Here is a 174,000-nt window from a genome sequence, read left to right as displayed (position 1 = left end):
GCAGCGCCGGCACCGCCGGCAGCCCTGCCTCGCGTGCGGCTGCCGCCGGCTCCACCGCGGGTCGCGGCGCGGCCGGTGGCGGCGGCGCGGCCGGTGGTCGTGGCGCGGCCGGTGGTCGTGGCGCCGCCACCGGCGCGGCCGGATCGTCTTCCGGCGCGCGGTCGGGCGGACGTGGCGTGAGCGGCGCCCGTGCCGTCGGCACGGCCGGCGCCGCGGGCGCAGCCGGCCGAGGCGGTCGCAAGGGCGACCGCGACCGTGCCACCGACCGTGACCGGCTGGTCCACGACCAGGACTGGCTCGGGGACGACGACGTCGCCCCCGGCGTCCTCGACTGAGGTCGGTCGACCTCGGTTCAGGCCACCACGGTGGTGAGGGGCATCGAGGAGTCGGCCGGCAGGTCGAGCATCGAGGGCGTACGTCCTCGCGCGACGAGCTCGGCCCCCAGTGCGGCGACCATGGCGCCGTTGTCGGTGCAGAGCCCGGGGCGCGGCACCCGGACGCGGATGCCCGCAGCCGTGGCGCGCTCCTCGGCCATGGCCCGCAGGCGGCTGTTGGCCGCGACCCCTCCACCGATGAGGATGTCCTCGATCCCGCGGCTCGTGGCGGCGTCGATCGCCTTGCGGGTGAGCACGTCGCACACGGCCTCCTGGAAGGACGCCGCCACGTCGGCAACGTCGATCGGCGTGCCGGCGCGCTGCTGGGCCTCGACCCAGCGCGCGACTGCGGTCTTGAGGCCGGAGAAGGAGAAGTCGAAGCGGTGACGCTCGAGGTCCTTGCGGCTGGTCAGGCCGCGCGGGAAGTCGATGGCCACGCTGTTGCCGCTGCGGGCCTGCTTGTCGATGTGGGGGCCGCCGGGGAAGGGCAGGCCCAGCAGGCGCGCGACCTTGTCGAAGGCCTCGCCGGCCGCGTCGTCGATGGTCGAGCCCATCGGCTCGACGCCGACGGTGACGTCGGTGACCTCGAGCAGGCTGGAGTGGCCGCCGGAGACGAGCATGGCCAGGCACGGCTCGGGCAGGGGCCCGTGCTCGAGCTGGTCGACCGCGACGTGCGCGGCCAGGTGGTTGACGCCGTAGATCGGCTTGCCCAGGCCGAGGGCGAGCGCCTTGGCGCTCGCCACGCCGACCAGCAGCGCCCCGGCCAGCCCGGGACCGCTGGTGACCGCGACCGCGTCGACGTCGCTCAACGAGATCCCCGCCGTCTCTGCGGCGCGCTCGATCGTGGGGACCATCGCCTCGAGGTGGGCCCGGCTCGCGACCTCCGGGACGACGCCGCCGAAGCGGGCGTGCTCCGCGACGCTGCTCGCGACGGTGTCGGCGAGCAGCGTGTGGCCCCGCACGATGCCGACGCCGGTCTCGTCGCAGGAGGTCTCGATCCCCAGGACCAGCGGCTCGTCAGTCATGCGCGGTCGCCGTCTGCGCGCGGGCGGCGCCGGGGAGCCAGCGGCACATCACCAACGCCTCGGACCCGTCGCGGTAGTAGTGGGGGCGCACGTCGATCACGCTGAACTGGCGCGCGACGTAGAAGCCGACAGCCTCGGCATTGGTGACGCTCACCTCGAGCAGCATCCGGGACGCGTCCTCGGTGTCCACCAGGAGCTCGTCGAGCAGCCGCGAGGCCACGCCGCTGCGCCGCGCCCCGGGGCGTACGCCGATGCGCAGCAGGTCCACGATGTCGCCCGCCGTCATCGTCACGGCGTAGCCGGAGAGGTCGTCGGTGACCACGAAGCGGCGACCGGGACCCTCGATCTCCTCGCGGATCAGGCTCTCGCTCCACGCGTCGGCACCGAAGAGCTCCTGCTCGAGGGCGACGAGGGCCGGGAGGTCGGCCAGGGCTGCGGGACGGATCACGAGACAGGCTTTCTGGGTGCGCCCGCGACCGCGTCGGGGCGGCGCAGGTAGAGGGGTTCGGGATCGAGCAATCCTACGAGCTCCGAGCTCACTCCCGCTGCCAGCCAGCCGGCACTCGGGCGGTCCGGGGCGATGGCGTGCGGGAAGTGCTCGGGGTAGAGCAGCGGTCCCGCGCCGGCGACCGGGGCATCGGTGGCGACGTCGGCGGGCCGGGTGACGACCGGGCCCTCCAGGCGGCGTCCGTCGACGTCGTAGGCGGCGAGGTAGACCTCCTTGCGACGGGCGTCGGTCGCGACGAGGAAGCTGCCGGTGGCGGTCCCTGTGCCGACGGCCTCGAGCGCGATCGCGTCGAGCGAGCACACGCCGTAGACCGGGATGTCGAGGACGAAGCCGAGCGTGCGTGCGGTCACCACCCCGACGCGCAGGCCCGTGAAGGGGCCGGGCCCGACGCCGACCGCGACGGCGGTGAGGTCCTGGCGCACGATGCCGGCCTCGGCCATGGTCCGCTCGATGAGCGGCGCGAGGTGCTCGCCGTGCTTCATCGGGACCTCCGACGAGTGCTCCACCAGAACCCGCTCGCCGTCGTGCAGGGCGACGGTCACCAACGGGGTCGCGGTGTCGAAGGCGAGGAGCACGGCGTCGAGGTTACTGGCCCGCGACCCAGCGCAGGCAAACGCGGCGCGGATCGAGCTCGTCGTCGGGGGTCTCGCCCACGGCCCGCTCGATGACGACCTCGAGCCGCGACTCGGCGAGGGACTCGGCGAGGCCGGCGCCCCACTCGACGACCGTGACGGCCTCGTCCAGCGAGGCGTCGAGGTCGAGGTCGTCGAGCTCGGCGAGGCCACCGAGCCGGTAGGCGTCGACGTGCACGAGGTCCGGACCTCCCACGAGCGAGGGGTGGACCCGCGAGATCACGAAGGTCGGGGACGTGACGCCGCCGCGGACCTGCAGGCCGGTGCCGAGGCCCTGGGTGAAGGTCGTCTTGCCCGCCCCCAGCTCGCCGGTGAGCACGACGAGGTCGCCCGCGGCGAGGCTGCGCCCGACCCGCTCCCCCAGCCCGCGCATCGTCTCGGCGTCGGGTGCGTCGACGTCGGTCGCCAGCTGCAGGGCGAGGGTGACGTAGGGGCTGGAGCGGCTCGTCTCGACGAAACCGTGGCGCTCCCAGAAGGCGACGGTCACCGGCAGCTCCTCGCGGGCCACCACCACCACGGCCGGGCGGCCGAGCGCGGCGTCGCGGGCCGCCTCGACGAGGGCCGTCGCGACCCCGCGACCCTGCGCGGTCGGCAGCACGCCGAAGCGCCGCAGCACGAGCCCGTCGGGGGCCACGTCGAGGATCGCGCAGCCCACCGGCTCGCCGTCGAGGGTCGCGAGCAGGCCGCCGCGGCGCGCCAGCATCCGGGCGATGGAGTCGACGTCCTCGGCGAGGGCGTCGGCCGGCGGGTCGAGGACGGGCCGCGCCCCGAACGCCTCCTGCACCACGGCCAGCACGTCGGCGGCGGCCTCGGGACCCACCCTGCGTACGTCGAGGCTCATCGCGCCGCACCGGCCTGGGCCAGCGAGATCAGGTCGTCGAGCTCGGCGATGACCTCCTTGTGGCGCTCGAGCACCACCATGTGCCCGGCGCCCTCGCACTCCAGCAGGCTGGAGCCGGGGATCCGGCTGTGCAGCTTGCGGCTGTGCCCGACCGAGGTGATCTTGTCCTCGGTGCCGCAGATGATCGCGGTGGGCACGCGGCTGAGTGCCTCGAGGTGGTCGAAGTTGTCGAGCGTCGCGAAGGCGGGGTAGAAGTCGGCGACCACCGCGAACGGCGTCGCGTTGAGCATCGAGTAGACGAACTCGACGTGGGAGGCGGGGACCTCGTCGGTCCCGAAGGCGTAGCGATCGGTGAAGACGTCGGCCACGGCGTGCCCCCACGAGCGGGCCAGGTCCACGACCCGGTGACCCCGGTCGAGGGTGCGCACGGCCCGGCCGACGAACCGGCCACCGAGGCCGAGCGGCAGCATCGGGAAGAGGATGCGACCGGGGTCGAGGCCTCCGGCCGTGGTGGAGAGCAGGGCGGCGCCGAGGACCTTGTCGCCGAAGAGGTCCGGGTGGTGCTCGGCCAGCGAGATCACGCTCATCCCACCCATCGAGTGGCCCACCACGACGCACCTGCCGGGCACGGTGTCCTCGATGACGCGCCGCAGGTCGTGGCCGAGCTGCTCGATCGTGCAGTGGTCCTCGTCGGACCGGCCCGAGCGGCCGTGGCTGCGCTGGTCGTAGAAGACCGTGCGGACCTGCCCGCGGTAGGCCGCGCGCTGGAAGTGCCAGCAGTCGAGGTTCAGGGAGTAGCCGTGGACGAAGACCAGGGTCAGGTCGTCGTCGGCCGGTGCGGGCGCGCCGAAGTCGGCCGGGTCGTCGATCTCGACGTGCAGGTCGACCGCGTCGTCGGTGACGACCACGCGGCGGGGGCTGCGCAGCTCCCCGAACTCGACCCGCTCGCCTGCGGCGCGGTTGCCGATGACCCGGTTCTGCCGGGCGATGCCGACCGCGCCCGCGGCAGCGGCGAGGCCGGCGGCGCCGACCACGGTGCCGAAGATGCGTCCCCTGATGCTCACCGGGCGTGTCCTCCTGGGGTCACGTCGCTGTCGACGTGGCGACGCGACAGCCGGCCGCCGATGCGTGTGACGATCTCGTAGTTGATGGTGTCGACCGCCTCGGCCCAGTCCTGGGCCGTCGGCTCGCCGAGGTCGCCGGGGCCGAAGAGGACCACCTCGGTGCCGGGGGGCGGCAGCTCGCCGCCGAGGTCGACGACGAGCTGGTCCATGCACACCCGGCCGCGGATCGGGCGGCGTACGCCGTCCACCCACGCCTCGGCGGTGTTGCCCGCCGCGCGCGGCACGCCCTCGCCGTAGCCCGCGGGCACCAGGCCCACGGTCGTGTCCTCGTCGGCGCGCCAGGTGTGGCCGTAGGACACGCCGTCGCCAGCAGCGATCTCCTTGCTCATCACCAGCCGGGCCCGCACGGTCATCGCCGGGCGCAGCCCGAGCGGCGGGCTGGCGCCGGGCGCCGGATCGAGGCCGTAGGCGGCGATGCCGCAGCGGACCAGGTCGAAGCGGGCCGAGGGGCGCAGGACCGCGGCGGCGGAGTTGGCCAGGTGCCGCACGCCGGGCTCGAGGCCCGCCGAGGCGGCGAGGGCCAGCGCGTCGCGGAAGGCCTCCTCCTGGGCGTCGTTGGCGGGGTGGTCGGGCTCGTCGCTGGCCGCGAGGTGCGACCAGATGCCGGTGACGGTGATCCGGCCCTCGCGCTCGAGGTCGCTCGCCACGGCGAACAGGTCGTGCCACAGCCTCCGGGGTGCGCCACCGCGCGAGAGGCCGGTGTCGACCTTGAGCTGCACACGTGCCCCGCCGACGGCGGCGATCTCCTCCAGCTCCTCCTCGGAGTAGGCGGTGACCTCGACGTCCGCGGCGACGGCGGCCGCGAAGTCGTCGCCCGGGGCGCTGAGCCAGCACAGCAGCGGCCCGCGATCACCCGCCGCACGAAGGGCCAGCGCCTCGTCGATCGTCGCGACGCCGAGCCAGTCGGCCCCCGCCGCGCGCGCCGCCGCGGCGACCTCGACCATGCCGTGGCCGTAGCCGTCGGCCTTGACCACGACCATCAGCTGCACCGGCGCGGCACCGGCGACGACGTCCTTGAGGACCCGGACGTTGTGGCGGACCGCGGCGAGGTCGACCACGATCTCGGCGCGCGGGGGCACGGGATCGCTCATGGCTCGATCATCCCAAACCAGCCAGGACGTCGCGCACGAGTCGAGGGATCTGGACGGCGACCCGGCCCGCGGTCAGCGGACCGCCTGCCGAGGCCTCGGTCGCCGCCGCCCCGTGCACCCACGAGCCGACCGATGCGGCGTCGTACGCCTCGAGTCCCGCCGCCAGCAGGGCCCCGACCACCCCCGCAAGGACGTCGCCGGCGCCGGCGCTGGCCAGCCACGGCACTCCCGTGGTGGTGACGCGGACGCGACCGGCCGGGTCGGCGACGAGCGTGTGGTGGCCCTTCAGCAGCACGACGCAGCCCCACCGGCGGGCGGCGTCGCGCGCGAAGCCGAGCGGCGCGGCCTCGACCTCGGCGCGCTCGACGCCGAGCATCGCGGCGAGCTCGCCGGCGTGGGGGGTCAGCACGCAGCCGGGCAGTGGTCGGTCGACGTGGCGCAGCGCGTCGGCGTCCACGACCAGGGGTACGCCGTCGGCGCGCGCCTCGGCGAGCATCGTGCCCGCGTCGTCTCCCCCGCCCGGACCGACGACCCACGCCTGCACCCGGCCGGCGCCGACGACCTCCGGGTGCGCGCTGCGCACCGTGTGGGCGATGTCCTCGGGACCGACGTAGCGGACCATGCCGACGAGGCCGGTGTTCGCGCCGGACACCGCGAGCAGCGCGGCTCCGGGGTAGGTGCCCGAGCCGGCGCGTACGCCGACGACGCCACGGGTGTACTTGTGCGCGACGTCCGAGGGGTGCGGCAGCAGCGCACGCACGTCGGCGGGCTGGAGCGCCTCGACGGCGGGCACGCCGAGCTCGCCGTCCGCGAGGTCGAGGTCCACCAGGTGCAGCGCACCGCAGGCGGTGGCCGCCGGGTCGACCAGGTGTGCCACCTTGTGGGTGCCGAAGGTGACGGTGACGTCGGCCCGCACGTGCGGGCCCTCGACCCGTCCGGTGTCGACGTCGACGCCCGACGGGACGTCGACGGCGACCACCGGCACGCCTGCGAAGCGGTCGAGGGCTGCGACCGCGGCGGGTGCGAGGCCCGGACGTCCGCCGATCCCGACGATGCCGTCGACGACGAGGTCCGGGGAGGGGTGGAGGTCGGCGGGCGCAGCGGTCGCACGCCCACCTGCAGCGCGCAGCGCGCGGAGACCGGCCTCGTGGGCACGGTCGGCCAGCAGGAGTGCCTCGACCTGCACCCCGCGACCCGCCAGGCGGGCGCCGGCCCACAGGGCGTCGCCGCCGTTGTCGCCGGGGCCGACGAGCAGCAGCACGCGCCGGCCGTAGCCGCCGCCGAGCAGGTCCAGGACCGCGGCGGCGAGACCCGCGGCCGCGCGCTGCATCAGCGCACCGTCGGCCAGGCGCGCCATCGCGGCGGCCTCGGCACGGCGTACGTCCTCCACGGTGTGGGCGCGCAGCACGGCCCTAGCCCTCCAGCACCACGACGGCCGAGGCGATGCCGGCGTCGTGCGAGAGCGAGACGTGGACGTGGGCGACGCCGAGGCGCTCAGCGCGCGCCGCGACGGTGCCCCGGATCTCGAAGCGCGGCCGCCCGGTGTCCTCCGAGACGATCTCCGCGTCGTGCCAGGCCATCCCGACCGGCGCTCCGAGGGCCTTGGCCATCGCCTCCTTCGCCGCGAACCGTGCCGCCAGGGACGCGGACGGGCGCGTGGCCTCAGCTGCGGTGAACAGCCGGTCGCGCAGCGCGGGGGTGCGCTCGAGGGACTGCACGAAGCGGTCGATGTCGACCACGTCGATGCCCACACCGATGACGGGCACGTCTATTCCACCGTGACGGACTTGGCGAGGTTGCGCGGCTGGTCGACGTCGTGGCCGAGCTGGGTGGCCAGCTCGCACGCGAACAGCTGCAGCGGCACCACCGCGACCAGCGGCTGAAGCAGCACCGGCACCTGGGGCAGCGTGATCAGCACGTCGGCGTAGGGGACGATCGTGGTGTCGCCCTCCTCGGCCAGGCAGAGGGTGCGGGCGCCGCGGGCGCGCACCTCCTGGATGCCGCTGATCATCTTGTCGTGGAGCTGGTCGCGTCCGCGGGGCGGCACGACGCACAGGATCGGCAGGCCCTCCTCGACCAGCGCGATCGGGCCGTGCTTGAGCTCGCCGGCCGCGAAGCCCTCGGCGTGGAGGTAGGCGATCTCCTTGAGCTTCAGCGCGCCCTCGAGCGCCACCGGGTAGCCGGCGTGGCGGCCCAGGAAGAGCACCGAGCGGCTGCCGACGTGGTCGCGCGCCAGGCCGTAGACCTGCTCGGCCTTGTCGAGGACCGTCTGGATGTGGTCGGGCATCTGGTCGAGCTGGTCCATGACCTGGGAGATCTCGTCGCCGTAGCGGGTCCCCTTGACCTGCGCGAGGTAGAGCGCGAGGAGGTAGCAGGCGACGAGCTGGGTCAGGAAGCCCTTCGTCGAGGCCACGCCGATCTCGGGGCCGGCGTGGGTGTAGATGACGCCGTCGGACTCGCGCGGGATGGTCGAGCCGTTGGTGTTGCAGATCGAGAGCACCTTCGAGCGCTGCTCGCGGGCGTGGCGGATCGCCTGGAGCGTGTCGGCGGTCTCGCCGGACTGGCTGATCGCGACGACGAGGGTGTCGCTGGTGAGGATCGGGTCGCGGTAGCGGAACTCGCTCGCGAGCTCGACCTCCACCGGGATCCGGCACCAGTGCTCGATGGCGTACTTGGCCACCATCCCGGCGTAGAAGGACGTGCCGGCGGCGATGATGATGATCTTGTCGACGTCTCGCAGGTCCTGGTCGGACAGGCGCATCTCGTCGAGCTGCAGCAGCCCGTCGGTGCCGCGGCGGCCGAGGAGCGAGTCGGCCACGGCGCGCGGCTGCTCGAAGATCTCCTTGCGCATGAACCAGTCGTGGCCGTCCTTCTCGGCGGCCGACAGGTCCCAGTCGACGTGGTAGCGGCGGCCCTCGGCGGGGGTGCCGTCGAACCCTGAGACGCTGACGCCGTCGCGGGTGATCGTGACGACCTGGTCCTGGTCGAGCTCCATCGCCTCGCGGGTGTGCTCGATGAAGGCGGCGACGTCGGAGCCGAGGAAGTTCTCGCCCTCGCCGATGCCGACCACCAGGGGCGAGTTGCGGCGCGCAGCGACGACGCGGTCGGGGTCGTGGGCGTCGATGGCGACGAGGGTGAAGGCACCGTGGAGGCCGCGGCACACGTTCTGCATCGCGACGGTCAGGTCGACGCCGGTCTCGAGCTGCTCCTCGAGCAGGTGCGCGGCGATCTCGGTGTCGGTGTCGGAGGCCATCTCGACGCCCTCGGACTCGAGGCGACCTCGGAGCTCGGCGAAGTTCTCGATGATGCCGTTGTGGACCAGCGCGACCCGGCGCGCGCGACCGAGGTGCGGGTGGGCGTTGCGGTCGGTCGGCGGTCCGTGGGTGGCCCAGCGGGTGTGGCCGATGCCGGTGGTGACCTGCGGGAGCGGCGACTCGGCGATGGCCTTCTCGAGGTTGGCCAGCTTGCCGGCGCGCTTGTCGGACACGATCGATCCCGCCTCGACCAGCGCGATCCCTGCGGAGTCGTAGCCTCGGTACTCCAGCCGCCGGAGGCCCTCGATCACCACGCCCTCGGCGGGCTTGTCACCTACGTATCCGACGATTCCGCACATGGCCGGGGAGTCTATCGGCAGGGCGCTGCACGGCTGCGCGCCGCCGCGGTGCCACAATCGCACCCATGTCCGAGGTCTTGGAGCCGCACCACGGCGGCTCCGGCCACGGTGGCAACCACACCGGCGAGGTCTCCCCCTACGTCGAGCTCGAGCGAGCGGCGTGGGCCCAGCTGGCCGGCACGACCGAGACCAGCCTGACCCCCGACGAGGTCACCCGGCTGCGCGGCCTGGGCGACCAGCTCGACCTGCGCGAGATCGAGCAGGTCTACCTGCCGCTCTCACGCCTGCTCAGCCTCTACGTCGCGGCCAACTCCCGGCTCCACCGCGAGCAGGAGGAGTTCCTGCACCGCGTCACCCCCCCGCGTACGCCGTTCGTGATCGGCCTCGCCGGCTCGGTGGCCGTCGGCAAGTCCACCACCGCACGTGTGCTGCAGCAGATGCTGGCGCACTGGCCCGAGCACCCCAACGTCGCGCTCGTCACCACCGACGGCTTCCTGCTCCCCAACGCCGAGCTCGAGCGCCGCGGCCTGCTGCACCGCAAGGGCTTCCCGGAGTCCTACGACCGCCGCGCGCTGCTCAAGTTCGTCATCGACATCAAGTCCGGGCGCGACGAGGTCGAGGCCCCGATCTACTCCCACCTCGTCTACGACGTGCTGCCCGACGAGCGCGTGGTGGTCAAGCGCCCCGACATCGTCATCGTCGAGGGCCTCAACGTGCTCCAGCCCGCGCGGGTGCGCGAGGACGGCCGCACCGGCCTGGCGGTGAGCGACTTCTTCGACTTCTCCGTCTACGTCGACGCCGGGCTCGCCGACATCAAGCGGTGGTACGTCGACCGCTTCCTGCGCCTGCGCGAGACCGCCTTCCGCGACCCGGCGTCCTACTTCCGCAAGTATGCCGCGCTCTCGCACGACGAGGCCGTCGACCAGGCCACCCGCATCTGGGACTCGATCAACGAGCCCAACCTCGTGCAGAACGTCGCCCCCACCCGCTCGCGCGCCAACCTCGTGTTGCGCAAGGACGCCGACCACTCGGTGCGCTACGTCCGCCTGCGCAAGCTCTGAGGCGTACGCCGCTCCCCCGCGGGTCAGGTCGCGCCCGGCCTTCCTCGGCCCTGGTCGCCCTGAGCCTCACAGCCTCTTCTGCAGCTCCAGCAACCTCTCGATCGTGCGGTAGCCGAGTGCGTCGTTGACGGCGTTCATGTGGGTGTTGACCTCGGCGTTGGTGGTGTCGACGGTGACCAGGGTGGGGTACGACGCCAGCGCCAGGTCGTGGCTGGCGAGCTTGAGCGCGAGCCCCAGCCGGCGGCCGCGGTGGGCTCGGTCCACGAGGGTGATGCCGACCTGCGCGTGCTGGTGGTCGCTGTCGTCGACGCGGACGTCGGAGACTCCGGCGACCTCCCCGTCAGGCGCGATCGCGAGCGCGGTCAGCACGTGGCGACCGATGTCGACCTGCCGCTGCTCGGCGTCCCGGAGCCGATCGAGCGGCCACTCAGAGTCCGCGATGTCGAGGTCGCCCAGCGGGATCTCGGCCAGCAGGGTGCCGAGCAGCCGGCCGAACGACTCCGCGTGCTCGTCGGGACAGACCGTGTCGAAGGTGACGAACCGGTAGCCGGCCGGGTCGACCGCCACCGTCGCACGGAGCGCGCGGTAGTCGTCGAGGGCCAGCTCCTTGAGCGACTCGCGGCTCGCGACGTCGTAGCCGTGCGCCGCTGCGAACGCCTCCGCCGGCACGGTTCCGTCCGGCGGCAGGTAGGCCTCGCCGGTCATCGTCGTACGTCCGTGGCCAGCGGCGACGACCTCGGCCTCGGCGAGCAGCGCCGAGCCGATCCCCTGTCGTCGGCGCGCAGCGTCGACGTAGACCGCCGCTCCGGCCAGGTGCCGGTTCTCGCGCGTCGGCAGGATCGCCATCCCCGCGCCGACCATCTCGCGGCCGTCGATGGCGCCGAGCAGGGTCACCGCGCGCTCGGGGTTGGCGGCCGGGAGCGCGACCCGGCTCTGCTCCCACAGGGGCCACGGCTTGCCGGGACGCCCGGCGGTGGCGTCGTGCCCGACCTGCCACCAGGCGCGGAGCGCAGCCTCGTTGCGCGGGTTGATCTGCTCGATGTCGACGGCCACGCCGCGACGGTAGCCGCGCGCCGTGCGCGGGTCATCCCTGGTGTCGCTCAGAGCGCGAGCTGGGCCTTCACCACGTCGGCGAGGCGGCTCGCGACACCCTGCGCCTCGTCGTGGGTGGGCGCCTCGACCATCACGCGCACGATCGGCTCGGTGCCCGAGGGGCGCAGGAGGATCCGGCCCCGGTCACCCAGCACCGCCTCCTCCTCGGCCACTGCCGCGGCGAGGACGGCGTCCTCGTCGGCACGGGACTTGTCGACGCCGCCGACGTTGAGCAGCACCTGCGGCAACCGGGTCATCACCGACGCGAGGTCGGCGAGCGAACGACCGGTCGTGGCCATCCGCTCCATCACGTGGAGCGTGGTGAGGATGCCGTCACCGGTGGTGGCGTGTTCGCTGAGGATGACGTGCCCGGACTGCTCCCCACCGAGGGAGTAGCCGGAGACCTTCATCGCCTCGAGGACGTAGCGGTCACCGACCTTCGTCTGGCGTACGCCGACGTCGTTGGCGCGCAGCGCCTGCACGAAGCCGAGGTTGCTCATCACGGTGGCGACGACGGTGTCCTTGGCCAGGCGGCCCTGGTCGCGCAGCGAGAGGGCGAGGATGGCGAGGATCTGGTCGCCGTCGACGATGTTGCCCTCGGCGTCGACGGCCAGGCACCGATCAGCGTCACCGTCGAGCGCGAAGCCGGCGTGGGCGCCGTGCTCGAGCACCGCGGCCTGGAGCGAGCCCATGTGGGTCGAGCCGCAGTCGTCGTTGATGTTCAGGCCGTCGGGGTCTGCGTGGATGGCGATGACCGTCGCGCCGGCGTCCTCCAGCGCCCGAGGGCCGGCCGCGTGCGCGGCGCCCTCGGCGCAGTCGAGGACGACCTTCAGCCCGACGAGCGGGTGGGTGATCGTGCCCTCGAGGTGGGCGGCGTACTCCTGGACCGCGGTGTCGTAGACCGTGACCCGGCCGACGTGGCCGCCGGTGGGGCGCTCCCACGGCTCACCCATGCGGCGCTCGATCGCGATCTCGATCGCGTCGTCGAGCTTGTGGCCGCCGCGGGCGAGGAACTTGATGCCGTTGTCGGGCATCGGGTTGTGCGAGGCCGAGAGCATCACGCCGAGGTCGGCGCCGAGCCGCTCGGTCATGTAGGCCACGCCAGGGGTGGGCAGCACGCCGAGCAGGAGCACGTCGACGCCCGCCGAGGCGAGGCCGGCGACGACCGCGGCCTCGAGGAACTGCCCGGAGATGCGCGTGTCCCGGCCCACCACGGCGAGGGGGCGGTGCCCCTCGAACTCGCCGCGGTCGGCCAGGACGTGTGCGGCACAGACGGAGAGGTCCAGGGCCAGCTCCGCCGTGAGATCGGCGTTCGCCAGGCCCCGGACCCCGTCCGTGCCGAAGAGTCGCGTCAAGGAACGAGACCCTGGGAGATCAGCGCTTGCTGAACTGCGAGGCCTTGCGGGCCTTCTTGAGGCCGGCCTTCTTGCGCTCCACGACGCGGGCGTCACGGGTCAGCAGACCGGCCTTCTTGAGCGCCGGGCGGTTGGCCTCGATGTCGATCGCGTTGAGCGAGCGCGCCACGCCGAGGCGCAGGGCGCCGGCCTGACCGGCGTTGCCGCCGCCGTGGATGCGGGCGATCACGTCGAAGCGACCCTCGAGCTGCAGCTCCACGAACGGCTCGTTCGCGATCTGCTGGTGCAGCTTGTTGGGGAAGTAGTTGTCGAGCGAGCGGCCGTTGATGGTCCACTCGCCGGTGCCCGGGACGATGCGGACGCGGGCGACAGCCTCCTTGCGACGGCCGGTGGCCGCGCCGGGGGCGATCGTGGCCGGGCGGGCCGGGGTGTCGGCCGACGCGTCGCTCTCGGACGTGTAGGCAACGCCCTCGGAGTCGGTCTCGAAGGTCTCCTCGACCTCGGTGGTGTTCTCAGTCATCTGTGCGTCCTCAGTCGTCACTGGGAGATCTGCGTGATCTCGAAGGGAGTGGCCTGCTGGGCCAGGTGCGGGTGGTCGGGGCCGGGGTAGACCTTGAGCTTCTTCAGCATCTGGCGACCGAGCTTGTTCTTGGGGAGCATGCCCCACACGGCGTTCTCGATGGCCTTGCGGGCGTCCTTCTCGAGGAGCTCACCGAAGGGGGTGGCCGAGAGGCCGCCCGGGTAGCCGGAGTGGCGGTAGGCCATCTTGGTGGTCTTCTTGGTCCCCGACAGCGACACCTTGGAGGCGTTGACGATGATGACGAAGTCGCCCATGTCCATGTGAGGAGCGAAGGTCGGCTTGTGCTTGCCGCGGAGGAGGTTGGCGGTCTGGACGGCGAGGCGGCCCAGGACCACGTCGGTGGCGTCGATGACGAGCCACTCACGCTGGATGTCAGCGGGCTTGGGGCTGTACGTGCGCACGGCTATGTCCCGTTCTGGTTCGTTGGACCCGCTCCCCGGACGGGGAACGGATGTGGAGCCACGACTTCTGACGAACACGGCCCGGTTCGCTCCCCACACCAGTGGGGATGACGTCGGATCTGCACCCACCCCCGGAGGGGGCGGACGCGGCAGGAGTCGCGACCAGCAAGAGTACGGCGCTGCGCGCGAGAGGGTCAAAACGCCGGGCGCGGGCCGTCCGGGCATGATGGCGCGGTGCGCAACGGCGGCGTCTCCTTCTGGTGGCAGCAGGTGGGCCTGCCCGAGCCCACCGACCGGCTGCGCGGTGACGCCGCCTGTGACGTGGTCGTCGTCGGCGGTGGCCTGAGCGGACTGTGGACCGCCCACTACCTCCACGAGGCCGACCCGACCCTCGACGTCCGCGTCGTCGAGGCCGAGTTCGCCGGCTTCGGGGCCTCGGGTCGCAACGGCGGCTGGCTCTCCAGCGAGCTGCCCGGCAGCGCCAGGGCGTACGCCGACGTGGCGGGCGAGGACGGCGTGACGCGGCTGCGAGCGGCGGTGCGATCGACCGTGGACGAGGTCATCGGTGTCGCCGCGCGCGAGGGGATCGACGCCGACATCGTGCGCAGCGGCGTGCTGACCGTCGCGCGCTCGACGGCGCAGAGCCAGCGGCTCGGCGGCGAGCTCACCGCCGCGCAGGTGGCCGAGCGGGTCCGCGTCGCCGGCGCCGTCGCGGGTCGCTTCGACCCCGACTGCGCACGCGTGCAGCCCGCGAAGCTGGTGGCCGGGCTCGCGCGCGCCGTCCGCGAGCGCGGCGTACGCATCCACGAGGCGACCCGCGCGCTCGCGGTCGAGCCGGGCGCGGTCCGCACCGAGCACGGCACGCTCCGCGCACCCGTGGTGCTGCGCTGCCTGGAGGGCTTCACCGCCGGGCTCGCCGGTCACCGGCGCGAGTGGTTGCCGATGAACTCCGCGATCGTCGTGACCGAGGCGCTGACGCCTTCCCAGTGGCAGGAGATCGGCTGGTCGGGCCAGGAGCTGCTCGGCGACGAGGCCCACGCCTACTGCTACGCCCAGCGCACCGCCGACGGCCGCATCGCGATGGGCGGGCGCGGAGTCCCCTACCGCTTCGGCTCGCGCACCGACGTCGAGGGCCGCACCCAGGACTGGACGGTCGAGTCGTTGCGCTCGACGCTGACCTCGCTCTTCCCCTCGCTCGCCGGCGTCGGGCTCGACCACGCCTGGTGCGGCGTGCTCGGCGTGCCCCGCGACTGGAGCGCGAGCGTGGCCTACGACCCCGCGACGGGTCTCGGTCACGCCGGCGGCTACGTCGGCTCGGGGCTCACCGCCACCAACCTCGCCGGCCGCACGCTGCGCGACCTGGTGCTCGGCCACGACACCGACCTCACCCGGTTGCCGTGGACCGGGCACCGCGTGCGGAGGTGGGAGCCGGAACCCTTGCGGTGGGCCGGCGTGCACGCGCTCTACCGCCTCTACCGCGCCGCCGACCGGCGCGAGGACGCAGGCCTGGCGCGCACCAGCGCGATCGCCCGGGTGGCGGACCGGGTGGCCGGGCGCTGACCTGCTCGTGGACACCGGTTCGACCTCGCGCGAGGGTCGCGGCTAGGTCGGAGCGACAACCCAAGACGTACAAAGACGTATGAACAGGAGCCGACGTGACCGACGTAGCGGCCAAGGATTCCCTGACTGTCACCGACAACCGGACCGGTCAGCAGTACGACATCGCGATCACCGACAACACGATCGCGGCCAAGGACCTGGGACAGATCCGTCTCACCGACGAGGAGCCCGGTCTGGCGACCTATGACCCCGGCTTCGTGAACACCGCCTCGTGCCGCTCGGCCGTCACGTTCATCGACGGCGACAAGGGCATCCTGGAATACCGCGGCTACCCGATCGAGCAGCTGGCGGAGAAGTCCAACTTCCTCGAGGTGGCCTACCTCCTCATCCACGGCGCGCTGCCCTCCAAGGAGGAGTACGACGCCTGGGTGCACGAGATCACCTACCACACGTTCGTGCACGAGAACGTCAAGAACTTCATGCACGGCTTCCGCTACGACGCCCACCCGATGGGCATGCTGATGGCCTCGGTCGGCGCGCTGTCGACGTTCTACCCCGACGCCCGCAACATCAGCGACGCGGACAACCGCCACATGCAGATCGTCCGCATGATCGCGAAGATGCCGACCCTCGGCGCGTGGTCGTTCCGCCACGCCCAGGGCAAGCCCTACATCTACCCCGACAACGACCTCGGCTACACCGCGAACTTCCTCTCGATGCTCTTCAAGATGAGCGAGCAGAAGTTCGAGGCCGACCCGCGCCTGGTCAAGGCCCTCGACGTGCTCTTCATCCTGCACGCCGACCACGAGCAGAACTGCTCGACCAACGCGGTGCGCTCCGTCGGCTCCTCGCAGGTCGACCCCTACTCCGCCGTCTCGGCCGGCGTCGGGGCCCTCTTCGGTCCACTGCACGGCGGTGCCAACGAGGCCGTGCTGCGGATGCTCAAGCGCATCGGCTCGAAGGAGAACATCCCCGCCTTCATCGACGGCGTGAAGGACGGCAACGAGCGCCTGATGGGCTTCGGCCACCGGGTCTACAAGAACTACGACCCGCGCGCGAAGATCATCAAGAAGTCCGCCGAGGACGTCTTCGAGGTCACCGGCACCAACCCGCTCCTCGACATCGCGCTGGAGCTCGAGAAGATCGCGCTCGAGGACGAGTACTTCGTCAAGCGCAAGCTCTACCCCAACGTGGACTTCTACTCCGGCCTCATCTACGAGGCCTTCCAGTTCCCGCCGGAGATGTTCACCGTGCTGTTCGCCATCGGCCGTACGCCGGGCTGGCTGGCGCAGTGGGCCGAGCTGGTGCAGGACAAGGACCAGAAGATCGCGCGTCCCAAGCAGATCTACACCGGCGACCGTCAGCTCACCTTCACCGCGGCGTCCGAGCGCTGGGGCTGAGCGTCTGGCGCGCGCCCGGGATGCCCCAGCTGGGGCTCCTCTCGGTCGCGGGCTTCGCCGGGTACGCCGCGCTCCTCGCGGTCGGCCCGTCGTGGGCGATCCACGGCGGGGCGACCGAGGCGGGCGCCGGCCTCGTCAACGGCGTCCTCCTCGGCGCCACCGTCCTGGCCCAGCTGGCGGTGCCGCGCGCCCTGGCCACGTGGGGCACCCGGCGGGTGCTCGTCGCGGGACTCCTGCTGCTCGGCCTGCCCGCGCCGGCCTACCTGCTCTCCGACGCCCTCCCGTGGGTGCTCGCCCTCTCGGCGTTGCGCGGGATCGGCTTCGGGGTCCTCACCGTCACCGGCTCCGCCGCTGCCGCCCGTCTCGTCGACCCCTCGCGGCGTGGTGCCGCGATCGGCGCCTACGGCCTCGCGGTCGCCCTCCCGTCCCTCGTGCTGCTCCCCGCCTCGGTCCCCCTGGCCGATGCGCTCGGCTTCGCGTGGGTCTTCTGGATCGCTGCGCTGCCTGTCGTCGGGATCCCCGCGGCGTGGGGCCTCGGCACCGTTCTCCGTGGCCTCGGGCACGACCGACCTGCCACGGCCGCGCCGACCAGCCGCCCGGACCGTCGGCTGCTCCTCGCTGTCCTGGCTCCCACGCTCGTCCTCTTCGCCGTCACCATGGCCGGCGGCAGCCTGCTCACCTTCGCTCCCCTGCTCGCGGGTCCGACGAGCGCGATGGCCCTGCTGCTGGGGATGGGCCTGACCGCCGCGCTGGCGCGCTGGCTCGTCGGGGCGCTGGCCGACCGGCACGGCGTACGGCCGTTCATCGCGCCGCTGCTGCTCCTGGCGGCGGCGTCCATGGCGGCGTGCGCCTGGGCGGTGGCACAGGGCAGTCCCGTCACGCTCGTCATGGCGGCGACCGTCCTGGGCGTCTCCTACGGCGCGCTCCAGAACCTCACCCTCGTGGCGGCGTTCGCGGCCGCGGGCCCGAGCCGCATCCCCGCCGCCAGCGCGTGCTGGAACATCGGCTTCGACGCGGGTACGGCGTCGGGCGCGGTGGTCGCGGGCGCGCTGGCTGCGTCCTTCTCCTTCCCCGTGGCCCTCTCGGTCATGGCCGCCACCTCGCTCGCCGCCGTGCTGGCGGTCGTCCTCCCGGGCCGGAGGTTCAGCGCTCGAACACCGCAGTCGTCCGAGCCGGGACGGTGACAGCGTCCGCGGCGACCGTGCTGCCCCTCACCACCGCGTCGCCGCCGTCGGCCTGCACGTCGTGCAGCGTCCAGCCCGCACCGGTCCCGGTGACGGTGGCGGCCTGCGGGGAGGCGTTGATGACGACCAGCACGCCGTCGCGATCCGGGTCGGCGTCGGTGCCGGCGGTGTCGTCGACGAGCATCGCGACCACCCCCGGCTCGGCGTCGAGGAAGGACACCTTCGCCTGCACCGCCTCCAGGCTGCCGAGGCGGAAGAGCCGTGACGACATCCTGATCCGCAGCAGGTCCTGGGCGCGGGCGTGGGCCTCGTCCATCGCCGCGCTCCCCGGGTCGAGCGCGAGGTCGGCGAGCAGCGGGCGCATGAAGTCCCACTTGTCCTCGTTGTCGGCGCGCAGCGGCAGCCCGGAGCCGAAGGCGTTGTCGCGCCGCTGCCAGTCGACCCGGTTGAACCAGTCGCCGGAGTCGTAGGAGTTGCGGTCCAGGCTCTTGGAGCGCAGCAGGTCGGTGCCGGCGTGCCAGAAGACCACGCCCTGCGAGAGGGCGACCGTCGAGAGGGAGACGGTGTTCATCCGCACCCGGTCGGCCATTGCCGTGGCGGTGGGCAGCTTGAAGGCCAGCGAGTCGTAGAGGGTCTCGTTGTCGTGGGCGTCGACGTAGGTGACGGTCTCCGAAGGGTCGGCGGCGTAGCCGGCGGGTTGGCCGTTGTAGTCGACCTCGGAGCCCACCACCTCCTCGCCGGTCGAGGACCGGAAGCGGAAGTCGGCCAGGTTGCCGGCGAGCCCGAGCTTCACGAGGTCCTGCTGGTGCAGCAGCTCCTCGCGCTGCTCCTCGGCGGTGCCGTTGACCTCGGCGCCGTTGGGGTCGGTGAACAGGCCGGAGCCGAAGCCCTGCACGCGCGGGTCCTCGTCGAAGGGCCCTCCCCCACGCACGGCGTCGCGCAGCCGGTCGCTGAAGGACCCGATGCCGGTGCCGGCGAGGTTGCGCTGGCTGGCCTGGGTGAAGCGGGCGTCGTCGGCGACCTCGCCGAAGTTCCAGCCCTCGCCGTAGAGGTAGATCGCCGTGCCGTCGACGCCGTCGCGCTTCACCGTGAGCCTGTCGAGCGCGTCGCGCAGGCGGGTCATGTTGTCGAGCGAGTGGTGGCCCATCAGGTCGAAGCGGAAGCCGTTGACCTTGTAGTCGCGTGCCCACGTGAGCACCGAGTCGATCATCAGCTTCTCCATCATGCGGTGCTCGGTCGCGGTGTTGGAGCAGCAGGTGGAGGTCTCGACCGCGCCCTTGGCGTCGAGGCGGTGGTAGTAGCCCGGCACGATCCGGTCGAGCACCGACTTCGGGTCCTGGCCGCTGGCAGCGGTGTGGTTGTAGACCACGTCCATCACGACCTGGAGCCCGGCGCCGTTGAGGCCCTGGACCATCCGGCGGAACTCGACGGTGCGGCGGGTGCCCTCCGGATCGGTGGCGTACGACCCCTCGGGCGCGGTGTAGTGCAGCGGGTCGTAGCCCCAGTTGAAGCCGTCGCCGGGACGCACCGCCTCGACGCACTCCTGCTGCTGCTCGGAGTCACGGGGCAGCGACGGCAGGTCGCAGTCGGGGACCCGCTGGGCCGATCGTCGCTCCTCGACGGTGGCGATGTCGAAGACCGGCAGCAGGTGCACGGTGTTGAGCCCGGCATCGGCGAGTCGGCGCAGGTGCTGCATGCCGGCGGAGTCGTCACGGGTGAAGGCCAGGTAGGTGCCACGCTCGGCGGCCGGGACCGTCTCGTCTCCGATGGAGAAGTCGCGCACGTGCAGCTCGTAGACGTTGCGGTCCTCGGGCTGCGCGATGGCCGGCGCCGTGGTCCGCGACCAGCCGGCCGGGGCCAGGGCCGGGTCGGCCAGGTCGACGAGGAGGGACTGCTCGGAGTTGGTGGTCAGCGCCACCGAGTAGGGGTCGGTCACGCGGTTGGTGACGACCTCGCCGGCGGCGGGTGACCACACCTTCACGTCGAAGACGTAGGTGGCGCCGCGCCACGACGCCGGACCGCTGACGGTCCAGGTGCCGTCACGCTGCCGCTTCATCGCGACGCGTCTGCCGGCGACCACCGCGGCGACGTCCTGCGCGGTCGGGGCCCACAGCGACAAGGTCGGCCGGTTGCCGCGCCAGGTGGGGCCGAGGTCGGCCTTGGCGGCGTCGGCGTACACGTCGTCGAGGACGCCCGGCACCTGCACGCCGGTGGCGTCACGCAGCGCCCCGGAGGAGTCGTACGCCGCCACGGCGAGCTGCCCGGTGAGGATCTCCGGGACCCGGCGCACAGCCGCCCGGTCGAGGCGGAACGCCTCGTGGCCGGCGAGGTGCGGGAAGTCGGCGAGCACGTCGGCGGGCAGCCCGGCGGGGTCATGGGTGAGCGGCACGCTCGACCCACCGGTGACGGCCTCGGCATCGACCGCGAGGTCGCCGTCCTGCGACCAGTGGAGCCGGTGGCGACCGCTCGTGTCGGCGACGTCCCAGGCGACGAGGTCGCGGCGCAGCCACTGCGCCCGCGCCTGGCCGAGGTCGGGAGCCACCCCCGCACTGCGGGTCGAGACCTGCAGGCGGTGCGTGCTCACGTCGTAAGTGAAGACCACCTCGACGCCTCCCGACGGGACCTCGAACGGGATGTCGGCCCCGTCGCGCACGCCGTCCGCGCCGTAGTTCTCCGTCCACGACAGTCCGTGCGCCACCTTGGTGGCGTAGCTGCCGGCCGGCAGCGTGGCGGTCGCGGTGAAGGTGCCGTCGCCGTCGGGGTCCTGGAGCCAGCCGCGCATGCAGTCCGGCGCCCAGTCGCCCGGGCAGCCCAGCTCGGACTGCATCGAGCCGGCGAGGGTGATGATGGGGCCCTGGGCGTCGCTGGTGACCCAGTGCGAGCGGTGGTCGTAGTAGAAGGTCACGTCGCGCGGGGCGTCGAGGGCGAGCGGGATGTCGGCCCCGCCGCGGACACCGCCGGCGCCGTAGTTCTCGTCCCACGTGCCGTTGATCGCCGCCTTGTAGGCAAAGTCGTCGGCCGGCAGCGCGACCGTGCGCTTCCAGACCTGGTCGTCGGCGTCCAGCGCCATCTGCGCCTCGGCGCAGTCGGGCTGCCAGTCGCCCGGGCAGCCCATCTCGGAGTTGTGGCTGCCGGGCACCGACACGGCCGCGGGCTGGGTGACCGGTCCGCCGTCGCCGCCACCGCCGGGGGTCGCCTCCGCCTCGGGCTCGCCGACGCTGGCCCACGACGAGGCGACCGAGAGGTTGCCGCTGCTGTCGCGCAGGACCGCGCGGTACTCCAGCAGCGTGCCCTCCGGCATCGCGGTGACGTCGTGGAAGACGCGGTAGGGGGCGTTGTCGTCGGTGCCGAGCCGCGTCCAGTCCGCCGCGCCGACGGGCCGCCAGGCCAGCGTCACCTGGTTGAAGCCGCCGTCGGGGACCCCGACGGTGATCGGCGCACGGCCTCCGACGATGCCGCCGGCCGAGGGCTTCTCGAGGTGGATCGCCGGGGCGTCCTTGCGCCGGGGCAGCGTGCTCGACGCGCGCCACACCGTCGCCGCGAGCGGCGGGACCGTGATCGTCGTACGCCCCTCGGCGTCGGTGCGCAGGGACGCCTTCGTCGCGGGCCAGACCTGCTTGAAGCCCGAGCGGGCCATCTCGGTGCCGACGGTCACGGTCTTCGCGGTGGTGGAGTTGTTGAGGGCCACCACGAACTCGCGGCGCTCCTCGACGTCGATGCGGCTGAAGGCGTAGACGCCCGCGCCGCTGGACGCGTAGCGGTGCAGCTGGGCGCCGTCGGCCAGCGCCGGGTAGGTGCGGCGCAGCCGGGCCAGGTCGCGGATCGTGGTGTAGAGCGGGTGGGACGTGTCGTAGTTGGCCTCCGCCGTGGTGGCGTCGGTGCCGATGAGGTCGTTGTCGTTGTAGGAGGCGACCTCACTCGCGAACATGTCCTCGCGCGCGTCCTTGTCACCGCCGTCGCCGACGAAGCCCTGCTCGTCGCCGTAGTAGACGACCGGCTGGCCGCGGGTGAGGTACATCAGGGAGTGCGCGAGGCGGTCGCGCTCGAGCACGGCGTCACCGCCCTGGAGGAAGGTGCCGATGCGCCCCATGTCGTGGTTGCCGAGGAAGGTCGGCGAGGCGTACGCGTTGGAGTCGGCGTCGGTGTAGAAGTCGTCGGCGGCGTAGAAGTCGCGCAGCCGCGTGGTCGCACCGCCCTTGGCGAAGCCGAGTCCCACGTCCTGGAAGCCGAAGTCGAGCGTGGCGTCGAGGCGACCGGTGGTGCTGAACTGCGACAGGTAGGCCGGGTTGGCGTCGTAGACCTCACCGAAGGCGAAGAAGTCGTCGTTGCCGACCGACGCGGCGTGCTCGCGGATGGCCGGGGCGAACTCCTGCCAGAACTCCATGTTGACGTGCTTGGCGGTGTCGATGCGGAAGCCGTCGATGCCCAGGTCGACCCAGGCGCGGTAGATGTCGGTCATCCCGTCCACGACGTCGGGCTGCTCGGTGAAGAGGTCGTCGAGGCCCACGAAGTCGCCGTAGGTCGAGGACTCGCCGGCGAAGGTCGAGTCGCCGCGGTTGTGGTAGTTCGTCGGGTCGTTGAGCCAGGCCGGCACCTTCACCGTCCGGTCGGCCTCGGAGCGGAAGGTCGGCGTGTAGGGGAAGGACGTCGCTGCGTCGAGCTCGGGGAAGTCCTCGGTGCCCGCGAAGTCGCGGTCGTCGAAGACGTTCCCCGCGGCGTCGCGGTAGGGCTCGGCGTCCTTGCCGACGTAGCCGTACTGCTTCTCCTCGTAGTCGATGACGTCGGCGGTGTGGTTGGTGATGATGTCGAAGAAGACCTTGATGCCGCGCCCGTGCGCCTCGTCGATGAACGCCTCGAGCTCGGCGTTGGTGCCGAAGTGGGGGTCGATGCGGGTGAAGTCGGTGACCCAGTAGCCGTGGTAGCCGGCACTCGCGTCGGCGCCGGTGCCCTGCACGGGCCGGTTCTCGAAGCTGGGGGTGAGCCAGATGGCGGTGGTGCCGAGACCCTCGACGTAGTCGAGCCGGTCGGAGAGGCCCTGGATGTCACCGCCGTGGAAGAAGCCCTTGTCGGTCGCGTCCAGGCCGGTGGCCATCCGGTCGCCCGAGAGCCCGCCTGCATCGTTGGTGGGGTCGCCGTTGGCGAACCGGTCGGCCATCACGAAGTAGAAGTTCTCGCGCGTCAGCGGACCGCGCAGCGACGTGCCGGCGAGCTCGCGATCGGCCTTCGTCGGCGCAGCGGCCGGTCGCTCGGCGGGCTCGACCGCGACCCGGTGGCTGGCGTCGTCGTAGCTGAACCGCAGCCGGGCGGGGTGCTCCAGCACGAGCGGCAGGTCGGCGCCGCCGGCCTCTCCCCCGGCGCCGTAGTTCTCCTCCCACGTGCCGTTGATCGCGACCTTCCAGGCATAGGCCCCCGCCGGCACCTCGGCCTCCAGCACCCAGCTCCCGTCACCGGACCGTGTCAGCCCGGACTCGACGCAGGCGGGCGACCAGTCGGCGGCGCAGCCGAGCTCGTCCTGGAGGCTGCCCACGAGCGTCACCGTGGTCGGCGCTGTGTCGCGGTGCTCGGCGCTGGCGGACGGCGGCAGCACCACCAGCGAGGTGACAGCCGTGGCGAGGCCCGCGAGGGCGATGCCGGCACGTGCGGAGGGGCGGGGCAGGGGGCTGCGCACTGGTGACTCCCGAGAGGTGAAGGTCGAACGACGTGGCGGACGTCACAGTAGGCCGCTGCTGGCAGCCCTTGCAATGCCTGCAAGATCTTTCACAACGCCTGCGCGGGGAATGGGGCAGATCTTGCAGAACTGCTCGGGCAAACCTCGGCCTGCAGGGCTCGCGCCCTCATTAGACTCACCGGCACGGCACCACAGGGGAGGCGTTGGTGGGCGACGTCGGCACGCACACGCTCGGATCGGTGCTGCGTGCCATGCGGGAGGCCGCCGGGCTCTCACAGGAGGAGCTGGCCGAGCGGGCCACCCTCAGCCCGCACGCCATCAGCGCCCTCGAGCGCGGGACCCGCACCCGTCCCTACCCCCACACCCTGCGTGCCCTCGCTGCGGCGCTGGAGCTCGACGACGACCAGCGCACGACCCTGCTGGGCGCGGTGCCCCCGCGGGTCCCGCGCCCGGCGCCGGGTGCCGCTCCGGCGCGCTCCTCGCGCGCCCTGCCCACGCCCGCCACGCCGCTCATCGGGCGCGACGACGACGTCGCCCGCGTCGGCGACCTGCTCAGGTCCGGCCGGCTGGTCACCCTGAGCGGGCCCGGCGGGGTGGGCAAGACCCGCCTCGCCCTGGCCGCGGCGACCGCGGTGCAGGACCGCTACGCCGACGGCGTACGACTCGTGGAGCTGGCGCCACTGCTGGAGGTCGACCAGGTGCTCCCGGCCGTCGCGGCGGCGGTGGGCGCCGTCCGTGACCCCGGCCGGTCCGTGGCCGACGACCTCGTCGACCGGCTGCGCGGACAGGACCTCCTGCTCGTGCTCGACAACGTCGAGCACCTCCTGGACGCCGCGCCGCACGTCGCCGCCCTGGTCGAGGCCGTGCCGGACCTGACGGTCCTGACGACCAGCCGCGCCCCGCTGCGGGTGCGCGGCGAGACCGAGTACGCCGTCGACCCCCTGGAGGTGCGCGACCGTCCCGACGGGTCGCCCTCCCCCGCGGCCACGCTGCTCCTGGACCGCGCCCAGCGGGTCAGCCCCGGATGGGGCTCCGAGCCCCACGAGGCAGCGGCCGTCACCGCCACCTGCGCGCGGCTCGCCGGGCTCCCCCTCGCACTCGAGCTCGCCGCCGCACGGGCCCGGCTCCTCGACCCGGGCTCGCTGCTCGCGCGCCTCGACAGCGCCCTCGAGGCGGGGCCTCGCGACCTGCCTCCCCGCCAGCGCACCATGCGCGCGACCCTCGACTGGAGCCACTCGTTGCTCGACACGTCCAGCCGTCGCCTGTTGCGCCTGATGGGGATCTTCGTGGACGGGACCACGCTCGCGGACCTCGAGTGCGTGGCGGCGGCGTGCGGCATCGACGGGAGCGACGTGGTGCGCGACGTGGAGGTGCTCGTCGAGCACTCCCTGGTGGTGGCCGAGCCCAGCGGCCGGTTGCGCCTGCTGGAGCCGGTGGCGCAGTACGCCCGCCACCTCCTCCGCGAAGCAGGCGAGTGGGAGCAGGCCGTCGCCGCCCACGCCGCGCGCTACCTGCGCGTCGCCGAGGTCAACCACGCGAGCTACCGCGACGGCGGCCAGGTCGCGGCGCTCACCCGCATCGACCTCGAGCACGCCAACCTCACCGCTGCGGCGGAGCGATCCCTGACCCTCGGCGACACCGAGACCCCGGCCCGGATCGCGTGGGAGCTGTGGCTCTACTGGTGGCTGCGTGGGCAGCACGACCACGGTCGTCGCTTCGCGGAGGCCGCCCTGCAGCGCAGTGCGGACCTGCCCGAGGAGGTGCGCGCCCGCGCCGAGACCGCCGCTGCGACCATGGCCTTCGCGATGGACGACGTGGCCTCGGCCGGTGAGTGGTGGACGCGCGCCCACATGCACGCCGGCGACAACCCGGCCATCCTGGCCAACGCCGTGGCGGGCGAGGGCCTCGTGGCGCTCGTCCTCGGCGACCTCGCGGGCGCCCGCGAGCGGTTCGAGGAGGCGATGCGCCACGCCGCGGTGGGCGGACCCGAGGTCCAGTGGACCTGGGGGCTGGCGCACGTCTGGCTCGGCACGGTGGCCCTGCTCGAGGGTGATGCCGACGCGGCGGTGCGGCTCATCGAGGCCGGCCTGGAGTCGGCGCGCGGCCGCGAGGACCGGCTGTCGTCCTACATCGCCCTCTACAACCTCTTCCAGGTCGAGCTCGGGCGCGGCGACCACGAGGCGGCGCGACGCCACCTCGAGGAGAGCACCCGGCTCTCCCTCGAGACCGGTGACCAGGCCAACCTCGCCTACCTCCTCGACGCCGGCGCCGTGCTGGCCGCCGCCACCGGGCAGCACGCGCGGGTGCCGCTGCTGCTCGGCGCGGCGCAGGCGATCCGAGAGACGCAGGGTGCCCGCGGCTACGGCTACTACCGCCCGGACACCGACGCCATCCGCGCGGCCGCCGACGACGCGCGGCTCCACCTCGGCGCGGACCGCTACGACGATGCGCTCGACACCGGGCGCGGGCTCCCGCCCGAGAGCGCGGCGGCGATGCTCGGCGCCCCCGGCTGACCTGCTGTCCGACCCGCACACCAGTCGTACACCTGCTGCTGTCCGTGGTCGGCACGCCCGTCCGGTCCGAGGGTGGTGCCACGGCACGACACGCGTGCCCCGGACACCACAGCAGGAGCCGCCATGAGCAGCACGCTCGACCAGACCACCACGACCACCGAGGCGTCCTCGGCGCCGCGGTCCGACCCGGCCGGTCGCGGCTGGGTCCTCGCCGGGCTCGGGGCCGGCGTCCTCGGCATCGCCGGCGCGATCGCCAGCGGGACGCTGGGCGCCGTCTACGACCCGGACCTCGCCGGCGACGCCACCGCCATCACCGAGCGCCTGTCCGAGCAGGTGCCGCAGATCATCGCCTTCCACACCGCGACGATGCTGTCGTGCGTCCTGTTGCTCGTCTTCGCCGCGGGCCTGCACCGCCAGCTGCGTGCCCGGACCGCCGCCGAGAGCCTCGTGCCCGGCATCGCTGTCGCCGGCCTCGGGCTCGTGGCCGTGGCGCAGCTGCTGGGCGCCGGCCTGACCACGGAGTTCGCCTTCGGTCTCGCCGGGGACCCCGGGCTCCTGGTGCCGGAGACCGCGGTCTTCTTCAACCACTGGATCGGCACCATCCCGTGGCTGTGGGGCGGCGCGGGGCTGACCGGCCTGGCGCTGGCGAGCGCGGCGCTGCGCCAGGGGGCGTACGCCCGGTGGCTGGGCTGGGTGAGCCTCGTGCTCGGCGGCATCACCGCCCTGTTCCTGGTCAGCCCGCTGCAGTACATGGCGGGGATGACCGGTCCGCTGTGGCTGGTCGTCGTGGCGGCCGGGCTGCTCCGCTCGACGAGGGCGGCGTGAGGTGACGACGACCGCCCCGGACCTGAAGGTCGTCGCCGGCACCGACCTCGACTTCGCGACGTACGTCGCCGCGCGGCGCCCTGCGCTGCTGCGCTTCGCGTGGTCGGTCACCGGGGACCCGCACACGGCCGAGGACGTCCTCCAGACCTCCCTCGTGCGCGTCCTGGCCCGGTGGGAGACCCTCCGCGACAAGGGCGCCGCCGACGCCTACCTCCGGCGCACCATCGTGCGCCAGCACGTCAGCTGGCACCGCCAGCCGTGGCGCCACGGCGAGGTGAGCACGGCGCACGTGCCGGACCGGGCGGGCGCGGTCGGCCCGGCGGAGGCGGCCGGGGCGGACGAGCTGTGGGCACTGGTGCGCGGGCTGCCCGAGCAGCAGCGCGCCACGGTCGTGCTGCGCTACTACGAGCAGCTGAGCATCGCCGAGACCGCGGCCGTGCTCGGGTGCTCCACCGGCACCGTCAAGTCCAACGCCCACCGCGCGCTCGCTGCGCTGCGCCGGCGTGCCGACTGCGCCATGCTGGCCGGATGACCCGGGAGGAACCCGTGACCGACCAGACGCCCGCGCCCTGGCTGCCGGCGGACTTCGTCCACCCGACCCGCGTCGAGGTCGCCTTCGGCCACCACCTGCGGCCGATCCACCCCGACGACACCGATCTCGACATGGTCGCGGTGACGGGGTCGCGGGAGCGGCTGTGGCGGATCTACGGCGCGGCCTGGGGCTGGCCCCCGGCCGGCATGACGCACGAGCAGGACCGCGCCGACCTGGCCCGCCACGCCGCCGAGATGGAGACGCACGAGTCCTTCAACTACGCCCTGTTCGACACCGACGAGACGGCGTTGCTGGGCTGCGTCTACATCGATCCTCCCGAGGAGCCCGGCCACGACGCCGAGGTCTCGTGGTGGGTCGTCGACGAGTGCGTTGGCACCGCGCTCGAGCAGGCCCTCGACGAGCTCGTGCCGCAGTGGATCGCACAGGAGTGGCCGCTGGAGCGCCCGAGGTACGCCCTGCGCGACGGGCGTTGACAGATCTGGGTGCCTTCCCAGCCCGTTCTCAGGGCATCCACAGGGTGCCGGCGCAGGCTGGGAGCATGAGCGACGCATCCACACCACAGCACGCCCCTCAGCAGCCCCCCCACCCGTCCCCGTGGGGCACTCCCGCTCCTCCGCCCGCACCGCAGCGCGAGCCGCAGCGCGAGCCCGGGCGACGGCGTACGGGCCTGGCGGCCGTCGTCGTGACCTCGCTGATCGTGGGCGGCGGTGCCGGCCTGGGCGGTGCGGCCCTCTGGGACGTGACCCGCGACGACTCCGCGACCTCCGCGCTGGCCGGTTCCCTCTCCACCTCCCCCGTGTCGCAGACCGAGGCGCCGGCCCCGGAGGGGTCGGTGGAGGCCGTCGCGCGGGAGGTGCTGCCGAGCGTGGTGAAGATCGACGTGTCCGGCGCCCAGGGCACCGGGTCCGGCTCGGGCATCGTCCTCACCGCCGACGGCACCATCCTGACCAACAACCACGTCGTCGAGGTGGCCGAGGGCGGTGGTGACATCCGGGTCTCCTTCGACGACGGCACGAGCGCCGATGCCGAGATCCTCGGCACCGACCCGCTCACCGACACTGCGGTGATCCAGGCCGCCGACGTCTCCGACCTCACGCCTGCCACGATCGGCAAGTCGGCCAACCTCGGCGTCGGCGAGGGCGTCGTCGCGATCGGCTCGCCCTTCGGCCTCGACGCGACCGTCACGAGCGGCATCGTCAGCGCGCTCGACCGCCCGGTCAACGTCGGCTCCGACGACGCGGGCAACTCCACGACGTACCCCGCGATCCAGACCGACGCGGCGATCAACCCCGGCAACTCCGGCGGCCCGCTCGTCGACATGACCGGGGCGGTCGTGGGCATCAACTCCTCGATCCGCACCGCGGCGTCGCAGTCGCCGTACGGCCAGTCGGGCCAGTCGGGCTCGATCGGCCTCGGCTTCGCCATCCCGATCGACGAGGTCATGCCGATCGTCGACCAGATGGCGAAGGGCGAGACGCCGACCCACGCGCGCCTCGGCATCCGCATCTCCGACGATGCGGCGGGCGCGAGGATCGAGGACGTCACCGCCGGGTCCACTGCCGAGGACGCCGGCATCGAGCCCGGCGACGTGATCACCTCGATCGACGACCGTCGCATCACCGGCGCCGACTCGCTCGTCGCCACCATCCGTTCCTACCGCCCCGGCGACGAGGTCACCGTGACGTGGCTCCGCGACGGGCAGGAGCAGCAGGCGAGCGTGACCCTCGACAGCGACGCCACGGAGGGCTGAGCGCCGGCCCCCCGCCCCCACCGGTGGGGGCGGGAGTGCGTGCGTGGACCCGTTACCGGTGGACCGACATGATGGGGGCACCGACCGACCGGAGGAGTCGCATGCAGCTCGAGCTCAGCCCCGCCGACGCGGAGTTCCGCGCACGGATGAGGGAGTTCTTCACCACGAAGGTGCCCCAGGAGATCCGCGACACCGTCCTGGAGGGTCGCCACCTCACCCGCGACCAGATCGTGGAGAGCCAGCGCGTGCTCAACGCCGAGGGACTGGCGGTCCCGCACTGGCCGGAGGAGTGGGGCGGCCAGGACTGGACCGACCTCCAGCGCCACCTCTGGCACGAGGAGATGCAGCGCGCCGGGGTGCCGATCCCGCTGGCCTTCAACGCCTCGATGATCGGGCCGGTCATCGCCCAGTTCGGCACCGAGGAGCAGAAGTCGCGGTTCCTCCCCGACACCGCCAACCTCGACATCTGGTGGTCGCAGGGCTTCTCCGAGCCCGACGCCGGCTCCGACCTGGCCAGCCTGCGCACGACCGCGGTGCGCGACGGTGACGACTGGGTCGTCAACGGTCAGAAGACCTGGACCACGCTCGGCCAGCACGGCGACTGGATCTTCACGCTCGTGCGCACCGACCCCGAGGTCAAGAAGCAGGCCGGCATCTCGATGCTCCTCATCGACATGACCACCCCCGGCGTCGAGGTCCGTCCGATCGAGCTCATCGACGGCGGCCACGAGGTCAACGAGGTGTGGTTCACCGACGTCCGCGTGCCCGGCGACCTGCTGGTCGGCGAGCCCGGCCAGGGCTGGACGATCGCCAAGTTCCTGCTCGGCAACGAACGTGTCGGCGTCGCGCCGGTCGGCGCCACCAAACGGGCGCTCGCCGGCCTCAAGACCGTCGCGGCCGCCCAGATGGAGGACCCGATGGTCCGCGCCCGCGTCGCCGAGCTGGAGAACCAGCTCTTGGCCCTCGAGCTCACCGCTCTGCGCGTCGTGGCGCACTCGGCCGGCGGCGAGCCGCACCCGGCGTCCTCGGTCCTCAAGCTCCGCGGCACCGAGCTCCAGCAGGCGGTCAGCGAGCTCGCGCTCGACCTCGCCGGACCGGCCTCGCTGGCGTCGCGCGCCGAGGAGGACTCCCCGCAGGAGGGCTGGGCCCGACGTTCCGCGCCGACCTACCTCAACTACCGCAAGGCGTCGATCTACGGAGGGTCCAACGAGATCCAGCGCCAGATCATCAGCCGCACGATCCTGGGACTGTGACATGGACTTCACCTACGACGACGAGCAGCAGGCCCTGCGTGAGGCCGTGCGCGGCCTCCTCGCGACGGCGTACGCCGACCACGACGCACGGCGCCGCACGGTGGCCGACGAGCCGGGCTTCGACCGTGCCCTGTGGGGCCGGCTGGCCGAGATGGGCGTCCTCGGGCTGCCCTTCGCCGAGGAGCACGGCGGCGTCGGCGCCGGTCCGGTCGAGATCGGCATCGTGTGCCAGGAGCTGGGCCGGGTGCTCGCGCCCGAGCCCTACCTCGCCAGCGTGGTGCACGCCGGCGGCCTGGTCGCCGCCCTCGGCTCGCCCGAGCAGAAGGCCGACCTGCTGGGCCGGCTGAGCGCCGGCGAGGTCGTGCTGGCTGCGGCCGTCACCTCGCCCGGCGGGCGCTGGGCCTCGCGCGCGGACGGCGTACGCGCCTCGGTCTCCGGCGACGCGTGGACGCTCGACGGCGTCGCCGACCCCGTGGTCGCCGGTGGGTCCGCCGACGTGCTCGTCGTGGCGGCCGAGCTGCCCGACGAGGGCGGCACGGGGGTCTTCGTGGTCGACGCCGCGGACGTCGAGCGCACCGGCTACGCCGCCGCCGACCTGACGCGTGCCGCCTCGGTGCGCTTCGCGGGCAGCGTCGCGACGCCGCTGGGCGCACCCGGTCGCGACCTCGCGCCGAGCATCGCCACCATCAGCGACCTGACCCGGATCATGGGCGCCAACCAGTCGCTCGGCGTGATGCAGAGCCAGGTGCGCGCGACGACCGACTACCTCAAGAGCCGCAAGCAGTTCGGCGTCACGCTCAACACCTTCCAGGCGCTGACCTTCCGCGCCGCGGACATGTACGTCTCGCTCGAGCTCGCCCACAGCATGGTGGACTGGGCGACGATGACGATCGCCGGCGGCGACCGCGAGGTCGTGGCCGAGGCCGCCGACCGGGTCGGGCTCGAGGTGAGCCGTGCCGGGCGCCACATCGGCCAGGAGGCGATCCAGCTCCACGGCGGGATCGGCATGACGGCCGAGTACGCCGTCGGCGTTGGCACCGCCCACCTCGAGGTGCTCGACCAGTGGCTGGGCAACGCGCCGCACCACCTGTCGCGGCTCGCTGGCCGGGTCACCGACCACGAGCTCGTGGAAGCACTGGCGTGAGGGCGAGGAGCTGACGTGGACCTCTCCCTGAGCGAGGAGCAGCAGGCCTTCCGCGAGCTCGCGCGCGACTTCCTCGAGCGCGAGGCCGTCCCGCACCGCATGCAGTGGGACCACGACGAGTCGGTCGACCTCGCGATCGTGCCGAAGATGGCCGACCTCGGCTTCTTCGGCCTCACGATCCCCGAGGAGTACGGCGGCGTCGGCGGTGACTACGTCACCTACTCGCTCGCGATGGAGGAGCTCGGCCGCGCCGACTCCGCGCTGCGCGGCATCGTGTCGGTGAGCAGCGGGCTGGTCGGCAAGTCGATCCTCTTCCACGGCTCCGAGGAGCAGAAGCAGGAGTGGCTGCCCCAGCTCGCGGCCGCGACGAAGCTCGGCTGCTTCGGGCTGACCGAGCCCGGCACCGGCTCGGACGCCGGCAGCCTGACCTCACGTGCGACCCGCGACGGCGCGGACTGGGTGATCACCGGGCAGAAGCTCTTCATCACCAACGGCACCTGGGCCGACGTGGCGCTGGTCTTCGCCCGCACCAGCGACGACGGCCCGCGCGGCGTGACGGCGTTCCTGGTGCCGACCGACTCCCCCGGCTTCGAGGCACGCGAGATCAAGCACAAGCTCGGGCTGCGTGGGCAGGCGACCGCTGAGCTGTTCCTGCACGACGTACGCGTCCCGGACTCTGCGCGCCTCGGCGAGGTCGGCCAGGGCTTCAAGATCGCGATGGGCACCCTCGACAAGGGCCGGCTCGCGGTCGCGTCGGGCTGCGTCGGCATCGTGCAGGGCTGCCTCGAGGCGTCGGTGGCGTACGCCACCCAGCGAACGCAGTTCGGCAGGCCGATCGCGTCCTTCCAGCTCGTGCAGGACCTGATCGCCGACATCTCGCTCGACGCCGACGCCGCCCGGCTGCTCGCGTGGCGCTGCGCCGACCTGATCGACCGCGGCGAGCCCTACGGCGTGGCCGCCTCGAAGGCCAAGCTCTTCGCCTCCGAGGCGGCGGTGCGTGCGGCCGACAACGCGATCCAGGTGCACGGGGGCGCGGGCTACGTCGACGACTTCCCGGTCGCGAAGTACCTCCGCGACGCCCGCGTGATGACGCTCTACGAAGGCACCTCGCAGATCCAGAAGCTGCTGATCGGACGGGCCGAGACGGGGATCAACGCGTTCACCTGAGCGGCGCGCGCCAGCCGCTAGAGTCCGGACATGCGCGTGGTCGGGGGGCTGTCCTGGGTGGTCGGCCTCGGCGCAGTCGCCCTGACCCTCGTGCTCACCTCACCGGGCGATGCTGCTCCCGCGGAGCCGGGCGGCCCCGCGGTGCCGCGGGAGCTCGCGGCGTACTCCCACCTGACCAGCAGCGTCGCTTCCTCCCCGCCGGGTGCCGCCGTGGCGCTGTTCCAGCACGGCTGGGGCGTGGAGCTCCTCGACTTCCCGCAGGCTGTCGTGCTGGGCGCCGGCGGGGACGCCTACCGTCGCGTCGACGCAGCCGAGGACCGCGCGAGCGCTGCCTCGCAGGGTGACCCGGCGCCGATGCTGCTCTCGCCCGACGGCACCAAGGTGGCCGTCGGCGACCACGAGACGGCCGACCCCGACGTGGTGGTCGTCGACCTGCTCACCGGAGAGGCGACCAGCCACCCGCTGCCGACCGGGCAGAGCGTCCTGCCCGTCGCCTGGTCGCGCGACGGCACCACACTGGCGCACCTGCTGTCCCCCGAGCCGACTGACCCCTACACCGGCGAGCGCGTCGCCGGCGAGGTCGGCGTGCTCGCCCTCGGTGACGACTCCACCGACCTGCTGCCCGGCGACGACGTCACCGCGGTCGCCTTCTCCCCCGACGGGACGGAGCTGGCCGTCGAGCGGGCAGGCACCCCCCTCACCGCATCCGCCCGGATCTCGGTCGTCCACCTCGCCAGCGGCGCCACCCGGGACCTGGGGACCGTCGGCGTCCTCGCCGGCCCGGCTGCTTGGTCCCCTGACGGACGCCTGGTCGCCACGACCACCCTGGAGCCCTCCGGCGCCCCGGCGGGTCTCGCCTTCGTCGACCCGTCCCCGTCCGGTTCGTCCAGCACCGAGGACCTGCCGGACCCGATGGAGCTGCCGCTCGCGGAGGCCGGGCGCGTGCTCGGCTGGACCGACGCGGGCGAGGTGGTGGCACTGCTCGGGGTCGCCGGCGACGACGCGTGCTGCGCGGAGGCGTACGAGCTCTCCCGCGTCCCGCTCGACGGTGCGGCGCCGCAGCCGCTGATGCGGATCAGCGACCTCCAGGGCTACGGCGTGGGTCGTTTCCAGATGGCCTCGGCCACCGTCGGCGACCTCCGGGTCGTCACGCCCGGCGAGGTCGACCGCGGACCATGGCCGCCCTGGCTGCGCGGAGGACTGGCCCTGCTGGCCGGGCTGTTCGCCTGGCTCTCCTCGCGCGGGGTCCTGCGCCGGACGTCGTCCGCCGCGCGTGTCACGGCCCCGCAGCGATGATGCGGCGCGCCTCCTGCACGTCGAGGTCGTAGGGGCCGATCCGGGTCAGCACCCAGGACGCGCCCCGGTCGCGCCAGGGCGCCGGGTCCTGCTCGGGCTGCAGGTCGACCACCACGTCGAAGCCCGGCGCGGGATCGTGCCCGGCGAGCGCGGTCGTCACCTCGTCGAGGTCGTCGGGCCCGTCGAGGCCGATGACGAAGAAGCCGTCGTGGCGTGCCGCCCGGCGCAGTGGTGCCCGGTTGCCGAAGCGCCCCGCCAGCCAGACCGGCACCGCCGGTGCGGGCCGGAAGCGCACGCCGCGCGCCGCGTGGTGCTCGCCCGAGACGTCGACGGTCGCGCCGCCGAGCAGCCCGGTGAGCACCGCGAGCCCCTCGTCCAACATCGCGCCGCGCACCTTCGGGTCCGCCTCGTCACCGAAGGCGCTGAACTCCCCCACCCAGTCGTCGCCGAGCCCGAGGCCGAGGACGAACCGGCCATCGGAGAGCACCGCCAGACTGGCGGCCTGACGGGCCAGCACCGGCGGCCGGCGTCGCGGCAACGGGGTGACCATGGGCCCGAAGACCATCCGCTCGGTCCGCATCGCGACGACCGCGCAGCAGGTCCAGGGGTCGGCGATCTCGGTGACGCGGTCGCCGTAGAGCAGGTGGTCCCACACGAAGAAGCCGTCCCAGCCGGCCGCCTCTGCCTCGGCGGCCAGCTCCCCGACCAGGCGCGGGTCGGCGAGGGCGTCGAAGGGGGCGACGAAGAGGCCGCGGCGCGTGGTCATGACGTCGATCGTCCCCCATCGCGCGAGCGCCGCATCCGGCGCTCCCGCGGCTCGTCGGCGGGCCAGTCCTCGGGGACCCCGAGGTCGGTGAAGCCGGCCCGCTCGTAGGCCGTGATCGCCGGCGCGTTGTCGTCGCGCACCATGAGCTCGGTGTCGAGGCCCTGCGCCTGGGCCCACGCGACGACCTCGTCGACGAGCCGCCCGGCGAGCCCGGTGCCGCGGCGGCCGGGCGCCACCCACATCGAGATGAGCTCGACGTGGTCGCCCGCCGGGACGCCGGAGACGACCCCGACGGGGCGTCCTCCCTCCCTGGCGACGATCGTGAGCGGTACGTCGGTGAGCCGCGCGCGCCACCGCTCCTCACCCGCGTCCACCCAGTCGGCGTGCCGGGAGCCGAACGCACCCGGCGCATCCGCCAGGGAGGCCAGGCGTACGTCACGGAACTCGCGCCAGTCGTCGGGTCCGAGACGGGCCAGGTCGGGTGCGCGCATGGCCGCGAGCCTAGATGTCGATGTCGCAGGTCGAGGTCGACGTGCCCGTCGAGCTCAGCGAGCTCGAGGCGGCCGGGCCGAAAAGGGTCGAGGTCGATGATCTCGAGACTCATCGCGACCGCGCCACCCGTCTCTCGTCCCAGACCGGGCCGTCGGACTCGTAGACCTCACCGTCGGCGCCGTAGACCAGGAACCGGTCGAAGCCGCGTGCGAACCACCGGTCGTGGGTGACGGCGAGGACGGTCCCCTCGAAGGCCTCGAGCCCGGCCTCCAGCGCCTCGGCGGACTGCACGTCGAGGTTGTCGGTCGGCTCGTCGAGCAGCAGCAGGGTGGCACCGGAGAGCTCGAGCAGCAGGATCTGGAAGCGCGCCTGCTGGCCGCCGCTGAGCGACTCGAACCGCTGCTCGCCGGCGTGCGCGAGCTCGTAGCGGTCGAGCACGCGGCTGGCTGCCTCACGGCCCATCCCGTCGCGGTGCTCGTCGCCGCGGTGCAGGATCTCCAGCAGGGTGCGCCCGACCAGCTCGGGGTGCTCGTGGGTCTGGACGAACCACCCCGGTCGCACCCGAGCGCCGAGCTTGGCGCTGCCCGTGTGGGGCACTGGCACCGGTGGCGCGCCGACGGGCTGGTGCTCGACGTCGGGGTCGCTGCCGCCGGCCGCGAGGAGCCGCAGGAAGTGCGACTTGCCGGAGCCGTTGGAGCCGAGCACGGCCACCCGCTCGCCGTACCAGACCTCGAGGTCGAACGGCCTCATCAGCCCGGAGAGCTCGAGGTCGGTGCACACGACGGCGCGCTTGCCGGTGCGGCCGCCCCTGAGGCGCATCGTCACCTGCTGCTCGCGCGGCTGCTCGACCGGCGGACCGGCCTCCTCGAACTTCTTCAGCCGCGTCTGGGCGGCGCGGTACTGGCTCGACATGCCGTCGTTGTACTCCGACTTGATCTTCAGCCGCAGCACGAGCGCCTTGATCTTCGCGTGCTCCTCGTCCCAGCGACGGCGCATCTCCTCGAAACGCTCGAAGCGGTCCTTGCGGGCCTCGTGATAGCTCGCGAAGCCGCCCGGGTGGGTCCACACGAGGTTGCCGGCGCTGCCGAGCTCGACGGTCACGATGCGGGTCGCGGTGTTGTCGAGCAGCTCGCGGTCGTGGCTGATGAAGAGGATCGTCTTGGCCGACTCGCGGATCCGGCCCTCGAGCCAGATCTTGCCCGGGACGTCGAGGTAGTTGTCCGGCTCGTCGAGCAGCAGCACCTGGTCGGGCCCGCGCAGGAGGTACTCCAGCACGAGCCGCTTCTGCTCACCACCCGACAGCGTGCTGAGCAGGCGGTGGCGGGCGCGGTCGAAGGGCAGGCCCATGGAGGCAGTGGTGCACACGTCCCAGGTGACCTCGACGTCGTAGCCACCGGCATCGGCGTACTCCGAGAGCGCGGTGGCGTACGCCATCTGGGTGCGCTCGTCGTCGGTGTCCATCAGCGCGAGCTCGGCGGCGTCGACCGCCTCGGCCGCGGTGCGCACCCGCGACGGGGCCACCGACAGCAGCAGGTCGTGGACGGTCTCGTCACCACCTCCGTGGCCGACGAACTGCCGCATGACGCCCAGCCCGCCCGAGCGGGTCACGACGCCCGCGTGGGGGGTGAGGTCGCCGGTGACGATGCGGAGCAGGGTGGTCTTGCCCGCCCCGTTGGCGCCGACGAGGGCGACCTTCTGGCCATCGCCGACGCGGAAGCTGACGTCGTCGAGCAGCACCCGCCCGTCCGGCAGCTCGTAACGCACTCCAGCGACATCGACGTGACCCACGAGGAGTGATTCTCCCCTGTCCCCGGTGCCGGCGTCTCGTGGTTATCGCCCCCTCGGCCTCTCCGCCATGGTCTAGACCACGGATAGGGTGCCGCGCATGGCCTCCACCATCTCGGAAGAGCAGACCACCGTCCCCCGCTGGCGCATCATCGGCCCCGGCCTGGTCGTGGCCGCGACCGGCGTCGGCGCCGCCGACCTCGTCGCCACCCTCATCGCCGGCCAGAAGTTCGGCTACACCCTCCTGTGGTGCGTGGTGGTCGGGTGCGTCATGAAGATCGTGCTCGTCGAGGGCGCCGGCCGTTACTGCCTTGCGACCGGACGCACGATCTTCGAGGGCTGGCGCTCGCTGGGTGCGTGGACGACGTGGTACTTCGCGCCCTACATCGTCATCTGGGGCTTCGTCTACGGCGCCGCGGCGATGGCCGGCACCGGCCTCGCGCTGGCCGGCCTCACCGGCGTGCTGTCGACGACGTGGTGGGGCATCCTGTCCGGCGTCCTCGGGCTGGTGCTGGTGTGGACGGGTCGTTACAACGTCTTCGAGAAGGTCCTCGCCGCGCTGGTCGGGCTGATGTTCGTCACGATGGTGGGTGCGGCCCTGCTGACCACGCCCAACCTGCCCGAGCTGCTCACCGGGCTGGCACCCCGCATCCCCGACGGCGGCCTGGTCAACACCCTCGCCCTGGCCGGTGGCGTCGGCGGCACGATCACGCTCGCGGCGTACGGCTACTGGCTGCGCGAGAAGGGGTGGAACACCCCGGCCTACATGCGCGTGATGCGCATCGACAACACCGTCGCCTACGTCGTCACCGGCATCTTCGTCCTCGCCACCCTGGTCGTCGGCGCCGAGCTGCTCTACTCCTCGAGCGTCGCGATCGAGACCGGCGACGCCGGCCTGCTCGACCTCGGCGTGGTGCTCCAGGACCGCTACGGCCAGTGGGCAGGCTCGCTCTTCCTGCTCGGTTTCTGGGCGGCCGCGATGTCGTCGCTGGTCGGCGTCTGGAACGGCGTCAGCCTGATGTTCGCCGACTTCGTCACCAACGTGACCGGCGGTCCGGCGGAGGACGCCCGCGCCGGCGGGAAGTGGTACCGCGCCTACGTCCTGTGGCTGACCTTCCCGCCGATGGTGATGATGTTCCTCGGCAAGCCGGTCTGGCTGATCCTGGCCTACGGCGTGCTCGGCGCGTTCTTCATGCCGTTCCTGGCCATCACGCTGCTCTGGCTGCTCAACACGGAGCGTACGCCGGCGCAGTGGCGCAACAAGCTCCACTCCAACGTGCTGATGGCGATCATCGCGCTCGCCTTCGTCGCGCTCTGCGTCAACGAGGTCCGCAAGGCGGTCGGCCCCTACCTCAGCGCCTGACCCTCACGCCCCGGTCGGGTGACGCACCCACACGTTGGGCTCGACGTAGACGGCCGTGCCGTGCTCGGCGTCGCACATCACCGGCGCCAGCGCCCCGGGCACGACGACGGGGCCGGTGGTGTCGAAGGGCAGTCCGGTCCACGCGCGCCACTCCTCCACCGTGCCGGGGATGACCATCGAGCGGGCGCACACCCGGTCGATGGATCCGCCGGCCCGCACGTGGACCCGCAGCCACGGGTCGACCGGAAGTCCGTCGGCGCGGGTGCGCAGCGCGTACGCCGTCATCGGCTCGCCGACGTCGGCCTTGCCGTTGGGACGCACCGGGGCGAGGAGCTCGCCGAAGCCGAGCCTGGCGGCGTTGTCGCGCAGGGCCGCGACGATGCGGCCCGAGAGGCCCGATCCCTGGAGCTCGGGGACGACGGCGATCTCGACCGCCGAGCAGGCGTTCGGCTCCTCGCGGCGCAGCCTGGTGAGGAGACCGCTGCGGATCGCGAAGTCCCAGCCGGCGTCCGGCAGCTCACCCTCGGGGAGGACGAACGGCACCGAGTGCGCCTTGGCGACCATCCGGCCCGACGCGTCGAGGCAGACCAGGACGAAGTCGGCGAACTCCTCCAGCGAGGCGTAGTAGCTGTTGCCGATCGGGTCGTGCAACATGAACTCCGGCCACGACGTCTCCATGTCCCAGAAGACGTCCATCAGCTCGGGGCGCTCGGCGAGGGTGACGAACTGCAGCTCCATGGCGCGCATTCTCCGTGCCGGCCGGCCGCACTGCCACCGACTTGTCAGGGACTTCCGTAGGTTGTCAGGCCTTGCAAGGGCCGACAACCTGAGGGATCACCGGCCAGCCGGGGATCCCCCAGAGGCACGGACTGCGCTGCCCGCTCAGAGCCGCTCCGCCACCCGCCGAGCGGCCACCTGCAGGACGTCCCACGCGGTCGCGAAGGGCGGAGCGTAGGCCAGGTCCATCCACGCCAGGTCGTCGACCGAGCCACCGGCCCACAGCACCGCCGCCGCGGCGTCGATGCGCTTGCCGGCGCCGGGGCCCCCGACGACCTGCACGCCGAGGAGGCGCCTGGTCCCCCGGTCGGCCATCACCCAGATCGCGATCGGCTCGGCCTCGGGCATGTAGCCACTGGCCGTGGTGCCCTCGGTGACCAGCACGACGGGTTCGTGCCCGGCCGCCTCGGCGTCGGCGCGCGAGAGCCCCGTGCGGGCGACCTCGAGGTGCACCTCGTCGAAGGCGAAGCGGGTGATCGAGGTGTCGACCATCCCGTCGAAGGACAGCGAGCCTCCGGCGAGGGTGTCGCCCAGCGCGCGGCCGTGCTTGGTGGCGTACGTCCCGAGCGGGCGGAACACCCACGCGCCGTCGATGCGCCGCCGCACCTCACAGCAGTCGCCGGCGGCCCAGACGTGGTCGGCCACGCGGCCGTGGGGGTCCGGGCGCAGCGCACCGTTGTCCGCGGTCTCCAACCCGGAGCCGGCCAGGAAGTCGGTCGCGGGGCGTACGCCGATCGCGAGCACGACGAGGTCGGCCTCACGGCTCCCGCCCTCCCAGCGCACGCCCGTCACCCGGCCGTCCTCGATGTCGAGGCCGGTCACCTCGACGCCCAGCACGACCTCCGCGCCCGCCTCGCACAGCGCGACGTCGACGCGCTCGGCCATCTCGTCCTCGAGCATCGACATGCCCCGCCCGCGGGTCAGCACGGTGACGCCGAAGCCGCGGCGCATGGCGGCCTCGGCCACCTCGACCCCGACGTAGCCGGCACCGACGACCACCACGTGGGCGCCGTCGCCAGCGTCGGCGAAGCGCTCGAGCCAGGCGGCGCCGTCGTCGATCGTCTTCACGGTGCCCACCCCGTCGTACGCCGTCCCGTCGGGGCGGAGCGCCCAGTCGGGCACGACGGCCGGGGCGCCGGTGGCGACGACGAGCTCGTCCCAGGCCACCTCCTCGCCGTCGGCCAGCGTCACGGTGCGGGCACCGAGGTCCGCGCCGACCACCTCGGCACCCAGGCGCAGGTCGATGCCGGACTCGCGGTGCGCCTCGGCGGTACGGGCGACGAGCTCGTCGCCCGAGTCGACGTCGCCGGCCATCCAGTAGGGGATGCCGCACGCGCTGTAGGAGGTGTGGGCCCCCTTGTCGAGGACGGTGATCGCGAGCTCGCGGCCGGTGCGCGTCGCTGTGCGCAGCGCCTGGTGGGCGGCCGACATCCCGGCCGCGTCGGCCCCGACCACGACGACGCGCGTGGCCCCGCTCCGGTCGCTCACTCCTCGGTCTGCTTCGCCCAGAGGTTGATGCCGGACTCGACGGCGTGGCGGTCGATCTCGGCGAGCTCGTCCGCGGTGAGCGGCGGGCCCGACAGCGCGTCGAGGTTGGTGTCGAGCTGCTCGACGCTGGAGGCACCGATGACGGCACTGGTGACCCGGTCGTCGCGCAGCACCCACTGGAGGGCGAGCTGGGCGAGCTTCTGCCCGCGGCGCTCGGCGATGCCGTGGAGCGCGCGGACCCGGGCGAGCACGTCGTCGTCGAGGCCGGTCACGGTGGAGTCCTCGCGCGCGGCGCGGGAGTCCGGCGGCACCCCGTCGAGGTAGCGGTCGGTCAGCAGGCCCTGGGCCAGCGCGGTGAAGGCGATGCAGCCCATCCCCTGCTCCTCGAGCTCGTCTAGGAGACCGTCCTCGACCCAACGATTGAGCATCGAGTACGACGGCTGGTGGATGAGCAGCGGCGTGCCGAGCTCGCGGGCGATGGTGGCCGCCTCGCGGGTCTTCTCCGGCGAGTAGGACGAGATCCCGACGTGGAGCGCCCGCCCCGAGCGCACCGCGGTGTCGAGCGCCGCCATCGTCTCCTCGACCGGGGTGTCGGGGTCGAAGCGGTGGCTGTAGAAGATGTCGACGTAGTCGAGGCCGAGCCGACCCAGCGACTGGTCGAGGGAGGCCAGCACGTGCTTGCGCGCGCCGCCGCCCTGGCCGTAGGGACCGGGCCACATGTCCCAGCCGGCCTTGGTGGAGATGACCAGCTCGTCGCGGTGGGACTTGAAGTCGTCGTCGAGGTAGCGCCCGACGTTCTCCTCGGCCCGGCCGTAGGGAGGGCCGTAGTTGTTGGCCAGGTCGAAGTGCGTCACGCCCCGGTCGAAGGCGCGGCGCAGGATCGCGCGCTGCGTCTCCTCCGGGCGGTCGGTGCCGAAGTTCTGCCACAGCCCGAGCGAGAGGGCCGGGAGCCGCAGGCCGCTCCGGCCGGTCGAACGGTAGTGCATGCCCGTCCCGTCGTACCTGTCCTCCGCCGCCACGTATGCCATGGCCCCATCCTGCCCGGTCCACGGTGGGCCGGCGCTCCCACCGCCGGCGTACCGTCGACGTCGTGGCAGCCAGGTCCGCACTCCTCCTCGCCGCGGCGGTCGTCGTGGCGGCAGCGGGGTGCGCCGCGCCGGAGCCGCGGTCGTCCGCGCCCGCCGACGGTCGTACGCCGTCCGCGCCCACCCCGACGCCCACCCCGACGCCCACCCCGACGCCGGCGCCGGCGCCGAGCGCCACCCCGACTCCGTCCGCCTCGCCCACCCCCGAGGCGCAGCGGCCCGAGCCGCGGCGCTCCTTCGTCACCATCCCCGCCATCGGCCTGCGCGACTTCCCGGTCGTGCGCTACCCCGGCTCCCCCGACGACGCTCCCGGCACGGCGCTCCAGAACGCCGGCGACATGGCATCCCCGCGGGGTCCGCGCGGAGGTGCCGGGCCGGGCGAGGTCGGCAACTTCATCGTCACCGGCCACCGCCTGACCGGCACCGCTCCGTTGCGCGACTCACCGTCGCTGCGGCGCGGGGACCGGATCACCGTCCGCAGCGGCGACACCGTCTTCGTCTACGAGGTGCGCCGTACCCGGTGGACGTCGTTCCGCGAGCCGGCGTCGCTGCGCGCCCAGCGGGCGGAGGTCCCGGGGCGACCGGGACAGAGCGCCACACGCGCGATGATCACGCTGTCCACCTGCGCCACGCTCGAGGACCACGCGGCCGGCAACTACTGGTCCGACCAGTTCGACAACCCCGAGCACCGCATCGACAAGATCGGTGTGCTCGTGGCGACGCGTCCCGCCTAGCCCCGGCCCCGCCGGGTCTCGAGCACGCGGAAGCCCTTGTGGCTCGCCAGCCGCTCGGTCGGCCAGCCCTGCTCGGTGAGCCAGCGCTGCATCGAGTCGCCACCGAGGTTCTTGCCGATCACCATCACCATCCGCCCGTTCGGCGCGAGCCGGGGCAGCCAGGTGAGCAGCAGCTCGCGCAGCGCCTCCTTGCCGATGCGGATCGGCGGGTTGGACCAGATCTCGTCGAAGACCTGGTCGCTGGGGACCTGGTCGGGCAGGCACGCCACGAAGCGCGAGGCCACGCCGGCCGCGCGGGCGTTGTCGTTGGCGAGCAGCAGCGCGCGTTCGTTGACGTCGACGCCGATCACCGAGGCCAGCGGGACCGCGCGCGCGATCGCCAGCCCGATGACGCCGTAGCCGCACCCGAGGTCGAGGAACTGGCCCTGCACCGGCGGCTCGAGCTCCCTGAAGAGGACCGCCGTCGCGTGGTCGAGGTGGCCGCGGCTGAAGACCCCCGAGCCCGTGTCGATCGTCAGCTCGTGGCCCCACAGGTCAGTGGTGAAGGATTCCCGCTCGAAGGGGACCGCGGGATCGGCGGTGAAGTAGTGCTCAGGCATCGATGGCCTCTCGTCGGGCTCGGGCGCGCTCGGCCTGGGCGGCCATCTCGTGGTCGTCGGGGTAGCCGACCTCCTCCAGGGTGAGGCCGTGCGCGTGCACGACCCGCACGCCCTGGTCGCGGCGCCGTCCCGCCATCACCTCGACCGGCCAGGTCGTGGGCCGGCTGCCCTCCCCGACCGCGACGAGGCAGCCGACGAGCGAGCGCACCATGTTGTGGCAGAACGCGTCGGCCCGCACGGTGCCGACCGCGAGGCCGGCCTCGTCGCGGCGCCAGGTGAGGTCGAGCAGCGTCCGGACCGTGGTCGCGCCCTCCCGCCGCTTGCAGAAGGACGCGAAGTCCTGGAGTCCGACCAGCGGGGCGGAGGCGGCGTTCATCGCGTCGAGGTCCAGGCGGTGCCCCCACGTCAGGACGTGGTGCCGGACGAGCGGGTCACCCAGCTCCCGCGTGTCCGCGATGCGATAGGCGTAGCGGCGCCAGGTCGCGGAGAACCTCGCGTCGAAGCCGTCGGGCGCCTCGCGGACCCGGCGGAGGCGGACGTCGGCGGGGAGGATGCCGTCCACACGTCGGGCCAGCGCGTCCAGCGGGGCGTCGCGCGCGCGACCGGCGGACGCCTCGACCACCTCGCGGTCGACATCGAGGTGCACCACCTGGCCGCGGGCGTGCACACCGGCGTCGGTCCGTCCGGCGACCGTGACCCGCACCCGCTCCAGGCGCAGCGCGGTCGCGAGCGCCGCCTCCAGCTCGCCCTGGACCGTACGCCGACCCGGCTGGGCCGCCCATCCGGAGAAGTCGGTGCCGTCGTAGGCACAGTCGATCCGCAGGCGCACGCCCCGATCCTAGGTGCAGCCCCCGATCCGGTCCCAGCCGCACGTGGCCAGCAGCGGGGACGGCGCCTACGCTGGTCACCTGATGCTGTCCTGCACCCCACGCCACCTCGCCGCCCTGCTGCTCGTGCTCCCGCTCTCCATGGCGGGAGCGCTGCCGGCGTCCGCGTCGGCGTACGCCTCCACGGTCTCGACCGCGGAGGACAGCGACGGCGACGGCGTGCCCGACAGCGGCGACGGCTGCCCCACCGTGCCCGCCGGCAACCCCACGGGCTGCCCGACGGTGTCCCGCAAGGCGTCACTCACCTGGCTGGACGGCAAGCAGCGGCTCCAGGTCAGGATCTCGTCCGCGGAGACCGCCTGTGTCGCCCGCGCACGCATCGTCGTGTGGCGGGTGCGTCCGGATCGCGACTTCAAGGTCGCCGGCGCCAACGCGTCCTTCTCCGGCCGGGCCCGGTTCAAGGTGCCCCGACGGGCGCGCTACTACGTGTCGGTCTCGCCGTCCTACAGCCCCGGTGTCGCCGAGTGCGGCCGTGCCACGTCCCGCACGGTCAGAGTTCCTCGCTGAACCTTCCTCAACCACCTGGTTGACAAGAGCGGGACGTCGTCCTAGCTTGTTGTCAACCAACCAGTTGATGACAAGGACGAACCGTGGTCGACCAGCTCTCCCGCGTCTTCGCCGCCCTGGCCGATCCGACCCGCCGCGACATGGTGGCCCGCCTCACCGAGGCCGACCACACCGTCGGCGACCTGGCCGCGCCGTACGACGTCAGCCTCCAGGCCGTCTCCAAGCACCTCAAGGTGCTCGAGGACGCCGGCCTGGTGACGCGCACCAGGCAGGCCCAGCGTCGACCGGTCCACCTGGAAGCCGAGGTGCTCGACCTCATGACGAAGTGGATCGAGCGCCACCGCCGCCGGGCCGAGGAGCGCTTCGCAGCGCTCGACGGGGTGCTCGCCCAGATGCAGGACGACGAGCAGCCCCACCCCACCCAGCAGGAAGGAACCGCATCATGAGCACCGCGCAGGACCCGCAGACCCGCTACCCCGAGGCCGCCATCGTCGCCGACGAGCGCGTGCCGGCCATCCACATCTGGCGCGACTTCGCTGCCACTCCCGCCCAACTGTTCCGCGCGCACACCGACTCCGCGATCTTCTCCGAGTGGGTCGGGCCCCAGGACCTCGGCGCCGACATCACCCACTGGGACGCACGCGACGGCGGCAGCTGGAGCTACACCGCACGGGGCAGCGACGGGCGCGAGGACTTCGCGACCTCGTTCCGCGGCTGCTTCCACACCGTGCGTGAGGACCGCATCGTCCAGACCTTCACGTGGGAGGGGATGCCCGACGGCGTGGCGCTCGAGACCCTGACCTTCGAGGACCTCGGCGACGGGCGCACCAGGCTCCACGCGGTCAGCCTGTGCGACTCGTTCGAGGACCGCGACGCGTGGCTGCGCAGCGGCATGGAGGTCGGCGTCGACGACGGCTACGCCGCGGTCGACCGGATGCTCGCCGACGGCGCTCTCTGATGGCGCTGCCCGATCCCCCGGCGGCCCGGCACGCCGCGGTCGCGGCAGGCTTCTCCCGCATCGCTGGACGCACGACCGACTGGTCCGCGCCCACGCCGGTCGAGGACTGGGCCGCCCGCGACGTCGTCGACCACCTCATCACCTGGTTCGGCGGGTTCCTCGCAGCCGGCGGGGTCCACCTCCCTGACGGACCGGCGGTCGCCGACGACCCGGTGGCGGCATGGGAGCACCACGCCACGGGCGTCCAGGAGCTCGTCGAGCAGCGCGGCGACGAGGAGTTCACCCATCCCTTCGCCGGGACGAGACCGCTGGCCGAGGCGGTGGACCGGTTCTACACCTCCGACGTCTTCATGCACTCCTGGGACCTCGCCCGGGCCGGGAACCAGCAGCCCGACCTCGACGAGGACCACGCGGCCGGGCTGCTCGCCGGCATGCAGCCGATCGAGGACGTGCTGCGCAGCTCCGGCCACTACGGTCCGGCGGTCCGCGTGGCCGACGACGCGCCCGCGGTCGACCGGCTGATGGGCTTCATCGGCCGCGACCCGCACTGGTCTCCCCCGGCCCGAGGCGCCGGCTCGCGTCCTGCCTCGTAGGGTCGGCTGCGTGAGCTACGTGGTCTACGGCGCCGGCGCAGTCGGCGGGGTCATCGGCGGGCACCTCCACCGGGCGGGCCTGCAGGTCACGCTCGTCGCGCGCGGCGATCACCTCGCCGCCATCCGCCGCGACGGCCTGCTGCTCGACACCGGCGACGGGCGACACCGCATCGACGCCCCCGCCACCGACACTGCCGCGGGCGTCGACTGGGGCTCCGACACCGTCGTCGTGCTGGCGGTGAAGTCCCACCAGGCGCACGGCGCGCTCGCCGACCTGCGCCGCCACGCACCCGACGACGTGGCGGTCGTCTGTGCCACCAACGGCATCGCGACCGAGACCGCCGCGCTGCGCCTCTTCGCCCGGACGTACGCCGTGTGCGTGATGCTTCCCGCCACCCACCTGGAGCCGGGCGTCGTGGTCGCGGGCTGCCATCCCACCCCGGCCATCCTCGACATCGGCCGCATCCCCGCCGGCACCGACACGACCACGTCCGCGGTGGCTGCCGACCTCCGCGCGGCCGGCATCGTCTCGCAGGAGCGACCCGACATCCTCGCGTGGAAGCGGCGCAAGCTCCTGATGAACCTCGGCAACGGCGTCGACGCCTGCTTCGGCCGTGGCGCTGCCGCCGACCGGCTCACCGACCTCGCCGTCGCGGAGGGCGAGCGGGTGCTCGCCGCAGCCGGGCTCGAGGTCGTGACCGCGGCTGCGGACACCGAGCGCCGGGGTTCGATCCTTCAGCGCCGCACCGACCTCGAGCGCCGCGGCGGCTCGACCTGGCAGAGCCTGAGGCGCGGCACCGGGGACTCCGAGATCGACTACCTCGCCGGCGAGGTCGTGCTGCTCGGGCGCCTCCACGACGTCCGGACCCCGGTCAACGAGGCCGTCGTCGCCGCGACCCGCTCCCTGGCGTACGCCGGCGCCGAGCCACGCAGCCTCGACGCCGACGAGGTGCTGCGCGCCCTCTGACCTCGCCGAGCGGTGCGTGCGACACCTTCCGAGCGGGCGCCGAAAACGTGGCTGGCACACCGCTCCCCCGGGCGTCGTTGTACGCCCCGCGCTCCGCCGACGCACGAAGGCCCGCCACCCCGGTGGGGTGACGGGCCTCGCGATGGTGCGTGGATCAGGCCTTGGACTCGTCCTCGGCAGCCTCGGCAGCAGCCTCGTGCTCGGCGGCAGCGGCCTCGTGCTCCTCGGCAGCAGCCTCGTGAGCCTCGGCGGCGGCCTCGTGCTCCTCGGCGGCGGTGCCGTCGGTGGTCTCCTCGACCTCGGACTCCTCGGCAGCCGGCGCCGGAGCGGCAGCGGCCTCGGTCTTCTTGGTCGAGGGCGCCTTGGGGCTGTACGCCTCGGTCACCAGCTCGATGATCGCCATGGGGGCGTTGTCGCCCTTGCGAGGGCCGATCTTGGTGATGCGGGTGTAGCCACCGGGACGCTCCGCGAAGGTCGGCGCGATCTCGGTGAACAGGGTGTGGACGACCGACTTGTCGCGAATGGTCTTGAGGACCTCACGACGGTTGTGCAGGTCGCCACGCTTGGCCTTGGTGATCAGCTTCTCCGCGACCGGGCGCAGCAGGCGCGCACGGGTCTCGGTGGTGGTGATCCGGCCGTGCTCGAACAGGGCCGTGGCCAGGTTCGACAGCATCAGGCGCTGGTGGGCCGGGCTCCCGCCGAGGCGGGGGCCCTTCTTGGGCTTGGGCATGGAGTGCCTTCTTTCTCTCGGGCCGTGTCAGGTACCCGGGTAGACGGCCGACGTGCGCCGGCCGGTTTTCGGTGGAGTCCGACCCGAAGGCCGGAGGAGATCAGAGCTGCTCGTCCTCGATGAACGCGTCGTCGTCGTCGTCGCCGTAGGCGGCGAGGGCGGCGTGCGGGTCGAAGCCGGGCGCGCTGTCCTTGAGCGAGAGGCCCATCTCGACGAGCTTGGCCTTCACCTCGTCGATGGACTTGGCGCCGAAGTTGCGGATGTCGAGCAGGTCCTGCTCCGAGCGCGAGATGAGCTCGCCCACGGTGTGGATGCCCTCGCGCTTGAGGCAGTTGTAGCTGCGGACCGTGAGCTGCAGGTCCTCGACCGGCAGGGCCAGGTCGGCGGCGAGCTGCTCGTCGACGGGCGACGGGCCGATGTCGATGCCCTCGGCCTCGACGTTGAGCTCACGGGCCAGGCCGAAGAGCTCGACGAGCGTCTTGCCGGCCGAGGCGATCGCGTCGCGGGGACGGATCGACGGCTTGGTCTCGACGTCGATGACGAGCTTGTCGAAGTCGGTGCGCTGCTCGACTCGGGTGGCCTCGACCTTGTAGGTGACCTTCAGCACGGGGCTGTAGATCGAGTCGACCGGCATGCGGCCGATCTCGTTGTCGGCGCCCTTGTTCTGCACGGCGGAGACGTAGCCGCGGCCACGCTCGACGACGAGCTCCATCTCCAGCTTGCCCTTGTCGGACAGGGTGGCGATCTTGAGCTCGGGGTTGTGCACCTCGACACCGGCGGGCGGGGTGATGTCGGCGGCGGTGACGTCACCGGCGCCGGACTTGCGCAGGTACATCACGACCGGCTCGTCGTGCTCGGAGGAGACGACGATGCCCTTGAGGTTGAGGATGATCTCGGTCATGTCCTCGGTGACGCCCTCGATGGTCGAGAACTCGTGGAGGACGGAGTCGACCTTGATGCTGGTGACCGAGGCACCCGGGATCGAGCTGAGGAGCGTACGACGCAGCGAGTTGCCGAGCGTGTAGCCGAAGCCGGGCTCGAGGGGCTCGATGACGAACCGCGAGCGGAACTCGTCGACGGTCTCTTCCGTGAGGGTCGGGCGCTGAGCGATAAGCACGGAGTTCTTCCTTTCCGGATCCACCCGCTATATGACGGATCCGAACATGGTGAGGAGGGCGGAGAAGAGGAGTGTGGAGAGGGGCGTCGGTGGCCGTCCGAGAGCTCGGACGACCACCGACGGTGACTCACTTCTTGGAGTAGTACTCGACGATGAGCTGCTCCTGGACCGGCACGTCGATCTGCGCGCGGACCGGGACCTGGTGCACGAGGATGCGCATCCGCGAGGGGATGACCTCCATCCACGCGGGCGTCACGCGCTCGCCGTGGGTCTCACGGGCCACGATCAGCGGCGTGAGCTCGAGGGACTTCTCGCGCACGTCGATGATGTCGTGGTCGCTGACCTGGTACGACGGGATGTCGACCTTCTTGCCGTTGACCAGGAAGTGGCCGTGCACGACGAGCTGGCGGGCCTGGCGGCGCGTCCGGGCGAAGCCGGCGCGGTAGACCACGTTGTCGAGGCGGCACTCGAGGAGCTGCAGCAGGTTGTCGCCGGTCTTGCCCTGGCGACGGCTGGCTTCCTTGTAGTAGCGGACGAACTGCTTCTCCATCACGCCGTAGGTGAAGCGAGCCTTCTGCTTCTCACGGAGCTGCAGCAGGTACTCGGACTCCTTGATGCGGCCGCGGCCGTGCTGGCCGGGGGCGTAGGGGCGCTTCTCGAAGGCAGCGTCGCCGCCGACGAGGTCGACACCGAGACGGCGCGACTTGCGGGTCATGGGGCCGGTGTAACGGGCCATGTCAGTCTCTCTTTCTCAGTCTCGGGTCGGTCAGACGCGGCGGCGCTTGGGCGGCCGGCATCCGTTGTGGGGGGTGGGCGTGACGTCCTGGATGGTGCCGACCTCGAGGCCGATGGCACCCAGCGAACGGATCGCGGTCTCGCGGCCCGACCCCGGACCCTTGACGAAGACGTCGATCTTCTTCATGCCGTGGTCCATGGCGCGGCGGCCGGCGGCCTCCGCAGCCATCTGCGCGGCGAAGGGGGTGGACTTGCGCGAGCCCTTGAAGCCGACGGTGCCGGCAGAGGCCCACGAGATCACGGCGCCGGTGGGGTCCGTGATGGTGACGATGGTGTTGTTGAACGTGCTCTTGATGTGGGCTTCGCCCTGGGCGACGTTCTTCTTCTCCTTGCGGCGGACCTTGGTCGCGCGGCTCTTGGGAGGCATTCACTAACTCCTGATGAGGTCTGGTCGAAAAGCTTCTGGAAGGAAAGCGGGGATCACTGCGCCGGGGCGCAGGTCACTTCGCCTTCTTCTTGCCGGCGACGGTGCGCTTGGGGCCCTTGCGGGTGCGCGCGTTGGTCTTGGTGCGCTGACCGCGGACGGGGAGGCCCATGCGGTGGCGGCGACCCTGGTAGCTGCCGATCTCGATCTTGCGGCGGATGTCCGCCTGGACCTCGCGTCGGAGGTCACCCTCGATCTTGAAGTTGGCTTCGATCTCGTCGCGAAGCTTGACCAGCTCCTCGTCACCGAGCGTGTGGACCCGGGCGTTCGGGTCGACGCCGGTGGCGGCCAGGAGCTGCTGGGCGCGGGTACGGCCGATGCCGTAGATGTAGGTGAGTGCGATCTCGATGCGCTTGTCGCGCGGGAGGTCAACACCAACGAGGCGTGCCATGTGGCGGTTTCCTTGTCTGTTCTCGCAATGGTTTCTGGTCGTGTCGCGTCCCATCCCGCCTCGGGTGGGCTCCGGCCAGTGCTCCGGAGGTGACTTCGGTCAGGTGGTGCCCGACCTAGCGATCACGTTGTGTGTAGTTGTGCTGCTCTGGTCCTGCTGGGGTTCAGGCCCGCTTGCCGCAAGCGGCTGCGCGGCTCGCTCGGTCACTGTGCCCGGGCTTCGCCCGGTCTCAGCGACCTCGCATCACCCTTGGCGCTGCTTGTGGCGCGGGTTCTCGCAGATGACCATGACCCGGCCGTGACGGCGGATGACCTTGCACTTGTCACAGATGGGCTTGACGCTGGGGTTGACCTTCATGTCAACGAATCCTTGCTACTCGGCTGGACTGTCACTTGTAGCGGTAGACGATCCGACCCCGGGTGAGGTCGTACGGCGAGAGCTCCACCACCACGCGGTCCTCGGGGAGGATCCGGATGTAGTGCTGGCGCATCTTGCCGCTGATGTGGGCGAGCACCTTGTGCCCGTTGGCCAGCTCCACGCGGAACATGGCATTGGGAAGGGCCTCCACGACGGTGCCCTCGATCTCGATCACGCCTTCTTTCTTCGGCATGTCCTCCACAATCTGTTGCAGTGCTGTTTGATGATGCTCGGTGTCTACCGGTGGCCCGGGAACCGCCCGGCCCCGCGAGCGGGTGTCCGGTGGACCTCGTGGGCGGATCCGGGAACCTCATCCCGGGCACGCGACCGAGCCGTCTGGGACGAGTCGGTCGGGGTCCGGGCAGCCGCGAGGCGCCACGAAACACAGCCCACGTTGGGCCGACGAGCCAGTTTAGTCAGGCGCCCTGCGAGAACGCCAATCTGCGAGGCGTCGCACCCGTCCCGCCGATGTGGCGACACGCCCGGGCGCGGGGGTGACCCTCGCTGACGGGGCGGGGTCCGCGTCCGACGAGGGCGGCGACGACGTACGCCGCAGCGAGCGCAGGCTGATCGCCGCGCGCACGCGCTGCCAGCGGCCGACCTCCTGTGACATCGCGCGGCGCTCGGCGTCGATCGACTCCCAGTACGTCGCGGCGGCCGAGGCCTCCGGGACGCTGGGGCCGAACACGAAGCCGTCGGCACGCCGCGCGAGGACCGCGGCCCGGTCGGAGACGATGCCGACGGACTGCTCGCGACGGGTGACCGTGGGGCCGAGCGGGACGACCTGGCCGAGGTCGCGGGCGTGGTCGACCAGCTCGCGCCAGGCACCCACGAACCGCGCGGACGGCGAGCCGGCGCTGCGGCGCCGGTGACGACGCCACGCCTTGAGGCCGACGACCGCTCCCAGCAGCAGGACGAGCAGCAGCAGCGGAGCGCCGACGTAGGTGACGATGATCCCCACCCACCCGGGCAGGTCGGCGATGAGGCCCTCGTCCTCCTCCTCCTCGGGCTTCTTGCGGGTGGCCTTGCGCTCCTTGAGGTCTGCGTCGCTCTGCTCGCCGGCGTCGCTCGGCGGCGGGATGGGGTTGGGCGGCGGGATGACCGTGCCGGACATCGGGGTGTTGGTCTCCGGCACCTGGTCGGCCGGCGGCGTCCTCGACATGAAGGCATCGGTGGGCAGTGTCTTCCACGACCCGTCGGCAGCACGCAGCTCGACCCACGCCGCCACCTCCCGGCCCGTGATGCGCCCGCCCTCGGGCACCTCGGCCCCGAGCACGACCCGCGCCGGGACGCCGATGTCGTTGGCGATCAGCGCCATCGTGGCGGCGTACTGCTCGTCGTTGCCGACGATCTGCGGAGCGTTGACGAACTCGTCGGACAGCCTGGACACGCTGTGCCCGGCGACGTGGACGCGCTCGGTGCGACCCACCCCGTCGGAGTACTTGCCCTCGGTGCGCAGGTGCTCGGCGGCCGCCAGCACGCGGTCCATCGGGTCGGCGCCGGCGCCCTCGGTCCACTTCTCGGTGGGCCCCTGGATGAAGGCGGCACCCGGCGGCAGCGGCCACGACTGCTCGGCCGAGCCGACCGTCTCGTCGGTCAGCTCGTCGTCGGGCTGCACGGCGGTGAAGGAGTAGCGGTCGCCGGGCGCGAGCCCGCTGGGGACCACCGCGGTGGAGGTGGCGAGGTTGTAGCGGAAGATGTCGGCCTTGGCCCGCGCGTCGGCGGTCTCGAACCGCATCGACTGCAGCGCCCCGACGGTGGGCAGCCAGACCCCGGTCCAGCCCTCGCCGAGGGTGACGCTGACCTCGACCTCGTCGCCCTCGACGGGGTTGTCGATGGTGGAGGAGACGCGCTGGAAGGCGTCATCGGCCGGGCCCGGAAGGGCGTTGTCGCTCGCGCCCCACACCATCGCGTCGTAGCGGTCCATGGTCGCGAAGCGCACCCGCGTCCCGGGCTCGACGCCCTCGACGTCGAGGAGGACCTTGTCGTGGACGTTGGCGGGGTCGTTGCGGCCCCGGAGGTCGATGTACTTGCGGAACCCGGCCAGCGGGGAAGGGTAGCGGCCGATGTCGAAGGGCGGCTCGACCCAGTTGCGGGCCACCGCCCGCTCGTCGCCGACCCACCCGCTCGCCGGGAGGGCGAGGCCGGCCGCGAGGACGACCATCGCGACGGCACCGGCGCTGCGGACCCACGACGTGCTGCCGCCCTGGACCGACACGCTCGCCCGACGGGCGCGCACCGCGAGCCACGCCAGCGCGAGCGCCGCGAAGACCGAGCCCTGGAGCAGCAGCGACTGCGGGTGGCGTACGCCGAGCACGATGGCGCCGGACAGCACGGCGGTCATCGCGAGCACGGGCAGCGCCGCCGACAGCCACACGCGCCGGACCGGCAGGTGGGCGAGCGCGAGCCCGACCAGCCCCGCGAGCAGGCCCGACATCCACGGCAGCACCAGCAGCGGACCGTCCCCGTCCACCGGCGGCAGCGTGGTGAGCAGGTCCTTCCAGCCGAAGACCGCCTGGTCGGCGACACGGGCCAGGGTCGTGGCGCCCGGAAGCACGGAGGTGTCGCCCAGCGACCGCAGGCACAGCGGGCCGCCGAGCAGGAAGAACAGGCCCAGGCAGATCACCACCGCCGAGACGACCGGCCAGCCCGCGGCGCGCGTCAGGTGGGTCACCACGACGGCGACGACGACGCCGAGCACGCCGACGACGAGGTACGCCGACCCGGTGAAGGAGGTGCCGAAGGCGGTGAGCGCGACGACAGCGAGGGCGGTCGTGAACGCGATGTCGGTCCACGCGTGCCGGTCGGGCACGAGCGCGTGGGGACGCACCCGCGTGGTGGTCCCGGTGGCGCCGGTGCGTCGCGGGCTGTCGGTCATCGCACGCTCCATCGCAGCAGGCCGCCGAGGTCCTCCGCGGCGGCGAGGTGGAGGACGGGGAGGCCACCGGTCTCGGTGACCCGGCTGGTGCCGTCGGGCTCGACGACGATGCCGAAGCGGCGCACCTCCGGCGGGAACGCTGCCGCCGCGCGCAGCAGGTCGGTGAACTCCGTGGCGCTGCCGCCGACGAAGAACGCCAGGCTGGTGTCGGGGGCCAGCATGCTGGCCCGGCGACCGGACTCCACGACGCCGCGGGGGCCGAAGTCGGCACGGCACACCGCGTCGAGGGCCAGGTGGCCGTCGGAGCCGGACGAGGCGTGCGACCCGCAGACGAAGGAGACGTCGAACTCGTCGAGGACTGCGCGCACGGCGATGGACGCCGCGACCGTCATGGCCGTCTCGAAGTCCTCGGGGTCGCCCCACGCCGGAAGCCGGTCGTCGACCACGATGGTGGCGTGGCTGCGTCGGGTGTCGAGGTACTGGCGCACCAGCAGGGCCGACTCCCCCGTCGACGCCATCACCTTCGCCGACGAGCGCCAGTGGATGTGGCGCAGGTCGTCACCGGGGACGTACTCGCGCAGCGCGTGGAAGGCGAGGTCGCTCTGGCTGACCGCGTCGGTCGAGACGCCCTCGAGGTCGCGCAGCAGGCCCGCGCCCAGCGACTCCACGGGCACCAGGTGCGGGCGCACGAGCACCTCGCGCACCGGGGTCCACACCACGTCGCGCGAGAAGATGCCGACCGGGTCGCCGCGTCGGGTCATCGCCGGCCCGACCGGGATCACGCCGCGCCGCTCGGTGCGGATGGTGAAGGACTCCTCGTGGGTGGCCCCGGGGGCGAGCGAGGAGATGCCGTAGCGGTGGATCGCGGAGCCGACCGGCACCTCGAGCGTCGTCGGGACCAGGCGCGAGGACGCCCGGTTGGTCACCGCGACGCCGGCGGCCACGGACTCCCCCGCCGCCACCCGCTCGGGCTGCAGGCGCAGGTCGACCACGACCGACGTCGTGCCGAGCAGGAACGGCAGGGCGAGCACCAGCAGGGCCAGGCACGCCACGGACAGCACCGCGAGCTCGCGCCACTGCGCGACCTCGGCGACGACGCCCGTGCCGAGCCCGATCACGAGGAGCAGCCAGCCGACCGGCCGGACGACCTCGAGTGCCTGGGTGATGCGCTCCATCGACTCCTCAGGCCCCCACGCGGTCCGTCGGCGGCGCGACGGCGTCGAGCAGGCGCGAGATCACGGTCTGGACGTCGACCCCGCTGAACTGTGCCTCGGCGTCGAGCAGCACCCGGTGCGAGAGCACCGGCTCGGCGAGGTCCTTGACGTCGTCGGGCACGACGTGGTCGCGGCCGTCGGCGGCCGCCCAGGTCTTGGCGACGCGGACCAGCGCGAGGCAGCCGCGGGCCGACAGGCCGAGCTTGACGTGGGGCTGGCGACGGGACTCCTCGGCCAGCTCGGCGACGTAGCCGATGACGGCCGGGTCGACGTAGACCTGGTCGGCCAGGCCGCTCATCTGGGCGATGGTCGCGGCCGTGATCACCGGCGTGACCAGGGAGGCGCGATCGCGCACCGCGGCGTTGTTGAGCAGCTCGACGGTGGCCTGACGGTCGGGGTAGCCGATGGAGCTCTTCATCAGGAAGCGGTCCAGCTGGGCCTCGGGCAGACGGTAGGTGCCTGCCTGCTCGATCGGGTTCTGGGTGGCGATCACGAGGAACGGCCTGCCCACCGGGTGCGCGACGCCGTCGACGGTGACGCGCCCCTCCTCCATCACCTCGAGCAGCGCCGACTGGGTCTTGGGCGAGGCGCGGTTGATCTCGTCGGCCAGCACGATCGTGTGGAAGATCGGCCCGGGGTGGAACTCGAAGGTGCCCTTGTGCTGGTCGTAGACCGTGACGCCGGTGACGTCGGAGGGCAGCAGGTCGGGCGTGAACTGGATGCGCGCGTGGCTGCCCTGCACGGTGTTGGCGAGCGCGCGGGCCAGCATCGTCTTGCCCGTCCCGGGGAAGTCCTCCAGCAGGATGTGGCCTTCGGAGAGCAGGCAGGTCAGCGCCAGGCGTACGACGTGGCGCTTGCCGAGCACCGCCTTCTCCATGTTGTCGGTGAGCTGGTCGAAGGTGGACTTGAACCACTCGGCCTGTTCGGGGGAGATCGTCATGACGGGTCCTCTGCTGCAGGGCGGGATCGTGGGGTGCGCGGGGTTGCGCGTCGCCGGGTCAAGCGCCTCACCAGTCCTTCCAGCCGGTGCCACCGGCTTGGTAGTCGCCCTGCCCGGGCGAGAAGTCGGGAGTGGTGCAGTTGAGGGCGACCGCACCGGCCGCGATGGCGCCGTAGTGGTAGGCGTTGCCACCTCGCGCGTCCACCGGGTCGACGGAGAAGAGGATGTCGGACTTGAAGCGCCTCTGGATGGTGCACGTGTAGCGCGACTGGAAGCCCCGGACGCTGAACTGGATGAAGGCGCAGTTGTCGTGCTCGCAGGTGTCCCCGGTCCATCCGCGCGAGCCGCAGTCGGGGACGTCAGCGGGCCTGTCGGACCTCGTCGAGCACCGGTCGCCGCTCCTGAAGATGACGAGCTCGGGCTCCGGGGGCTCACCCGTGCTGGCCTCGGCCGTCCGGGAGACCGGCCCGCGCCCGTTGGCCGCGTCGGCCAGCGAGACGGTGAGGCGCTCCTTCGCGCGCCAGCCCAGCTTGAGGTTCTGTGTCTGGACCGTCCACGAACCGGCGGGCACCTGGAACGTCTGGCTGCGCTCGGACGAGCTGACGGTGAGGGTCGCGGGGCGGCCGTTCGAGGTGCCCGCGATCACCCACGACAGGTTCTGGGAATCGATGACCGGCTGGATCGAGGAGATGTGGTCGCTCACCAGTGGCCCGTAGGTCTGCACGTTCTGGACCCCGCTCAGGGTGCAGCCCGTGGGGGCGTCCTCGTTGCACACCCGCAGCTGGACCGGGTAGGGCTGCTCGTTGTCCCGCGTCTGCACTCGCGTGGTGACGGCGCCGGTCTGTTGCGCGAACGTCTTGACGACCAGCCCGGCGACCAGGATCTCGACCCTGCTGGTGCTGCCGCGCGCGTCAGGCACCGTGTAGGAGACCTGGGCGTCCTGGTTGGCACCCGTGGGCACCACCTGGTAGGCACCCCACGCGGCGGGTCGGCCGACGGCCTCGATGGCCGTGCCCTCGCTGGGGGTCGAGCGGTTGGCGATGTTGGCGGCCACGACCCGGTAGGTGTAGGTGAGACCGTCGTAGGGAACCCCGCTGTGCACGCACGTCAAGGAGGTGACGCGCTGGCAGCCGGGCACCGGCGCGGAGCCGGTGCCGGTGTTGTAGCTCACCGAGTAGACGGTGGGCCCCGGCCCCTCGGGCAGCACCGACTGCCACGAGACACGGACGTCGGTCTGGTTCGGGCCCGACTCGAGGTCGGCGACGGCCGGCGCCGCCGGGGCCGGCGGCGTGCCGAGCGGCTGGAGCTCAGGTGACTGCCGCACCCCGGAGTAGTCGACCTCGTTCTGGGCCTTGATGAAGAAGACGTACTTGGTGTTGTTGTCGAGCCCGGTGGCGACGAAGCGCGGGGAGTCACCGGGCACCGTCACGCCGTTGGGACTGCCGGCATAGGTGATCGTGTAGTCGACGATCGGGGACGTCGTCGTGGACGGCTTGTCCCACGCGATCGTGATGGTTCCGTCGCCGCGGTCGGTCATCCGGATGTTCTGCACGCGCCCGGGGGCCGTGTCGGCCTGGGCGGTCTGCGACAGGTCGCTGAACTCGCTCGCGCCGACGCGGTTGACCGCCTGCACGCGGAAGTTGTAGTTGCGGCCGTTCTTCAGGTTCCGGAAGACGCACTCGTTGGTGTCGCAGCGCTGCCTGGCGCCGGTCCTCTCCTCGCGCACCACGTAGTGGAGGACGGGTGCACCGCCGTCGTCGTCCGGCGGGGCCCAGCCCATCTCGACCGCCCCGGAGCGCTGGGCGTCGGGGTAGGTGCGCGGGACACCGGGGGCCTCGGGCACGCCCACGACCTGGAACTCGATGCGGCCCTCGGCTCGACGCGAGCTCGGCGGGTCGTCGATGGACACGTCACTGACCACCAACCTGAAGCTCGCCCGCACGCCGCGGGTGTCCTTGGCCGCCGTGAGGGTGAGCCGGCTACCGCTGACCGAGGCGCGTACGCCGGGGCTGCCGGTGTTGTCGACCGTGACGATCCTCGGCTCCGGGTCGGCCACCCCGGCCTCGAGGTAGGAGCCGACGTCGAAGGTGCGGCTCTGGCCGGCCTCCATCGTCTCGACCCGGATGGGCAGCAGGCGCGGCGCCGGGGCCTGGGCCAGGCGGAAGCGCACCTCCTGGGTGTTGCTCCCCTGCGCCTGCACCGTGAGGACGGCCTCGCCGCCCTGGGTGGCCGTGTCGGCCACCGTGATCGCGACGACCGATCCGTCCGGGTCGGAGACGTCGACGCCGTCGACGCCCTGGGACCACTCGGCGCTGTAGGACAGGCCCGCGACGTCGCGGGGGTCGGGAGTCGACACCGAGCAGAAGGTCGCGATGTCGAGGTCGTAGCGCTGGCCCGCCGTGATCGGCACCACCGTCGAGGGACACTCGAGCGTCGGCGTGTCGTCGCCGACCTGGACCGGGATCGACAACAGCACCGTCGCCCCGTCCTCGGTGGTCGAGGCGTCCTCGTTGCCGCTGGCGTCGCGAGCCGACGTCACCTCGACGAGCAGCGCGCCCGGGCCGCGGAAGCCGGCGGCCGCGGACAGCGAGAAGCGGTTGTCGCCGTCGGGGCCCGCCTGGAGCTCCTGCGGCGACGCCGACCAGGAGCGGCGCCCCGAAGCCAGACGTACGTCGGCACCGTCGGGCGCCGCGACGTAGTCGGAGATCCTGCCGGTCACCGTCTCACCGGCGTCGAGCTCGATCCGGGCGTCGGGCAGGACGTAGGGCAGGCCGTTGCCGGTCGGCGGGATGTAGACCGATGCGACGGCGGTGGCACCGTCGGCGTCGCGCACCTCGAAGGGCAGCACCTTCGGCGCCTCCCCGCGGTTCGCGCGAACCTCCACCCCGTCGACGACCCTGGCGGACGGGTCCCCGCCCACGCCGGTCACCTCGAGCGACTCGGCGGCGCCGTCGGGGTCGTAGGCGCCCTCGAGCACGTCGACCACGACGCTGCCGCTGTCGTCGGCGCGGCCGAACGCGTCGTAGACGATCGGCGGGTTGTTGAAGCCGTCGGCCGTCTCGAGGGTCATCGTGGAGCGCGATTCGCTGAGACCGTTGGTCACCCGGTAGACCAGGGTCGTCGGCGGGTCGTCGAGCGTGTCCGGCGCCGGCACGGTGACGAGGTTGGTCTCGGGGTCGAGTCGAGCACCGTCGGGCTTCTCGAGCAGCTCGATCTCCACGGAGTCGCCCGGGGCGATGAAGTCGTTGGCCAGCGGGTCGAAGGTCGCCGTGCGGCCCGGCTCGACGGTGAGCCGGTCCTCGACGGCCAACGGCGGCTGGGGCTGGCCCGGCGCCACCACGGCCACGCGCACGGTGCCGGTGGCGAAGGCGCCCTGGGAGTCGACGACGGCGTAGCTGAACTCGTCGGTGCCGACGGTGCGCGGGTAGGCCTGGTACTCGAGGAAGTTGCCGCCGTAGGACACGATCCGTCCCAGCCGCGGCGCGGAGGTGATGCCGGTGACGGTGACCGGGTCGCCGTTGCGGTCCACGCCGATCCCGGGCACACGGATCTTGACCTCGTCGCCGGAGACGACCCGCCCCTCCAGGGTCGGCGGCTCGGGCGGGTCGTTGGGGTCGTCGTTCGGGATGACGGTGACCTGCAGGCGGCCGTTGGCGCGCTGGCCGTCGAGGTTCTGCGCGACGTAGGTGACGGTGTAGGTGTCGCGCTCCTCGACCTGCGCAGGAGCGACGTAGCGCACGATGCGGCCCGACACGAACGCCTTGCCGACGTCGCCGGTCACGTCGATCGGCGGGACCACCTCGAGCTGACCCGGGGCGGGGCTGTCCACCAGGTCGCCCAGCAGCGTCAGCCGGTCGCCCGAGGGCGACACGTCGTTGTCGAGCACGGGCGCCGAGACCGAGGCGCCTGCGCGCACGACCACCCGGTCGGCGACGGTGATGGGCGTGTTGTCGGCCGGCTTGGGCCGTTGGGTGACCACGACCTCGCCGCGCACGCCGGAGCTGGTGCCGTTGCTGATCGTGTAGGAGAGGGTCTGCGTCGCGGGAGCCACGTCCGGGCGCAGGGCCGAGATCCGCAGCCACCTTCCCTCGATGATCGCGACGTCCAGGTCTCCGGCGCTGTCGGCGGCGGCACGCTGGACCACGAGGAGGCCACCGGCCGGGTCGAGGTCGTTGGCCAGCACGTCCACGATCCCTGGGGCCTGGCCGTAGATGCTGAGCGTGTCGGGCATCGCGATGGGCTCCGCAGCCCGCTTGGGCGTGGGTTTCACGTCCACCCGGACCGTGCCCTGGTCGAGCGGGGCGTTGCCGTAGCCGGCGTCGTAGTTGAGGAAGAAGGTGCCGGCGCGCTCCCCGGTGAAGGTCAGCTGGCCGGCCTCGAGGTCGGAGACGATCCGGGCACCGGGCTGCTGGGGCACCTTGCCCGCCAGCGCCAGCTCTGCGTTGGGGGCGTTGGGGTCCGAGCCGGGGAGGTCGTTGAGCAGGGGGCGGATCTTGATCGGCTGGCCGACCTCACCCCGGACCACGTCGGGCTCGGCGCTCGGCGCGAAGGCCTTCTGGTCCTTGGGCGCCTGGACCTGGAAGCCGATGGACGTGCGGACCGGCTCGGAGCGACCGTCGGTGACCGCGAGCTCCACGCGCACCAGCTGCTGGCCCGCGGAGACCGTCCGCGGCGCCGTGAAGCGGATCCGTCCGTCCGCCGTGGTCCGCGCGGACGCACCGGTCGCCTCGCCGTTGACCGCCTTCGCCGAGTCGAGCAGCAGGGTGTCGCCGTCGCTGTCGTCGCGCCAGTCGGCGAGCACGGGCACAGCGAGGGCGCCGCCGTGCGGCACCTTGTAGGTCGGCTTCTGGTAGCCCTCGCGGAGCTCCGGCGGCTCGTTCTGCAGCTCGCCACGCACCCTGACCTCGACGCTGGCGTTGGCCGTGACGCCGTTGCGGCCGTCGTCGATGAAGTAGTCGAAGGTCGCAGGTCGCGCGTCCTCCGGCATCTGCAGCACCAGTGTCTGGCCGTCGGGGCTGATCTCCACGCGGGCGCCACCGGTGGGCTGGTCGACGTCGACGATGCTCAGGATCCGGCCCTCGGGGGCGGAGTCGTTGTCGAGCGGGTGCAGGACGGTGGTGCGCCCTGCGCGTACGCCGTAGGAGTCGGGCTCGGCCCGCGGCGGACGCCGGTCGGCGTCGGCCTGGTTCTCGTTCTCGTTCTCGTCGTCCTGGCTCTTCTTCTTCGAGGTGAAGGCTTCCCAGTTGTCGATCTTCCGCGGACGGTCCTGCTGGACGTCCCACACCGTGCCGCTGTTGGCGTCGTTGAGCACGATCTCGCCCCGGTTGACCCGGAAGGCGAGGCTGGTGGCGTCGCCGCCCAGGGCGTCCTGGTTGACCTCCTGCGACCCGCACTGCACCGCGACCGCGCCGACACCGCCGGACCAGGCGCCGAAGACGCAGGCGCCGAGGCGGACGGGCTCCACGGGCGTGCCCGACCGGTCGGAGATCGAGGTGACCTCGCCGGAGCCGAGGTCGACGCCCAGCAGTCCGTCGGGGGCACCGACGAGCACGGCGTCGGAGGAGGGTCCGGCCTGCTGCAGCACGCTGTCGACCGGCACGGTGGTGGTGGCGCCGCCGACGACGCTGAGCACGCCGGCGTCGGCGTCGAGGGTGACGATCCGGTCGCCGACGGTCGTCACGTGGGAGACCTGGCCGGCGCCGCCGGGCAGGTCACGGGTGTCGGGCTCGGCGAACCCGGCGTCGCGGGGGGACACCGTCGTGACGGTGCCCTCCTCCGAGGAGGTGACGACGATCGTGCCGTCCTGGGCGACGGCCAGCGCGGCGCCCTCGCCTGCTTCGGCGATCGGGTCGGCCTGGCGGTCGACGGCGCTCATCACCGGCTTGCCGAGCTGGTCGTCGTAGCGCACGGCCCAGAGCTGCCCGGTCTCGGCGTCGACGCTGGCCAGGGTCGAGCCGGCCATCTGCACGTCGCCCGAGGTCGGGACCGCAGCAGTGCCCCCGTCCTGGGACTCCAGCTTGCTCGTGTCGATGGCCTGGCCGCGGCTGGCGTTGAGGTTGAGGCTCACGACGGCGGCGCCGTCCTGGACGACGTCGAGGCGTGTCCTGCCCTCGGGGCTCGGCACGACTCCGTCGAGCTGGTTGATCGGCTTGTTCAGCCGACCCGACCAACCCTTCTTGCCGTTGACGACCCAGATGCCGCCGTCGTTGAGCTCGGCCTCGTGCTTCTTGTACCCACTCGCCGTGACGGCGTAGACGACGACCGCGCCGGTCGCGACGGCGAGCGCGACCGCCGAGGCGATGCCCACCCGGTGCCGGCGCACGAAAGCCCCACGTGCCACGCCATTCCCCCTTGGCCACACCCGGTGACGTGCGCCCGCCGCAGTCAACCACAGGAGGGTAGGTAAGCAGTCGAGATTCCGACAAGTCCGGAGCTCCTGCGGTGGGCACGGGCGATGGGTGATGATGGAGGCGTGGGCGTGCACGAGGGGAGCCGACGTTGATCGTGGAGGCGAGCTACACCGGGGGAACCGGTGTGCTGCTCGGCAGTGGCGCCCACTGGGTGCTGATGACCGATCCCGGCGACGAGCAGGTCGTGGAGGAGGTCTGGGAGGCGCTGTCCATGACCGCGCCGTCCGGGGCCGGCGTGGTCGAGCGCGTGCTGGCGATCGTCGAGAAGGCGTTCGCCGGTGACCCTCCGGGACTCGCGGTCGTCGACTTCACCTCCGGTGCCTCGACGACGCTGTCGCGCGGGGCCGGGAACGTACGCCTGTCCGGCCCGGCGCGTGTCCTGAGCCTCGACGCCGGGGCCGGCGCCGATCGCCCGGCGAGCACCCGGCGCCTCGTCGGCGGTGTGGTCGCCGCCGACCGTGTCGAGCTGCGGCCGCTGTCGGTGCGCACCGCACCGCCGGTGCAGCGCGCCGAGGAGGTGGTGGCACCCGCCCCCGCGGGCGTTCCCCTCATCGACGGCATCCCGGCCGCGATCCTCGCCGCGAAGGGCCCTGACGGGCCGCCGCCGCGCACCCGGACCCTGCGACCGGTGCAGGACACCGGATCGCTCACCGACACCTCGGAGCCCGACCCCCTGCTGGTGCAACGGATCGAGGAGGGGGCGCACACCACGATCCGGCCGGCCTCCGCGCCCCACACCGTCCCCGAACCCGACGACCACGACGGGGCCACCACCCTCCGTCCGGCCCACCTCTCCCACCCGACGGCGCCCACGGTGCTGGCGGTGAGCTGCCCGCTCGGCCACCTCACGCCCCCGGCCTCGCCGCAGTGCCGCGTCTGCCACCAGCGGGTCGCACCGCAGGAACCGCGACGCGTGGACCGGCCGCCGCTCGGGGGGCTGCGCCTGCCGACCGGGGAGGTGGTGCCGCTCGACCGTGGCGTCATCCTGGGCCGCAAGCCCGCCCCGGCCCAGGACAGCACCGACTGGCCGCACCTGGTGCACCTGCCCGCCGACCACTCGTTCGTCTCGCGCCGGCACCTGCAGATCGAGCTCGACGGCTGGGACGTGGTGGCCCGCGACCTCGACAGCCGGGGCGGCACCACCATCGCCCCGCCCGGGCGTGAGCCGCAGCGCATGACGGCAGGCGACGCCTACGTGCTCGAGGCCGGTACGGTCCTCGACATGGCGCACGTCTACGCGGTCCGCTACGAGACGGGGGCGACCGCCCGGTGAGTGCTCCGGTCATCCCCGGGTTCGCCTTCGTCGAGCACCTGGGCAGCGGCGGCTTCGCCGACGTGTTCCTCTACGAGCAGCAGTGGCCGCGCCAGCGGGTCGCGGTGAAGGTCGTGCGCCCCGACGTGCCCCTCACCGACCGCGAGAAGTACCTCTTCACCGCCGAGGCCAACGCGATGGCGCGCCTGGCCGACCACCCCTACATCGTCTCGGTGATCACGGCAGGAGTGACGGCGGAGGGCGGGCGACCGTTCCTGGTCATGCGCTACTGCCCGCCGCCGGACCTCGGGATCCGGGTGCGCTCCAACCCGATGGCCCCGGTCGACGCCGTCGCCACCGGCATCAAGCTGGCGAGCGCCATCGAGACCGCCCACCGCTCGGGCATCCTGCACCGCGACATCAAGCCGAGCAACGTGCTCGTGACGACCTATCACGAGCCGGCCCTCACCGACTTCGGCATCGCGGGGCACATGGCGGACGTCGAGGGCGACGACGACGTGCGGATCTCCTACCCCTGGTCGCCCCCCGAGCTCCTCGACGGCCGCTCCAACGGCTCGGTGGCCTCCGACGTCTACTCGCTCGGCGCCACGATCTGGCACCTGCTGGTGGGGCGCTCCCCCTTCTCCATCCCCTCCGGCGACAACTCCACCCGGGCGCTGAGCGCACGCATCCTGCACGCCGCTCCCCCGGCCACCCAGCGACCCGACGTGCCGCCCGCCCTCGACCGTCTCCTCCAGCAGTGCCTGGCGAAGCGACCCGAGCACCGGCCCTCCAGCGCGTTGGAGCTCGCCCGCGCGCTGCAGCGCATCGAGTCGGCCGCGGGCTGGGCGCGCACCGCGGTCGCGGTGGAGGGCGACCGGCCCGACTCCTCGGTCGCCGCGCCCGAGGTCGCGGAGGCTGCCGAGGACGCCACCGCGATGAAGCCGGTGACCGTCATCTCCGCCAGCGGTCCGCGCCGCATCGCCGCGCAGGTGCCCGCGCCGGTCGCCGAGGAGGACGAGGAGGACCACAGCCGGGTCTCGGGGCTGGTGTGGACCGGTGTCGGTGCCGCCGTGCTCGCACTCGTCGTGGGCTACCTCGTGCTCGGCGGCGGGGGCGATCGCGAGGAGGACCCGGGGGTCGTGCTCCCGACCGGCTCCCTCACGCCCAGCCCCGTCGTGCCGGACGTGCTGACCGAGGCACCGAGCCTGACCGGGGCACGTACGCCGCGCGGCGTGCTCTTCGAGTGGCGTCCACCGGTCCCGGTCGAGCCCGGCGACTCCTTCAGCTACCACCGCGACGACACCGACGCCTACGGCAGCACCACCCGGCAGCGCCTGCTGGTGCGCACCGACGAGCCGATCTGCCTCGACGTGCGGATGACGCGAGGGTCGGACAACTCCCCCACCGCGAAGGAGTGCGTCACCTGAGGCAGCGTCAGGACGTCAGTCGTCCTGGAAGTCGCGGCGCGGACCCGACCTGGCGTCCTGCTCCTCCGCGGTCATCCGGCTGGAGGCCCACAGGGACAGCACCGCGGTGATCGCCAGCGTGGCGACGATGACCACGAGGGAGAGCCAGATCGGGATCTCGAGCCAGTCGTAGTCGAGGTGCTGGCCGCCGTTGATGAAGGGCAGCTCGTTCTCGTGCAGGGCGTGGAAGAACAGCTTCACGCCGATGAAGGCCAGCAGGAAGGCCAGGCCGTACGACAGGTAGATCAGGCGCTGGAGCAGGCCCCCGATGAGGAAGTAGAGCTGGCGCAGGCCCATCAGCGCGAAGATGTTGGCCGTGAGCACCAGGTAGGGCTCCTTCGTGATGCCGAAGATCGCCGGGATCGAGTCCAGGGCGAACAGCAGGTCGGTGGTCCCGAGCGTGAGGATCACGATGAACATCGGGGTGATCATGCGCTTGCCGTTGTCGACGGTGAACAGGCTCTTGCCGTGCCACTCCGAGGTCGCCGGGAACCGGCGCTCGATGAAGGCGACGAGCTTGTTCTCCTCGAACTCGTCCTCGTCCTCGTCCTCGGCGCCCTCCTTGGCCAGCTTGACCGCCGTGTAGACCAGGAAGATGCCGAAGAGGTAGAAGATCCAGCTGAAGTTGCTGATCGCCGCGGCGCCCACGGCGATGAAGATCGCGCGCATGGCCAGCGCCATCACGATGCCGATCATCAGGGCGTACTGCTGGAGCTCCCGCGGCACGGCGAACTTGGCCATGATGATGATGAAGATGAAGAGGTTGTCGATGGAGAGGGAGTACTCCACGAGCCAGCCGGAGTAGAACTCCAGGGCCGACGTTCCACCCGAGGTGTACCAGACGCCGAGGCCGAAGAGGACGGCCATGCCGACGTAGATGGAGAGGTAGGTCGCGCACTCCTTCATGCTCGGCTCGTGCGGGCGGCGCCCGACGACGGCGAGGTCGAAGGTGAAGATCGCGAGGGTCACCACGGCCGTGGCGATCCAGACCCAGGTGGGGACGTCCACTCTGTTGCTCCTTGAGGTGGGGTGGGGTGCGGGTCCGCGCTGCACGCGGACGCCGGAGGTCTCTTCCGCTCGCGTCAGCGCGAACCAGTGGCACCGGGCCCCGCTCGCGCAAGGGCCGTGCTGACGACACCACCACTACGGGGAATACTCCCCTCCAACCCGCTCAGTCTTCCACGCGCCCGCGACGGCGCGTGAAATGCCGTCAGCGTCCGCCGAAGGGGACACCCAGCGCGGCGAGCCGCTGCTCGCCGCCGTCGACGGCGGTCAGCACCCACGTGCCGACCGGCGTGACGGTGAAGGTGTGCTCGAAGTGGGCGGCGTACGAGCCGTCGACCGTCGCGACGGTCCACTCGTCCTCGAGCAGGTCGGTGTGCTTGCTGCCGAGCGTCACCATCGGCTCCACGGCCAGCGCCAGGCCCTCCACGATCGAGGGGCCGCGGCCGCGTCGACCGACGTTCGGCACGTTGGGCGCCATGTGCATCTCGGTGCCGATCCCGTGGCCGGTGTAGTCCTCGAGGATGCCGTAGCGCCCCTCGGAACGGACGTGCGACTCGATCGCGTGGCTGATGTCGCACACGCGCCCGCCGAGCCTGGCCGCGGCCATGCCGCGCCACAACGACTCCTCGGTGACCCGCAGGAGCTCGCGCACGTCGTCGGCGATCTCGCCGACCGGGACCGTGATGGCGGCGTCGCCGTGCCACCCCTCGACGATCGCGCCGCAGTCGATGGAGATGACGTCACCGTCGGCGAGCACGCGGCCCCCGGGGATGCCGTGCACGACCTCGTGGTTGACCGAGGCGCAGATCGTCGCCGGGAACGGCGGGTGGCTGTAGCCCTTGAACGACGGGATGCCACCGTGGTCGCGGATGTTGGTCTCCGCGAGCGTGTCGAGCTCGAGCGTCGTCACCCCGGGACGGACCGCAGCGCGCAGGAGCTCGAGGGTCTCCCCCACGAGCCGGCCCGCGACCCGCATCAGGTCGATCTGCTCGGGCGTCTTGATCTCGATCCCACGGTCGCGGAAGCCCATGGCGGGCTCAGCTCTGCGGGATCGCGTCGAGGGCGGCGAAGATGCGGGCCGTCACGTCGTCGACCTCACCCATCCCGTCGATCTCGATGAGGATGCCCCGGTCGCGGTAGACCCCGATGAGCGGCTCGGTCTGCTCGGAGTAGACCTCCTGGCGGCGCCGGATCACGTCCTCGGTGTCGTCGGTGCGACCGTCGGTCTGCGCCCGCTGGAGCAGGCGCTGCACGAGCTCCTCGGGGTCGACCGTCAGCACCACGACCGCGTCGAGCTGGTGGCCGGTGAAGCCGATCATCCCGTCGAGCTCGGTGACCTGCGCGAGGGTCCGCGGATAGCCGTCGAGCAGGAAGCCCGGGCGGGCGTCCTCCTCGTCGATCCGGTTGCGGACCATGTGGTTGGTGACCTCGTCGGGGACGTACTCACCGGCGTCCATGTAGCGCTTGGCCTCCACGCCCAGAGGCGTGCCCTGCGAGACGTTGGCCCGGAAGATGTCTCCTGTGGAGATGGCCGGTACGCCGAAGTGATCGGCCACGAAGCGGGCCTGCGTGCCCTTGCCCGCACCCGGCGGGCCCATGAGGATGAGTCTCATCTACTTCAGGAATCCTTCGTAGTTTCGCTGCTGGAGCTGGCTCTCGATCTGCTTCACCGTGTCGAGCGCGACGCCGACCATGATGAGGATCGAGGTGCCTCCGAACGGGAAGTTCTGGCTGGCCTCGATCGCCGCGAAGGCGATCAGGGGCACGAGCGAGATCAGGCCGAGGTAGATCGCTCCAGGGAACGTGATGCGGGACAGGACGTAGGACAGGTAGTCCTCGGTCGGCTTGCCCGCCCGGATCCCGGGGATGAAGCCGCCGTACTTCTTCATGTTGTCCGCCACCTCGACAGGGTTGAAGGTGATCGAGACGTAGAAGTACGTGAAGAAGATGATCAGCGCGAAGTAGGTGATCATGTAGAGCGGGTGGTCGCCGCCCACGAGGTAGGTGCCGATGAAGTCCAGCACGGGGTTGCTGGTCTCGGGGTTGAACTGCACGGCCATCGCCGGCAGGTAGAGCAGTGACGAGGCGAAGATGACCGGGATGATGCCGGCCTGGTTCACCTTGAGCGGGATGTAGGTCGAGTTGCCGCCGAACATCTTGCGCCCCACCATGCGGCGGGCGTACTGCACCGGGATGCGGCGCTGCGCCTGCTCGATGAAGATGACGGCCGCGACGAGGATCAGGCCGATGACCATCACGACGCTGAAGACGAGCCAGCCCTTGGAGGTCTGCACGCCCCACAGGGCGGCCGGGAAGGTGGCGACGACCTGCGTGAAGATCAGGATCGACATGCCGTTGCCGATGCCGCGGTCGGTGATGAGCTCACCGAGCCACATGATGACGGCGGTGCCGGCGGTCATGGTGACCACCATGACCAGGAACGTGCTGGTGGAGTCGTCGTGCAGCAGGTCGCGGGTGCAGCCCTGGAGCAGGGCGCCGTTGCGCGCGAGTGCGACGATGCCGGTCGCCTGGAGCACGGCGAGGCCGAGGGTCAGGTAGCGGGTGTACTGGGTGATCTTGGCCTGACCGGCCTGCCCTTCCTTCTTCAGCGCCTCGAGCCGTGGGATCACCACGACGAGCAGCTGCAGGATGATCGAGGCCGTGATGTACGGCATGATCCCCAGCGCGAAGATGGTGAGCTGGAGCAGCGCACCGCCGGAGAAGAGGTTGATGAGGCTGTAGAGCCCGCCCTCCTCCAGCTGGCTGATGCAGGCCTGGACGTTGGCCACGTTGACACCCGGGGTGGGCACCTGCGAGCCGAGCCGGAAGATCGTGATGATCAGCAGCACGAACAGCAGCTTGCGCCGCAGGTCCGGCGTCCGGAAAGCGTTGGCGAACGCGCCTAGCACTGGTTCCTCTTTCGTAAGGGTGCCCAACCAGGATCGGCGGGCGGACGAGAGTCCCGCACCGTTGCACGGTGCGGAGCCCGGGGAAGCCTAACAGTCGGGGTCGGACCCGCTTCCCCCCGAGACACAAGGAGAACGACGAAGGCCCGGCCGACAGTTCCCACTGTGCGGCCGGGCCTTCATCAGATGAGCGATCGGTGGCCTCAGGCCACGGTCGCGGTGCCGCCTGCAGCCTCGATCTTCTCCCTGGCGGAGGACGAGAACGCGTTGGCGCTGACCTGGACGGCCACCGAGATGTCGCCCTGGCCCAGCACCTTGACGGGCTGGCCCTTGCGGACCGCCCCCTTGGCGACGAGGTCGGCGACGGTCACGGTGCCGCCGTCGGGGAAGAGCTCCCCGAGACGGTCGAGGTTGACGACCTGGAACTCCACGCGGAAGGGGTTCTTGAAGCCCTTCAGCTTGGGCAGGCGCATGTGGATCGGCATCTGGCCACCCTCGAAGGCGACCGGAACCTGGTAGCGCGCCTTGGTGCCCTTGGTGCCACGGCCGGCGGTCTTGCCCTTCGAGGCCTCACCGCGACCCACACGGGTCTTCGCGGTCTTGGCACCCGGAGCGGGACGCAAGTGGTGCAGCTTGAGCGTCATGTCACTCCACCTCCTCGAACGTCACCAGGTGACGGACGGTGTTGATCATGCCTCGGATCTCGGGGCGGTCTTCCTTGACGACGACGTCGCCGATCCGCTTGAGACCGAGCGAACGGAGCGTCTCGCGCTGGTTGGCCTTCAGGCCGACCAGGCCGCGCTTCTGCTGGACCTTGAGCTGTGCCATTACTGCTGCACCCCCGCCGTCGCCTCGAGCTGGCCCTCGGCGCGCGCACGGAGCAGCGCAGCCGGGGTGACGTCCTCGACCCGCATGCCACGGCGAGCAGCCACGGCCTCGGGCTCCTCGAGCATCCGCAGGGCCTCGACCGTCGCGTGGACGATGTTGATCTGGTTGGACGAGCCGAGCGACTTGCTCAGCACGTCGTGGATGCCGGCGCACTCGAGCACCGCGCGCACCGGACCACCGGCGATGACACCGGTACCGGGAGCGGCGGGACGCAGCAGGACGACGCCTGCGGCCTTCTCGCCCTGCACCGGGTGCGGGATGGTGCCCTGGATGCGGGGGACCTTGAAGAAGTGCTTCTTGGCCTCCTCGACACCCTTGGCGATCGCGGCGGGGACTTCCTTGGCCTTGCCGTAGCCGACGCCGACCAGGCCTTCACCGTCACCGACGATCACGAGGGCGGTGAAGCTGAAGCGACGACCACCCTTCACGACCTTGGCGACACGGTTGATCGCCACGACTCGCTCGATGTAGACAGACTTCTCGGCCTGGCCACGACCGTTGTCGCGTCCGCGACGGTCGCCCGAGCCACCGCTGCGCTGTCCGCGCTGGGCTCCGCTCATGAGATGTGCTCCATATCTAAGTTCTCTCTCTGGTCGCGTGAGGCGATCAGAAGGACAATCCGCCCTCCCGGGCGGCATCGGCGAGGGCCGCGATGCGACCGTGGTACTTGTTCCCGGCACGGTCGAAGACGACGTCCTCGATCCCAGCCGCCTTGGCGCGGGAGGCGACGAGCTCGCCGACCTTCTTCGCCTTGGCGGTCTTGTCGCCGTCGGTGCCGCGGACGTCGGCCTCCATGGTGGAGGCGTAGGCCAGCGTGGCGCCCTGGAGGTCGTCGACGACCTGCACCGAGAGGTGCTTGGCCGACTTGGTGACCACCAGGCGCGGACGCTCGGCGGTGCCGTTGATGCGCTTGCGACCACGCGCCTGGCGGCGCAGCCGGGCACGGACGCGGTTCGCGGTGTGCTTGTTGTTGCTCAGCGAGATCGCCATGTCACTTACCGGCCTTTCCGACCTTGCGACGGATGTGCTCGCCGGCGTAGCGCACGCCCTTGCCCTTGTAGGGCTCGGGCTTGCGGAGCTTGCGGATCTTGGCCGCAGTCTCTCCGACAAGCTGCTTGTCGATGCCGACGACACCGAGCTTGGTCGGGCCCTCGACGGTGAAGGTGATGCCCTCGGGGGCGTCGAAGATGATCGGGTGCGAGTAGCCGAGCTGGAACTCCAGCTGGGTCGGCCCCTTCGGCAGCACGCGGTAACCCACGCCCACGATCTCGAGCTTCTTCTCGTAGCCCTCGGTGACACCCACCACCATGTTGTTGATGAGCGTGCGGGTCAGGCCGTGGAGCGAGCGGCTGTTGCGCTCGTCGTCGGGACGCTGCACCTCGAGGATGCCGTCCTCGCCCTTGGCGACCGTGATCGGCGCCGCGATGGTGTGGGACAGGGTGCCCTTGGGGCCCTTGACCGTCACCAGCGACTCGTCGATCGCGACGTCGACACCGGACGGGACCGCGATGGGGAGCTTGCCAATGCGCGACATGCTTCTCTCTCTTCCTGGTCTCAGTTGGTCCGGGTCACCAGACGTAGGCGAGGACTTCGCCGCCCACGCCCTTCTGGTTCGCCTGGCGGTCGGTCAGCAGTCCCTGCGACGTCGAGATGATCGCGACGCCGAGGCCACCGAGGACCTTGGGCAGGTTGGTGCTCTTGGCGTAGACACGCAGGCCGGGCTTGCTGATGCGGCGTACGCCGGCGATCGAGCGCTCCCGGTTGCGGCCGTACTTCAGCGTCACCGTCAGCGTCTTGCCGACGGCGGGCTCGCCCTCGGCGGACACGTTGTCGACCACGTCGTAGGAGGTGATGTAACCCTCCTGCTTGAGGATCTCCGCGAGGCCGGCCTTCATCTTGCTGTAAGGCATCGACACCACGTCGTGGTACGCCTGGTTGGCGTTGCGCAGACGAGTGAGCATGTCTGCGATCGGGTCAGTCATCGTCATGATGGGTTCTTTCTCGTCGTGGTTTCGAGCGGCGCGCGGCCGGCCCGACCTTCAACGTGTTGAGGTGGTTACCAGGAGACCGTGGTCACCAGGAGGACTTGGTGACTCCGGGCAGCTCGCCGCGGTGTGCCATCTCCCGCAGGCAGATGCGGCACAGGCCGAACTTGCGGTAGACGGACTTAGGACGGCCGCAGCGCTGGCAGCGGGTGTAGCCGCGGACAGCGAACTTCGGCTTGCGAGCGGCCTTGACCTTGAGGGAAGTCTTCGCCATGTCAGTTCTCCTTGAACGGGAAGCCGAGCTGCTTGAGCAGCGCACGACCCTCGTCGTCGTTGGTGGCGGTGGTCACGATGGTGATGTCCATGCCACGCGACCGGTCGATCTTGTCCTGGTTGATCTCGTGGAACATGACCTGCTCGGTGAGACCGAACGTGTAGTTGCCGCGACCGTCGAACTGCTTCGGCGAGAGACCGCGGAAGTCACGGATGCGGGGCAGCGCCAGCGACAGCAGGCGGTCGAGGAACTCCCACATGCGGTCGCCGCGCAGCGTGACGTGCGCACCGATCGGCATGCCCTCGCGCAGCTTGAACTGCGCGATGGACTTGCGGGCCTTCGTCACGGCCGGCTTCTGGCCGGTGATCGCGGTGAGGTCGCGGATCGCGCCCTCGATCAGCTTGGAGTCGCGAGCAGCCTCGCCGACACCCATGTTGACCACGATCTTGGTCAGGCCGGGGACCTGCATGATGTTGGCGATGTCGAACTCGGTGCGCAGGGCGGGGACGATCTCCTCGCGGTAGCGCGCCTTGAGCCGAGGAATCTCGGTGGTCTGGGTGGTCTCGGCCATCTCAGATCTCCTTGCCGGTCTTGCGGGACACGCGGACCGAGCGGCTGGCGGTGTAGGTCGAGCCGTCGGGACGGCGCTTGGTGACCTCGTCGCGGCGGAAGCCGACGCGGGTGACGCCGTCACCCTCGACCAGCATCACGTTGGACACGTGGATGGGCGCCTCGCGGGTGATGATGCCCCCGGTCGTGCCGGTCTGCTGGACGGACTTGGTGTGGCGCTTGACGAGGTTGACGCCCTCGACGATCAGCCGGTCCTCCTCGCGGAGCACCGAGATGACCTTGCCCTGGGCACCCTTGTCCTTGCCGGCGATGACCTTGACGGTGTCGCCCTTCTTGATGTTCATGCTCTTACCCATCTCTCACAACACCTCCGGGGCGAGCGAGATGATCTTCATGAAGCGCTTCTCGCGCAGCTCACGACCGACGGGGCCGAAGATGCGCGTGCCGCGCGGCTCACCGTCGTTCTTGAGGATGACGGCGGCGTTCTCGTCGAATCGGATGTAGGAACCGTCGGCGCGGCGACGCTCCTTGACGGTGCGTACGACCACGGCCTTGACGACGTCGCCCTTCTTGACGTTGCCACCGGGGATCGCGTCCTTGACGGTGGCGACGATGACGTCACCGATGCCGGCGTAGCGACGCCCAGAGCCACCGAGAACACGGATGCAGAGGATCTCCTTCGCACCGGTGTTGTCGGCGACCTTGAGTCGCGACTCCTGCTGGATCATTGGTTTCTCCTGGTTGTCGAGCTGGTTCTCATGCCCTCGCGGGGCACGAGCCTGGCCGAACTGGTGGGGTTCTGTGCTGGGAGTGGGTCCGGGTGGGGCGAGCGGGGCTCACCTCACCGAGGGCTCACTTGGCCTTCTCGAGGACCTCGATCAGGCGCCAGCGCTTGGTGGCGGACAGCGGACGGGTCTCCATGATCAGGACCCGGTCACCGATGCCGCACTGGTTGGTCTCGTCGTGCGCCTTCAGGCGCGACGTCTTGCGCATCACCTTGCCGTAGAGCGCGTGCTTCACACGGTCCTCGACGGCCACGACGATGGTCTTGTCCATCTTGTCGCTCACGACGAGGCCCTCACGGACCTTGCGCTGGTTGCGCTCGTCAGCCGACTGGGTCGCAGTGTTCTCGCTCATGCCTTCGCCTCTTCGTTGGTGCCCGGCGTGGTGCGGATGCCGAGCTCGCGCTCGCGGACCACGGTGTAGATGCGGGCGATGTCCTTCTTGACCACGCGGAGCCGGCCGTGGCTGTCCAGCTGGCCGGTGGCCGCCTGGAACCGGAGGTTGAACAGCTCCTCCTTGGCCTCGCGCAGCTTCGCCTCCAGGTCGGTGGCGTTGAGCTCGTCGAGCTCGTGGGCGTTCAGCTTGGTAGCCATCAGAATTCACCGGCCTCACGGGAGATGAACCGGCACTTCATCGGGAGCTTGTGCATCGCGCGGCGCATGGCCTCGCGGGCAGTCGTCTCGTCGACGCCGGAGAGTTCGAACATGACGCGGCCGGGCTTGACGTTCGCCACCCACCACTCGGGGGAACCCTTGCCGGAACCCATGCGGGTCTCGGCAGGCTTCTTGGTCAGCGGGCGGTCCGGGTAGATGTTGATCCAGACCTTGCCGCCACGCTTGATGTGACGGGTCATGGCGATACGGGCCGACTCGATCTGTCGGTTGGTCACGTAGTGACCCTCGACCGCCTGGATGCCGAAGTCACCGAAGGCCAGCGTGGTGCCGCCCTTGGCAACGCCACGGCGCTTGGGGTGGTGCTGCTTGCGGTGCTTGACGCGACGGGGCATCAACATGAGGTCAGGCCTCCTGTCCGGTGCTCGGGGCAGCCTCGGCCGCGGGGGCCGCCGGGGTCTCGGCGGTGCCCTCGCTGCGAGGAGCGCGGTCTCCACGCGAGCCACGGCTCGGGCGGTCGCCGCCACGGGTGTTGGGACGGCCGCCGCTACGGCCGGGGGCACCGGCGCGGGCGGCCTGCTGGGCCTGGCGCTCGGCACGGGTGCCGGCGACCTCGCCCTTGTAGATCCAGACCTTCACGCCGATGCGGCCGAAGGTGGTCTTGGCCTCGTAGAAGCCGTAGTCGATGTCGGCGCGGAGGGTGTGCAGGGGCACGCGGCCCTCGCGGTAGAACTCCGTACGCGACATCTCGGCACCGTTGAGACGACCCGAGCACTGGATCCGGATGCCCTTGGCACCGGAGCGCATCGAGGTCTGCATCGCCTTGCGCATGGCACGACGGAACTGCACACGGCCCGCGAGCTGCTCGGCGACGCCCTGGGCGACCAGCTGAGCGTCGATCTCGGGCTGCTTGACCTCGAGGATGTTCAGCTGGACCTGCTTGCCCGTGAGCTTCTCGAGCTCGCCGCGGATGCGGTCGGCCTCGGCGCCGCGGCGACCGATGACGATGCCCGGACGCGCGGTGTGGATGTCCACCCGGACACGGTCGCGGGTGCGCTCGATCTCGACCTTGGAGATGCCGGCCCGCTCCATGCCCTTGGAGAGCAGCTTGCGGATGGCGACGTCCTCACCGACGTAGGACTTGTAGAGCTTGTCGGCGTACCAACGGCTCTTGTGGTCGGTGGAGATGCCCAGGCGGAACCCGTTCGGGTTGATCTTCTGGCCCATCAGGCACCCTTTCCGTTCTTGGTGGCGCGGCCCTTGTTGCCCGGCTTGGCGGTGGTGAGCGCGTCGGCCGGCTGCACCACGAGGGTGATGTGGCTGGTGCGCTTGTTGATGCGGGTGGCACGGCCCTGGGCACGCGGACGCCAACGCTTCATCGTCGGGCCCTCGTCGACCATCGCGACCGAGAGCACGAGGTCGGCCCGGTTGAGCCCCTCGGTGGTCTCGGCGTTGGCGACGGCGCTCTCCAGCACCTTGTAGACGGTCTCGGAGGCGGCCTGCGGCGCGAACTGCAGCAGGGTGAGGGCCTCGTCGACCTGGAGGCCGCGGACCATGTCCACGACACGGCGGGCCTTCATCGGGGTGATCCGCACGTAGCGTGCGCTGGCGAAGGCGCCCGACTGGTCGCCGAGCAGCGACTCGCGGCGCGCGCTGGTGCGGCTGCGCTCGGTGGTGCTCATCGGCGACGCCCCTTCCGGTCTTCCTTCACGTGCCCGCGGTAGGTGCGGGTCGGTGCGAACTCCCCGAGCTTGTGGCCGACCATGGAGTCGGTCACGAAGACAGGGACGTGCTTGCGACCGTCGTGCACGGCGATGGTGTGACCGATCATGTCGGGCACGATCATCGACCGGCGCGACCAGGTCTTGATGACGTTGTGGCTGCCCTTCGCGTTCTCGGCGTCCACCTTCTTCTGAAGGTGGTCGTCGATGAAGGGGCCCTTCTTCAGGCTGCGAGGCATGTCGGTTACTTCCTACCCTTGCCGGACTTGCGACGACGGATGATCTGGGAGTCGCTGGCCTTGCGCTTGCGCGTACGGCCCTCGGGCTTGCCCCAGGGGGAGACGGGGTGGCGACCACCGGACGTCTTGCCCTCACCACCACCGTGCGGGTGGTCGACCGGGTTCATGACGACACCGCGGACGGTCGGGCGAACGCCCTTCCACCGCATGCGGCCGGCCTTGCCCCAGTTGATGTTGGACTGCTCGGCGTTGCCGACCTCACCGATCGTGGCGCGGCAGCGCACGTCGACGAAGCGCATCTCGCCCGAGGGCAGGCGCAGCGTCGCGCGGCTTCCCTCACGGGCGACCAGCTGGGCGGAGTTTCCGGCCGAGCGGGCGATCTTCGCGCCGCCGCCCGGTCGCAGCTCCACGCAGTGGATGGTCGTACCGACCGGGATGTTGCGCAGCGGGAGGTTGTTGCCGGGCTTGATGTCGGCATTGGGGCCCGACTCGACCGGCGTGCCCTGCACGAGGCCCTTGGGGGCCACGATGTAGCGCTTCTCGCCGTCGGCGTAGTGCAGCAGCGCGATGCGGGCGGTGCGGTTGGGGTCGTACTCGATGTGAGCGACCTTGGCCGGCACGCCGTCCTTGTCGTAGCGACGGAAGTCGATGATGCGGTAGGCGCGCTTGTGACCGCCACCCTTGTGACGGGTGGTGATGCGGCCCTGGTTGTTGCGGCCGCCGTTCTTGGGCAGCGGACGCGTCAGCGACTTCTCGGGCGTGGTCCGGGTGATCTCGACGAAGTCGGCCACCGACGAGCCACGACGGCCCGGGGTGGTCGGCTTGTACTTGCGGATAGCCATATCAGTTCCTAGTCAGGAGCCCGGTCAGGAGACCGGACCTCCGAAGATGTCGATGCGGTGACCCTCGGCGAGGCTGACGATCGCGCGCTTGGTGTTCGGGCGCTTGCCCATGCCGTAGCGGGTGCGACGGGTCTTGCCCTGACGGTTGATCGTGTTGACCGAGGTGACCTTGACCCCGAAGACCTTCTCGACCGCGATCTTGATCTCGGTCTTGTTGGCGTCCGGGTGGACGATGAAGGTGTACTTGTTGGCGTCGAGCAGGCCGTAGCTCTTCTCCGACACGACCGGCGCGATCAGGACGTCGCGGTGGTCCTTGTGCAGGGTGCTCACTTGTCGCTCTCCTTCTCGCCGCGGGTCAGACCAGCAGCCTCGGCGTCCTCGGCGGACTTGAACCAGAAGTCGCCCGCAGCGGCGTCGTACCCGGCGTCGCCCTCGAGGAGGTAGGTGCCGGACTCCAGGCCCTGGACCTCGTAGCCCTTGGGGTTCTTGCCGCTCTTCAGCGGGGCCTTCGCGCCGGCCGGCAGGGCCGGCTCGTCGCTGGCCTGCTCGGTCGCGGCGGGCTTCTCGGCCTTGGCGGCGGCAGGCTTCTCGGCCGTGGCAGCCGAGGCGCCACCCACGAACACGTCGTAGGCACCCTGGGTGAACACGATGTCGTCGGCGTTCAGCACGTCATAGGTGTTGAGCTGGTCGACGGCGACGATGTGGACCTCGGGCGCGTTGCGCAGCGAGAGCCAGGTGATCGCGTCGGTCCGCTCGAGCACCACGAGGTAGCCCACGCGGTCGGTCAACGAGCTCAGCGCGGTGATCGCCGCCCTGGTGGAGGGCTTGTCGCCCGAGACCAGGGAGTCGACCACGTGGATGCGACCGTTGCGGGCCCGGTCCGAGAGGGCACCGCGCAGGGCGGCGGCCTTCATCTTCTTGGGGGTGCGCTGGTCGTAGCTGCGCGGCTGCGGGCCGTGGACGACGCCACCGCCGGCGAACTGCGGAGCGCGGGTCGAGCCCTGACGGGCGCGGCCCGTGCCCTTCTGCTTGTAGGGCTTGCGGCCACCACCGCGCACGTCGGCGCGGGTCTTGGTGGCGTGCGTGCCCTGGCGCGCGGCAGCCTGCTGGGCGACCACGACCTGGTGGATCAGGGGGATGTTGACCTCGACGTCGAAGATCTCGGCGGGGAGGTCGACCTTGACGGTCTTGACAGCCATGCTCAGGCCTCCTGCGTCTTCTTGGCAGCCGAGCGGAGCATGACGAGCCCGCCGCGGGGGCCGGGAACGGCACCCTTGAGCAGGATCAGGCCCTTGTCGGCGTCGACGGCGTGCACCGTCAGGTTCTGGGTGGTCACCGTGTCGTTGCCCATGCGGCCCGCCATGCGGGTGCCCTTGAACACGCGACCCGGGGTGGCGCAGGCGCCGATCGAGCCCGGCTTGCGGTGGTTGCGGTGGGCACCGTGCGAGGCGGAGACACCGTGGAAGCCGTGACGCTTCATGACACCGGCGAAACCCTTGCCCTTGCTGGTGCCGGTGACGTCGATCTCCTCGCCGGCGGCGAAGGTGTCGACGCCGATCTCCTGGCCCACGGTGTAGCTCGCGGCGTCAGAGGTGCGGATCTCCGCGACGTGACGGCGCGGGGTGACACCGGCCTTGGAGAAGTGACCGGCCTCGGGCGAGTTGACCTTGCGGGCCTCGATCTCGCCGAACGCGACCTGGATGGCGTTGTAGCCGTCCACCTCGGGCCGACGGACCTGGGTCACGACGTTGGTCGCGGCCGCGATCACGGTCACGGGGACGACCTTGTTGTTCTCGTCCCACAGCTGGGTCATGCCGAGCTTGGTGCCCAGCAGTCCCTTCGCGTTGCGCTCAAAAGTGTTCGTCATGTCAGCCTCAGAGCTTGATCTCGATGTCGACACCGGCAGGCAGGTCGAGACGCATCAGCGAGTCGACGGTCTTCGGCGTCGGGTCGATGATGTCGATGAGGCGCTTGTGGGTGCGCATCTCGAAGTGCTCGCGGGAGTCCTTGTACTTGTGGGGCGATCGGATGACGCAGTACACGTTCTTCTCGGTCGGCAGCGGCACAGGGCCGGCGACCTTCGCACCCGTGCGGGTGACGGTGTCCACGATCTTCCGCGCCGAGGTGTCGATCACCTCGTGGTCATAGGCCTTGAGCCTGATGCGGATCTTCTGTCCCGCCATAGGTCCGTGTCCTCTTCGATCTCGTACGCCTGGTCTGGTTTCGGCTCCCGGCCCCTGGTGGGCGAGCGCCGCCTGTCTCTCCTCCACCCCCGACCCCCGCGGTCGGGCGTGTCGCGGTGATTTCTCCGCACACGACCCCTCGGGGAAGCGGTACTGCTCTGGGTGGCACCCGACGGCTGTCGGATCTGGTCGGGTCTCCGATCAAGAACGTTCTCGATCCGGTGCGGAGCACGCAGGACGGCTGTTTCGATCAAGGAGACGCGATTCAGAAGTCAAGGTGTGCCGCACCCCGGCGACCCGCCGGAGCAACCGGAACATCTTGACAGACTCGGCGTGCCCACGCCAAATCGCAGTGGAGGCACGCCCAGCACGTCGTCCCGGGGGCCCTGGAGGACCCGTCCGGGGAGTGCACCGGTAGGCACACCCTACGCCCACACCGCGGCTGCGCCCCGATCGCGGGGCTCCCCCTACGCCGAGCGGCGGTAGAGGAAGTCGCGGATGTCGCGACCGACGTCGATCCCCTTGCGCTCGAAGCGGGTGACCGGACGCTCGGACCACCGCTCGACCGGCCCGCCCCGGAGGGTCGGCTCCGCGTCGAGGACCTCGTGCATCTGCTCCGCGTAGTCGGCCCAGTCGGTCGCCAGGCGCCATGCGCCGCCGGGCACCAGCCGGGACGAGGCGAGCGCCGCGTTGGCGGGGTTCACCAGGCGGCGCTTGTGGTGCTTGGTCTTGCGCCACGGGTCGGGGAAGAACGTCCAGAGCTCGGCGAGGCTGTCCGGCGCCAGGAGGTGCTCGAGCGACCAGACGGCGTCGACGGAGCAGAACCGCACGTTGTCGGCACCCGCCTCGGCGACCCGCCACAGCGAGTCGGCCACGCCGGGCAGCCACACCTCCAGCGCGAGGACGTTGTGCTCGGGCCGCGCGGCGGCGAGCACCGCCGTCGCCTCGCCGATGCCGGACCCGATCTCCACGATCAGCGGGGCCTCGCGCCCGAAGCGCTCGGCGAGGTCGAAGTCGGGCCGGTCGACGGCCTCCTCCGGGATCACCCAGTCGGCCTGGTGCGCCGCCCACGCCTCGGCCTGGCGGGGGGTGAAGCGGCTGCCGCGCCGTGAGTAGGTGAGGACCTCGCGCATGCGGCGGCCGTCCGCGGTGAGCTTGTGGTGCGGTCGGGCAGGGCGTACGACGTCGTTCACGCCGGACATCCTCGCCGCTCCCCCGGGTCCGGCGCACATCGGCCGGCCGGTGGCTCAGAGGTGCGCGAGGGCCCCGGTGAGGACCGACCGCAGCCGCTGCTCGATGTCGTCGAACTCGGGCTGGCCGATGATGAGCGGCGGCGCGAGCTGGATGACCGGATCTCCGCGGTCGTCGGCGCGGCAGTAGAGGCCGGCCTCCCACAGCGCGCCGGACAGGTAGCCGCGCAGCAGCCGCTCCGACTCGGCGTCGTCGAACGTCTCCTTGGTCTCGCGGTCCTTCACCAGCTCGATGCCGTAGAAGTAGCCGTGGCCGCGGACGTCGCCGACGATCGGGATGTCGAGCAGCTTCTCCAGGGTCGAGCGGAAGGCCGGCGCGTTCTGCTGGACGTGGTCGGTGAGGCCCTCGCGCTCGAAGATGTCGAGGTTGGCCATCGCGACCGCGGACGACACCGGGTGGCCCCCGAACGTGTAGCCGTGGGCGTACGCCGTGGTGCCCGACCTGAACGGCTCGAAGAGCCGGTCGCTGGCGATCATCGCGCCGATCGGTGAGTAGCCCGAGGTCATGCCCTTGGCGCAGGTGATGATGTCGGGCTGGTAGCCGAACTCGGCGGCGCCGAACATCTCCCCCACGCGGCCGAAGGCGCAGATGACCTCGTCGGAGACCAGCAGCACGTCGTACTCGTCGCAGATCTCGCGGACCCGCTCGAAGTAGCCGGGCGGCGGCGGGAAGCATCCGCCGGCGTTCTGCACCGGCTCGAGGAAGACGGCCGCGACGGTGTCGGGGCCCTCGAACTCGATCGCCTCCGCGATCCGGTCCGCGGCCCAGCGACCGAAGGCCTTCTCGTCGTCGCCGAGGTAGTCCGGGCGACGGTAGAAGTTGGTGTTGGGCACCTTGTGCGCGCCCGGGACCAGCGGCTCGAACATCTCCTTGAGCGGCGGGATGCCGGTGATGGAGAGCGCGCCCTGGGGGGTGCCGTGGTAGGCCACGGCTCGCGAGATGACCTTGTGCTTGTTCGGCTTGCCGGTGAGCTTGAAGTACTGCTTGGCCAGCTTCCAGGCCGACTCGACCGCCTCGCCGCCGCCGGTGGTGAAGAACACGCGGTTCAGGTCGCCGGGCGCCATCGCCGCGATCCGGTCGGCGAGCTCGACCGCGCGCGGGTGGGCGAAGGACCACAGCGGGAAGAACGCGAGCTCCTTGGCTTGCTTGGCGGCAGCCTCCGCCAGCTCGTCGCGGCCGTGACCGACCTGGACCACGAAGAGACCGGCCAGGCCGTCGATGTACTCGCGGCCGTGGCTGTCCCAGATCTTGTGCCCCTCGCCCTTGACGATGAGCGGCATCTCGCCGCCCTTCTCGTAGGTCGAGTGCCGGGTGAAGTGCAACCAGAGGTGGTCGCGGCCGGCGGTCTGGTAGTCGAAGGACTCGCCCTCGGAGGTTGGGAGGCTCATCGTGTTCCCCAGTTGTAGTGCTGCTTGTTGAGCTTGAGGTAGACGAAGGTCTCCGAGGAGACCACGCCGTCGAGCTCACGGACCTGTCGGATGACGTCGAGCAGGTGCGGGTCGTCCTCGCACACCACCTCGACGAGGAGGTCGAAGCTCCCCGCGGTGGTGACGACGTAGTCGACCTCGGCCACCTCGGCGAGGCGGTCGCCCACCTTCATCGGGTCGCCCTCGGTGCGCACCCCGATCATCGCCTGGCGGGTGAACCCGACCTGCGTGGGATCGGTGACCGCGACGACCTGCATGACGTCGGAGTCGAGGAGCTTCTGCACGCGGGCGCGGGCTGCGGCCTCCGAGAGGCCGACCGCCTTGGCGATCGCGGCGTACGAGATGCGCCCGTCCTCCTGGAGGAGCTCGATGATGCGCTTGGCAGTCGCATCGAGGCGCACACTTCCCTCACTCATGGCGCCCATGGTGCTGTGCCGGAGGTCCGATCCGCAAGCCGCCGAGCGCGGAATCCGCATTTCCCGGGCGTTAAATCCACGATTCCGACAGTTTTGTTGCCGTCACCTATGGCGATCTGGTCGCCCGTCGTCCTACTCTCCCTTCACCGCACCCGACCGGGAGGACCCACGTGACCAGCCCACGCACGCTGCGCAACTTCATCGGCGGCACCTACGTCGACGCCAGTGCCGGCGCCCTGAGCGACGTCGTCAACCCGGCCACCGGCCAGGTCGTGGCCCGCGCGCCCATCAGCGGCGCCGAGGAGGTCGACGCGGCGTACGACGCCGCCGACCGGGCCTTCGGCGAGTGGGGTCGCACGACCCCCGGCGAGCGCCAGCAGGCGCTGCTGAAGATCGCCGACACCGTCGAGGCGCACGCGGACGAGCTCATCGCCCTGGAGTCGGAGAACACCGGCAAGATCAAGGCACTCACCGCGAGCGAGGAGATCCCGCCGATGGTGGACCAGCTCCGGTTCTTCGCCGGGGCCGCGCGCGTCCTGGAGGGCAAGGCGGCGGGCGAGTACATGGCCGGCCACACGTCGTGGATCCGCCGCGAGCCCATCGGCGTCGTGGGCCAGGTGACGCCGTGGAACTACCCCCTCCTCATGGCGGCGTGGAAGATCGGGCCGGCGCTCGCCGCCGGCAACACCGTCGTCCTCAAGCCCAGCGACACCACCCCCGAGAGCACCCTGCGCCTGGCCGAGCTCGCCTCGGAGTTCCTCCCCGCGGGCACGCTCAACGTGGTGACCGGTGACCGCGAGACCGGACGCCGGCTCGTCGAGCACCGCACGCCCGCCCTGGTCGCCATCACCGGCTCGGTGCGCGCCGGCGCGGAGGTGGCGGCCAGCGCCGCGCCGAACGTGAAGCGCGTGCACCTCGAGCTCGGCGGCAAGGCCCCCGTGGTCGTGTTCGACGACGCCGACCTCGAGGCCGCGGTGGAGGGCATCGCGATCGCGGGCTACTTCAACGCCGGCCAGGACTGCACGGCCGCGACCCGGGTGCTGGTGGCCGAGGGCATCCACGACGAGTTCGTCGCGGCCCTGGCCGACTACGCCCGCAGCTCGGCGCCGGTCGGCCTGCCCGACGACGCGGACGCGCTCTTCGGCCCGGTCAACAACGTCCGCCAGCTCGCGCACGTCAGCGGCTTCATCGACAACCTGCCCTCCCACGCCACCGTGTCGGCCGGCGGCAACCGGCGTACGGACCTCGGCGCCGGCTTCTACCTCGAGCCCACGGTGCTCTCGGGCCTGCGCCAGGACGACGACGCGATCCAGAACGAGATCTTCGGTCCGGTCATCACCGTGCAGCGCTTCACCGACGAGGCAGAGGCGACCCGGTGGGCCAACGGCGTGGACTACGGCCTCGCCTCCTCGGTGTGGACCCGCGACTTCGGCCGCGCGATGCGGATGTCGCGGGCGCTCGACTTCGGCTGCGTGTGGATCAACACCCACATCCCGCTGGTGGCCGAGATGCCGCACGGCGGCTACAAGAAGTCCGGCTACGGCAAGGACCTGTCGATGTACGGCTTCGAGGACTACACCCGGATCAAGCACGTGATGGCGAACATCAGCAGCTGACACGGACCGACGAGAGGCAATCCGATGACGCAGTTCCCAGGTCGCGCACGCCGACCCATGTCCCCCGGCGCTGCCGCCGTGCTCGCGGGCATGGGACCGCGACTCAGTCGCCGGGCCCTGCTCGGCACCGGTGCCGCAGCCGCCACCACCCTCGCTCTCGCTGGGTGCGCACCGCCCGAACCCCCCACCGGCGGCGCTCCCGAGCTCAAGCTCCCCGAGGACCTGTCGGACAGCGAGAAGGTCCTCAAGTGGGCCAACTGGACGGCGTACCTCGACGTCAACGAGAAGTCGGGGAAGTACCCCACGCTCGAGGGCTTCATGAAGCAGACGGGCATCGAGGTCACCTACAGCGAGGACATCGAGGACAACGACTCCTACTTCGCCAAGGTCGGCCCACAGCTCCGGGCGGGTCAGAGCATCGACCGCGACATCATCACGATGACCGACTGGATGTCGGCCCGGATCATCCGCGAGCAGCTCTGCCAGCCGCTCGAGCTGGCCCAGATGCCCAACGTGGTCTCCAACCTGCTCCAGCCGCTCAAGGACGTCCCCTTCGACCCCGGCCGGAACTACTCCGTCACCTGGCAGAGCGGGTTCGCGGGCATCGGCTACAACAAGGACAAGGTGGGTCGCGAGCTGAAGACGCTCGACGACCTCTGGGCGGAGGACCTCAAGGGACGCGTGGTGGTGCTCTCCGAGTACCGCGACACCGCGGCCCTCGTCATGCAGTCGCAGGGCGTCGACATCACCAGCGGCTGGGGCAAGGCAGAGTTCGAGAACGCCATCGAGCTCATCGAGCAGAAGATCGAGGACGGCTACATCCGCAAGGTGAAGGGCAACTCCTACCTCGAGGACCTGACCAGCGGCAACGCACTCGCAGGCATCACCTGGAGCGGGGACATCTTCATCCTCGCCTACGACACCGGCGACCCCAGCTGGACCTTCGCGATCCCGGAGTCCGGCGGCACCCTGTGGTCGGACAACATGATGGTGCCGATCACCTCCACCCACCGCAGCAACGCCCAGCAGCTGATGGACTACTACTACGACCCGGCGGTGGCGGCCGAGGTCGCGGCGTACGTCAACTACGTGTGCCCGGTGGAAGGCGCGCAGGCGGAGATGGAGAAGATCGACCCGGAGCTCGCGAAGAGCCCGTGGATCTTCCCGACGGCCGAGTTCATCGCCGACAAGAACATCCAGTCGTTCCGCGCACTGGAGCCCGACGAGGACATCGAGTACGCCGACCTGTGGTCCAGCCGTGTGATGGGCAACTGACGTGCCAGGTGTCAGGCAGGCCCGGGGAGACCTGCGGCTGGAGAAGGTGACCAAGACGTTCGGCGACTTCGTCGCGGTCGACGACCTGTCGCTGGACGTGCCGAGGGGGTCGTTCTTCGCCCTGCTCGGTCCCTCGGGCTGCGGCAAGACGACCACTCTGCGGATGGTCGCCGGGCTGGAGCAGCCCACCGACGGGCGGGTGCTGATCGGCGACACCGACCTCACCGGGTCACGGCCCTACGAGCGCCCCGTCAACACCGTGTTCCAGTCCTACGCACTGTTTCCGCACATGACGGTGCGCGACAACGTCGCCTTCGGGCCCAAGCGCCGCAAGGAGAAGGACGCCGCCCAGCGGGCCGACGACGCGCTCGAGCTGGTGCAGATGACGCAGTTCGCCCAGCGCAAGCCGGTCCAGCTGTCCGGTGGCCAGCAGCAGCGGGTCGCCCTGGCTCGAGCGCTGGTCAACCACCCCGAGGTGCTGCTGTTGGACGAGCCGCTCGGCGCGCTCGACCTCAAGCTGCGCCGCGAGATGCAGGTGGAGCTCAAGCGCATCCAGACCGAGGTCGGGCTCACCTTCATCCACGTCACCCACGACCAGGAGGAGGCCATGACGATGGCCGACACGGTCGCGGTGATGAACAAGGGGCGGATCGAGCAGCTGGGACCTCCTGCCGAGCTCTACGACCTCCCGCTCACCCGCTTCGTGGCCACCTTCCTCGGCCAGGCCAACACCGGTGTCGGCACGATCGAGGGCGTCGACGGCGAACACCTCGTGGCCGACGTGCTCGGCACCAAGGTGCGGATCCTCAAGAGCCGCTCGCAGGTGAACGAGGGCCAGGTGCTGTTCGGCGTACGACCCGAGAAGGTGACGGTCTCGCGCAAGCAGCCCGACGGCGTCGGCAACGACGTCAAGGGCGTGGTGCGCGACGTGTCGTTCCTCGGTGTCGCCACGAGCTACCTCGTCGACATGCCGAGCGGGACCACCTGGAGCTGCTACGAGCAGAACCTCGACGTCGAGCCGCTCGACCTCCGCCCCGGGGACGGGGTCTGGCTGACCTGGAATCCCGGCCACGCCTTCGGCGTCCCGGTCGAGGAGTCGTGAGCAGGCCGTGAGCGCTCTCGCCCACGTCGCCGGCGACCCGGCGGTCGACCCGGCGGCTCCGGCTCCCGAGACAAGGAAGCGGAGCTGGACGGCCTACCTGCTGCTCCTCCCGGGCGTGCTGTGGCTCGGCGTCTTCTTCCTGCTCCCGCTCGTGCAGCTGGCCGCGGTGAGCCTGCAGAGCCGCTACCCCGGGTTCCCCGGCTACTACTACAGCGACGTCAACTTCTCGAACTACGCGGCTGCGCTCACCGACTACGCACCCCACTTCGCCCGGTCGTTCGTCTATGCCGGGCTCGCGACGCTCTTCGCCTTCCTGATCTCCTACCCGCTGGCGTACGCCATGGCGTTCAAGGCCGGCCGCTGGCGCAACCTGATGCTGATCTGCGTGATCGCGCCCTTCTTCACCTCCTTCATCCTGCGCACGTTCGCGTGGTCGCAGATCCTGGCCGACGAGGGCTGGGTGGTGGGCGTCCTCAGCTTCCTCCACCTGCTGCCGGGCGGGAGCATCATCAACACCCCGGTCGCGGTGGTCGCGGGCCTGACCTACAACTTCCTGCCGTTCATGGTGCTGCCCATCTATGCCTCGCTCGAGCGCGCCGACCCGCGCGTGATCGAGGCGGGCGGTGACCTGTACGCCAACGGGATCACCACCTTCCGCACGGTGACGCTGCCGATGTCGATGCCGGGCGTGCTCGCGGGGACGCTTCTGACCTTCATCCCCGCCGCCGGCGACTTCGTCAACATGGAGCTGCTCGGCCCCCAGCGCGGGAAGATGGTCGGCAACGTCATCAACGACCAGTTCCTCGCCGTCCCGGGGGGCTACCCCGTGGCCGCGGCGCTGTCGTTCACGCTCATGACGGCCATCCTGGTCATGGTCTTCCTCTACGTGCGCCGCTTCGGCACCGAGGAGCTGGTGTGACATGACCACCACCACGTCGGCTGCACGCCGGACCCGGGCCTGGCTGGCGCAGCACGTCGTCATGCTCGCGGCGATCACCGCCCTGCTCTACCTCTTCCTGCCCGTCGCCTACACCTTCGCCTTCTCCTTCAACGACCACGGCCGCAGCAACATCGTGTGGCAGAGCTTCACCTGGGAGCACTGGCAGGACCCGTGCGGGGTCGCCGGCGTGTGCGAGTCGCTGGTCACCTCGCTCCAGGTGGGGGCGATCTCGACCCTCGTCGCGACCGTCCTCGGCACGATGATGGCGCTGGCGATGGTGCGCTACCGCTACCGCGGCAAGGCTGCGAGCAACGTGCTGATCTTCGTGCCGATGGCGACCCCCGAGATCGTGATGGGTGCCGCGCTGCTGACGATCTTCGTGCAGGGTTTCTCCAACATCGGCGTCAACCTCGGGTTCGGCACGATCGTCTTCGCCCACATCATGTTCTGCCTGAGCTTCGTGGTGGTCACGGTGAAGGCGCGCATCCAGTCCCTCGACCCGCGGATCGAGGAGGCGGCGCAGGACCTCTACGCCAGCCCGATGCAGACCTTCTGGAAGGTCACCTTCCCGCTGATCCTGCCCGGCATCGCGGGCGCCGCGATGCTCGCCTTCTCGCTGTCCTTCGACGACTTCATCATCACCAACTTCGTCTCCGGCAACGAGAGCACGTTCCCCAAGTTCGTCTACGTCGCGTCGCGCCGCGGCATCCCCGCCGAGGCCAACGTCATCGGCTTCTCGATGTTCGTGCTCGCCGTCCTGCTGGTGGTGGGCGCCCAGCTGGTGGGCTCTGCACGGGCGTCCCGGATCAAGAAGTAGGAGCAGGCCTGTGCCAGAACCGATGAGGGTGCTGATGGTCGGGGCCGGCGGTGTCGGTGACGCCGCCGCCCGGATCGCGGTCGAGCGTGACTTCTTCGAGGCGTGGGTGGTCGCCGACCACGACCTCGCTCGCGCCGAGCGGACGGTCGCCGCGGCCGGCGAGCGGCGTACGGGCGAGGAGCGCTTCAGTGCCGCTCAGGTCGACGCCTCGGACGTCGACGCCGTGGCCGCGCTCGCCCGCGAGGTGCGGGCCACCCACGTCTTCAACGCCGTCGACCCGCGCTTCGTGATGCCCATCTTCACCGGCGCCCTCGCCGCGGGTGCCGACTACCTCGACATGGCGATGAGCCTGTCCGCGCCGCACCCCGACGCGCCGTACGAGAAGGTCGGGGTCAAGCTCGGCGACGAGCAGTTCGCGCAGGCCGGCGCGTGGGAGTCGGCCGGCCGGCTGGCGCTGCTCGGGATCGGCGTGGAGCCGGGGCTCTCCGACGTCTTCGCGCGCTACGCCGCCGACGAGCTCTTCGACCACATCGACGAGCTCGGCACGCGTGACGGCGCGAACCTGGTGATCCGCGACGACGACGGCAACGAGGTGTTCGCGCCCGGCTTCTCGATGTGGACGATCATCGAGGAGTGCCTCAATCCCCCAGTGGTGTGGGAGCGGGAGAGGGGCGGTGGCGATCTGGAGCAGGGGTTCTTCACGCTGCCCCCCTTCTCCGAGCCGGAGGTCTTCGACTTCCCCGAGGGCATCGGACCGGTCGAGTGCGTGCACGTCGAGCACGAGGAGGTGCTCCTCATGCCGCGGTGGGTGGAGGCGGACCGGGTGAGCTTCAAGTACGGCCTCGGCGAGGAGATGATCACGATCCTGCGCACGCTCCACACGCTGGGACTCGACTCGACCGAACCGGTGACGGTGAAGGGCGTGGAGGTCTCGCCGCGCGACGTCGTGGCGGCCTGCCTGCCCGACCCGGCCACCATCGGCCCGCGGATGGAGGGCAAGACCTGCGCGGGGCTCCTCGTCACCGGCACCGGCAAGGACGGCGCACCGCGCTCGACCTACCTCTACCACGTGGTCGACAACGCCGACTCGATGCGCGACTACGGCGCGCAGTGCGTGGTCTGGCAGACAGCCATCAACCCGGTCGTGGCGCTCGAGCTGCTGTCCGACGGCAGGTGGAGGGGCACCGGCGTGCTGGGCCCCGAGGCACTGCCGCCGAAGCCGTTCCTCGACCTGCTGTCGGCGCCGAAGCCCGACGGCTACGGGTCGCAGTGGGGCATGGAGGAGAAGTCATGACGCTGGCACAGGAGCGGATCCTCGCCACCGAGATCCCCGGGCCGCGCTCGCAGGCCCTGCACGCCCGCAAGGTCGCCGCCGTGTCCGCCGGGGTCGGCACGACGCTGCCCGTCTACGTCGAGCGCGCCGGCGGCGGGATCCTGCGCGACGTCGACGGCAACCAGCTCATCGACTTCGGGTCCGGCATCGCCGTGACCACCGTCGGCAACGCCGCTCCCCGCGTGGTGGAGGCGGTCCAGCGCCAGGTCGCGGACTTCACCCACACCTGCTTCATGGTGACGCCCTACGAGGAGTACGTCGCGGTCTGCGAGAAGCTCGCCGAGCTCACCCCCGGGAGCCACGAGAAGCGCTCGGCGCTCTTCAACTCCGGCGCCGAGGCGGTCGAGAACGCGGTGAAGGTCGCCCGCCACCACACCGGGCGCGACGCCATCGTGGTCTTCGACCACGCCTACCACGGGCGCACCAACCTCACGATGGCGCTGACCGCGAAGACCATGCCCTACAAGCACGGCTTCGGCCCGTTCGCCGGGGAGATCTACCGCGCCCCGATGGCCTACCCCTACCGGTGGCCGGGCGGACCCGAGGCGTGCGCCGTGGAGGCCTTCGACGCCTTCGTCTCGACGGTGCACACCCAGGTCGGCGAGGACAGCTGCGCAGCGGTGCTCATCGAGCCGATCCAGGGTGAGGGCGGCTTCATCGTCCCGCCGCCGGGCTGGCTCCCCCGCGTCGCCGAGTGGTGCCGCGAGCAGGGCATCCTGCTCATCGCCGATGAGATCCAGACGGGCTTCGCCCGCACCGGCGACTGGTTCGCCTGTGACAACGAGGGCGTCGTGCCGGACCTGGTGACCACCGCCAAGGGCATGGCGGGTGGCCTGCCGCTCGCCGCGGTGACCGGCCGCGCGGAGGTGATGGACTCGGTGCACGTCGGTGGCCTCGGCGGCACCTACGGTGGCAACCCGGTCGCGTGCGCGGCCGCGCTCGCCGCCATCGAGACGATGCAGGCCGACGACCTGCCCGCACGCGCCCGCGCGATCGAGGCGGCCTTCCTGCCGCGCCTGCAGGCGCTCGCCGAGCGCCACCCCGACCGCGTCGGGGACATCCGTGGCCGCGGCGCGATGCTGGCCGTCGAGCTCGTGTCCGACGGGCCCGGACGTTCGCCCGACGCGGCACTGGCCGGCGCGATCCACCGGGCCTGCTCGGCCCAGGGCCTCGTCACGCTGACCTGCGGCACCTACGGCAACGTCTTCCGCTTCCTCCCGCCGCTGGCGATCGGCGACGACCTGATCGCCGAGGGCCTCGACATCTTCGAGGCCGCCTTCGACGCAGCCGCGGATGGCAGGGTGGGGTGATGGCCAGCAACGAGACCGTCCTCCAGACCGTGCCCCGCCAGCTCCTCGTCGGCGGGGAGTGGGTCGACGCCAGCGGCGCCGCGACCTTCGAGGTGCACAACCCCGCCGACGGCGGCGTGCTCACCTCCGTGGCGGACGCGACGCCCGCGGACGGGGAACGCGCCCTCGCCGCAGCAGCGGCCGCCCAGCGCGAGTGGCGTGCCACCGAGCCCCGGGTGCGCGGGGAGATCCTGCGCAGCGCCTTCGAGCTGCTCACCGAGCGGGCCGACCACTTCGCCCGGCTGATGACCCTGGAGATGGGCAAGACGCTCGCCGAGGCGAAGGGCGAGGTGGCCTACGGCGCCGAGTTCTTCCGGTGGTTCTCCGAGGAGGCGGTGCGCATCCACGGTCGTTACTCCCCCGCCCCCGCCGGCAACACCCGCCTGATCACGATGAAGGGCCCCGTGGGCCCGACACTGATGATCACGCCGTGGAACTTCCCGCTCGCGATGGGCACCCGCAAGATCGGGCCGGCCATCGCCGCCGGGTGCACGATGGTGGTCAAGCCGGCCGCGGAGACCCCCCTCACGATGCTCGCCCTGGCAGGGTTGCTGGAGGAGGTCGGCCTGCCGGCAGGCGTGCTCAACGTCGTCACCACCACCGACTCCGGCGGCGTGTGCGAGCCGCTGATCCGCGACCCGCGGCTGCGCAAGCTCACCTTCACCGGCTCGACGGCGGTCGGCAAGGTGCTCGTCGCCCAGGCGTCCGACCAGCTGCTCCGGGTGTCGATGGAGCTCGGCGGCAACGCCCCGTTCCTCGTCTTCGCCGATGCCGACCTCGACGCCGCCGTCGACGGCGCGATGCTGGCCAAGATGCGCAACATCGGCGAGGCCTGCACCTCGGCCAACCGCTTCCTGGTGCACGAGTCGGTGGCCGAGGAGTTCTCCTCGCGGCTCGCCGAGCGGATGGGCGCCCTGACGGTCGGTGACGGCACCGAGGACGGTGTCGACGTCGGGCCCCTCATCACCGACAAGGCCCGCGCCGGGGTGCACGAGCTCGTCGACGACGCGGTGTCCGGCGGTGCCCGCGCCCTGGTCGGTGGCGAGGTCCCCGAGGGGCCAGGCCACTTCTACCCGCCCACGGTGCTGGTCGACGTACCCGCCTCGGCGCGGGTGTTCCGCGAGGAGATCTTCGGTCCCGTCGCCCCGGTCTCGACCTTCCGCGACGAGGAGGAGGCGCTCTCGCGGGCCAACGACACCGAGTACGGCCTCGTCGCCTACGTCTTCACCCGCGACCACGCCCGCGTGCTGCGCGTCAGCGAGGCGCTGGAGTTCGGGATGGTCGGCATCAACACCGGCATCGTCTCCAACCCGGCCGCCCCCTTCGGCGGGGTGAAGCACTCCGGCTTCGGCCGCGAGGGCGGCTTCGAGGGGATCGAGGAGTACCTCGAGACCAAGTACGTCGGCAGCGCGCTGTGAGGGACGCATGACGATCGACCGCACCCGCCTGGCCGCGCTCCACGCCGAGGAGGAGCAACGGTTCGTCGACCTGCACCCGACCTCGGCGCTGCTGGCGCGCACGGCCGGTGAGCACCTGCTGGCCGGTGTCCCGATGCCGTGGATGACGCGCTGGCCGGGCTCGTTCCCGCTGTTCGTCGAGTCGGCGGCCGGCGGTCGCTTCACCGACGTCGACGGCATCGAGCACGTCGACCTGTGCCTGGGCGACACCGGCTCGATGACCGGCCACTGCCTGCCCGCGGTCGCAGAGGCGGTGCGCGAGCGCACCGAGCGTGGGATCACCACGATGCTGCCCTCGACCGACGCCGCCTGGGTGGCTGCCGAGCTCAGCCGCCGGTTCGGGCTGCCGCGCTGGCAGATGGCGATGACCGCCACCGACGCCAACCGCTTCGTGCTGCGCTTCGCCCGCCACCTGACCGGGCGACCGCGCATCGCGGTCATGGACTGGTGCTACCACGGCACCGTCGACGAGACGCTCGGCGTGCTCGAGCACGGCCGCGCCGGTGACCGCGTCGTGGCCCGCCCGGGCGCCCTGGGGCCGCAGGTCGACGTCGCGCAGACCACGGCGGTGGTGCCCTTCAACGACCTCGACGCGCTCGACGTCCGCCTCGCCGAGGGTGACGTCGCCTGCCTGCTGATGGAGCCGGCACTGACCAACATCGGCATCGTGCTCCCCGACGAGGGCTACCTCGCCGGGGTCCGCGAGGTCACCCGCCGCCATGGCGTGCTGCTCGTCAACGACGAGACCCACACGATCTGCGCGGGACCGGGCGGGGCCACCGCGGCGTGGGACCTCGAACCTGACTTCGTGGTCATCGGCAAGCCCATCGGCGGAGGGATCCCCGTCGCGGCGTACGGCATGACCGCCGAGGTCGCCGAGCGCCTCGAAGGTCCGATGCTCGGGCACGACATCGACGTCGCCGGGGTGGGCGGCACGCTGTCGGGCTCCGCGCTCGCGATGGCCGCCGTGCGTGCCACCTTGTCGACCGCGCTGCGCCAGGAGGACTTCGACGTCGCGATCCCGCTCGCCGTGAGCTTCACCGACGGCATCCGCGGGGTGATCGACGAGCACGGCCTGCCGTGGCACGTGCAGCGCCTCGGCTGCCGCGCGGAGTACTGGTTCTGCCCGCCGCCGCGCGCGGGCGCGGAGGCGGCCGCCGCAGTCGACGAGGAGCTCGACGCCTTCTTCCACCTCTGGACCGTCAACCGCGGGGTCCTGCTCGCCCCCTTCCACAACATGTCGCTCTTCTCGCCGTTCCACGACCAGTCCGACGTCGACGCCCACACGTCGGCGTTCCGGGGTGCCGTGGAGGCGCTGCTCGGCTAGGCCGAGGGAGGGCCGCCGACGAGGCCGGCCGCCCGGGCCGCGTCGGCGTACGCCGCAGCCAGGGTCTCCACGGTCTCGTGGGCGTTGAGCCCGGACGGGTTGGGCACGACGAAGACGCGCGATCCGTCCCAGCGCCCGGGCTGCTCCCCCGCTCGGGCGCTGCGCTGGTCGAACGCCGCCCGGTAGGCCGTGATGCCGGCGACCGCGACCACGTCGGGGCGCCGCTCGGCGACCAGGGCACGCAACCGCCTCCCGCCCTCGCGCAGCTCCACAGCCGTGAGCTCGTCGGCTCGGGCAGTGGCGCGAGCCACCACGTTGGTGATGCCGATCCCCCGCCGCCGGAACGCGTCGCGGTCCCCGTCCGTCATCCCGGCGGACGGGTCGACGGGGTGCTCCAGGATCCCGGCGGCCAGGAGGGCGGGGTAGAACCGGTTGCCCGGGCGGGCGAAGTGCGTCTGGGTGGCGGCGGTCCACAGCCCGGGGTTGATCCCCACGAAGAGGAGCCGCAGCGGCTCACCCTCGTCGGGGAGCAGGTCGGGCACCACGGCGTCCCGGAACGACTCGAGCTCGGCCCTCGTGAATCCCATGGGGCCATCGTGCCGTGGCGGCGGTGACGCTGGTCCGGTGACGAGGCGCCCCGCCGGGCGTACCGTGGGACGATGACGGGTCCGCTCGCGACGATCGCAGTCCTGCTGCTCGCCGCCGTCGTCCTGCGGGTGGCCCTCGCCGTCCTCGTCGGCGAGCTCGACGAGTGGCGCACCTACCGCGCCCTGGCACGCCTGGCACGACGGCTCCGGCGTACGCCTGTCGCTGATGAGCCTGCGGCGCGACGGCCGATCGAGGAGGTGGGCGCGGACCTGCGGCGGCTGAACGCCTCCTTCCACCGCGGCGACATGCGCTTCGCGAAGTACGAGGGGTGTCGTCAGGCCTACGACGGCGTCCTGGCCGAGGCTGCGGACATGGCAGGGCTGGCGCACCTCATGGAGGTGCTCCCGCCCGGGCCCGAGCTCGACCGCGAGCGGCAGCGGGTCGAGATGCTGCTCCAGCACCACGGCCTGCTCCCGCCGCCGTACGCCGCCTGAGCGAGCCCGGTCGGGACGCACGAGACCCCGCCTCCCTCGCGGGAGACGGGGTCTCGAGGTGGAGCCGGTGCGCCCTCAGGCGCTCAGATCACTTGGTGATCTTGACGACCCGGCCGGCGCCGACGGTGCGGCCACCCTCACGGATCGCGAACCGCAGGCCCTCGTCCATCGCGATGGGCTGGATGAGCTCGACCGACATCTCGGTGTTGTCACCCGGCATGACCATCTCGGTGCCCTCGGGGAGGGTCACGACGCCGGTCACGTCCGTCGTGCGGAAGTAGAACTGCGGGCGGTAGTTGTTGAAGAACGGCGTGTGACGGCCACCCTCGTCCTTCGACAGGATGTAGACCGAGGCCTCGAAGTTCGTGTGAGGCGTCGTGGTGCCCGGCTTGATGACGACCATGCCGCGCTCGATGTCCTCGCGCTTGGTGCCACGGAGGAGCAGACCGACGTTCTCGCCCGCCTGGCCCTCGTCGAGCAGCTTGCGGAACATCTCGACACCGGTGACGGTCGACTTCTGGGCGGTCTCGCGGATGCCGATGATCTCGACCTCCTCGTTGACCTTGACGATGCCGCGCTCGATGCGACCGGTGATGACCGTGCCGCGACCGGTGATCGTGAAGACGTCCTCGACGGGCATGAGGAACGGCTTGTCGGTCTCGCGCTCGGGGGTCGGGATCGACTCGTCGACCGCGTTCATGAGCTCGACGATCGAGTCGCCCCACTTCTCGTCGCCCTGCAGGGCCGGGAAGGCAGCAACGCGGACCACGGGGATGTCGTCGCCCGGGAACTCGTACTCGGAGAGGAGCTCGCGCACCTCCATCTCGACGAGCTCGATGAGCTCCTCGTCGTCGACCATGTCGCACTTGTTGAGCGCCACGACCAGGGCCGGCACGCCGACCTGGCGGGCGAGCAGCACGTGCTCACGCGTCTGCGGCATCGGGCCGTCGGTGGCGGCGACCACGAGGATCGCGCCGTCCATCTGAGCGGCACCGGTGATCATGTTCTTGATGTAGTCCGCGTGACCCGGGCAGTCGACGTGCGCGTAGTGGCGCGCCTCGGTCTGGTACTCGACGTGCGCGATCGAGATCGTGATGCCGCGCTGACGCTCCTCGGGAGCCTTGTCGATCTGGTCGAAGGCCGAGGCCTCGTTCAGGTTCGGGTACTTGTCGTGCAACACCTTGGTGATCGCCGCGGTCAGCGTCGTCTTGCCGTGGTCGATGTGACCGATCGTGCCGATGTTGACGTGCGGCTTGGTCCGCTCGAACTTCGCCTTAGCCACTGGGGCTCCTCCTGGTTGGTTTGGTACTTGAACTCATGGGTGTGGGACGGGTGGTGCTGGACCGAGGGTCCGGGTCGAGCTACTCGCCGCGAACCTTCTTGACGATCTCTTCGGCGATGTTCGAGGGGACCTCGGCGTACGAGTCGAACTCCATCGAGTACGACGCCTGACCGGAGGTCTTGGACCTCAGGTCGCCAACGTACCCGAACATCTCCGACAACGGCACAAGGGCGTTCACGACCATGTCGCCGTGACGCTCCTCCTGCGCCTGGATCTGGCCGCGGCGCGAGTTGATGTCGCCGATGACCGTGCCGAGGAAGCTCTCGGGGGTGGTCACCTCGACGGCGAACATCGGCTCGAGCAGCACCGGCTTGGCCCTGCGGGCGGCCTCCTTGAAGGCCTGGTTGCCGGCGATCTTGAACGCCAGCTCGGACGAGTCGACGTCGTGGTAGGCGCCGTCCTCGAGCGAGAACTTCACGTCGACCATGGGGTAGCCGGCGAGGACGCCGAACTCCATGGCCTCCTGGCCGCCCTGGTCGACCGAGGGGATGTACTCCTTGGGCACGCGGCCACCGGAGACGTTGTTGACGAACTCGTAGCCCGCGCCCTGGCCGGTCTCGGGGTCGATGTTCGGACCGAGGTTGATGACGACCTTGGCGAACTGACCCGACCCACCGGTCTGCTTCTTGTGGGTGTAGGAGTGCTTCTCGACCGTGTTGCGGACGGTCTCGCGGTAGGCCACCTGCGGCTTGCCGACGGTCGCCTCGACGCGGAACTCGCGCTTCATGCGGTCGACGAGGATCTCCAGGTGGAGCTCGCCCATGCCGGCGATGATCGTCTGGCCGGTCTCTTCGTCGGCCTTGACCGTGAACGTCGGGTCCTCGTCGGACAGGCGCTGGATCGCGGTGCCGAGCTTCTCCTGGTCGCCCTTGGTCTTGGGCTCGATCGCGACCTCGATCACCGGGGCCGGGAACGTCATGGACTCGAGGACGACCTGGTTCTGCGGGTCGCACAGCGTGTGACCGGTCTTGGTGTCCTTGAGGCCCATCACGGCCACGATCTGGCCGGCGCCGACCGACGCGATCTCCTCACGCTTGTTGGCGTGCATCTGGTAGACCTTGCCGATCCGCTCCTTGCGGCCGTTGACCGAGTTGACCACGGTCGAGCCGGCCTCCAGCTTGCCGGAGTAGACGCGGACGTAGATCAGCTTGCCCAGGTGCGGGTCGGAGGCGATCTTGTAGGCGAGGCCGGAGAACGGCTCGTCGTCGGACGGCTGACGGACGATGACCTCGTCCTCGTCCTTGACCGAGTGGCCCTGGATCCCGTCGATGTCGAGCGGCGACGGCAGGAACTTGACGACCGCGTCGAGCAGGGGCTGGACACCCTTGTTCTTGAACGCGGTGCCGCAGAGGACCGGGTTCAGCTTGTCGGCGAGCGTGGCGCGACGGATCGCGTCCTCGAGCTCGGGGACGGTGAAGTTCTCGTCGCCCTCCTCGAGGTACTTCTCCATGATCTCGTCGTCGGCCTCGGCGAGCGTCTCGATGAACTTCTCGCGGTACTCGGCCGCCTGCTCGGCGAGCTCGGCCGGGATCTCCTCGACCTCGTAGTCCTCGCCCATGGTGGTCTCGCCGCGCCAGGTGAGGGCACGCATGCCGACGAGGTCGACGACACCGAGGAAGTCGGACTCGGCACCGATGGGGAGCTGGAGCACGAGCGGGGTGGAGTTGAGGCGCTCGACCATCATGTCGACGCAGCGGAAGAAGTCCGCGCCGGTGCGGTCGAGCTTGTTGACGAAGCACATGCGGGGGACCGAGTACTTGTTGGCCTGGCGCCACACGGTCATGGTCTGCGGCTCGACACCGGCAACGCCGTCGAACACCGCCACGGCACCGTCGAGGACGCGCAGCGAGCGCTCGACCTCGGCGGTGAAGTCCACGTGGCCGGGCGTGTCGATGATGTTGATCTGGTGGTCCTTCCACCAGCAGGTGGTCGCGGCGGACGTGATGGTGATGCCGCGCTCCTGCTCCTGCTCCATCCAGTCCATCGTGGCGCCACCCTCGTGGACCTCACCGATCTTGTAGGTGATGCCGGTGTAGAAGAGGATGCGCTCGGTGGTGGTGGTCTTGCCGGCGTCGATGTGCGCCATGATGCCGATGTTGCGGACCTTGTTGAGGTCGGTGGTGATGTCGACAGCCACTGTTGTGTCTCAGTCCCTCGAAGTAGTGGGGTTGTGGGAGTGGGAGGCCGCGGACCGCGCGATGCGGGGCCCGCAGCCTCCCGACCTCACCAGCGGTAGTGGGCGAAGGCCTTGTTGGACTCGGCCATCTTGTGGGTGTCCTCGCGCTTCTTCACAGCGGCACCGAGGCCGTTGCTGGCGTCGAGGATCTCGTTCATCAGGCGCTCGGCCATCGTCTTCTCGCGACGGTCGGCGGCGTAGCCCACGAGCCAGCGCAGGGCCAGCGTGGTGGAGCGGTTGGCCTTGACCTCGACGGGGACCTGGTAGGTCGCACCGCCGACGCGGCGGGACTTGACCTCGATGGCCGGCTTGACGTTGTCGAGCGCACGCTTGAGCGTGACGACCGGGTCGGTGCCGGTCTTCTCGCGGCAGCCCTCGAGGGCGGTGTAGACGATGCGCTGGGCAACAGCCTTCTTGCCGTCCTGCAGGACCTTGCTGACGAGCTGGGTGACCAGCTGCGAGCCGTAGACCGGGTCAGAGACGAGGGGGCGCTTCGGAGCGGGACCCTTGCGAGGCATTACTTCTCCTTCTTCGCGCCGTAGCGGCTGCGGGCCTGCTTGCGGTTCTTGACACCCTGGGTGTCGAGCGTGCCGCGGATGATCTTGTAGCGGACACCGGGGAGGTCCTTCACACGGCCGCCGCGCACGAGCACGATCGAGTGCTCCTGCAGGTTGTGACCGACACCCGGGATGTAGGCGGTGACCTCGACGCCACTGCTCAGGCGCACGCGGGCGACCTTGCGGAGGGCGGAGTTCGGCTTCTTCGGGGTGGTCGTGTAGACGCGGGTGCAGACGCCACGGCGCTGCGGGGATCCCTTCAGGGCAGGCGTCTTGGACTTCGACACCTTGTCCTGGCGGCCCTTGCGGACCAGCTGGTTAATGGTGGGCACCGGGTGGTTCCCTCTCTCTGTCTTCTCGTCACGGCCCGGCGAGGTGCCGGACTCGGATGTCATGCGTTGCTGCGACGTGCCTTGTGCGGTGGAGCTGCTGCGCCGAGCCGGGCGCGGCACCTCGAGGGGCCGCGGCTCTGGGAGCATGCGCAGAGGTCTGGACGTGCCAGACACGAGGATTGAGGCTACTCGGGCGTGACTGCCACGGTCAAAACGCCGCAGGAGCCGGTTCCGCGAGCCGTGCGCCCGCCTCGGCGCCGCGCTCGCGTCGCGCCTTCTCGAGCCTGAGGTACACGATGGCAGACACCCCCACACCGAGGATCGTCATCAGCCCGCCGCCGAGCAGCGTCCAGCGGGCGCCGTACTCGTGTCCGATCCACCCGATGATCGGGGCACCGACCGGGGTGCCACCCATGAAGATCATCAGGTAGAGCGCCATCACCCGGCCGCGGACGCCCGCGTCGGTGTTGAGCTGCATGTAGGTGTTGGCGCTCGTGATGAACGTCAGCGCGGTGAGCCCCGTGACGGGCGCGAGGAGCGCGAAGGTGAGGTAGGACGGCATCAGCCCGGCCAGCATCACCGTGGCCCCGAAGGCGATCGCGGACCCGACGACGAGACGGTGGCGCACCTCGGCGCGGCGCGCTGCCAGCAGGGAGCCGGTGAGCGAGCCGACCGCGAGGAAGGTGCCGAGCAGCCCGAACTCCTGCGGCCCCTTGCCGAAGACCTCGGTGGCCATGAGCGCCGACGTGATCTGGAAGTTCAACCCGAAGGTGCCGGCGAAGAAGACCATGCTCAGGACGAGCACCAGGTCGGGACGGGCACGGACGTAGGCCACGCCCTCCCGGATGGCGCCGGGACCCCGATCGGCGGGCGCCGCGGCGTCGATCCGGGCCAGGTCGAGGTGGCGCAGCGACCAGATCGGGGCGGCGTACGACACCGCGTTGAGCAGGATGACCCACCCGGTCGCCACCGCTCCCCCGCCGAAGGCGGCGATCAGCACGCCGGCCAGGCCGGGGCCGACGAGGCGCGCGGCGTTGAAGCTGGCGGAGTTGAGGCCGACCGCGTTGGTGAGGTCGACGGGGTCCACCAGCTCGGAGACGAAGGACTGGCGCGCCGGGGCGTCGAAGGCCGACGCGCAGCCGAGCAGGAAGGCCAGGACGTAGACGTGCCAGACCTCGGCGGTGCCGGTGACGGCGAGCAGGCCGAGCACGGCGGCGGGCAGCGCCATGCCGAGGTTGGTGAGCTGGAGCAGCCGCTGCTTGGGCATCCGGTCGGCGATGAGGCCGGCCACCGGCGTCAGGAGCAGGAACGGCAGGAACTGCAGGCCGGTGGTGATGCCGAGCGCCGTCGCGCCGGAGCCCACGGCGAGCTGGAGGACCAGCCAGTCCTGGGCCACGCGCTGCATCCAGGTGCCGGTGTTGGACACGACACCACCGCTGGCGTAGCGGCGGTAGTTGGGGTTGGCGAGGGAGCGGAACGTGGGACTCGTGATGACTCCTCGGTCGTCAGTCGGTCAGGGCAAGTCGGGCGAGGATCGGCGCAGCGTCGCGCAGGGTGGCCCGCTCGGCGGGGGTGAGCCCCGCGAGCTGCTGGGCCAGCCAGGCGTCGCGGCGCTGGCGGTCGGCCAGCACGGCCGCGCGGCCGGCGTCGGTGACGGCGACCACGACCTGGCGCCCGTCGGTCTCGTGTGCACGGCGTACGACGTAGCCGTCGGACTCCAGGCAGTTGACCGTGCGGGTCATCGACGGCGGCTGCACGCGCTCCGCGCGGGCCAGCTCGCCCACGGTCTGGTCGCCGAACCGCACCAGGAGCCCCAGCACGACCATCTGCCCGATGCTCAGGTCGTTGTCGGGGTGGCGCTCCGTGGCGAGGCGACGACGCAGGCGCATGACACCCGCCCGGAGCTCGGAGGCGAGCCCGGCATGGGTGCGGAGGTCGGCGGTCGGCATGTCGTTAGCGTAACTCATTACCTCTGCTAACTATTCCTGCGTGCTGCATCGCTCCCGGCGTACGTGAGGGATCCCCGGTCGACCGGGGATCCCACAAGGTGTCAGGCGTTGCAGAGGCCGACAACCTGTGGGATCCCCGGCTGACCGGGGATCCCACATGGTGTCGACCGCCCGCTCAGGTCAGCCAGGAGGTGATCGGCTCGATGGCGAAGTAGACGACGAAGAGCGCTGCGACGACCCACATGAGCGGGTGGACCTCGCGGGCCTTGCCGACGACGAGCTTGATGAGGACGTAGGCCAGGAAGCCGGCGCCGATGCCGACCGAGATGGAGTAGGTGAAGGGCATCAGCACGATCGTCAGGAAGGCCGGGATGGCGATCTCGAGGTCGTCCCAGGCGATGCCCTTGACCTGTTGCATCATGAGGAAGCCGACCAGCACGAGTGCCGGCACGGCGGCCTCGGACGGGATCGCCTCGACGATCGGGGCGAAGAAGGTGGCCAGCAGGAACAGCAGCCCGGTCACCACCGACGCGAGCCCGGTCCGCGCGCCCTCCCCCACCCCGGACGCGGACTCGATGTAGGAGGTGTTGGACGAGACGCCGGCCGCGCCGCCGGCCATCGCGGCGACCGAGTCCACGACGAGGATCCGCTGGGCGTTCGGCGGGATGCCCTCCTCGTCGTTGAGGCCGGCCTCCGCGCCGATCGCGGTCATCGTGCCCATGGTGTCGAAGAAGTCGGCCAGCAGGAGGGTGAAGGCGAGCAGGACTGCGGCGAGGACGCCGACCGACGAGAACGCACCGAACAGGTCGAACTGCCCGAGGGTGCCGAAGTCGGGGACGTCGACGACTCCGTTGAGCTCGGGGACGTTGAGCGACCAGTTGCCCGGGCCCTCCTGCGCGACCGAGCCGAGGTCGAGGACGGCCTGCAGCACGAAGGCGAGCACCGCCGTGGCGACGATCGAGATCAGGATCGCACCGCGCACCTGGCGTACCCACAGGGCGATGATGAGCACGACGCCGACCGCGAAGACCAGCACCGGCCAGCCGCTGAGCGTGCCGCCGTTGCCGAGCTGGACCGGCACCGTGGTCAGCGCGGCGTCGGGGATGCGGGTCACGAAGCCCGCGTCGACGAAGCCGATCAGGGCGATGAACAGACCGATTCCCACCGAGATCGCGATCTTCAGCTGCTGGGGCACCGCGTGGAAGACGGCCTTGCGGAAGCCCGTCAGCACGAGCACGAGGATGATGATGCCCTCGAGGACGATGAGGCCCATCGCGTCCTCCCACGTGGACCGGGTCGCGATGGCGTTCGCGACGAACGCGTTGAGGCCCAGACCGGTGGCGAGCGCGAGCGGGAAGTTGGCGACCGTGCCCATCAGGATGGTCAGCACCCCGGCGACCAGCGCCGTGCCCGCCGCGATCACCGGCAGGTTCGACCCGTCACCCGCGCCGCCACCGAGGTAGGCGCCGGTCGAGTCGGGCACGAAGCCGAGGATGAGCGGGTTCAGCACGATGATGTAGGCCATCGTCAAGAAGGTGACGACGCCGCCGCGGACCTCGCGCCCCACCGTCGATCCCCGTCGGCTGATGTCGAAGAACCCGTCGAGGCCGGAGGCCTTCGTGGACTGCGGTGAGGTCGTGGTCTCGTCGTTCACGGGACGGCAGTCTGGCAGACCCGTGTCACGTCCGTGTTTCGTGCGCTCACACGCGTGTGTAGCGTGACGGCGTGGACCTGGGTGACGAGCAGCCGACGCAGCACGACATCGGCAGCCGCACCTACGTCGTGGCGCAGGTCGCGCCCCTCGACGTCGACGGCGTGCGCACCACCGAGGTCGGCACCGCGCTGTGGCTGCTGGGCTTCCTGGCCCTGCTCCCGTTCTGGGGCACGCTCGAGGACAACGGCCGCACGTGGTGGCTGTGGACCTGCCTGGCCGGCTTCGGCCTCGGACTCTGCGGGCTGGAGTACTGCCGCCGGCGCCGCAAGGAGCGCGCGGCGCGGCAGGGCGTGGCATGACCCACCGGCCGACCCGCTGGGAGCTCGCGGGCGAGGGCAACCGGGGCTACGGCGCGAAGTTCGCCCAGCTGGTGGCCGAGGGGTCCGACGTGGACGGCGAGGCCCGGCTGGCCGACGTGCTCGTCCCGCGCGGCGCGCGCGTCCTCGACGTCGGCTCGGGCATGGGCCGGGTGTCCGCCGCCCTGCAGGCACGGGGTCATCGGGTGGTCGCGGTCGAGCCCGACGCCACCCTGGTCGAGCAGTCGCGCCGCACCTACCCCGACCTCGAGGTGATCCACGCCGACATCCTGGAGGCCGACCTGACCGGGCTGCGCGCGAGCGTGGACCTGGCCGTGCTCGTCGGCAACGTCATGGTCTTCGTCGCCGCAGGCACCGAGCGGGAGGTCCTGCGGCGGGTGCGCGCGACGCTGGCTCCGGGCGGCCGGGTGCTGGTGGGCTTCCACCCCGTCGACGGGCCGACCACCGCTCGCGACTACAGCCCCGACGAGTTCGCAGGCGACGCCACGGCTGCCGGCCTGCGCGTCGACCACCTCTTCGGCTCCTACGAGCTGCACCCGGCCTCGCCGGACTACGCGGTGTGGGTGCTGTCGCGCGACGACGCGCCGGGCGCGCCGACGTCGTTCGGCCACGCGCTCTGAGGGAGATGTCGACGCGGTCGTGACCGGGCGGCTCAGATCAGCTCGTACTCGTCGTCGGTGAGGGTGTCGAAGACGTGCTCGGGCATCGGCAGCGGCTGCTGCTTGCGGGCGAGCTTGACCTCGGAGTGGGCGCCGCAGCCGTGGTCGAGGCTGACGACCCGGCCGTCGTCGTTGGCGTTGCCGTTGGCGCAGACGCCGAAGGTCTCCGAGAGCGAGCCGCTGATCCGCACCAGGAACCCGCAGGACCAGCAGCTGTCCGGAGCGCTCTTGGCCAGCGGTGACTCGGGCCCGCCGGGGCCGGCGTACCAGCGCTCGGCGGCCATGTCGATGCCCTCACGGCTCAGCGTGCGGACCCGGCCCAGACCGAGGTCCTCGGCCACACGACGCACCTGCGCGCGGGCATCGGCGTCCATCGGCGGGTCGAGCGGGTCGTCGCCGACGAGGTACGTCGGGACCAGGCGGGCGTCCTCGTCCTCCACGGGCAGCAGGTCGCCGGGCGACAGGTCGCCGGGCTGGAGCCGCTCCTTGTAGGGGACCCAGGCCGGCGCCACGATCGCGTCGTCGCCGGGGAGCAGCACGACCTCGTTGACGGTCAGGTCCTTGCCGCGCTTGGCGCGGGTCAGCGTGACCGACCAGTACCACCCGGGGTAGCCGGGGCGGACGCACGCGAACTGGTGGGTGACGATGCGCTCGCCCTCGGCCTGCGCGCCGAGGTGGTCACCCACCTCGCCGGGTTCGGCGACCTCGAGGACCACCTCTCGGGCCAGGTCGACGGCCTTGGCGAGGGTGGCGTCGGGCTTGCCGGCACGGGTGGGGAGAGCGATCACCTGCGCATTGTGGCAAACGCACGGCGGTCCTGTCCCCTCGGGACGCGCACCGGGGCGTCTGCGTCCGCGGTGTCGGGTCCGTAGGCCAAGATGGTGCTCGTGACCTCAGAGCGCCCCGACCCGTCCCCGGGGCCCCGGTCGCAGCCGTCGTCCCGGCCCCGCTCCGGGACCGCCCGCCGCTCGCTGTCGGGCGCCGCGCGCGGCGTCAAGGCCGCCGGCCGGGGCGCGCGGGTGGCGGGCCGCGGCGCCGGCACCGCCGGCCACTACGCGGTGTCGCAGGCGCGCCGCGCGGCGCGGGCCGAGGGTGCCGGTGACTCCGGGCTGTCGCGGCTGATCGAGCTGCACGCCTTCAACGCAGCAGGAGACGCCGCGGTGGCGATCTCGCTGGCCGGCACGCTGTTCTTCCAGGTCCCCACCGGGGAGGCGCGCGGGCAGGTCGCGCTGTTCCTCGGCCTGACCATGCTCCCGTTCGCGATCGTCGCACCGCTGATCGGACCGTTCCTCGACCGCTTCAGCCACGGCCGTCGGTGGGCGGTCGGCGCCACCATGGCGGTCCGGTGCTTCCTGTGCTGGGTCCTGGCGACCGCCGTCGTGACGGAGTCGGGGTGGTTGTTCCCCGCCGCGCTCGGGTGCCTGGTGGCCTCCAAGGCGTACGGCGTCACGCGGGCCGCCGCGGTCCCGCGACTGCTGCCGCCGGACCTCACCCTCGTCAAGGCCAACGCACGGGTCTCGCTGGCCGGCGTGGTGGGTGCCGGCATCTCGGCGCCGCTGGCGATCCTGGCCTCGACCTTCGGCCCGGAGTGGTCGCTGCGCTACGGCTTCGTGGTGTTCGTGCTCGCGACGATCTGGGCGATCCGGCTCCCCGACAAGGTCGACGCCAGCCAGGGCGAGGGCGAGCTGGTGCTCACCGGCGAGAGCGACACCGCGGCCACCCGCCCGAAGGGGCGTCGCCCGCGCACCCGGATCCCGGCCGCGGTCGCCTACGCGCTCCGCTCCAACTGCGGGCCACGCTGGCTCTCGGGGTTCCTCACGATGTTCATGGCGTTCCTCCTGCGCGACAACCCGATCGGGGAGTGGAGACCCGAGGTCCTGCTGGGCCTGGTCATCGGGGCGGCGGGGCTCGGCAACACCCTCGGCATCACGATCGGGTCCGTCCTCAAGCGTCTCAACCCGGCGGTCACGGTGGTGCTGGCCCTCCTCGCCGACGTCGCGGTCGCCGCGCTCGCCGCCCTGTTCTACGGGCTGGTGACCCTCGTGCTGCTGGGTCTCACGGCCGGGCTGGCGCAGTCGCTGGCCAAGCTGTCGCTCGACTCCACGGTCCAGCGAGACGTCCCCGGACGCATCCAGGCAAGCGCGTTCGCGCGCTCCGACACCACGCTCCAGCTGGCGTGGGTGATCGGCGGCTTCGTCGGGATCGCCATGCCTCTCATCCCGCAGCTCGGCCTCGGCATCGCCGCAGCCGTCCTCGGCGCGTGGGCGGCCTTCGTGCTGGTCACTCGTCCCGCGTCGACCGTCCCGGCTCGCGCCTGAGGGCGTACGACGTCAGGTCGGGGCTCAGATCTCCAGCTCGTCGGCGAGCGCGCGCAGCACCTTCGCGGTGCCGCGGGCCGAGGCACGCTCGGGGTGCCGACCGCGGCGGTAGCCCTCCTCGACGCCCTCGAGCATCTTGATGAGGTCCTCGACGATGGTGACCATCGCCTCCGGCTGCTTGCGCTGGGCGTTGCGCTGGTTGCGCGTCACCGAGGCGGGCGCGTCGACCACGCGCACCTGCAGGGCCTGGTCGCCCCGGCGGCCCTGCGCGATGCCGAACTCCACCTTGGTGCCGGCCTTCAGCGTGGCGATCCCCTCGGGAAGGGCGTCGGAGTGGACGTAGACGTCCGGGCCGTCGTCCTGGGACAGGAAGCCGAAGCCCTTGTCCGCGTCGAACCACTTCACCTTGCCACTGGGCACGGATCCACTCCACTCACCTCAACCGGCGACACCGTGGGTTCACGGGCGCGGGCAAAGAATAGGCGGACTCGGCGACCGGCCACCATCGGGTGGCGCGAAGACGTAGTCTGTTCGGCTCACGCCCCGGTGGGGACCGGCGGCGGGGGTGGACGACGGCGTGGGACCATCGTCGTCCGGACAGCGGGAGCGGCTCGAAGGGAGCACACGACATGCGGGCACCCACAACAGGACGGATCCTCGGATGCGGCCTCGTCGCGCTCGCGCTCGCGCTCCCCACCACTCCCCCCGCAGCGGCTGACGACGCCCCCACCTCCGGCGCGACCTCCCGCCCCCTCACCCTCGTCACCCTCGCGGGCGCCGGCACCGCGGCCGGCCGCGCGGACGCCGACGACCTGCTCGCCCGCCAGGACGCGGTGCTCGCGGCCGTCGGCGCCGGCGAGCCCGTCTACCGGTGGACCACCGCGCTCAACGGCTTCGCCGCCGACCTGAGCCCCGCGCAGGTCGGTGTCCTCGACGACCAGCCCGGCATCGCCACGGTCGAGGCCGACACGATCCGGCCGCTTGCCGGGCGGACGTCGATGGCGGCGGTCCGCGGCGCCGCCGACAGCCCGCGCCTGCGGGGCGGGGCCGGGGTCGTGGTGGGTGTCGTCGACTCGGGCATCGCTCCCGGCTCCCCCGCCTTCGCCGACGTCCCGGGACTCGGCGCCGACCCGCGCGGCTTCACCGGCACCTGCAGCGAGGGCGAGGGCTGGTCGGCCTCGGACTGCACCCGCAAGGTCGTCGGGGCGCGGTGGTACGTCGACGGCTTCGGCGCCGACCGCATCCGCTCCTCGGAGTCACTGTCCGCCCTCGACGTGCTGGGCCACGGCACGCAGGTCTCCTCCGTCGCCGCAGGCAACGCCGCGGTGAGCGTGCGTGTCGACGACCGCGACGCGGGCTCCTTCGGCGGTGTCGCGCCCCAGGCGCGCATCGCCGCCTACAAGGCGTGCTGGGGAGCCCCCGACCCGGCCGACGACGGGTGCTCGACCGCCGACGTGGTCGCCGCGGTCGACGCGGCCGTGGCCGACGGTGTCGACGTGCTGAGCCTCGCGCTCGCCGGTGGAGAGCGCATCGACACCCTCCAGCTCGCCCTCCTCGGTGCAGCGGAGGCCGACATTGTCGTCATCGGAGCGGCAGGCAACGCCGCCGGTTCGGCGTACGCCGCCCACGCCGGCCCGTGGGTGACGACGGTGGGCTCCGCCGTGGGCCGGATGTCGCGCGGTCGCCTCGCCCTGCCGGGTGGTCGGTCGTGGACCGGCGGGGGCCGGCCCACCCCGGTCGCGGGGCGCGCCGTGCGCGCCCAGGACGCACCTGCCCCGGGGGTCTCGCGCCGTGACGCCGGTCAGTGCCGCCCGGGCGCGCTCGACTCGCGCCTGGTGGCCGACCGGATCGTCGTGTGTCGCCGAGGCGGCATCGGTCGCATCGACAAGTCCGGCGCCGTCGCCCAGGCCGGCGGACGCGCCATGGTGCTCGTCAACCAGCGCCCAGGCGCCGTGACCGCCGACTTCCACTCCGTCCCGACCGTCCACCTCGCCGCCACCGCGGGCCGGCAGTTCGCCCGCTGGGTGGAGCGCAACCCCGACACCCGGGTCCGGATGTCGCGCGTGAGCGGCGACCCCGGCACCCGGCGTACGGCTCCGTGGAGCGCGTCGGGCGACCCCCGCGGCGCCTCCCTCAAGCCCGACGCCGTCGCCGACGGCGATGCCGTGCTCGGCGCGCTGCCCGAGGCCACAGGTCGCACGTGGGGCGTCTTCAGCGGCAGCTCGGCCGCGACCGCGGAGGCCGCGGGGCTGGCCGCCCTCCTGCGGGCCGAGCGGCCCGGCTGGTCAGCAGCTCGGGTGCGCTCGCTCCTTCTCACCTCGGCCCGGCCGGTCCGCGGCTCCAGTGTTCTCGAGCAGGGCGCCGGCGCCCTCGCCGGTCGCGTCCCGACCGCCCACCTGGCCCTCGACGTCGAGGCCTCGGCCTGGCGTCGCGCGCTGCGCACCAACACGCTGGCCGAGCTCAACACCAGCTCGGTGCTCCTCACCGCAGGACGCACCTCGGCGGTGCGCACGGTGACCAACGTCGGCAACCGCGCGGAGTACTTCTCCGTCACCGCTCGCGGGTTCACCTCCCACCAGGTCTCGGTCCGCCCCCTGGCCGTGCGCCTCGCACCGGGCAGGTCGGCCGACTTCACCGTCACCGTGACCGGTCCCGACACCTCAGGTCGCCTCGACGACGGCCAGCTGGTGTGGCTCGGCGCTCGCGGCGGCGTGACCCGGATACCGGTCGCCCTCACCCGCTGACGGCCCGGCCGGGCACCCGGTGACGCGGTCGGGCTCTCAGCGCTCGCGCGAGATGACCATCTCGCGGTCGCCGTAGACGACCTTGTCACCGTCGAGGAGGGCGGCCGGCTTGCCCGGGGCGAGCTGGCGCGAGACGCCCTGGCGCACGAGCACCGTGCCGTTGGTCGAGCCGCGGTCCATGACCACGATGGTGCCGTCGGGAGCGGGACCGAACTGGGCGTGGGTCTTCGACACCGACATGTCCGCGGACGTGAGCGGGACGAGGTGCGCGACCTGCTCGCCGTTGCGGGCCTCGGGACGCCGCCCGACGAGCGCGAGCCCGGCAACGACGAAGCTCTCGCCGTTGTCGAAGTGCACCCGCCACCGGGCGGGTGCGTGCGCGGCGGGACCCCGCGGCTGCTGCGGCGGGAGCTGCTGCTGCCGGGGCGGGGCCGGTGGCCGGTGGGCCTGCGGCTGCGCGGGGGGTGAGATCGGGGTCGGCGACTGCGCCGGCGCGGGGGCCCCCGTCGGCGCGGCGACCACCTCGGGCGGCAGCGGCTGGCGACGTATCGAGTGCTCCGAGCGCTCGGGGGTCCGGACCGTCTCGACCGGCGGGGCGGGGATCAGACGCATCGCGGTGAGGTTCACGATGTGGCGCGGTTCCTCCTCGTCCGCCACGTCGGCGACCTCCGCCACCGGGCGTACGTCGACCACGACGGTGTGGGTCAGGTGGTCGTGCCAGCCGCGACGCTGGCGTCCGCGGTCCTCGACGGCCGTCCAGGCCAGGGTGGTGATGCCGATGCCGAAGGTAGGGAGCCCGGAGACCCCGAGCACCAGCGAGCGGAGGAGGGCGGGGCCCACGCCGATCGGGGTGCCGGTGCCGTGGTGCACGACGCGCAGGCCCGACACCGCCTTGCCGGGAGAGGTGCCGCTGACGCCCGTCACGATCGCCAGGACCAGCCAGAGCACGACCATGGTCGCGGCGACGGTCCCGACGACGACCCAGGGATCGTCGTCGACGACGAGTGCCGTCACGACGCCGACGACCGCGAGCAGGCTCCAGGCCAGCAGCCGGTCGACGGCGAAGGCGGTGAAGCGTCGCTCGAGCTGGGCGACGGGGTAGGTAAGGGAGTGGGGGTGCTGGGTCACGTCTGTGTCGCTCAGGCGTTGGTGACCTGGATGGTGACGCCGTCGCCGAGGTCGAGGACGGCGCCGGGGATCAGGCTCACCGCGATGCCGGGGGTGAGCTCCTCCGGCTCGAGGCCGGGCTGCGCCAGCACCGTGCCGTTGGTCGAGCCGAGGTCGGTGGCGATCGCGGAGCCGTGGTCGGCACCGGCGCCGGGCCTGATCTCGAGGTGGGTCGAGGAGATCTCCTGCTGCGGGCTCGCGACGGTCACGACGTGGGGCTGGTCGTGGGAGGCGAAGCGCCGGGCCTCGGGCGCCCGGCCGACGAGGACGGTGCGGTCGACCGCGACCACGTCGCCGGTGGAGAAGATCAGCGACGCGACCGGGTGCGAGACCACCTCGGGGGCGACCTCCTGGCCGGGGACCGGAGGACGGTCGAAGTCGGGCACGGGGCCGCCGACCTGCGTCTGGCCGTCGCGGTCGTACCACTCGTCCTGGACCACCGGGGTCTCGCCGGTCGGGGTCGGGTCGTCGTCGGGCTCGCCGAAGTGCAGCGGAGCAGCTGCGGCCGGCTCGGGCTCGACGACCGGCTCGGGCTCGGCGACCGGCGGCTCGGGCTCCGGCTCGTGGGCGACAGGCTCCGGCTCGACGGCCACCGTCGCGGGCGCTGCTGCCGGGGCAGGCGTGCCGGTCGGAGCGGGCGCGCCGAACTCGACGACCGACACGCGCGCCAGGCCGGGGGTGAGGACGCGGTCGGCCTCGCCGTCGCCGGTCAGCGTCACGCGCAGGCTGGTGACACCGGTGACCAGCCGCTCGGCCCAGGCCGTGCCCGGCGTCGCGCTCACCAGGTCGTCGCCCGAGGGGGAGGACACGGTGGCGGTGGGGGCACCGCGCACGATGAGCCGCGTCGCGTCGTCGCCGTGGGCGACGAGCGCGAAGTGGTCGAGGGAGGAGAGCCCGCCGGCGAGCAGCGCGTCGAGGACGGTGTCGACGTCGGCGCCGGAGTCGGTCAGGTCCCACAGGTGCGCGACACGGTCACGTTGGCTGCCCGGCAGCAGGACGGTCACGCGATCGCCCGCGACGGCGTACCAGTCCCCCGCCGCGAACCTCGGCTCTGCGCTCACAATCGTCCCCCCAGCTTGGATTCGAGACTCTGCAGCTGGCGCTGTGAGTCGTACGTGGCGTCCTTGACCAATCCCACCACATCGACGACGACGGCCGTGGCGTTGTCGCGACCACCGGCCGCGACCGCGGCGCGCACCAGCCGGTCGGCCGCGTCGCGGGGGTCGGCGATCGTCTCGAGGATGTCCTCGATCTCCTCGTCCTCGATCATCCCGGTCACGCCGTCGCTGCAGAGCAGGAGGCGCTCGACCGAACCGAGGGGCAGGAGGAAGAAGTCGGGCTCGATGCCCTCGGGGCTGCCGAGCGCGCGGGTGATGACGTGCCGCTCCGGGTGGACGGCCGCCTCCTGCGCGGTGATCCGTCCGGCGTCGATGAGCTCCTGCACGACCGAGTGGTCGACGCTGATCTGCTCGAGACGCCCCTCGGTGATGCGGTAGATGCGGGAGTCGCCGAGGTTGGCCAGCAACCACTTCGCTGCGCCGTTGTCGTCGACCAGGGCAGCGACGACCGCGGTCGTGCCGGCGTGCCAGCCCGGCTGGAGCGTGCGGTGGGCGTCGCCGAAGTCGACGATGCGGGCCTGGGCGCGAGCGAACGCGCCTGCGACGTGCTCGGCCCCGCGGGCCGGGTCGTAGACCTCGGAGAGGCGCTGGAACTCCTCGACGACCATCTGGCTGGCGACGTCCCCGCCGGAGTGCCCGCCCATCCCGTCGGCGACGACGAAGATCGGCGGAGCCACCAGGTAGGAGTCCTCGTTGACCTTGCGCACCAGTCCGACGTCGGTGGCCGCCCCGTGGTGGAGATCGACGTTCTTCATGCCCGGCCCTCTTCGCCCCGTGTCGAGATGTGGGGCGACGACGCCGACCCGGCGAGTAGCGTAGGAGGAATGTCCAGCTCAGGGCGGACGACACCCGCACGCACCCTTGCCGACCAGCTACGTGGCTGGTCCGACCAGCGACTCGTGGCGCTGCTCGCTGCCCGACCCGATCTCGCCACACCCGCCCCTCAGGATTCCTCGCAGCTGGCCTCGCGGGCTGCCACACGCTCGTCGATCCACCGCGCCCTCGACGGCCTGGACCGGCTCGAGCTCTCCGTGCTTGATGCCCTCCTGGTGGCGGGGCAAACCACTTCCGAGCGGCTGATCTCGATCGTGCACGCGGACCCCACCCGGAGTGCCGCAGCGCTGCAGCGCCTGCTCGACGTGGCGCTGGTCTGGGAGACCCCCAGCGGCATCCGCGCCCTCAGCGGCGTGGCCGATGCGATGCGGGGCCTGCCGGTGTCGGTCAGCGGCCTGCGACCGGTGAGCCCCGAGCCGGTCCCGGTCGCCGACATCGAGGCCCGGCTCGCCGAGCTCAGCCCCGCCGCGACCGCCCTGCTGCACCACGTCGACGCGCACGGCGGCGAGGGCACGACCGGCGCCGCGCGGCGCACTGTGGCGCCCCGCGACGCCCGCTCGCCATCCGAGGAGCTCATCAGCAGGCGCCTGCTCGTGCCCCGCGAGGGGGCCACCGTCGTGCTTCCCGGCGAGGTGGGGCTGGCCCTGCGGGGCGGTCGCACCACGACCGAGCCGGTGGACGTCGTGCCCGACCTTGCCACGTCGCAGCGCGACCCCGCGCTCGTGGCCCGCAGCGCCGCGGGCGCCGCCTTCGACGTCGTACGCCGGGTGGAGCTGCTGCTCGACCACTGGGGAGTCGAGCCGCCGAGCGTGCTGCGCAGCGGCGGCCTGGCGGTGCGCGACCTCAAGGCGGTCGCACGCGAGCTGCACGTCGACGAGGCCGGCGCAGCACTGGTGGTGGAGGTGGCGCTGTCGGCCGGACTGATCGCCGAGGCCGCCGTGGCCGACGGCACCCCGTCGTGGCTGCCGACCGACGAGTTCGACGTGTGGTCGGGCCTGCCGATCGCCGGGCGCTGGGCGCGGCTGGTCGGCGGCTGGCTGGCGAGCAGCCGCGTCCCGTCGCTCGTGGGGTCGCGCGACGCGGCCGGCAAGTCGTGGAACGCCCTGGCGCCCGAGCTGTCCAGCGGCCTGGCGGAGGAAGCGAGGCGACTGGCGCTGCGGGTGCTGGCCGAGGTGCCGGAGGGCGAGGTGCTCGCCGCCGGGACGGGCGTCGCGTCGCTCGTCCAGCGGGTCGGCTGGCTGCGGCCGCGCCGCCCGACCGTCTTCGGAGACCTCGTCGCCGCCGCACTCACGGAGGCCGCGGTGCTTGGCGTCAGCGGTGCCGGAGGCCTGCCCCCGAGCGGTCGGCACGTGGCCGCGGGCGACCTCGGCGAGGCCGCCACCGCCCTCGAGCCCCACCTCCCCCGTCCGGTCGACCACGTGCTGCTGCAGGCCGACCTGACCGCGGTCGCCCCCGGCCCGCTCGAGACCGAGGTCGCGCGCCGGCTCCACCTGCTCGCCGACGTCGAGTCGCGCGGCGGCGCCACGGTCTACCGCTTCTCCTCGGGCTCCCTGCGCCGCGGCTTCGACGCCGGCTGGTCCGCGCTCGAGGTCCGCGACTTCCTGACGTCCGTGTCGCAGACTCCGGTCCCGCAGCCGCTGGCGTTCCTCGTCGACGACGTGGCCCGCACCTTCGGCAGCGTGCGCGTGGGCCACGCGGAGGCGTTCCTGCGGGCGGACGACGAGGCCGCGCTGGCAGCACTCGTGCACGACGCGCGCGCGCGCTCGCTGGGCCTGCGCCTGCTCGCGCCCACCGTCGCGATCGCGACCTCGCCGATAGACGTGCTGCTCCCCCGGCTCCGCGAGCTCGGTGCGGCTCCCGTGGTGGAGGCCGCGGACGGCACCGTCCGGGTCAGCCGGCCCGACCTCCAGCGCGCCCGCTCACGGCGGGGGCGTCGTCCTGCCGGGGCGGTCGAGGCCCGCCAGGCCGCGCAGGTGCAGGCGGTGGCGACCGCCATCCGCGCCGGCGACCGGGCCGAGTCCTCGCGCCCCTCGAGCGTCGAGGCCACGACCCCGTCCGGGGCGCTCGCGGCGCTGCGCGAGGCCATCGAGACGGGCACCACCGTGGTCATCGGCTACGTCGACAACCACGGCGCCACGGGCGAGCGGGTCGTCGACCCGCGGCGCCTCGACGGCGGCCGGCTCTCGGCCTTCGACCACCGCGCCGACGACGTGCGCGAGTTCGCGGTGCACCGCATCACCGGCGTACGCCGCGCATAGACACCCCGCGCCTGCGATGGTCGCCGAGTAACCTCGGGACGTGGACTTCATCCGCTACGCCGAGCGCGCCGCCTCGCTCGTCAACGCCGACCTGGCGGACGAGACGGCCCTGCACGAGCACCTCGCGGACCGTTCGTGGCTGCACCGGTCCGTGGCTCCCGGCGACGTGGCGTCGCTGCAGGCCTTCCAGTCCGACCTGCGCCCCGTCTTCGAGGCCTCGGACGTCGACGACGTACCGCTCGTGGTGAGCCAGCTCAACGACCTCCTCGCCGCGCACCCGGTGACCCCGATGATCTCCGACCACGACCCCGACAACCTCCACATGCACGTCGCCAACCGGGCGGCATCGGTCGCCGAGCTGCTCGTCGGCGAGGCGCTGATGGGCCTGGCCAACCTCGTGTGCGACCTCGGCGCGACGCGCCTGGGGACCTGCTCGGAGGCCCGCTGCGACCACGTCTACGTCGACACCTCGCCCAACCAGTCGCGCCGCTACTGCTCCGACCGCTGCTCCTCGCGCGCCAACGTCGCGGCCTTCCGGGCCCGGCAGAAGGCGGCGTCGGCGAGCTGACGCCCGCGTCGTCCGTAGACTCGCCGGGTGAACGACGGTCCCCTCATCGTCCAGTCGGACAAGACGCTCCTGCTCGAGGTCGACCACCCCTCGGCGCCCGAGGCGCGCAAGGCGATCGCGCCCTTCGCCGAGCTCGAGCGCTCCCCCGAGCACATCCACACCTACCGCCTGACCCCGCTGGGCCTGTGGAACGCCCGCGCCGCCGGGCACGACGCCGAGCAGGTCGTCGACGCGCTGCTGACCTGGTCGAGGTACGCCGTCCCGCACGCGCTGCTCGTCGACGTCGCCGAGACCATGGGTCGCTACGGCCGGCTACGGCTGGAGAAGCACCCGGTGCACGGCCTGGTGCTGTCGTCGGTGGACCGGCCGGTCCTCGAGGAGGTGCTGCGGGCCAAGAAGGTCGCCGGGATGGTCGGCGCCAGGCTCGACCCCGACACCGTCGCCGTCCACCCCAGCGAGCGGGGCAACCTCAAGCAGGCGCTGCTCAAGCTCGGCTGGCCGGCCGAGGACTTCGCCGGCTACGTCGACGGCGAGGCGCACGCGATCGACCTCGCCGAGGACGGCTGGACGCTGCGCCCCTACCAGCGCGAGGCGGCCGAGTCCTTCTGGGACGGCGGGTCGGGCGTGGTCGTGCTCCCCTGCGGCGCGGGCAAGACGATCGTCGGCGCCGCCTCGATGGCGCAGGCGCAGGCCACCACGCTGATCCTGGTCACCAACACCGTCAGCGCGCGGCAGTGGAAGGACGAGCTGGTCGCGCGCACCTCCCTCACCGCCGACGAGATCGGCGAGTACTCCGGAGCGGTGAAGGAGGTCCGTCCGGTCACCATCGCGACCTACCAGGTGCTGACCACGAAGCGGAAGGGCGTCTACCCGCACCTCGAGCTGCTCGACGCCCGCGACTGGGGCCTCATCGTCTACGACGAGGTGCACCTGCTGCCCGCGCCGATCTTCCGGATGACCGCGAACCTGCAGGCCCGGCGGCGCCTCGGGCTCACCGCGACCCTGGTCCGCGAGGACGGTCGTGAGGGCGAGGTCTTCTCCCTCATCGGGCCCAAGCGCTACGACGCGCCGTGGAAGGACATCGAGGCGCAGGGCTACATCGCGCCGGCCGACTGCGTCGAGGTGCGGGTGACGCTGCCCGACGGCGAGCGCCTGGCGTACGCCACGAGCGACCCGGACACCCGCTACCGCCTCGCGTCGTGCACCCACGCCAAGATCGACGTCGTACGCGACCTGGTGCGCCAGCACGCCGGGCAGCCGACCCTGGTGATCGGGCAGTACATCGACCAGCTCGACGAGATCGCGGCCATGCTCGACGCGCCGGTCATCAAGGGCGAGACGCCGGTCAAGGAGCGGCAGCGGCTCTTCAACGCCTTCCGCGCAGGCGAGATCGGCCTGCTCGTGGTGAGCAAGGTGGCGAACTTCTCCATCGACCTGCCGTCGGCCGAGGTGGCCATCCAGGTGAGCGGGTCGTTCGGCTCGCGGCAGGAGGAGGCCCAGCGGCTCGGGCGGCTGCTGCGACCCAAGACCGAGGGCCGCAGCGCGCACTTCTACACGATCGTCTCGCGCGACACCGTCGACGCCGACTTCGCCCAGAACCGCCAGCGCTTCCTCGCCGAGCAGGGCTACGCCTACCGGATCATCGACGCCGGCGACCTCACCGCCGGGACCGGCTGACGAGCCGCGGCCCGTTGCGCCCCTTGGCTAGCCTCGGGTCATGACCCTCCGCGAGCGCCTCGGCGCCGAGCTGTTCCGCAAGGTGGCCGGGCCGAACGGCGAGCAGGCACGCGAGCGCGTCCACGGCACGCCCGGCGCACGGTGGTTCGCGCCCGACTCCCCGATCGCGCGCGTCCACGGCGACGCGTCGATGTTCGTCGGCGGCATCCGCGCGGTCATGCTCCAGTCGCTCCACCCCGCCGCCATGCAGGGGGTGGCCGACCACTCCGGCTACCGCGGCGACATGTGGGGCCGGCTCGCGCAGGTCTCGACCTACATCGCGATGACGACGTTCGGCACCGAGCGCGACGCGCTCCAGGTGATCCGCGCCGTGCAGCGCGCCCACGAGTCGGTCACCGGCACGATGCCCGACGGCACGGCGTACGCCGCCAACGACCCGCACCTGCTCGGCTGGGTGCACGTCGCCGAGATCGACAGCTTCCTCGCCGCGCACGACCGCTACGGCCAGCAGCGGCTCGTCGGAGGCGAGCGCGACACCTACGTCGCCCAGACCGCCGTCGCGGCCGAGCACCTCGGCGTGATCGGGGCGCCGCGGACCGAGGCCGAGCTGCGCACGGCGCTCGAGGCCTACGCCCACGAGCTGCGGGCGACTCCCGAGGCCCGCGAGGCCATCTCCTTCCTCCTGCTCCACCCCGACCTGCCGCTCGCGGCCCGCCCGGGCTACCTCACCCTCGCGGCCGCGGCCATCGGCCTGCTGCCGACAGAGGCCAGGCGTGAGCTGCGGCTGCCGCCGGTGCCGCCGCTGACCAACCGCGTGCTGGGTCAGCTCGGCACCCGCACCATCCGCTGGGCGATGTCGTCGGGGCACGAGCGAGCGAGGGCGCTCCAGCAGGAGACAGCGCAGGCATGAGCCTCGCCGGACGATGGCCGCTGCCCGACCACCACGACCTGCGCGACGAGCTGCTCGCCGCCTGGGACCGCCCGGGCTACCACGACCGGCTGCACCTGGCCGAGGTGCTCGACCGGCTCGAGCTGCTCGCCGACGCCGGCGCGGGCTTCGACCCCACGACGGTGGCGCTCGCCGCGTGGTTCCACGACGCCGTCCACGACGGCGGTCCCGACGACGAGGAGCGGTCGGCGCAGTGGGCCGAACGCGTCCTCCCGCCGGCGTACGCCGACGAGGTGGCGCGGCTGGTGCGGATGACCGCCCACCACCGGCCGGCCGACGACGACCCTCCCGCCTGCGCGCTGAGCGACGCCGACCTGGCGATCCTGGCCGCCCCGCGGGAGCGCTACGACACCTACGCCGCCGGGGTGCGCGCCGACTTCGCCCACGTCGCGGAGCCGGACTTCCGCGCCGGGCGGGCGGCGGTGCTGCGCGACCTCGCGGCGAAGCCGCACCTCTTCCACACCGCGCAGGCCCGCGCGCTGTGGGAAGCCTCCGCGCGGGCCAACCTCGGGCGGGAGATCAGCGACCTGGCGTGAGCCGGCCGCCACGCCGCCTCAGTGGTCGGCGAGCTGGAGGTAGACGGTGAAGCGGTCGTGGCGGTAGCAGGTGCGCGAGACCTCCACGATGCGGCCCTCGGACACGGCACGGCGGGCGTGGCGCAGGACCGGGTCACCCTCGGCGATCTCGAGCACCGCGGCCTCGTCGGCGCTGGCGCGGTCGGCGCTGATGGAGTCCTCGACCTCGGTCGGGCGCAGCCCGCGGGCGCCGAGCGCCTCGTAGAGGCTGGTGGGCGTGCCGTGCTGGAGGAAGCCGGGCAGCAGCACCTCGTTGAGGTAGGCGTCCTCGACGCACACGATGGCCCCGTCGGCGCGGCGCAGGCGGCGCCAGTGCAGCACGGGGTCGCCGGGCGAGATGTCGAGCGCGCGCGCCACACCGGGGCCGGCCTGCTCGACGCGGGCGAGCAGGGTCTGCGACTCCGGGAGCATGCCGCGGCGGCGGATCTCCTCGGTGAAGGACGTCAGGCGCCCGGCGGTCTTCGGCGGCTGCGCGACGAAGGTGCCGCGGCCGGGGATGCGCTCGAGCAGACCCTCGGCGACGAGCGCATCGAGCGCCTGCCGCACCGTCATCCTGGCCACACCGAAGCGTGCCACCAGCTCGCGCTCGGAGGGGGCCGCCGACCCCGGGGGCTGCTCCTCGATCAGGCTGCGGACGTGCTCGCGGACCTGGACGTGCTTCAACGCCCGCTGTCGCGGGACGACGACGTCGACCGGATCCATGCCTGCCAAGATAGGACTGGGCTGGACCGGTGTCTGCCCTTTGACGCAGTCTGTGGTAAAGACTTGGACAACCTGTGGATCGAACACCTGTTCGACCGATGCGCTAGGCTGCCGCCGTGGACTTCCAGACGTCCCTCTTCGCCGACCATGCCCCCGCCGCCACCGGGCTCGCGCCCGAGCGCCTCGCGCTCTCGCACGGCGCGTGGGTCGATGTGCAGCGCGACTGGCTCGACGACCCCGACGACGTCTTCGCCGCGCTCGTCGCACGAGTCCCGTGGCGCTCCGAGCGCCGCGAGATGTACGACGCCGTCGTCGACGTGCCCCGCCTGGTGCACACCTACCTGCCCGGCGAGCGCCTCCCCCACGCTGCGCTCGAGCGTGCGCGCGAGGACCTGAGCGCGCACTACCTCCCCGAGCTGGGCGAGCCGTTCGTCAGCGCCGGGTGCTGCTACTACCGCGACGGCCGCGACTCCGTGGCCTGGCACGGCGACACGATCGGGCGTGGCAGCAGCGCCGACACGATGGTCGCCATCGTCAGCGCCGGCGACCCCCGCCGCCTGCTGCTGCGTCCGCGCGGCGGCGGGGAGTCGGTCGCGCTGACCATGGGGCACGGGGACCTCGTGGTGATGGGCGGCTCGTGCCAGCGCACCTGGCAGCACTCGGTGCCCAAGGTGGCTCGCTCCGGGCCGCGCATCTCCGTGCAGTTCCGCCCGCTCGGCGTCTTCTGAGCCGTGCGGCACCTCAGCCCCGGAGCAACCGCCGCAGGAGCAGGAGGCCCACCACCGCAGCGAGCGCCGGCTTCCAGTAGGTCCTGGCCAGGATCGGCAGCACCGCGCTCCCGAGGTCGAGCGCCTCGGTGGGCGCGGGCGGCGGAGGCGGCGGGGACCTGAGCGGCGTCGGCGGCGGGGGTGGTGCGGCTGCGTGGGCACCCGGCTGGGCGGGTGCGGGCGGCACCGCGACCGGTGCCGGCTCGGGTGCCGCGGGCTCAGGCTCCGGGGCCGCCAGTCGCTGCTCGAGGCAGGCGACGAACTGGCCGAGGAGCTTGTCGGAGACGTCCTGCATCACACCGCGTCCGAACTGCGCGGGCTTGCCGGTGATCGCGAGGTCGGTCTCCACCGACACGTCGGTGGCGCCGCCGGTCGCCTCGGTCATCGTGACGGTGACCTTCGCGCCGGCGGTGCCGTTGCCGCGCTTGTCCTTGCCCTTGGCGTCGACGACGAAGCGGTGCGCCGCCTCGTCCTTCTCCACGAAGGTGCCCGAGCCGTTGTACTGCAGGGCGATCGGCCCGAGCTTGACCTTCACCGAGCCGGCGAACGAGCTCTCGTCGGCCTCGGTGACCTGCGCGCCCGGGAAGCACTCGGCCACCGAGGCGATGTCGTTGAAGTGCGCCCAGGTCTCCTCGACGCCGATGGGGACGGTGAAGCGGTGGTTCAGCTCCACCCTCAGACCCCCGCGGCCTTGAGGACGGCCCGACCGGTGAGCACGCGCGCCAGGTGCTGGCGGTAGTCGGCGGCGCCGTTGAGGTCCGACGGCGGGTTGGTGCCCTCCGCCGCCAGCTCGGCGGCAGCGCGTACGCCGTCCTCGGTGGCCGTGGCGCCGGTGAGCGCCTGCTCGGTGGCGGTGGCCCGCAGCGGCGTGGAGCCCATGTTGGTCAGGCCCACGCGTGCCTCGTCGATGGAACCCTTCACGGTCGCGGCGATCGCGACGATGGGCCACTGGTGCGCGACCCGCACGAACTTCTCGTAGTGCGCGCCCCACCCGGTGTGCTTCGGGATGCGCACCTCGGTGAGGATCTCGTCCTCGCCGATGGCGGTCTCGAAGAGGTCGACGAAGAAGTCCGAGGCCTCGACTGTCCGGGTCCCACCGGCGCCGGCGATCACGAACTGCGCGCCGAGCGCGAGCGCCGGGGCTCCGAGGTCGCCCGCCGGGTCGGCGTGCGCCAGGGCGCCGCCGAACGTGCCGCGGTGCCGGATCTGCGAGTCGGCGACCTCCGCGGCGGCCTTCGAGAGCAGCAGCGCGTGCTCCTTGACCAGTGCGTGGTCGCGTACGTCGTGGTGGGTCGTCATCGCACCGATCACGATGGCGTCCCCGTCGTCGCGGATCCCGCGGAGGGAGGCGATGCCGCCGAGGTCGATGACGACCTCGGGGGCGTTGAGCCGCATCCTCAGCACCGGGAGCAGGCTCTGCCCGCCGGCCAGGATCTTCGCGTCGTCGCCGTGCTGGCCGAGCGCCGAGAGCGCCTCCTCGACCGACGCGGGTGCGAGGTAGTCGAACTGCACCGGGATCACTGGCCTGCTCCTTCGTCCTGGTTGAGCGCACCTTCGCTGAAGTGGGGCATCGCCGTCTCCGGTGTCGGTGCGTCGCTGTCGCCTGCGTGGATCGCGCGCCACACCCGCTCCGGGGTGCACGGCATCTGGATGTCGCTGACGCCGAGGTGGCGTACGGCGTCGACGACCGCGTTGACCACGGCCGGGGTCGAGGCGATGGTGCCGGCCTCGCCGACGCCCTTGGTGCCGAGCGTGTTGGTGGTGCAGATGCTCGGGTCGTCGGTGTGGACGACGTCGAAGGAGATCGTGTCGGCCGACGTCGGCAGCAGGTAGTCGACGAAGGACCCGCTCACGAGAGTGCCGGCCTCGTCGTGCACCGCCTCCTCCCACAACGCCTGCGCGATGCCCTGCACCAGGCCGCCGTGGACCTGCCCGGCGACGATGAGCGGGTTGATGATCGTCCCGATGTCGTCGCAGCAGGTGTACTTGCGCATCTTGACCGCGCCGGTCTCGGTGTCGACCTCCATCGCGCACAGGTGCGTGCCGTGGGGGTAGTTGAAGTTCACCGGGTCGTAGGTCGCCTCGGCGTCGATGCTCGGCTCCATGTCCTCGGGGTAGTTGTGCGCCGCGAAGGCCGCCGTGGCGAGCTCCTGGATAGCCACCCCCTGGTCGGTGCCGGCGACGGTGAAGCGCCCGCCCTTGTACTCGAGGTCGTCCTCGCTGGCCTCGAGCAGGTGCGCCGCGAGGTGCTTGGCCTTGTCGATGACCTTGTCGACGGCCTTGACCAGCGCCTCGCCGCCGACGACCAGCGAGCGCGAGCCGTAGGTGTCGAGGCCCTTGTGCGCGATCTGGGTGTCGCCGTGCAGCACCTCGACGTCCTCGAAGGGCACACCGAGCCGGTCGGCGACGATCTGGCTGAACGCCGTCTCGTGGCCCTGGCCGTGAGCACTGGCACCGGTGACGATCTCGACCTTGCCGGTGGCCAGCATCCGCACGCTCGCGTGCTCCCAGCCGCCGGCGCCGTAGTCGAGGCTGCCGAGCACCCGGCTCGGGGCCAGGCCGCACATCTCGGTGAAGGTGGAGACGCCGATGCCGAGCTGCACCCGGTCACCGCGCTCGCGACGCTCCTTCTGCTCCGCACGCAGCGCGTCGTAGCCGAACGACTCCTTGGCCTTGGCGGTGGCGGCCTCGTAGTTGCCGGTGTCGTACTCCAGCCCGGCGACGGTCGTGAAGGGGAACTCCTCGTGCTTGATCCAGTTGCGCTCGCGGATCTCCAGCGGGTCGACCCCGACCTCCGCGGCCAGCTCGTCCATGATCCGCTCGATGGCGTACGTCGCCTCGGGGCGACCGGCGCCGCGGTAGGCGTCGGTGAAGGTGGTGTTGGTCAGCACCGTCTGGCACTCGAAGCGGTAGGACGGGAACTTGTAGATCGCGTTGAACATGAAGGCGCCGAGCACCGGCACGCCGCCGCCGACCACGGCGATGTAGGCCCCGAGGTCGGCGTCGAGGTGCACCTTGAAGCCGGTGACGTTGCCCTCCTTGTCGGCTGCGAGGGTCAGCGTCTGGACCTGGTCGCGACCGTGGTGGGCAGCCATCAGGCTCTCGCTGCGGGTCTCGGTGTACTTCACCGGCTTGGACAGCCGGCGGGCCACGGCCCAGGCGATCCACTCCTCCGGCGTGGTCTGGAGCTTGCCGCCGAAGCCGCCGCCGACGTCGGGGGCGATGACGCGGATCTTCGACTCCGGCACACCGGTGGTGGCCGCGAGCGCGAAACGCAGGATGTGCGGGATCTGGGTGGCCGACCACATGGTGATCTGCTCGCCCGTCGGGTCGACGACGACGCTGCGCGGCTCCATGAAGGCGGGGATGAGCCGCTGCTGGCGGTACTCCCGCTCGATGAGGATGCCGTCGGTGCGCGCGGTCTCGATGGCGGCCTCGACGTCCGAGCCGGTGCCGGCCTCGGCGGAGTCGAAGACCCACAGCGCCGACTTGTTGGTGCCGAGGTCGGGGTGGGCGAGCACCTCGTCCCGCAACGCGTTCTTGATGCCGATCACCGCCGGCTGCTCGTCGTACTCGACGTCGACGAGCTCCGCGGCGTCGCGTGCCTCGGCAGCGCTGCGGGCGACCACGACGGCGACGATCTCGCCCGCGAAGGCCGCACGGTCGGCGGGCATCGGCGAGTGGCCCGGGGTCTTCTGGTCGGGCGTGATGGGCCAGGCGTTGATGCACACGCCGAGCTCGTCGCCGAAGTCCTTGCCCGAGAGCACCGCGACGACGTTGGGCGAGGCCTTCGCTGCCTCGACGTCGACCGAGGTGATCGTGGCGTGGGCGAAGGGACTGCGCACCATCGCGAGGTGCAGCATCCCCGGCAGCGTGATGTTGTCGGTCCAGCGCGTACGCCCGGTGATGAGGCGCTGGTCCTCCTTGCGGCGGCGGTCCTTGCCGATCTCGGCGGCGGGACGGTCCTGGGTGGCGGTCATGCCTTGGCTCCTTCGGCTGCGTGGAGCACGCTCTTGACGATGTTGTGGTAGCCGGTGCAGCGGCAGAGGTTGCCCTCCATGCCGAGCCGCACCTCCTCCTCGGTCGGGTTCGGGTTCTCCCCCAGCAGGTCGACGGCCTGCATGATCATGCCGGGGGTGCAGAAGCCGCACTGGAGGCCGTGGCACTCACGGAACGACTCCTGGACGGGGTGGAGCTCACCCTCGGCAGTGTCGGCGAGGCCCTCGATCGTGGTGACGGTGCGGCCGTTGGCCTGCACTGCCAGCACGTTGCACGACTTCACGCTCGTGCCGTCGAGGTGCACGGTGCACGCCCCGCAGTTGGAGGTGTCGCAGCCGATCACGGTGCCGGTCTTGCCGAGCTTCTCGCGGAGGTACTGCACCAGCAGCATGCGCGGCTCGACGTCGTCGGAGACCGCAGCCCCGTCGACGGTGAGTTCGATCTTCGTCATCAGGCCACTCCCAATTGAGGTCCAGTGTGAGGCAGGTCACGTCGGGGCCGAACCTAGGTCGCCGTGGTTGGTGGAAGGTAGGTCGGTCTGGTCAGCCGCTTCAGCGTGCCGACGCGAGCTTGCCCTTCAGCAACGGGGCAATGGGGTGGTGCACCGGCAGCGCCGCCAGGCAGGCCTCGACGACAGCCGTGTCGTAGGGCGCGAGCTCGCTGTAGCGCAGCACGGCGTCGGGGTCCGGGTGCGCCAGCAGAGCCTCGCGGACGCTCACCGCGAGGTAGTCGCCCATCTGCACCAGTGCGGGCGAGTCGGTGCCGGGCAGCAGGTCGCCACCGTAGGCCCGCACGGCAGCGCGTACGTCGCCGCGGCGCAGCAACCGCTGCACCTCCTCGATGTCCGTGGCCACCGGCATCGTGAGCCGGTAGGGGCGCGAGGACAGCTGGCCCGACAGAGCGGCGCGCAGGTGGGAGACCTCGGCCTTGAGGGTCGAGGTGGTCACCGCGGAGTCGCCGTAGAGCAGCGCGTGGAGGTGCTCCACCGAGAGCCCCTCGGGGTGCAGGGCGAGCAGCGCGAGGATCTCGGTCTGGCGCCGGTTCAGCAGCAGCCGCTGGCCGTCGAGCCACACCTCCGCGGTGCCGAGGAGCGTCAGCGTGAGGCCCGGCTCACTGGGGCCGGCAGCCCCCACGTGGGTCGTACGCCGGTCGGCCGGCAGCGCACCCTCGATCAACCGGGCCATCACCCGCGCCGTCGCGAGGCCGATCGGGTGGGTGCGGTCCCAGGTGGTCGACAGGTCGATCACCCCGAGCGAGCGACCCGTCGCGGGGTCGAAGACGGGTGCGGCCCAGCACACCCAGTTGTGCACGACCTCGGCGTAGTGCTCGGCGCTGAACACCATGGCGGGCGCGGCGGTGCGGCCCGCGATGGCCAGCGCGTTGGTGCCGACGCTGGCCTCGTCCCAGCGACCGCCCGGCACGAAGTTGACCGTCTCGGCCTTGCGGCGCATCACGCGACCGCCGTACGTCCACAGGATGCGGGTCTGCTCGTCGGTGACCGCGATGACCAGGTCACCGTCCTCGGCGGTGCGCCGCAGCTCGTCCTGGACCCGCTGGACCGCGGTCTGCAGCGGCGAGGTGCTCCAGAACTCCGCCGTGTCGCCCTCGTCGGCGAGCGGCGCCTCGGTCACGGTCGGCGACACGACTCCGGAGAGCTGCCAGCTCCGCAGGATCTCGGGCCGGACGGCGGCCTCGGCCTGCTCCTCGCCGGCTGACACGAACTGCGTCCAGGCGCGCACCGCCCTCACGCGGCGGGCGTGCAGGTCATCGCTGGTCATGGCCACTCCTGATGAGTCGCCGCCAACATAGCCCCGGGTGTGATGAGCGCAACAGGGGCCGGGCCGTCCGTTCCCTCGGACTCGGCTCACTCTCGCCGGTCGAACAGCCCGCGAGGAACGAGCAGGCGTACCGAGACCCACTGTCGGTGGCCTTCCCTATCATCGAACGCATGATCGAGACGCTGGCGGGGCCCGGAGCAGGTGAGGTCGAGGACCTCACCGCCTCGGACCTGCTCGCGCTCGCCCGTGGCTCGAAGACTGCCGAGGACCGCGCGGCCGCGGAGCTCCTTCAGGTTGCTGCCCGGTGGGCCGACCTCCATCCGCCCGAGTCCATCCACACAGCCGCGTCGTTCACGGTCGCGGGGTGTGAGCACGAGGAGCCCATCGCCGGCCCCGGCACTCCGCTAGTGGCGGAGTTCTGCGTCGCCGAGCTCGGCACCGTCCTGGGCATCACCTCGGGGTCGGCGAAGAAGTTGATCGGGCACGCGCTCGAGCTGCGCCACCGCCTTCCGAGGTTGTGGGCGCAGGTCCACGCCGGACGCGTGCCCGCCTGGCGCGCCCGCGCGGTTGCGGAGGTCACGATCCACTCCACCCCGGCCCTCACCCGTGAGGCAGCCGCGTTCGTCGACGCCCAGGTCGCCGCCGTCGCAGGGAAGATCGGGCCCGCTCAGCTCGACCGGCTGGTCGCCGAGACGATCAAGCGCCACGGCCTCGCCGGTCAGGATCCGGCCGCGGACCCCGAGGACGGGTACCTCCATGTCGACCCACGCCACGTCACGATCCACGACGAGGACGTGCACTTCGCCGGGACCGTCCGGCTCGAGGCCGAGGTCGACCTCGCCGACGGCCTCGACCTGCACCAGGCCCTCGCCCACCGAGCCGCCACCCTCAAGGCCCTCGGGTCGCAGGAGTCCCTGGATGCGCGGCGGGCCAAGGCGCTCGGTGACCTGGCTCGTACGCAGACCGCGCTCGACCTCTTCCAGCACGGACACACCAGCGGGCCGGACGGGCAGGCTCTGCCGGTCGCGCGGGAAGTCGTGCTCCACGCCCACGTCGACGCCACCCTGTCCGGCGACACCACGGTGTTCGGGTCGACCGGGCGCCTCGAGGAGGGCCAACGCCTCCTCCTGCTCGACCAGCTGAAGTCCTGGTGCGGCGACTCCCGCACGAAGGTCACCGTCAAGCCGGTCGTCGACCTCAACCAGCCGAAGGCCGCGCCGGGCTACGCGATCCCGGACCGGATCCGTGAGCTCGTGGTTCTCCGCGATCGCGTGTGCGTGTTCCCGTGGTGCGGTCGCCCGGCGCGGGGTTGCGACGTCGACCACGTCACCGAGTACGACCACGACGCCGACGCGGAAGGTCGGCCCCAGCCCGGGCCGACGCACACCGACAATCTTGCTGCGTTGTGCCGGTTCCACCACCGCCTCAAGACCCACACCGCTTGGCGCTACGCCATAATCGAGCCCGGGATCTTCGAGTGGACCAGCCCGCACGGCCACCGTTACCGCCGCGACCGCGACGGCACCACCGCACTCGACCCACCCGGACCAGGCCAGGGACCGCCCCGGATCCCGTCGCCGCGAAGATGACCCCGCCCCACACCCCGCCACCTGCCAGGTTGCGGGGCCGCAGGCGTGCTCGGGGCTCGATGCGACAGGCCTCGGGCTCGATGCGACAAGCCGCGAGATCCCTCGACCCCGCGCGTCCGCCATGCCGAGATCCCGCACGTCAAAGAGAGGCCAACCACTCCTCGACCGTGGACGCGCGCTGCACCGCCGGGTGATAGTAGAAGACGCTGTCGTGACGAACGTGGCCGACGACCACGACGTGCGCCAGATCGCCTTCACGCGCGCGAGCGAGAGCAGCACCGAGCTCGACGAACATCCCTCGGCCCTCGTGATCCGACGCGACCACCAGGACTGCGTCTGCGTCCATCACTCCGTCGAGGTCAGTCGTAGCGATATCGGCGGACATCGCGAGGTCTGACCCATAGCCGTCTGCGAAAGCGACGTCGGGACCGCGGGTCCAGTCCAGGCTGAGCTGATGCCCAGCGGCGACGACCGCGTCCTGCACCGCCCGGACCGCGGCGGCGTCGGCAAGCGGACCGGCTACGTAGACCTTCATCGCGGGAGCGTTCCACGCCTGGCGGCCTCGGCCCCGCTCAGCGCTTGCGCTTGAAGGTGGCCACGATGCCGGGGTGGTCGGTGACCAGGTGGCGGTAGGAGCGGTAGGAGCGGATGCGGAAGGCGGAGTCACGCTCGCCCATCACGTAGTCGATGCCCGACCCGCCCTTGCGACCGCTGTAGTTGGTCTCCAGGCGCAGCGGCCGGGTGATCCGGCCCTTCACGAGGTGGTCGGTGGTGTCGCGGTTCTCGGTGACGTTGCAGTCGCAGAGCCCGACGAACTGGTGAGGCCTGGGTGCGTCCTGGGCGATGTGGCGGACCCGCGCCGACATCCGCCACATGGCCTGGACCCCACCGCGGTTGCGGTAGTTGGGCCCGCCCGTGCGGCGGTTGTGCAGGTGGTTGGGCAGGTGGAAGCTCATCGCCCGGATGACGTGGCCGCTCGCGCGGTGCCGGAGCACCGCCACCACGCCGTACTGGTCGTGGGCGATCCGACCCGTCTGGCGTCGCCACGTCTTGCCGGTGAGCAGGGCCGACCAGGTCTTCTCGAGCTTCCAGACGTCCTTGTCGAACGCGATCGGGTTGTCGTCCGTGCCCGTCGGGCCGTCCGGCATCAGCAGCGTCCACGACTTCGGCAGCGACGCACGCAGCGCCGGCCGGCTGAAGAGACGCTCCTGGAACCCGATGACCGAGGCGCCACCGCTGAGGACCCGGCCGATGTCGTGCCGCATCCCGGGCACCCTCATCCCCTTGCGGAGGTTCAGCGTGGCCACGGTGAAGCGGCCCGAGGGTCCTGCGGCCGCCTGCGACCGCTCCTGCTCACGGGCCTGCGCCGCCGAGGCGCCCGGCGTGACACCGGTGACGAGCAGCAGTGCGGCGAGGACGAGTGCGGTGGATCGGACGAGGACACGGGGCAGTGCGGCGGGAAAAAACATCCCGAGGACCATAGGTGGGGACACCTGCAGCGACCAATTCGCCGCCCGGACGGAGCCGGGCGCCCGTCAGTCGTCGTGGTGGATGCGGCCCTCGGTCGCGGCGAGCCGCTCCCCCGACCCACCCCACTGGCGGGCCACGATCTCCGCCGCGATCGACACGGCGGTCTCCTCGGGCGTACGCGCGCCGAGGTCCAGGCCGATCGGCGAGGAGAGCAGCGCGAGCTCGGCGTCGCCGAGACCTGCTTCCACCAGCCGCGCCATCCGTTCCTCGTGCGTACGGCGTGAGCCCATGGCCCCGATGTAGCCAGGGCGGACGTCGTCGTCGAGGCGCAGCGCGACCTCGAGCAGCGGCACGTCGAACTTGGGGTCGTGGGTGAGGACCGCCAGGACGGTGCGCCGGTCGATGCGCCCGGCGTCGAGCTCGGCGCGGAGGTAGCGGTGTGGCCAGTCGACGACCACCTCGTCGGCTCCCGGGAAGCGCGAGCTGGTCGCGAACACGGGACGCGCGTCGCAGACCGTGACGTGGTAGCCGAGGAACGACCCCACCTTGGCGACGGCGGCGGCGAAGTCGATGGCCCCGAAGACCAGCATCCGCGGCTTGGGCGCGAAGCCCCACACGAAGACCCGCATCCCCTCCCCGCGGCGCTCGCCGTCGGGGCCGTAGGTGAGCGTCGCGTTGGTGCCGGCGGCGAGCAGTCCGAGGGCGTCGTCGTGGACGGCCGCGTCGGCCCGTGGCGAGCCGAGGCTGCCGTCGGCGGGGACGTCGGGGCGTACGACCATGCGCCGACCGACCCACGCACGGTCGGGGTGCTCGATGACGGTCGCGAGCGCCACTGGTCGCCCGGCCTCGATGTCGGCGGCCACGTCGCCGAGCTGCGGGAAGGTCTCGCGCGAGACCTGCTCGACGAAGACGTCGAGGATCCCGCCGCAGGTCAGCCCGACCGCGAACGCGTCGTCGTCGGAGACGCCGTACCTCTCCAGCACCGGCTCTCCCGAGGCGACCACGGTCTGGGCGAGCTCGTAGACCGCGCCCTCGACGCAGCCGCCGGACACCGAGCCGACAGCCGACTCGTCGGGTCCGACCAGCATCGAGGCGCCGGCGGGGCGGGGCGCGGACCGGAAGGTCGCGACCACGGTGCCGACGCCGATCGTCTCGCCGGCCTCCCACCACTGCATCAGCTCGGGCAGCACGTCACGCACGTGCGATCACCTCCGTGAGGTCGGCGAAGGTCGCCAGGGAGTGCCCGGCGAGGAAGTCGTCGCAGTGCGGCAGCGCCGCCACGACGCCGCCCTGGAGCGGCTCGTAGCCCGCCTTGCCGCGGTGCGGGTTGACCCACACGACGCGGTGGGCGATGCGCTGCAGCCGGGCCATCTGCTCGCCCAGCAGGACCGCGTCGCCGCGCTCCCACCCGTCGCTGAAGACGACCACGACCGCTCCGCGGGCCATCCCGCGCTGACCCCAGCGGTCGAGGAAGACCTGGAGCGTCTCACCCAGGCGCGTGCCGCCCGACCAGTCCGGCACCACCTCTCCAGCGGCGGCGAGGGCGCGGTCGGGGTCGGGCGAGCGCAGGGCGCGGGTGACGTGGGTGAGCCGGGTGCCGACGGTGAAGGTCTCGACCGTGCCGCCCCCCGCTCGCGCCGACTGGGTCAGGCGGTGGGACAGGCGCAGCAGGGCGTCGGCGTACGCCGTCATCGAGCCGCTCACGTCGAGCAGCAGCACCACCCTGCGCGGCCGGGTGCCGCGGCGGCGCCACGCGATCTCGCCGGGCTCCCCCATCTGGCGCAGCGAGTGCCGCAGGGTGCGGGAGGCGTCGACCTGCCCGCGGTGCCACCTCCGGTGCCGGGCCGTACGCCGACTGGGCGGGCGCAGCGAGAGCCGGACGAACATACCGGCCAGGCGCCGCTTCTCGGCAGCGTCGAGCGAGGCCACGTCGCGGTGGCGGAGCACCTCCGCCGCGGACGCCGCGGCTCGCACCACGTCGGCGTCCTCGTCGTCACCACCGGCACCGGTCTCGGTGTCGGGCAGCATGTAGGCCGTCGCCGGCTGCGACGCCTCCCGCGGCCGGGGGGTCGGCAGGCCGTCGCGCGTGTCGAACCAGGCGGCGAAGACCTGGTCGTGGCGGGCGAGGTCGTCGGGCGAGCTGCACAGGGTCGCGCGCCCGGCCCAGTAGGTCGCCTGCCGGTCGTCGGCACCCACCTCGGCGACGGCGGCGAGGTAGCCCATCGCGCGGTCCTGCGTGACCGCGACGCCGGAGGCGCGCAGGGCGCGCGCGAACCCCAGCAGCACCTCGTCCGCGGCATGCGGCTCGGCGGTCGCCGACGGGCGGCTCATCTCGCCAGCATCCGGTCCAGTGCGGCCTTCACGCGGTCGGCGTCCTCGCGGTACTTCAGCAGTGCGCCCAGGGTCGCCGCGGCGGAGGCCAGGTCGAGCTCGGCGGCCCCGAGATAGGTCAGCGCCCGCGCCCAGTCGAGGGTCTCCGCGACGCCGGGCGGCTTGAGCAGGTCGTCGCGGGCGCGCAGCTGCTGGACCAGTCCGACGACCTGGCGGGCGAGGGCCTCGCTGACCTCGGGGGCGCGCGACCGGACGATCTGCACCTCGCGGTCCAGACCCGGGTGGTCGATCCAGTGGTAGAGACAGCGCCGCTTCAGCGCGTCGTGCAGCTCGCGGGTGCGGTTCGAGGTGAGCACCACCAGCGGCGGCTCGGGGGCGGTGACGGTGCCGAACTCGGGGATGGTGACCTGCCACGTCGAGAGCACCTCGAGCAGGAAGGCCTCGAACTCGTCGTCGGCGCGGTCGACCTCGTCGACCAGCAGCACCGCCGGCGCCTGGCGAAGGGCGGCGAGCACCGGTCGTGCGAGCAGGAAGCGCTCGTCGTACAGGCTCTTCTCGGCCTCGTCGGAGTCGACGTCGCCAGCGGCCTCCAGTGCGCGCAGGTGCAGGATCTGGCGCGGGAAGTCCCAGTCGTAGAGCGCCTGGCTGGCGTCGATCCCCTCGTAGCACTGCAGCCGGACCAGGGGCAGGTCGAGGCTCTGCGCCAGGGCCTCGGCGAGGGCGGTCTTGCCGGTGCCCGGCTCGCCCTCCAGCAGCAGCGGGCGCTGCATCCGCGAGGCCAGGAAGACGACCGTGGCCAGCTCCTGGTCGGCGAGGTACCCGGTGGCGCCGAGCCGGGCGGCCACGTCTGCAGCGGAGTCCATGCCTTGGTCCATGGCGTCAGGCTACGACCCGGCACGTTGGCCGGACGTTGGGCCGCCGGACGGGGCCTCAGCGCGTGTCGACGTCGGCGCCGGTGGCTAGGTCGCCGCACTCGACCAGCGCGACCTCGTGGGACGCGAGGTAGTCGCGCGCTCCACGGTCACCGGTCGCGGTCGCGACGACGCCGGCCCAGTGGTCGCGACCGATCAGCACCGGGTGCCCCGGCACCCCGTCGTACGCCGCCCGCGCGAGGACGTGGGGCCCGGCGGCCGCGGCGACGAGGCGGGCCACGACGGCCGCGTCGACGTCGGTCAGGTCGACCAGCGACACGAGCGCGACGTCGTGGTCGGTGGGGTCGAGGGCGAGGAGACCGGCGCGCAACGAGGCGCCCATCCCCTCGGCCCAGTCGTCGGCACGGATCCGTGAGACCGACATCGGCAGCAGCGCGGCGGCCCGCTCCGCCTCGGCGCCGAGCACGACCACGACCTCGGCGCAGGGCCGCAGCGCCTGGACCGACCGGAGCAGCCACGACGTGCCGTCGGGCTCGCGGGCCAGCGCCTTCGGACCACCGAAGCGACGTCCTGCGCCGGCAGCGAGGAGGAGCCCGACGGTCATGGCGTCACCGTACGGTGCGCCCGGCCGCTGAGGCGCGGGTGGCGACCGTCAGGAGCACCGCCGCGTCGGTGTCGGCATGCAGGTCGTGGCGGTGGTGCGGGATCACCAGGTGGTCACCGGCGCTGCCCTCCCAGACGTCCTCACCGGCGGTGAGCCGCACCGCGCCCATGAGGACCTGCAGGGTCGCCTCCCCCGGCGCCTCGTGCTCGCCGAGTGACCGGCCGGCCGCGAGGGCGATCAGGGTCTGACGGAGGTCGTGCTCGCGCCCGCCGAACACGGTGACCGAGGACCGGCCGCTGCTCGCCTCCCGGGCTTCGGCGAGTTGGTTGTCGGCCAGGTGGGTCAGGGACGTCTTCTGCATGGTCGCTCCTCCGTGGGTGGCGCAGGTGGACATGGGTGGTGCGGTCCGTCAGCCAACCCGGTCCCAGCCGCGGCGGGTGGCGGCGTTGCCCAGCGGCCGGTCGTCGCGGGAGCGATAGACGATGTAGGGCCTGGTGACGTAGCCCAGCGGCGCGCTGAACACGTGCACGAGCCGGGTGAAGGGCCACAGCGCGAACAGGCCGAAGGCCACCAGGGCGTGCAGCTGGAACCCGATCGGGGCCGCCGCCATCAGCTCGGCGTCCGGCTGGAACGCAAGGAAGGAGCGGTACCAGACCGAGACGCCCTCGCGGTAGTTGTACTCCCCTCCGAGGCTGAAGATCGACCCGGCGATCGTGTTCCACATCCCCAGCACGATGGCGGCGGCGAGAAAGGCGTACATCACCTTGTCCATCACGGTGGTCGCGGAGAACACCGGCCCGACGGTGCGGCGGCGGTAGATCAGGATCACCATGCCCACGAGCGCCATGAAGCCGGCGACGAGCCCGCCGCCGACGGCGGCGTAGTGGTAGAGGTGGTCGTCGATCCCTACTGCCTCGGTCCACGACCGGGGGATGAGCAGCCCGATGACGTGGCCACCGACCACGCCGAGCATCCCGAAGTGGAACAGCGGCGAGCCCAACCGCAGGAGCCGGTCCTCGTAGAGCTGGGAGGACCGCGTGGTCCAGCCGAACTTGTCGTAGCGGTAGCGCCAGACGTGGCCGACCGCGAACACCGCGAGGCACAGGTAGGGGAGGATCACCCACAGGAACACGGTCATCGGGGGGCTCCTACGGGGATCGTCGCGGTGGAGATCAGAGCCGGGCCGGTGGACAGGGCCGGGTCCGCGCCGTAGCCGGACAGTCCGACCTCCTCGGCCGGGGGGCCCTGCTCGACGAGACGGCGCACGGCCTCGGCCTCGTCGCCGGCCAGCTCGCGCAGGGTTCCCGAGACGGCCGCCAGGGCACCCGCCCACGGCGAGCCCACCGAGCCGTCGTCGTTGCGCCAGCCGGCGAGTGCGATGCGCAGCATCTCCACCCCCGCCCGGTGGTCCTCCAGCAATTGGCGCGCGATTGCCACGTCGACGGTGGCGCCGAACTGGAGCACGGCGCACAGGTGGTCGGGCAGCTCGCCATGCTCCTCGGACCACTCGACGCCCCCGCGACGGTAGGCCTCCTTGAAGGCCACGAGCGCCGCGCCCCGCCTGCGCGTGTCGCCGTAGGCGAAGTAGGTGAGGTAGAGCGCGCACTTGCGGGTGTGGTCGAAGGTGGCGACGTAGTCCTGCTGCAGCTCGGCGAGGGTCCGCCCCCGCACGTGATCGATGAGCGGGACGAGGTGAGGGTCGTCGGCGACCAGTGCCTCGAGCTCGTCGAGGGAGGAGACCAGCTCCTCGGTCGGGTAGTCGAGCAGGACCGAGCAGACGGCCCAGGTCCTCGCCGCGTCCTCGCGGCGACCATGGGTGCTCCTGCGCCGGAACATCATCGATCGCCTCCGTCCTCACGTGAGGGGAACAACCCCTCGGGTGTCCCCTTGCCGTCCCAGTTGAGGAGGTTCACCCGCGACGACTTGTCGCCCGGCGAGGCGACCGTGTCAGCAGTCTGCCGGTCCTGGAGCATCCGGAAGTTCTCCACCGCGACCGGCGTCGGGTAGCCCGCACCCTCGCCCAGCAGCGCCTGGTCGTAGTACGAGCCGGCAGCGTCGAAGTCGACCGAGCAATCGGTGGCCAGCTCCTCGAGCGCGTGGGCCTGCTCCGCGTGGGCCGGAGGGATGACGTAGCGGTCGGCGTACTTGGCGATCGCCAGCAGGCGGAACATCTCGTACATCTCCTCCTCGGTCATGCCGACGGCGGCGGGGATGGACGCGTCGGGCTCACGCCCCAGGTTGATGTCGCGCATGTAGGACCGCATCGCAGCGAGCTTCTTGAGCACCCCGGTCACGGGCTCGACGTCGCCCGCCGTGAAGAGGTTGGCGAGGTACTCGACGGGGATCCGCAGGGTGTCGATCGCGGCGAACAGGTTGCTCCGGTCCTCCGCGTCCACACCGGTCTCCCTGACCACGTCCACCACGGGCGACAACGGCGGGATGTACCAGACCATCGGCATCGTGCGGTACTCCGGGTGCAGGGGCAGGGCGACCTTGTAGTCGGTGATCAGACGCAGCACCGGCGACTTCTTCGCCGCCTCGATCCAGTCCGCCTCGATGCCCGCGGCGAGGGCCGATCGCTCGACCTCGGGGTCCCGGGGGTCGAGGAAGACCGCGCGCTGCGCCTCGTAGAGGGCGTGCTCGTCCTCGACCGCGGCAGCCTCGAGAACTGCGTCGGCGTCGTAGAGCATGAGCCCGATGTAGCGCAGCCGACCCACACAGGTCTCCGAGCACACGGTCGGGATCCCGACCTCGATGCGCGGGTAGCAGAACGTGCACTTCTCGGCCTTGCCGGTCTTGTGGTTGAAGTAGACCTTCTTGTACGGGCAGCCCGAGACGCACATCCGCCAGCCGCGGCAACGGTCCTGGTCGACCAGGACGATGCCGTCCTCCTCGCGCTTGTAGATCGCGCCGCTGGGGCACGACGCGGCGCAGGAGGGATTCAGGCAGTGCTCACAGATGCGCGGCAGGTAGAACATGAAGGTCTCCTCGAACTCGAGCTTGACCTTGTCCTCGATGCCCTTGAGCATCACGTCGCGTGCCGCGTGCTCCTGCGAGCCGCCGAGGTCGTCGTCCCAGTTGGCCGACCACTCGACGGACATGTTCTTGCCGGAGATCAGGCTCTTGGGCCGGGCCACCGGGAACGTGTCGGTCTGCGGCGAGCTGAGGAGCGTCTCGTAGTCATAGGTCCAGGGCTCGTAGTAGTCCTCGATCGAGGGCAGCTTGGGGTTGGAGAAGATGGTGAACAGCTTCTTCCACCGACCACCCGCGCGGAGGTCGAGGCGGCCGTTGAGCTTGCGGACCCACCCGCCCTGCCACTCGTCCTGGTCCTCGTACGTCCGGGGGTAGCCCAGTCCGGGCCGGGTCTCGACGTTGTTGAACCAGACGTACTCCATGCCGGTCCGGTTGGTCCAGGCCTGCTTGCAGGTCACCGAGCAGGTGTGGCACCCGATGCACTTGTCGAGGTTCATCACCATCGCCATCTGGGCCATCACGCGCATCTCAGTACTCCACCTTCGCGGTCCGCTTGCGGATCATCGTGACCTCGTCACGGTTGTTGCCGATCGGGCCGATGTAGTTGAAGAAGTAGGACAGCTGGGCATAGCCGCCGACGATGTGGTTGGGCTTCATCAGGATGCGCGTCAGGCTGTTGTGGATGCCTCCCCGCTTGCCGTCACGCTCGGTGAGGGGGACGTCGATGAGCCGGTCCTGGGCGTGATGCATGTAGACGGTGCCCTCGGGCATCCGGTGGCTCACGATGGCGCGCGCCGCGACGACGCCGTTACGGTTGACCATCTCGATCCAGTCGTTGTCCTTGATCCCGACCTTGGCGGCGTCCCGGTCGGACATCCAGACCGACTGCCCGCCACGCGAGAGCGAGAGCATGAACAGGTTGTCCTGATATTCGGAGTGTATGGACCACTTGTTGTGCGGGGTCAGGTAGCGCACCGAGACGCCCAGCTCATTCTGCTCGCCGATGGGGGTCTCGCCGAACAGCGCCGTCATGTTGAGCGGCGGCCGGTAGACCGGGAGCATCTCGCCCATCCCCAGGAACCAGTCGTGGTCGACGTAGAACTGCTGACGACCGGTCAGCGTGTGGAAGGGCTTCTTCCGCTCGATGTTGATCGTGAAGGGGCTGTAGCGCCGCCCGCCCGACTCCGAGCCGGACCACTCCGGCGAGGTGATGACCGGCACCGGCGCGACCTGGGTGTCGGCGAAGGTGATCTGCTTGCCCTCGTGCTCGGCAGCGAGGTCGGCGAGCTCGGTGCCGGTCCGCTTCTCCAGGAACCGGAAGCCCTGGGTCGCCAGGTGCCCGTTGGAGACCCCTGCGAGGTGGAGGATCGCGTCTGCCATCTGGATGTCGGTCTCGACCTTGGGCTGCCCGTCGCCGGCGCCACCCCGAGCGACGCCGTTGCGCGTGCGAAGGATGTCGATCTCCCGCTTGACGTCGTAGGCGACGCCCTTGGTGAGCATCCCGACGTTCTCCATGAGCGGTCCGATCGAGGTCATCTTGTCGAAGATCGCGGTGTAGTCGCGCTCGGCGACCGCGATCACCGGCATCGTCTTGCCCGGGACCGGGTCGACCTCGCCCGTCTTCCAGTCCTGCACCACCCCGTGCTCGCTCGCCATCGCCTCAGGGGTGTCGTGCCACAGCGGCTTGGCGACGACGTCCTTGCGCGTCCCGAGGTGGATCACCGCGAGCTCGGAGAACTTCTTGGCGATGACCTTCCAGGTGTCCCAGTCGGACTTGGTCTGCCACGGTGGCGCGATCGCGGGGTTGAACGAGTGCACGAACGGGTGCATGTCGGTGGTCGACAGGTCGTGCTTCTCGTACCAGGTGGCCGCCGGCAGCACGACGTCGCTGAAGATCGTCGAGGAGGTCATCCGGAAGTCGATGGTCAACAGCAGGTCGAGGCGGCCCTCAGCGGCCTTCTCGGGCCACTCGACGTCACGCGGTCGCTGGTCGGGCGGGGCCTCGACGGCGGTCGCCGCCGAATCGGTGCCGAGCAGGTGGCGCAGGAAGTACTCGTTGCCCTTGGCCGAGGACCCCAGCAGGTTCGAGCGCCACAGCGACAGGATCCGCGGATGGTTGTCCTCGTGCTCGGGGTCCTCCACCGCGAAGCGGAGGGTGCCGGCCTTCAGCTGTTGCGCGACGTAGGCCGGGGCGTCCATCCCGGCGGCGTCCGCGTCGTCGGCGAGCTGGAGGCTGCTCCGGTCGAACGTCGGGTACGACGGCGACCAGCCCAGTCGCACCGACTGGGCCAGCAGGTCCATCACCGACCGTCCCGCGAAGATCCCCGTCGCGGCATCGAGGTCGTCGGCGCTGAACGTGTCGTAGCGGTACTGGGAGGTGTTCACGTACCAGTAAGCCGTCTGGTTCATGTGGCGCGGCGGTCGGTGCCAGTCCAGGGCGAAGGCCATGTGCTGGAAGCCCATGATCGGGCGGATCTTCTCCTGCCCCACGTAGTGCGCCCAGCCGCCGCCGTTGCGGCCCTGGGTGCCGGTGATCGTGGTGAGCAGCAGGATCGCGCGGTAGATCTGGTCGGAGTGGAACCAGTGGTTGACCCCCGCCCCCAGCAGGATCATCCCCCGCCCCTTGCTGTCGATGGCGTTCTGCGCCCACTCCCGCGCGAGCCGCGTGACCTGGCTCGCGGGGACCCCGGTGTGCTGCTCCTGCCACGCGGGGGTGGCCGGCACGGCCGGGTCGTCGTAGCCGTGCGGGTCGTCGCCATCGGCGCGGGGCCACTGTCCCGGCAGACCCTCGCGTTCCACGCCGTACTGCGCGAGCAGGAGGTCGAGCACGGTGGTGACGACGCGTTCGCCCACGCGGGCCACCGGGACCCCGCGGCGCTCGTGGACGACCTTGCCGTCGGCGGCGTCGAAGCGCGGGAGCTCGACCTCGACGGCCTCTCGGGTGCCGCCCTGGTGGTCGCGGTACATGGTCAGCGCGGGGTCGATGTCGCCCAGCTCGAGGTTCCACTTCCCGACGCCCTCCTCGCCGAAGCGGTCCCCGATCGAGCCGTGCGGGATCCGCACCTCTCCGGTGCCGGCGTCGATGAGCGCGGGCTTCCACATGGCGTTCTCGCTCGTCCCGCCCAGGTCGCCCTCGACGAGGAACTTGCCGGGACGGTACGACCCGTCCGGGGAGGGCTCGAGACACACCAGGTGCGGCAGGTCGGTGAACTGCTTGGTGTAGTCGGCGAAGAAGGGCGTGGTGCTGTCGACGAAGAACTCCTTGAGGATGACGTGCCCCATCCCCATCGCGAGCGCCCCGTCGGTGCCCGGCGCCGGGCTGACCCACTCGTCGGCGAACTTCACGCTCTCGGCGTAGTCGGGCGCGACGGCGATGACCTTCTGGCCGCGGTAGCGCGCCTCGGTCATCCAGTGTGCGTCCGGCGTCCGCGTCGTCGGGACGTTGGAGCCCCACATCATCAGGTAGCCCGCGTCCCACCAGTCGCCCGACTCCGGAACGTCGGTCTGGTCACCGAACATCTGGGGCGAGGCATTCGGCAGGTCGGCGTACCAGTCGTAGAACGACAGCATCGGGGCGCCGATGAGCTCGAGGAAGCGCGAGCCCGAGGAGTAGGAGACCGGTGACATGGCGGGGATCGGCGAGAACCCGGCGATCCGGTCGGGCCCCCATCGCTTGACCGTGTAGACGTGCGCTGCGGCGATGATCTCGGCGACCTCCTCCCACGACGCGCGGACCAGGCCGCCCTTGCCCCGGGCCTTCTTGTACGCCCGCGCCTTCTCCTCGTCCTGCACGATCGAGCCCCACGCCACGACCGGGTCGCCGTGCTGCTGCCTGGCCGCGCGATACATGTCGAGCAGCACGCCGCGGACGTAGGGGTAGCGCACGCGAGTGGGGCTGTAGGTGTACCAGCTGAACGCGGCGCCGCGTGGGCAGCCGCGGGGCTCGTACTCAGGACGGTCGGCCCCTGCACTCGGGTAGTCGGTCTGCTGCGCCTCCCACGTGATGATGCCGTCCTTGACGTAGACCTTCCACGAGCAGGACCCGGTGCAGTTCACCCCGTGCGTCGAGCGGACCACCTTGTCGTGGCTCCACCGGTCCCGGTAGAACACATCACCCTCGCGCCCGCCCCTCTTGTGCAGGGTGCGCTGGTCGTCGCTGACCTCGGCCTTGGTGAAGAATCGGCGCCCACCGATCAGGGCCCTCTGCAGCTGATTCTCGAGGTCGGTCACGTGGACGCCTTTCGGTCCGATGGTCTGCTCCGCACGCAGGGCGGGACAGCCCCCGCCACTCGACCCTAGGCGTGGCGAGCGGTCTCCAGCCACCCCTGTCGACCTTGTCGGGAACTAGGTCCTGCGGTCCCGGGACCTAGGTCCCGACAGTTCCCGAGACGGTTCCGGACCGCCCTAGATTCCGCCATGGTGGACAGCGTCCGCCTCGACCCGAAGGGACCCAGATGAGCGAGACGACCACTGGTCGGAGCCGGGTGCTGTGGCTGTCCACGGTGGCGTTCACCCTGATGTTCGCCGTGTGGCTGATGTTCGGCATCCTCGGCAAACCGATCCAGACGGAGTTCGGGCTGACCGAGGTGCAGCTGTCATGGGTGGTCGCGGTGGCGGCGCTGAACGGGTCGCTGTGGCGGCTGCCGACAGGCATGCTCACGGACCGGATCGGCGGCCGCAAGGTGCTGACTGCCCTGCTGCTCGCGACCGCCGTGCCGGCCTTCCTGGTCTCCCGCGTCGAGTCCTACGCGACGCTCCTCGTGCTCGCCTTCCTCGTCGGCTTCGCCGGCAACGCCTTCTCCGCCGGCATCGCGTGGAACTCGGCGTGGCAGCCGCGCGAGCACCAGGGATTCGCCCTCGGCCTCTTCGGCGCAGGCAACGTCGGCGCTTCTGTCACCAAGTTCATCGGACCGCCGCTGATCGCCGGCACCGCCGGGGCGACCTACTTCGGGTTCGTCGACGGCGGGTGGCGGCTCGTGCCTGTCGTGTACGCCGTCCTGCTGGTCGTGATGGCCGCGCTGGTGTGGTTCGGCACGCCGAGCGAGGACCGTGCCCCCGGCACGGGCCAGCCGCTGCGCGAGCAGGTGCGTCCACTGAGCCAGGTGCGGGTGTGGCGCTTCAGCCTCTACTACGTGGCCGTCTTCGGCGCGTACGTCGCTCTCGCCGCGTGGCTGCCGACCTACTACATGGACAACTTCGACGTGAGCCTGCAGACCGCTGCGCTGCTCACCGCGACCTACATCTTCCCGGCCTCGCTGCTACGGCCCTTCGGCGGCACGCTCTCCGACCGGTTCGGGGCTCGCCGGGTCATCTACTGGACCTTCGCGGCCATGCTCGTCACGACCGGGCTGCTGATGATGCCGAACGGGCACATCGTCATCAGCCACCCGGACGGCTCACAGACCCAGCACCTCGCGTACACCTTGGGGCTGGTGCCCTTCGTCGTGCTGGTCTTCCTGCTGGGCTGCGCGATGGGAATCGGCAAGGCCGCCGTCTTCAAGCACATCCCGGAGTACTTCCCTCGCAATGTCGGCGCCGTCGGCGGGCTGGTCGGGATGCTGGGCGGGCTGGGGGGCTTCGCTCTCCCGCCGTTGTTCGCCTACACCAAGTCCTGGTCCGGCTTCCCGTCCAGCACCTTCTTCGTCCTGTTCGTGCTCACGGCGGTGTGCGCCGTGTGGATGCACTGGACGGTCGTCCACATGCTGCACCAGGAGTCCCCCGAGCTGGCCCGCCACCTGGAGAGCCCGCACTCGGAGAACCCAGTCGTCCGAGCGCCCGAGGAGGCACTGGTGTGAGCACCACCCGAGAGACCCGGTCCGGTGGCGAGTGGCTGGAGTCCTGGGATCCCGAGAACGAGGAGACCTGGGACAAGCCGCTCGCGTGGCGGACGCTCTGGGTGACCACCTTCGCACTGTTCCTCGCGTTCGTCGCCTGGTTCCTGCCGAGCGCCCTGATCCCCAAGCTCAACCCGCTGGGCTACAGCTTCAGCGCCAACCAGCTCTACTGGATGGCGGCGATGCCCGGGCTGTCGGCCGGCCTCTTCCGCCTGGTCTGGATGGTCCTGCCTCCCCTGATGGGGACGCGCAAGATGGTGACCCTCACTTCGCTGCTGCTGATCTTCTCCACGCTGGGCTGGGGGGTGCGCGTCCAGGAGCCGACGGCGCCCTACTGGGAGCTGATGGTGCTGGCCTTCCTAGCCGGCATCGGGGGTGGCGCGTTCTCCGGGTTCATGCCCAGCACCTCCTACTTCTTCCCGAAGTCCAAGCAGGGCACCGCCCTCGGCCTGCAAGCCGGGCTCGGCAACTTCGGCGTCTCGGCAGTACAGCTGCTCACGCCGTACTTCATCGGCTTCTCCGCACTCGCCTTCTTCGGCACCACCCAGTCCATCTCGATGCCGGGCGCTGCGGCTCAGGACGTGTGGTACCAGAACGCCGCGTTCATCTGGATCCCCTTGATGGTCCTCTCATCGGTGCTCGCCTGGACGATGCTCAAGTCGGTTCCGATCAAGGCCAACGTGCGCCAGCAGTTCGACATCTTCGGCAACAAGGACACGTGGCTGATGACGCTGCTCTACATCATGACGTTCGGCACGTTCTCCGGCCTGGCCGCGCAGTTCGGCCTCCTCATGGCGAACCTCTACGGCATCGGCAACGCCGACATCGTCTCCGGCACCGGCGCCGAGGCACAGGTGCTCATCGACGGCTACGCCGTCCCCGACGTGGTCAAGTACGTCTTCCTCGGGCCGCTGGTCGGAGCCGGCGCGCGGGTTCTCTTCGCGCCGTTGACGGACCGGACGGGAGGCGCGGTGTGGACGCTCGTCTCGGGCGTGGGACTCATCGTCTCGATCGCGTTCACCCTTCCCGCCCTGACCCCGGACACCAGCTCAGCGGCTGCGCTCGAGCGCGGCTTCGACCAGTTCCTGTGGGGGATGCTCGCCATCTTCCTGTTCGCCGGCATCGGCAACGCCTCGACCTTCAAGCAGATGCCGATGATCTTCGAGAAGCGACAGGCCGGTGGTGTCATCGGGTGGACCGCGGCGATCGCGGCCTTCGGCCCCTTCTTCTTCGGGATCGGAGTCACCACGCTCGGCCCGACGACGTTCTACGCCATCGGCGTCGCGTGGGCGGTGATGTGCGTGGCCATCACCTGGCGCCGCTACGCCCGCAAGGGAGCTCCGAAGCCGAGCTGACGCGGAGGGAGGTTCAGCCGCCGAAGGCCTCGGCATAGAGCGCCTGCATCTCCGGGTCAGCCTCGCCGGAGTAGCCGCACAGCGTCACCTGGTCGCCCTCGGCACTCACGAGGTAGGACCGGCCCTCCTGGAACTCGACCGCCAGGAGCAGGTCCTGGAGCTGCTCGCTCGGAGAGGTGACGGTCACGGTGTCCGCGACGTCGCCACCGGCGTACCACTGGTCGACGCTCAGCGTCGCCGTGCCGCCGTCGAGCGCGGTGACCGTGCCGGCGAAGGCGGTGTCGAAGGTGGCCAGCGTGTCGGGGACCGGCACCGCGCACTTCGCGGCCGCGGCACCGTCGGCCGTCAGGGCGAGGGTCTCCTCGCCCGCCGGGTCCGGGCTGTCGCTCGCGGCGGAGTCCGTGGACGTCGCTGCGTCCTCGTCCGACCCGCAGCCGGTGAAGGCGAGCGCGAGTGCGAGCGCGAGGCCGGGGAACAGGCGGTCAGTGCGGAGTCGGCTCTCGTAGCGGCTCATGGCTGGCATCCCTTCGTGTGGCGTGCGGGACGGCTTCGTCCCACGTCTACTCCGACGCGACGGGTGCCCGTCGGGTTCCCTGGCTCACTCGCCGTCGTCCTCCTCCTCGACCCGCCGCTTGAGGCGTCCGATCCCGGGGATCTTGCCCAGGATCTCGTTGAGCTCACGCGAGACGTCGAGGAGCTCGTGGAGGTCGGGAGCCACCGACCCCAGGCTCGCCATGACCGGAAGGATGTCGCGCTCGACCTGCAGCGTCACCGCCGGCAAGTGGTCGATGAGTGTCACGAGCGCCGCGACCTCTTCCGGGTGCGTGGTGTCGGCGAGCGTCCGCAGGGTGGGCTCGAGCGTCGTCAGCGACGGCTCGAGGAGGTCGATCAGGACCGCCGCGCGACCCACCTGGACCCCGACGTCACCGAGCACCGCGTCCGCGCGTCCGATCTGCGTCGCAGCCGCGTCCACGACCCCGCCCACGCGCGCCACCTCGGCGGTCGCCGCGTCCACGACGGCTCCCACGCGCACCACCTCGGCGGTCGCCGCGTCTACGACGGCTCCCACGCGCACCACCTCGGCGGTCGCCGCGTCCGCGACGGCGTCCACACGGTCCACGATGCCGGCCGCCCGCGCCACGAGCGCCTCGGCCTGGTCGAGCAGCGACAGCACCCGCGGCACGGCGCCCAGGAGCGCCTCGACCTGCTCGCCTCCTCGTTCGAGGGCGGAGAGCACGTCACGGGGGCCGGGAACAGGGAGGCGCATGCGCCATTGATACCAGCGGGGGCGCGACGCCCGGGACGCAGCAAGGCCCCCGCCGCAGCGGGGGCCTTGCTGTGATGCTGTGGAGCGGTGGCGATCCGATCAGAAGTCCATGCCGCCCATGCCGCCCATGCCGCCGTCGCCGCCACCCATGGCCGGCGCCTTCTCCGGCTTGTCGGCCACGACGGCCTCGGTGGTGAGGAACAGTGCGGCGATCGACGCAGCGTTCTGCAGCGCCGAGCGGGTGACCTTCGCCGGGTCGATGATGCCCTCGGCGATCATGTCGACGTACTCGCCGGTCGCGGCGTTGAGGCCGTGACCGGCCTCCAGGTTCGCGACCTTCTCCGCCACGACGCCGCCCTCGAGGCCGGCGTTGATGGCGATCTGCTTGAGCGGGGCAGAGGTCGCGACGCGGACGATGTTCGCGCCGGTGGCCTCGTCGCCGGTCAGGTCGAGCTTGTCGAACGCGGTGGCAGCAGCCTGGACGAGCGCCACGCCGCCTCCGGCGACGATGCCCTCCTCGACCGCGGCCTTGGCGTTGCGGACGGCGTCCTCGATGCGGTGCTTGCGCTCCTTGAGCTCGACCTCGGTGGCCGCGCCGACCTTGATGACGGCCACGCCGCCGGCCAGCTTGGCGAGGCGCTCCTGCAGCTTCTCGCGGTCGTAGTCGGAGTCCGACTTCTCGATCTCGGCACGGATCTGGTTGACCCGTCCCTCGATCTGGCCCTGGTCGCCCGAGCCCTCGACGATGGTGGTCTCGTCCTTGGTGATGACGACCTTGCGGGCCTGACCGAGCAGCTCGAGACCGGCCGACTCGAGCTTGAGGCCGACCTCCTCGGAGATGACCTGGCCGCCGGTGAGGATCGCGATGTCCTGCAGCATGGCCTTGCGGCGGTCACCGAAGCCCGGGGCCTTGACGGCCACGGAGCGGAAGGTGCCCTTGATCTTGTTGACCACCAGGGTCGACAGCGCCTCGCCGTCGACGTCCTCGGCGATGATCAGCAGCGGCTTGCCGGACTGCATGACCTTCTCCAGCAGGGGCAGCAGGTCCTTGACCGTCGACACCTTGGAGTTGGCGATGAGGATGTAGGGGTCCTCCAGCACGGCCTCCATGCGCTCGAGGTCGGTGGCGAAGTAGGCCGAGATGTAGCCCTTGTCGAACCGCATGCCCTCGGTCAGCTCGAGGTCCAGCCCGAAGGTGTTGGACTCCTCGACGGTGATGACGCCTTCCTTGCCGACCTTGTCCATCGCCTCGGCGATGATCTCGCCGACGGTGGTGTCAGCGGCGGAGATCGACGCGGTGGAGGCGATCTGCTCCTTGGTCTCGACGTCCTTCGCCATCACGAGCAGCTGCTCGGACACGGCGGCGACGGCGGCCTCGATGCCGCGCTTGAGACCCATGGGGTTCGCGCCGGCCGCGACGTTGCGCAGGCCCTCGCGCACCATGGCCTGGGCCAGGACGGTGGCCGTCGTCGTGCCGTCACCGGCGACGTCGTCGGTCTTCTTGGCGACCTCCTTGACCAGCTCGGCGCCGATCTTCTCGTAGGGGTCCTCCAGCTCGATCTCCTTGGCGATCGAGACACCGTCGTTGGTGATCGTGGGGGCGCCCCACTTCTTCTCCAGGACGACGTTGCGGCCCTTGGGGCCGAGGGTGACCTTCACCGCGTCGGCGAGGGTGTTCATCCCTCGCTCGAGGCCGCGGCGGGCCTCCTCGTTGAAAGCAATCAGCTTGGCCATATCGCGTGCGATTCCTATCGACGTGAGTCTGTGTGTCGACGCCAGGCGGGCTGCCCGCGACGGACGGTCCGCTCCGCCGGCGATCCATTCCCGCCGGCTTCTGCGGACCTCAGCGTCACCTGGGTCGTTGTCACTCTCGTGACGAGAGTGCCAGCATCATGTTTAGCACTCGACCCTCGAGAGTGCAAACGCCGAAGCGCGGGCGGAGCAGCCCCGTGGACCACCCCGCCCGCGTCCTCCCCGACAGTCCTTCAGGGCATCTCGATGAGTCGGATGCTCTCCGTGACGGCGACGATCGCCGTGGCGAAGATCGGACCGAGTTCCGAGCCCGAGACGGCGCAGAAGTAGTAGTCGCCGTCCTTGTTCTCCGCGACCCGCTCGGCGTTCGTCGAGCAGTCGCTCTCCGCCTTGCTCGGAGCCCCGCTCGCACCGGGGGACGCCGCCTTCGCCAGGTAGTCGCGCACCCACGGCGACCGGGGGGTCCGCGCAGCGCCGCCGGACGTGACCGGCTTCTCGCAGGAGGCGGTGTTGGCGTCGCCGAAGCCGATCACCAGCACGGTGATGTTGTTGTCCTTGGCGTACTGCGAGACCTGGTTGAAGTTGTCGCAGCCCCTCTGGCCGTTGCCGTTGCCGAAGAAGTTGCGGTCCGCCCCGAGGTCGGAGCTGTCGTCGAGCGACGTCGACCCGGTCTTCACCAGTTCGTCGGGCTGGCCGTCGGTCTCGAAGATGATGACCTTCTTCGGCGTGCCGGGCCGCTTCGGCAGTGACGTGAGGTTGTTGGGCTGCTTGCCGAGCAGGTAGCGCGCGGCTCCCTTCATCGCTGAAGCGAGGTGGGTGCCGTACGAACCCGTGGACAGACCCGACACGGCGCCGCTCGGCATGCACTGCACGCCCTTGACCAGCTTGCTGCTGCTGTTGATGCCGGAGTCGCGGTTGGCCTTGTAGTCGTTGGTGAACGGCACCGCGATCCAGTCTCCACCGGTGACCCCGTCCGAGGCGGACGTCGCCGCGGTGGCGCACGATCCCGACGTCTTGCTCTTGTGCAGGGCGCCGAACGCGACGTAGTGCAGCGTCGGGTCCATGACCCCGAGGCTGTCCACGATCGCGGTCTTCATCTGCTCGCGGTGGGTGTCCGACATGCTGGTGGTGCGGTCGGCCATGATCACGATGTCCATCGGATTGGGCAGGGTGTCTCCGCACGAGCCCTTGCAGGCTGCCGACGACACGGACCCCGTGGTGCCCCTCTTCTGGCCGATGATCGGCGCGAAGTCGTAGTCGACGTCCTTGGCGTCGCTGACCCGGATCGTGTTGCAGCGCGCACTGGTCGGGCAGGGGATGGAACAGATCTTGGTGTTGCAGCGCACCGAGGCGCCGTTGTAGGTCCCGGGGTCGCACGTCGCCGGGATCTGGCCCGGGGCGACCTGCCTGCTCGACCCCGTCGACGCGACGACGCAGAACAGGTCGGTGTCAGGCGTCATCGTCGAGTCCTGGCGCTTGGCCATGGTGACCGCCCAGGTCCTGGCCGAGCTGCCGCTGGAGGGCAGCTCGAAGGCGCCGGCGTGGGCCGCGGAGTCGACGTGGTCGTGCAGCTTCTGCCGCTCCATCGACAGCGAGGCGATGTCGACGGCCAGTGCGGCGCAGGCGAAGATCACGATGGCCAGCAGGCCGACCAGGATGGCGACCGCCCCCTCGTCCTCCTCGCGACCACGCGCCGGCCGCGTGCGCAGCGCCCGCATCACTCGATCCTCATCTGGCTGGTCTTGGTGAGCGTGAGCGTCGACGAGATGGCCTTGCCGACCGGCGTCAGCCAGGCGTGCTGATAGGTCGTGGTGACCACAGCGACGCCGCCGGTCGTGTGGTTGGCGTCCCACGAGCCGCAGGTGCCGCCGAGGGGCGTCTGGCAGGTCACGCTGACGGTGACCTTGCCCTTCAGGTCGGACAGCGCGTCGTTGACGACCTTGTCGACCTCGCTCCCGCTGGCGCTGAGGCTGGCGGCCCGCACTCCCTCACGGGTGGCGTTGTTGAGCATCGTGTAGCGGTTGATCGCGAACCCGAAGTCGATCATCGCGAAGAGGATCGCCAGGAGGAGTGGCACGACGAGTGCGAACTCCACTGCTGATGCGCCGCGTTCGCCGCGGCGCCGAGAAATGGGCATGACAAGTTCCTCCCGCACGTGCGAAGCCGGAGTCACCCCCTGCGACGCACTGAATTGATCCCCCGGCCCCAGTGCCGGGTTCAGCCTGTCCTCGCCCCCAGACGGAGACAGGCTGGAGGGAACGTAGCGCAGCAGGGCCCGCCCTGGCCGTGACCCGGCGAAGTGTCTAGACCGACCGGGGACGCGTGCGCGCTGCGACGAGGTCGGCGAAGGGCCCGGCGTTGGCCGTCGAGACGTCGAGGTAGAGCCCTGGCTCGATGAGCTCGAGCTCGCTGACGACCCACGCGTCCTGCCAGCGCAGGAGGTCGACACGGAGGTAGTCCATCGGCCGTGCGAACCGCGCGGCGAGGTCGTCGTACGCCTGCATCACGAGGTCGGCGACGTCACCGGTGTCCGCGGCACGCACCCGGCCGCCGAACTCCTCGTTGACCCGTACGTCGCCCGCGCCCGGCTGCTTGTCGAAGCGCTGGGTGATCCGCCCGTCGATGACGTAGACCGACACCTCGCCGTGCGTGCGGATCGACTCCACCAGCGGCTGGACCACCCAGGGGCCACCGACCTCCGGGTAGTCCGGGTGGCTGCGCACCGGGCGTCCGAGGCGGTCGTCCTCGGGGTCGGTGACGACGAGGAGGCCCGCGCCGCCGGCGCCGACGCGCGGCTTGACCACGGCGGTGCCGAAGCGGCGTACGCCGTCCACGAGCCCGGCCCGGTCGTCGGCGAGCAGCGTCGGGACGACCGGCAGGTCGCCGAGGTCGGTGAGGTAGCGCTTGTCGTGGTTCCAGGCGAAGACGTCGGCGCCGTTGAGCAGCCGGGACTGGTCGAGGGACTGCGTCCACGCCACGAACGCGCCGTGGCGGGTGACGTAGTCCCAGGTCGAGCGCAGCGCCACCAGGTCGGCGGCGCCCCAGTCGACCTCCGGGTCGTCCCAGCGCGCCCACGTGGCGTGGAGGCCACGCTGGGCGAGGGCGGCGTCGAGAGCCGCGGCACCGGGCTCCCCGTGCGGCAGGTCGCCGCTGGTGGCGAGCAGGACGGTCGGGTGGGAGGCGCTCATGCCCGGGGCAGCTCGGACGCGCCGTAGAGCTCGTGGGCGACGGCGTCGCGGTTGGTGCCCTCGCGGTTGTCGCCCTTCTCGATGACGACGAGGTTGTGGTAGCAGTGCACGGCGCGCACCCACTGGTCGGTGTAGGTCGGCTCGTAGCCCTCGATGAGGAACTCCTCGTGGTTGAGGCCGTCGACGAGGTCCTTCACGAGGTCCATCGAGGTGCCGGGCGCGCGCGGGTCGAGCTGGCCGCCCCATGCCGGCCAGTAGGACGTCTGGGTGTCCTCGATGCAGTAGATCGCCCCGTCGGGCAGCAGCGGGAAGAGGATCCGGAACGACTCGCGCACGTGGGCCGGGATGTGGCTGCCGTCGTCGATCACGACCATCGGGGCGCCGTGCTCGTCGATGATGCGCTGGAGGACCTCGGGGTCGGTCTGGTCACCGAGGTAGGCGTGGATGTGCCCGCGGGTCAGCCACGTCTTGTCCTCGATGTCGAGGCCGACGATGGTGGCGCGCGGGAAGAACCAGCGCCACATCTTCATCGAGGCACCGCTGCGGCGACGCTTCTTGTAGCCGCCGATGCCCAGCTCGAGCAGGGTGAAGGAGTCGCGACGCAGGTGCTCGAGGTGCCGCTCGTAGTGCGGGGTGTACTTGTGCACGCCCCACTTGTCGGTGCGGAACTCGATCGCGAGCTCGGTCAGGTTGCTCGCGAGCAGGCGACGCCGCCGCTCGGCCTTGGCGTCGTCCGGAGCCGGAGCCGACTCGCGGGGCGCCCGCATGCGACCGGACTTCCGGGCCGTCTTCTCGGCCGTCTTCCGGGCAGCCTTCTTGACCGCCTGGCCGGCTCGACGAGCAGTGGTGCGCACCCGGGAACCCTAGCCTGAGCGACCCACCCCGGGTGCGTGGTGCCCGAACGGCACGACGTCGACCACCCCGAGGGCGGCAAGGACCGAGGGGAGCATCGCCTTGGCCGTCCGCTTGTAGCCCTGCGCGCTCGGGTGGAAGCGGTCCAGGCTGAACATCTCGTCGGGGTTCTTGATGAAGAACGGCCCGACCACGTGGGACAGCGAGACCACGCGCGCCCCCCTGGCCAGGGCCGTCGCGCGCTGGGCCTGCGCGAGCTGCCGGGAGGCGCGCGAGCCCAGCGCGCGCAACGGCTGCGGCACCGGCCGCAGCGCCCCGAGGTCCGGGCAGGTGCCCACCACCACCTCGGCGCCGCGTGCGCGCAGCGCGTCGACCGCGGCCCCGAGGTGCGCCACGGACTCCGCCACCGGGACCCGGTGGGTGACGTCGTTGCCGCCGACGACGATGACCGCGACGTCGGGGCGGTAGGACTCGGGCAGCGCAGTGAGCTGGTCGGCCAGCATGCTGCTCTCCGAGCCGACGACGGCCGCCGTGCGCAGCCGCACCGAGCGCCCTGCGCTGCGGGCGATGCCGCGCGCCAGACGGCCGCCGAGGGTGTGCTTGGCCCGATCGGCCCCCAGCCCCGCTGCGATGGAGTCCCCGAGCACCAGCAGGTCGACCGGCCGACCGAGCTTCTTGCGGTAGTGCCGGTCCGCGAGCGGCGCCTGCTCCCCGAGGGGTTTTCCGATCGCCCGGCGCGCCTGGGCCGCCTGACGGTGCAGGAGCGTGCGGGCGGCGTACGCCGTCGCGCCGGCGACGCCCCCTGCGAGGGTCAGCGCCACTCCGGCGCGGGTGAACCGGAGGCCGGGGTCGTCGTCGATCACCCCTGTTTCAACCACGTCGACCTGAACGGGCGGTCAACCCCGCCCGGCGAATGGCCCAACGGCACCACACAGGTGGGTCGACGTACTCATCACAGGAGCCGCGCAACGCGTCACGCTGGACGTATGAACCCATCCGCCCCCGCCCTCCCCCGGCCGGTCCCGCCCCGCCAGCTCGCCTGGCTGCGTGCCGAGCTCGACGACTGGACGTCCCAGGGGATCATCGACGACGACCAGGCCCGGCTCATCTCCTCGCGCTACCGGCCCGGTGACCACGCCCGGCTCAGCATCGGCCGCGTGCTGCTCTCGCTCGGCGGGGGCTTCGTCGGCATCGGCGTCATCTGGCTGGTCGCGGCGAACCTCGACCAGCTCTCCCCCACCTCCCGCTTCGCGGCGGTGGTCCTGCTTTGGCTGGCGTTCCTCGCCGGGGGCGAGGCCCTCGCCGCCCGCAAGGCCTCACCCCCGCTCGTGGGTGCCGTACGCCTCATGGCCGCCCTCGGCGCCGGAGCGGTGATCTTCCAGGCTGCACAGTCGCTGCAGGTGCCGGCCTTCGAACCCCGCCTCCTCGGGCTGTGGGCGGCGGGCACCCTGCTCCACGGCTACCTGGTCCGGGCCTCCATGCCGTTCCTCGTCGGCGTCGCCACCGGCGTCGCGTGGTGGTTCGCCCAGCCGCTCTGGGACAGCCCCAGCGGACTCACCGTCGTGGTCCTGCTCGGCGCCGCCGCGGCCCTCGCCTCGGGCCTGGCTGTGCTGCACGACGGCTGGATCGCTCCCTTCGCCTGGACGTGGCGGACCGTCGCCGGCGCGATGGCGCTGCTCACGCTGTTCGTGGCCGCGATCCCGGGGATCGGCTCGGACGGTGTCGTGTGGTCGACGTGGCTCGTGGTCGTCCTCGTCGCCGCAGCAGCGGCCGTCGCGGGTGCCGTGCTGACCCGTCCGGGCACGCGCCTGCTGGAGCCGCTGGGCGCGCTCGCCGTGCTCGGCGTGGCCATCGCGCTAACGACGTGGACCACCAGCACCGACACCTCCGACATCGACACGGCCGACTGGCTGCACGCGGCGGTCTCGGTCCTGGCCTACGTCGTCCTCGCCGTCGCCCTGGTCGCGCTCGGCACGGTTCGCGACCACCCGCCCCTCACCGCGATGGCGATGGTCGGGCTGGTCGTCTTCACGACCTTCCAGAGCTTCGCCGTCTTCGCCCCGATCGTCACCGGCGCCTGGCTGTTCGTCGTGCTCGGCACGGTCTTCCTCGGCACCGGCTTCCTCTTCGACCGTGCCCGTCGCGAGCTCGCCCAGGTCCTCGTCGACGACTCACCCGGTGGCTCGGCCACCCCTGCATCAGGAGCACCCCGATGAAGCACGTCCTCGTCACCGGCGTCATCGCCGTCAGCCAGCTCGTCCTGGCCGGCGTCGCAGTGGGCCCCCAGCTCTCCGCCCGCCTCACCGGCGACACCTACCTCCTCGAGGTCGCCCCCCTCGATCCGATCGACCCCTTCCGGGGGGCGTACGTCGCCCTCGACTACCCCGGGCTGCGCCACGACGACTCGCAGTCCGCAGGCGACCCGGGACCGGGCGCGCTCGACGACGGCGAGCAGGGTGACGTCTTCATCACCCTCACCGAGCAGGACGGGACCTGGGTCGCCACGGACTGGACCCGCGAGCGCCCGGACACCGGGCCCTACCTGGCGTGCGACGACCGCTCGTGGCAGATCAGGTGCGGGATCGAGAGCCTCTTCCTGCCCCAGGACACCGCCCGCGAGACCGAGGACCTGCTGCGCGACGGCGCCGTCGCGGAGGTGCGCATCGACGGGCGCGGCAACGCCGCCGTGGTCGACGTACGCGCCCCGTGAGGTCGGCTCAGCCGCCGGCGACCGCCGGGATCACCGAGACCTGGACCCCGTCGGGGGTCGCGGTCTGGAGGTCGTCGAGGAAGCGCACGTCGTCGTTGCCGACGTAGACGTTGACGAACCGGCGCAGCGCACCCGACTCGTCGAGAATGCGCCCCTTGATGCCGGCGTAGCTCGCGTCGAGGTCGTCGAGGACCGCGGCGAGGGTGTCGCCCTCGGCGCTGACCTCGGACTGGCCGCCGGTGTAGGTGCGCAGGATGGTCGGGATGCGGACCGAGACGCTCATGCTGGTGTTCCCTCTCAGACGATGCCAGCCGCGACGAAGGCGTCATAGCTGGGTGCGATGGTGGCTGCGGCGCCGACCCGGTCGGAGACCGCGTCGAGGGTCTTGAGCCCGTGGCCGGTGTTGATGACGACGGTCTCCAGCGAGGTGTCGAGCTGACCGGTCTCGACGAGCTTCTTCAGCACGCCCACCGTGGTGCCGCCGGCGGTCTCGGTGAAGATGCCCTCGGTGCGCGCGAGCAGGACGATCGCGTCGCGGACCTCGTCGTCGGTGATGTCCTCCACCGCGCCACCGGAGCGACGGCACACGTCGAGGACGTAGATGCCGTCGGCGGGGTTGCCGATGGCGAGGCTCTTGGCGATGGTGTCCGGCTTCACCGGGCGGATCGCATCCGTGCCGGCCTTGTAGGCCACCGAGACCGGCGAGCAGCCCGTGGCCTGGGCGCCGAAGATCCGGTAGGGCTTGTCCTCGACGAGGCCCAGCGCGACCAGCTCGCGGAACGCCTTGTCGACCTTGGTCAGCTGCGAGCCGGACGCGACCGGGATGACGACCTGGTCGGGCAGGCGCCAGCCGAGCTGCTCGGCGATCTCGTAGCCCAGCGTCTTGGAGCCCTCGGCGTAGAAGGGGCGGACGTTGACGTTGACGAACGCCCAGCCCTCCTCCTCGCCGGCGATCTCCGAGGCGAGCTTGTTGACGTCGTCGTAGTTGCCGTCGACCGCGACGAGGCGGTCGGTGTAGACGGCGGAGTTGACCTGCTTGGGCTGCTCGAGGTTGCTCGGGATGAAGACGACGGTCTTCATGCCGGCGCGGGCGCCGGCCGCGGCGACCGCGTTGGCCAGGTTGCCGGTGGAGGGGCAGGCGAAGACCTTGGCGTCGAGCTCGCGGGCCGCGCTCAAGGCGCAGGCCACGACGCGGTCCTTGAAGGAGTTGGTGGGGTTGGTGGAGTCGTCCTTCACCCACAGCTTCTCGATGCCCAGCTCGCGGGCGAGGTTCCTCGCCTCCAGCAGCCGGGTGAAGCCGGGCTCGGTGTTGGGGCTCTGCTCGATGTCGGAGGGCACCGGCAGCAGCGCCTTGTAGCGCCAGATGTTGGCCGGACCCGCGGCGATCTCCTCGCGGGTCACGGTCGGGAAGTCGTAGCCCACCTCGAGGGGGCCGAAGCACTCCGGACAGGCGTACGAGGGGCCGAGGGCGACCTCGTGGCCGCACTCTCGGCAGGCCAGGGCGCGGGCGTGGCCGAAGGCACCCTCGCGCAACGTGTGCGTCGTGTTCTCGTCCAACAGGGTGCTCATGAAGTCCTCCTCCTCATCTGTCCCCGCGACTCTCGCGTGGGTCGGATTTGGCACCTGCTCCCATGTCCGCCGGACGGGGTCCGGACAGGAGGCTCATGGGTGGTTGCCGGGACTTCTACGGGCCGTTCCCTCAGTCCCTCGTGATGAGCAAGGTCAACCCTAGGCGGGCCGTCTCACGATGCGCACACTGAGTCCACGATGTGGATCGCGGTGGTCCGACCTGCGGTCAGCGGCGGGAGAGCAGTGCGCCGAGGAGCTCCACCACGCCGGCCGGGCCGTCGACGACGACGTCGGCGAGCTCGACGAGGCCGGGCTGCTCGGTGGACGCCGAGCACACGACCAGGCCCGGCAGGCCGCCGTCGCGCAGGTCGCGGACGGCCTCGAAGGCCTCCACGTCGCCGAGGTCGTCACCACCGAAGATCACTCCGTCGGCCTCCTGCTCGGACACGAAGGTGCGCAGCGCATGGCCCTTGTGCATGTCGCCCGAGCGCACCTCGATGACGTTGCGGCCCGGCTCGACGGTCAGGTGGTGGCGTCCGGCGAGGTCGGTGATCGGAGCGACGAGGCGTGCGAAGGCACCGGCCGGGTCGGCCATCCGACGGGTGTGGACCGCGACCGCGAGGCCCTTCTGCTCGATGAAGGCGTCGGCGGCGTCGGCGCCGCGCAGCACCGACGTCAGCTCACGCTCGAAGCTGGCCAGGCCCGCCGGGGGGCGCGGCGAGCGGATCCGCTGCTCGGTCGCCGACCAGCGCTCGTTGCCGTACTGGCCGAAGACGAAGAGCTCCGCGCCGCGGTCGAGCATCACGTTGCCGAGGGCGTCGAGGTCGCCCATCGCGATCGCCTGCCGGGCGGGGCGGCCGGTGATCACCGCGACGGCGCGGACCGCCTCGGCGAGCTCGAGGAGCGCGCCGGGGGCACCGGGGTGCAGGCGTGCCGCCTCGGGGTCGTCGACCACCGGGGACAAGGTGCCGTCGAAGTCGAGACCGACCACCACACCGGAGAGGACGTCGCGTACGGCGTCGTAGTGGGCGCGCGCGTCGTCGGAGGTGAACTCCATGGCACCAGCCAACCACGCGGCGGCGGGGGCCGGCGAACCGTCCCGCCGCAGCGGGCTACTGGGGGTCGTCGGTGGTGAGGATGATCGTCAGGCGGTCGCGCTTCATCTCACCGACAGCCGGTGCGGTCCGACGGATGCCCAGGTCGAGCGCGAGCTGCTTGCCGGCGGCCTTGAGCCGCGGGGGGAAGTAGACCGTCGTGGTGGGGACGACGCCGTACCAGTTGTCCTCCCCGACGACCGCCCAGCCGACGGTGGTGGCCTTCTCGGCCGTGCTCGCGGCCAGGCCCTTGATCCCGGAGCTGTTGTAGACCTCGACGTAGACCTCGCCGCGCTTGACGCGCGGCTCGGGCTTCGGCTCCTTCGTGGGCTTCGCCGTGGGCTCGGCGCTGGGCGTCTGCTCGGCGCTGGCGATGGTGGCGGTCTCGACCCGGCGCTCGGTGGGCGCCTGGTCGCGGGTGGCGACGAAGGTGATGGAGGCCATCGCGACGGCGAGGACCGAGAGCATCACGAGCGGAGAGGGGAAGGCCACGCCTCGCTCGTCACGGGGACGGCGGGACGGGAGTCGGCCGGAACTGGGGAAGAAGGCCATGGGGAAGGAAGCCGATCGTGAGTGAGTGGACAGGTCTCGCGGTGTCAGATCTCGAAGCCGAGGCGGCGGGCGGAGCGCTGGCGCTGGCGCGAGGCGCGCAGACGCCGGAGGCGGCGGACGAGCAGCGGGTCGGCCTCGAGGGCCTCGGCACGGTCGATGAGGGCGTTGAGCACCTGGTAGTAGCGGGTCGAGGACATGTCGAACTTCTCGCGGACGGCCTGCTCCTTGGCGCCGGCGTACTTCCACCAGTGCCGCTCGAACTCGAGGATCTCGCGGTCCCGCTGGCTCAGCCCGGCAGCAGTCCCCTGCTCGGCTGCGATGTGCTTCGCGGCATCCATCTGCCATCTCCTCCTCGACCCCACGCCCACCCGTGCCGGGCGGACTGTGGTCAGTCTAGGCGACGAACGACAACGATGTCATTCGCCTCCGGCGAGTCGTCTGGACAAAACCCGACGGCTCGTAGGAGGCGTTCCGGGCCGGCGAGGACGCGCGGCCCGAGGACGACACCGCGGGGTGATCCCGGCGTCGCTGGTCGTCGTTAGGGTGGCCGGTGTGAGCCCCACCCCGCAGGCCGACCTCGTCATCGTGGCCAACCGACTCCCCGTGGACCGGGTGGTCGCCCCCGACGGGACCGCGTCGTGGCGCACCTCCCCCGGCGGGCTGGTGACCGCGCTCGAGCCCGTGCTCCGCGCCAACGACGGAGCGTGGATCGGCTGGCCGGGCTCGGCCGACGACGAGGAGTTCGAGCCGTTCGTGGAGGACGGGCTCTCCCTGGTCCCGGTGGTGCTGAGCGCGCAGGAGGTCGAGGAGTTCTACGAAGGCTTCTCCAACGGCACGCTCTGGCCGCTCTACCACGACGTGATCGCCAAGCCGGAGTTCCACCGCGAGTGGTGGGACTCCTACGTCACGGTCAACCAGCGCTTCGCCGACCGGGCCGCCGAGGTCGCCGCGGAGGGTGCCACCGTCTGGGTCCAGGACTACCAGCTCCAGCTCGTGCCGCAGATGCTGCGCACCCAGCGCCCCGACCTGCGCATCGGCTTCTACCTCCACATCCCGTTCCCCCCGGCCGAGCTGTTCTCCCAGCTGCCGTGGCGCCGCCAGATCCTCGAAGGGCTGCTCGGAGCCGACCTCATCGGCTTCCAGCTGCCGGGTGCCGCCGCCAACTTCGTGCGCCTGGTCCGCAGCCGGGTGGGCCACAAGACCCATCGCGACACCATCTACCTCCCCGACGGCCGGCCGGTGAAGGCGACCGCCTTCCCGATCTCCATCGACACCGCAGGCTTCGAGGCGCTGGCGCGCTCGGAGTCGGTGGAGAAGCGTGCCGCGGAGATCCGCGAGGCGCTGGGCAACCCCCGCCGGATCTTCCTCGGCGTCGACCGCCTCGACTACACCAAGGGCATCCACTCCCGCCTTCGCGCCTTCGGCGAGCTCGTGGGCGACGGCAAGCTCGACCTCGAGGACGCCGTCTTCGTGCAGGTGGCGACGCCCTCGCGCGAGCGCGTCGAGCAGTACCGCATCCTCCGCGACGAGATCGAGCTGCTGGTGGGGCGGATCAACGGCGACCACGGCCGCATCGGCCGACCGGCGATCTCCTACATGCACTCCTCCTACCCCCGCGAGGAGATGGCCGCCCTCTACCGCGCCGCCGACATCATGGTGGTCACGCCCTTCCGCGACGGGATGAACCTCGTGGCCAAGGAGTACGTCGCGTGCCGCTTCGAGGACGACGGCGCGCTCGTGCTGTCGGAGTTCGCCGGCGCCGCCGCCGAGCTGCGGCAGGCGTGGCTGGTCAACCCCTACGACATCGACGGCATGAAGGCCACGCTGCTCGAGGCCTTCGCCGCGGGCGAGAAGGAGACCGGGCGACGGATGCGCGCGATGCGCAGGACCGTCGTGCAGCACGACGTGGCCCGCTGGGCCGAGTCCTTCCTCAGCGAGCTGGACGGCCTGCCCGACCACCACGACAAGAGCGTGCGCCGCCCACGATCGGGGTGACCCTCAGCGGCCGCTCGCGGCGACGCCGCGATGCCCTGTGCTGGGGTCGGCAACGCCGGGACGGGTCCCGTCCTGGGCGACCATGATCGCCTCGATCTCCGTCGCCAGGGGCGGGCCCAGCCGCGGCCACGAGGGGTCGTAGCCGTAGGTCAGGCCCAGCGCCGTGGCGGTGCGGGTGCCGTCGAGGAGGTCGATGTCGCGGGGTGCGATCAGTCCGGGGTGCACGACGCCGACCGCCTCGGACACCTTCAGCAGGTCGCGTCGCAGGGAGCGTACGTAGTTGGCGGCGCGCACGCTCTTCAGGCCCACGTCGAGGCCTCGGGTGTAGCGCGGGTTCTGCGTCGCGATCCCGACCGGGCAGTGGTCGGTGTGGCACTTCTGGGCCTGGATGCACCCGATGGCCAACATCGCCTCGCGCCCGACGTTGACCATGTCGACCCCCAGCGCGAAGGCGACGACCGCGTTCTCCGGGACACCGAGCTTGCCGGCGCCGACGAAGACCACGTCGTCGCTCAGCCCCGCCTCCGCGAAGCGCCGGTAGACCTCGGCGAAGCCGATCCGGAAGGGGTAGGCCACCGAGTCGGCGAAGATCATCGGGGCTGCACCCGTGCCGCCCTCGCCCCCGTCGATGTTGACGAAGTCGACGCCACGACCACCCGCCGTCATCGCCTCGGTGAGCTCGTCCCACATGGTCAGGTTGCCGACGGCCGACTTGATCCCGACGGGCAGCCCGGTCGCCTGGGCCACCGACTCGACGAAGTCGAGCATCGAGTCGACGTCGCCGAAGACCGCGTGTCGGCTCGGGGAAGCGCAGTCCACGCCCTCGGGGATGCCGCGGATCTCGGCGATCTCGCGGCTCACCTTCTCCCCCGGCAGCATCCCTCCGAGCCCCGGCTTGGCGCCCTGGCTGAGCTTGACCTCGATCGCGCGCACGGGGGCCGACTGGACGAGCTCGACCAGGCGCGCCATGTCGAAGCGGCCGTGCTCGTCGCGGCAGCCGAAGTAGGAGGTGCCGATCTGGAAGACCACGTCGCCGCCGTGGCGGTGGTGCGGCGACAGGGCACCCTCACCGGTGTTCTGCAGGCAGCCCGCCAGCGCCGCGCCCTTGTTGAGCGACTCGATCGCCTTGCCCGACAGCGACCCGAAGCTCATGCCGGAGATGTTGACCACCGAGCCGGGCCGGAAGGCGTGGGTCCGCCCACGTGGCGCGCCCATCACCTTCGCGCACGGCACGGCGACCTCCTCCTGGGCGTGCGGCATCGTCGCCGCGCCGGGCCCGGTGAAGGTGCGGTGCTTGACGATGGGGTAGCCCTCGACGCGCTCGACGTCGTTGTCGGTGCCGAAGCCGACGTAGTTGTTCTCCAGCTTCGAGCTCGCGTAGACCCAGCGGCGCTGGTCACGGCTGAAGGGCCGTTCCTCGTCGTTGCTGGTGACGATGTACTGGCGCAGCTCGGGGCCCACCTTCTCCACCAGGAACCGGCCGTGGCCGATCACCGGGAAGTTGCGCAGGATCGCGTGCTTCTTCTGCACCAGGTCGTGGACGGCCGTCGCGGCGCCCGCGACGGCCGTGCCGCCCAGGATCGCGTACCTCCACCTCATGGGTCGTTCCTAGTCGCCCACGCGGGCGATGTCGAGGAGCTGTCGCGCCGGTGCGCTCAGACGAGCTCGCCGCGGGCGAGGCTCACACCCGAGTGGGTGGGGTCGCCGTCGTCGGGCTCGACCGAGATGTCGACGATCCGGTAGCCATCCTCGATGAGGCGGCGCGGGACCTCGAAGGTGCCGTTGTCGCTGCGGGCCAGGATGCCCAGGGCGACCATGCGCTCTCCGTCGACGTTGATCAGCCACACCTCGTGGTAGCCGGGCTCGTCGCCGAGCTCGGTCGCGCGCACGGACACGGTGACGACGTCGTCGCTGGCGTTGACCGCCTCGACCGCACCACGTGGGGCGTCGCTGCCGAGGGCGGTGAGGGGGGTGGCGGCCAGCACCGCGCCGGTGGGCTCGGGCTCGACCGGAGCGGCCTCCGGCTCGCCGACGGACATGCGCCCGACACCGAGCCCGGCCACGAGCGCCGTCACGGCGGCTGCGGACGCCAGCCAGAGAGGGACGCCGCCACGGTGTCGGCTCGCCAGCGGGACCGGGTCGCCTGGCGGCGTCTCCCCGGTCCCGGTCTCGGTCGCGGCTGCGGTCGACGGGCCCAGGGCCTCGGCCATCACGCGCGCCCGCAGCTCGGGCGGCGGGGCGACGAGGGGGTCGGCACCGAGCGCGCCCCTGGTCGTCGACAGCGCCTCGACGGTGGCCGAGCACCGCTCGCAGGCGCCCACGTGGCGGCGTACGGGACCGGGCACGTCGGCCGGCTCGATGACGAGGGCCGCGAGGTCGTCGATGTCAGCGTGAGCCATGGCGCACCTCCTCGAGCGTGTGGTGGAGCTGGGTCAGGCCGCGGCGCACGTGGCTCTTCACCGTCCCGAGCGGGAGGCCGGTGGTCGCGGCGATGTCGACGTGGGTGAGGTCCTGCCAGAAGGCGAGGAGCATGATGGTGCGGCGCGGCTCTCCCATCTCGTCGACCGCCTGGCGGACGACGAGCCGGTCGGGCTCCATGACGTCTTCGGTGCCGACCACCTCGGCGGATGGGGTGACCGCCGCCACGGCCTCGATGCGGCGTACGTCGCGGGCACGGGCGGCGCGGGCGTCGGAGATCTTGTGCCGCGCGATGCCGATCAGCCAGGCCGGGAACGTGTGCGGGCCGGGAGTCATCTTCTCGCGGCCCTGCCACGCGGCGACGAAGACGTGCTGTGTGACGTCCTCGGCGTCCTGGGTGTCCTGCAGGGCGCGCAGTGCGTAGGAGTGGACCAGGGACGACCACCGGTCGTAGACCTCGCCGAGGGCTGCCTCGTGCCCGGCCCGGAAGCGCACGGCAAGGGCCTCGACGGACTCCTCGGGTGCGTCCTCCAGGGCTGCTGCTCCTCCCACCACGGCTACACCGTAGCGGGGACGGGTCCGGGCGGGGAGGCCGATGATCGTCATCCGACCTCCCCTCCCGGACCGAGCATCACAGGTCGATCGGGCGCAGCACGCGGTCGATCGCGTGGGCGATCTGCTTGTTGCCCTTGTTAATGTCGAGGGCGTCGAGGATCGCGCGCGGGTTGCGGGAGTTGCGGTCCTTGTCCCGCAGCTTGACCTTCACGCCGCCGTGCTCGGTCTCCTTGATCCGGACCTGGATCCTCGCTCCGTTCGCCGTCTTCAGCCTGGCCTTGTCGGCCGCGAGCACCTTGCCGCTCGTCAGCGTGGAGCCGGGCACGACGTGGTAGAGCAGGATCGCCTCGATGGTGTCGACGCCGGCCAGGTCGACCAGGGTCTCGAAGACCTTCTTCTCGCTCTTGATCCGCTTGTCCGCCAGCTCGAGCGCGAGCAGGCGGAAGGCCCGGTCGGTCGGCGCGAACACGGTCAGGCGGGTCTTGCCGTCGGCGAGCAGCGCCACCGGGGAGTCGGGCTTGGCGGCGAGGACGGCCAGGACGGCCTCGGTAACGATGTCGAAGTCGTCCCGGTTGTTGTCGAAGGTGTTGCCGTCGGACGTCAGCACCTCGGCGAGGCTGGTGTTCCCCTGCCTGGCCTGTGCGGGGGACGCTGAGGCGGCGGGAGCGGTGGCCATCGCGCCCAGAGCGAGCGCGGAGGCGGCGAGCATGGCGGGTACGCGTCGGTTCATGGGGGTCCTTCCCTCGGAGGCGCCGGCGGCGCCGTTGCCCCCTTCTCTGCCCGAGGACCTCCCACGGATGCACCCGGGCCGTAGATTCCTTCCATGGACCTCATCCCCAAGCCCGACCAGCTCGTTGCGGCCGCCGGAAATGTCGCGCACACCGTCCTCTACGGCGGTCTCGCGGACCTCCGGCCGATGCCCCGCACGCTGATCGACGACGGGGAGCTGCGCGAGGTCTACCACTACCGCCCCGACCGCGACGTGCCTGCGACCGGTGACCCCGTCCTGCTGGTCACGCCGCTGGCCGCGCCGGCCCTGTGCTTCGACCTGCGGCGCGGCTGCTCGCTGGTCGAGCACCTGGTCTCCCAGGGTCGCCCGACCTACCTGCTGGAGTACGGCCAGGTCTCGTTCAAGAACCGTTCGCTCGGCGTCGAGCACTGGGTCGACGAGGTCCTGCCCGACGCCGTCCGCGCCGTGCACGAGCACTCCGGGGGCCGGGGCGTGCACCTCGTCGGCTGGAGCCTCGGCGGGATCTTCACCCTGCTGGTCGCCGCCGACCGTCAGGACCTCCCCATCGCCTCGATCACCGTGGTCGGGTCGCCCGTCGACGTCACCAAGGTCCCGCTGGTCGCGCCGGTGCGCCCGCTGCTCAACCTCACCCAGGGCCGCGGCGCGATCACCCGCGCCTACCGAGCGCTCGGCGGCATCCCCCAGCCGCTCGTCAACTGGGCCTTCACCGCCGCCTCCGCGCAGAAGGTGGTGACCAAGCCGCTCGCGGTGCTGACCCACCTCGACGACACCGACTACCTCGCCCAGCTCGAGGCGGTCGACCGCTTCCGCGCCAACATGCTCGCCTACCCGGGCCGGACGTTCGGCCAGCTCTATCACCGCTTCGTCAAGGGCAACACCCTCGCGCGCGGCTCCATGGAGGTCGGCGACCGGACGATCGACCTGGCGGCGATCTCCGTGCCGACGCTCGTCTTCGCCGGCAACACCGACGGCATCGCGCCATTGCCTGCCGTACGTGCGGTGGTGCCGCTGCTGACAGGCGCACGAGAGGTGCGCTTCGAGGTCGTGCCCGGCGGTCACCTCGGCATGCTGACCGGCCGCGCGGCCCGCGGGACCACCTGGACGGTGATCGACGAGTGGGTGGACGAGTGGTCGGCGGGGGTGGTGGCGCCGCCGAGGAAGAAGGCCGCGCGGAACACGGCCGCCAAGAAGACCACTCCGAAGAAGGCGGCTGCCAAGAAGGCACCGGCGAAGAAGGCCTCCCCCGCCACCATCGGTTCGAACCCCAGCCGCCGCTACGGGTCGGCGGGCTCGCGGGCGCTGGGCCCGCGGTGACGTCGGCGCCGGTCGCGACGCGTCTGCCCCGCGGCGTACGCATCGGCTACGGCAGCGGGTCGGTGGCCACGGGCGCCTTCGGCACGGTGCCGGGGCTGATGCTGCTGCCCTACCTGACCGACGAGCTCGGCATCGCCGCGCTGTGGGCCGGCGTCATCGTCTTCCTCCCGAAGGCGTGGGACGTGGTGCTGAACCCGATCGCCGGCCGGGTGAGCGACCGGACGGTCGACCCGGCCGGTCCGCGTCGGCCGTGGCTGATCCGCGCCGGGCTGATGCTGGCGGGCGCGTTCGCGCTGATCTTCGCCGCGCCCGAGCTCGGGAGCTCGCTGCTCGAGGCCGGATGGGTGCTGGTGTTCTTCGTGCTGGCGGCGTCGGCGTACGCCTTCTTCCAGGTGCCCTACGTCGCCATGCCGGCGGAGATCACCTCGTCCTACGACGAGCGCACCCGGTTGATGACGTGGCGCGTCGCGATCCTGGCCTTCACGATCATGCTCGCCGGCGCGAGCGCGCCCCTGATCCGCGACGCGGTCGGCGGGCGCGACGGCTACCGCGTGATGGGCGTGGTGATGGCGGTCCTCATCGTCGTCGGCGTGGTGAGCGCGTGGTGGGGCACCCGCAACGCCCCCGTCGGCACGGTCGCCGCCGGCGCCGGGTCCCTGCGCGAGCAGCTGCGCGTCGTCGCGCACGCCCGCGACTTCCGGGTCCTGCTGACCACGTTCGTGCTCCAGGCGCTGGCCACGGGCTGCATGCTCGCCGGCGTCGACTACCTCGCCGGCGAGGTGCTGGAGAGCCCCGGCGCCGCCACCATCCTCTTCGTCTGCTTCGTCGGTCCGGCCCTCCTGCTGACCCCGGCGTGGGCCGCCGTCGGGACCCGGATCGGCAAGCGGCGCGGCTACGCCATCGCCTCGGTCGTGCTGGCGGCCGGTGCCACCCTCGCCGCCACCGCGCGCATCGCCCCGCCCGCCGTGGTCTTCGCCGCGACCGCGCTCGTCGGCGTGGGCTACGCCGGCTGCCAGGTCTTCCCGATGGCGATGCTGCCCGACGCCGCAGCGGTCGACTCCGCACGGACCGGGGAGAACCGCACCGGGGTCTACACCGGCGTGTGGACCGCCGGCGAGACCCTCGGACTCGCGCTCGGCCCGGCCGTCTTCGCGGTCGTGCTCGCCCTCGGCGGGTACCTCTCCAGTCAGGGCCGCGAGATCACGCAGCCGGACTCGGCGCTGACCGCCATCACGCTCGGGTTCTCGCTGCTGCCGGCGGCGCTCACCCTGCTGAGCCTGTGGTGGCTGCGCCAGTACACCCTCGACGCCGCCGAGGTGGCGGCCGCAGAAGCACAAGGAGCCCACCTGTGAGCGACCCCCTCGAGCGGCTGCGGGACCTGCAGCGCGCCGACCTCCCCGTCCACGGCGGGCGCACCCTGGCCTACGTCTACGACTCCGGCGACGCCGAGGTCGACCGCGTCGCTCGGGAGGCGGTCGCCGCCTACGCCGCGTCCAACGCGCTCGACCCGACGGCCTTCCCCTCGCTGCTGCAGATGGAGAACGAGCTCGTCGGCTTCGCCTGCGACCTCCTCGACGCCCCCGACGGCGCGGTCGGCACGGTGACGTCGGGCGGCACCGAGTCGATCCTGCTGGCCGTGCAGGGTGCGCGCGACAGCCGCCCCGACGTCCTCCGGCCCCGGATGGTGCTGCCGGCCACGGCGCACGCAGCCTTCCACAAGGCTGCGCACTACTTCGGCGTGGAGGCCGTGGTGGTGCCGGTGGGCCCGGACTTCCGCGCCGACGCCACCGCAACGGCGGACGCGATCGACGACGACACCGTGCTGGTCGTGGCCAGCGCGCCGTCGTACGCCCACGGGGTGGTGGACCCGGTCACCGACATCGCCGCCGCGGCAGCCGCGCGTGGCGTGCGGTGCCACGTCGACGCCTGCATCGGCGGCTGGGTGCTGCCGTACGCCGCCCGGCTGGGGCGCGCGGTGCCGGCCTGGACCTTCGCGGTCGAGGGGGTCACCTCGATCTCGGTCGACACCCACAAGTACGCCTACGCCCCCAAGGGCACGTCGCTGCTGCTGCACCGCGACGCCGGGCTGCGCCGGCCGCAGTTCTTCGCCTCCGCCGCGTGGCCGGGCTACACGATGCTCAACGCGACGACGCAGTCCACGCGCTCGGGCGGCCCGATCGCCGGCACGTGGGCCGTGGTGCAGCACATCGGCGACGGCGGCTACCTCGCGCTGGCCGAGCAGGTCCTGGCCGCGGTCGACGCGATCGTGACGTGCGTCGAGCGCGAGCCCGCCCTCGGGCTGGTGGTCACGCCCGACTCGACCCTCGTCACCCTCGCCACCGACGACACCCTCGACCCGTTCACGCTGACCGACGAGCTGGTCTCGCGCGGGTGGTACGTCCAGCCGCAGCTGTCCTTCGAGGGGAGCGGACCCACGATCCACCTGTCGGTGAGCGCCGGCACGCTCGCGCACGTCGACGAGCTGGCGACCGCGCTCGGCGAGTCGGTGGCTGCCGCGCAGGCTGCCGGCCCGGTCGAGGTCGACCACGGGGTGGTCGCCTTCATCGAGGCCCTCGACCCGACCGCGCTCACCGACAGCGACTTCGACGGCCTGCTCGCCGCCTCCGGGCTGGTGAGCGCCTCTGCCGAGGGCGACCTCGAGCTGCCGACGCGGATGGCCGAGGTCAACGCGATGCTGGACGTGGCCTCGCCGGCCATGCGCGAGGCGCTGCTCGTCGCGTTCCTCGACCGGCTCCAGCGACCCGTCCGGACGTCGTGAGCGCGCTGGCGGGGCTCGTCGAGAAGGGGCTGATGGCCCCCGACTGGGCCGAGGCGCTGGCGCCGGTGGACGACCAGGTCGCGGCGATGGGTCGCTTCCTGCGCGAAGAGGTCGCGGCCGGCAGGGGCTACCAGCCCGCAGGGGAGCTGGTCCTGCGGGCGTTCGGGCGCCCGCTGGCCGACGTACGGGTCCTGGTGGTGGGGCAGGACCCCTACCCCAACCCGCACCACCCGATCGGACTGAGCTTCGCGGTCGAGCGGCACGTGCGGCCGCTGCCGCCGAGCCTGCGCAACATCTACGCCGAGCTGCGCGACGACGTGGGGGTCGAGCCCCCCGCCCACGGTGACCTGTCGGCCTGGGCCGACCGCGGGGTGATGCTGCTCAACCGGGTCCTCACCGTGCGCCCCGGCGACTCCAACTCCCACCAGGGCAAGGGCTGGGAGGCCGTCACCGAGCGGGCGATCGTGGCCCTCGCGGAGCGCGGCGGCCCCTGTGCGGCCATCCTCTGGGGCAAGCCGGCCCAGTCGCTGGAGGCGCTGCTGGGCCCGGTCCCGTGCGTGAGGTCGGTGCACCCCTCGCCGCTCTCGGCCTACCGTGGGTTCTTCGGCTCGAAGCCCTTCAGCACCGTCAACCGGCTGCTCGAGGAGCAAGGTGCTGATCCGGTCGACTGGAGCTTGCCGTCGTACGCCGACGACCCACCGCCCCGGTAGTCCACCGGGAAACGGTCGTCGCCCGCAGTCCGGGGCCACCACTTGCCGGTGGACTACCCGGGAGATATGGTTGAATCACGAACTATTGAGGACGCCATGAACGCTGCGATGCCTGCCCTCTACATCGGCCATGGGGCCCCGCCCCTCCTCGACGACCCGATCTGGTCGGGGCAGCTGTCGGCGTGGGCCCGCGACCTGCCGCGCCCGACGGCGATCCTGATCGTCTCCGCGCACTGGGAGTCGGCGCCGGTGAGCCTGTCGGCGAGCGGTGCGCCGCTGGTCTACGACTTCGGCGGGTTCGCGCCGAAGTACTACCAGATAACCTACGAGACGCCCGACGCCACGGCGCTGGCCCAGCGGGTCGCGGCGATGATGCCCAGCACCGAACCCGTGCACCAGCACGCCACCCGCGGGCTGGACCACGGCGCGTGGGTGCCGCTGAAGATCATGTTCCCCGAGGCCGACATCCCGGTGCTGCAGATGTCGCTGCCCACCGACGACCCGCGCCGCCTGATGAGGCTCGGCGAGCGGTTGCGCCCGCTGCGCGACGAGGGCGTGCTCATCGTCGGGTCCGGCTTCCTCACCCACGGCCTGCCGTTCCTCGAGGACTGGCGCATCGACGCGGACGTGCCGGGATGGTCGAGGGACTTCGACCTCTGGGCGGCCGACGCCCTCGCTCGCGGGGACGTGGACACGCTGGCCGACTACCGCGCCAAGGCCCCCGGCATGCCGTACGCCCACCCGACCGTCGAGCACTACACGCCGCTGTTCGTGACCCTCGGTGCCGCGACGACCGCCGACGCCCCGGGCACCCAGGTGATCGACGGCTACTGGATGGGGCTGTCCAAGAGGTCGCTCCAGATGACCTGACGCGGCCTGATCTAGTCTCGGGGAATGCGCGTCCTCTCGATCCAGTCCCACGTCGCCTACGGCCACGTCGGCAACTCCGCAGCCGTCTTCCCGCTCCAGCGCCTCGGCCACGAGGTGTGGCCGGTCCTGACGGTGAACTTCTCCAACCACACCGGGTACGGCGCCTGGCGCGGGCCGCTGATCGCGGCCGAGGACGTCGCCGAGGTCATCACCGGCATCAGCGAGCGCGGCGCGTTCGAGACGTGCGACACGGTCCTGTCCGGCTACCAGGGCTCCCCCGAGATCGCCGACGTGATCGTCGACGCCGTGGCCCGGGTGAAGGCGGCCAACCCGGCGGCGACGTACACCTGCGACCCCGTCATGGGCAACGCGACCTCGGGCTGCTTCGTCAACCCGGCGATCCCGCCGAAGTACCGCTCCACGGTGATCCCGGTCGCGGACGTGCTGACGCCCAACCAGTTCGAGCTCGGCTTCATCACCGACAACGACGCGCTCAGCGGGGCGTCGGCCCTCGAGGACGTCCTGGCCGCCGCCGACGAGGTGCGCGCGCTCGGACCCTCGACGGTGCTGGTGACCTCGGTGATCCGCTCCGGCGCACCCGACGACGTCATCGAGATGCTCGCGGTGACCGGCGACGGCGCCTGGCTCGTCACGACCCCGCGCCTGCCGATGAAGGCCAACGGCTCCGGCGACATCACCGCGGCGCTCTTCACCGCCCACCTCAAGGGCACCGGCTCGGCTGCCGAGGCCCTGGCCCGCACCGCCTCGTCGGTCTTCGCGGTGCTCGAGGAGACGCTCGGCTCCGGCGAGCGGGAGCTGCGGCTCATCGCCGCGCAGGACGCCATCGCGTCGCCGGCGTGCGAGTTCGAGGTGCAGCAGGTCCGCTGATCTCGGTCTGGGTGGAGCCGGTGACAGGAGTCGAACCCGCGACATCTTCTTTACAAGAGAAGCGCTCTACCAACTGAGCTACACCGGCGTGCGTCCGAGGACGCGGCGGCAATCCTAGGTGAGGTCCGGCTCCGCGTTGCCACCCGGCGACCACTGCACGGTGGAGATGATCGCGTCGAGCAGCTCGAGCAGCGCGGGCGCGGTCTGGTCCCAGATCACGGGCGCAGCGAAGGAGAACACGGTAGTCGCGTCGGTTGCCGGCGCGGTGAGCCAGTAGTCGGCCCGGAGCAGCGGCCGGTCGATCTCGCTGCCGGCGGTCGGGTCCTGGGTGCTGAGCACCCGGACGACGCCGAGCTCGTCGTCGCCCCAGGACGAGACGGCGCCGGCCGACTCCGCGCTCCGAAGTGAGGCCGCCAGCGCCTCGGCCGAGGCCAGGGCGCCGGCCCGGGCGGACAACCGTGTCGGGAGCGCCGGCTCGTAGATGCCGAGCGTCAACGGGACGGGGGCGCCCGGAACCACCTCGATCGCGAAGTGGAACGCACGAGCGCCTGCCTTGGCGGCCTCGGCTGCGGCGCTGGCGACCCGCTCCTGGATGTCGCGGCGCAGCACCGCGAGCTCGTCGCCGGGATAGAGCGACCGGGCCATCGACCTGGCGGACGACGTCGTGGCCTCGGGCGTCTCCAGGGATACGCGCCACCAGCGCCCGGGCAGGGCGAACGTGGGCATCGAGGTGGTGGCGGCCGGCGAAGTGCTCATGCGACATCTCCTTCTGCGGCGGGCCGCACGCGACGAGCGACCTCGAGGCACGCACCGGCAATGTCGTCGAACGCTGTCAGGTCGGACGTGCTGAGCTCGAGCCTGACGCACATGTCGAGCGACCGATGCAGAACGACCACAGCGCAGCGCTCGTGCAGGACGTTCCCGCCCGGGGCCATCGGGTCAGTCATCAGGTCCAAGCACACCACCGCAGGCGCGCGACGGGACTGGTCAACCTCGATGCTGCGCGACAGCACCGAGGGGGGTAGCTCGGCCTGACGCAGGAGATCCGCGATCTCATCGATGTCTCGGGCCGGTCCGGCCGCAACCCACCCTGCGGCCAGCACCCGGGACGCGAGGGCGGGGTCAGTATGCAGTGCTGCCACGATGTGCCTGCCGGGTCCCCGAATCTCCTCCACGCATCGACCCAGATCCGTGCGCAGCGACCGATCCAGTCGGGACGGTCGCGGCACGCTGGAGGCGACCCGGTCGATCCAAGCTGCGCCATCCGCCCCCGGACCGCATGCAAACCATCCGGGGGGAAGCCTGAGTCCTGCGACTGCCGTGCTCACGACCCGCCCTCCGCGCACGCAGCGAGCGGTCGGTCAAGTGCCGCGTCCGGGCCGAAATGGTTGTCGATGATTGCCTGTGGCTCCACGGATGAACCGGTGCCGCCAAGCGGCTCCACACCGGTGGTCCGCAGGTCGTCGACCGACCAGACCGATCCAGGTTCGACGAGCTCGCCCACGACCGAATCCACCTGGTCGGCGAGCCAGTCCCCGGCGAAGAAGTCGATCACGCTCTCGGCCGTGGATCCACCGGCGTCGGGCAGGTCGACCAGGTCGACCTTGCCCTTCCTCGGCGCGCTCATCTGGGTGGGCCGCTTGTGGACTTCCGACGCGTGCAGTCCACGCGTCGCCTTCGCGCCCTTCGCCAGCTTGGACGCAATCTTGCCCGCACCAAACATCAGAGCCGACGCGACGAACTCACCCATGCTGATGTGGCTCAACCCCAGCTGGACCACCTTGAGCCCGATGCTCACCAGCGCCACCACTGTCAGGGCCCCGGCGACAAACGCCGCGATCGGAGCCGTCACGCCGAGGAGTGCTAACACGGCGGCCACCGCCAGAAGAATGGCGGCAACCGCATCCACGATGAAGACGAGCATTTCGAGCAGGGGCTTCATCACCTTCTCGTTGAAGTTCGCCAGGTGGTCGCCGACCCCGTCGTTGAGCTTGCCGCGCTTGTTCGCAGCGCTGATGCGGTTCATCGCCTCGAGCGCGGCCCTGTCCACGTCGGCGCGGGCCTGGTCGTACTCACCACGCGCGGCGGCCGCGGCCGCCGCGTGCTCGATGGCGCGGGACTTCGCCCGCTGGTAGGCGAGGTCCGCGGCAGTCCGCTCCTCCGGCGTGGCGAGCGGGTTGGCCGCCGAGGCGATCGCCGCCGCCTTCAGCGTCGCGGCCTTGCCGGCCGTCCCGGTGACGTCCGTGTGGCCGTTGGCGTTGATCGCGCGAAGTGCGCGCTGCTGGGCGGCATCGAGCTTGGGCGCGTACTCGACGAGGGCCTGCCCTGCCTCGTGGAAGCGGGCCCGGGAGTCGTCCATCACGAGGGCGAGGTCGTCGGCGTTGCGGCGGACGGCGTCGATCGCCTCGCTGCGGTAGGTCGAACCGTCGTTCATGCGGCGCAGGGACGCGGCAGCCTTGCGCATGTTCTCCGCGGCAGCGACCAGCCGCTGACCCTCGACCCTGACCCGGTCCGGTTCCCCCGGAAAGGGGTTCATTGCCCACATGGACTGCTCCTCATTCCTTTCGCAGCTGCGCCGTCATCAGGCCGTCGACCTCGTCGAACGTCCTGTCGATCTCACCGAGCGCCTGCCACACCGTGTCCATGGCCGCGACGATCTCGCCGCGCCGGAGGTCCCACGAGGACGACAGCTCGGCCACCCGTCCCGCGAGACCGCCGTGGCCCAGAGCCGAACCGAAGTCCTCGAGGCGGGACACCTCGCCGAGCGCGATGCTTGCGAAGAGGACCTCGTTTTTGAGCCAGGTGAGCTCGCTGTCCGAGATCCTCAGCTCTGTTCCGGCCACGACGAGCCTCAGGCCTGGCCGCGGATGGCGTTGGAGAGCGACGTGTCGGTCTCCTGGAGCGACGTGGCCGCGCTGCGGAGGAACTCGGCGAAGCCGGTGAGCGACTCGATCGCGTTCGTGGTGTTGGTGACGTAGGTGTCGAACTGCTCGTTGTAGGCACCGGAGGCAGCGTCGGTCTGGAACCCACCGGCGATGAGCTCGTCGACGGCACGGCTCAGGTCGCTGAGCTGCTGGTTGAGGGCGTCGCGGCCGCCGTCGATCAAGCCGGCGACGCGGTTGAGGTCTTCGTAGGTGACGTTGAGGTTGGCCATGATGGCGTCCTTTCGGGAGGTCCGGATCGACTGGTCCGGGAGATGGGTGGAGCCTAGGAATCACTGATGCTGGTGGCGATGGGGAGCAGTCCCCACCTACGGCAGAGGCAGCTGGACGCGGACCACCTTCCCCTCGAGCACGGCGAGGCCGCGGCCGGGCGGGAACTCCCGGCGGGCGACGCGCGGGAACGGGGTCCGCAGCAGCGCTTGCCCCTCGTCGCCGTCGGGCTGCAGGACCAGGCCCGTACGACCGCTCTTGAGCTCGCCGTAGATCGGGAACGACGACATCCACGAGCTTGCCTCGGCCTCACCGATGATCATGTGGTCAGAGCGCTTCACAGCGCGCACGAGGTCGACGATGGCGACGTCCGTGGGCGACGTGGCGTGCTCGGCGAGCCCCTCCACGACAACGATGTACTTGTCGTGGGTGATGTCCGGGAGCCGGTTGGCGAGCTCCTTGGCCGTCTCCGCCACGTCGGCGGGCGTGACGGCGACCTGGTCCCAGTCGATGAGGTTCGGCAGCGCCGAGCGCCGGTTGCCGAGGTAGACGAGGGTGGTCGTCGGGTCCGCACGGCGGATCGCCTTGACCATCGCAGTCAGCGCCGTGGTCCGCCCGCTCTGCGGACCGCCACTGATGAGGAAGGTGCCCGTGGGCCGGAACCCGATCGGACCGAGGGTCTCGTCGGACACGCCGAGCACGGGTGCTCCTCCGACCGACGCGGGCAGCGAGTCGAGCGGGACCTCGCTGGGAAGCGTCTCGATCGGCGCGACCGAGGCACGACCGCGGCGCTCCATCGCCCGGGCCAGCTTGCCGATGGCCTGTGCCTGGTCCGAGGCGTTGCGGGAACCGCCGAGGATCGCCACCTGGACCTCGTGGCCGTCGACCACGGCACGGCCGGGCGGCGAGGTCGAGGTCACCACGTCGTCGGGGACGTCGAGCGACATGTACATCGCCTCCTCCGCCAGCCGGAGCACGACACGGCGCGGAACGCTGGCGGCCACCGATCCGGGGACGGCAGCGGGACGGTCCGCGGTGAAGACGACGTGGATGCCGAGCTGTCGGCCCTCGCTGAGCAAGGTCTGGAAGACGCCGTACCACTCGGCCCGTCCCATGCCCATCTCCCACTGGTCGCGGAACGACGCGAACCCGTCCACCAACAGCAGGATCCGCGGCTCCTCGGGCCGACCGGCGTTGGCGCGGTACTCGGTGATCGACTCGGCGTCGGCGGCCCGGAAGGTCTGGGCCCGCTCGTGGGCGATGTCCCGCAGCCGGCGGAACAGTCGCACCACGCGTTCGTTGTCTTCGCCGCTGATGACGGCACCGACGTGGGGAAGCTGCTCGAGCATCCGCAGGCCGCCTGCGGCGCAGTCGATGGCGTAGACGTCGACCGGTCCGCCGCGCGGCGTGACGCCGGCGCCGGCCGCGAGGGTGCGGAGCAGGACGGACTTGCCGCTGCCGCCGGTGCCGTAGATCGCGAGGTTCCCGTCGTCGTCAGGGCGGAAGAACACCACGTCCTGCTTCTGGTCGTCGGGCAGGTCGGCGAGGCCGATGATCAGCTCGGTGTCGGTGCGCGGACCCTCGCCCAGCAGATTCAGGTGATAGGCCGGTGCCAGCTCGTCGAGCCACGGTCGCTCGGGCGGCTCGATCTCCGCGAGGCGGGCGGCCTTGTCGATCGAGGCCACGAGGCGGACCTGGTCGGTCGGCGCCTGCTCCCCTGCGGACTCCTCCTCGACGTCACGCCCCACGGGCTCCCACGGTGTGTCGGAGCCGAAGCCCAGGCGGTGGATGGTGATGGTCGGGCGGACGTGCTCGTCGATCGTGCGGCCGCCGGCGTAGGCAGACTGGAACGGCGCGAGTCGACCGGGCCCCGTCTTGACCACGCCCCGCCCTGGGATGTCCGGGTCGATGACGGCGGCATCGGGTGTGCCGATGACGTCCGAGCTGTCGGACTCGTCGGCCATCCGGAGGGCGATGCGCAGGTTGGTGTTGGCGCGCAGGTTGTCCTTGATCACGCCGGCCGGCCGCTGGGTAGCCATGATCAGGTGGATGCCCAGGGAGCGACCGCGCGCCGCGATGTCGATGACCCCGTCGACGAACTCCGGCACCTCGTTGGCGAGCGCGGCGAACTCGTCGATCACCAGCACCAGCGCGGGCGGGCACTCCGGGTCGCCCCGCTTCTCCAGCTCGAGGAGGTCCTTGGCGGACTTGTCGTTGAGGAGGTGCTCGCGCTTGCGGATCTCCGCGCGGAGGCTGGTCAGCGCACGACGTACGAGGTGGCTGTTGAGGTCGGTCACCAGGCCGACGCAGTGCGGGAGGCGCACGCAGTCCGCGAAGGCCGCACCGCCCTTGTAGTCGACGAAGAGGAACGTGACCCGATCGGGGCTGAACTCGGCCGCCATGCCGAGCACCCAGGCCTGGAGGAACTCGCTCTTGCCCGAGCCCGTCGTCCCGCCCACGAGGGCGTGCGGACCCTGCGCGCGGAGGTCGAGGTGCATGGCGTCGACCCCGGAGGCGCCGACCAGGGCGCGGAGCGTACCCGCCCGAGCGCGATCCTTGCGTGCCCTCGCACCGCGCTGGCGCAGGGACCCGTTCTGGCGCCAGCGGTCGACGACAGCGGCCGACGAGTCGACGAGGTCGTCACCCAGCAGCGAGACCAGCGGCACCTGCTGCGGCAGGTCGCTGGCATCCGCGACGAGCGCGCCCGAGTCGACGAGCGGCGTCAGCGCGCGGGCGAACCTCTCCGCGTGCTCGACGCTCACCCCCTCGACGGCGGCCGGCGAGACCACGGCGCCATGCCGGACGAAGTGGATCGCGCCGTCGCCGAGACCGCCCGTCACGTCGACGAAGGTGCGGCACACGGCCGGGAGGTCGGCTGCTCGCGGTGCGACCCAGATCGGAAGCACCCCTGCCTCGGCGGCGCGCTCGGAGAGCTGCACCAGCCGGGCCCGGTCCGCTGGCGCCTCGCTCTCGATCACGACGACCACGACCGGCGAGACGGGTGCCTCGGCATCCTTCGACCCGCCCTCACCGGAGCCGATGCTCCCGCCGGTGCGCGTCGCACGCGGGGCGGCACCGAGCGGTCCTCGCGGGGTCGGCCCGTCCGCGGTCGCGCGCCCGAGCCGTACGGCGACGAGCTCCTCGAGCTGCGCCACCACCTGACCCGCCGTGGCCGCGCTGTCCGCGAGGTGCGTGCCGATGATCGGGCTCTGCGGAGAGCTGGTGTGAGGAAGCCACGCCAGCCACTCGTGCTGCGGCACGGCGTGCGGAGGAGCGAGAGCGGTGACGACGAGCTCGGCCGGCGAGTGCAGTCCCGTGAGCTGGACCAGCAGTCCGCGCAAGGCGTCCGCCACCTCGGTCTGGCCGCCGACGACACCGAGCGCACCGGAGGAGACGAGATCCTCGATGACGGGCACGCCGTCGATGTGACGGAACTCCCGCTCGACGTCCATGAGTCGCTGCGTGTACTCCGGGAGACCCTCGTCGCTGGGACCGGCGCCGGCGATGGTGTTGCGCGACGGGAGCCGGCCGAGACCGAGCCGGACGTGAAGGAAGTTCCAGTGCTCCGGGCGCCGGGTCCACAGCAGCGGACTGCGGTCGAAGCCTGCC

The 174,000-nt window shown here is 71.6% G+C and carries 169 protein-coding genes, 1 tRNA gene and 1 riboswitch (1 of these 171 cut by a window edge); of the genes, 55 read left to right on the top strand and 115 right to left on the bottom strand.

Annotated elements, in window-relative coordinates; genetic code table 11:
- Positions 1 to 335, top strand: a 335-nt coding sequence (locus K4G59_RS03205) for a hypothetical protein (RefSeq protein WP_231249245.1), incomplete at its 5' end; no start/stop codon positions are given.
- A gap of 17 nt (positions 336 to 352) precedes the next feature.
- Here the strand turns inward: K4G59_RS03205 and tsaD are convergent.
- Genes tsaD through glmS form a run of 9 tightly spaced genes read right to left on the bottom strand, consistent with a single transcriptional unit; the run spans position 353 to position 9,208 of the window.
- Positions 353 to 1,399 carry a tRNA (adenosine(37)-N6)-threonylcarbamoyltransferase complex transferase subunit TsaD gene (gene tsaD, locus K4G59_RS03200; protein ID WP_231249244.1) on the bottom strand — a complete coding sequence of 349 codons (1,047 nt, stop codon included), beginning with the start codon at positions 1,397 to 1,399 and terminating at the stop codon, positions 353 to 355.
- Complete coding sequence (locus K4G59_RS03195; RefSeq protein WP_231249243.1) at positions 1,392 to 1,847, bottom strand: GNAT family N-acetyltransferase; 456 nt, start codon at positions 1,845 to 1,847, stop codon at positions 1,392 to 1,394. Before K4G59_RS03195 ends, tsaD begins: the two co-directional genes overlap by 8 nt.
- Positions 1,844 to 2,482 carry a tRNA (adenosine(37)-N6)-threonylcarbamoyltransferase complex dimerization subunit type 1 TsaB gene (gene tsaB, locus K4G59_RS03190; protein WP_231249242.1) on the bottom strand — a complete coding sequence of 213 codons (639 nt, stop codon included), beginning with the start codon at positions 2,480 to 2,482 and terminating at the stop codon, positions 1,844 to 1,846. The genes K4G59_RS03195 and tsaB overlap by 4 nt, the downstream gene beginning before the upstream one ends.
- Positions 2,483 to 2,492: 10 nt before the next feature.
- Positions 2,493 to 3,380, bottom strand: a complete 888-nt coding sequence (gene tsaE / locus K4G59_RS19825; protein ID WP_308189329.1) for a tRNA (adenosine(37)-N6)-threonylcarbamoyltransferase complex ATPase subunit type 1 TsaE — start codon at positions 3,378 to 3,380, stop codon at positions 2,493 to 2,495.
- On the bottom strand, positions 3,377 to 4,444 hold the full coding sequence (locus tag K4G59_RS03175; protein ID WP_231249241.1) for an alpha/beta fold hydrolase: 1,068 nt from the start codon (positions 4,442 to 4,444) through the stop codon (positions 3,377 to 3,379). Before K4G59_RS03175 ends, tsaE begins: the two co-directional genes overlap by 4 nt.
- Positions 4,441 to 5,595: an alanine racemase gene (alr, locus tag K4G59_RS03170; RefSeq protein ID WP_231249240.1), complete on the bottom strand. Its 1,155-nt coding sequence runs from the start codon at positions 5,593 to 5,595 to the stop codon at positions 4,441 to 4,443. The genes K4G59_RS03175 and alr overlap by 4 nt, the downstream gene beginning before the upstream one ends.
- A gap of 7 nt (positions 5,596 to 5,602) precedes the next feature.
- A complete protein-coding gene (locus K4G59_RS03165; RefSeq protein ID WP_231249239.1) occupies positions 5,603 to 7,003 on the bottom strand; it encodes an NAD(P)H-hydrate dehydratase in 1,401 nt (466 codons plus the stop codon).
- Positions 7,004 to 7,007: 4 nt separating this feature from the next.
- Positions 7,008 to 7,361: a holo-ACP synthase gene (locus K4G59_RS03160; RefSeq protein ID WP_231249238.1), complete on the bottom strand. Its 354-nt coding sequence runs from the start codon at positions 7,359 to 7,361 to the stop codon at positions 7,008 to 7,010.
- Between the two features lie 2 nt (positions 7,362 to 7,363).
- Complete coding sequence (gene glmS, locus K4G59_RS03155; RefSeq protein ID WP_231249237.1) at positions 7,364 to 9,208, bottom strand: glutamine--fructose-6-phosphate transaminase (isomerizing); 1,845 nt, start codon at positions 9,206 to 9,208, stop codon at positions 7,364 to 7,366.
- A 65-nt stretch (positions 9,209 to 9,273) separates the two neighbouring features.
- On the opposite strand from glmS, the gene coaA reads away from it, so the two are divergent.
- Entirely contained in the window at positions 9,274 to 10,269 is a 996-nt protein-coding gene (gene coaA, locus K4G59_RS03150; RefSeq protein WP_231249236.1) for a type I pantothenate kinase, read from the top strand.
- 66 nt (positions 10,270 to 10,335) lie between these two features.
- On the opposite strand, the gene K4G59_RS20630 is transcribed toward coaA, so the two are convergent.
- From K4G59_RS20630 to rplM, 4 genes are read right to left on the bottom strand one after another with little or no spacing between them, the layout of a single operon-like run.
- Positions 10,336 to 11,322, bottom strand: coding sequence for a GNAT family N-acetyltransferase (locus K4G59_RS20630; RefSeq protein WP_231249234.1), 987 nt, complete (start codon positions 11,320 to 11,322; stop codon positions 10,336 to 10,338).
- A 47-nt stretch (positions 11,323 to 11,369) separates the two neighbouring features.
- Positions 11,370 to 12,716, bottom strand: a complete 1,347-nt coding sequence (gene glmM / locus K4G59_RS03140) for a phosphoglucosamine mutase (protein ID WP_231249232.1) — start codon at positions 12,714 to 12,716, stop codon at positions 11,370 to 11,372.
- Between the two features lie 19 nt (positions 12,717 to 12,735).
- Positions 12,736 to 13,236, bottom strand: coding sequence for a 30S ribosomal protein S9 (gene rpsI / locus K4G59_RS03135; RefSeq protein ID WP_231249231.1), 501 nt, complete (start codon positions 13,234 to 13,236; stop codon positions 12,736 to 12,738).
- A gap of 17 nt (positions 13,237 to 13,253) precedes the next feature.
- Positions 13,254 to 13,697: a 50S ribosomal protein L13 gene (gene rplM, locus K4G59_RS03130; RefSeq protein ID WP_207084106.1), complete on the bottom strand. Its 444-nt coding sequence runs from the start codon at positions 13,695 to 13,697 to the stop codon at positions 13,254 to 13,256.
- 234 nt (positions 13,698 to 13,931) lie between these two features.
- Between rplM and K4G59_RS03125 the strand changes: the two genes are divergently transcribed.
- The 3 genes from K4G59_RS03125 to K4G59_RS03115 all read left to right on the top strand — a co-directional run bounded on the left by K4G59_RS03125 (position 13,932) and on the right by K4G59_RS03115 (position 17,841).
- Positions 13,932 to 15,257, top strand: coding sequence for an NAD(P)/FAD-dependent oxidoreductase (locus K4G59_RS03125; RefSeq protein ID WP_231249230.1), 1,326 nt, complete (start codon positions 13,932 to 13,934; stop codon positions 15,255 to 15,257).
- A gap of 95 nt (positions 15,258 to 15,352) precedes the next feature.
- Positions 15,353 to 16,657, top strand: a complete 1,305-nt coding sequence (locus tag K4G59_RS03120; RefSeq protein ID WP_231249229.1) for a citrate synthase — start codon at positions 15,353 to 15,355, stop codon at positions 16,655 to 16,657.
- A 20-nt stretch (positions 16,658 to 16,677) separates the two neighbouring features.
- The gene (locus K4G59_RS03115) at positions 16,678 to 17,841 is read left to right on the top strand and encodes an MFS transporter (protein WP_231249228.1); all 1,164 of its coding nucleotides are present in this window, start codon (positions 16,678 to 16,680) and stop codon (positions 17,839 to 17,841) included.
- Here K4G59_RS03115 and pulA read toward each other — a convergent pair.
- Positions 17,801 to 23,509: a pullulanase-type alpha-1,6-glucosidase gene (gene pulA, locus K4G59_RS03110; protein WP_231249227.1), complete on the bottom strand. Its 5,709-nt coding sequence runs from the start codon at positions 23,507 to 23,509 to the stop codon at positions 17,801 to 17,803. The two genes, K4G59_RS03115 and pulA, sit on opposite strands and share 41 nt — an antisense overlap.
- A 206-nt stretch (positions 23,510 to 23,715) precedes the next feature.
- Here pulA and K4G59_RS03105 point away from each other — a divergent pair, with 206 nt between their 5' ends.
- From K4G59_RS03105 to K4G59_RS03065, 9 genes are all read left to right on the top strand, one after another.
- Positions 23,716 to 26,022, top strand: a complete 2,307-nt coding sequence (locus K4G59_RS03105; RefSeq protein ID WP_231249226.1) for an ATP-binding protein — start codon at positions 23,716 to 23,718, stop codon at positions 26,020 to 26,022.
- Positions 26,023 to 26,145: 123 nt separating this feature from the next.
- Positions 26,146 to 26,847, top strand: coding sequence for a hypothetical protein (locus K4G59_RS03100; protein WP_231249225.1), 702 nt, complete (start codon positions 26,146 to 26,148; stop codon positions 26,845 to 26,847).
- Position 26,848: 1 nt separating this feature from the next.
- Positions 26,849 to 27,379, top strand: a complete 531-nt coding sequence (locus tag K4G59_RS03095) for a SigE family RNA polymerase sigma factor (RefSeq protein ID WP_231249224.1) — start codon at positions 26,849 to 26,851, stop codon at positions 27,377 to 27,379.
- Complete coding sequence (locus K4G59_RS03090; protein WP_231249223.1) at positions 27,376 to 27,873, top strand: GNAT family N-acetyltransferase; 498 nt, start codon at positions 27,376 to 27,378, stop codon at positions 27,871 to 27,873. The genes K4G59_RS03095 and K4G59_RS03090 overlap by 4 nt, the downstream gene beginning before the upstream one ends.
- A 65-nt stretch (positions 27,874 to 27,938) precedes the next feature.
- A complete protein-coding gene (locus K4G59_RS03085; RefSeq protein WP_231249222.1) occupies positions 27,939 to 29,150 on the top strand; it encodes a S1C family serine protease in 1,212 nt (403 codons plus the stop codon).
- A 101-nt stretch (positions 29,151 to 29,251) separates the two neighbouring features.
- Complete coding sequence (locus tag K4G59_RS03080) at positions 29,252 to 30,403, top strand: acyl-CoA dehydrogenase family protein (protein WP_231249221.1); 1,152 nt, start codon at positions 29,252 to 29,254, stop codon at positions 30,401 to 30,403.
- 1 nt (position 30,404) lies between these two features.
- Positions 30,405 to 31,547: an acyl-CoA dehydrogenase family protein gene (locus K4G59_RS03075; protein WP_231249220.1), complete on the top strand. Its 1,143-nt coding sequence runs from the start codon at positions 30,405 to 30,407 to the stop codon at positions 31,545 to 31,547.
- Between the two features lie 15 nt (positions 31,548 to 31,562).
- Positions 31,563 to 32,714 (top strand): acyl-CoA dehydrogenase family protein, encoded by a 1,152-nt coding sequence (locus K4G59_RS03070; RefSeq protein ID WP_231249219.1) that lies wholly within the window; start codon positions 31,563 to 31,565, stop codon positions 32,712 to 32,714.
- Positions 32,715 to 32,744: 30 nt separating this feature from the next.
- Positions 32,745 to 34,010, top strand: coding sequence for a WD40 repeat domain-containing protein (locus tag K4G59_RS03065; protein ID WP_231249218.1), 1,266 nt, complete (start codon positions 32,745 to 32,747; stop codon positions 34,008 to 34,010).
- On the opposite strand, the gene K4G59_RS03060 is transcribed toward K4G59_RS03065, so the two are convergent.
- The 3 genes from K4G59_RS03060 to K4G59_RS03050 all read right to left on the bottom strand — a co-directional run bounded on the left by K4G59_RS03060 (position 33,991) and on the right by K4G59_RS03050 (position 37,056).
- A complete protein-coding gene (locus tag K4G59_RS03060; protein WP_231249217.1) occupies positions 33,991 to 34,776 on the bottom strand; it encodes an LLM class flavin-dependent oxidoreductase in 786 nt (261 codons plus the stop codon). The two genes, K4G59_RS03065 and K4G59_RS03060, sit on opposite strands and share 20 nt — an antisense overlap.
- On the bottom strand, positions 34,773 to 35,267 hold the full coding sequence (locus K4G59_RS03055) for a GNAT family N-acetyltransferase (protein ID WP_231249216.1): 495 nt from the start codon (positions 35,265 to 35,267) through the stop codon (positions 34,773 to 34,775). The genes K4G59_RS03060 and K4G59_RS03055 overlap by 4 nt, the downstream gene beginning before the upstream one ends.
- Positions 35,268 to 35,376: 109 nt before the next feature.
- The gene (locus tag K4G59_RS03050) at positions 35,377 to 37,056 is read right to left on the bottom strand and encodes an ABC-F family ATP-binding cassette domain-containing protein (protein WP_231249215.1); all 1,680 of its coding nucleotides are present in this window, start codon (positions 37,054 to 37,056) and stop codon (positions 35,377 to 35,379) included.
- Between the two features lie 97 nt (positions 37,057 to 37,153).
- On the opposite strand from K4G59_RS03050, the gene K4G59_RS03045 reads away from it, so the two are divergent.
- Positions 37,154 to 38,416, top strand: coding sequence for an Nramp family divalent metal transporter (locus K4G59_RS03045; protein ID WP_231249214.1), 1,263 nt, complete (start codon positions 37,154 to 37,156; stop codon positions 38,414 to 38,416).
- A gap of 3 nt (positions 38,417 to 38,419) precedes the next feature.
- On the opposite strand, the gene K4G59_RS03040 is transcribed toward K4G59_RS03045, so the two are convergent.
- The 3 genes from K4G59_RS03040 to mgrA form a co-directional block, all read right to left on the bottom strand.
- Positions 38,420 to 39,154, bottom strand: a complete 735-nt coding sequence (locus tag K4G59_RS03040) for an N-acetyltransferase (protein ID WP_231249213.1) — start codon at positions 39,152 to 39,154, stop codon at positions 38,420 to 38,422.
- A 144-nt stretch (positions 39,155 to 39,298) separates the two neighbouring features.
- Entirely contained in the window at positions 39,299 to 40,681 is a 1,383-nt protein-coding gene (locus tag K4G59_RS03035; RefSeq protein WP_231249212.1) for an FAD-dependent oxidoreductase, read from the bottom strand.
- Positions 40,678 to 41,709: an L-glyceraldehyde 3-phosphate reductase gene (gene mgrA, locus K4G59_RS03030; RefSeq protein WP_231249210.1), complete on the bottom strand. Its 1,032-nt coding sequence runs from the start codon at positions 41,707 to 41,709 to the stop codon at positions 40,678 to 40,680. The genes K4G59_RS03035 and mgrA overlap by 4 nt, the downstream gene beginning before the upstream one ends.
- A gap of 62 nt (positions 41,710 to 41,771) precedes the next feature.
- Here mgrA and K4G59_RS03025 point away from each other — a divergent pair, with 62 nt between their 5' ends.
- Positions 41,772 to 42,500 (top strand): class E sortase, encoded by a 729-nt coding sequence (locus K4G59_RS03025; protein ID WP_231249209.1) that lies wholly within the window; start codon positions 41,772 to 41,774, stop codon positions 42,498 to 42,500.
- Here the strand turns inward: K4G59_RS03025 and K4G59_RS03020 are convergent.
- Entirely contained in the window at positions 42,497 to 43,099 is a 603-nt protein-coding gene (locus tag K4G59_RS03020; protein WP_231249208.1) for a class I SAM-dependent methyltransferase, read from the bottom strand. The genes K4G59_RS03025 and K4G59_RS03020 overlap by 4 nt on opposite strands.
- Positions 43,092 to 43,928 (bottom strand): tRNA pseudouridine(38-40) synthase TruA, encoded by an 837-nt coding sequence (truA, locus tag K4G59_RS03015; protein WP_231249207.1) that lies wholly within the window; start codon positions 43,926 to 43,928, stop codon positions 43,092 to 43,094. The genes K4G59_RS03020 and truA overlap by 8 nt, the downstream gene beginning before the upstream one ends.
- Before the next feature lie 82 nt (positions 43,929 to 44,010).
- On the opposite strand from truA, the gene K4G59_RS03010 reads away from it, so the two are divergent.
- From K4G59_RS03010 to K4G59_RS02990, 5 genes are all read left to right on the top strand, one after another.
- Complete coding sequence (locus tag K4G59_RS03010) at positions 44,011 to 44,493, top strand: thrombospondin type 3 repeat-containing protein (protein WP_231249206.1); 483 nt, start codon at positions 44,011 to 44,013, stop codon at positions 44,491 to 44,493.
- Between the two features lie 83 nt (positions 44,494 to 44,576).
- Entirely contained in the window at positions 44,577 to 44,939 is a 363-nt protein-coding gene (locus tag K4G59_RS03005; protein WP_231249205.1) for an ArsR/SmtB family transcription factor, read from the top strand.
- A complete protein-coding gene (locus K4G59_RS03000; RefSeq protein ID WP_231249204.1) occupies positions 44,936 to 45,451 on the top strand; it encodes an SRPBCC domain-containing protein in 516 nt (171 codons plus the stop codon). Before K4G59_RS03005 ends, K4G59_RS03000 begins: the two co-directional genes overlap by 4 nt.
- A complete protein-coding gene (locus K4G59_RS02995; protein ID WP_231249203.1) occupies positions 45,451 to 46,044 on the top strand; it encodes a maleylpyruvate isomerase N-terminal domain-containing protein in 594 nt (197 codons plus the stop codon). Before K4G59_RS03000 ends, K4G59_RS02995 begins: the two co-directional genes overlap by 1 nt.
- Before the next feature lie 10 nt (positions 46,045 to 46,054).
- A complete protein-coding gene (locus K4G59_RS02990) occupies positions 46,055 to 47,011 on the top strand; it encodes a ketopantoate reductase family protein (protein WP_231249202.1) in 957 nt (318 codons plus the stop codon).
- 154 nt (positions 47,012 to 47,165) lie between these two features.
- On the opposite strand, the gene rplQ is transcribed toward K4G59_RS02990, so the two are convergent.
- The 11 genes from rplQ to K4G59_RS02935 form a co-directional block, all read right to left on the bottom strand.
- Positions 47,166 to 47,741, bottom strand: a complete 576-nt coding sequence (rplQ, locus tag K4G59_RS02985) for a 50S ribosomal protein L17 (protein WP_231249201.1) — start codon at positions 47,739 to 47,741, stop codon at positions 47,166 to 47,168.
- Between the two features lie 100 nt (positions 47,742 to 47,841).
- The gene (locus K4G59_RS02980) at positions 47,842 to 48,858 is read right to left on the bottom strand and encodes a DNA-directed RNA polymerase subunit alpha (protein ID WP_056599781.1); all 1,017 of its coding nucleotides are present in this window, start codon (positions 48,856 to 48,858) and stop codon (positions 47,842 to 47,844) included.
- 127 nt (positions 48,859 to 48,985) lie between these two features.
- Positions 48,986 to 49,594 carry a 30S ribosomal protein S4 gene (gene rpsD / locus K4G59_RS02975; RefSeq protein ID WP_207084076.1) on the bottom strand — a complete coding sequence of 203 codons (609 nt, stop codon included), beginning with the start codon at positions 49,592 to 49,594 and terminating at the stop codon, positions 48,986 to 48,988.
- Between the two features lie 30 nt (positions 49,595 to 49,624).
- Positions 49,625 to 50,020 carry a 30S ribosomal protein S11 gene (gene rpsK, locus K4G59_RS02970; RefSeq protein WP_056906616.1) on the bottom strand — a complete coding sequence of 132 codons (396 nt, stop codon included), beginning with the start codon at positions 50,018 to 50,020 and terminating at the stop codon, positions 49,625 to 49,627.
- A 73-nt stretch (positions 50,021 to 50,093) separates the two neighbouring features.
- Positions 50,094 to 50,468, bottom strand: a complete 375-nt coding sequence (gene rpsM / locus K4G59_RS02965) for a 30S ribosomal protein S13 (protein ID WP_056599771.1) — start codon at positions 50,466 to 50,468, stop codon at positions 50,094 to 50,096.
- A gap of 243 nt (positions 50,469 to 50,711) precedes the next feature.
- Positions 50,712 to 50,825 carry a 50S ribosomal protein L36 gene (gene rpmJ, locus K4G59_RS02960; protein WP_004008316.1) on the bottom strand — a complete coding sequence of 38 codons (114 nt, stop codon included), beginning with the start codon at positions 50,823 to 50,825 and terminating at the stop codon, positions 50,712 to 50,714.
- 31 nt (positions 50,826 to 50,856) lie between these two features.
- On the bottom strand, positions 50,857 to 51,078 hold the full coding sequence (infA, locus tag K4G59_RS02955; RefSeq protein ID WP_056599768.1) for a translation initiation factor IF-1: 222 nt from the start codon (positions 51,076 to 51,078) through the stop codon (positions 50,857 to 50,859).
- 219 nt (positions 51,079 to 51,297) lie between these two features.
- The gene (locus K4G59_RS02950; RefSeq protein WP_231249200.1) at positions 51,298 to 53,763 is read right to left on the bottom strand and encodes a transglutaminase-like domain-containing protein; all 2,466 of its coding nucleotides are present in this window, start codon (positions 53,761 to 53,763) and stop codon (positions 51,298 to 51,300) included.
- Entirely contained in the window at positions 53,760 to 54,938 is a 1,179-nt protein-coding gene (locus tag K4G59_RS02945; RefSeq protein WP_231249199.1) for a DUF58 domain-containing protein, read from the bottom strand. Before K4G59_RS02945 ends, K4G59_RS02950 begins: the two co-directional genes overlap by 4 nt.
- 7 nt (positions 54,939 to 54,945) lie before the next feature.
- A complete protein-coding gene (locus K4G59_RS02940; RefSeq protein WP_231249198.1) occupies positions 54,946 to 55,917 on the bottom strand; it encodes an AAA family ATPase in 972 nt (323 codons plus the stop codon).
- Between the two features lie 67 nt (positions 55,918 to 55,984).
- Positions 55,985 to 62,257 carry a fibronectin type III domain-containing protein gene (locus K4G59_RS02935; RefSeq protein ID WP_231249197.1) on the bottom strand — a complete coding sequence of 2,091 codons (6,273 nt, stop codon included), beginning with the start codon at positions 62,255 to 62,257 and terminating at the stop codon, positions 55,985 to 55,987.
- Positions 62,258 to 62,421: 164 nt separating this feature from the next.
- Here K4G59_RS02935 and K4G59_RS02930 point away from each other — a divergent pair, with 164 nt between their 5' ends.
- Both K4G59_RS02930 and K4G59_RS02925 read left to right on the top strand, forming a co-directional pair.
- Positions 62,422 to 63,600 (top strand): FHA domain-containing protein, encoded by a 1,179-nt coding sequence (locus K4G59_RS02930; protein WP_231249265.1) that lies wholly within the window; start codon positions 62,422 to 62,424, stop codon positions 63,598 to 63,600.
- Positions 63,597 to 65,009, top strand: coding sequence for a serine/threonine-protein kinase (locus tag K4G59_RS02925; RefSeq protein ID WP_231249196.1), 1,413 nt, complete (start codon positions 63,597 to 63,599; stop codon positions 65,007 to 65,009). Before K4G59_RS02930 ends, K4G59_RS02925 begins: the two co-directional genes overlap by 4 nt.
- A 15-nt stretch (positions 65,010 to 65,024) precedes the next feature.
- Here the strand turns inward: K4G59_RS02925 and K4G59_RS02920 are convergent, their stop codons facing one another.
- The 28 genes from K4G59_RS02920 to K4G59_RS02785 all read right to left on the bottom strand — a co-directional run bounded on the left by K4G59_RS02920 (position 65,025) and on the right by K4G59_RS02785 (position 82,149).
- Positions 65,025 to 66,056, bottom strand: coding sequence for a TerC family protein (locus K4G59_RS02920; RefSeq protein WP_231249195.1), 1,032 nt, complete (start codon positions 66,054 to 66,056; stop codon positions 65,025 to 65,027).
- Positions 66,057 to 66,258: 202 nt separating this feature from the next.
- The gene (map, locus tag K4G59_RS02915) at positions 66,259 to 67,083 is read right to left on the bottom strand and encodes a type I methionyl aminopeptidase (protein WP_231249194.1); all 825 of its coding nucleotides are present in this window, start codon (positions 67,081 to 67,083) and stop codon (positions 66,259 to 66,261) included.
- Positions 67,084 to 67,090: 7 nt separating this feature from the next.
- Positions 67,091 to 67,666 (bottom strand): adenylate kinase, encoded by a 576-nt coding sequence (locus K4G59_RS02910; protein ID WP_231249192.1) that lies wholly within the window; start codon positions 67,664 to 67,666, stop codon positions 67,091 to 67,093.
- Positions 67,667 to 68,962, bottom strand: coding sequence for a preprotein translocase subunit SecY (secY, locus tag K4G59_RS02905; protein WP_231249191.1), 1,296 nt, complete (start codon positions 68,960 to 68,962; stop codon positions 67,667 to 67,669).
- Positions 68,963 to 69,162: 200 nt separating this feature from the next.
- Positions 69,163 to 69,603 (bottom strand): 50S ribosomal protein L15, encoded by a 441-nt coding sequence (gene rplO / locus K4G59_RS02900; protein WP_231249190.1) that lies wholly within the window; start codon positions 69,601 to 69,603, stop codon positions 69,163 to 69,165.
- Between the two features lies 1 nt (position 69,604).
- Complete coding sequence (rpmD, locus tag K4G59_RS02895; protein ID WP_056599717.1) at positions 69,605 to 69,787, bottom strand: 50S ribosomal protein L30; 183 nt, start codon at positions 69,785 to 69,787, stop codon at positions 69,605 to 69,607.
- On the bottom strand, positions 69,787 to 70,407 hold the full coding sequence (gene rpsE, locus K4G59_RS02890; RefSeq protein WP_207084064.1) for a 30S ribosomal protein S5: 621 nt from the start codon (positions 70,405 to 70,407) through the stop codon (positions 69,787 to 69,789). Before rpsE ends, rpmD begins: the two co-directional genes overlap by 1 nt.
- Before the next feature lie 46 nt (positions 70,408 to 70,453).
- Positions 70,454 to 70,837, bottom strand: coding sequence for a 50S ribosomal protein L18 (rplR, locus tag K4G59_RS02885; protein WP_207084063.1), 384 nt, complete (start codon positions 70,835 to 70,837; stop codon positions 70,454 to 70,456).
- A 1-nt stretch (position 70,838) separates the two neighbouring features.
- Positions 70,839 to 71,381: a 50S ribosomal protein L6 gene (gene rplF, locus K4G59_RS02880; protein ID WP_231249189.1), complete on the bottom strand. Its 543-nt coding sequence runs from the start codon at positions 71,379 to 71,381 to the stop codon at positions 70,839 to 70,841.
- A 34-nt stretch (positions 71,382 to 71,415) separates the two neighbouring features.
- A complete protein-coding gene (gene rpsH, locus K4G59_RS02875) occupies positions 71,416 to 71,835 on the bottom strand; it encodes a 30S ribosomal protein S8 (protein ID WP_231249188.1) in 420 nt (139 codons plus the stop codon).
- Positions 71,836 to 71,920: 85 nt separating this feature from the next.
- Positions 71,921 to 72,106 carry a type Z 30S ribosomal protein S14 gene (locus K4G59_RS02870; protein ID WP_056599702.1) on the bottom strand — a complete coding sequence of 62 codons (186 nt, stop codon included), beginning with the start codon at positions 72,104 to 72,106 and terminating at the stop codon, positions 71,921 to 71,923.
- A gap of 1 nt (position 72,107) precedes the next feature.
- On the bottom strand, positions 72,108 to 72,677 hold the full coding sequence (gene rplE / locus K4G59_RS02865) for a 50S ribosomal protein L5 (RefSeq protein WP_207084061.1): 570 nt from the start codon (positions 72,675 to 72,677) through the stop codon (positions 72,108 to 72,110).
- Position 72,678: 1 nt separating this feature from the next.
- The gene (rplX, locus tag K4G59_RS02860) at positions 72,679 to 73,032 is read right to left on the bottom strand and encodes a 50S ribosomal protein L24 (RefSeq protein ID WP_224273054.1); all 354 of its coding nucleotides are present in this window, start codon (positions 73,030 to 73,032) and stop codon (positions 72,679 to 72,681) included.
- 3 nt (positions 73,033 to 73,035) lie between these two features.
- Positions 73,036 to 73,404: a 50S ribosomal protein L14 gene (rplN, locus tag K4G59_RS02855; protein ID WP_056599693.1), complete on the bottom strand. Its 369-nt coding sequence runs from the start codon at positions 73,402 to 73,404 to the stop codon at positions 73,036 to 73,038.
- A 124-nt stretch (positions 73,405 to 73,528) separates the two neighbouring features.
- Entirely contained in the window at positions 73,529 to 73,813 is a 285-nt protein-coding gene (gene rpsQ / locus K4G59_RS02850; RefSeq protein WP_207084059.1) for a 30S ribosomal protein S17, read from the bottom strand.
- Entirely contained in the window at positions 73,810 to 74,052 is a 243-nt protein-coding gene (gene rpmC, locus K4G59_RS02845; protein ID WP_207084058.1) for a 50S ribosomal protein L29, read from the bottom strand. Before rpmC ends, rpsQ begins: the two co-directional genes overlap by 4 nt.
- The gene (rplP, locus tag K4G59_RS02840) at positions 74,052 to 74,471 is read right to left on the bottom strand and encodes a 50S ribosomal protein L16 (protein ID WP_129453380.1); all 420 of its coding nucleotides are present in this window, start codon (positions 74,469 to 74,471) and stop codon (positions 74,052 to 74,054) included. The genes rpmC and rplP overlap by 1 nt, the downstream gene beginning before the upstream one ends.
- Before the next feature lie 4 nt (positions 74,472 to 74,475).
- Positions 74,476 to 75,297, bottom strand: coding sequence for a 30S ribosomal protein S3 (gene rpsC / locus K4G59_RS02835; RefSeq protein ID WP_231249187.1), 822 nt, complete (start codon positions 75,295 to 75,297; stop codon positions 74,476 to 74,478).
- Positions 75,297 to 75,752 carry a 50S ribosomal protein L22 gene (gene rplV / locus K4G59_RS02830; RefSeq protein WP_231249186.1) on the bottom strand — a complete coding sequence of 152 codons (456 nt, stop codon included), beginning with the start codon at positions 75,750 to 75,752 and terminating at the stop codon, positions 75,297 to 75,299. The genes rpsC and rplV overlap by 1 nt, the downstream gene beginning before the upstream one ends.
- On the bottom strand, positions 75,749 to 76,030 hold the full coding sequence (gene rpsS / locus K4G59_RS02825) for a 30S ribosomal protein S19 (protein WP_091109718.1): 282 nt from the start codon (positions 76,028 to 76,030) through the stop codon (positions 75,749 to 75,751). Before rpsS ends, rplV begins: the two co-directional genes overlap by 4 nt.
- Before the next feature lie 5 nt (positions 76,031 to 76,035).
- Complete coding sequence (rplB, locus tag K4G59_RS02820) at positions 76,036 to 76,872, bottom strand: 50S ribosomal protein L2 (RefSeq protein ID WP_207084054.1); 837 nt, start codon at positions 76,870 to 76,872, stop codon at positions 76,036 to 76,038.
- A gap of 24 nt (positions 76,873 to 76,896) precedes the next feature.
- Positions 76,897 to 77,202 carry a 50S ribosomal protein L23 gene (rplW, locus tag K4G59_RS02815; protein ID WP_129453375.1) on the bottom strand — a complete coding sequence of 102 codons (306 nt, stop codon included), beginning with the start codon at positions 77,200 to 77,202 and terminating at the stop codon, positions 76,897 to 76,899.
- Entirely contained in the window at positions 77,199 to 78,071 is an 873-nt protein-coding gene (gene rplD, locus K4G59_RS02810; protein WP_231249185.1) for a 50S ribosomal protein L4, sunset domain variant, read from the bottom strand. The genes rplW and rplD overlap by 4 nt, the downstream gene beginning before the upstream one ends.
- 2 nt (positions 78,072 to 78,073) lie before the next feature.
- Positions 78,074 to 78,739 (bottom strand): 50S ribosomal protein L3, encoded by a 666-nt coding sequence (gene rplC, locus K4G59_RS02805; RefSeq protein WP_231249184.1) that lies wholly within the window; start codon positions 78,737 to 78,739, stop codon positions 78,074 to 78,076.
- A gap of 7 nt (positions 78,740 to 78,746) precedes the next feature.
- Positions 78,747 to 79,055: a 30S ribosomal protein S10 gene (rpsJ, locus tag K4G59_RS02800; protein WP_008360994.1), complete on the bottom strand. Its 309-nt coding sequence runs from the start codon at positions 79,053 to 79,055 to the stop codon at positions 78,747 to 78,749.
- 467 nt (positions 79,056 to 79,522) lie between these two features.
- Complete coding sequence (gene trmB, locus K4G59_RS02795) at positions 79,523 to 80,248, bottom strand: tRNA (guanine(46)-N(7))-methyltransferase TrmB (protein ID WP_372461784.1); 726 nt, start codon at positions 80,246 to 80,248, stop codon at positions 79,523 to 79,525.
- Between the two features lie 54 nt (positions 80,249 to 80,302).
- Positions 80,303 to 81,694 carry an aspartate aminotransferase family protein gene (locus K4G59_RS02790; RefSeq protein ID WP_231249182.1) on the bottom strand — a complete coding sequence of 464 codons (1,392 nt, stop codon included), beginning with the start codon at positions 81,692 to 81,694 and terminating at the stop codon, positions 80,303 to 80,305.
- Positions 81,691 to 82,149, bottom strand: a complete 459-nt coding sequence (locus K4G59_RS02785; protein ID WP_231249181.1) for an Lrp/AsnC family transcriptional regulator — start codon at positions 82,147 to 82,149, stop codon at positions 81,691 to 81,693. Before K4G59_RS02785 ends, K4G59_RS02790 begins: the two co-directional genes overlap by 4 nt.
- A 170-nt stretch (positions 82,150 to 82,319) precedes the next feature.
- On the opposite strand from K4G59_RS02785, the gene K4G59_RS02780 reads away from it, so the two are divergent.
- Genes K4G59_RS02780 through K4G59_RS02740 form a run of 9 tightly spaced genes read left to right on the top strand, consistent with a single transcriptional unit; the run spans position 82,320 to position 93,365 of the window.
- Entirely contained in the window at positions 82,320 to 83,765 is a 1,446-nt protein-coding gene (locus K4G59_RS02780) for a gamma-aminobutyraldehyde dehydrogenase (RefSeq protein WP_231249180.1), read from the top strand.
- Positions 83,766 to 83,789: 24 nt separating this feature from the next.
- Positions 83,790 to 85,040: an ABC transporter substrate-binding protein gene (locus K4G59_RS02775; protein WP_231249179.1), complete on the top strand. Its 1,251-nt coding sequence runs from the start codon at positions 83,790 to 83,792 to the stop codon at positions 85,038 to 85,040.
- A gap of 1 nt (position 85,041) precedes the next feature.
- Positions 85,042 to 86,142, top strand: coding sequence for an ABC transporter ATP-binding protein (locus K4G59_RS02770; RefSeq protein ID WP_231249178.1), 1,101 nt, complete (start codon positions 85,042 to 85,044; stop codon positions 86,140 to 86,142).
- Positions 86,143 to 86,149: 7 nt separating this feature from the next.
- Complete coding sequence (locus K4G59_RS02765; RefSeq protein ID WP_231249177.1) at positions 86,150 to 87,061, top strand: ABC transporter permease; 912 nt, start codon at positions 86,150 to 86,152, stop codon at positions 87,059 to 87,061.
- Between the two features lies 1 nt (position 87,062).
- Complete coding sequence (locus tag K4G59_RS02760) at positions 87,063 to 87,899, top strand: ABC transporter permease (protein ID WP_231249176.1); 837 nt, start codon at positions 87,063 to 87,065, stop codon at positions 87,897 to 87,899.
- A 10-nt stretch (positions 87,900 to 87,909) separates the two neighbouring features.
- Positions 87,910 to 89,193 carry a saccharopine dehydrogenase family protein gene (locus tag K4G59_RS02755; protein WP_231249175.1) on the top strand — a complete coding sequence of 428 codons (1,284 nt, stop codon included), beginning with the start codon at positions 87,910 to 87,912 and terminating at the stop codon, positions 89,191 to 89,193.
- Complete coding sequence (gene gabT / locus K4G59_RS02750; RefSeq protein ID WP_231249174.1) at positions 89,190 to 90,542, top strand: 4-aminobutyrate--2-oxoglutarate transaminase; 1,353 nt, start codon at positions 89,190 to 89,192, stop codon at positions 90,540 to 90,542. Before K4G59_RS02755 ends, gabT begins: the two co-directional genes overlap by 4 nt.
- Complete coding sequence (locus K4G59_RS02745) at positions 90,542 to 91,999, top strand: NAD-dependent succinate-semialdehyde dehydrogenase (protein ID WP_231249173.1); 1,458 nt, start codon at positions 90,542 to 90,544, stop codon at positions 91,997 to 91,999. The genes gabT and K4G59_RS02745 overlap by 1 nt, the downstream gene beginning before the upstream one ends.
- A 7-nt stretch (positions 92,000 to 92,006) precedes the next feature.
- Entirely contained in the window at positions 92,007 to 93,365 is a 1,359-nt protein-coding gene (locus K4G59_RS02740) for a transaminase (RefSeq protein ID WP_231249172.1), read from the top strand.
- On the opposite strand, the gene K4G59_RS02735 is transcribed toward K4G59_RS02740, so the two are convergent.
- Entirely contained in the window at positions 93,362 to 93,952 is a 591-nt protein-coding gene (locus K4G59_RS02735; protein WP_231249171.1) for a mismatch-specific DNA-glycosylase, read from the bottom strand. The genes K4G59_RS02740 and K4G59_RS02735 overlap by 4 nt on opposite strands.
- Positions 93,953 to 94,024: 72 nt before the next feature.
- Between K4G59_RS02735 and K4G59_RS02730 the strand changes: the two genes are divergently transcribed.
- Complete coding sequence (locus K4G59_RS02730) at positions 94,025 to 94,447, top strand: hypothetical protein (RefSeq protein WP_231249170.1); 423 nt, start codon at positions 94,025 to 94,027, stop codon at positions 94,445 to 94,447.
- Between the two features lie 88 nt (positions 94,448 to 94,535).
- Here K4G59_RS02730 and tuf read toward each other — a convergent pair whose 3' ends face one another.
- The 7 genes from tuf to K4G59_RS02695 form a co-directional block, all read right to left on the bottom strand.
- On the bottom strand, positions 94,536 to 95,729 hold the full coding sequence (tuf, locus tag K4G59_RS02725) for an elongation factor Tu (protein WP_224273081.1): 1,194 nt from the start codon (positions 95,727 to 95,729) through the stop codon (positions 94,536 to 94,538).
- Positions 95,730 to 95,808: 79 nt separating this feature from the next.
- Positions 95,809 to 97,875 carry an elongation factor G gene (gene fusA, locus K4G59_RS02720; protein WP_231249264.1) on the bottom strand — a complete coding sequence of 689 codons (2,067 nt, stop codon included), beginning with the start codon at positions 97,873 to 97,875 and terminating at the stop codon, positions 95,809 to 95,811.
- A 137-nt stretch (positions 97,876 to 98,012) separates the two neighbouring features.
- Positions 98,013 to 98,483, bottom strand: a complete 471-nt coding sequence (gene rpsG / locus K4G59_RS02715; RefSeq protein WP_207084035.1) for a 30S ribosomal protein S7 — start codon at positions 98,481 to 98,483, stop codon at positions 98,013 to 98,015.
- Positions 98,483 to 98,854 carry a 30S ribosomal protein S12 gene (rpsL, locus tag K4G59_RS02710; RefSeq protein ID WP_056599611.1) on the bottom strand — a complete coding sequence of 124 codons (372 nt, stop codon included), beginning with the start codon at positions 98,852 to 98,854 and terminating at the stop codon, positions 98,483 to 98,485. Before rpsL ends, rpsG begins: the two co-directional genes overlap by 1 nt.
- 208 nt (positions 98,855 to 99,062) lie before the next feature.
- A complete protein-coding gene (locus K4G59_RS02705; RefSeq protein WP_308189333.1) occupies positions 99,063 to 100,346 on the bottom strand; it encodes an MFS transporter in 1,284 nt (427 codons plus the stop codon).
- Between the two features lie 13 nt (positions 100,347 to 100,359).
- Entirely contained in the window at positions 100,360 to 100,803 is a 444-nt protein-coding gene (locus tag K4G59_RS02700) for a MarR family winged helix-turn-helix transcriptional regulator (RefSeq protein ID WP_224273082.1), read from the bottom strand.
- Positions 100,804 to 100,978: 175 nt separating this feature from the next.
- Positions 100,979 to 102,457 carry an NCS2 family permease gene (locus K4G59_RS02695; RefSeq protein ID WP_231249168.1) on the bottom strand — a complete coding sequence of 493 codons (1,479 nt, stop codon included), beginning with the start codon at positions 102,455 to 102,457 and terminating at the stop codon, positions 100,979 to 100,981.
- A gap of 71 nt (positions 102,458 to 102,528) precedes the next feature.
- Here K4G59_RS02695 and K4G59_RS02690 point away from each other — a divergent pair, with 71 nt between their 5' ends.
- Together K4G59_RS02690 and K4G59_RS02685 are read left to right on the top strand one after the other, a co-directional pair.
- Entirely contained in the window at positions 102,529 to 102,816 is a 288-nt protein-coding gene (locus tag K4G59_RS02690) for a DUF2530 domain-containing protein (RefSeq protein WP_231249167.1), read from the top strand.
- Positions 102,813 to 103,454 (top strand): class I SAM-dependent methyltransferase, encoded by a 642-nt coding sequence (locus tag K4G59_RS02685; RefSeq protein WP_231249166.1) that lies wholly within the window; start codon positions 102,813 to 102,815, stop codon positions 103,452 to 103,454. The genes K4G59_RS02690 and K4G59_RS02685 overlap by 4 nt, the downstream gene beginning before the upstream one ends.
- Before the next feature lie 32 nt (positions 103,455 to 103,486).
- Here the strand turns inward: K4G59_RS02685 and K4G59_RS02680 are convergent, their stop codons facing one another.
- Positions 103,487 to 104,281: a DUF3027 domain-containing protein gene (locus tag K4G59_RS02680; RefSeq protein WP_231249165.1), complete on the bottom strand. Its 795-nt coding sequence runs from the start codon at positions 104,279 to 104,281 to the stop codon at positions 103,487 to 103,489.
- Between the two features lie 99 nt (positions 104,282 to 104,380).
- Between K4G59_RS02680 and K4G59_RS02675 the strand changes: the two genes are divergently transcribed.
- Positions 104,381 to 105,811 (top strand): MFS transporter, encoded by a 1,431-nt coding sequence (locus tag K4G59_RS02675; protein WP_231249164.1) that lies wholly within the window; start codon positions 104,381 to 104,383, stop codon positions 105,809 to 105,811.
- 24 nt (positions 105,812 to 105,835) lie between these two features.
- Here K4G59_RS02675 and K4G59_RS02670 read toward each other — a convergent pair whose 3' ends face one another.
- Positions 105,836 to 106,231: a cold-shock protein gene (locus tag K4G59_RS02670; protein ID WP_231249163.1), complete on the bottom strand. Its 396-nt coding sequence runs from the start codon at positions 106,229 to 106,231 to the stop codon at positions 105,836 to 105,838.
- 209 nt (positions 106,232 to 106,440) lie between these two features.
- On the opposite strand from K4G59_RS02670, the gene K4G59_RS02665 reads away from it, so the two are divergent.
- On the top strand, positions 106,441 to 108,555 hold the full coding sequence (locus K4G59_RS02665) for a S8 family serine peptidase (protein WP_231249162.1): 2,115 nt from the start codon (positions 106,441 to 106,443) through the stop codon (positions 108,553 to 108,555).
- Between the two features lie 36 nt (positions 108,556 to 108,591).
- Here the strand turns inward: K4G59_RS02665 and K4G59_RS02660 are convergent, their stop codons facing one another.
- Genes K4G59_RS02660 through K4G59_RS02650 form a run of 3 tightly spaced genes read right to left on the bottom strand, consistent with a single transcriptional unit; the run spans position 108,592 to position 111,595 of the window.
- Complete coding sequence (locus K4G59_RS02660; RefSeq protein ID WP_231249161.1) at positions 108,592 to 109,683, bottom strand: RDD family protein; 1,092 nt, start codon at positions 109,681 to 109,683, stop codon at positions 108,592 to 108,594.
- Positions 109,684 to 109,694: 11 nt separating this feature from the next.
- Positions 109,695 to 110,783, bottom strand: a complete 1,089-nt coding sequence (locus K4G59_RS02655; protein WP_231249160.1) for an FHA domain-containing protein — start codon at positions 110,781 to 110,783, stop codon at positions 109,695 to 109,697.
- Positions 110,780 to 111,595, bottom strand: coding sequence for a PP2C family protein-serine/threonine phosphatase (locus K4G59_RS02650; RefSeq protein ID WP_231249159.1), 816 nt, complete (start codon positions 111,593 to 111,595; stop codon positions 110,780 to 110,782). The genes K4G59_RS02655 and K4G59_RS02650 overlap by 4 nt, the downstream gene beginning before the upstream one ends.
- A 69-nt stretch (positions 111,596 to 111,664) precedes the next feature.
- On the opposite strand from K4G59_RS02650, the gene K4G59_RS02645 reads away from it, so the two are divergent.
- From K4G59_RS02645 to K4G59_RS02625, 5 genes are read left to right on the top strand one after another with little or no spacing between them, the layout of a single operon-like run.
- On the top strand, positions 111,665 to 113,932 hold the full coding sequence (locus tag K4G59_RS02645; protein WP_231249158.1) for a helicase C-terminal domain-containing protein: 2,268 nt from the start codon (positions 111,665 to 111,667) through the stop codon (positions 113,930 to 113,932).
- A gap of 40 nt (positions 113,933 to 113,972) precedes the next feature.
- On the top strand, positions 113,973 to 114,500 hold the full coding sequence (locus K4G59_RS20340) for a CGNR zinc finger domain-containing protein (protein WP_231249157.1): 528 nt from the start codon (positions 113,973 to 113,975) through the stop codon (positions 114,498 to 114,500).
- A gap of 27 nt (positions 114,501 to 114,527) precedes the next feature.
- Positions 114,528 to 116,177: a DNA repair helicase XPB gene (locus K4G59_RS02635; RefSeq protein WP_231249156.1), complete on the top strand. Its 1,650-nt coding sequence runs from the start codon at positions 114,528 to 114,530 to the stop codon at positions 116,175 to 116,177.
- Positions 116,178 to 116,217: 40 nt separating this feature from the next.
- Positions 116,218 to 117,087 (top strand): oxygenase MpaB family protein, encoded by an 870-nt coding sequence (locus tag K4G59_RS02630; RefSeq protein WP_231249155.1) that lies wholly within the window; start codon positions 116,218 to 116,220, stop codon positions 117,085 to 117,087.
- Positions 117,084 to 117,662, top strand: a complete 579-nt coding sequence (locus K4G59_RS02625) for an HD domain-containing protein (RefSeq protein ID WP_231249154.1) — start codon at positions 117,084 to 117,086, stop codon at positions 117,660 to 117,662. The genes K4G59_RS02630 and K4G59_RS02625 overlap by 4 nt, the downstream gene beginning before the upstream one ends.
- Positions 117,663 to 117,680: 18 nt before the next feature.
- On the opposite strand, the gene K4G59_RS02620 is transcribed toward K4G59_RS02625, so the two are convergent.
- Positions 117,681 to 118,403 carry a GntR family transcriptional regulator gene (locus K4G59_RS02620; protein ID WP_231249153.1) on the bottom strand — a complete coding sequence of 241 codons (723 nt, stop codon included), beginning with the start codon at positions 118,401 to 118,403 and terminating at the stop codon, positions 117,681 to 117,683.
- A gap of 116 nt (positions 118,404 to 118,519) precedes the next feature.
- On the opposite strand from K4G59_RS02620, the gene K4G59_RS02615 reads away from it, so the two are divergent.
- Positions 118,520 to 119,131 (top strand): alpha-ketoglutarate-dependent dioxygenase AlkB, encoded by a 612-nt coding sequence (locus K4G59_RS02615; protein WP_231249152.1) that lies wholly within the window; start codon positions 118,520 to 118,522, stop codon positions 119,129 to 119,131.
- A 13-nt stretch (positions 119,132 to 119,144) separates the two neighbouring features.
- On the opposite strand, the gene K4G59_RS02610 is transcribed toward K4G59_RS02615, so the two are convergent.
- The 5 genes from K4G59_RS02610 to K4G59_RS02590 all read right to left on the bottom strand — a co-directional run bounded on the left by K4G59_RS02610 (position 119,145) and on the right by K4G59_RS02590 (position 124,947).
- Positions 119,145 to 119,843, bottom strand: a complete 699-nt coding sequence (locus K4G59_RS02610) for an SRPBCC family protein (protein WP_231249151.1) — start codon at positions 119,841 to 119,843, stop codon at positions 119,145 to 119,147.
- 2 nt (positions 119,844 to 119,845) lie between these two features.
- Complete coding sequence (locus K4G59_RS02605; protein ID WP_231249150.1) at positions 119,846 to 120,691, bottom strand: FAD binding domain-containing protein; 846 nt, start codon at positions 120,689 to 120,691, stop codon at positions 119,846 to 119,848.
- Positions 120,688 to 123,150, bottom strand: a complete 2,463-nt coding sequence (locus K4G59_RS02600; protein ID WP_231249149.1) for a xanthine dehydrogenase family protein molybdopterin-binding subunit — start codon at positions 123,148 to 123,150, stop codon at positions 120,688 to 120,690. The genes K4G59_RS02605 and K4G59_RS02600 overlap by 4 nt, the downstream gene beginning before the upstream one ends.
- Entirely contained in the window at positions 123,147 to 123,620 is a 474-nt protein-coding gene (locus tag K4G59_RS02595) for a (2Fe-2S)-binding protein (RefSeq protein ID WP_224273113.1), read from the bottom strand. The genes K4G59_RS02600 and K4G59_RS02595 overlap by 4 nt, the downstream gene beginning before the upstream one ends.
- A 100-nt stretch (positions 123,621 to 123,720) precedes the next feature.
- A complete protein-coding gene (locus K4G59_RS02590; RefSeq protein WP_231249148.1) occupies positions 123,721 to 124,947 on the bottom strand; it encodes a sigma-54-dependent transcriptional regulator family protein in 1,227 nt (408 codons plus the stop codon).
- A gap of 170 nt (positions 124,948 to 125,117) precedes the next feature.
- Between K4G59_RS02590 and K4G59_RS02585 the strand changes: the two genes are divergently transcribed.
- The gene (locus K4G59_RS02585) at positions 125,118 to 126,536 is read left to right on the top strand and encodes an HNH endonuclease signature motif containing protein (protein WP_231249147.1); all 1,419 of its coding nucleotides are present in this window, start codon (positions 125,118 to 125,120) and stop codon (positions 126,534 to 126,536) included.
- 139 nt (positions 126,537 to 126,675) lie between these two features.
- On the opposite strand, the gene K4G59_RS02580 is transcribed toward K4G59_RS02585, so the two are convergent.
- The 11 genes from K4G59_RS02580 to K4G59_RS02530 form a co-directional block, all read right to left on the bottom strand.
- Positions 126,676 to 127,071 (bottom strand): hypothetical protein, encoded by a 396-nt coding sequence (locus tag K4G59_RS02580; RefSeq protein ID WP_231249146.1) that lies wholly within the window; start codon positions 127,069 to 127,071, stop codon positions 126,676 to 126,678.
- 37 nt (positions 127,072 to 127,108) lie between these two features.
- Positions 127,109 to 128,005, bottom strand: coding sequence for an exonuclease/endonuclease/phosphatase family protein (locus tag K4G59_RS02575; protein ID WP_231249145.1), 897 nt, complete (start codon positions 128,003 to 128,005; stop codon positions 127,109 to 127,111).
- A 66-nt stretch (positions 128,006 to 128,071) separates the two neighbouring features.
- A complete protein-coding gene (locus K4G59_RS02570; RefSeq protein ID WP_231249144.1) occupies positions 128,072 to 129,205 on the bottom strand; it encodes an XdhC family protein in 1,134 nt (377 codons plus the stop codon).
- A complete protein-coding gene (locus tag K4G59_RS02565; RefSeq protein ID WP_231249143.1) occupies positions 129,198 to 130,337 on the bottom strand; it encodes a vWA domain-containing protein in 1,140 nt (379 codons plus the stop codon). Before K4G59_RS02565 ends, K4G59_RS02570 begins: the two co-directional genes overlap by 8 nt.
- Positions 130,334 to 131,212 carry an AAA family ATPase gene (locus tag K4G59_RS02560; protein WP_231249142.1) on the bottom strand — a complete coding sequence of 293 codons (879 nt, stop codon included), beginning with the start codon at positions 131,210 to 131,212 and terminating at the stop codon, positions 130,334 to 130,336. The genes K4G59_RS02565 and K4G59_RS02560 overlap by 4 nt, the downstream gene beginning before the upstream one ends.
- A 55-nt stretch (positions 131,213 to 131,267) precedes the next feature.
- A complete protein-coding gene (locus K4G59_RS02555) occupies positions 131,268 to 131,813 on the bottom strand; it encodes a nucleotidyltransferase family protein (RefSeq protein WP_231249141.1) in 546 nt (181 codons plus the stop codon).
- A 4-nt stretch (positions 131,814 to 131,817) separates the two neighbouring features.
- On the bottom strand, positions 131,818 to 132,174 hold the full coding sequence (locus tag K4G59_RS02550) for a cupin domain-containing protein (protein ID WP_231249140.1): 357 nt from the start codon (positions 132,172 to 132,174) through the stop codon (positions 131,818 to 131,820).
- Between the two features lie 48 nt (positions 132,175 to 132,222).
- Positions 132,223 to 132,951: a respiratory nitrate reductase subunit gamma gene (gene narI / locus K4G59_RS02545; protein ID WP_231249139.1), complete on the bottom strand. Its 729-nt coding sequence runs from the start codon at positions 132,949 to 132,951 to the stop codon at positions 132,223 to 132,225.
- Complete coding sequence (gene narJ / locus K4G59_RS02540) at positions 132,948 to 133,649, bottom strand: nitrate reductase molybdenum cofactor assembly chaperone (protein WP_231249138.1); 702 nt, start codon at positions 133,647 to 133,649, stop codon at positions 132,948 to 132,950. The genes narI and narJ overlap by 4 nt, the downstream gene beginning before the upstream one ends.
- A complete protein-coding gene (narH, locus tag K4G59_RS02535; RefSeq protein WP_231249137.1) occupies positions 133,649 to 135,313 on the bottom strand; it encodes a nitrate reductase subunit beta in 1,665 nt (554 codons plus the stop codon). Before narH ends, narJ begins: the two co-directional genes overlap by 1 nt.
- Position 135,314: 1 nt before the next feature.
- Positions 135,315 to 139,016, bottom strand: coding sequence for a nitrate reductase subunit alpha (locus K4G59_RS02530; RefSeq protein WP_231249136.1), 3,702 nt, complete (start codon positions 139,014 to 139,016; stop codon positions 135,315 to 135,317).
- Positions 139,017 to 139,240: 224 nt separating this feature from the next.
- On the opposite strand from K4G59_RS02530, the gene K4G59_RS02525 reads away from it, so the two are divergent.
- Positions 139,241 to 140,581 (top strand): MFS transporter, encoded by a 1,341-nt coding sequence (locus K4G59_RS02525; protein ID WP_231249135.1) that lies wholly within the window; start codon positions 139,241 to 139,243, stop codon positions 140,579 to 140,581.
- Positions 140,578 to 141,975, top strand: a complete 1,398-nt coding sequence (locus K4G59_RS02520) for an MFS transporter (RefSeq protein ID WP_231249134.1) — start codon at positions 140,578 to 140,580, stop codon at positions 141,973 to 141,975. Before K4G59_RS02525 ends, K4G59_RS02520 begins: the two co-directional genes overlap by 4 nt.
- A 13-nt stretch (positions 141,976 to 141,988) precedes the next feature.
- Here K4G59_RS02520 and K4G59_RS02515 read toward each other — a convergent pair whose 3' ends face one another.
- The 8 genes from K4G59_RS02515 to K4G59_RS02480 form a co-directional block, all read right to left on the bottom strand.
- Positions 141,989 to 142,489, bottom strand: coding sequence for a hypothetical protein (locus K4G59_RS02515; RefSeq protein ID WP_231249133.1), 501 nt, complete (start codon positions 142,487 to 142,489; stop codon positions 141,989 to 141,991).
- Between the two features lie 84 nt (positions 142,490 to 142,573).
- Positions 142,574 to 143,242, bottom strand: a complete 669-nt coding sequence (locus tag K4G59_RS02510) for a hypothetical protein (RefSeq protein WP_231249132.1) — start codon at positions 143,240 to 143,242, stop codon at positions 142,574 to 142,576.
- Between the two features lie 99 nt (positions 143,243 to 143,341).
- The gene (gene groL / locus K4G59_RS02505) at positions 143,342 to 144,976 is read right to left on the bottom strand and encodes a chaperonin GroEL (RefSeq protein ID WP_231249131.1); all 1,635 of its coding nucleotides are present in this window, start codon (positions 144,974 to 144,976) and stop codon (positions 143,342 to 143,344) included.
- A gap of 251 nt (positions 144,977 to 145,227) precedes the next feature.
- Positions 145,228 to 146,712 carry a pilus assembly protein gene (locus K4G59_RS02500; protein ID WP_231249130.1) on the bottom strand — a complete coding sequence of 495 codons (1,485 nt, stop codon included), beginning with the start codon at positions 146,710 to 146,712 and terminating at the stop codon, positions 145,228 to 145,230.
- Positions 146,712 to 147,131 carry a TadE/TadG family type IV pilus assembly protein gene (locus K4G59_RS02495; RefSeq protein WP_231249129.1) on the bottom strand — a complete coding sequence of 140 codons (420 nt, stop codon included), beginning with the start codon at positions 147,129 to 147,131 and terminating at the stop codon, positions 146,712 to 146,714. Before K4G59_RS02495 ends, K4G59_RS02500 begins: the two co-directional genes overlap by 1 nt.
- 166 nt (positions 147,132 to 147,297) lie before the next feature.
- A complete protein-coding gene (locus tag K4G59_RS02490) occupies positions 147,298 to 148,182 on the bottom strand; it encodes an ATP-grasp domain-containing protein (protein WP_231249128.1) in 885 nt (294 codons plus the stop codon).
- Positions 148,179 to 149,036 carry a hypothetical protein gene (locus K4G59_RS02485; RefSeq protein WP_231249127.1) on the bottom strand — a complete coding sequence of 286 codons (858 nt, stop codon included), beginning with the start codon at positions 149,034 to 149,036 and terminating at the stop codon, positions 148,179 to 148,181. The genes K4G59_RS02490 and K4G59_RS02485 overlap by 4 nt, the downstream gene beginning before the upstream one ends.
- Positions 149,037 to 149,045: 9 nt before the next feature.
- Positions 149,046 to 149,897: an SGNH/GDSL hydrolase family protein gene (locus tag K4G59_RS02480; RefSeq protein ID WP_231249126.1), complete on the bottom strand. Its 852-nt coding sequence runs from the start codon at positions 149,895 to 149,897 to the stop codon at positions 149,046 to 149,048.
- A 123-nt stretch (positions 149,898 to 150,020) separates the two neighbouring features.
- On the opposite strand from K4G59_RS02480, the gene K4G59_RS02475 reads away from it, so the two are divergent.
- Positions 150,021 to 151,250 carry a DUF2157 domain-containing protein gene (locus K4G59_RS02475; protein ID WP_231249125.1) on the top strand — a complete coding sequence of 410 codons (1,230 nt, stop codon included), beginning with the start codon at positions 150,021 to 150,023 and terminating at the stop codon, positions 151,248 to 151,250.
- Positions 151,247 to 151,744, top strand: coding sequence for a GDYXXLXY domain-containing protein (locus K4G59_RS02470; protein ID WP_231249124.1), 498 nt, complete (start codon positions 151,247 to 151,249; stop codon positions 151,742 to 151,744). Before K4G59_RS02475 ends, K4G59_RS02470 begins: the two co-directional genes overlap by 4 nt.
- 7 nt (positions 151,745 to 151,751) lie before the next feature.
- Here the strand turns inward: K4G59_RS02470 and K4G59_RS02465 are convergent, their stop codons facing one another.
- The 5 genes from K4G59_RS02465 to napA form a co-directional block, all read right to left on the bottom strand.
- Positions 151,752 to 152,027, bottom strand: a complete 276-nt coding sequence (locus tag K4G59_RS02465; protein WP_231249123.1) for a MoaD/ThiS family protein — start codon at positions 152,025 to 152,027, stop codon at positions 151,752 to 151,754.
- A 14-nt stretch (positions 152,028 to 152,041) separates the two neighbouring features.
- Positions 152,042 to 153,313, bottom strand: a complete 1,272-nt coding sequence (gene thrC / locus K4G59_RS02460; RefSeq protein WP_231249119.1) for a threonine synthase — start codon at positions 153,311 to 153,313, stop codon at positions 152,042 to 152,044.
- 10 nt (positions 153,314 to 153,323) lie between these two features.
- Positions 153,324 to 153,463: riboswitch (SAM riboswitch) on the bottom strand.
- Between the two features lie 76 nt (positions 153,464 to 153,539).
- A complete protein-coding gene (gene otsB / locus K4G59_RS02455; protein ID WP_231249115.1) occupies positions 153,540 to 154,370 on the bottom strand; it encodes a trehalose-phosphatase in 831 nt (276 codons plus the stop codon).
- A gap of 55 nt (positions 154,371 to 154,425) precedes the next feature.
- Positions 154,426 to 154,899, bottom strand: a complete 474-nt coding sequence (locus tag K4G59_RS02450) for a LytR C-terminal domain-containing protein (RefSeq protein WP_231249112.1) — start codon at positions 154,897 to 154,899, stop codon at positions 154,426 to 154,428.
- 104 nt (positions 154,900 to 155,003) lie between these two features.
- The gene (gene napA / locus K4G59_RS02445) at positions 155,004 to 155,297 is read right to left on the bottom strand and encodes a nucleoid-associated protein NapA (protein ID WP_231249110.1); all 294 of its coding nucleotides are present in this window, start codon (positions 155,295 to 155,297) and stop codon (positions 155,004 to 155,006) included.
- A 214-nt stretch (positions 155,298 to 155,511) separates the two neighbouring features.
- On the opposite strand from napA, the gene K4G59_RS02440 reads away from it, so the two are divergent.
- On the top strand, positions 155,512 to 156,954 hold the full coding sequence (locus K4G59_RS02440; protein ID WP_231249108.1) for an alpha,alpha-trehalose-phosphate synthase (UDP-forming): 1,443 nt from the start codon (positions 155,512 to 155,514) through the stop codon (positions 156,952 to 156,954).
- A gap of 3 nt (positions 156,955 to 156,957) precedes the next feature.
- Here the strand turns inward: K4G59_RS02440 and K4G59_RS02435 are convergent, their stop codons facing one another.
- The 4 genes from K4G59_RS02435 to K4G59_RS02420 are packed head-to-tail and all read right to left on the bottom strand — an operon-like array spanning position 156,958 to position 160,657.
- On the bottom strand, positions 156,958 to 158,553 hold the full coding sequence (locus K4G59_RS02435; RefSeq protein WP_231249106.1) for an FMN-binding glutamate synthase family protein: 1,596 nt from the start codon (positions 158,551 to 158,553) through the stop codon (positions 156,958 to 156,960).
- A gap of 56 nt (positions 158,554 to 158,609) precedes the next feature.
- Entirely contained in the window at positions 158,610 to 159,353 is a 744-nt protein-coding gene (locus K4G59_RS02430) for an anti-sigma factor (protein ID WP_231249104.1), read from the bottom strand.
- Positions 159,340 to 159,978, bottom strand: coding sequence for an RNA polymerase sigma factor (locus K4G59_RS02425; RefSeq protein WP_231249102.1), 639 nt, complete (start codon positions 159,976 to 159,978; stop codon positions 159,340 to 159,342). Before K4G59_RS02425 ends, K4G59_RS02430 begins: the two co-directional genes overlap by 14 nt.
- Positions 159,979 to 160,003: 25 nt before the next feature.
- Entirely contained in the window at positions 160,004 to 160,657 is a 654-nt protein-coding gene (locus K4G59_RS02420; RefSeq protein ID WP_231249100.1) for a fasciclin domain-containing protein, read from the bottom strand.
- Positions 160,658 to 160,750: 93 nt separating this feature from the next.
- On the opposite strand from K4G59_RS02420, the gene K4G59_RS02415 reads away from it, so the two are divergent.
- From K4G59_RS02415 to pdxY, 6 genes are all read left to right on the top strand, one after another.
- Entirely contained in the window at positions 160,751 to 161,992 is a 1,242-nt protein-coding gene (locus K4G59_RS02415) for an alpha/beta fold hydrolase (RefSeq protein ID WP_231249098.1), read from the top strand.
- On the top strand, positions 161,989 to 163,344 hold the full coding sequence (locus K4G59_RS02410; RefSeq protein WP_231249096.1) for an MFS transporter: 1,356 nt from the start codon (positions 161,989 to 161,991) through the stop codon (positions 163,342 to 163,344). Before K4G59_RS02415 ends, K4G59_RS02410 begins: the two co-directional genes overlap by 4 nt.
- Positions 163,341 to 164,771 (top strand): pyridoxal phosphate-dependent decarboxylase family protein, encoded by a 1,431-nt coding sequence (locus K4G59_RS02405; RefSeq protein ID WP_231249094.1) that lies wholly within the window; start codon positions 163,341 to 163,343, stop codon positions 164,769 to 164,771. The genes K4G59_RS02410 and K4G59_RS02405 overlap by 4 nt, the downstream gene beginning before the upstream one ends.
- A 32-nt stretch (positions 164,772 to 164,803) precedes the next feature.
- Entirely contained in the window at positions 164,804 to 165,481 is a 678-nt protein-coding gene (locus K4G59_RS02400; protein ID WP_231249263.1) for a uracil-DNA glycosylase, read from the top strand.
- A gap of 96 nt (positions 165,482 to 165,577) precedes the next feature.
- Positions 165,578 to 166,351 (top strand): dioxygenase family protein, encoded by a 774-nt coding sequence (locus tag K4G59_RS02395; RefSeq protein ID WP_231249093.1) that lies wholly within the window; start codon positions 165,578 to 165,580, stop codon positions 166,349 to 166,351.
- Between the two features lie 24 nt (positions 166,352 to 166,375).
- The gene (pdxY, locus tag K4G59_RS02390) at positions 166,376 to 167,239 is read left to right on the top strand and encodes a pyridoxal kinase PdxY (protein WP_231249092.1); all 864 of its coding nucleotides are present in this window, start codon (positions 166,376 to 166,378) and stop codon (positions 167,237 to 167,239) included.
- 12 nt (positions 167,240 to 167,251) lie between these two features.
- Here pdxY and K4G59_RS02385 read toward each other — a convergent pair.
- The 7 genes from K4G59_RS02385 to K4G59_RS02355 all read right to left on the bottom strand — a co-directional run.
- Positions 167,252 to 167,327: transfer RNA gene (locus tag K4G59_RS02385), tRNA-Thr, on the bottom strand.
- A gap of 26 nt (positions 167,328 to 167,353) precedes the next feature.
- Positions 167,354 to 167,995 carry a hypothetical protein gene (locus K4G59_RS02380; protein ID WP_231249091.1) on the bottom strand — a complete coding sequence of 214 codons (642 nt, stop codon included), beginning with the start codon at positions 167,993 to 167,995 and terminating at the stop codon, positions 167,354 to 167,356.
- Complete coding sequence (locus tag K4G59_RS02375) at positions 167,992 to 168,381, bottom strand: hypothetical protein (RefSeq protein WP_231249090.1); 390 nt, start codon at positions 168,379 to 168,381, stop codon at positions 167,992 to 167,994. Before K4G59_RS02375 ends, K4G59_RS02380 begins: the two co-directional genes overlap by 4 nt.
- Before the next feature lie 182 nt (positions 168,382 to 168,563).
- Positions 168,564 to 169,703, bottom strand: a complete 1,140-nt coding sequence (locus K4G59_RS02370) for a hypothetical protein (protein WP_231249089.1) — start codon at positions 169,701 to 169,703, stop codon at positions 168,564 to 168,566.
- A gap of 91 nt (positions 169,704 to 169,794) precedes the next feature.
- A complete protein-coding gene (locus K4G59_RS02365) occupies positions 169,795 to 170,082 on the bottom strand; it encodes a hypothetical protein (protein ID WP_231249088.1) in 288 nt (95 codons plus the stop codon).
- Positions 170,083 to 170,090: 8 nt separating this feature from the next.
- Entirely contained in the window at positions 170,091 to 170,393 is a 303-nt protein-coding gene (locus K4G59_RS02360; RefSeq protein WP_231249086.1) for a WXG100 family type VII secretion target, read from the bottom strand.
- A gap of 96 nt (positions 170,394 to 170,489) precedes the next feature.
- Positions 170,490 to 174,000, bottom strand: the 3' portion of a protein-coding gene (locus tag K4G59_RS02355; protein ID WP_231249084.1) for a type VII secretion EssC family protein. 992 nt of this gene lie beyond the right edge of the window; the window shows 3,511 of its 4,503 coding nt (coding positions 993–4,503); the start codon falls outside the window, past its right edge; the stop codon is at positions 170,490 to 170,492.

Source organism: Nocardioides furvisabuli (genome assembly GCF_021083185.1).
GTDB lineage: Bacteria > Actinomycetota > Actinomycetes > Propionibacteriales > Nocardioidaceae > Nocardioides > Nocardioides furvisabuli.
This window is presented reverse-complemented; position numbering and strand designations above follow the sequence as displayed.

Bases quoted from the DNA above. Each gene is read 5' to 3' on its own strand.
- K4G59_RS02595 (WP_224273113.1), bottom strand. From the start codon at position 123,620: ATGACGAAGATCGAACTCACCGTCGACGGGGCTGCGGTCTCCGACGAC.
- K4G59_RS03045 (WP_231249214.1), top strand. From the start codon at position 37,154: ATGGCCTCCACCATCTCGGAAGAGCAGACCACCGTCCCCCGCTGGCGC.
- K4G59_RS02495 (WP_231249129.1), bottom strand. From the start codon at position 147,131: ATGCCCATTTCTCGGCGCCGCGGCGAACGCGGCGCATCAGCAGTGGAG.
- K4G59_RS02790 (WP_231249182.1), bottom strand. From the start codon at position 81,694: ATGAGCCTCCCAACCTCCGAGGGCGAGTCCTTCGACTACCAGACCGCC.
- rpsJ (WP_008360994.1), bottom strand. From the start codon at position 79,055: ATGGCGGGACAGAAGATCCGCATCAGGCTCAAGGCCTATGACCACGAG.
- coaA (WP_231249236.1), top strand. From the start codon at position 9,274: ATGTCCGAGGTCTTGGAGCCGCACCACGGCGGCTCCGGCCACGGTGGC.
- K4G59_RS02650 (WP_231249159.1), bottom strand. From the start codon at position 111,595: ATGAAGAACGTCGATCTCCACCACGGGGCGGCCACCGACGTCGGACTG.
- rplQ (WP_231249201.1), bottom strand. From the start codon at position 47,741: ATGCCCAAGCCCAAGAAGGGCCCCCGCCTCGGCGGGAGCCCGGCCCAC.
- rplV (WP_231249186.1), bottom strand. From the start codon at position 75,752: ATGAGCACCACCGAGCGCAGCCGCACCAGCGCGCGCCGCGAGTCGCTG.
- K4G59_RS03040 (WP_231249213.1), bottom strand. From the start codon at position 39,154: ATGGAGCTGCAGTTCGTCACCCTCGCCGAGCGCCCCGAGCTGATGGAC.
- otsB (WP_231249115.1), bottom strand. From the start codon at position 154,370: ATGGAGTTCACCTCCGACGACGCGCGCGCCCACTACGACGCCGTACGC.
- K4G59_RS03075 (WP_231249220.1), top strand. From the start codon at position 30,405: ATGGACTTCACCTACGACGACGAGCAGCAGGCCCTGCGTGAGGCCGTG.
- rplD (WP_231249185.1), bottom strand. From the start codon at position 78,071: ATGGCTGTCAAGACCGTCAAGGTCGACCTCCCCGCCGAGATCTTCGAC.
- K4G59_RS03085 (WP_231249222.1), top strand. From the start codon at position 27,939: ATGAGCGACGCATCCACACCACAGCACGCCCCTCAGCAGCCCCCCCAC.
- K4G59_RS03065 (WP_231249218.1), top strand. From the start codon at position 32,745: ATGCGCGTGGTCGGGGGGCTGTCCTGGGTGGTCGGCCTCGGCGCAGTC.
- rpmC (WP_207084058.1), bottom strand. From the start codon at position 74,052: ATGGCTACCAAGCTGAACGCCCACGAGCTCGACGAGCTCAACGCCACC.
- K4G59_RS02525 (WP_231249135.1), top strand. From the start codon at position 139,241: ATGAGCGAGACGACCACTGGTCGGAGCCGGGTGCTGTGGCTGTCCACG.
- K4G59_RS02700 (WP_224273082.1), bottom strand. From the start codon at position 100,803: ATGCCGACCGCCGACCTCCGCACCCATGCCGGGCTCGCCTCCGAGCTC.
- mgrA (WP_231249210.1), bottom strand. From the start codon at position 41,709: ATGGCATACGTGGCGGCGGAGGACAGGTACGACGGGACGGGCATGCAC.
- K4G59_RS02590 (WP_231249148.1), bottom strand. From the start codon at position 124,947: ATGACCAGCGATGACCTGCACGCCCGCCGCGTGAGGGCGGTGCGCGCC.
- narJ (WP_231249138.1), bottom strand. From the start codon at position 133,649: ATGTTCCGGCGCAGGAGCACCCATGGTCGCCGCGAGGACGCGGCGAGG.
- K4G59_RS02415 (WP_231249098.1), top strand. From the start codon at position 160,751: ATGGACCTCATCCCCAAGCCCGACCAGCTCGTTGCGGCCGCCGGAAAT.
- rplE (WP_207084061.1), bottom strand. From the start codon at position 72,677: ATGGCCGAGACCACCCAGACCACCGAGATTCCTCGGCTCAAGGCGCGC.
- K4G59_RS02745 (WP_231249173.1), top strand. From the start codon at position 90,542: ATGGCCAGCAACGAGACCGTCCTCCAGACCGTGCCCCGCCAGCTCCTC.
- rplO (WP_231249190.1), bottom strand. From the start codon at position 69,603: ATGACGCTCAAGCTGCACCACTTGCGTCCCGCTCCGGGTGCCAAGACC.
- rpsI (WP_231249231.1), bottom strand. From the start codon at position 13,236: ATGACTGAGAACACCACCGAGGTCGAGGAGACCTTCGAGACCGACTCC.
- rpsG (WP_207084035.1), bottom strand. From the start codon at position 98,483: ATGCCTCGCAAGGGTCCCGCTCCGAAGCGCCCCCTCGTCTCTGACCCG.
- rpsS (WP_091109718.1), bottom strand. From the start codon at position 76,030: ATGCCTCGCAGCCTGAAGAAGGGCCCCTTCATCGACGACCACCTTCAG.
- K4G59_RS02380 (WP_231249091.1), bottom strand. From the start codon at position 167,995: ATGAGCACTTCGCCGGCCGCCACCACCTCGATGCCCACGTTCGCCCTG.
- K4G59_RS02945 (WP_231249199.1), bottom strand. From the start codon at position 54,938: ATGGAGCGCATCACCCAGGCACTCGAGGTCGTCCGGCCGGTCGGCTGG.
- K4G59_RS02910 (WP_231249192.1), bottom strand. From the start codon at position 67,666: ATGAGACTCATCCTCATGGGCCCGCCGGGTGCGGGCAAGGGCACGCAG.
- K4G59_RS02740 (WP_231249172.1), top strand. From the start codon at position 92,007: ATGACGATCGACCGCACCCGCCTGGCCGCGCTCCACGCCGAGGAGGAG.
- K4G59_RS02510 (WP_231249132.1), bottom strand. From the start codon at position 143,242: ATGCGCCTCCCTGTTCCCGGCCCCCGTGACGTGCTCTCCGCCCTCGAA.
- tsaD (WP_231249244.1), bottom strand. From the start codon at position 1,399: ATGACTGACGAGCCGCTGGTCCTGGGGATCGAGACCTCCTGCGACGAG.
- K4G59_RS02435 (WP_231249106.1), bottom strand. From the start codon at position 158,553: ATGAGGTGGAGGTACGCGATCCTGGGCGGCACGGCCGTCGCGGGCGCC.
- K4G59_RS02630 (WP_231249155.1), top strand. From the start codon at position 116,218: ATGACCCTCCGCGAGCGCCTCGGCGCCGAGCTGTTCCGCAAGGTGGCC.
- K4G59_RS02775 (WP_231249179.1), top strand. From the start codon at position 83,790: ATGACGCAGTTCCCAGGTCGCGCACGCCGACCCATGTCCCCCGGCGCT.
- K4G59_RS02395 (WP_231249093.1), top strand. From the start codon at position 165,578: ATGAACGCTGCGATGCCTGCCCTCTACATCGGCCATGGGGCCCCGCCC.
- rplC (WP_231249184.1), bottom strand. From the start codon at position 78,739: ATGACGAACACTTTTGAGCGCAACGCGAAGGGACTGCTGGGCACCAAG.
- K4G59_RS02685 (WP_231249166.1), top strand. From the start codon at position 102,813: ATGACCCACCGGCCGACCCGCTGGGAGCTCGCGGGCGAGGGCAACCGG.
- K4G59_RS02950 (WP_231249200.1), bottom strand. From the start codon at position 53,763: ATGACCGACAGCCCGCGACGCACCGGCGCCACCGGGACCACCACGCGG.
- fusA (WP_231249264.1), bottom strand. From the start codon at position 97,875: ATGGCGCACATCGACGCCGGCAAGACCACCACCACCGAGCGCATCCTC.
- map (WP_231249194.1), bottom strand. From the start codon at position 67,083: ATGGGCTTCCGCGACCGTGGGATCGAGATCAAGACGCCCGAGCAGATC.
- narH (WP_231249137.1), bottom strand. From the start codon at position 135,313: ATGCGCGTGATGGCCCAGATGGCGATGGTGATGAACCTCGACAAGTGC.
- rplR (WP_207084063.1), bottom strand. From the start codon at position 70,837: ATGGCGATCTCGCTGAGCAACAACAAGCACACCGCGAACCGCGTCCGT.
- rpsE (WP_207084064.1), bottom strand. From the start codon at position 70,407: ATGAGCGGAGCCCAGCGCGGACAGCGCAGCGGTGGCTCGGGCGACCGT.
- narI (WP_231249139.1), bottom strand. From the start codon at position 132,951: ATGACCGTGTTCCTGTGGGTGATCCTCCCCTACCTGTGCCTCGCGGTG.
- K4G59_RS03000 (WP_231249204.1), top strand. From the start codon at position 44,936: ATGAGCACCGCGCAGGACCCGCAGACCCGCTACCCCGAGGCCGCCATC.
- alr (WP_231249240.1), bottom strand. From the start codon at position 5,595: ATGAGCGATCCCGTGCCCCCGCGCGCCGAGATCGTGGTCGACCTCGCC.
- K4G59_RS03080 (WP_231249221.1), top strand. From the start codon at position 29,252: ATGCAGCTCGAGCTCAGCCCCGCCGACGCGGAGTTCCGCGCACGGATG.
- K4G59_RS03100 (WP_231249225.1), top strand. From the start codon at position 26,146: ATGAGCAGCACGCTCGACCAGACCACCACGACCACCGAGGCGTCCTCG.
- groL (WP_231249131.1), bottom strand. From the start codon at position 144,976: ATGGCCAAGCTGATTGCTTTCAACGAGGAGGCCCGCCGCGGCCTCGAG.
- K4G59_RS02870 (WP_056599702.1), bottom strand. From the start codon at position 72,106: ATGGCGAAGACTTCCCTCAAGGTCAAGGCCGCTCGCAAGCCGAAGTTC.
- K4G59_RS02515 (WP_231249133.1), bottom strand. From the start codon at position 142,489: ATGAGCCGCTACGAGAGCCGACTCCGCACTGACCGCCTGTTCCCCGGC.
- K4G59_RS02940 (WP_231249198.1), bottom strand. From the start codon at position 55,917: ATGACGATCTCCCCCGAACAGGCCGAGTGGTTCAAGTCCACCTTCGAC.
- K4G59_RS02430 (WP_231249104.1), bottom strand. From the start codon at position 159,353: ATGGCTCACGCTGACATCGACGACCTCGCGGCCCTCGTCATCGAGCCG.
- K4G59_RS03115 (WP_231249228.1), top strand. From the start codon at position 16,678: ATGCCCCAGCTGGGGCTCCTCTCGGTCGCGGGCTTCGCCGGGTACGCC.
- K4G59_RS02995 (WP_231249203.1), top strand. From the start codon at position 45,451: ATGGCGCTGCCCGATCCCCCGGCGGCCCGGCACGCCGCGGTCGCGGCA.
- K4G59_RS03090 (WP_231249223.1), top strand. From the start codon at position 27,376: ATGACCCGGGAGGAACCCGTGACCGACCAGACGCCCGCGCCCTGGCTG.
- pdxY (WP_231249092.1), top strand. From the start codon at position 166,376: ATGCGCGTCCTCTCGATCCAGTCCCACGTCGCCTACGGCCACGTCGGC.
- K4G59_RS02785 (WP_231249181.1), bottom strand. From the start codon at position 82,149: ATGAGTGAGGGAAGTGTGCGCCTCGATGCGACTGCCAAGCGCATCATC.
- K4G59_RS02560 (WP_231249142.1), bottom strand. From the start codon at position 131,212: ATGGACCAAGGCATGGACTCCGCTGCAGACGTGGCCGCCCGGCTCGGC.
- rpsH (WP_231249188.1), bottom strand. From the start codon at position 71,835: ATGACGATGACTGACCCGATCGCAGACATGCTCACTCGTCTGCGCAAC.
- K4G59_RS02645 (WP_231249158.1), top strand. From the start codon at position 111,665: ATGTCCAGCTCAGGGCGGACGACACCCGCACGCACCCTTGCCGACCAG.
- K4G59_RS02555 (WP_231249141.1), bottom strand. From the start codon at position 131,813: ATGACCGTCGGGCTCCTCCTCGCTGCCGGCGCAGGACGTCGCTTCGGT.
- K4G59_RS02360 (WP_231249086.1), bottom strand. From the start codon at position 170,393: ATGGCCAACCTCAACGTCACCTACGAAGACCTCAACCGCGTCGCCGGC.
- K4G59_RS02420 (WP_231249100.1), bottom strand. From the start codon at position 160,657: ATGAACCGACGCGTACCCGCCATGCTCGCCGCCTCCGCGCTCGCTCTG.
- K4G59_RS02620 (WP_231249153.1), bottom strand. From the start codon at position 118,403: ATGGATCCGGTCGACGTCGTCGTCCCGCGACAGCGGGCGTTGAAGCAC.
- K4G59_RS02600 (WP_231249149.1), bottom strand. From the start codon at position 123,150: ATGACCGCCACCCAGGACCGTCCCGCCGCCGAGATCGGCAAGGACCGC.
- gabT (WP_231249174.1), top strand. From the start codon at position 89,190: ATGACGCTGGCACAGGAGCGGATCCTCGCCACCGAGATCCCCGGGCCG.
- K4G59_RS02550 (WP_231249140.1), bottom strand. From the start codon at position 132,174: ATGCAGAAGACGTCCCTGACCCACCTGGCCGACAACCAACTCGCCGAA.
- K4G59_RS02735 (WP_231249171.1), bottom strand. From the start codon at position 93,952: ATGGGATTCACGAGGGCCGAGCTCGAGTCGTTCCGGGACGCCGTGGTG.
- K4G59_RS02370 (WP_231249089.1), bottom strand. From the start codon at position 169,703: ATGCGCAAGGCTGCCGCGTCCCTGCGCCGCATGAACGACGGTTCGACC.
- K4G59_RS02465 (WP_231249123.1), bottom strand. From the start codon at position 152,027: ATGAGCGTCTCGGTCCGCATCCCGACCATCCTGCGCACCTACACCGGC.
- K4G59_RS02585 (WP_231249147.1), top strand. From the start codon at position 125,118: ATGATCGAGACGCTGGCGGGGCCCGGAGCAGGTGAGGTCGAGGACCTC.
- rplF (WP_231249189.1), bottom strand. From the start codon at position 71,381: ATGTCGCGCATTGGCAAGCTCCCCATCGCGGTCCCGTCCGGTGTCGAC.
- K4G59_RS02625 (WP_231249154.1), top strand. From the start codon at position 117,084: ATGAGCCTCGCCGGACGATGGCCGCTGCCCGACCACCACGACCTGCGC.
- K4G59_RS02730 (WP_231249170.1), top strand. From the start codon at position 94,025: ATGACGGGTCCGCTCGCGACGATCGCAGTCCTGCTGCTCGCCGCCGTC.
- K4G59_RS02575 (WP_231249145.1), bottom strand. From the start codon at position 128,005: ATGTTTTTTCCCGCCGCACTGCCCCGTGTCCTCGTCCGATCCACCGCA.
- thrC (WP_231249119.1), bottom strand. From the start codon at position 153,313: ATGAGCACCCTGTTGGACGAGAACACGACGCACACGTTGCGCGAGGGT.
- K4G59_RS02475 (WP_231249125.1), top strand. From the start codon at position 150,021: ATGAACCCATCCGCCCCCGCCCTCCCCCGGCCGGTCCCGCCCCGCCAG.
- K4G59_RS02665 (WP_231249162.1), top strand. From the start codon at position 106,441: ATGCGGGCACCCACAACAGGACGGATCCTCGGATGCGGCCTCGTCGCG.
- tsaE (WP_308189329.1), bottom strand. From the start codon at position 3,380: ATGAGCCTCGACGTACGCAGGGTGGGTCCCGAGGCCGCCGCCGACGTG.
- napA (WP_231249110.1), bottom strand. From the start codon at position 155,297: ATGGATGCCGCGAAGCACATCGCAGCCGAGCAGGGGACTGCTGCCGGG.
- K4G59_RS03055 (WP_231249216.1), bottom strand. From the start codon at position 35,267: ATGCGCGCACCCGACCTGGCCCGTCTCGGACCCGACGACTGGCGCGAG.
- rpsD (WP_207084076.1), bottom strand. From the start codon at position 49,594: ATGGCCCGTTACACCGGCCCCATGACCCGCAAGTCGCGCCGTCTCGGT.
- glmS (WP_231249237.1), bottom strand. From the start codon at position 9,208: ATGTGCGGAATCGTCGGATACGTAGGTGACAAGCCCGCCGAGGGCGTG.
- K4G59_RS02500 (WP_231249130.1), bottom strand. From the start codon at position 146,712: ATGCGGGCGCTGCGCACGCGGCCGGCGCGTGGTCGCGAGGAGGACGAG.
- rpsQ (WP_207084059.1), bottom strand. From the start codon at position 73,813: ATGAGCGAGAACACTGCGACCCAGTCGGCTGACGAGCGCAACCAGCGC.
- rpsK (WP_056906616.1), bottom strand. From the start codon at position 50,020: ATGCCTCCCAAGAGCCGCGCGACCAAGGTCCGCCGCAAGGAGAAGAAG.
- rplN (WP_056599693.1), bottom strand. From the start codon at position 73,404: ATGATCCAGCAGGAGTCGCGACTCAAGGTCGCCGACAACACCGGTGCG.
- K4G59_RS02565 (WP_231249143.1), bottom strand. From the start codon at position 130,337: ATGAGCCGCCCGTCGGCGACCGCCGAGCCGCATGCCGCGGACGAGGTG.
- K4G59_RS02580 (WP_231249146.1), bottom strand. From the start codon at position 127,071: ATGAAGGTCTACGTAGCCGGTCCGCTTGCCGACGCCGCCGCGGTCCGG.
- rpsM (WP_056599771.1), bottom strand. From the start codon at position 50,468: ATGGCACGCCTCGTTGGTGTTGACCTCCCGCGCGACAAGCGCATCGAG.
- K4G59_RS02760 (WP_231249176.1), top strand. From the start codon at position 87,063: ATGACCACCACCACGTCGGCTGCACGCCGGACCCGGGCCTGGCTGGCG.
- rpmJ (WP_004008316.1), bottom strand. From the start codon at position 50,825: ATGAAGGTCAACCCCAGCGTCAAGCCCATCTGTGACAAGTGCAAGGTC.
- K4G59_RS02400 (WP_231249263.1), top strand. From the start codon at position 164,804: ATGGCCCCCGACTGGGCCGAGGCGCTGGCGCCGGTGGACGACCAGGTC.
- K4G59_RS03060 (WP_231249217.1), bottom strand. From the start codon at position 34,776: ATGACCACGCGCCGCGGCCTCTTCGTCGCCCCCTTCGACGCCCTCGCC.
- rpmD (WP_056599717.1), bottom strand. From the start codon at position 69,787: ATGGCACAGCTCAAGGTCCAGCAGAAGCGCGGCCTGGTCGGCCTGAAG.
- rplB (WP_207084054.1), bottom strand. From the start codon at position 76,872: ATGGCTATCCGCAAGTACAAGCCGACCACCCCGGGCCGTCGTGGCTCG.
- K4G59_RS03020 (WP_231249208.1), bottom strand. From the start codon at position 43,099: ATGCCTGAGCACTACTTCACCGCCGATCCCGCGGTCCCCTTCGAGCGG.
- infA (WP_056599768.1), bottom strand. From the start codon at position 51,078: ATGCCGAAGAAAGAAGGCGTGATCGAGATCGAGGGCACCGTCGTGGAG.
- rpsC (WP_231249187.1), bottom strand. From the start codon at position 75,297: ATGGGCCAGAAGATCAACCCGAACGGGTTCCGCCTGGGCATCTCCACC.
- rplP (WP_129453380.1), bottom strand. From the start codon at position 74,471: ATGTTGATGCCCCGTCGCGTCAAGCACCGCAAGCAGCACCACCCCAAG.
- K4G59_RS02470 (WP_231249124.1), top strand. From the start codon at position 151,247: ATGAAGCACGTCCTCGTCACCGGCGTCATCGCCGTCAGCCAGCTCGTC.
- K4G59_RS02425 (WP_231249102.1), bottom strand. From the start codon at position 159,978: ATGACGATCATCGGCCTCCCCGCCCGGACCCGTCCCCGCTACGGTGTA.
- K4G59_RS02490 (WP_231249128.1), bottom strand. From the start codon at position 148,182: ATGAGCGCCTCCCACCCGACCGTCCTGCTCGCCACCAGCGGCGACCTG.
- rplX (WP_224273054.1), bottom strand. From the start codon at position 73,032: ATGGGTAAGAGCATGAACATCAAGAAGGGCGACACCGTCAAGGTCATC.
- K4G59_RS03010 (WP_231249206.1), top strand. From the start codon at position 44,011: ATGCTGTCCTGCACCCCACGCCACCTCGCCGCCCTGCTGCTCGTGCTC.